Annotated in this window: 222 protein-coding genes, 1 pseudogene and 1 riboswitch (2 of these 224 cut by a window edge); of the genes and pseudogenes, 114 read left to right on the forward strand and 109 right to left on the reverse strand. The window is 63.5% G+C overall.

The window, feature by feature from the left end:
• The 4 genes in view from CLV47_RS00305 to CLV47_RS00320 are tightly spaced (at most 10 nt apart) and all read right to left on the reverse strand, a layout consistent with a single transcriptional unit that may run on beyond the window.
• Positions 1-413, reverse strand: partial view of an urease accessory protein UreF gene (locus CLV47_RS00305; protein WP_106347007.1) — the 5' portion only. It extends 241 nt beyond the left edge of the window; only the first 413 of its 654 coding nucleotides appear in the window; it begins with the start codon at positions 411-413; the stop codon falls past the left edge of the window.
• Positions 414-423: 10 nt separating this feature from the next.
• Positions 424-2,133, reverse strand: a complete 1,710-nt coding sequence (locus tag CLV47_RS00310; RefSeq protein ID WP_106347008.1) for an urease subunit alpha — start codon at positions 2,131-2,133, stop codon at positions 424-426.
• On the reverse strand, positions 2,130-2,606 hold the full coding sequence (gene ureB / locus CLV47_RS00315) for an urease subunit beta (protein ID WP_106347009.1): 477 nt from the start codon (positions 2,604-2,606) through the stop codon (positions 2,130-2,132). The genes CLV47_RS00310 and ureB overlap by 4 nt, the downstream gene beginning before the upstream one ends.
• Positions 2,603-2,905 carry an urease subunit gamma gene (locus CLV47_RS00320; RefSeq protein ID WP_106347010.1) on the reverse strand — a complete coding sequence of 101 codons (303 nt, stop codon included), beginning with the start codon at positions 2,903-2,905 and terminating at the stop codon, positions 2,603-2,605. The genes ureB and CLV47_RS00320 overlap by 4 nt, the downstream gene beginning before the upstream one ends.
• 81 nt (positions 2,906-2,986) lie before the next feature.
• Here CLV47_RS00320 and CLV47_RS00325 point away from each other — a divergent pair, with 81 nt between their 5' ends.
• On the forward strand, positions 2,987-3,211 hold the full coding sequence (locus tag CLV47_RS00325) for a hypothetical protein (protein ID WP_106347011.1): 225 nt from the start codon (positions 2,987-2,989) through the stop codon (positions 3,209-3,211).
• On the opposite strand, the gene CLV47_RS00330 is transcribed toward CLV47_RS00325, so the two are convergent.
• The 3 genes from CLV47_RS00330 to CLV47_RS00340 all read right to left on the reverse strand — a co-directional run bounded on the left by CLV47_RS00330 (position 3,206) and on the right by CLV47_RS00340 (position 7,914).
• Complete coding sequence (locus tag CLV47_RS00330) at positions 3,206-4,438, reverse strand: acyl-CoA dehydrogenase family protein (protein ID WP_106347012.1); 1,233 nt, start codon at positions 4,436-4,438, stop codon at positions 3,206-3,208. The two genes, CLV47_RS00325 and CLV47_RS00330, sit on opposite strands and share 6 nt — an antisense overlap.
• A 93-nt stretch (positions 4,439-4,531) precedes the next feature.
• Entirely contained in the window at positions 4,532-5,719 is a 1,188-nt protein-coding gene (locus CLV47_RS00335) for an acyl-CoA dehydrogenase family protein (RefSeq protein WP_106347013.1), read from the reverse strand.
• On the reverse strand, positions 5,716-7,914 hold the full coding sequence (locus CLV47_RS00340) for an acetate--CoA ligase family protein (RefSeq protein ID WP_106347014.1): 2,199 nt from the start codon (positions 7,912-7,914) through the stop codon (positions 5,716-5,718). The genes CLV47_RS00335 and CLV47_RS00340 overlap by 4 nt, the downstream gene beginning before the upstream one ends.
• Positions 7,915-8,046: 132 nt before the next feature.
• On the opposite strand from CLV47_RS00340, the gene CLV47_RS00345 reads away from it, so the two are divergent.
• From CLV47_RS00345 to CLV47_RS00355, 3 genes are all read left to right on the forward strand, one after another.
• Positions 8,047-8,973 carry a LysR family transcriptional regulator gene (locus tag CLV47_RS00345; protein WP_106347015.1) on the forward strand — a complete coding sequence of 309 codons (927 nt, stop codon included), beginning with the start codon at positions 8,047-8,049 and terminating at the stop codon, positions 8,971-8,973.
• Positions 8,974-9,043: 70 nt separating this feature from the next.
• Positions 9,044-9,925 (forward strand): LysR substrate-binding domain-containing protein, encoded by an 882-nt coding sequence (locus CLV47_RS00350; RefSeq protein ID WP_170110874.1) that lies wholly within the window; start codon positions 9,044-9,046, stop codon positions 9,923-9,925.
• Positions 9,926-10,106: 181 nt separating this feature from the next.
• Positions 10,107-11,363 carry an ABC transporter substrate-binding protein gene (locus CLV47_RS00355; RefSeq protein ID WP_106347017.1) on the forward strand — a complete coding sequence of 419 codons (1,257 nt, stop codon included), beginning with the start codon at positions 10,107-10,109 and terminating at the stop codon, positions 11,361-11,363.
• Between the two features lie 269 nt (positions 11,364-11,632).
• Here the strand turns inward: CLV47_RS00355 and CLV47_RS00360 are convergent, their stop codons facing one another.
• Positions 11,633-12,217, reverse strand: a complete 585-nt coding sequence (locus CLV47_RS00360; protein WP_106347018.1) for a TetR/AcrR family transcriptional regulator — start codon at positions 12,215-12,217, stop codon at positions 11,633-11,635.
• 321 nt (positions 12,218-12,538) lie between these two features.
• On the opposite strand from CLV47_RS00360, the gene CLV47_RS00365 reads away from it, so the two are divergent.
• The 8 genes from CLV47_RS00365 (at position 12,539) to CLV47_RS00395 (ending at position 20,738) form a co-directional block, all read left to right on the forward strand.
• Positions 12,539-14,062, forward strand: a complete 1,524-nt coding sequence (locus tag CLV47_RS00365; protein WP_106347019.1) for a class I adenylate-forming enzyme family protein — start codon at positions 12,539-12,541, stop codon at positions 14,060-14,062.
• Positions 14,062-15,681: an AMP-binding protein gene (locus CLV47_RS00370; protein ID WP_202862297.1), complete on the forward strand. Its 1,620-nt coding sequence runs from the start codon at positions 14,062-14,064 to the stop codon at positions 15,679-15,681. Before CLV47_RS00365 ends, CLV47_RS00370 begins: the two co-directional genes overlap by 1 nt.
• Positions 15,678-16,490, forward strand: a complete 813-nt coding sequence (locus tag CLV47_RS00375; protein ID WP_202862298.1) for an enoyl-CoA hydratase/isomerase family protein — start codon at positions 15,678-15,680, stop codon at positions 16,488-16,490. Before CLV47_RS00370 ends, CLV47_RS00375 begins: the two co-directional genes overlap by 4 nt.
• On the forward strand, positions 16,483-17,619 hold the full coding sequence (locus CLV47_RS00380) for an acyl-CoA dehydrogenase family protein (protein ID WP_106347020.1): 1,137 nt from the start codon (positions 16,483-16,485) through the stop codon (positions 17,617-17,619). The genes CLV47_RS00375 and CLV47_RS00380 overlap by 8 nt, the downstream gene beginning before the upstream one ends.
• Before the next feature lie 28 nt (positions 17,620-17,647).
• On the forward strand, positions 17,648-18,412 hold the full coding sequence (locus CLV47_RS00385) for an SDR family NAD(P)-dependent oxidoreductase (RefSeq protein WP_106347021.1): 765 nt from the start codon (positions 17,648-17,650) through the stop codon (positions 18,410-18,412).
• 46 nt (positions 18,413-18,458) lie between these two features.
• Positions 18,459-18,875 (forward strand): Zn-ribbon domain-containing OB-fold protein, encoded by a 417-nt coding sequence (locus CLV47_RS21770; RefSeq protein ID WP_146135232.1) that lies wholly within the window; start codon positions 18,459-18,461, stop codon positions 18,873-18,875.
• Positions 18,868-20,013: a thiolase family protein gene (locus CLV47_RS00390; RefSeq protein ID WP_170110875.1), complete on the forward strand. Its 1,146-nt coding sequence runs from the start codon at positions 18,868-18,870 to the stop codon at positions 20,011-20,013. The genes CLV47_RS21770 and CLV47_RS00390 overlap by 8 nt, the downstream gene beginning before the upstream one ends.
• A 113-nt stretch (positions 20,014-20,126) precedes the next feature.
• Positions 20,127-20,738 carry a hypothetical protein gene (locus CLV47_RS00395; protein WP_106347023.1) on the forward strand — a complete coding sequence of 204 codons (612 nt, stop codon included), beginning with the start codon at positions 20,127-20,129 and terminating at the stop codon, positions 20,736-20,738.
• Positions 20,739-21,214: 476 nt separating this feature from the next.
• Here the strand turns inward: CLV47_RS00395 and CLV47_RS21775 are convergent, their stop codons facing one another.
• The 6 genes and pseudogenes from CLV47_RS21775 to CLV47_RS22695 all read right to left on the reverse strand — a co-directional run.
• Positions 21,215-21,733, reverse strand: coding sequence for a hypothetical protein (locus tag CLV47_RS21775; protein ID WP_146135233.1), 519 nt, complete (start codon positions 21,731-21,733; stop codon positions 21,215-21,217).
• Positions 21,730-21,915: a hypothetical protein gene (locus CLV47_RS00400; protein WP_106347024.1), complete on the reverse strand. Its 186-nt coding sequence runs from the start codon at positions 21,913-21,915 to the stop codon at positions 21,730-21,732. The genes CLV47_RS21775 and CLV47_RS00400 overlap by 4 nt, the downstream gene beginning before the upstream one ends.
• A 19-nt stretch (positions 21,916-21,934) precedes the next feature.
• Positions 21,935-22,159: a hypothetical protein gene (locus tag CLV47_RS21780; protein WP_146135234.1), complete on the reverse strand. Its 225-nt coding sequence runs from the start codon at positions 22,157-22,159 to the stop codon at positions 21,935-21,937.
• A gap of 496 nt (positions 22,160-22,655) precedes the next feature.
• Complete coding sequence (locus tag CLV47_RS00410) at positions 22,656-23,366, reverse strand: transglycosylase SLT domain-containing protein (RefSeq protein WP_106347026.1); 711 nt, start codon at positions 23,364-23,366, stop codon at positions 22,656-22,658.
• 364 nt (positions 23,367-23,730) lie between these two features.
• Entirely contained in the window at positions 23,731-23,898 is a 168-nt protein-coding gene (locus tag CLV47_RS21920; protein ID WP_170110876.1) for a hypothetical protein, read from the reverse strand.
• A gap of 165 nt (positions 23,899-24,063) precedes the next feature.
• A pseudogene (locus CLV47_RS22695) lies at positions 24,064-24,195 on the reverse strand (PIN domain-containing protein); the annotation flags it as partial.
• Between the two features lie 588 nt (positions 24,196-24,783).
• On the opposite strand from CLV47_RS22695, the gene CLV47_RS00420 reads away from it, so the two are divergent.
• Positions 24,784-26,217, forward strand: a complete 1,434-nt coding sequence (locus CLV47_RS00420; protein WP_106347027.1) for an OB-fold domain-containing protein — start codon at positions 24,784-24,786, stop codon at positions 26,215-26,217.
• Entirely contained in the window at positions 26,214-27,407 is a 1,194-nt protein-coding gene (locus CLV47_RS00425; RefSeq protein ID WP_106347028.1) for an acetyl-CoA acetyltransferase, read from the forward strand. The genes CLV47_RS00420 and CLV47_RS00425 overlap by 4 nt, the downstream gene beginning before the upstream one ends.
• Positions 27,408-27,549: 142 nt before the next feature.
• Here the strand turns inward: CLV47_RS00425 and CLV47_RS00430 are convergent, their stop codons facing one another.
• On the reverse strand, positions 27,550-28,905 hold the full coding sequence (locus CLV47_RS00430) for an MFS transporter (protein ID WP_337589539.1): 1,356 nt from the start codon (positions 28,903-28,905) through the stop codon (positions 27,550-27,552).
• 234 nt (positions 28,906-29,139) lie between these two features.
• Here CLV47_RS00430 and CLV47_RS00435 point away from each other — a divergent pair, with 234 nt between their 5' ends.
• From CLV47_RS00435 to CLV47_RS00460, 6 genes are all read left to right on the forward strand, one after another.
• Positions 29,140-29,589, forward strand: a complete 450-nt coding sequence (locus CLV47_RS00435; protein ID WP_106347030.1) for a MarR family winged helix-turn-helix transcriptional regulator — start codon at positions 29,140-29,142, stop codon at positions 29,587-29,589.
• A gap of 26 nt (positions 29,590-29,615) precedes the next feature.
• Positions 29,616-30,218, forward strand: coding sequence for a TetR/AcrR family transcriptional regulator (locus tag CLV47_RS00440; protein ID WP_106347031.1), 603 nt, complete (start codon positions 29,616-29,618; stop codon positions 30,216-30,218).
• 639 nt (positions 30,219-30,857) lie between these two features.
• Positions 30,858-31,721 (forward strand): acyl-CoA dehydrogenase family protein, encoded by an 864-nt coding sequence (locus CLV47_RS00445; RefSeq protein WP_238145154.1) that lies wholly within the window; start codon positions 30,858-30,860, stop codon positions 31,719-31,721.
• Between the two features lie 54 nt (positions 31,722-31,775).
• Complete coding sequence (locus CLV47_RS00450; RefSeq protein ID WP_106347032.1) at positions 31,776-32,903, forward strand: acyl-CoA dehydrogenase family protein; 1,128 nt, start codon at positions 31,776-31,778, stop codon at positions 32,901-32,903.
• The gene (locus CLV47_RS00455) at positions 32,900-34,072 is read left to right on the forward strand and encodes an acyl-CoA dehydrogenase family protein (protein WP_106347033.1); all 1,173 of its coding nucleotides are present in this window, start codon (positions 32,900-32,902) and stop codon (positions 34,070-34,072) included. The genes CLV47_RS00450 and CLV47_RS00455 overlap by 4 nt, the downstream gene beginning before the upstream one ends.
• Positions 34,069-34,761, forward strand: a complete 693-nt coding sequence (locus CLV47_RS00460; RefSeq protein ID WP_106347034.1) for an enoyl-CoA hydratase/isomerase family protein — start codon at positions 34,069-34,071, stop codon at positions 34,759-34,761. The genes CLV47_RS00455 and CLV47_RS00460 overlap by 4 nt, the downstream gene beginning before the upstream one ends.
• Positions 34,762-34,790: 29 nt before the next feature.
• Here the strand turns inward: CLV47_RS00460 and CLV47_RS00465 are convergent, their stop codons facing one another.
• Together CLV47_RS00465 and CLV47_RS00470 are read right to left on the reverse strand one after the other, a co-directional pair.
• Positions 34,791-36,104 (reverse strand): alkyl sulfatase dimerization domain-containing protein, encoded by a 1,314-nt coding sequence (locus tag CLV47_RS00465; protein ID WP_106347035.1) that lies wholly within the window; start codon positions 36,102-36,104, stop codon positions 34,791-34,793.
• Between the two features lie 30 nt (positions 36,105-36,134).
• Positions 36,135-38,195: an acetate--CoA ligase family protein gene (locus CLV47_RS00470; protein WP_170110877.1), complete on the reverse strand. Its 2,061-nt coding sequence runs from the start codon at positions 38,193-38,195 to the stop codon at positions 36,135-36,137.
• Positions 38,196-38,381: 186 nt separating this feature from the next.
• Here CLV47_RS00470 and CLV47_RS00475 point away from each other — a divergent pair, with 186 nt between their 5' ends.
• The 7 genes from CLV47_RS00475 to CLV47_RS00505 all read left to right on the forward strand — a co-directional run bounded on the left by CLV47_RS00475 (position 38,382) and on the right by CLV47_RS00505 (position 45,063).
• Entirely contained in the window at positions 38,382-39,455 is a 1,074-nt protein-coding gene (locus CLV47_RS00475; protein ID WP_170110878.1) for an NAD(P)H-dependent flavin oxidoreductase, read from the forward strand.
• Positions 39,456-39,724: 269 nt separating this feature from the next.
• Positions 39,725-40,804 (forward strand): ABC transporter substrate-binding protein, encoded by a 1,080-nt coding sequence (locus CLV47_RS00480; RefSeq protein ID WP_170110879.1) that lies wholly within the window; start codon positions 39,725-39,727, stop codon positions 40,802-40,804.
• Positions 40,805-40,812: 8 nt separating this feature from the next.
• Positions 40,813-41,613, forward strand: a complete 801-nt coding sequence (locus CLV47_RS00485; RefSeq protein ID WP_170110880.1) for an ABC transporter ATP-binding protein — start codon at positions 40,813-40,815, stop codon at positions 41,611-41,613.
• A complete protein-coding gene (locus CLV47_RS00490; protein ID WP_106347039.1) occupies positions 41,610-42,488 on the forward strand; it encodes an ABC transporter permease in 879 nt (292 codons plus the stop codon). Before CLV47_RS00485 ends, CLV47_RS00490 begins: the two co-directional genes overlap by 4 nt.
• Before the next feature lie 43 nt (positions 42,489-42,531).
• Positions 42,532-43,515: an NADPH:quinone oxidoreductase family protein gene (locus tag CLV47_RS00495; protein ID WP_106347040.1), complete on the forward strand. Its 984-nt coding sequence runs from the start codon at positions 42,532-42,534 to the stop codon at positions 43,513-43,515.
• A gap of 126 nt (positions 43,516-43,641) precedes the next feature.
• Positions 43,642-44,613, forward strand: coding sequence for an NAD(P)H-dependent flavin oxidoreductase (locus tag CLV47_RS00500; RefSeq protein WP_106347041.1), 972 nt, complete (start codon positions 43,642-43,644; stop codon positions 44,611-44,613).
• An 81-nt stretch (positions 44,614-44,694) separates the two neighbouring features.
• A complete protein-coding gene (locus CLV47_RS00505) occupies positions 44,695-45,063 on the forward strand; it encodes a TraR/DksA C4-type zinc finger protein (RefSeq protein ID WP_106347042.1) in 369 nt (122 codons plus the stop codon).
• Between the two features lie 12 nt (positions 45,064-45,075).
• Here CLV47_RS00505 and CLV47_RS00510 read toward each other — a convergent pair whose 3' ends face one another.
• A complete protein-coding gene (locus CLV47_RS00510; protein ID WP_106347043.1) occupies positions 45,076-45,939 on the reverse strand; it encodes a MaoC/PaaZ C-terminal domain-containing protein in 864 nt (287 codons plus the stop codon).
• Between the two features lie 107 nt (positions 45,940-46,046).
• Complete coding sequence (locus tag CLV47_RS00515; RefSeq protein WP_106347044.1) at positions 46,047-46,775, reverse strand: pyrimidine reductase family protein; 729 nt, start codon at positions 46,773-46,775, stop codon at positions 46,047-46,049.
• Positions 46,776-46,923: 148 nt separating this feature from the next.
• On the opposite strand from CLV47_RS00515, the gene CLV47_RS21925 reads away from it, so the two are divergent.
• Entirely contained in the window at positions 46,924-47,097 is a 174-nt protein-coding gene (locus tag CLV47_RS21925; protein WP_170110881.1) for a hypothetical protein, read from the forward strand.
• Here the strand turns inward: CLV47_RS21925 and CLV47_RS00520 are convergent.
• Positions 47,094-48,704 (reverse strand): metallophosphoesterase family protein, encoded by a 1,611-nt coding sequence (locus CLV47_RS00520; RefSeq protein WP_146135235.1) that lies wholly within the window; start codon positions 48,702-48,704, stop codon positions 47,094-47,096. The two genes, CLV47_RS21925 and CLV47_RS00520, sit on opposite strands and share 4 nt — an antisense overlap.
• Before the next feature lie 399 nt (positions 48,705-49,103).
• Between CLV47_RS00520 and CLV47_RS00525 the strand changes: the two genes are divergently transcribed.
• Positions 49,104-51,272, forward strand: a complete 2,169-nt coding sequence (locus CLV47_RS00525) for a transglycosylase domain-containing protein (protein WP_146135236.1) — start codon at positions 49,104-49,106, stop codon at positions 51,270-51,272.
• Positions 51,273-51,315: 43 nt separating this feature from the next.
• Here CLV47_RS00525 and CLV47_RS00530 read toward each other — a convergent pair whose 3' ends face one another.
• Complete coding sequence (locus CLV47_RS00530; protein WP_106347047.1) at positions 51,316-51,786, reverse strand: hypothetical protein; 471 nt, start codon at positions 51,784-51,786, stop codon at positions 51,316-51,318.
• 233 nt (positions 51,787-52,019) lie between these two features.
• On the opposite strand from CLV47_RS00530, the gene CLV47_RS00535 reads away from it, so the two are divergent.
• The 7 genes from CLV47_RS00535 (at position 52,020) to CLV47_RS00565 (ending at position 59,644) form a co-directional block, all read left to right on the forward strand.
• Positions 52,020-52,556: a COG4315 family predicted lipoprotein gene (locus CLV47_RS00535; RefSeq protein WP_170110882.1), complete on the forward strand. Its 537-nt coding sequence runs from the start codon at positions 52,020-52,022 to the stop codon at positions 52,554-52,556.
• Between the two features lie 248 nt (positions 52,557-52,804).
• The gene (locus CLV47_RS00540) at positions 52,805-53,431 is read left to right on the forward strand and encodes a hypothetical protein (protein ID WP_146135237.1); all 627 of its coding nucleotides are present in this window, start codon (positions 52,805-52,807) and stop codon (positions 53,429-53,431) included.
• The gene (locus CLV47_RS00545; protein WP_106347050.1) at positions 53,428-54,090 is read left to right on the forward strand and encodes an ABC transporter ATP-binding protein; all 663 of its coding nucleotides are present in this window, start codon (positions 53,428-53,430) and stop codon (positions 54,088-54,090) included. Before CLV47_RS00540 ends, CLV47_RS00545 begins: the two co-directional genes overlap by 4 nt.
• Positions 54,087-54,776 (forward strand): ABC transporter ATP-binding protein, encoded by a 690-nt coding sequence (locus CLV47_RS00550; RefSeq protein ID WP_106347051.1) that lies wholly within the window; start codon positions 54,087-54,089, stop codon positions 54,774-54,776. The genes CLV47_RS00545 and CLV47_RS00550 overlap by 4 nt, the downstream gene beginning before the upstream one ends.
• The gene (locus CLV47_RS00555) at positions 54,773-57,469 is read left to right on the forward strand and encodes an ABC transporter permease (protein ID WP_106347052.1); all 2,697 of its coding nucleotides are present in this window, start codon (positions 54,773-54,775) and stop codon (positions 57,467-57,469) included. Before CLV47_RS00550 ends, CLV47_RS00555 begins: the two co-directional genes overlap by 4 nt.
• 34 nt (positions 57,470-57,503) lie before the next feature.
• Positions 57,504-58,184: a response regulator transcription factor gene (locus CLV47_RS00560; RefSeq protein WP_106347053.1), complete on the forward strand. Its 681-nt coding sequence runs from the start codon at positions 57,504-57,506 to the stop codon at positions 58,182-58,184.
• Positions 58,181-59,644, forward strand: coding sequence for a sensor histidine kinase (locus CLV47_RS00565; protein WP_106347054.1), 1,464 nt, complete (start codon positions 58,181-58,183; stop codon positions 59,642-59,644). Before CLV47_RS00560 ends, CLV47_RS00565 begins: the two co-directional genes overlap by 4 nt.
• Before the next feature lie 46 nt (positions 59,645-59,690).
• Here the strand turns inward: CLV47_RS00565 and CLV47_RS00570 are convergent, their stop codons facing one another.
• The 5 genes from CLV47_RS00570 to CLV47_RS00590 all read right to left on the reverse strand — a co-directional run bounded on the left by CLV47_RS00570 (position 59,691) and on the right by CLV47_RS00590 (position 64,581).
• Complete coding sequence (locus tag CLV47_RS00570; RefSeq protein ID WP_146135238.1) at positions 59,691-60,509, reverse strand: SGNH/GDSL hydrolase family protein; 819 nt, start codon at positions 60,507-60,509, stop codon at positions 59,691-59,693.
• Positions 60,510-60,624: 115 nt separating this feature from the next.
• On the reverse strand, positions 60,625-61,728 hold the full coding sequence (locus CLV47_RS00575) for a lysylphosphatidylglycerol synthase transmembrane domain-containing protein (protein WP_106347056.1): 1,104 nt from the start codon (positions 61,726-61,728) through the stop codon (positions 60,625-60,627).
• 2 nt (positions 61,729-61,730) lie between these two features.
• Complete coding sequence (locus CLV47_RS22570) at positions 61,731-63,137, reverse strand: HAMP domain-containing sensor histidine kinase (RefSeq protein ID WP_106347057.1); 1,407 nt, start codon at positions 63,135-63,137, stop codon at positions 61,731-61,733.
• Complete coding sequence (locus CLV47_RS00585) at positions 63,134-63,829, reverse strand: response regulator transcription factor (protein ID WP_106347058.1); 696 nt, start codon at positions 63,827-63,829, stop codon at positions 63,134-63,136. The genes CLV47_RS22570 and CLV47_RS00585 overlap by 4 nt, the downstream gene beginning before the upstream one ends.
• Before the next feature lie 179 nt (positions 63,830-64,008).
• Positions 64,009-64,581: a TetR/AcrR family transcriptional regulator gene (locus CLV47_RS00590; RefSeq protein WP_202862299.1), complete on the reverse strand. Its 573-nt coding sequence runs from the start codon at positions 64,579-64,581 to the stop codon at positions 64,009-64,011.
• A gap of 238 nt (positions 64,582-64,819) precedes the next feature.
• Between CLV47_RS00590 and CLV47_RS00595 the strand changes: the two genes are divergently transcribed.
• From CLV47_RS00595 to CLV47_RS00615, 5 genes are all read left to right on the forward strand, one after another.
• Positions 64,820-65,848: a fumarylacetoacetate hydrolase family protein gene (locus CLV47_RS00595; protein ID WP_106347060.1), complete on the forward strand. Its 1,029-nt coding sequence runs from the start codon at positions 64,820-64,822 to the stop codon at positions 65,846-65,848.
• Between the two features lie 85 nt (positions 65,849-65,933).
• Complete coding sequence (locus CLV47_RS00600; protein WP_106347061.1) at positions 65,934-66,881, forward strand: MBL fold metallo-hydrolase; 948 nt, start codon at positions 65,934-65,936, stop codon at positions 66,879-66,881.
• A 207-nt stretch (positions 66,882-67,088) separates the two neighbouring features.
• Entirely contained in the window at positions 67,089-68,132 is a 1,044-nt protein-coding gene (locus CLV47_RS00605; protein WP_170110883.1) for a sugar ABC transporter substrate-binding protein, read from the forward strand.
• Positions 68,133-68,140: 8 nt separating this feature from the next.
• A complete protein-coding gene (locus CLV47_RS00610; RefSeq protein ID WP_202862300.1) occupies positions 68,141-69,694 on the forward strand; it encodes a sugar ABC transporter ATP-binding protein in 1,554 nt (517 codons plus the stop codon).
• Positions 69,691-70,728, forward strand: coding sequence for an ABC transporter permease (locus CLV47_RS00615; protein WP_106347063.1), 1,038 nt, complete (start codon positions 69,691-69,693; stop codon positions 70,726-70,728). Before CLV47_RS00610 ends, CLV47_RS00615 begins: the two co-directional genes overlap by 4 nt.
• A 57-nt stretch (positions 70,729-70,785) precedes the next feature.
• On the opposite strand, the gene CLV47_RS00620 is transcribed toward CLV47_RS00615, so the two are convergent.
• Entirely contained in the window at positions 70,786-71,889 is a 1,104-nt protein-coding gene (locus CLV47_RS00620) for an LCP family protein (RefSeq protein ID WP_170110884.1), read from the reverse strand.
• Positions 71,890-72,183: 294 nt separating this feature from the next.
• Between CLV47_RS00620 and CLV47_RS00625 the strand changes: the two genes are divergently transcribed.
• Both CLV47_RS00625 and CLV47_RS00630 read left to right on the forward strand, forming a co-directional pair.
• Complete coding sequence (locus CLV47_RS00625) at positions 72,184-73,089, forward strand: WD40/YVTN/BNR-like repeat-containing protein (RefSeq protein WP_106347065.1); 906 nt, start codon at positions 72,184-72,186, stop codon at positions 73,087-73,089.
• Positions 73,071-73,667, forward strand: coding sequence for an arsenate reductase/protein-tyrosine-phosphatase family protein (locus tag CLV47_RS00630; RefSeq protein WP_106347066.1), 597 nt, complete (start codon positions 73,071-73,073; stop codon positions 73,665-73,667). The genes CLV47_RS00625 and CLV47_RS00630 overlap by 19 nt, the downstream gene beginning before the upstream one ends.
• 74 nt (positions 73,668-73,741) lie before the next feature.
• Here the strand turns inward: CLV47_RS00630 and CLV47_RS00635 are convergent, their stop codons facing one another.
• A complete protein-coding gene (locus tag CLV47_RS00635) occupies positions 73,742-75,232 on the reverse strand; it encodes a tyrosine-protein kinase domain-containing protein (protein ID WP_106347067.1) in 1,491 nt (496 codons plus the stop codon).
• A gap of 592 nt (positions 75,233-75,824) precedes the next feature.
• Between CLV47_RS00635 and CLV47_RS00640 the strand changes: the two genes are divergently transcribed.
• From CLV47_RS00640 to CLV47_RS22710, 10 genes are all read left to right on the forward strand, one after another.
• The gene (locus CLV47_RS00640; protein WP_420313789.1) at positions 75,825-77,312 is read left to right on the forward strand and encodes a polysaccharide biosynthesis protein; all 1,488 of its coding nucleotides are present in this window, start codon (positions 75,825-75,827) and stop codon (positions 77,310-77,312) included.
• Between the two features lie 32 nt (positions 77,313-77,344).
• Positions 77,345-78,463 (forward strand): DegT/DnrJ/EryC1/StrS family aminotransferase, encoded by a 1,119-nt coding sequence (locus CLV47_RS00645; protein WP_238145182.1) that lies wholly within the window; start codon positions 77,345-77,347, stop codon positions 78,461-78,463.
• The gene (locus CLV47_RS00650; RefSeq protein ID WP_106347070.1) at positions 78,460-79,098 is read left to right on the forward strand and encodes a sugar transferase; all 639 of its coding nucleotides are present in this window, start codon (positions 78,460-78,462) and stop codon (positions 79,096-79,098) included. Before CLV47_RS00645 ends, CLV47_RS00650 begins: the two co-directional genes overlap by 4 nt.
• The gene (locus CLV47_RS22700) at positions 79,095-79,715 is read left to right on the forward strand and encodes an acetyltransferase (RefSeq protein ID WP_202862301.1); all 621 of its coding nucleotides are present in this window, start codon (positions 79,095-79,097) and stop codon (positions 79,713-79,715) included. Before CLV47_RS00650 ends, CLV47_RS22700 begins: the two co-directional genes overlap by 4 nt.
• A 253-nt stretch (positions 79,716-79,968) precedes the next feature.
• The gene (locus CLV47_RS22575) at positions 79,969-80,346 is read left to right on the forward strand and encodes an acyltransferase (RefSeq protein ID WP_272946772.1); all 378 of its coding nucleotides are present in this window, start codon (positions 79,969-79,971) and stop codon (positions 80,344-80,346) included.
• A gap of 36 nt (positions 80,347-80,382) precedes the next feature.
• Positions 80,383-81,318, forward strand: a complete 936-nt coding sequence (locus CLV47_RS22705) for a glycosyltransferase family 2 protein (RefSeq protein WP_170110885.1) — start codon at positions 80,383-80,385, stop codon at positions 81,316-81,318.
• A gap of 142 nt (positions 81,319-81,460) precedes the next feature.
• On the forward strand, positions 81,461-82,828 hold the full coding sequence (wzy, locus tag CLV47_RS00670; RefSeq protein WP_170110886.1) for an O-antigen polysaccharide polymerase Wzy: 1,368 nt from the start codon (positions 81,461-81,463) through the stop codon (positions 82,826-82,828).
• Positions 82,825-84,060 (forward strand): glycosyltransferase, encoded by a 1,236-nt coding sequence (locus CLV47_RS00675; protein ID WP_106347074.1) that lies wholly within the window; start codon positions 82,825-82,827, stop codon positions 84,058-84,060. Before wzy ends, CLV47_RS00675 begins: the two co-directional genes overlap by 4 nt.
• The gene (locus tag CLV47_RS00680) at positions 84,053-85,282 is read left to right on the forward strand and encodes an MATE family efflux transporter (RefSeq protein ID WP_170110887.1); all 1,230 of its coding nucleotides are present in this window, start codon (positions 84,053-84,055) and stop codon (positions 85,280-85,282) included. Before CLV47_RS00675 ends, CLV47_RS00680 begins: the two co-directional genes overlap by 8 nt.
• A 4-nt stretch (positions 85,283-85,286) precedes the next feature.
• Positions 85,287-85,709 carry a serine O-acetyltransferase gene (locus CLV47_RS22710; protein ID WP_106347076.1) on the forward strand — a complete coding sequence of 141 codons (423 nt, stop codon included), beginning with the start codon at positions 85,287-85,289 and terminating at the stop codon, positions 85,707-85,709.
• 34 nt (positions 85,710-85,743) lie between these two features.
• Here CLV47_RS22710 and CLV47_RS00690 read toward each other — a convergent pair whose 3' ends face one another.
• The 11 genes from CLV47_RS00690 to CLV47_RS00740 all read right to left on the reverse strand — a co-directional run bounded on the left by CLV47_RS00690 (position 85,744) and on the right by CLV47_RS00740 (position 97,655).
• The gene (locus CLV47_RS00690) at positions 85,744-86,907 is read right to left on the reverse strand and encodes a glycosyltransferase family 4 protein (protein ID WP_106347077.1); all 1,164 of its coding nucleotides are present in this window, start codon (positions 86,905-86,907) and stop codon (positions 85,744-85,746) included.
• Between the two features lie 34 nt (positions 86,908-86,941).
• A complete protein-coding gene (locus CLV47_RS00695; RefSeq protein ID WP_106347078.1) occupies positions 86,942-87,883 on the reverse strand; it encodes an NAD-dependent epimerase/dehydratase family protein in 942 nt (313 codons plus the stop codon).
• A gap of 17 nt (positions 87,884-87,900) precedes the next feature.
• Positions 87,901-89,184 carry a nucleotide sugar dehydrogenase gene (locus CLV47_RS00700; RefSeq protein WP_177557448.1) on the reverse strand — a complete coding sequence of 428 codons (1,284 nt, stop codon included), beginning with the start codon at positions 89,182-89,184 and terminating at the stop codon, positions 87,901-87,903.
• 703 nt (positions 89,185-89,887) lie between these two features.
• Complete coding sequence (locus tag CLV47_RS21785) at positions 89,888-90,223, reverse strand: hypothetical protein (RefSeq protein ID WP_146135240.1); 336 nt, start codon at positions 90,221-90,223, stop codon at positions 89,888-89,890.
• A 107-nt stretch (positions 90,224-90,330) separates the two neighbouring features.
• Complete coding sequence (locus CLV47_RS00710; protein WP_106347081.1) at positions 90,331-91,257, reverse strand: fumarylacetoacetate hydrolase family protein; 927 nt, start codon at positions 91,255-91,257, stop codon at positions 90,331-90,333.
• 1 nt (position 91,258) lies between these two features.
• Positions 91,259-92,221, reverse strand: a complete 963-nt coding sequence (locus CLV47_RS00715) for an MBL fold metallo-hydrolase (RefSeq protein ID WP_106347082.1) — start codon at positions 92,219-92,221, stop codon at positions 91,259-91,261.
• Positions 92,218-93,237, reverse strand: coding sequence for an ABC transporter ATP-binding protein (locus tag CLV47_RS00720; protein ID WP_170110889.1), 1,020 nt, complete (start codon positions 93,235-93,237; stop codon positions 92,218-92,220). The genes CLV47_RS00715 and CLV47_RS00720 overlap by 4 nt, the downstream gene beginning before the upstream one ends.
• Positions 93,234-94,220: an ABC transporter ATP-binding protein gene (locus CLV47_RS00725; protein ID WP_106347084.1), complete on the reverse strand. Its 987-nt coding sequence runs from the start codon at positions 94,218-94,220 to the stop codon at positions 93,234-93,236. Before CLV47_RS00725 ends, CLV47_RS00720 begins: the two co-directional genes overlap by 4 nt.
• Complete coding sequence (locus CLV47_RS00730; RefSeq protein WP_106347085.1) at positions 94,217-95,116, reverse strand: ABC transporter permease; 900 nt, start codon at positions 95,114-95,116, stop codon at positions 94,217-94,219. Before CLV47_RS00730 ends, CLV47_RS00725 begins: the two co-directional genes overlap by 4 nt.
• Positions 95,113-96,054 carry an ABC transporter permease gene (locus tag CLV47_RS00735; protein WP_146135241.1) on the reverse strand — a complete coding sequence of 314 codons (942 nt, stop codon included), beginning with the start codon at positions 96,052-96,054 and terminating at the stop codon, positions 95,113-95,115. Before CLV47_RS00735 ends, CLV47_RS00730 begins: the two co-directional genes overlap by 4 nt.
• 32 nt (positions 96,055-96,086) lie before the next feature.
• Positions 96,087-97,655 (reverse strand): ABC transporter substrate-binding protein, encoded by a 1,569-nt coding sequence (locus CLV47_RS00740; RefSeq protein WP_170110890.1) that lies wholly within the window; start codon positions 97,653-97,655, stop codon positions 96,087-96,089.
• A 146-nt stretch (positions 97,656-97,801) separates the two neighbouring features.
• Here CLV47_RS00740 and CLV47_RS00745 point away from each other — a divergent pair, with 146 nt between their 5' ends.
• On the forward strand, positions 97,802-98,836 hold the full coding sequence (locus CLV47_RS00745) for an AsnC family transcriptional regulator (protein ID WP_170110891.1): 1,035 nt from the start codon (positions 97,802-97,804) through the stop codon (positions 98,834-98,836).
• Between the two features lie 823 nt (positions 98,837-99,659).
• On the opposite strand, the gene CLV47_RS00750 is transcribed toward CLV47_RS00745, so the two are convergent.
• From CLV47_RS00750 to CLV47_RS00790, 9 genes are all read right to left on the reverse strand, one after another.
• Positions 99,660-100,421 carry a hypothetical protein gene (locus tag CLV47_RS00750; RefSeq protein WP_146135242.1) on the reverse strand — a complete coding sequence of 254 codons (762 nt, stop codon included), beginning with the start codon at positions 100,419-100,421 and terminating at the stop codon, positions 99,660-99,662.
• Positions 100,411-101,526: a hypothetical protein gene (locus tag CLV47_RS00755; RefSeq protein WP_146135243.1), complete on the reverse strand. Its 1,116-nt coding sequence runs from the start codon at positions 101,524-101,526 to the stop codon at positions 100,411-100,413. Before CLV47_RS00755 ends, CLV47_RS00750 begins: the two co-directional genes overlap by 11 nt.
• Complete coding sequence (locus CLV47_RS21930; protein WP_170110892.1) at positions 101,526-101,663, reverse strand: hypothetical protein; 138 nt, start codon at positions 101,661-101,663, stop codon at positions 101,526-101,528. Before CLV47_RS21930 ends, CLV47_RS00755 begins: the two co-directional genes overlap by 1 nt.
• Positions 101,660-103,174 (reverse strand): glycosyltransferase family 2 protein, encoded by a 1,515-nt coding sequence (locus tag CLV47_RS00760; RefSeq protein WP_202862302.1) that lies wholly within the window; start codon positions 103,172-103,174, stop codon positions 101,660-101,662. Before CLV47_RS00760 ends, CLV47_RS21930 begins: the two co-directional genes overlap by 4 nt.
• Positions 103,171-103,869: a PHP domain-containing protein gene (locus tag CLV47_RS00765; protein ID WP_106347091.1), complete on the reverse strand. Its 699-nt coding sequence runs from the start codon at positions 103,867-103,869 to the stop codon at positions 103,171-103,173. Before CLV47_RS00765 ends, CLV47_RS00760 begins: the two co-directional genes overlap by 4 nt.
• Positions 103,866-104,867, reverse strand: a complete 1,002-nt coding sequence (locus CLV47_RS00770; protein WP_106347092.1) for an ATP-grasp domain-containing protein — start codon at positions 104,865-104,867, stop codon at positions 103,866-103,868. Before CLV47_RS00770 ends, CLV47_RS00765 begins: the two co-directional genes overlap by 4 nt.
• Positions 104,864-105,994, reverse strand: coding sequence for a PIG-L deacetylase family protein (locus CLV47_RS00775; protein WP_106347093.1), 1,131 nt, complete (start codon positions 105,992-105,994; stop codon positions 104,864-104,866). Before CLV47_RS00775 ends, CLV47_RS00770 begins: the two co-directional genes overlap by 4 nt.
• A gap of 399 nt (positions 105,995-106,393) precedes the next feature.
• Positions 106,394-107,185: a hypothetical protein gene (locus CLV47_RS00785; RefSeq protein ID WP_106347094.1), complete on the reverse strand. Its 792-nt coding sequence runs from the start codon at positions 107,183-107,185 to the stop codon at positions 106,394-106,396.
• A gap of 221 nt (positions 107,186-107,406) precedes the next feature.
• The gene (locus tag CLV47_RS00790) at positions 107,407-107,949 is read right to left on the reverse strand and encodes a YdcF family protein (protein WP_106347095.1); all 543 of its coding nucleotides are present in this window, start codon (positions 107,947-107,949) and stop codon (positions 107,407-107,409) included.
• Between the two features lie 125 nt (positions 107,950-108,074).
• Between CLV47_RS00790 and CLV47_RS00795 the strand changes: the two genes are divergently transcribed.
• Entirely contained in the window at positions 108,075-109,559 is a 1,485-nt protein-coding gene (locus tag CLV47_RS00795) for an MFS transporter (RefSeq protein ID WP_202862303.1), read from the forward strand.
• 201 nt (positions 109,560-109,760) lie between these two features.
• On the opposite strand, the gene CLV47_RS00800 is transcribed toward CLV47_RS00795, so the two are convergent.
• From CLV47_RS00800 to CLV47_RS00820, 5 genes are read right to left on the reverse strand one after another with little or no spacing between them, the layout of a single operon-like run.
• Complete coding sequence (locus CLV47_RS00800) at positions 109,761-110,990, reverse strand: CaiB/BaiF CoA transferase family protein (RefSeq protein WP_106347096.1); 1,230 nt, start codon at positions 110,988-110,990, stop codon at positions 109,761-109,763.
• Entirely contained in the window at positions 110,968-111,792 is an 825-nt protein-coding gene (locus CLV47_RS00805) for an ATP-binding cassette domain-containing protein (RefSeq protein ID WP_106347097.1), read from the reverse strand. The genes CLV47_RS00800 and CLV47_RS00805 overlap by 23 nt, the downstream gene beginning before the upstream one ends.
• Positions 111,789-113,552, reverse strand: a complete 1,764-nt coding sequence (locus CLV47_RS00810) for a dipeptide/oligopeptide/nickel ABC transporter permease/ATP-binding protein (RefSeq protein ID WP_170110893.1) — start codon at positions 113,550-113,552, stop codon at positions 111,789-111,791. The genes CLV47_RS00805 and CLV47_RS00810 overlap by 4 nt, the downstream gene beginning before the upstream one ends.
• Before the next feature lie 11 nt (positions 113,553-113,563).
• Complete coding sequence (locus CLV47_RS00815; protein ID WP_106347099.1) at positions 113,564-114,508, reverse strand: ABC transporter permease; 945 nt, start codon at positions 114,506-114,508, stop codon at positions 113,564-113,566.
• 8 nt (positions 114,509-114,516) lie between these two features.
• Positions 114,517-116,073: an ABC transporter substrate-binding protein gene (locus tag CLV47_RS00820; protein WP_106347100.1), complete on the reverse strand. Its 1,557-nt coding sequence runs from the start codon at positions 116,071-116,073 to the stop codon at positions 114,517-114,519.
• Between the two features lie 377 nt (positions 116,074-116,450).
• Between CLV47_RS00820 and CLV47_RS00825 the strand changes: the two genes are divergently transcribed.
• Positions 116,451-117,482 (forward strand): ROK family protein, encoded by a 1,032-nt coding sequence (locus CLV47_RS00825; protein WP_170110894.1) that lies wholly within the window; start codon positions 116,451-116,453, stop codon positions 117,480-117,482.
• Between the two features lie 277 nt (positions 117,483-117,759).
• Here the strand turns inward: CLV47_RS00825 and CLV47_RS00830 are convergent, their stop codons facing one another.
• Entirely contained in the window at positions 117,760-118,677 is a 918-nt protein-coding gene (locus tag CLV47_RS00830) for a type IV toxin-antitoxin system AbiEi family antitoxin domain-containing protein (protein ID WP_106347102.1), read from the reverse strand.
• 190 nt (positions 118,678-118,867) lie between these two features.
• On the opposite strand from CLV47_RS00830, the gene CLV47_RS00835 reads away from it, so the two are divergent.
• The 4 genes from CLV47_RS00835 (at position 118,868) to CLV47_RS00850 (ending at position 123,150) form a co-directional block, all read left to right on the forward strand.
• On the forward strand, positions 118,868-119,659 hold the full coding sequence (locus tag CLV47_RS00835) for an enoyl-CoA hydratase/isomerase family protein (RefSeq protein WP_106347103.1): 792 nt from the start codon (positions 118,868-118,870) through the stop codon (positions 119,657-119,659).
• A complete protein-coding gene (locus tag CLV47_RS00840; RefSeq protein ID WP_106347104.1) occupies positions 119,656-120,468 on the forward strand; it encodes an enoyl-CoA hydratase/isomerase family protein in 813 nt (270 codons plus the stop codon). Before CLV47_RS00835 ends, CLV47_RS00840 begins: the two co-directional genes overlap by 4 nt.
• 109 nt (positions 120,469-120,577) lie before the next feature.
• A complete protein-coding gene (locus tag CLV47_RS00845) occupies positions 120,578-122,122 on the forward strand; it encodes an acyl-CoA synthetase (RefSeq protein WP_106347105.1) in 1,545 nt (514 codons plus the stop codon).
• Positions 122,119-123,150, forward strand: a complete 1,032-nt coding sequence (locus CLV47_RS00850; protein ID WP_106347106.1) for an LLM class F420-dependent oxidoreductase — start codon at positions 122,119-122,121, stop codon at positions 123,148-123,150. Before CLV47_RS00845 ends, CLV47_RS00850 begins: the two co-directional genes overlap by 4 nt.
• A gap of 78 nt (positions 123,151-123,228) precedes the next feature.
• On the opposite strand, the gene CLV47_RS00855 is transcribed toward CLV47_RS00850, so the two are convergent.
• Genes CLV47_RS00855 through CLV47_RS00865 form a run of 3 tightly spaced genes read right to left on the reverse strand, consistent with a single transcriptional unit; the run spans position 123,229 to position 125,559 of the window.
• On the reverse strand, positions 123,229-124,017 hold the full coding sequence (locus CLV47_RS00855) for an ABC transporter permease (RefSeq protein WP_106347107.1): 789 nt from the start codon (positions 124,015-124,017) through the stop codon (positions 123,229-123,231).
• Positions 124,007-124,924: an ABC transporter ATP-binding protein gene (locus CLV47_RS00860; RefSeq protein ID WP_106347108.1), complete on the reverse strand. Its 918-nt coding sequence runs from the start codon at positions 124,922-124,924 to the stop codon at positions 124,007-124,009. Before CLV47_RS00860 ends, CLV47_RS00855 begins: the two co-directional genes overlap by 11 nt.
• Positions 124,921-125,559, reverse strand: coding sequence for a TetR/AcrR family transcriptional regulator (locus tag CLV47_RS00865; protein ID WP_170110895.1), 639 nt, complete (start codon positions 125,557-125,559; stop codon positions 124,921-124,923). Before CLV47_RS00865 ends, CLV47_RS00860 begins: the two co-directional genes overlap by 4 nt.
• Before the next feature lie 134 nt (positions 125,560-125,693).
• Here CLV47_RS00865 and CLV47_RS00870 point away from each other — a divergent pair, with 134 nt between their 5' ends.
• The 3 genes from CLV47_RS00870 to CLV47_RS00880 are packed head-to-tail and all read left to right on the forward strand — an operon-like array spanning position 125,694 to position 128,849.
• Positions 125,694-126,299, forward strand: coding sequence for a TetR/AcrR family transcriptional regulator (locus CLV47_RS00870; RefSeq protein ID WP_106347110.1), 606 nt, complete (start codon positions 125,694-125,696; stop codon positions 126,297-126,299).
• Between the two features lie 21 nt (positions 126,300-126,320).
• Positions 126,321-127,205 (forward strand): crotonase/enoyl-CoA hydratase family protein, encoded by an 885-nt coding sequence (locus CLV47_RS00875; protein WP_106347111.1) that lies wholly within the window; start codon positions 126,321-126,323, stop codon positions 127,203-127,205.
• Positions 127,206-127,208: 3 nt separating this feature from the next.
• A complete protein-coding gene (locus tag CLV47_RS00880; RefSeq protein WP_106347112.1) occupies positions 127,209-128,849 on the forward strand; it encodes an AMP-binding protein in 1,641 nt (546 codons plus the stop codon).
• Positions 128,850-129,033: 184 nt separating this feature from the next.
• Here CLV47_RS00880 and CLV47_RS00885 read toward each other — a convergent pair whose 3' ends face one another.
• On the reverse strand, positions 129,034-130,287 hold the full coding sequence (locus tag CLV47_RS00885) for an acyl-CoA dehydrogenase family protein (RefSeq protein WP_106347113.1): 1,254 nt from the start codon (positions 130,285-130,287) through the stop codon (positions 129,034-129,036).
• A 157-nt stretch (positions 130,288-130,444) separates the two neighbouring features.
• Here CLV47_RS00885 and CLV47_RS00890 point away from each other — a divergent pair, with 157 nt between their 5' ends.
• Positions 130,445-131,551: an acyl-CoA dehydrogenase family protein gene (locus CLV47_RS00890; protein ID WP_106347114.1), complete on the forward strand. Its 1,107-nt coding sequence runs from the start codon at positions 130,445-130,447 to the stop codon at positions 131,549-131,551.
• A 3-nt stretch (positions 131,552-131,554) separates the two neighbouring features.
• Here the strand turns inward: CLV47_RS00890 and CLV47_RS00895 are convergent, their stop codons facing one another.
• Both CLV47_RS00895 and CLV47_RS00900 read right to left on the reverse strand, forming a co-directional pair.
• A complete protein-coding gene (locus CLV47_RS00895) occupies positions 131,555-133,807 on the reverse strand; it encodes an MSCRAMM family protein (RefSeq protein ID WP_106347115.1) in 2,253 nt (750 codons plus the stop codon).
• Positions 133,808-134,266: 459 nt separating this feature from the next.
• Positions 134,267-135,139, reverse strand: a complete 873-nt coding sequence (locus CLV47_RS00900) for a helix-turn-helix transcriptional regulator (RefSeq protein WP_106347116.1) — start codon at positions 135,137-135,139, stop codon at positions 134,267-134,269.
• A gap of 312 nt (positions 135,140-135,451) precedes the next feature.
• Here CLV47_RS00900 and CLV47_RS00905 point away from each other — a divergent pair, with 312 nt between their 5' ends.
• From CLV47_RS00905 to CLV47_RS00925, 5 genes are all read left to right on the forward strand, one after another.
• Positions 135,452-136,714, forward strand: coding sequence for an NAD(P)/FAD-dependent oxidoreductase (locus CLV47_RS00905; protein ID WP_106347117.1), 1,263 nt, complete (start codon positions 135,452-135,454; stop codon positions 136,712-136,714).
• On the forward strand, positions 136,711-137,484 hold the full coding sequence (locus CLV47_RS00910; RefSeq protein WP_202862304.1) for a DUF1365 domain-containing protein: 774 nt from the start codon (positions 136,711-136,713) through the stop codon (positions 137,482-137,484). Before CLV47_RS00905 ends, CLV47_RS00910 begins: the two co-directional genes overlap by 4 nt.
• A complete protein-coding gene (locus tag CLV47_RS00915) occupies positions 137,465-138,721 on the forward strand; it encodes an SAM-dependent methyltransferase (protein WP_106347119.1) in 1,257 nt (418 codons plus the stop codon). Before CLV47_RS00910 ends, CLV47_RS00915 begins: the two co-directional genes overlap by 20 nt.
• Positions 138,722-138,794: 73 nt before the next feature.
• On the forward strand, positions 138,795-139,373 hold the full coding sequence (gene sigK, locus CLV47_RS00920) for an ECF RNA polymerase sigma factor SigK (protein WP_202862305.1): 579 nt from the start codon (positions 138,795-138,797) through the stop codon (positions 139,371-139,373).
• 2 nt (positions 139,374-139,375) lie between these two features.
• The gene (locus CLV47_RS00925) at positions 139,376-140,119 is read left to right on the forward strand and encodes an anti-sigma factor (protein WP_170110896.1); all 744 of its coding nucleotides are present in this window, start codon (positions 139,376-139,378) and stop codon (positions 140,117-140,119) included.
• A gap of 377 nt (positions 140,120-140,496) precedes the next feature.
• Here the strand turns inward: CLV47_RS00925 and CLV47_RS00930 are convergent, their stop codons facing one another.
• On the reverse strand, positions 140,497-142,017 hold the full coding sequence (locus CLV47_RS00930; RefSeq protein WP_177557450.1) for an SDR family oxidoreductase: 1,521 nt from the start codon (positions 142,015-142,017) through the stop codon (positions 140,497-140,499).
• A 42-nt stretch (positions 142,018-142,059) separates the two neighbouring features.
• Between CLV47_RS00930 and CLV47_RS21935 the strand changes: the two genes are divergently transcribed.
• Positions 142,060-142,203 (forward strand): hypothetical protein, encoded by a 144-nt coding sequence (locus CLV47_RS21935; protein ID WP_170110897.1) that lies wholly within the window; start codon positions 142,060-142,062, stop codon positions 142,201-142,203.
• 23 nt (positions 142,204-142,226) lie between these two features.
• Positions 142,227-143,579 carry a cryptochrome/photolyase family protein gene (locus CLV47_RS00935; protein WP_106347122.1) on the forward strand — a complete coding sequence of 451 codons (1,353 nt, stop codon included), beginning with the start codon at positions 142,227-142,229 and terminating at the stop codon, positions 143,577-143,579.
• An 85-nt stretch (positions 143,580-143,664) separates the two neighbouring features.
• Here the strand turns inward: CLV47_RS00935 and CLV47_RS00940 are convergent, their stop codons facing one another.
• The 14 genes from CLV47_RS00940 to CLV47_RS21940 form a co-directional block, all read right to left on the reverse strand.
• Entirely contained in the window at positions 143,665-144,060 is a 396-nt protein-coding gene (locus tag CLV47_RS00940) for a VOC family protein (protein WP_170110898.1), read from the reverse strand.
• A gap of 224 nt (positions 144,061-144,284) precedes the next feature.
• Positions 144,285-144,647 (reverse strand): CBS domain-containing protein, encoded by a 363-nt coding sequence (locus tag CLV47_RS00945; protein WP_106347124.1) that lies wholly within the window; start codon positions 144,645-144,647, stop codon positions 144,285-144,287.
• Complete coding sequence (locus CLV47_RS00950) at positions 144,619-145,128, reverse strand: chloride channel protein (protein WP_202862306.1); 510 nt, start codon at positions 145,126-145,128, stop codon at positions 144,619-144,621. The genes CLV47_RS00945 and CLV47_RS00950 overlap by 29 nt, the downstream gene beginning before the upstream one ends.
• Before the next feature lie 142 nt (positions 145,129-145,270).
• Positions 145,271-146,026, reverse strand: a complete 756-nt coding sequence (locus CLV47_RS00955) for a hemerythrin domain-containing protein (protein ID WP_106347125.1) — start codon at positions 146,024-146,026, stop codon at positions 145,271-145,273.
• A complete protein-coding gene (locus tag CLV47_RS00960; protein ID WP_106347126.1) occupies positions 146,023-146,541 on the reverse strand; it encodes a COG4315 family predicted lipoprotein in 519 nt (172 codons plus the stop codon). The genes CLV47_RS00955 and CLV47_RS00960 overlap by 4 nt, the downstream gene beginning before the upstream one ends.
• Positions 146,538-147,230 carry an SCO family protein gene (locus CLV47_RS00965; RefSeq protein WP_106347127.1) on the reverse strand — a complete coding sequence of 231 codons (693 nt, stop codon included), beginning with the start codon at positions 147,228-147,230 and terminating at the stop codon, positions 146,538-146,540. Before CLV47_RS00965 ends, CLV47_RS00960 begins: the two co-directional genes overlap by 4 nt.
• 109 nt (positions 147,231-147,339) lie before the next feature.
• On the reverse strand, positions 147,340-147,546 hold the full coding sequence (locus CLV47_RS00970; protein WP_106347128.1) for a cytochrome c oxidase assembly protein: 207 nt from the start codon (positions 147,544-147,546) through the stop codon (positions 147,340-147,342).
• A 15-nt stretch (positions 147,547-147,561) separates the two neighbouring features.
• Entirely contained in the window at positions 147,562-148,032 is a 471-nt protein-coding gene (locus CLV47_RS00975; protein ID WP_106347129.1) for a MarR family winged helix-turn-helix transcriptional regulator, read from the reverse strand.
• Positions 148,033-148,208: 176 nt separating this feature from the next.
• Positions 148,209-149,507 (reverse strand): Na+/H+ antiporter NhaA, encoded by a 1,299-nt coding sequence (nhaA, locus tag CLV47_RS00980; protein WP_106347130.1) that lies wholly within the window; start codon positions 149,505-149,507, stop codon positions 148,209-148,211.
• Positions 149,508-149,666: 159 nt separating this feature from the next.
• Positions 149,667-150,125: an SRPBCC family protein gene (locus CLV47_RS00985; RefSeq protein WP_106347131.1), complete on the reverse strand. Its 459-nt coding sequence runs from the start codon at positions 150,123-150,125 to the stop codon at positions 149,667-149,669.
• Complete coding sequence (locus CLV47_RS00990) at positions 150,118-150,684, reverse strand: sigma-70 family RNA polymerase sigma factor (RefSeq protein WP_238145156.1); 567 nt, start codon at positions 150,682-150,684, stop codon at positions 150,118-150,120. The genes CLV47_RS00985 and CLV47_RS00990 overlap by 8 nt, the downstream gene beginning before the upstream one ends.
• Before the next feature lie 71 nt (positions 150,685-150,755).
• Positions 150,756-151,490: a class F sortase gene (locus tag CLV47_RS00995; protein ID WP_202862307.1), complete on the reverse strand. Its 735-nt coding sequence runs from the start codon at positions 151,488-151,490 to the stop codon at positions 150,756-150,758.
• 9 nt (positions 151,491-151,499) lie between these two features.
• Complete coding sequence (locus tag CLV47_RS01000; protein WP_202862308.1) at positions 151,500-152,294, reverse strand: CHRD domain-containing protein; 795 nt, start codon at positions 152,292-152,294, stop codon at positions 151,500-151,502.
• Between the two features lie 185 nt (positions 152,295-152,479).
• Entirely contained in the window at positions 152,480-152,794 is a 315-nt protein-coding gene (locus tag CLV47_RS21940; protein WP_170110899.1) for a hypothetical protein, read from the reverse strand.
• On the opposite strand from CLV47_RS21940, the gene CLV47_RS21945 reads away from it, so the two are divergent.
• The 3 genes from CLV47_RS21945 (at position 152,793) to CLV47_RS01015 (ending at position 154,059) form a co-directional block, all read left to right on the forward strand.
• A complete protein-coding gene (locus CLV47_RS21945) occupies positions 152,793-153,026 on the forward strand; it encodes a cupredoxin domain-containing protein (RefSeq protein WP_170110900.1) in 234 nt (77 codons plus the stop codon). The genes CLV47_RS21940 and CLV47_RS21945 overlap by 2 nt on opposite strands.
• Positions 153,023-153,442 carry a hypothetical protein gene (locus CLV47_RS01010; RefSeq protein ID WP_106347135.1) on the forward strand — a complete coding sequence of 140 codons (420 nt, stop codon included), beginning with the start codon at positions 153,023-153,025 and terminating at the stop codon, positions 153,440-153,442. The genes CLV47_RS21945 and CLV47_RS01010 overlap by 4 nt, the downstream gene beginning before the upstream one ends.
• A 248-nt stretch (positions 153,443-153,690) precedes the next feature.
• Positions 153,691-154,059, forward strand: a complete 369-nt coding sequence (locus tag CLV47_RS01015; protein ID WP_146135246.1) for an STAS domain-containing protein — start codon at positions 153,691-153,693, stop codon at positions 154,057-154,059.
• Positions 154,060-154,209: 150 nt separating this feature from the next.
• Here the strand turns inward: CLV47_RS01015 and CLV47_RS01020 are convergent, their stop codons facing one another.
• The gene (locus tag CLV47_RS01020; RefSeq protein WP_106347137.1) at positions 154,210-155,043 is read right to left on the reverse strand and encodes an SDR family NAD(P)-dependent oxidoreductase; all 834 of its coding nucleotides are present in this window, start codon (positions 155,041-155,043) and stop codon (positions 154,210-154,212) included.
• A 420-nt stretch (positions 155,044-155,463) separates the two neighbouring features.
• On the opposite strand from CLV47_RS01020, the gene CLV47_RS01025 reads away from it, so the two are divergent.
• The 4 genes from CLV47_RS01025 (at position 155,464) to CLV47_RS01040 (ending at position 158,752) form a co-directional block, all read left to right on the forward strand.
• On the forward strand, positions 155,464-156,027 hold the full coding sequence (locus CLV47_RS01025) for a hypothetical protein (protein ID WP_106347138.1): 564 nt from the start codon (positions 155,464-155,466) through the stop codon (positions 156,025-156,027).
• A 152-nt stretch (positions 156,028-156,179) separates the two neighbouring features.
• Positions 156,180-156,581, forward strand: coding sequence for a LapA family protein (locus tag CLV47_RS01030; protein ID WP_170110901.1), 402 nt, complete (start codon positions 156,180-156,182; stop codon positions 156,579-156,581).
• 116 nt (positions 156,582-156,697) lie between these two features.
• Positions 156,698-157,966, forward strand: a complete 1,269-nt coding sequence (locus tag CLV47_RS01035) for an SAM-dependent methyltransferase (RefSeq protein WP_106347140.1) — start codon at positions 156,698-156,700, stop codon at positions 157,964-157,966.
• Positions 157,967-158,752, forward strand: coding sequence for a DUF1295 domain-containing protein (locus CLV47_RS01040; protein WP_106347141.1), 786 nt, complete (start codon positions 157,967-157,969; stop codon positions 158,750-158,752). It begins immediately after the preceding gene.
• On the opposite strand, the gene CLV47_RS01045 is transcribed toward CLV47_RS01040, so the two are convergent.
• The 4 genes from CLV47_RS01045 to CLV47_RS01060 are packed head-to-tail and all read right to left on the reverse strand — an operon-like array spanning position 158,749 to position 161,672.
• Positions 158,749-159,771 (reverse strand): lysophospholipid acyltransferase family protein, encoded by a 1,023-nt coding sequence (locus CLV47_RS01045; protein WP_106347142.1) that lies wholly within the window; start codon positions 159,769-159,771, stop codon positions 158,749-158,751. The two genes, CLV47_RS01040 and CLV47_RS01045, sit on opposite strands and share 4 nt — an antisense overlap.
• Positions 159,768-160,631, reverse strand: a complete 864-nt coding sequence (locus tag CLV47_RS01050) for a patatin-like phospholipase family protein (protein ID WP_106347143.1) — start codon at positions 160,629-160,631, stop codon at positions 159,768-159,770. Before CLV47_RS01050 ends, CLV47_RS01045 begins: the two co-directional genes overlap by 4 nt.
• A complete protein-coding gene (locus tag CLV47_RS01055) occupies positions 160,628-161,287 on the reverse strand; it encodes a TM7S3/TM198-like domain-containing protein (protein ID WP_106347144.1) in 660 nt (219 codons plus the stop codon). The genes CLV47_RS01050 and CLV47_RS01055 overlap by 4 nt, the downstream gene beginning before the upstream one ends.
• Before the next feature lies 1 nt (position 161,288).
• The gene (locus tag CLV47_RS01060) at positions 161,289-161,672 is read right to left on the reverse strand and encodes a phage holin family protein (protein WP_238145157.1); all 384 of its coding nucleotides are present in this window, start codon (positions 161,670-161,672) and stop codon (positions 161,289-161,291) included.
• Between the two features lie 290 nt (positions 161,673-161,962).
• Here CLV47_RS01060 and CLV47_RS01065 point away from each other — a divergent pair, with 290 nt between their 5' ends.
• Complete coding sequence (locus CLV47_RS01065; protein WP_170110902.1) at positions 161,963-162,409, forward strand: META domain-containing protein; 447 nt, start codon at positions 161,963-161,965, stop codon at positions 162,407-162,409.
• 258 nt (positions 162,410-162,667) lie between these two features.
• On the opposite strand, the gene CLV47_RS22715 is transcribed toward CLV47_RS01065, so the two are convergent.
• The 5 genes from CLV47_RS22715 to CLV47_RS01085 form a co-directional block, all read right to left on the reverse strand.
• Positions 162,668-162,775 (reverse strand): DUF7144 family membrane protein, encoded by a 108-nt coding sequence (locus CLV47_RS22715; RefSeq protein ID WP_420313790.1) that lies wholly within the window; start codon positions 162,773-162,775, stop codon positions 162,668-162,670.
• 251 nt (positions 162,776-163,026) lie between these two features.
• Positions 163,027-163,320, reverse strand: a complete 294-nt coding sequence (locus tag CLV47_RS22720; RefSeq protein WP_106347147.1) for an SHOCT domain-containing protein — start codon at positions 163,318-163,320, stop codon at positions 163,027-163,029.
• A 47-nt stretch (positions 163,321-163,367) separates the two neighbouring features.
• On the reverse strand, positions 163,368-164,435 hold the full coding sequence (locus tag CLV47_RS01075) for a S1C family serine protease (protein ID WP_106347148.1): 1,068 nt from the start codon (positions 164,433-164,435) through the stop codon (positions 163,368-163,370).
• 17 nt (positions 164,436-164,452) lie between these two features.
• Positions 164,453-164,854, reverse strand: a complete 402-nt coding sequence (locus CLV47_RS01080) for an SHOCT domain-containing protein (protein ID WP_106347149.1) — start codon at positions 164,852-164,854, stop codon at positions 164,453-164,455.
• A 375-nt stretch (positions 164,855-165,229) separates the two neighbouring features.
• Positions 165,230-166,312, reverse strand: coding sequence for a lysylphosphatidylglycerol synthase transmembrane domain-containing protein (locus tag CLV47_RS01085; protein ID WP_170110903.1), 1,083 nt, complete (start codon positions 166,310-166,312; stop codon positions 165,230-165,232).
• A 222-nt stretch (positions 166,313-166,534) separates the two neighbouring features.
• Here CLV47_RS01085 and CLV47_RS01090 point away from each other — a divergent pair, with 222 nt between their 5' ends.
• The 3 genes from CLV47_RS01090 to CLV47_RS01100 all read left to right on the forward strand — a co-directional run bounded on the left by CLV47_RS01090 (position 166,535) and on the right by CLV47_RS01100 (position 169,524).
• A complete protein-coding gene (locus tag CLV47_RS01090) occupies positions 166,535-166,759 on the forward strand; it encodes a hypothetical protein (RefSeq protein ID WP_106347151.1) in 225 nt (74 codons plus the stop codon).
• 141 nt (positions 166,760-166,900) lie between these two features.
• Positions 166,901-167,827, forward strand: coding sequence for a proline dehydrogenase family protein (locus CLV47_RS01095; RefSeq protein WP_106347152.1), 927 nt, complete (start codon positions 166,901-166,903; stop codon positions 167,825-167,827).
• Positions 167,828-167,895: 68 nt separating this feature from the next.
• Positions 167,896-169,524 carry an MDR family MFS transporter gene (locus CLV47_RS01100; RefSeq protein ID WP_106347153.1) on the forward strand — a complete coding sequence of 543 codons (1,629 nt, stop codon included), beginning with the start codon at positions 167,896-167,898 and terminating at the stop codon, positions 169,522-169,524.
• 502 nt (positions 169,525-170,026) lie between these two features.
• On the opposite strand, the gene CLV47_RS01105 is transcribed toward CLV47_RS01100, so the two are convergent.
• The 4 genes from CLV47_RS01105 to CLV47_RS01120 form a co-directional block, all read right to left on the reverse strand.
• Positions 170,027-170,683: a TMEM165/GDT1 family protein gene (locus CLV47_RS01105; protein ID WP_202862310.1), complete on the reverse strand. Its 657-nt coding sequence runs from the start codon at positions 170,681-170,683 to the stop codon at positions 170,027-170,029.
• Between the two features lie 270 nt (positions 170,684-170,953).
• Positions 170,954-173,116 carry a copper-transporting P-type ATPase gene (locus tag CLV47_RS01110; RefSeq protein ID WP_106347154.1) on the reverse strand — a complete coding sequence of 721 codons (2,163 nt, stop codon included), beginning with the start codon at positions 173,114-173,116 and terminating at the stop codon, positions 170,954-170,956.
• Between the two features lie 126 nt (positions 173,117-173,242).
• Positions 173,243-174,814, reverse strand: a complete 1,572-nt coding sequence (locus CLV47_RS01115; RefSeq protein ID WP_106347155.1) for a carboxylesterase/lipase family protein — start codon at positions 174,812-174,814, stop codon at positions 173,243-173,245.
• A gap of 39 nt (positions 174,815-174,853) precedes the next feature.
• Entirely contained in the window at positions 174,854-175,393 is a 540-nt protein-coding gene (locus CLV47_RS01120; protein WP_238145158.1) for an OsmC family protein, read from the reverse strand.
• A 69-nt stretch (positions 175,394-175,462) separates the two neighbouring features.
• Here CLV47_RS01120 and CLV47_RS01125 point away from each other — a divergent pair, with 69 nt between their 5' ends.
• Positions 175,463-175,885, forward strand: a complete 423-nt coding sequence (locus CLV47_RS01125; protein WP_177557452.1) for a helix-turn-helix domain-containing protein — start codon at positions 175,463-175,465, stop codon at positions 175,883-175,885.
• A 56-nt stretch (positions 175,886-175,941) separates the two neighbouring features.
• Positions 175,942-176,358: a VOC family protein gene (locus CLV47_RS01130; RefSeq protein ID WP_106347157.1), complete on the forward strand. Its 417-nt coding sequence runs from the start codon at positions 175,942-175,944 to the stop codon at positions 176,356-176,358.
• A 78-nt stretch (positions 176,359-176,436) separates the two neighbouring features.
• Here the strand turns inward: CLV47_RS01130 and CLV47_RS01135 are convergent, their stop codons facing one another.
• The 4 genes from CLV47_RS01135 to CLV47_RS01150 form a co-directional block, all read right to left on the reverse strand.
• Positions 176,437-176,913, reverse strand: a complete 477-nt coding sequence (locus CLV47_RS01135) for a YflT domain-containing protein (RefSeq protein WP_238145159.1) — start codon at positions 176,911-176,913, stop codon at positions 176,437-176,439.
• A gap of 107 nt (positions 176,914-177,020) precedes the next feature.
• Positions 177,021-177,536: an NADPH-dependent FMN reductase gene (locus CLV47_RS01140; RefSeq protein ID WP_106347158.1), complete on the reverse strand. Its 516-nt coding sequence runs from the start codon at positions 177,534-177,536 to the stop codon at positions 177,021-177,023.
• Positions 177,533-179,806, reverse strand: a complete 2,274-nt coding sequence (locus CLV47_RS01145; RefSeq protein ID WP_177557454.1) for a molybdopterin-dependent oxidoreductase — start codon at positions 179,804-179,806, stop codon at positions 177,533-177,535. Before CLV47_RS01145 ends, CLV47_RS01140 begins: the two co-directional genes overlap by 4 nt.
• Positions 179,807-179,859: 53 nt before the next feature.
• The gene (locus CLV47_RS01150; protein ID WP_106347159.1) at positions 179,860-180,237 is read right to left on the reverse strand and encodes a hypothetical protein; all 378 of its coding nucleotides are present in this window, start codon (positions 180,235-180,237) and stop codon (positions 179,860-179,862) included.
• Between the two features lie 81 nt (positions 180,238-180,318).
• Here CLV47_RS01150 and CLV47_RS01155 point away from each other — a divergent pair, with 81 nt between their 5' ends.
• From CLV47_RS01155 to CLV47_RS01170, 4 genes are all read left to right on the forward strand, one after another.
• Complete coding sequence (locus tag CLV47_RS01155; protein ID WP_106347160.1) at positions 180,319-181,263, forward strand: serine/threonine dehydratase; 945 nt, start codon at positions 180,319-180,321, stop codon at positions 181,261-181,263.
• 198 nt (positions 181,264-181,461) lie between these two features.
• Positions 181,462-182,136, forward strand: coding sequence for an SIMPL domain-containing protein (locus tag CLV47_RS01160; protein WP_106347161.1), 675 nt, complete (start codon positions 181,462-181,464; stop codon positions 182,134-182,136).
• Positions 182,137-182,148: 12 nt separating this feature from the next.
• The gene (locus CLV47_RS01165) at positions 182,149-182,661 is read left to right on the forward strand and encodes a CGNR zinc finger domain-containing protein (protein ID WP_106347162.1); all 513 of its coding nucleotides are present in this window, start codon (positions 182,149-182,151) and stop codon (positions 182,659-182,661) included.
• A 37-nt stretch (positions 182,662-182,698) separates the two neighbouring features.
• Positions 182,699-183,385 carry a GOLPH3/VPS74 family protein gene (locus tag CLV47_RS01170; RefSeq protein WP_170110904.1) on the forward strand — a complete coding sequence of 229 codons (687 nt, stop codon included), beginning with the start codon at positions 182,699-182,701 and terminating at the stop codon, positions 183,383-183,385.
• A gap of 94 nt (positions 183,386-183,479) precedes the next feature.
• Here CLV47_RS01170 and CLV47_RS01175 read toward each other — a convergent pair whose 3' ends face one another.
• On the reverse strand, positions 183,480-184,163 hold the full coding sequence (locus CLV47_RS01175; protein ID WP_106347164.1) for a nitroreductase: 684 nt from the start codon (positions 184,161-184,163) through the stop codon (positions 183,480-183,482).
• A gap of 153 nt (positions 184,164-184,316) precedes the next feature.
• Between CLV47_RS01175 and CLV47_RS01180 the strand changes: the two genes are divergently transcribed.
• On the forward strand, positions 184,317-184,718 hold the full coding sequence (locus tag CLV47_RS01180; protein WP_106347165.1) for a universal stress protein: 402 nt from the start codon (positions 184,317-184,319) through the stop codon (positions 184,716-184,718).
• A 27-nt stretch (positions 184,719-184,745) separates the two neighbouring features.
• Here CLV47_RS01180 and CLV47_RS01185 read toward each other — a convergent pair whose 3' ends face one another.
• Positions 184,746-185,699, reverse strand: coding sequence for a zinc-binding dehydrogenase (locus CLV47_RS01185; protein ID WP_106347166.1), 954 nt, complete (start codon positions 185,697-185,699; stop codon positions 184,746-184,748).
• 74 nt (positions 185,700-185,773) lie between these two features.
• Between CLV47_RS01185 and CLV47_RS01190 the strand changes: the two genes are divergently transcribed.
• Both CLV47_RS01190 and CLV47_RS01195 read left to right on the forward strand, forming a co-directional pair.
• A complete protein-coding gene (locus CLV47_RS01190; RefSeq protein ID WP_106347167.1) occupies positions 185,774-186,133 on the forward strand; it encodes a hypothetical protein in 360 nt (119 codons plus the stop codon).
• Positions 186,130-186,993, forward strand: coding sequence for an alpha/beta fold hydrolase (locus tag CLV47_RS01195; RefSeq protein WP_106347168.1), 864 nt, complete (start codon positions 186,130-186,132; stop codon positions 186,991-186,993). The genes CLV47_RS01190 and CLV47_RS01195 overlap by 4 nt, the downstream gene beginning before the upstream one ends.
• A 162-nt stretch (positions 186,994-187,155) precedes the next feature.
• Here CLV47_RS01195 and CLV47_RS01200 read toward each other — a convergent pair whose 3' ends face one another.
• From CLV47_RS01200 to CLV47_RS01215, 4 genes are all read right to left on the reverse strand, one after another.
• Positions 187,156-188,475 (reverse strand): HNH endonuclease signature motif containing protein, encoded by a 1,320-nt coding sequence (locus CLV47_RS01200; protein WP_106347169.1) that lies wholly within the window; start codon positions 188,473-188,475, stop codon positions 187,156-187,158.
• A gap of 155 nt (positions 188,476-188,630) precedes the next feature.
• Complete coding sequence (locus tag CLV47_RS01205; RefSeq protein WP_106347170.1) at positions 188,631-189,803, reverse strand: acyl-CoA dehydrogenase family protein; 1,173 nt, start codon at positions 189,801-189,803, stop codon at positions 188,631-188,633.
• 192 nt (positions 189,804-189,995) lie between these two features.
• Positions 189,996-190,844 (reverse strand): poly(3-hydroxyalkanoate) depolymerase, encoded by an 849-nt coding sequence (phaZ, locus tag CLV47_RS01210; protein ID WP_106347171.1) that lies wholly within the window; start codon positions 190,842-190,844, stop codon positions 189,996-189,998.
• The gene (locus CLV47_RS01215; RefSeq protein ID WP_106347172.1) at positions 190,844-192,556 is read right to left on the reverse strand and encodes a PHA/PHB synthase family protein; all 1,713 of its coding nucleotides are present in this window, start codon (positions 192,554-192,556) and stop codon (positions 190,844-190,846) included. Before CLV47_RS01215 ends, phaZ begins: the two co-directional genes overlap by 1 nt.
• A gap of 287 nt (positions 192,557-192,843) precedes the next feature.
• Between CLV47_RS01215 and CLV47_RS01220 the strand changes: the two genes are divergently transcribed.
• The 13 genes from CLV47_RS01220 (at position 192,844) to CLV47_RS01280 (ending at position 207,342) form a co-directional block, all read left to right on the forward strand.
• Positions 192,844-194,427 (forward strand): ABC transporter substrate-binding protein, encoded by a 1,584-nt coding sequence (locus CLV47_RS01220; protein WP_170110905.1) that lies wholly within the window; start codon positions 192,844-192,846, stop codon positions 194,425-194,427.
• 45 nt (positions 194,428-194,472) lie between these two features.
• Positions 194,473-195,669, forward strand: coding sequence for a CaiB/BaiF CoA transferase family protein (locus CLV47_RS01225; protein ID WP_106347174.1), 1,197 nt, complete (start codon positions 194,473-194,475; stop codon positions 195,667-195,669).
• A gap of 8 nt (positions 195,670-195,677) precedes the next feature.
• The gene (locus tag CLV47_RS01230; protein WP_106347175.1) at positions 195,678-196,217 is read left to right on the forward strand and encodes an FAS1-like dehydratase domain-containing protein; all 540 of its coding nucleotides are present in this window, start codon (positions 195,678-195,680) and stop codon (positions 196,215-196,217) included.
• Positions 196,214-196,651 (forward strand): hotdog family protein, encoded by a 438-nt coding sequence (locus CLV47_RS01235; protein ID WP_202862311.1) that lies wholly within the window; start codon positions 196,214-196,216, stop codon positions 196,649-196,651. The genes CLV47_RS01230 and CLV47_RS01235 overlap by 4 nt, the downstream gene beginning before the upstream one ends.
• 4 nt (positions 196,652-196,655) lie before the next feature.
• Positions 196,656-197,834 (forward strand): acyl-CoA dehydrogenase family protein, encoded by a 1,179-nt coding sequence (locus tag CLV47_RS01240; RefSeq protein WP_106347177.1) that lies wholly within the window; start codon positions 196,656-196,658, stop codon positions 197,832-197,834.
• A complete protein-coding gene (locus CLV47_RS01245; RefSeq protein ID WP_106347178.1) occupies positions 197,831-199,603 on the forward strand; it encodes an acyclic terpene utilization AtuA family protein in 1,773 nt (590 codons plus the stop codon). The genes CLV47_RS01240 and CLV47_RS01245 overlap by 4 nt, the downstream gene beginning before the upstream one ends.
• A gap of 53 nt (positions 199,604-199,656) precedes the next feature.
• Positions 199,657-200,382: an IclR family transcriptional regulator gene (locus CLV47_RS01250; RefSeq protein ID WP_106347179.1), complete on the forward strand. Its 726-nt coding sequence runs from the start codon at positions 199,657-199,659 to the stop codon at positions 200,380-200,382.
• A 477-nt stretch (positions 200,383-200,859) separates the two neighbouring features.
• Positions 200,860-201,813, forward strand: a complete 954-nt coding sequence (locus tag CLV47_RS01255) for an ABC transporter permease (protein WP_106347180.1) — start codon at positions 200,860-200,862, stop codon at positions 201,811-201,813.
• Positions 201,810-202,769 (forward strand): ABC transporter permease, encoded by a 960-nt coding sequence (locus CLV47_RS01260; protein ID WP_202862313.1) that lies wholly within the window; start codon positions 201,810-201,812, stop codon positions 202,767-202,769. Before CLV47_RS01255 ends, CLV47_RS01260 begins: the two co-directional genes overlap by 4 nt.
• Positions 202,759-203,805: an ABC transporter ATP-binding protein gene (locus CLV47_RS01265; RefSeq protein WP_106347181.1), complete on the forward strand. Its 1,047-nt coding sequence runs from the start codon at positions 202,759-202,761 to the stop codon at positions 203,803-203,805. The genes CLV47_RS01260 and CLV47_RS01265 overlap by 11 nt, the downstream gene beginning before the upstream one ends.
• Complete coding sequence (locus CLV47_RS01270; protein WP_106347182.1) at positions 203,802-204,704, forward strand: ATP-binding cassette domain-containing protein; 903 nt, start codon at positions 203,802-203,804, stop codon at positions 204,702-204,704. The genes CLV47_RS01265 and CLV47_RS01270 overlap by 4 nt, the downstream gene beginning before the upstream one ends.
• Positions 204,705-204,757: 53 nt before the next feature.
• Positions 204,758-206,431, forward strand: coding sequence for a dihydroxy-acid dehydratase (ilvD, locus tag CLV47_RS01275; protein WP_106347183.1), 1,674 nt, complete (start codon positions 204,758-204,760; stop codon positions 206,429-206,431).
• A gap of 167 nt (positions 206,432-206,598) precedes the next feature.
• Positions 206,599-207,342 carry an alpha/beta fold hydrolase gene (locus tag CLV47_RS01280; RefSeq protein ID WP_170110907.1) on the forward strand — a complete coding sequence of 248 codons (744 nt, stop codon included), beginning with the start codon at positions 206,599-206,601 and terminating at the stop codon, positions 207,340-207,342.
• A gap of 56 nt (positions 207,343-207,398) precedes the next feature.
• Here CLV47_RS01280 and CLV47_RS01285 read toward each other — a convergent pair whose 3' ends face one another.
• The 6 genes from CLV47_RS01285 to CLV47_RS01310 are packed head-to-tail and all read right to left on the reverse strand — an operon-like array spanning position 207,399 to position 213,111.
• Positions 207,399-208,739 carry an MmgE/PrpD family protein gene (locus tag CLV47_RS01285; protein WP_106347185.1) on the reverse strand — a complete coding sequence of 447 codons (1,341 nt, stop codon included), beginning with the start codon at positions 208,737-208,739 and terminating at the stop codon, positions 207,399-207,401.
• A 48-nt stretch (positions 208,740-208,787) separates the two neighbouring features.
• On the reverse strand, positions 208,788-209,984 hold the full coding sequence (locus tag CLV47_RS01290; protein ID WP_106347474.1) for a CaiB/BaiF CoA transferase family protein: 1,197 nt from the start codon (positions 209,982-209,984) through the stop codon (positions 208,788-208,790).
• Positions 209,984-210,916: an HpcH/HpaI aldolase/citrate lyase family protein gene (locus CLV47_RS01295; RefSeq protein ID WP_106347186.1), complete on the reverse strand. Its 933-nt coding sequence runs from the start codon at positions 210,914-210,916 to the stop codon at positions 209,984-209,986. Before CLV47_RS01295 ends, CLV47_RS01290 begins: the two co-directional genes overlap by 1 nt.
• A gap of 13 nt (positions 210,917-210,929) precedes the next feature.
• Positions 210,930-211,421, reverse strand: a complete 492-nt coding sequence (locus tag CLV47_RS01300; RefSeq protein WP_106347187.1) for a MaoC family dehydratase — start codon at positions 211,419-211,421, stop codon at positions 210,930-210,932.
• Complete coding sequence (locus tag CLV47_RS01305; RefSeq protein WP_106347188.1) at positions 211,418-212,626, reverse strand: acyl-CoA dehydrogenase family protein; 1,209 nt, start codon at positions 212,624-212,626, stop codon at positions 211,418-211,420. The genes CLV47_RS01300 and CLV47_RS01305 overlap by 4 nt, the downstream gene beginning before the upstream one ends.
• Entirely contained in the window at positions 212,623-213,111 is a 489-nt protein-coding gene (locus tag CLV47_RS01310; RefSeq protein ID WP_106347189.1) for a MaoC family dehydratase, read from the reverse strand. The genes CLV47_RS01305 and CLV47_RS01310 overlap by 4 nt, the downstream gene beginning before the upstream one ends.
• A gap of 510 nt (positions 213,112-213,621) precedes the next feature.
• Here CLV47_RS01310 and CLV47_RS01315 point away from each other — a divergent pair.
• The 3 genes from CLV47_RS01315 (at position 213,622) to CLV47_RS01335 (ending at position 217,652) form a co-directional block, all read left to right on the forward strand.
• Positions 213,622-215,178 (forward strand): ABC transporter substrate-binding protein, encoded by a 1,557-nt coding sequence (locus tag CLV47_RS01315; RefSeq protein WP_170110908.1) that lies wholly within the window; start codon positions 213,622-213,624, stop codon positions 215,176-215,178.
• A gap of 345 nt (positions 215,179-215,523) precedes the next feature.
• On the forward strand, positions 215,524-217,086 hold the full coding sequence (locus CLV47_RS21790) for an HNH endonuclease signature motif containing protein (RefSeq protein WP_146135248.1): 1,563 nt from the start codon (positions 215,524-215,526) through the stop codon (positions 217,084-217,086).
• A 128-nt stretch (positions 217,087-217,214) separates the two neighbouring features.
• Positions 217,215-217,652, forward strand: coding sequence for a VOC family protein (locus tag CLV47_RS01335; RefSeq protein WP_106347193.1), 438 nt, complete (start codon positions 217,215-217,217; stop codon positions 217,650-217,652).
• A 31-nt stretch (positions 217,653-217,683) separates the two neighbouring features.
• Here the strand turns inward: CLV47_RS01335 and CLV47_RS01340 are convergent, their stop codons facing one another.
• Positions 217,684-218,352, reverse strand: coding sequence for a TetR/AcrR family transcriptional regulator (locus CLV47_RS01340; RefSeq protein WP_170110909.1), 669 nt, complete (start codon positions 218,350-218,352; stop codon positions 217,684-217,686).
• A 128-nt stretch (positions 218,353-218,480) separates the two neighbouring features.
• A riboswitch (cobalamin riboswitch) is annotated at positions 218,481-218,605 on the forward strand.
• Positions 218,606-218,703: 98 nt separating this feature from the next.
• Between CLV47_RS01340 and CLV47_RS01345 the strand changes: the two genes are divergently transcribed.
• The 7 genes from CLV47_RS01345 to CLV47_RS01375 all read left to right on the forward strand — a co-directional run bounded on the left by CLV47_RS01345 (position 218,704) and on the right by CLV47_RS01375 (position 227,245).
• Positions 218,704-219,729, forward strand: a complete 1,026-nt coding sequence (locus CLV47_RS01345) for an ABC transporter substrate-binding protein (protein ID WP_177557456.1) — start codon at positions 218,704-218,706, stop codon at positions 219,727-219,729.
• A gap of 9 nt (positions 219,730-219,738) precedes the next feature.
• Positions 219,739-220,884 carry a FecCD family ABC transporter permease gene (locus CLV47_RS01350; protein WP_202862315.1) on the forward strand — a complete coding sequence of 382 codons (1,146 nt, stop codon included), beginning with the start codon at positions 219,739-219,741 and terminating at the stop codon, positions 220,882-220,884.
• On the forward strand, positions 220,881-221,669 hold the full coding sequence (locus tag CLV47_RS01355) for an ABC transporter ATP-binding protein (protein ID WP_238145160.1): 789 nt from the start codon (positions 220,881-220,883) through the stop codon (positions 221,667-221,669). Before CLV47_RS01350 ends, CLV47_RS01355 begins: the two co-directional genes overlap by 4 nt.
• 10 nt (positions 221,670-221,679) lie before the next feature.
• Entirely contained in the window at positions 221,680-222,618 is a 939-nt protein-coding gene (locus CLV47_RS01360) for an LLM class flavin-dependent oxidoreductase (RefSeq protein ID WP_106347197.1), read from the forward strand.
• Between the two features lie 135 nt (positions 222,619-222,753).
• Positions 222,754-224,478, forward strand: coding sequence for an N-acyl-D-amino-acid deacylase family protein (locus CLV47_RS01365; protein WP_106347198.1), 1,725 nt, complete (start codon positions 222,754-222,756; stop codon positions 224,476-224,478).
• Between the two features lie 413 nt (positions 224,479-224,891).
• The gene (locus CLV47_RS01370; RefSeq protein ID WP_106347199.1) at positions 224,892-226,439 is read left to right on the forward strand and encodes an acyl-CoA dehydrogenase family protein; all 1,548 of its coding nucleotides are present in this window, start codon (positions 224,892-224,894) and stop codon (positions 226,437-226,439) included.
• A gap of 62 nt (positions 226,440-226,501) precedes the next feature.
• Positions 226,502-227,245 (forward strand): MerR family transcriptional regulator, encoded by a 744-nt coding sequence (locus tag CLV47_RS01375; RefSeq protein ID WP_106347200.1) that lies wholly within the window; start codon positions 226,502-226,504, stop codon positions 227,243-227,245.
• 83 nt (positions 227,246-227,328) lie between these two features.
• On the opposite strand, the gene CLV47_RS01380 is transcribed toward CLV47_RS01375, so the two are convergent.
• From CLV47_RS01380 to CLV47_RS01390, 3 genes are all read right to left on the reverse strand, one after another.
• Entirely contained in the window at positions 227,329-227,853 is a 525-nt protein-coding gene (locus tag CLV47_RS01380; protein ID WP_106347201.1) for a DUF1707 SHOCT-like domain-containing protein, read from the reverse strand.
• A 150-nt stretch (positions 227,854-228,003) separates the two neighbouring features.
• The gene (gene fdhD, locus CLV47_RS01385; protein ID WP_106347202.1) at positions 228,004-228,831 is read right to left on the reverse strand and encodes a formate dehydrogenase accessory sulfurtransferase FdhD; all 828 of its coding nucleotides are present in this window, start codon (positions 228,829-228,831) and stop codon (positions 228,004-228,006) included.
• Between the two features lie 13 nt (positions 228,832-228,844).
• Positions 228,845-229,758: the 3' portion of a class I adenylate-forming enzyme family protein gene (locus CLV47_RS01390; protein ID WP_106347203.1), read on the reverse strand. The gene runs 634 nt beyond the window's last position; the window shows 914 of its 1,548 coding nt (coding positions 635-1,548); its start codon lies beyond the right edge, outside the window; it ends in the stop codon at positions 228,845-228,847.

The raw sequence follows: 229,758 nt of genomic DNA on the forward strand, positions 1-229,758 counted from the left end.
ATCTGCCGCTCCTCAAGCTCGAGAATGGCACCGATCGCGCCGAGCGCAATCGGCCTCAGCGGCGCGGATGGAAGCGCCTCGAGCATGTGAGTGGCGTGGTGTTCTGGCCACAACCGTCGCGCCAGCCGAGTCAGCCCGCGACCGAGCGAGGTCGAGGCGGCCCGCAGCGGCTCGCTGGGGATGCGGGCGAGCAGTGCCGCCTGGAGGTCCGCCAGACCGTCCGAGCGTCGCGCGAGTACGGCGGCGGAAGCGTCGACCAGCCCAACGGTCTGCAGGCGTGCCCGCATGTACGCCGGCACGTCACCGAGGTCGAGTCCCGCGGCTAATGCCGGCTCAAGGCCGCCGGAGTGTGCGTAACCGCCGGTGGGCAGGCGACCGTCGGCAAGCAGCAGCGCCCCGATCCCGGCGTACATCAGGCCCCGATCAAAACAGCGTGTAGCGCTGAGCCAGCGGCACGGTGTCGACCGGATCGGGATTCACCGTCTCGCCGTCGATGCTGATCGCGAACGTCTCGGGGTCGACCTCGATCTGCGGCAGCGCGGTGTTGTTGGGCATGTCGGCCTTGGTCAGGTCGCGGGTGGGCCGTACGGCGGTGAGCCGCCTAGTCAGCCCGAGCCGGCCGGCCAGGCCGTCCTCGATGGCCATCGGAGAGACGAAACTCGTTGACAGGTGCGGCGCCGACCCCACCGAACCGGGCAATGCCGGTCGCAGCAGCACCGGCTGCGGCATGGGCACCGCCCCGTTGGGATCACCGAGTGGCGCGAAAACGATAGCGCCGCCCTTGATCACCGCGGACGGGCGAATGCCGAAGAACGCCGGATCCCACAGCACCAGGTCGGCCAGCTTGCCCGGTTCGACCGAGCCGACCTCGTGGTCGATGCCGTGTGCTACCGCGGGACAGATCGTGTATTTCGCGACGTACCTGCGGGCCCGCTCGTTATCGGCCGGCAGGCTGGAATCGAGCGATCCGCGGCGCGCCTTCATCACGTGCGCGACCTGCCAGGTCCGGCAGACCAGCTCACCGATCCGACCCATGGCCTGGGCGTCCGAGGACGTGATCGACAGCGCGCCGATGTCCTGCAGGATGTCCTCGGCGGCGATCGTCGTCGACCGGATCCGGGACTCGGCAAAGGCGAGATCTTCCGGGACGCGGGGATTGAGATGATGTACGACGAGCAGCATGTCCAAGTGCTCGGCCACGGTGTTGACCGTGTGCGGCAACGTAGGGTTCGTCGAGGCGGGTAGCACATTCGGCTCGCTGGCGACGACGATGATGTCCGGCGCGTGCCCGCCGCCCGCGCCCTCCGAATGGAAGACGTGGATCCCGCGGCCGGCGATCGCATCGAGCGTGTGCTGCACGTAGCCAGTCTCGTTGAGGCTGTCGGCGTGCAGCGCCACTTGCAGTCCGAATTCATCGGCCGCCCGCAGCGCCGTGTCAATAGCCGCAGGAGTTGCGCCCCAGTCCTCGTGCACCTTGTAGCCGCCAGCCCCGGCCAGTGCCTCTTGCCGGAGCGCCTCGTCGCTGACCGTGCTTCCCTTGCCGAACAAAATGACGTTCAACGGGAGGTGATCCAGCGCCCGGTGCATCATCGTCAGGGACCACTCTCCGGGCGTCACTGTGGTCGCCTTCGAGCCCTCCGTCGGCCCGGTGCCGCCGCCGGCCACCGTCGTCGTACCGGTCGCCAATGCCTCATGCATCTCGATCTCGCTGAGGAAGTGGACGTGCGTGTCGATCGCGCCAGCGGTGAGAATCCGACCCTCTCCGGCGATGACGTCGGTGCTGGGCCCGATGTGCATATCGGGGTGTACGCCGTCCATCACGTCGGGGTTGCCGGACTTGCCGACGGCAACGATCCGGCCGTCCCGAACACCCACGTCCCCGCGCACGATGCCCCAGTGATCCAGTACCACCACGTTGGTGATGACCAGGTCAAGCGCGCCTTGGTCGCGGGTCGTCAGGCCCTGCCCCATCGACTCGCGGATGCTCTTTCCGCCACCGAAGACGGACTCGTTGCCGCCGATAGTCAGGTCCTGCTCGACCTGGATCCACAGGTCGGTATCCCCGAGCCTGACCTGGTCGCCGACCGTCGGACCGTACAGTTGGACATATTCGCGATGCGAAATCGGGCTCATGACGATCTCCCGTGGTCGGGGTCGTGGTCGGCGGGCGCCGTGGCGTCCGGGTCATTATGTGGGCGTTCATCGCTGAGCCGGGCGCGCACGGTCGATGCTCGCGACGGGTCGCTGACCGTCGTACCGGGCGTGCCGAACGGCACCACCGGCTTGGGTTCACGTTGATACGTCGCCAGGTTACGGCCGCGCACCTGCAAGCCCGGCACCAGACCGCGCCCGCCTAGGGCGACTAGGTCGACGGTCCGGCTGACACCTGGCTCGAAGCGCACCGACGTACCGGCCGGAACAGCAAGCCGGAAACCCTGACATTGTTCACGGTCGAAGCTCAACGCCGGGTTCGCGTCCGGCAGGTGCAGGTGTGAGCCGATTTGGATCGGGCGGTCACCGGCATTGACGATGACCAGTGAGCGGTGCTCATGTTCGGTGTTCAACTCGAGTGGCTCGTCGCTGGAGCGCACCTCTCCCGGGATCATTGGATCGGCGCCGTGATCGTGACGAGCTTGCGCCCATCCGGGAAGGTGGCCTCTACCTGGACGTCGGAAATCATCTCCGGCACTCCTTCCATGACTTCGGCACGGCTGAGTACGCGCCGGCCATCGTTCATCAGGTCGGCGACCCGTGCACCTTCGCGGGCGCGTTCGAGCACCCAGCACGACAGCAAGGCGACTGCCTCGGGATAGTTCAGTACAACGCCGCGCTCTCGCCGATCCCGTGCGACCATACCGGCGACACTCAGCAGCAATTTTTCAGTGTCGGAAGGGGTCAGGTACATGGCGGAACCTCCCGTTCGATCAAACGTTGTTTCAGGACTCTATCGCCTTGCGTGTACCGAACGCGCCCGTCCCCGGGTCAGATGGGTGGAACGGGCCGCTCATTAGCCGGTCTGCTGGATCTGCCCGAGCATGTCCTGGAGTCGCTGCTCGTCCTCGGTGCCGGTGAGCGGCGCGGAGCCGATGGTGACCCGGCGACATCGCCCCAGTCATGGGTGTTTCACCGAACTCCTACCCATGAACCGGATCTCAAAGAACCTGCCGGTAAGGGCATCAAGTCGCCGGCGCATGGTGTGGTGTGCCTATAGCGCCGCGTCTCCTCGGAGCAGTTGCAGTGCAATTGCTCGTCGTTGAATCTCGGCAGTTCCGTCCGGTATGCGCACGATGCGGGCAAGCCGCCAGGCCTCTTCGATCCGCAGTTCGTTGGTAAGCCCCATCGCCCCATGTATCTGAATGGCTGAATCGGTGACCCGGCCAAGCATTTCCGTCGTGAGTGCCTTGACGATGGAGGTCTCCTTACGGGTCGGCTGTCCCGATTCGACCATCCATGCTGTCCGGGCGACGGCGGATTTGGCGGCGTAGATGTCGATTGCCATTTCTGCAAGCTTGGCTTGAATCATCTGATGCTGGGCGATCGGTACGTCGAACGTTTCGCGCTGCTGCGCATAATCGAGCGAGAGGTCGAGTGCCCACTGTGCGAGCCCGACGCACATCCCAGACATCGACAGCCGTCCCTTGCTTATTCCTAGCAATGCAAGGGTTAGTCCGCGATTGGGCGTACCGATTATGTGGTCGTCAGGGACCCGGAGTTCGTCGATGCTGACTATTCCCACGTTCGAACCCGCTTGCCCTAGCAGCGGGATGATGCCGGTGCATTCGAAGCCTTCCGATCGGGTGTCGACGAAGAATGCTGTGATTCCGCCGCGTCGCGCCCGTGCGGCCTCGGGATCCGTTATCGCGAACAGGATACAGAAGTCGGCGTAGGCAGCGTTCGTGATCCATTGCTTCGAGCCATTGATGACCCACTCGTCGCCGTCCTTGACGGCGGTCGTTCTCATGCGCTGCGGGTCCGAACCCGCGCCGGCCTCGGACAGCCCAAAACACAAGGTGGACTCTCCGGAAACGATCGCTGCGATGTGCCGATCGCGCAGATGGGGCTGCAGTTCGAGGAGCAGGGGGGTCGCGCCGTTGGTGAACACCGACGGGATGACGACCTCGTGGATCAGTGTTCGGGGCGGACCGTAGGTGTGATTCAGGCGCTCCTGGATATGCGCGAGCGCACCTTCGCCGAGTCCGCCACCACCGAGAGAGGGGTCGCCGAACAGAGTATAGAACCCAGCATCGGCGGAGGCTTTGCGCACCGTCCTTTGGAGATCTCGCACCGCGGGAACGAGAATTCCGCGCTCGTCGGTGCGGGTGCGTTCGGTAGCTAGTAGGTCGGAGTGTGCGTTTTCCAGTGGCACGACAAATCGATCGATAAAGCTGATCAGACCGTCGGCGATATCTCGTGTATCAGCGGGTATTTCGAAGTTCACGTACGTCTCTTCTCTGGTTTCGTTGGAACATACGGGCGCCCTTGTCCTCGTACGTGTAGCGCGCTTCGGTGCGCTCTACTTTCTCCGGTCCGGTTATGACGCCCGCCGCTGGCTAATCCGCATACCGGTGACCTCGGCACCGATCATGTTGCGAAGAATGTCGACGGACCCGCCCGCGATCGCCATTCCCCGCACGTCGCGGAAGTTCCGCTCGAGGGGATGCTCGGTGAGGTATCCCTTGTGACCGAGCATGCCGATTGCTTCGTTGCAGACCTTGATGGCCGTTTCGTTACAGAGCAGTTTTGCCATAGCGGTTTCTCGAATCGGCGGAAACCCGTCGACGTCCGATCCCGCTGCGCGCCACAGCATCAATCTTGCGGCATCGAGCGAGACCGCCATATCGGCAATCCGCCATTGCATTCCCTGGAACTCGGCAATGGGTCGACCGAATTGCTCGCGGTTCTTTGCATACTCGACGGCGTACTCGAAGGCCGATTGGGCGACGCCGAGCGTCATTGCGGCATTGCCGCACCTCTCCGGATTGAACTGCTTGACCAGGAAGGCGGCGCCGTTGTTGGATTCTGGGTCTGGCGCCAGAACGACGTCATCGTTGTCGATGAAGATGTCGCTGAATCGCAGCACGGTCTCGTTGATGCCTCGGCTTCCCATCTTCTTCTCGATGGAAACTACCTCGAAACCTGGGTCGTCTTTCTCAACGAGAACCGCGCCGATTCCGCGTGGCCCCACGGTGCCGGGAGCGCGACAGAAGACCAGGATCGTGTCAGAGTGGTCGCCGCTGGTGATATGCGACTTCTCGCCGGAGAGTTGAAAACCTCCGTCGACCGGCGTCAGCGTCGTCTGTAGCGCGAGACCGTCAGAACCGGCTTGCGGCTCGGTCATGGCGATAGCGAATGAGTGAGATCCGTCGGCTACTCCGGGTAGGTACTTCGCGCGTTGCTGCGGCGTGCCGATCTCGGCGATCACTCGGGACGGTCCGTTGAGATTCCCTTGCAGCATCATCGCCGTGGCCATGCACCCGTGCGCGACTCCCTCGATCGCCAGACTTGCTTCAAGCACGCCCTTACCTTGGCCGCCGTACTCTTCCGATACGCACATTCCGATAAACCCGTGTTCTTTGAGCACGGCCAGGGAACGTTCGGGGTAGGTCGCAGTCTCATCCCATTGCGCGGCGTACGGCGCGAACTCGGTACGCCCGAGCTCAATAGCCCGCTCGCGCAACTCGAGTTGTTCTACGGTGAGCGTCGTTGCGTTGGTGGTCATACTTCCCTTTCACTAGATCTGCGGGCGGGTGCGTCATCGGACGGCGCGAGAATCGCCAGCGCGTCAACCGCGCAGGTTCGGCCGCTGGAGGTATCGACGAGGACAGGATTGATGTCGACATCGGCCAGTCGATCGCCAAAATCGTTTGCCAGCCACGAGAGACGACTCACCAGGTCTCCCAAGGCCGGAAGATCAGCGCCAGGTCGTCCGCGTCCCGGGGTGAGTGCCGCGGCGACCTTCAGTGAGCGAATCATTGATTCGGCGTACTCGCCGCTGATGGGGGCGAGCGCCGCACAGCTGTCTTGCACTGATTCGACCAGCACTCCACCACTACCGACGACCACGGATGGTCCGAAACTCGGGTCGTTGGTGAACCCGACGATCAGCTCGACATCTCCGTGCACCATCGGCTGCAGTAGCACCGCGACGTCTGACAGTCCGTGTTCCTCGCCGAGCGCCAGCACCCGTCGCGCCGAGTCCTGAACCTCATCGGCGGCCACGTTGAGTTCGACCGCCCCGATGTCGGACTTGTGCACGAGCTGATGCGAAACCAGCTTGATCGCGAACGGTCCATCAAACGCGGCCGCTGCCGATGCCGCATCCTCCGCGTTCTTAGCCTTTCTAGCTGCCGCAGTCGGGATGCCGTACATCGAGATGATCTGGCTGGATTCCCATTCGCTGAGCTGGGTGCGCCCCCGTGCCACTGCCTTGTCGATAATTGCCGCGACACCAACCTGATCGATCCCGTCCGGCCGAGTTGGTGGTGGCGCGCTACGCCACTGTGAATAGTCACATAGACGGGCAAGCGCGGCAGCTGCTCGATGCGGATCGCTAAAGCACGGAATTCCGCGTTCGTCGAGAATTTGTTGTGATCGTCCAGATCCTCCAGTCCAGACCACGATGATGAGTTTGTCCGCATCGGCGTGCACGCGGGTGATTGACTCGATCAGCGCGTCCGCGACCGATTCGCCGCATCCGAGTAGGACAGCAATGTGGTCAGTCCCGGGATGCTCCAGCGCAATTCTCATGCCGGCTTCGAGCATCGGAGGATTCAGGTACATCTGAGCGCCCAGATCGACGGGATTGTGCACCGACGCCGGTCTGGGTTCGATTGCCGCCAGACGCTCCGACCACTCGTCCTCCCACTCGGCCATTGTGAGGCCGAGTTCGGCTACTGCATCGGCCATCACTACTCCGCAACCGCCAGAGATCGAGAAACTGGTGACGCGCCGCCCGGCAGGTCGCGCGCCGGTGCCGAATATCTTCGCGGCATCGAGCATTTCCTCGACACCGTTCACCCGCACGACGCCGAGTTCACGAACGACCCCGTCGAAGATCTGATCCGAGCCAGACAACGATGCCGTATGCGTGGCCGCCGCACGTGCTCCCACGAGCGATCGGCCCGACTTGACCGCGATGATCGGCTTGTCGAGTTCGCGCGCTGTCGTGAACGCGCTGATGAGCTCGGAGCCATTCGAAACGCCTTCGAGGTAGGTCAGCAGGATCTGCACGTCGTCGCTGTGAGCGAGTGCTGTCAGGATCTCGCCGGTACTAAGCTCGAGCTCATTTCCAGTAGCGATGTAATGACTCCAGCCGATGCCATGGCGCGTTCCGGCGTTAAAAATGAAGCTTCCAAACGCTCCACTTTGGCTGACGAACGCCGTGGGACCGTACCGGAGTTCGTCGAGGTCATCTAGGGCAGAGGTGAATGTGGCTGTCACGCGGTCTCGGGTGCTGATCATGCCAAGGCAGTTGGGGCCGAGGACGGTCATCTCGCTCTCCCGAATCGCTGCCCGAAGCCGCTGCTCGGTGAGTCGTCCTAGGTCGGTGCCGGTTTCAGAAAAGCCGCTCGCCGCGACGATCGCCGTGTCGATGCCGATTGCCGCACATTCTCGAATCGCATCAGGAACGGCTTCGGCCGGGAGCACAATCATCGCCAGATCAACGGGGCCGGGGATGCCCGCGATACGCGCGATAGCGGGGATGCCCTGAACTTCGGTGCGCGTTGGGTTGATCGGATACACCGGACCGCGAAATCCGAAGCGTTTCAGGTAGTCCAGCGGGCGACCAGACATCTTTAGCGGATCATTTGACGCTCCGACCACCGCCACCGAGCCTGGGTACAGCAGATGGCGAAGACTTGCTCGCACCGCGTCGGACGCGCCCTGTCGATTGCCATTCGTCCCCAGCGTCACCGGCCAGCTCCCTCAAGTGATGGTCTTCGTTATTGGATCCATCCCAGAGTAGAGGCGTGGATTATCACGCGTCCAATACTGAAGCGCAGCGCGACTATGTATGATCAGCGACATAATGGAAGGGAGTGGTAGGTGGAACTTCGCCACCTCGTGGCCTTCGTGGCAGTTGCCGAGGAACTAAGCTTTCGCAAAGCCGCTGAGCGGCTCCAGGTCTCACAACCACCGCTTTCCCAACAGATCAAACGACTGGAGAGGGATGTCGGCGCGCGCCTGTTGGATCGCGACACTCGTCGGGTCGAACTTACCGCCGCCGGCAGCGCATTCCTGATCGAGGCCAACCGCGCTCTCGACGCGGCGCGGGCGGCGAAGATGCGCGCGCGCCAAGCCGCTCAAGGCGATATCGGATCCATCGATCTCGGGTTCAACGGCCCCGGCAACTCGCACGCGCTCATCCACCTCACGCAGCGGGTACGTACGCGCCTACCCGGTGTTGCCATCGAACTGGTTGGGCCGTACTACAGCGGCGAGATCGTCGACCTTCTGCGCCGTCGCCGCATCGATTGCGGCTTTGTTCGACTGCCGATCGACCTTCACGACTTGCAAGTCCTCGAAGTGGCCCGAGACCAGCTGTATCTCGCCGTCCCGGCGGATCATCGACTTGCCAATCGCGACGAGGTGTCGATCGAAGATATCGCCGACGAAGCTGTTGTGAGCGTGCCGCACGATCGGGGGTCGGCCGCGGCAGTCGCGATCGACAACGCCTACCTCGCGCACGGAGTGACGGCGCGCCTCAAACGGATCGCTCCAGACATGCACACTCTCATGTTGCTCGTCGCATCGGGCGTCGGGTCCGGTTTCATCCTCGGCACTGCCGCACACCTCATGCTTCCTGGTGTCAAACTGATACGGGTACCCGACATCCCGCCTATTCCGCTGCTTATCGCCTGGCACGCTGAAAACACCAACCCAACGCTCGCACGTGTGATCGACCTGATCGACGGGTCAATCGGAACCCCGCTCCAGACCGATCCCGCTTCGCTGAGCTATCAATCGGAATGAAGAATTACCGCACGACGGTTGAAATTCCGGGTCTTGATCTGTGCATGTCTACTGGATGGAGGGCCCAGCGATGGAGCTGCGTCATCTTCGCTACTTCCTGGCTGTAGCCGAGGAACTACATTTCAACCGTGCCGCGCAACGCCTGCAAATCCAGCAGCCGCCGTTGAGTCAGCAGATCCGCCAGCTTGAGACCGAGCTCGGTGTGGATCTTTTTGTGCGTACGACGCGAAGCGTCCGGCTTACTGAGGCGGGCAGGACATTCATGGAACATGCGTATGAGGCGATTGAGGTAGTCGAGCGGGCTCGTAAGGCGGCGGTGATGGCGGCGCAGGGTCTGACCGGGAAGCTTCGAGTCGGGTTTACGGGATCGGCGACGTACGCGCTGCTCCCGTTGGTCGCCAAGAGGTTCAAGGAGGCCTACCCGAACGCCGCGTTGGAGGCGCGGGGTGAACTGATCACCTCCGCGCAGGTGGCCGCGCTACTGTCCCGGCAGCTCGACGTCGCGTTTGGCCGACTCCTCGCCCCGGTCCCGGAGTTGGAGTTGCGTGTGGTCCGCCGCGAGCGGCTCGAAGTCGCGCTTCCGGCAGATCATCCACTCACGGCTTGCGAGTCCGTCCGGGTCGCGGACCTGGCCGATCAGAATTTCGTCACGTTGCCGGGCAGGTGGGGGTCGACGACGTATGAGCTGACCATCCGAGCATGTGCCGACGCCGGCTTCTCGCCGCACGTCCTTCAGGAGGTATCGCAGACGTCCACGGTGATTGGACTGGTGGCGGCCGGCTTCGGGGTGGCGCTCGTACCGGAGTCGTGTCGGCATATCAATGTGACCGGTGCCGTGTACCGGCCGATCGCCGGTGAGGCGCCACGCAGTGACGTGGTGATGGCGTGGCGCCGGAACAATGAGATGCCGCTGCTCCGGCAGTTTCTCGCGCTTTTCGACCACGAAATCTAGAGCAGTGAAGCACCTATTATGACGTAAAACATTCTAATAACCATTAGATTACACATTTGTCGTACTAGTTTCGGTCGCTCTACGCTCGGCTCGCTCAATAAACTCGCCGAGGCAATCAATCTTCAACGGACGGTCTTCTATGCCCGATTCGCCTTGCCCTCGGCCGAAAGGGAGGTAAATCGTGCATAAGGTCAACCGTGCCATTGTTATCGGGGCGCTCACATTGACACTTGCCGCGGCCGCATGCAGTACCAAGGGCGGCGACAGCGGGACGGCGAAGACCGGTGCCGGCGGGGTCAAGACCGACTACGGCGTCACGGACTCGAATATCACGCTCGGCGTGATGACCGACCAGTCCGGCGTCGACAAGACCGACGGTATCGCGGTCACTCAGGGGAACCAGCTGTGGGCGGATCAACTTAACGCGAACGGCGGCGTGTGTGGGCGGAAGATCAAGCTCAATGTGCGTGATACCGGTTACGACGCGCAGAAGGCGGTCACGTTATACGGGCCGATGAAAGACGACGTCGCCGGAATGGTGCAGTTGCTGGGCTCGCCGATTGTCGCGGCGCTGAAAAGTTCCCTCACGTCGGACAGCATGCTGTCGTTGCCGGTGTCTTGGGCCGCCGGGAACCTCGCAGTGCCGGTGACTATGAACGTCGGTGCCACGTATTCGATCGAGATCCTCAACGGACTGGCCTACTTGCAGGGGCAGGGTTTGATCAAGGACGGCGACGCGATCGGTCATATCTATATCGCGAGCGAGTACGGTGATGACGCCCTGGCCGGTTCGAAGGCTTACGCGAAGGATCACGACATGACTATCGTGGGCGCCAAGATTTCCGCTCAGGATACCGATATGACCGCAGCGGTGACGAGTCTGAAGAGTCAAAACGTGAAGGCCGTGGTAATCACGACCGCGTCGGGCCAGACCGGTGGCGTGGCAACCCAGATGGCGGCCCAAGGCCTGGGTAGTCTTCCACTGCTTGGGAATAACCCGACGTTCGCGCCCACGATTCTGCAGACGCCTGCTAAGGATGCGATGGCCAACTATTACCGGTCCGCGCCGATCGCGCCGTTCAACTCCGATATCCCGATAGCGCAGAAGATCGCGGCGGCGTACGACGCGAAATTTCAGGAGCCACCGATGGACAAGGTAGACATCGGCTACGTATTCGGGATGGCGTTCGAGACCGTCCTTCAGAAGGCGTGCAAGAACAAGGACATGACTCGGGCGGGTCTGGTTAAAGCATCACACGAGGTCAAAGTGGATACCAAGGGATTGACCGCACCGCTGGACTACTCCACCGAGGGCGAGCCCCCGACGCGCGCGACGTATATCGAGAAGGTGGATCCTTCGGCAAAGGGCGGATTAATGGTAGTTGACGGGCCGACCGCATCGACCGAAGCGAAGAAATACGAGGTCCAGTCAAAGTAGCCCGGCTGGTCGTGTCACCGATCGCGTACTTGTATCGCCGAGGACCGGGACACGGGTGGACAGATGATGGCAGACCTGAGAGGTGATCCGGTAGCCGCTACACGGCTACCGGATCCCGTACGACGCGCAGCGCGAGGGTCGTCAACTCGTGCGGCAGTTTGCGGCGACGTACCAGCCCGTCGTGCATGATCACCTCGTTGACGACGGCAAACGATGCACCGGCCCGGGTTCGGCTCTCTGGGGCCAATCGCTTCCCGACCGTGACGAGCTCATTCGATCCGCACCACCAGGGCCGGCTTGTCCGCGGAGTCAGGGTCCTCGCCGAGTTGATCCCACATCGAGTCGATCATCGGCTGGAGCAGCAGCTGACCCAGTTGCCGGGTCATCGTTCGGATCACCGTGTGTGCGTCGGACCTGAACGGTGGGACCAAGCCGGCCGCGCGGGCCCGAGCAGTCTCATCGATGGCCAGTTGGGTCAGCCGTCTCATGAGGTCGCTGTCGGGACCATTGAGCCCTAGTGCCGCACGGCGCACGTAGGTGACCACGAGGGGCTGGTCCGCGAGCATCTCGGCGACTGCTCGATCACGGCGCTGGCCGACGTCGCGTGGGGCGCTGTCCGTCGGCACCGACGCGATCGCCTCGGCGAACTGTTCGACAACGTGCAGCTCGACCTCCTCGCGCAGACGGTTCTTCGTGCCGAAGTGGTGCACGATGAGACCGACCGTTACCCCGGCATCCGCGGCGATACGCCGCATCGAGGTGCCCTCCTCACCGAGCAGCGCGAACAGCTCGAGCGCCGAGTTGCGGATGCGAGCCTTCGCCGTCAGGTCCTGCTGCCGCGCTGCCACCGTCATGGCTCATTCCCTTCGTTCAGCCTCAAGTCTCGCACCCGTCACAAGACCCTGTACATCCAAGCCAGAATGCTATACAAACATATAGTCATTGCAACTCGAGGACGAGAGGCATCATCGATGCACCAAGCAGCGCTCTGTCGGCCTACCTGCATGTGCGGCCGTGACCACCAAGGAGAACCGATGCCTGAGCTGGTCCGCGGCGGCGACTCGACGCCTGCTCTGCCTCCCCGAGAGCGACTACATCAGCGGCCAGGTGCTCCTCTGCGTCGGCGGCTTCGACGCCTGATACCTCCACCCCTCGCAGACAAAGGATGACCCGACATGGCAACTCTCGCAGGACAGCTCGCCCGATGCAGCAGCGCCTACCCCACGAAGAGCGCACTGGTCTTCGGGGAGACCGAGCGCACCTACCGACAGCTTGACGAGGAGGTGAACCAGTACGCCCACGCCCTGGCCGCTCTCGGCGTGACAAAGGGGGACCGCGTCGCCCTGATGTCCGGCAACTCGGATGTCTTTGTCATCGCGATGTATGCCACCTTCCGCCTCGGGGCGATCTTCGTCCCGCTCAACCCACGGGCCACGTCGCACGAGCTGCGGCACCTGCTCACCGACTCGGGCGCGTCCGTGCTGCTTCTTGGCGCCGGGATGATGTCGGCCGTCGAGGGCTTGGCCGACCGCGACCCGATCGACCCCGGCCCGCAGATGCTCGGACTGGACGCGCCCATGGGTCTGGTGAGCCTGCCCGAGCTAGCGACCGGCCAGCCGACCACGGCCCCCGATGTCGAGGTCGCCGAGGACGACGACTGCATGATCCTCTACACCTCTGGCACGACCGGGCTGGCCAAGGGCGCACTCTTCGATCACCACCGCCTGCTCTGGGTGGGTCACTCGGTGGCGAGCCTCGGCACGACCGGCGCCGACCGGCACCTGCACGTCGCCCCGCTCTATCACTGCGCGCAGCTGGTGCTACTTCTCCTCAACGGCATGTCGGTCGGCGCGAGCCACGTGATCTTGCCAGGCTTCGAGCCCACTGCTGTGGCCGACGCCATCGAGCGGCACCGGATCACCGTCTTCCTCGGCGTGCCGACGATGTACCAGCTTATGCTGCGCCTGCCCGCCCTCGCCGACCGCGACTTCTCGGCCTGGCGAATCGGCTTCTTCGGCGCCGCCCCGATGCCCCCGAGCGCTGTCGAACAACTGGTCACGACCCTGCCGCACGTCGACTTCTACCAGCTCTGCGGCCAGACCGAAGGTGGGCCCACCGGCATCTACCTCACACCGGACGAGGTTCGCGCGCGTCCGGACGCCACCGGCCGCTGGCCCCTTCCCAACTGCGAGGTCGGCGTTGTCGACCTCGACGGCAACGACGTCGAGGTCGGTGTCGCCGGTGAGCTCGTCTATCGGGGCGAGACGCTGATGAAGGAGTACTGGAAGCAGCCCGAGGCGACCGCCGCGACCATCCGCGACGGGTGGCTGCATAGCGGTGACCTCGCGGTCGTCGACGAGCAGGGCTACATGACGATCGTCGACCGCCTCAAGGACATGATCATCACCGGCGGCCGCAATGTGTACTCCGTGGAGGTGGAGAACGCTCTGGCGGCGCACCCCGACGTCGCCGACGTGGCCGTCGTCGGTCGCCCCGACGACACGTACGGCGAGCGGATCGTCGCCGTGGTCACCCCGCACGAAGGCCGTGAGGTCACCCTCGAGGGCATCCGCGAGTTCGCGGCGACGTACGTCGCCGACTACAAGCTGCCACGCGAGATCGTTGTGCGGGAGATCCCGCGCAACCCCTCAGGCAAGATCCTCAAGCACGTCATCCGCAAGGACCTCACCTCCGCCTGATGACCAACGATGCACTTCTGGAGACGTACGAGATGACTTCCACGAACCACGAGTTTCCGGTGGCCACCGAGGCCGCCCGAGGCACCACCTACGACCGTCTGATCATCGAGGCCTTGGCGAGGTATCCCGAGCGTGAGGCCTTCGTCCTCGGTGACGTGAGGATGACCTACGCCGAGGCGGCCGTGTCGATGAGCCGCATCCAGCAGGTCCTCGAGGACCGCGGCATCGTGTACGGCTCCGGAGTGGGGGCGCTCAGCGTCAACATCCCCGAGGTGTGGTTGACCCAGGCCGCGTCCTACGCGCTGGGTGCTCACTACAGCGGCCTGCATCCCCTCGGCGCCGTCGATGACCATGTGTGGATCTGCGACGACGCCGAGATCGAGGTGCTCGTCGTCCACCCGATGTTTGCCAAGGTCGGTCTCGAGGTCGCCGAACGATCGAGCTCCGTGCGCCACCTCCTCGTCTTTGGCGAGGCCGAGGGCACCGAGGACCTCTTCGAGGCCATGCAGTGTTTCGAGGCAAAGCCCCTCGTCCCCGGCCCCGCGGGCGAGGAAGACCTCGCCTGGCTGCAGTACACGGGCGGCACCACCGGCCGGCCGAAGGGCGTCATGCTCCCGCACCGCTCCATGGTCGAGCTGGCCCGGGCGGCCCTGACGAGCTGGCAGATGCCGGAGACGCCGCGCTATCTCGTGGCGCCGCCCATCACCCACGCCGGCGTACTCCCGCTCTTCTCGACCCTTGCTCGTGGCGGCACCGTGATTCTCCTGCAGGGCTTCGAGCCGAAGTCCTTCGTCGCGGCCATCGAGCGGGAGCGGGCCAACTGCACCTTCGGCGTGCCGACGATGATCAACGCGTTGCTCGACCACACGACGCCCGAGGACGGCGACCTGAGCACTCTCGAGTCCTTCTTCTACGGAGCGGCTCCGATCACCCCGGACCGGCTGGCCCAGGCGCTCGAGCGATTCGGCCCCAGGCTCGTGCAGATCTACGGACAGACCGAGTGCGTGGGCGTGACCGCGAGCCTGCACCGCGAGGAGCACGACCCCATCGGTCGTCCAGAACTGCTCAGCTCGTGCGGTCGTCCCGTTATAGGCACCGCGGTCCGGGTGATCGACGAGCAGGGGCACGAGGTGCCGGACGGGACCCCGGGAGAACTGTGCGTGCGCTCACGAGCGGTGATGACCGGCTACTGGAAGTTGCCCGACCTCACCCGGGAGACGCTCCGCGATGGCTGGCTGCATACCGGCGACGTCGCCATGCGTGATGCGCAGGGCTATCTGCACATCGTCGACCGGACCAAGGACATGATCATCACCGGCGGTTTCAACGTCTATCCCAAGGAGGTCGAGGACGCGATCGCGACCCATCCCGACGTGACCGCCGTTGCCGTGGTCGGGCTGCCCGACGACACCTGGGGCGAGGCCGTCACCGCCTTCGTCGTCGTCCGCGAGGGTGCACAGGTCGATGCGGCCGAGATCCAGCAGGTCGTGCGTGACGCCAAGGGAGCCCACCAGTCGCCCAAGGTGGTGCATGTCATCGATGAACTGCCCACGACACTCGTGGGCAAGATCGACAAGAAGAAGCTGCGTGAGCTCGGACGTGGGGAGCGCGACCGGTGAGCGGCGCGGAGCCGATGGTGACCCGGCAGGATCGAGGACCTGTCACCTGGCTGACCCTCAACCGACCGGACGCGATGAATGCGCTCGACACGAACCTGCTCGGCGAGCTGGATGTCCACGCCCGGTCGGTGGCGGACGACCCGGCCGTGCGCGTCGTGGTCATCACCGCGACCGGTCGCGCCTTCTGCGCCGGCGCCGACCTGAAGGCGGTCCTCGGCGCCGGAGACACCCTGGATCCGGCCCGGATGCTCGGCTTCGAGCGGCAGGCCCAGGCGACTTTCGCCCGGGTAGCCGCCCTGCCCAAGCCGACCATCGCCGCACTCAACGGCATCACGATGGCCGGTGGCCTGGAACTCGCACTGCACTGCGACCTCGTCATCGCCTCGTCGCAGGCGAGGATCGGCGACGGCCACACGAACTACGGTCTGCTGCCCGGTGCCGGTGGGGCGGCGCGTCTGCCACGGGTGATCGGTCCGACGCGTGCCAAGTACCTCGCCTTCACCGGTGAGCTACTCGCTGCCGAGCAGGCGATGTCGATGGGTCTGGTCGTCGAGGTCGTCCCACCGGACGAGCTCGAGCCACGGGTCGAAAAGTTGTCCCAGGCGATCGCCCGGCGCAGCCCGAGCGCACTACGACTCTTCAAGCAGGTCATCGACGACGGCCTGGACCAGCCACTGCCTAGCGCCATGCGGCTCGAGCTCCTGGCGACGGCGGAGCACCTGCACAGCGGCGACGTGGACGAGGGCCTGCGGGCCTTCGCCGAGAAGCGTGAACCGCGATTCACGACCACCGAGGCGAACCATGAATGACACCGCCGAGCTGTCCGACTTCCGGGCCACGGTGCGCGCCCTGGCCCGCAAGGCCTTCCTCGACGGATACCTCGAGCGGGCGAAGGGGGGGTCCTACCCCCGCGACACCCTCAAGGTCCTTGGCGACAACGGCCTGCTCGGGGTGTGCCTACCCGAGCAGCACGGTGGCCAGGGGGCCGGGTTGCGGGCACTAGGGATCGCCTGCGAGGAGGTGGCCTACGCCGACTCGGCGTGCGCCTACCAGGTCTTCGCCAGCAATGTCGCGGCCGAACTGTTCCTCACGACGGGTTCGCCGGAGGTCATCGACGACTGGCTGGCCTCGACGGTCGAGGGGCGGGCGGTGTGCGCGATCGCGCTCACCGAGCCCGGGTCGGGGTCGGATGCCCAGCGGCTCACGGCCAAGGCCGTGCCCGTCGACGGCGGTTGGGAGCTGTCGGGGGAGAAGACCTCGATCACCCAGGCGCCTGACGCCGACGTCGCGATCGTCGTCGCGCGGGAGAGCGACTCCGGCCGGATCAGTGCCTTCGTCATGCCGATGGACGCCCCGGGCATCTCGCGGCAGCGTTTCGATGACCCCGGCTTCCGGGCTGTCGGCCGCGGCTCGATCATGATGGACCGCGTCCTCGTGCCCGGCTCACATCGTTTGGGGGAGGGCGGTCGGGGCTTCGCGCTGATTATGCAGGAGTTCGACCTGACTCGGACGCTTATCGCCTACATGACACTGGGCATCGCCCAGCGCGCCATCGACCTGACGATCGAGCACGTGCGCAACCGCACGAGCTTCGGCAAGCCGCTCAGCCACTACCAGGGCGTTACCTTCCCGATCGCCGAACACCTCACCCACCTCGCGGCGGTGCGTGCACTGGCGGACTCCACGCTCGATGCGCGCTCCGCCGGCCGGCCGCACACGGTCGAGGCCGCAATGCTCAAGTGGTGGGCGCCACAGGTCGGCTTCAAGGCCGTCCAGGAGTGCGTCGTCCTCCACGGACACATCGGGTGGTCGGAGGAGATGCCGCTCCAGGCGCTGCTGCGTGACGTCTCCGGCTTCCAGATCGGCGACGGCACGCCCCAGATCCAAAAGCTCATCATCGCCCGCGCGGCCATCGGCCCAGAGGTTATGGACCGCTGACCGACCCCGTCACCACGAAGGAGACAGCATGCACTTCGACACCACCGCCGTCGTCACCGGCGGCGCCTCCGGTCTCGGGGAGGCCGCCGCCCGGCGGCTCATCGACCTCGGCGCCACCGTGGCCGCCTTCGACCTCGACGACGCGAAGGGAGGACAGTTGGAGTCCGAGCTCGGCGAGCGGTACCGGCACCACAAGGTCGACGTCAGCCAGCTTGACCAGGTCGAGACCGCTGTCGCCGCCGTCGAGGCCGAGCACGGACCCGTCCGGGTCGTCGTCAACGCCGCGGCCGTGCCCGCTCCTGCCAAGCTCTTCAGCAGTCGGGGCCCTCTGCCGATGGACGTCTTCGACAGGGGGATCAGGGTCAACCTCTACGGTCCGATCCACGTCATGCGCAGCGTGGTCCCGGGGATGGCCGGCAGCGACCCCGGTGAGGACGGCGAGCGGGGCGTCATCATCAACATCGCATCGGGCGCCGCCTACGAGGGCCAGGTCGGACAGGTGGCCTACAGCGCGTCGAAGGGTGCGCTCGTGGGCCTGACGATGCCGCTCTTCCGGGAGCTCGCCGCCCACGGCATCCGCGTCATGACCGTGGCCCCCGGCGCCTTCGACACCCCGATCTACGACCACGTGCCACCGGCGCTGAAGGAGGAGTTGGCCGCCCAGTCGCTCTTCCCGAAGCGGATGGGCCGACCCGAGGAGTTCGGCCTGCTCATCGAGGAGATCGTCCGCAACCCCATGCACAACGGCCGCACGATCCGACTCGACGCCGGCATGATTCTCGGCCCGAGCTGACCATAAGCATGCAGCACAGCCGCGCACGGGAACAGGAGAAACGACGATGACCGACACCATCTCCGTACGGGAGGGTCTCTTCCGGGAGACCAACGATGGACCGACCCTGCTCGCGGGGCGGTGTGCCCAGTGCGCGCGCACCGTCTTCCCGGCGACCGAGCGCTGTCTCGAGTGCGGGGACGACAGCATCGAGAGCGTCGAGCTCGGCGCGGAGGGGGAATTGCTCTGCGCCACCGTCGTGCACATGGGCAACGGGCGCTTCGACGCCGGGCACAGCGTCGGCTACGTGAGGATGCCGCATGACATCCGGGTCTTCAGCCAGATCACCACGAGCGGTGAGCAGCCGCTTCCCTCGGGCACGCCGATGCGGCTCGAGATCGCGCCCCTGTGGCGTGAGGGGGAGCAGGACGTGCTCGCCTACCGATTCGTCCCGACCACGACCAAGGAGGCCGACGATGCGTGAGGTCTTCGTCATCGGTACCGGGCAGAGCGATTTCGGCAAGACCCCGGAGCGCAGCGCCGCGCAGTTGGGCCGCGAGGCGGCGCTCGAGGCGATCGAGGACGCAGGGATACGGCCCGCCGACCTGCAGGGCGTCTTCTCGTCGCGGGTCTTCGACGCCATGGTCACGAGCCAGAGCATCATGAAGGACATCGGTGTCGCCCGAATCGAGATGGTCAACGTGGAGAATGCCTGCTCCGGAGGCGCCACCGCCGTCCGCAGCCTGTACAAGGACGTCGCTGCCGGGTTCATCGATATCGGCATCGCTATCGGTGTCGAATCGATGACCACCAGCCCGGTCGCCGGCAAGCTCATCCCGCCGGACAAGGACGACCTCGACGGCCAGATGGGCTTGACGATGCCGGTGCTCTTCGCCTTGCAGGCCCGGCGCCTGATGGAGACCCACGGGGCCACTCCTGAGGACTTCGCTCAGGTCTCGGTCAAGGCGCACGACTTCGGCGCGCTCAACCCGCGGGCGCAGTACCGCAAGCGATTCACCGTCGAGGAGGTTCTCGGCTCACGGATGATCGCCGACCCGATCACGCTCCTGCAGTGCTGTCCCAACACCGACGGCGCGGCCGCTGTCGTGCTGGCCTCCGCCGAGGTGGCTCAGAGGTACTCCGACCTGCCGATCCGCATCGCGGGCTCGGCACTGGTCTCCGGGGAACAGGACTTCCGGCGTCCGGACGTCACCTCGATGCCGGCTGGACAGCGGGCCGCGCAGCTGGCGTATGAGCAGGCGGGTGTCTCGCCCTCCGACGTCGACGTCGTCGAGTTGCACGATGCCTTCGCCAGTGAGGAGATCGTTCACTACGAGGATCTCGGGCTGTGCGAGCGCGGCGAAGGCGTGGACCTGCTGCGCTCCGGGGCGACCTCCCTCGGTGGTCGGATCCCCGTCAACCCCAGCGGCGGTCTACTCTCCCTGGGCCACCCCCTGGCCGCATCGGGCGTGCGCACCATCGCCGACATCACCAACCAGTTGCGCGGTCGCGCCGGCGACGTACAGGTGCCGGACGCCCGGGTGGGTCTCGCCCAGATGCTCGGGGGTGTCGTCAACGGCATGGACGTGGCCGCCGCGAGCGTGCACGTCCTCACACGCTGATCGTGACTCGTGCCCCATGACCACCAAAGGAACCAGACCATGAAATCGCCTGTCATCGCAGGGGTCGGCATGAACCCTTCACCAAGCCCGGCGCGTCCGCCACGTATGACCTCATGGCCGCCGACGCGGTCCGACGTGCCCTGACCGCTGCGGGTCTCGAACTGACTGACGTCGACCAGGCGTATGCCGCCTACGTCTATGGGGACTCGACTTCCGGGCAGCGTGGCCTGTACCACGTCGACAAGACCGGGATGCCGATCGTCAATGTCAACAACACCTGCTCGTCCGCGGTGGATGCGCTGTCGGAGAAGTTCGACCTGAAGGCGCAAGCACGCAGCAGAGTGCAGGATGCAAAGACGACAGCCGCGCACACCGGGCACGACGCGAAAGGTCTTGCGGCGACTCAAATCCAGGCCGCGCCCACTCGCGTGGAACGGGCTGTCGCCCAGGCGAAGGACGCGGTCACCGACGAGCAGGGCCGCGTGAATTTCGTCAACGCGCGAATCGCCGCGGTGGGCGTTTCCGCCGGCGGCGATGATCGTGATGTGGAGCAGGCGGCGGCGATAAACCGGCCCGCCGCCGAACCCGCGCACCTTCACCGGGCGCCCGACACCGACGATACGGAGAAACCGACGCGCCATCGGAGATCACTATGCCGTCGTGGCGCTACGTCGCCGGCCGCACGCGCTCTTGGACCTTGCCAACGATATTGCTCAAGCAGGTGAGGGAGCCTGGATCAGACTGGCCGAGTTATCGCTTGACGGCGAATCGGACACAGTGAGGCGACTGTTCGAAGAGCTCTCCACGATTCAGCCGAGGCAAGAGTTTATACTGCAACTCGAGGCGATGCGCCCCGCGCCATGCCAAGCGTTGCCAGCATCAGTCGAGCGGGATCGCGCGAGGCCGAGGAGCGATGGTCGTAGCCGATGATGGTCCCCGAAGCAACGAGCGGTGAGGCGCCTAAGAGTGATGCCGCATTTTTCCTGGCGGAATGACCTACGTCTCGGGCCGCGCTACCGGGAGAGCTGTCCGGAAGAAGCCTGAGCGGGCATCAGCACCACGAGCTATCAGAACCACGCGGGCTGCGGAAATTCGTGTCCCGATTCCGGAAGTCCCGTTCGGAACTGGCCCCGCTAGTCGGGCATCAACGGGCGGCCTGACCGTAGTCATCGACAACGTCGCGCCGCCGACAGTATCCGACTCAACGGCGTTCTTTGCCAGCCACTGGTGTCGAGTAGAGCGTTGACAGGTGTGAGGCGTAGTCCTCTCGCAGGCTCCGTAGTGTCGCCGCAGTGCGGCCTCCGTGCGACTCGATCTTCCCCGTCAAGTCGTTCCAGCCCGATGAATGTTGCCCAGCGCGGCAGGCGTCCGGGTCGCGACCGGGCCACATCGTGATCCGGTCCTGGAACCCCGGCAGGGTGCGGTCGTAAAAGTAGGCCGCGTCCGCTGGTGTTGCCTCGAACCCGTGAAAGGCACTGGCCCACGAGGAATACACGGACGCGATCTCCCGCGCGAGGCCGGGGTGTGCGGCCAGCAGTACGGCACTAGCTGCGCTTGTTTCACTACGAACGTGGCGTTGTAGTCGCGGACGAAGTCGACCAGCGTCATCGACAGACTCTCTACATAGCTGCTCGTCGTTGGAGTCCCACGACCACGGCAGGTCCGTTCCGCCTTTGACGCGTAGCCGGCCCCAGATGTGTTCTGGACTTGGTGTGCTCAAAACGTGCCTCCGTCAGTGTGCGTAGCGTTTTGCGCAACCTGGTCGCGGTACTGCGCCGCGTGCTGCGCCCGGTTTCTGGTGCGCTGATCGTGACTGAGGATCGTCATCGCGGTCACCGCGACTCGTTCTTTGCGCGTGCGGGTAGTGGTCTGTTGCTGCGGGCTCGTGCGCCTGGTCGCCATCGTTCGCTCCGTGGGTTTTCTAGAGGTCTGTGTAGTCGAAGGTGGAGACCAGCCAGCGGCCATCGCTTTGCTGCGTCACGGTCAGATACATGGTGCGGGTCCGCGGATCGGTGCTCACCGTGCCGCTGGCGCTGACCCAGTCCCACGTCGCGTTATACGCCCGGTACACGGCGGCGGCGGTGTCCGGCGGCGCGCCGTGGGTGTCTTCGGCGGTGTAGACGTGCGGCGAGTTGTAGGACTTCATCGACGCGGCGTCGGCCCACTCGGGGCCGGGGGCCGGATGTTCGACCCGCGGCCAGGGCGGGCGTCAATAACGCGCTCACGCGGCGGATCCTGTCGAAGTCGCTGACATCGACGGTGGTGTCCCAGGTGACCGGCGCGGTCGCGACGGCCTCGGCGACCGCTTCCGGATTCGTCGCGTTCACCGCGGCCGGGTCGATCGGCGCGGGTTTCGGTGGCGGCGCGACCGTGTCCGGCGATCGCGGTGCCATGCTAGTGCCGGTCGTGCGGTCGCGAGTCGGCGAGTCGGTATTGCCGTTGGTGGTCGTGCACGCGGCGGTCAGCATCACCAGCAGGCCCGCAGCCGCTGCCGTGAAACGGGAACGATGCCGGCTCATCCGACCTTCACCCCTTTACTGGTCAGGATCGGCAGCGGATCGATCGGCGTGCCGTTACTGGCGTACGCGTTGGTCGGTGAGCCGGGTGAGTAGATCTCGAAATGCAGATGCACCCCGGTCACATCACCGGTCGGTCCCGGCTTTGACGGTGTCGCCTGCTGTGACTTTCAGGCTGCCGGTGGCCATGTGCCCGAACCGCATCTGAAACCCGGTGCCGTCCTTGAACGCACCGACGACCGAGCAGCCGTACCCGTCAGTGCCGCACGTGGCGTACGTGATGAATAGGTCGACCGGGGCGGTGACCGTGCCGGCCGGCTGACCGCGCGGCGTGGCGAGGTCGATACCGGCATGTAGTACGCCCCACCGCATCCCGAACGGCGAGGTGAGCACGGCTCCGGGCAGCGGCATCACCCATTCGCCGGGGCCGACCGGCGGCAGCGCCGGATCCAGTGCGCCGGGCGTGGTGCAGTTCCCGGAATTGGTCTGCTGCGCCGGTTCCGGGATTTTCTGCACGTACTTCTGTGTCTCGGCGAACGGCGGCACGCCTTGGTACTGCTCGATCCTCGCCGGGCCGGCGTTATAGGCCGCCAGAGCCAGCACCACCGGGTCCGAGCTGGTCGAGGTCGCGATCGGCGTGACACTTGTCAGCAGCGCGCCTATGTACGCCCCTAGCGCGGCGATCGCGGCCTTCGGGTCGAACGGATCGCCGGTGCCGTAGGCATTCCAGGTCGCGGGCATGAACTGTGCCAGGCCTTGCGCGCTGGCGGGGCTGGTCGCTTTCGGGTTCCACCCGGACTCGGCTTCCAGCAGCCCCGCCAGGATCGACGCGGGCACCCCCGGACGCGGCCGCTGCGGCCGTCACGAGGGTGTTCCACCCGTTCGGGACGGCACCCGCGCGCAGGCCACGGCCCGGCGTGCAGGTGATCGCCGACGACGCGGACGACCCGGAGTCGTCTTGCCGACCGAACAAGTGCGAGCGTGGCCGTGATCGTCACGACCAGGACGACTGCGAGGCCCGCGGCGTGGATCTTTAGACCCGTGTTACGGCGGCGGATCGCGGTGGTGTGCATTTACCCGCTTACCACCTGAGTGCCGTCGCTGCCCACGCTCAGCACCGGCGTGATGCGCCACCGGTACGCGACCAGATCCGCCTCACCGCCGGCGTCGTACCTGGACCGCGGTAACCACCACTCACGCCCTAGTCGGTGGCCTTCGCGGTGGCGGTCTCGTCGCTGCTGGTGGCGTTCACGACGATCAGGACCACCAACACCACGACTGCGGCTAACGCAAACGGGAGATCGAACGAGCCGGTCAGTGCATCGAATGCGCGGCGCTGTGTTACCGCTCGATGGCGACGGCACGACACCGGGCGCGGCGTCCAGAGGTGCGCAGCGGCTTCGAGCCGTTGGTATCGACCGCTGTGTCCGCCGTTTCGCGGGCGACGGTGATAGCCAATCGCGCGAGGCCGGGCGCCGACGGACGATGGTGGCAGTTAACGAACGTTCACGCGTTGTCTGTAGATTCGCGTGTGTTACTGACGGGAGTCAGCGCCCCATCGATTTAGTCGCTGGTCACTGGTGGCGATCGTCAACCCACGGCGGGCGGCTTGGGCAACGATCATGCGATCGAACGGATCCTTGTGATCCCAACTGAGGCGTCCAGCCTGGCTGCGTCTACGGAATCGATTGCAAGTTCGGTGGCGTTCATCGAGTCGAGAGTGTCATTCCATACCGACGAGAGCGCTTCGCCGTCCAGACGGCCGATCTGGGTCTTGATCGCGATCTCCCGTGCTGAGGCTGCACACACGACAAGTTCGTCGAACGATTCTGGAACGCCAAGGTTAGGTAGTTGCCCGAAGAACCGAGGCCGGGCGTGTACAGGGGAAAGAATGGCGACCGGCCGGCCGTGCTTAGTGATGGTGACCGACGCCCGACCGCTCAACTTCAGCGAGCACTGCGTTGAGGCGTCTGTTGGCCTCCTGTGCTGGAAATCGTCTTCATAGCCCTTGAACTAGATCAACGGGACGAGTCCTACTAGTTCGAAACGAACTAGTTGCGTGGAACCGTTCCCAGCCGGCGTCGGTCCCGAAGGGCATCTGGTTGAGCCGTCCCGAAGTTAACGATGCTTTCGTTATGTGCGCGATAAGACAAGCATGACGAGCAAGACAATCGCCCAAATATTGCGGCGATGCATTGTCAGGACGTTAACGATCATGTACTAATGAGGGTAACAACTGTAATTCGGAGGACCTATGACATCTCGTGTCGGAATCGCCGCCTACGGCAGCTATATCCCTTACTGGCGGCTCGGCCGCCAGACCGTCAACACCGCGCTGGGTAAACCCGGTGGCAAGGGCACGCGGGCGGTCGCGTCGTACGACGAGGACACCACGACCATGGCGGTCGAGGCGGCCCGCCGAGCGGTCGCCGGACTCGATTCCGTCGCGATGTTGGGCGGCGTCATCAGCTCGACCGCCACCCCGATCTATGCCGACAAGACCAACGCGACGACCGTGCACGCGGCACTGGAGTTGGACCTCGACGTACGCGTCTCGGACCAAGGCGGTGCGGCGAGGTCCGGGATTGCCGCGCTGATAGGCGGCTTCTACCAGCCTGGCGGCACGCTAGTGACACTCGCGGACACCCGCACCGGCGCCAGCGGCGGCGCGGACGAGGTCGGCACCGGCGACGCGGCGGCGGCGTTCGTCGTCGGCGACGGCCAGAGCCTCGACCTCATCGCCGACCTCGCAGGCACCGGATCGGGGTCCGCGGAGTTCCTCGACCGGTGGCGCGCACCAGGCGAGCCGTGGGCGGCTACCTGGGAGGAACGTTTTGGTGAAAGCGTGTACGTCGAACTCGCCGGCCGTTCCTTCGAAAACGCGCTGAAGTCCTCCGGTCTCACGGCGGGTGAGATCAACAAGTTCGCTGTCACGGGCATGTCACCGCGTGCGGCGAAGGCGTTCGCGAAGGGAAGCGGCGTACCGGCCGAAGCCATCGTGCCGGACCTCGAAGCGCAGATCGGCAACACCGGTACGGCGCACCCCGGCGTACTGCTCGCGGCGATGCTGGACGAGGCCAAGGCAGGGGAGCTCATCGCGGTGACGATGCTCGCGGATGGCGCTGACACTGTATTACTGCGGGTGACCGAGGCGATCGATAGCTACCGACGGCCACCGTCAGTCCAGCAGCAAATCGCTCAGGGCAACGAAACGCTGTCCTACCTGGACTTCCTGAGTTGGAAGGGCGCGATCCGCAACCAGACACCGCGTCGCCCGGATCCGGATCGGGCAGTCGCGCCGGCGACGTACCGGGACTCGTCGTGGAAATACGGATTCTCCGGCAGCAAGTGCACCGAGTGCGGCACCCGGCACATGCCACCGCAGCGGGTCTGCCTCAAGTGCGGTGCCAATGACCACATGGTGCACGACAAGCTGTCGGATGTCGGCGCCAAGATCGCGACGTACACGATCGACCACCTTGCCTTCTCGCTGGCGCCGCCAGTGGTCGGCGTCGTGCTCGACTTCGACGGCGGTGGCCGGTTCTCCTGCGAGATGACCGACTGCGACCCGGAGAAGGTCGCCATAGGACAACGCGCCGAGATGACCTTCAGGAAGATCTCGACGGCAAGCGGAATTCACAACTATTTCTGGAAAGCTCGCCCAGCGGGCGAAGGGACGACATCATGAGCTCACATGGAATCAAGGACCGCGTCGCCATCATCGGGATGGGCTGCACCAAGTTCGGCGAACGGTGGGACGCCTCTACCTCAGACATGGTCGTCGACGCGACTAACGACGCGTTCGCGTCCGCAGGCATCAGCAAGGACGCGATCGACGCCTATTGGCTCGGCACTCTGGCCTCCGGTTTCTCGGGGATGACACTGTCCTCCGCGCTCAAGCTCGACTACAAACCGGTCACGCGGGTGGAGAACTTCTGCGCCAGCGGCTCGGAGTCGTTCCGCAACGCCTGCTACGCGGTGGCATCCGGCGCGTACGACGTGGTGATGGCCGTCGGCGTGGAGAAGCTTAAGGACTCCGGCTACTCGGGCCTGGCATACGGCGGCCCGCCGACCAACGGTACGGCGACCACCCTCACCGCACCCGCGCGCTTCTCGATGCTCGGCCCGGCGTACGCCAACAAGTACGACGTCAAGCGTGAGGACTTCAAGCAGGCGATGACCCACGTGGCCTGGAAGAACCACTTCAACGGCGCCCGCAACGAACGCGCGCAGTTCCAGGCCGAAGTGCCCGAATCGAAGATCGCAGCTGCGCCTCCGATCGCCGGCGACCTGGGCGTATTCGACTGCTCCGGTGTCAGCGATGGCGCCGCCGCGGCGATTATCGTGCGTGCCGAAGATGCGCACAACTACACCGACAATCCGTTGTATGTGAAGGCGCTGTCGTTCGCGGCTGGGCCGGGCACTGGCACCTACGATCAGTCCTACGACTACACGACGTTCGAAGAAGTCGTCCGGTCGGCGAAGGACGCCTATCAGCAGGCGGGCGTAACCTCGCCGAGCGATGACCTGATGATGGCCGAGGTGCACGACTGCTTCACGCCGACCGAGTTGGTGCTGATGGAAGATCTCGGGTTCTCCACCCGTGGCGCGACGGTCAAGGACACGATGAACGACCGGTTCACGCTCACCGGCGACCTCCCGGTCAACCCGGACGGCGGGTTGAAGAGCTTCGGGCATCCGATCGGTGCTTCCGGCCTGCGGATGCTGTTCGAGTGCTGGCTGCAACTGCGCGGCGAGGCTCCCGAGAACCGTCAGATCAAGGAAAAGGGACTGCGCTACGGGCTTACCCACAACCTCGGCGGCGGCCCGGGCGAGTGCGTCTCGTTCGTGTCGGTCGTCGGCGCCGAGAAGGGCTGATCTTCGCCGCCTTTGATTTGCGCCGTACTTCGCGCTCCTCGTCACACCGATATCCCCCTTGTCATGCCTAAAGCGGCGTGACAAGGGGGATAATGCTGTGACAGGGGACCGTACCTGAGCGCCGCCTTTTTGCCCCAAACGCTTACGTACGCCGCGCGCCGCCGCCGAATACGCACGCCAATGCGGCGACCAGCGCTGCCACGCAGAATCCGTACATCGCGATCGACATTCCCCGCGCGAGGTCGGCGGCGCCCGCCGCGTAGCCGACGGCGAGGGTCGCGGCGGTGACGCCGAACGCCGTACCTAGGCCGCGGGTCATGTTGAGGATCCCGGACGCGGCACCGGACTGCCGACGCGGCGCGGACGCCATGATCGAGGCGTTGTTGGCAGGGGTGAAGACGCCGGACCCGATGCCGAGCACGACGAGCCCAACGATGAGCCCCCACAGCGAGGATCCGAGCGCGCCGATCAACGCTAGTCCGATAGCGGCGATCAGCATGCCGATCGAGGTGACGAGCCGCGGTCCATTGCGGTCGCCGAGGTAGCCGGCGATCGGCGCGACGAGGGCGAGCGTGACCGGCAGGATGGTGAGGACGAGCCCGGTGGTCGCGGCCGATTGCAGGTGCGCCGAGGCCATCGGTACGGCGAAAAGGACACCGAACAGTACGGCGTAGGACAGCAGCCCGCTGACGATCCCGGTGCTGAACGTGCGTGAGGCGAATAGTCGCAGGTCGATCAGGGGATGCGGCGTACGCCGCGAACGGACGAGGAAGACGGCGCCGATTGTGAGGGCCAGAGCGCCACCGGCGATGGGCCATAGAGCCGCGATCCCCGGATGACCGACAAACGACAACGCGAGTACGAGTAGGACGATTGACGGGACGAAAAGTGCCAACCCGAGTCGGTCGAACCGGGTACGTTCGGCCAGAGACTGGCTCTGCGGCAGAAGGAACCAACCAGCCGTGATGCCGATTATCCCGAATGGGATGTTGACGGCGAAGATCAGGCGCCAGTCGCCGAGAGAGACCAGCAGTCCGCCGACTGTCGGACCGAGCGCGAGTCCGATGGCCTGGGCCGCTCCTTGTACGCCGATCGCCTTGCTTAGCGAGTCACGCGGCACCGCGGTCGCAATAAGGGCGACGCTGTTGGCTTGGAGCATTGCCGCGCCGACCGCCTGCAACACGCGAAAAATAATCAGTGTGGTGAGGTTCGGCGCGAGTGCGCAAAGAAGTGACGCGACGGTGAAGACGCCGAATCCGTAGACATAGACGCTCTTACGTCCTAGCCAGTCAGAGACCCGCCCGACGGGGGCGACGAGAGCGACGAGCGTGAGCAGGTAGCTGAGGGCGACCCACTGAACACTGCCGGCACTGGCACCGAACTCCTTCTGCATCGGAGGCAGTGCGAGTGACACGATGCTCGCGTCAAGCTGTCCCATAAAGGCGCCCGCGCACACGGTGGCAACCGCGATCCAGTGCGCCCTCGGGGATGCGCGCACCCATGACGCGGCGGGACGTTCCCGAAACGCGCGTAAGACCGCAGTTCCGAGGATAATGAGGGATACCGCCCAATCTCAGTGGAATGTACGTGTGCGGGGTGAACTACCTGCAAAAATCAAGGCCCTACGAGCGTATCAATAAATGTCTGTCACCGACAGACTGTGTGATGAATGCCGAGCGAACTTTTGGTCCGTCGCGCTAGCGGACCCACGCTCTGACGGTAAGGTACGCACATGCCGCGCCCTACTTCTAGCACCGCAGGTCTGACCGAGGTCATCACCAAACTTCGCCGAGCGCTGCGTACCAGCATTCGCACGGAGTATTCGTGGGAGTCGCTTCCGATGGCCCAGGTGGAGTTGATGCAGACCCTTGCCGAGGCGGGGGAGCTCAGAGTCGGCGATCTTGCCGACGTCATGCTTCTCGCGCCTAACACAGTCAGCAGCCTGGTGCGACAGGCGGTGACTTCAGGTCGCGCCGAGCGAATCAAGGATCCCGAAGACGGCAGGGTCGCGATAGTGCGTCTCACTAAAGATGGCAGCGCCCAGTTGCGGGCGTGGATGAAGGCGCACGAGTCGCGCCTCGGCGTCGCCCTTGCCGAACTCAGCGCAAAGGATCGTTCCGACGTACTCAAAGCGATCGGCGCGCTGGATCGACTGACTGCCAAGCTAAACGAACTCAAGTAGCACACACTCAATTCTGGAGATGGCACATGGGGCGAGAGCCGGCTGATCGATCACCGCGAAGCAGAAACGCCACCTCGCGGGAGCTCGAAAAGGCGGCGCTGACTCTGCTCAAAAAGGACGGCGTGCTTGCCGGGCTCAATCTGCGTGAGGTCGCCGATCTTGCGGGGGTCAATCGCGGCCTTGTCTATCACTACTTTGGTTCTCGTGGAGAACTTCTGAGGGCGGCCCTACGCCGTGACAGCGAACGCCGTTCCGACTCGTACCGTGTGGATCCGCCCGGGAGGACCGTGGTCAAACGGATCGAACTATGGACTCGGATGTCCATGAAGTACGCCGAGCAACTACGCCTCGTGGCGATACTGCTGCTCGATGGTGGTACGCGTGTGCGGTTGATGCCTCGGCGCGACGTAACTCAACATGAGTTACAGGACGATCAGGAGGCGGGGGCAATCGGGCCCAACGTCGATCTCATAGCGCTGCACGCGCTCCTACAGGCACATGGAATCGGGTATGCCATTACCCGTACTCAGCTCGCCAAGGAGTTCGGTATCGGCGTCCGCGACCTAGACGCGCGCATGGTGGAACTGATGGAGCGCATCGCGGTCGGGCTCGAATCGGACCGCGACTAGGTCCCGTCACTGCAATTAGTATCGGGGAATACGGGTTGGCGCGCTTCCGGCTTACCGGGAGGTGATGCCGGCAATCAATGATTTCGGCTAGAAGAAACTGTTGACGATATGCTAACGTGTCTGTCACAGACATTATCGCACGAAAGCGGACCGCTGCTAGATAGCCAATCGCGCTGACTAAAGGGACCAACCGTCCCCGCGTATACCTCCACTGAAGAACAAGGCAACAAACTAAACGGCAGTCTGCCATGCAAGTCCGATATACGCGATTGGGAGTCAACGTGTTAGCCCGGCCAGTTGAGAGTGGGCCAAGTGCGGTTGCCACGCTGGGCACCGACGATCTCTGCAATTGAAAGGCCTCATTAAATTGCTGTTTCCGATGTCGCCAAAGGCAGCCGACTTGCACAAACGATTGCTGGCCTTTATGAATGACCATGTGTATCCGGCGGAATCCGTGTCGGAGCACCGGAAACGTGTTGAGAAATCCGCAGCATGGGATGAACCTCCCGTACAGGCGGAGCTAAAGGACCAGGCTCGCGGTCAAGGGCTGTGGAACTTGTACATGGATGCGGGCGCAGGCCTAAGTCACCTCGACTACGCGCAACGCCCGACTCGGTCAACATGGTGATGCTGGAGGCGGTGGCCAACGACGATCAACGCAAGCGGTGGCTTGAGCCGATGCAGAACGACGAATTCAAGTCAGCCTTCGCGATGACTGAACCAGATGTCGCCAGCAGCGACGCGACGAACATTTCATGTTCGATCGCCCGCGATGGCGCCAACTACATCCTTAACGGGCGCAAGTGGTACATCAGCGGCACGATGAACCCGCGATGTGAGGTCCTGTTCGTCATGGGAGTGACCAACCCGGACGCGCCGCGCTATCAGCGGCAGTCGATAATCGGCGTGCCGATGAAGGCGCCGGGTGTTGAGGTTGTCCGCCCCATGACGGTGTTTGGCTACCCGGGCGACCAGGCCGAGATCGCTTTCACCGACGTCAAAGTTCCGGCTGCCAACCTGCTTGGGTCCGAGGGCCAGGGTTTCAAGATCGCGCAGACTCGGCTCGCGGCCGCTCGCCTGCATCATTCGATGCGTCTGGTCGGCCTTGCCGAGCGAGCGCTCGAGCTAGCCTGTGCCCGAGGCGCGCATCGGGTTGTCTTCGGTGCCCCGTTGAGTCAGGTGGGGACCTTCAGAAATCAGATTGCGGAGTGTCGGCTCCTAATAGACCAAGCCCGTTTGGTCACCCTGCAGGCGGCAAGCACGGCCGATGAACTTGGTACTGCGGCCGCCCAAAGCCACCTGGCGATATCGAAGGTCGCCGCTACCCGCATGGCGGTCGCGGTGATAGACCGAGCGGTCGGCATGCACGGCGCGAAGGGCGTTTCGCAGGACACGCCGCTGGCGCGGTGGTGGGCCCGCGCGCGCGGCCTGCATATTGCGGACGGGCCGGAAGAGGTCCACCTAGAACTGCTCGCCCGAGCCGAACTCGGTCGCCTGGCATGAACTCCGCGCCCTCGTACCATCCGATAACGAGCGAAAGACGATGAAGGAGACCGCGTGAGCCTGTCGTTCACCGAGGACCAGACTGCCTTCCGCACATCGGTGCGCGGCGTACTGGCCCGCCTAGCATCCGCCTCCGGCACGCGTGACTTCATCGAGGGCAGGGCGCCCAGCACCGTCCAGTCGTGGCAGCGTATCGACGAGGCACTCGGCCTGAGCGCGCTGCCGATCCCCGAGGAGTACGGCGGCCAAGGCGCGTCGTGGTCCGAGGTGGGGATCGTGTTCGAAGAGCTCGGGCGCACCCTCTTCCCGACCCCGTATCTGTCCGCGATGACCGCCACGCGGCTGTTGACGATGTGTCGAACCCCTGCGGCCGAGGCGAGGCTAGCGGCAATCGCCGAAAGTACGGCGCGACCCTTGGTTACCTTCTCCGGCAACCAGCGAACGCGTTTCGATGCCACAGATACCGACCCGCAAGTCGAGGTGCGAGTATCCGGGAAGAGCGGGCTGACTCCGCACCATGGCGACGCGGATGCGGTGATCATCGAAGCCACCCTCAACGAAAGAGCGGTCCTCGTCTGGATCCCGGTGAGTGAGGTACAGGTCGAGGTCGTCCCTACGGTCGACCTGACTCGGCCAATGTGCACGGTGACGGCAAATTCGGCCGCCGGGACGATCCTGACTGAGACGGATGTCGACGCAATAGTCACGGACGCCCGGGCGTTCATCGCCATGGCCGTGGCTCTGGAGTCGGTCGGCGGCGCGGATGTATGCCTGACGATGACCGCCGACTACGCGCGCGACCGGGTGCAGTTCGGGTCAGCGATCGGCTCGTTCCAAGGCGTCAAGCACCGGCTGGCCGACCTGCTGCGCGCGTACGAACCGGCCAAGTCAGCGGCGTACGCGGCACTCGATGCGGCTGGCGTCCCGGCGAGCCGGGAGTTCGAGCAAGTCAGCAGCATCGCCAAGCTCGTCGCCGACCAGATGTACGCCGGGGTCAGCATCGACTCGATCCAGCTGCACGGTGCCATCGGCTTCACGTGGGAGTTTGACGTGCATCTTCATTACAAACGAGCGGTCGCCAACCGAGCCCTCGGAGCAAGTGCGCGCGATCATCGCCGCGCCGTCAAGTCAATGATCGAAGCCCTCCTGCCGGCGCGCTCCGACTGCGAGGTGTCAGCATGAGTACGCCGAGCCCGTCTCGAGAACAGCACGATGAGCTGCGCGAGGAAGTGCGGCAGTGGCTATCGGCCAACACGGATTACGCGCCGCCGATCGGTGGCGCCCATGAAGCTATGGGATACAAGGTCGGCGATGGCCGCGACGCTTGGGTCGCGCGGCTCAGGGAAGGGCGATGGCTGTGCCTGTCCTGGCCGCAGCGGTTCGGTTGCCGCGAGCTCGACGTTTTCGGCTGCATGATCGTCAACGAAGAGTTTGCGCGGGCCGGCGTACCGCGGACCACGCTCGGGATGGGTGAGTCCCTGCTCGCGCCCGCGCTACTTCAACACGGCACCGTTAAGCAGCAGGACAAGCTGCTGCCGCGAATCCTGTCCGACGAAGATCGCTACTGTCAGGGCTTTTCCGAGCCCGAGCACGGATCGGACCTCGCGCACATCCAGACGCGGGCGTCGCTAGACGGTAATCGGCTGGTCGTCAACGGCGAGAAGATCTGGCAGTCAGGTGCGCACAACGCGAACCGGATCTTCATGCTCGTGCGCTCGGACCCCGACGCCAGCGCGCATCGCGGCATCTCCTACGTGCTCGCGGACATCGTCGACAACGGCGTACGAGTCGAACCGATCCGGATGATGCCCGGCGACTACGGGTTCAACCACCTGACATTAAACGACACCATCGTCTCGCTCGATGAGGTCGTCGGCGGGCTGCACAACGGATGGAAAGTCGCGATGACCACGCTCGGCGCCGAGCGCGCCGGGCAGGTGACTACTCAATATCTTGGCTATCAGCGCGAGTTCGTAGACCTGGTAGGTCGTCTCGACGAGCACGGTCTACTGGATGAGGAGAACCTGGCCCGGCTGGTCGACCCGTTCATCGAGATTCAGCTCATGAAGTACAACGGGCAGCGCGTCGCCGACGAGCTCCGCGACGGCGTCTCGTCGGCTGGCCTGTTGGCCGTGGACAAGATCAACTGGTCTGAGTTTCACGTCGGGTTCGGCCGGCTAGCAGCTGAACTTCTGCAGGACTCCGGAATTCGCCGACCCGACGGTGACGGCTACGAGCTCACGGGCTTGCAGCGGGCGATGCTGGAGAGCCCTGGCCGCCGCATCGCCCGCGGCACCAACCAGATCCAGAAAAACATCATCGGCGAACGCGTGTTAGGACTCCCCAAATGAGCAACGACAACTCGATTGTCATCACCAAGCTAAGCGGCCGTGCGGATATCGCGATCAACCGCCCGGAGCGGAAGAACGCACTTGTGCCGGCGACCGCAGAGGCGCTGCACGACGCATTTGCCGACGCCGAAAGCGATCCTGAAGTGCGCTGCGTCGTACTGCATGGGGCTGGCGGCGCGTTCTGTTCCGGTATCGACCTCAAAGACAGTGGGGTCGGGGCCGAGATGGGTGCGGCGATCGGCAAGGTGCACGACCTGCTAGCGAGCATGCGTACGCCGACGATCGCGGCCGTCGAACGCTACGCCATCAACGCCGGATCCGGGCTGGCGTTGGGCTGCGACCTTCTGGTGATTGGCGAGACCTCGTTCCTCCAGATCAGCGAAGCCTCGATGGGCGTCCTCGCTCCTGCCAACGTTGCCTGGCTGACGCAGAAGTTTAGTACCGCGACAGCGCTCCGTTTGACGTTGAGCGGCGAGCGTTACCCGGGCGCAGCCTTGCCGTCGCTCGGTGTGCCGGCCAAAGTCGTCGCCGACGCGGACGTCCTGACCACCGCGCAGGAGATGGCGGACCGGGTCGCCGGTTATCCCAATGACGGTGCCGCAAACATGAAGGCCAGCGTGGTGTCAACCGCTGCCGCAGCCGGCGACTTTGAATCCCGGATCGCGGCGGCCCGCGGCCCCCAGAAGTAATCACTGGGCCAGACAGACTTGAGAACTGGCTACATGAGACGGAACTTGCCCTCGGAGTTCTCGCGGATCAGATCCAGGGTGTCGCGGCCCTGGATCTTTGCCGTAGATTCGGCGACCGCCCAGGCGTAAACGCCCTTCGACATCGTCGAGGTGGCGCGCTTTCGGAGTTCGCCGAAGATCTCTGCGCGGATTGCGTGCACGTCGAGATTGTCCGGTTCGGCATCGGTAGCGAGCTGGATGAGCTTCGCCGCCACACGTTCGTCGCCGTCGTTGAGCTCGCGTCGCGCCGTCGCGGCAAGTGCGTCGGCGCCGCCAGCTAGCGTGGCTATCGATTCACCCAAAACCGACCGCCGAGCGGGCTTGAGATTAGATGGATCGCCGTCGTACCAGCCGCCGTAGAGCCGCCACGCGTTGCGTACAACGAATTCGGGTTCGTCATACGACGGCCGCAGGTATGGCTTGTCCAGGAACTTCTCCGGTACGTCGACCGAATGCAACGCCGTATCGAGGGTCGCGCCGCTGTTGAGAAGTTCCATCGTGCTGGCGTGCAGATGCTCGAGGTACTCCGCGGAAGTCGTCATCGCCTCGACGATCCGGTCCTTGCCGACTATGGGAAGTCCGTGTCCGGGCAGCAGGAACCCTGCACCGAGGCCGGCGATCTCGCGCAGCTTTTCAGCCCACTTCAAGGCATAGCGCTGCACCTTCTGTGGATTACCGGCGTTGGGGCTGGACCAGATGAAGAAATCACCTACGCAGACGACCTTCTTCTGCGGGAACCACGCAACCGTCGCGTCGTCAGTCTCGCCGTACCCGTGCGACAGCTCAGCTACCAGTCCACCTTGAGACAGCGTCATTCGCGTGTCGTAGGTGGTGTCTGGGTAGCGGTAAGTCTTCGGCCAGCGAAGGTCGGGGGCCTGGAACTGGCGCTGGTTGATGACCGTGTTGTAGCCGTTTGTCGATATATAGCGATCAAATCGGTCTTTGACCGCGGAGTGTGCCACTACTGTGGGTCGGTTCCAGCCGTTGGCGTCGGCCTCCTGGTCGAAGCCTTTCGTGCCCCAGATGTGATCGACGTGCCCGTGCGAATAGACCGCGTGCCGCAGCGGTTCGGCCGATAGTTTGCGTGTGGCGTCGAACAGAGCCCGGGCGGTGTCGGCCGAACCGGCGTCGAACATCAGCAGCCCGTCGTCGGTCTCGAAGACATACACGTTGCCGAACGCTGGCCACATGTGCACGCCGTCGGTGATCGCGTGTAGGCCATGCTCTCGTAGATCGCCATTGTGATAGGCCATCGCGTCGGACTCTTGGCGCCAGACTTTGTCGGCGTACTCAAGGATATCCATCGTCCTACTCCCTAATTGTCGTACGTCGGGTCAGTCGTTGATGATGATCAGCGCATCGACCGCCACGAGATGGCCCTCGTGCACGATGATCGGGTTGATGTCGATCTCGGCGTACTCCGGATGCGATTCGATGAGGTCACCGAGCCCTACGATCGCCGACTCTATCTCGTCACGGGGTACGTCGAGGGCGACTGAAGCCCAGGACGCGAGACTCCTCGCCTCGTCGCGGCTGGTCGGCAGGAGCAGGGCGCGGCGTGCAGCATGCGGGTTCTCCGCGTCGGCACCGCCCATTCCTACGATGAGCGATGCCCCGAAGATTTCGTCTCGGACGAAGCCGAGCGCGATCTCATGCGAATGGGCGAGCATGGGTTGTGCAACAAGCACGCAGTCTGGGTCGGTCGAGAGAGTGCCGGCGACTTCGCTAAGTGATTCCAGCCCCTCCTGGAGGATTTCGCGGGTGACGCCCAGGCGCAATGCGCCGGCTTTGGCGCGGTGTGGAATGTCCGAGGCATCGATCTTCAGGACGAACGGTCCTTCCCATCCTCGCTTCTCGACCTGCCGCACGACGTCAAGAGGATCGGCGGAACTTGCGGTGTCCACATGCCGGATTCCCGCTGCGGTCGTCAGCGCGGACGCCTTGACTTCGGTGAGCACGCTGGTGCCTTCACGTAGTCCGACCTTGCGAGACGCTGGTGCCTCGATGACGGCGGAGGGTGGGTGCGCGGCTGTCGCGACCTCGATGTGCCGAAGGAACCCAGCTGTGGTGGTGAAGACGACGCCCGGCATCCCAAGTTCCTCGACGGCGCCTTGCGGTGGGCAGGCCCAGATGAACCAGGACGGTTTGGTGGCGCCGCCAATTATCGTGGCGAGCTTCTGGTAGTGCTCCATCGCGCGGTCGCCGAAAGTGAGGTATAGAACGAGACCGTCGATGTCTTGCTGGGCGCAGATGAGCGCGATGAGGTCTGGCAGTTTGTCGATCAGGGTGATGAAGTTGCCGCCGAGATCAACCGGGTTGGAGACGCCGGCGTCTCGAATGCCCATGTCCCGAATTGCCTGGATCAGTTCGGGCCTGAGGGGGTCGACCCGGACGTTGAGGTTGGCGAAGCCATCTGCGAGTAAACCACCGGCGCCGCCGGACATGGTAAGGATGCAGATGTTCGGGTTGGGCGGAAGTGGCCGGTTGCGCAGCGCATCGAGGACACCGGTGACAACGTCTTCATCGCTGCCGACCAACGTGATGCCGTGCTGGCGGCACAGCGCCTCCAGAAGCAGGTGATCGCCGGCCGCGGCTGAGGTGTGCGATAAGGCAGCCCGCTGGCCCGCGGCCGAGCGGCCTACGCTGAGCGCCACTACGAATTTGCCCATTTCCCGTGCGCGATCCCCGAGCTCGGCGAGGCCGACCGCGTTGATACTGCCTTCGAGATAGACGACGACGACGCGGGTGCTCTCGTGAGTGAGTATTTCCGCGGCCGCCGCCGTAGCGTCGACCATGCTGCTGTTGCCCACGCTGGCGTAGCTGGAGTACCCGATGCCCGCGCCATCAAGAAGGTCGGCGAGAACGAATCCGAGCGCCCCACTCTGCGTCGCGATTGCGACCGGACCGGCAGGTTGGGCCGGCCGCACGACGTACACCGTCGTGGTGATGGAAAGGTCGATCTGTTTGTTGACGATCCCCAGACAGTTGGGGCCAAGGAACGGCATGTCGCCGGCGGCCTCGATCAGCGCCCGTTCGAGTGCGGCGCCTTCCTCCGTCCCCATTTCGGAGAAGCCCGAGCTGTAGACGATCGCGCCTCCCACCCCAAGGTCATGCGCTTCTTTGACGACGCCAACGGCTGCGCTCGCCGGGACCGCGACCACGATCAGATCAGGCACCTCCGGCATGTCGCTCAGGGAGAGAGCCCATTTTGCGCGGCTGTCCGGGGCGGCGCGCTTGCCGATGGCGGTGAGTTCGCCGGTGTACCGAGAGTTCAGGATCTGGTCGACGGTCCTACGACCCCAGCTAAGTTCGCGGTCGGGCGACACTCCGACGACCGCGATCGACCGCGGGTTGAAGATCTTGCTGAGTGCGCCGGAGCGCTGAGCTGTATCCAATGGACCATCGATTCGTGAGACGTAAACTGCGGGCAACGTCATATATATCTGGCACAGATAGAACGACCTGTGTCATGCTAGCGGTATCCGAACGCCTTGGCTATACCTAGTTTGCATGATTTGACGGTTCGCTAATAGCCGTCTACCAGTAGACAATTCGTTCCGTTCATCAAAGGAAGTGCATCCGTGGACAAATTCGAGTCGAACCCGCTGTGCCAGGAGCTCGGGTGCGAATACCCGATATTCGGTTTCAGTCACTCCGAGGCAGTGGTGGCCGCAGTCTCCAACGCGGGTGGCGTGGGTATTTGGGGCGCGACCCGTAGTACGCCGGAGGAAATCCGGGATGGACTCAGGCGGATCCGAAAGCAGGTAGGTGAGCGTCCCTTCGGTGTGGATCTGGTGCTGCCCAAGGGGATGCCGGCCACTGACGACCGCGCCGCGATGGAAGCGCAGATACCCGATGAGCATCGCGCCTTCATCAACGGTCTGCGGGAGAAGTACGACGTGCCCGATGACGGTCAGACCGGCATGCGTAGCCGGTTCGTGCGCTCCGAGGACATGGCCGAGCTTCAGCTGCGCGAGATCCTCAACTCGGACGTCGATGTGTTCGCGATGGGCGTCGGGAGCCCGGAAGCGGCGATCACCAGGGCAAAACAGCGGGGCAAGCGTGTCGTTGCGCTCGTCGGCACACCCGTGCACGCCCAGCGCGCGATCGATGCGGGAGCTGAACTCATCGTCGCCCAGGGGTACGACGCCGGCGCGCATACCGGCGATATCGGCACGTTCTCTCTTGTCCCGCAGGTCGTCGACGCGGCCGGGACGGTGCCGGTGATTGCCGCTGGCGGGGTAGCGACCGGGAGGCACATTGCCGCGTCCCTCGCTCTCGGCGCGGTGGGCGTCTGGATGGGTACGGCATGGCTGTTCTCCGAGGAGGAGGCCGTGCACCCTGTTATCTTCGAGAAACTGCAGGCCGCCGGTTCAGGGGACACCATGCGTTCGCGGGCGGACAGCGGTAAGACGTTACGTCAGATCCGTACCTCGTGGACCGCCGAGTGGGAGGCGGATGGCGCGCCAACGCCGCTGCGGATGCCGCTGCAGGACATCGTCGTCGGCGACTTCCTCGGTGCCGTTGACCGGGCCGAGGTCCAAGAGCTCATGCACACGCCGGCCGGCCAAAGTGTTGCCTACTTCAACGAGCGCACCACGGTCGCGGACATCATGCGCGACCTAGTGGCCCAGACCCGCGAGGCTCTGGGCTGATCCAAACCATTCGACGCCCTCTCTGACATTGCCGGCGCACGCTGTCAAATTCCTCGAGCCGACATAGCCAGTTCGCCTTGCCACAGTCGTTTCTTGCTAGTACTGCATGTTGCTCACTCAACCAACATCTCAAAATGGTTACAAGATCAATAGATCTGTATACGACAGATCAATATTAGCGTTTCATCAATGCGCAACCGGCGGGCGCTCGAGTATCGATGGGTAGCACGCCTGCGAAATGGAATGATCTGCCTAGCAGAAGGAGTCCAATGTTCACGCGCACAGGAGAACAACGTCATTCGTACAGGGCGACCATCGCCCTCGCGATTATGTCCGTGAGCGTCGCGGGGCTTGCCGCGTGCAGCTCGGACGACTCATCGGGCGGCGACAATCATGTTGTACTTCAGGAGTACACCGGCGGTTCCGAGTACCTCAACTACTTGACGAAGGAACTGGGGAATTTCAAGAAAGCCGGCATCGATGCGGAAATCAAAGACGTCTCGAATGGTCCGCAGGCTGTAAACGCCATACTCGCCGGCTCGGTCGATGTTGCGGCCCTGAATCCCACGCTGACCGGACCGGTGCTCGTCAAGGGCAAGAAGCTTGAGGTGATCAGCGGATACAAGGCCGCCTACCCCGCGCTGACGGGAACCGCCGACATGGCCGGCAAAGAATGGCCGGACTCGCTGCTTCAACTCAAAGGCAAGACCGTCGGGGTCATCGCGTTGGGTGGCGCCGATCAGGCGATGTGCCAGATTGCGCTTCGGGCCGCCGGGGTGAAGGACAAGGACATCAACTGGGTCGCCACCGGATCCGGGCAAGGAACCGCAGCGGCCATGTCGAGCGGCAAGGTCGCTGGTAGCTGTGCAAGTGATTCACCCACCGCGTCACTCGTGGCGAGTGGTCTGCCCGAGCTGTTCAGCTTCGTCAACCCCGTACAACCCCAGGACATTTACCCATCCGAACTACAGGACTACATGGGGACCTTCTCGTATTTGCAAGCGTGGGTCGACAGCAGCTGGGCCGAGAAGAATCCCAAGGCCGTCACCGGAGTCCAGAAGGCCTTCGCGCTGACGATCGACTGGATGAATGAGCCGGGGAATTTCGACAAGCTCGTCAGTATCCTCAAGAAATCCCCGTACTACATCAAAACGCTTTCTGACGAACAGTTCACTGGCTATGTCAAGCGATCCATACCGATGTACAACATCCAGTTCACGGACAAGGACGCCAAAACTTGGACGGCAATGGAAAAGGAGTTCCGTGATACGACGATGCCGAAGTCATCTGCATGGGTGAGCTCCGCGGTCGTGAAATCGACGGACGATGTCCAGAAGCTACTGAAGTAGGAGATCCCGTGCCAGCAATCAAAGTCACTAAAGCATCACATTGGTTCCCCACTCCCAAATCCGGTGTCGTGCACGCACTTCAGGACATCGATCTGACGGTCGAAAAGGGCGAGTTTCTCGCGATCGTAGGGCCGTCCGGCTGTGGGAAGACGACGCTGCTCAACGCCATGGCGGGCCTGGACAAGCCGCTCGAGGGCGACGTAAGCGTGCTTGGTCATCAGCCGCGGGCCGGCGACCCTGAAGTCGGCTACGTTCTGGCCAAAGACTCGCTACTACCGTGGCGCACTGCGCTAGGAAACGCAGCGCTCGGACTGGAGATCCAAGGCGTCTCGGTGCATGAACGCGAAACGCGCGCTACTGAGGCCCTCGGCGTTATGGGACTCGGCGATTTCACTGGTGCGTACGGCGCGCAACTCTCGCACGGCATGCGTCAGCGGGTGGCGCTGGCCCGCTCGTTCGCGACGAAGCCCGAGATTCTGCTCATGGACGAGCCGTTCTCGGCGCTCGACGCGCAAACACGGATTCAGGTGCACGACGCGTTTCTCGAGGCTTGGGAACGACGGCGGATGACCGTCGTACTGATCACCCACGATCTGACTGAAGCTGTAGGTCTGGCCGATCGGGTGGTGATCATGACGCGCCGACCGGGGCGGATCAAGTCGATTCACGAGATCGACCTCCCACGGCCGCGCTCCATGCTCGATCTGCAGGGTAACGACCGGTTCCATCAGATCTTCGAGACGATCTGGAGCGACCTTCGTGAAGAGGTTATTGAGGACAGCGCATTCGTGAAGGTGGCGGCATCATGATGATGCAAACAGAGGCGAAACCTACCTCGAGCGCCGCCACTCCCGATGACCGTCCGACACCCACGCGCTCGTTCACCAAGCCAAGGCGCCGACTTCACGAACAGCGACGGATCGTATTTCCGTTGCAGATAGCGGTGTTTGTGCTGATCGTGGCGGTCTGGGAGATCGCCGCGCGCACCGGAATCGTCGAGGAGCTCTACGTCTCCAAACCGTCGTCGATCGCAGCGGCCTTCTGGCACTCGATGATTTCCGGAGAACTCGTTGGCGAGCTGGGAACCACTCTGTACGAAACGCTTGTCGGGTTTGCGATCGCCGCCATTCTCGGGATCGGTGCTGGGCTCCTGATGTATCAGATCCCGTTGTTGAACGCCGTAGTCCAGCCGTATCTCACGGCGTTCAACAACCTTCCCAGGCTGGCGCTTGCACCATTGTTTGTTTTGTGGTTCGGTCTGGCATCGATGTCCAAGATCGTGCTCGTCGTGTCACTATGCTTCTTCATCGTCACCTTCAACACTTACGCCGGTCTCCAAAACGCCAACCGCGATCACTTGCTGCTGGCGAAGACTCTCGGGGCAAAGCGCTTCACGCTGTTCCGCAAGTTCGTCCTTCCGTCCGCCGTACCGACTACCTTCGCCGGTCTCCAGCTCGCGCTGACTTATGCGTTTCTTTCGGCCGTCGTGGGCGAGATGCTGTCCGGTTCGTCCGGGCTTGGTGCGGTGCTCCAGCTGGCACTCACGTCGTACCGGACCGAGGACTTCTTCGCGACTCTGCTGCTCCTGGTGGTCGTGGCAACGATCTTCTCGGGTGTGATGCGGTTGGTTGAACGCCGGATCCTACGGTGGAAGCAATACGAACTGCAGGGTGTCGAGAACTAACGCAATCAGAGTCTCTGCTTCTGGTCGAACTTTAAGGAGTCACATGAAGGCATGGCAGGTATCAGGACTTGGCGTCCCGTCGGAAGTTCTCACGCTGGCGGAGGTCGAGCAACCCACGATCTTGGACTCGCAGACTTTGGTGCGCATGGAGGCGGCGTGCGTCGGGTTTCCGGATTACCTGATGGCGCAGGGCCTCTACCACGAGAAGCCGCCGCTTCCGTTTGTGATCGGCGGCGAAGGAGCCGGCCGGGTCGAGGCCGTCGGCCAAGATGCAGGTCCATGGAAGGTGGGCGATCGGGTCATCGTCGTGTCCGGGCACGCGCACAAGGGGCATCTCGCGGAGTATGTAGCGGCCGACTCCGATCAGATACTTCCGGTTCCGCCAGATATGGACGCCAACCACGCAGCCGCGCTCTTTGTTGCCTACCAGACGTCGTACGTCGGCATGTTCCGCCGCGCGGGGCTCGAGGCAGGCGAGACACTCCTCGTGCACGGCGCGAGTGGTGGCATCGGTTCCGCCGCGGTACAACTGGGCAAATCCGCTGGCGCGACGGTCATCGCGGTGGCGGGCGGTGCGCGCAAGGTCGCGATCTGTGCAGAACTCGGCGCGGACCACGTTATCGACCACACCGCGGAAGACTTCGTGGCGCGGGTCAAAGAACTCACCGGCGGCCGCGGTGCGGACGTTATTTACGACTCGATCGGCGGCGACGTCTTCGACCGGTCCCGCCGCTGCATCGCGGTGGAAGGCCGCTTGCTCGTCGTCGGATTCGCAAGTGGTGACATCCCGCAGGCGCCGGTGAACCACGCGCTGCTCAAGAACTATTCGATCATCGGATTCCGGATGCGGCCGTTTCGCGACGACCTCGACTACCGCCTCAAAGTGCACAACACCCTGCTTGACCTGTATGCGAAGGGCGAGATCAAACCGTTGACGACGAGATACGACTTCGCCGATGCGCCGAAAGCTCTCGCGTCGATCGGGGACCGCACGGTGATCGGCCGACCCGTCATCAGAATCGGTTAATCCCCGTCGAATTGTCGGGACTCTCGGCTTGCGTGGAAGAAATCGGTACGCCAGCGTACATTTTCACTCCACACAGTCGATTTTAAGCACGGTTCATCGTTCGATCGTGGGCGTAGCATCCGAAATATGACCCTGTCTAACTCGCCGAACCCGTGGCCGCTCGCCTCCGCGTTACCGATTATCCAAGCGCCGATGGGCCCGGTCAGTCAGCCCAGCCTCATTGCCGCCGTGATCGGCGCCGGAGGTCTCGGCATGCTGGCCGCCTCCGAACTCAATCCCGATCGGCTGCCGCGCACGATCGAGCAGGTCCGCAGACTCTCGTCGGGGCCGGCCGAAGCGCTGGGCTGCAACTTCATCCTCGACTTCGACGTCGCCGCCGGGGTTGAGGTCGCTCAGGACCAGGGTGTTCGCATCATCTCGACGTTCTACGGCGATCCGGCACGGATCCGGCCGCACATCCGTCACGACGTGATCCACCTGCACACAGTCGGTGATGTTGCCGACGCGCTCGCCGCGCGGGACGCGGGCGTCGACGTACTCGTCGCGCAAGGCATCGAGGCCGGCGGCCACATTCGCGGCACCACCCCATTAAACGAGTTGGTGCCTGCGGTCCGCGAAGCGACTGGTCTGCCGGTCGTCGCTGCCGGCGGGATCGCCACCGCCGACGACGTACGTCACGCGTTCGAGCTCGGCGCCTGTGGCGTGTGGGTCGGCACGCGGTTCGCGGCATCGGAGGAGTCCCGCGCGCATCAGGACTACAAGGACGCGATCGTCGCCGCGAAGGTCGGCGACACGGTCTACACGACGGACTGTTTCGATGCCGGCTGGGTCGGGGCGCCGCACCGGACATTGAGCAACAGCACGACCGCGATGTATGAGTCGCTCGGCGCGACGTCCGAACGCAATCGAGACATCATCGCGCACACGGCGTCGGGCGTGCCGATTCGCCGTTTCGACTACACGCCGCCGTTGATCGGCATGACCGGGGATCTGCTGGCGCTGGCGACGTACGCCGGAGTGAGCGCGGAGCGGGTGCGTCAGGTCGAACCGGCGGCGGCCATCGTGGCCGACCTCGCCACCGGCGTACCGACAGCCTGAGCCACCGCAGCCCGGGCGATTGGACGACACGTCGTCGAGCGTCTTGGCATGCGACCCTTCAACGGCGACTAATCTGGTGTGATGAGCAACGGCGACCCGACGTACGACGAGTCCCGGATCGCTGACCGTCTCGATGAGCAGCGGGCCGCCACCGAGCAACGGATCGCGGAGATGCGCGCGGGATTTGACGGGATGGTCGCGGCGTCCGAAGGATCGAATGCCGATGACGAACACGATCCCGAGGGCGCGACGATCGCGTTCGAACGTTCGCAACTGGGTGCCTTAATCGACCAGGCCGAGCTTCAGCTGAGGGAGATCGCGCACGCCGCACAGAAGATCAGTGACGGCAAGTACGGCGTGTGCGAATCCTGCGGCGCGCAGATCGCGCCGGCGCGACTCGACGCGCGCCCGATTGCCCGCACGTGTATCAACTGCGCGACTAAACGGTGACCGCAAGCGCAGTCACCCGCCGTATTCGATGAGCCCGTCAGAGATAGCCCGGTCGCCTGCGGTGTTGAGAACCTCAAACGTGACCGTGTCGGCACCGTCGGCTCCGACAAAACGCGAGTAGGTCAGCGTCAGTGAGGTGGGCACGACGACCATGCCCTTGAAGTCGCCCGCGATCCGGGTGATCGTCGACGGATCGCCGCCGTAAAGTACGCCGGTAATCGCGGCCACGGAGCGCGCGAGGGTGGCGGTGCCGTGCAGGATCAGCCCATCGAGACCGACCTCATGAGCGACCCGCAGGTCGGTGTGAAACGGGTTGTAGATCCGGGCGCACTCGCTGTAGACGTGGCAGGCGTTCGCCGGAATGGACAGTTCGAGAGCGGGTCCAGTCGCAGCGTCCGGCGGCGTCGATGGGCGTTCCTCGAGCGCGGGAATCACGTCGTCGCCGACGGTATCGGTGCCGCGGTGAATGCTGCCATAAAACGTCGTCGCCACTGGTTCGCCTGCGAGAGTGTGAGTCTGGTGTTGCAGCGCGAGGTAGGCCCCGGCCCGGTGCCGGTACGCGCCGACGATCTCGGGGGTCGTCGTCAGTTCCAGTCCCGCCCGCAGCGGTTGATGGAGCCGGATGTCGTGCCGGACGTGTACGCCGCGGCGGTGTTCTTCGGGCGTCAGCGAGGCGAGCTCGCGTCCGCGCTTTGTCGCCTCCCACTCCGGGTAGCCCAGCACCATCGGGTGGATCGGCAGCGCGTCGGAGGTCGTGTCGTAGAGGATCGGCGTGACGTCATCGATGCCGGCGGCGAAGTTCATCGCCCATCGCGCGTCGATGGTGCTGGAGAACGGGGCGCCGGTAGTGCCGACGAGATCTGAGGAGAGCGGCATACGTTCATCCTTACACCCGGCCTGGGCGCTCCGCGGGCGCGCCCAGGCCGCATCGCAAGGGTTTAGGTAAGGGCCGGCACAAATGAAGAACAAGTACGCCGGAGCCGCTAACGCGAGTTGTACTGCATGAATAGGTAGTCGTCCTCTTCGAGCACATGCGCAAGATGCAGGGTCGCGGGCACCTGAAGCGCAGGTCCGGCGGTGACGCGTAAACGTTGTTCGCCAGCGGCAAGCGGGGCGATGGCGAGGCAGAGTTCGTCGAGCAGCCCCGCCGCAAGCAACTGCGCGAGCAGGTGCGGGCCACCTTCGGACAGCACCCGCGTCAGGCCGCGGTCCTTCAGGGCATCGATCGCTGCCATCAGGTCAACCGTCTCTTCGCCGGCGATGACGACGTCCGCGACCTCGGCCGCAGCGTCACGTTGTTCCTGCGGAGCGCTCTTGGCGGTCAGGATGATGGGGCGAGTCGTGGCCTCGGTGAACAGCGGCGCAGCGAGATCAAGTCTCAGGGTGCCTGTGACGATTGCTAGTGGCGGGCAGGCGGCCTGTCCGGCGGCGATACGGGCCTGCTGCGTTTCCTCCGACAGCTCGATCGGGCCGTATCCCTCGGCGCGTACCGTGCCGGCGCCGACGAGTACGACGTCGGCGATCTCGCGAAGCCGGTGCAGCAGTGCCTGATCCGCGGCACTGGTGAGTGCGCCGACCCGGCCATCGACGGTGGCTGCACCGTCGACACTGGAGACCATGTTGACGCGCACATAGCGACCCTCGCTGGAGGGAACCGGGTAAATGTCCGCCAGATCGATCTCGTCGGCGGGGGCGGGGTAAAGACGACGCATTGGCGCTCCTCATTGCTCGGGTGCCACGCTATCGAAGCGTGAAAGTGCGTAGCGACGCGGACGCGGCCGTTGCTACCCGGAGCGCGATGCACTGCGGCGCTTCCAAGCTCCGCTGAGGTCTGCGTGACAGACTGTCCGGACGGTCGTCATGTCACTACTGCACGAACTAGCGTGGCGGGTGCCGATCGGCGAGCGGGGCGTGGTGCGCGATCAACTTCAGCGGCTGCGCTCCACGGTGCGCGCGCAAGACTTCGATTCCACCGAACCAGCCCAACTGCAGCAGGCTGCGCGGCGGGTGGAGCACGCGTTGGCTCGCGGCTAGTTATTGGTACCGATCGCCGTCGGTACGCCGATCCCTTGCGAGACAGCGCATTCGCGACCGCTCTGGATCTTCTGGCTGCCGAGAGTGATCGTGACCGCCGAGACGTTTTGGCTGGTGGCATTCGCGGTCGGTTCCGCGGTGTCGCTTCCAGATCGATTGATCTGAAAGCGGACGAGCTTGGTGAATTGACAGTTCACCGCGACGGACTCGATGCTGAACTCGACCGGCGGGGGCGCGGTGCCGGTATTGATCGCGTCGAGACCGCCGGCGCCGGTCGATCCTTCGACCAGCGTGATCGGGTGGCCCTTTTGCTGGACCTCGCTGTCCTTGTTTTGCGCGTGAAGATGCCCGGCGTTCGTCTGCCGGATCTGACCGGGTAGGTCCGCGTCCAGCTGGGCGGCGGCGACCGGCTCGTGGGTCGCGAAGATGTCGAAGACGGACGAGTGCGCGACGTCTTTGACGGCGCCGTTGACGGCGTGCTGCTCGAGCGGCGTCACCACGCTCGGTTTGTCCGACCCGTATGCGCCCGATCCGCCGTAGACCCGCGGATCCGGAAGCGCAGCGATAGTGAGGCCGAATGCGTTGAGTTTCTGCGCGCCTACCCCAAACCCGCTGCCGTCTGCGCTCTTCGTCCCCACCACGGTTACGCCGGGAATCGAGCGCATTATCTGGACGGTGGCCGGTGAGTCGTGGTTGCCGGCGAGCCAGATCATCGGGACCTTGGCGGTGAGGGTTTTGAGCTGATCGAGGTACGTCGGCGTCATCTCGGCAGCCGTGCCGAACTCGGATTCGTCCCCGGTATTGATGATGAGTTTGACCGCGAAGTTGGCGGCGTACTGCTGCACGAGTGGGTACGTCGCGGCGAGGTGCATGTCCGAGATGAACATGATGTTGTACGACGTCTCGGCGCTCGCGGCCGCGTCGATATTCTGCTGCAGGCTTTGCTCGATGCCGGCGATGGCGTGGACGACGTCGGTGGCCTTGCTCTGCTGGTTGTAGTAGTCCTGCAGCTTTCCGGGAAACAGTTGGAGAGCGGCGAGTGTCCCGGTGACCTGCGAGGTGTCGAGCCAGCGGCGGTTGTAGGTGATCGCGCCGTATCCGGCGACGAGCGCGATCACCAGCGTGGCGACCGCGAACTGCAAGGAGCGGATCCGTAGTTCGTTGGTGCGGTGTGCCTGCCGGCGTAGATAACGCACGGACAAGCTCACCGACACGGCCACAGCTAGTCCGACAAGGACGCCGATCAGCATTTCTCCTAACAGCCACACCGCGATTGTCGGAATCTGCCGCTGAATGTCCGCCTGCAAACCTTGGACGTACGACGGTCCGTTCCGCGTGGCGGCCCCGGCGAGGCGTACGACGTCGACCGCTTCGGGACTGATGTGCACGCCGATGGGCAGCCCGTCGACGTGCGGGAATGACCAGTTGCCGATTGTGGTGTCGGCGCTGAGCCCGGGCCGGGTGAGCAGCGTTCCTTGGACGCTGAAGTGCACGCCGCCGGCGACCGCGCGATACGGGAAGAGGTGCAGCATCGCGGCGGCGCCGGCGAGGGGCAGTGCGAGGCGCAGGGCCCACCGCATCACGAAACCGACGACTACTTCGAGCACGTGCCATGGTCGGTGTCGCACGCTCGTGAGTACGCCGGTCAGCCGCCTCCGCACGCTCGCCCGGATCTGGGTGCTGAGCGATGACGGCGGGGTGCTCGCCTCTGTCCTGTGGACATTGGACGAGTCCTCGCCGGAACTGGGTTCTTGCGCGTCGTTTTCGATACTTCGAGTATGCGACCCGTGGGTAGTCTGCTGATCCGGGCGCTCAGCAAAACAAAACACCGAATATATACATGCGATACAGGCGTTACGGTTGACGATGAGCGTCGACCCACGCGAGGGCACGGCGAGTGGCTTCCTGAGAGTTGGTTCAGTTTCGGACCTCACTGTGAGCCATCACCGCTGGTGGTAAGCGTTATCCCATGCGGTCCTCACATGGCGCGGCGTATTTTCGCTTAAGTGACACAGTCCCCGAAGCCGTTAGCTCTCGTTAAGCTCGTCGTTGCAATCGCCTGTGGCGGGGTCGTTGTTGCGTTAATGCTTTTTCCTGCGGTCGGTGGCGCCGGCCTCGCCACGAAGAGCGGCGCGACCGTGGTGGCCGATGTGTCCGCCAATTTCGACGCGCAGACGCCATCAACGGTGAGCACCGTGCTCGCCGCCGATGGCAGTGTGCTGACGAGCTACTACAACCAGTACCGCACGCCGATCCCGCTGGCCCAGATGGGCAAGTGGGTGCCCAAGGCCATCGTCGCGATCGAGGACCGACGGTTCTACCAGCACGGCGGTATCGACACCGCGGGAACACTCCGGGCGGGGCTCCAGGACATCATGACCGGGGGCGTGTCGCAGGGCGGCTCTACGATCACGCAGCAGTTGGTCAAAAACACACTTCTGTACCAGGCGAAGACGCCGGCCGAGCAGAAGGCAGCGACCGCGGACACCATCGCCCGGAAGCTCAAGGAGGCCAAGATCGCGATTGAGCTCGAGAAGAAGCTGTCGAAGGATCAGATCCTCGAGAAGTACCTCAACTTGATGAACATGGGCGCCGGTGCGTACGGCGTACGGGCGGCCGCGATCACCTACTTCGGCGTCGAGCCGGCGCAGTTGACCCTCGACCAGGCGGCGCTGCTGGCCGGGATCGTGCAGAACCCGACGAAATTCGATCCCTTCAACAATCCCAAGGCCGCGAAGGTACGCCGCGACACCGTCCTGGCCGCGATGGCGAAGAACGGCGATGTGAGCGAGCAAGACGCCGACGACGCGATGAAGAAGCCGATCGTCCTCAACCCCGGATCCAAGCCGGCGCGTTCGTGCTCCGAGGCGCCAAGCAATGGCGGGTTTTTCTGCGACTACCTGTGGACCTACTTGACCAAGACGCTCGGCATCCCCGATACCGTGCTCAAGGAACAAGGGCTGACGATCAAGACGTCGTTCCAGCCGTCGTTCCAGGAGTCCGCGACCAACGGCATCCTCGGCGCGAGTTCGGCGCTGGGCCGCAACTCCAGTATTTTCGGGCTCGACGATCAGCGGCTGGCGATGATGGACGTCCTGGACGCCACGAATGGCCAGGTCCTCGCGCTGGCGGTGAATCGGCGGTTCGGCAACAACGCCAACGATCCGAGCCAGACATCGGTTAACTATCCGACGGTGCCGGGCGAGGGCGCGGGTTCGACGTACAAGCTGTTCACCGCTGTCACCGGGCTCGAAGAGGGTGTTGGGACCAACTTCGTCACCGGGGCGAATGCGCCGTACACCTCGAAGAAGTTCAAGAACAACGGCAAACCGTACGTCGTCAATAACGCCGGCAAGTACGGCGACAACCTGCCGCTGTGGAAGGCGCTCTATCAGTCGGAGAACACCTACTTCGTCGGGCTCGAAGACCAGATCGGCAATATGGACCCGATCGTGAACACGGCGACCGCGATGGGCTTGTGGGCGCCCGGCGATACGACGATCGCCAATCAGGTGAAGTCGCAGCAGCAGGCGTCGTTCACTCTCGGCCCGGGCTCGGCCAACCCGCTGCGGCTCGCGGTCGCCTACGCGACCAGCGCCAACCGCGGCACCAGGTGTGAACCGGTGCCGGTCACCGACATCCTCGGCCCGGACGGTCAGCCGCTGGTCAACCCGAAGACTAAGAAGCCCTACTTCACGCCGGGTACCAACTGCACCGCCGACGTCATTCCCTCGGGCGTGGCGGACACGATCAACAACATCCTGCAAAAGGACGTCATGCCTGGCAACCCGGGGCAGACCGCGGCTCGGGCGTACACCGGTGACGGCCGGCAGATTGCCGGCAAATCCGGTACGGCGCAGGGCAATGCGTCGTATACGTTCGTCGGCTTCACCCCGCAGGTCGTCGCGTCGGTGATGGCGTACAACCCCGCCAACAACGATCCGCTGCCCTCGCCGGGCGCCGGCGAGGAAGGCTTCGGCGGCGGCTATCCCGCGGAGATGTGGCACCTGGCCATGCAAAACATCCTGAACAGCTATCCGAAGGTCGACTTCCCCCCGCCGGATCCGCAGGTGGAGGCCGGGACGAGTGCGACGAACTCGTCCGGTGGCAACAACAGCAACGGCAGCGGCAACAGCAGTGGCAGCAGCGCCAGCAGTGGCAACAACGGCAACTGACGCATCGCCGTTTTCCTACTGCCATTAGGAAAACAAGAGGATATTAGGACAAGCCTTTTCGGATACGTGCACCGCGCAGCACGAGCGCGGCACGCCCGAGCGCCAGTACGACGAACGCGACCTCCGACGCTGCGCTAGCGATCTTCTCGGTGAACCACACAGGTTCGTAGATACTGGGAAACGGGCCAATTGCCGGGAGCTTGGTCACGACGCTGAGCAGGACCGCGGCAGCACTAGCGACCATGACTACCGTGGCCACTGCCCACGCCGCGGTGCTATCTCGCAGGAGTAGCCACACGGCGACCAACGACGTGACAATCGCCTGAGCAATGAACAATTGCCCCAAAGTGATGGCCGGTCCGACGTCGTACTGCGAGGCCAGGTGCGCGTGGGTGTACGCCGACACCACCAGCAGCCCGGTCCCTATTCCGCGCGCCGCGAGACGTGCGATACGTCGTGGTCGGCGATGCGGCCGCCGGCCGGCCCGGTGAAGTTGGCTTGCGGTGTCGGCCATGAGCTCCGTCCCATTTTTCTTTTCTCTGGGTTTGCCCGTAACACGGTCTGGGGAGCGGAATCGTTCAGGAGCAGGTTTCTGCCGTCATGGGCCAGATTTGAACCGTGGCCCGTTGAGGCACGTATTACCCGTTGAGCACCGTACGTGGCGCTTGACAGGTCCGCACCGCGAACCGCCTCTCGGTAGGCAAATTCGCCAGGATGCGGGCATCACCGCTGAAAATCGGAGTAGAGATGCACACACAAACCAAGAGACTCGTCGTTGCCGTCCTCGGCGCCAGCTCATTCGCATTGGCCGCTTGCGGCGCGCCGTCCCAACCGGCGTCGAGATCGCAGACGGGGCAGCATGTTTCAGTAAGTGCGACCGCGGTGGTCTCGTCCAGATCAATACCCGGAGTCGGCTCCGTCCTGGTCGACGGCAAGGGCTTCACGATGTATACCTACGACCCGGATACGACAAGCACGATCGCGTGTACCGGGCAGTGCGCCGTGAACTGGCCACCGTTGATGGGCCAGCCAACCAGCACCGACGCGGCTATACCGTCGACGAAGCTGAGCACCGAGAAGCGGCCCGACGGTACGGCGCAGGCTACCTACGGCGGCCACGCGCTCTACCTGTTCAGTGGCGACAAGGCGCCCGGTCAGGACAATGGAGATGGCTTAATGGGGGTTTGGCACGTCGTAAAAGTGCCCGCGGGGTCGGCCGCGCCCTCCACAGCGCCATCGACCATGGCACCGTCAACCAACTCGGGCGGCGGCTACAACTACTGACAGGTATGGATTGCCGAGTGAGTGCGACCGCATCGGTTTCGCGTCGAACTGCGGCGGTAGGTAGAAAGCGGTGCCCTGAGGTCTGCTAGTAGCACCGGTGTGAGCAGCGGGCGCGTCGGCGGATCGGGTCGTAGGACGGCTGAGACCGTGCTGAGGACAGCGGCCCGATCACATCGAATCCACATGATCGGTCAGCGATCCTCATCGTGCGAGCGCAACGCTGCGCTGCATGATCGAAGGGTGAGTCGGTGAACAGACCATCAGGCCGGAAGTCGCGCCTATTAGTCCTAAGCGGTGTAGTCGCCGTGTCCGTTGGCGTCCTGGGCGCGTGCAGCGGCAGCACGAAGACCGCGGGGGCGGAATCGCCGTCGGCGGCCCACACCAGCACCGGCGCCCACGCCACAGAGAGCAATCCCCCGGGCGATATTCCCGACACAATCGCGTACGTCGACTACAAGTCCGCGGACGGGGCGGTGCAGTTCGTCCATCCCGAAGGCTGGTCATCGACGAAATTGCCGAATGGTGTGATGTTCACCGACAAGCTCAACAGTGTCAGCGTCAGCACGACGTCAGGATCCGCCCCCACCGTGGACTCGGTAAAGAGCACCGTAGTTCCGAAGCTCGGTACGCCGTCCTCGAATGTGAAGGTCAACAAGGTGACCGCGGCGACGCTTCCGGCCGGTCCCGCGATCAAGGTTCTGTGGCAGACCGATAGTGCACCTGACCCAGTTACCGGAAAGGTCTACCGCAATGACGTCGTGACCTACGTGGTCGGTGCCAAGGGGTCCGTTACGCGGATGGATTTGTCCGGCCCGGTGGGCGCCGACAACGTCGATCCGTACAAGAAGATGAGCGACAGCTTGAAAATCAAATGAGCGCTGTCCTCGATGCTACAAACCTGTACCGCTTCTATCACGCCGGTGGTGAAGAAACGCTTGCCCTGCAAGGGGTCTCGCTAAATGTTGACGCCGGGGAGATGGTTGCCGTGGTCGGCCCGTCCGGGTCAGGCAAGAGCACGTTGCTCGCCTGTCTCGCGGGATTGGACGATCCCGACGGAGGTATGGTCCGCGTGGTCGGGCAGCGGATAACGCGGACCGGCGAACCGGTCCGTGCTGTGCTCAGATCGCGGCACATCGGCGTACTCCTACAGGGCCATAACCTCATCGATCACTTGACCGTCCGTGACAACATCGTGCTCGCGCAGACGATCCGGGGCCGGGCGAAGCAGCCGCCTGCGGGCGAGATCCTCGCCCAACTCGGAATCGCAGAGCTCGCGTCGGCCATGCCAGGAACCCTGTCCGGCGGCGAAGTTGCCCGTGCCGGCCTCGCGGTCGCCCTCGCAAACGGGCCGGAGTTGCTTCTTGCCGATGAGCCGACCGGCGAGTTGGACGAGACGAGCGAACGGACCGTGATCGACTTGCTGACCGACTTAACCGGCGCGGGGACCGCCGTCCTCGTCGTCACGCATTCGGATGCGGTCGCTGCTGCGGCCGGACGCGTCGTAGTGCTCCGCGATGGACGGATCGAACCATGACCGTGACTGAAGTACGCACCGATCCGCTTGTGCAGTGTCAAAATTTGACTCTCACCTACGACGGCCAGACCGCCGCGCGAACGGTGCTCAAAGACATCTCTTGCGCGGTCATGCCAGGCGCGCAGATCGCGCTGGTGGGTCCGAGTGGATCGGGTAAAAGCAGCTTGATCCACGTGATGGCGGGCCTTATCGCGCCGGACACCGGAGTAATCACGTGGCCCGCGCTCCGCGCGCACCCGACCGAACGGCCAGGCAAGGTCGTCGTGGCGTTCCAAGCGCCGAGCCTGATCAGCGCACTAGACGTGACCGAGAACATCGAGTTACCACTAGTGCTTGCGGGCGTGAGCGCATCAGATGCGCGCGTCCAGGCCACGGCGATGCTTGAGTCGCTCGGCCTGGGCCAACTGAGCACCCAACTTCCCGAAGAACTTTCCGGAGGCCAAGCCCAGCGAGTCGCCCTCGCGCGCGCCCTCGCGACAAAACCTTCGGTGCTTCTCGCGGACGAGCCGACAGGGCAGGTGGATCACCGCACTGCCGCGCAACTGCTCGACGTCGTTTTCGAACACGCGGCGCGGTCCGGCATGGCAGTCGTCATAGCAACCCACGATCAAAGTGTCGCGGCACGATGCACTACGCGATGGGAAATTCACGACGGATCCCTGCAGAACCGAGGTATAGGTAGATGATCGGCAGTTGGTGCATCGGACTCGTCCGCCGCGAACGCGGAAGGCTGCTCGGTACGGCGGTCGGTATCGCCGTGGCGGTCGCGCTTTTGGCGAGCCTAGGCAGCTTTATGTCCTCGGCTAAGGCCACCATGACGAAGCAGGCCACCACCGGGATCGGCGTCGATTGGCAGGTCGAGGTTGCGCCTGGCGCGAACGCCACCGACGTACTGACGAAGGTGCGCGCGGAGCCGGGAACGGTGAGGGCCGCCGAGGTCGGCTATGCCACCAGCCCGGGACTCAGCGCCACGACGATCGCGCCCGGCGCTGCCTCGGCGACCGCCCAGTCGACGAGTGTCGCCCGTGTCCTCGGCGTACCGCATGGTTACGCGACGTTGTTTCCCGGTCAGGTACGGCTCCTGAGCGGAAGCCTTAATCTGCCGAGCAATGGCGCACCCGTGGGCTTGCTCGCGCAACAGACGGCGAGCAATCTCGCCGCGCGCGTGGGTGACACAGTGCGAGTCGCCCGGCCAGGAAGCGCCCCGCTGGACGTGACGGTCGGCGGTATCGTGGACCTACCGCATCTGGACAGCATGTTTCAGAAGGTCGGCGCGCCACCGTCGGCGCAGGCCTCCGCGCCGCCGGACAACGTCGTCATCCTGTCGCACGATCAGTGGGCAGCCAGCTACCAAGGGGCGCATGCGTCGGCAGCGGAGAATGTGACGACCCAAATCCATGTCGCTCGCGATCGCAATCTTTCCCATGACCCGGCGGCTGCCTACGCAATCGTGCTTAGCCAGGCCCACCATCTCGAGTCAAAACTTGCCGGAGCGGGGCAGGTGGGCAACAATCTGGCGGCGAGCCTCGACTCCGCGCGTTCGGACGCTCTCTACGCGCAAGTGCTGTTCGTCTTCCTCGCGCTACCCGGCGCGGCGCTCGCTATCGCGCTTACCTTCGTCGTGACGGCATCCGGCGAGCCGCGCCGTCGCCGTGCCCGGTCTCTGCTGCGGTTGCGCGGAGCGCAGACAGGGCACATCATGCGTCTCGCAGCCGTTGAAGGCACGCTTATCGGAGTCGTCGGCAGCCTGATCGGGTGTCTCGCGGCACTGGTGATCGGCAAGTTCGTCTTCGGCGCCGCCACGTTTGGTTCGACTGTCGGATCGTGGTGGACTGCGATCGCTGGCATTGTTATCGCGCTAATCGTCATCTTGGTCCCTGCCTACCGAGATCTGCGACGCTCTAACGTTCTTTCGGCCGGTCAGCAAGTGTCGGAGGTAGCCCGCTCGACCAAGGTTGCGCTTCCACTACGGCTCGGTCTCGACATCGTGCTCACTGTCGGTGGGATCGTGGTGTACCTGATTACTAGCCGCGCCGGATATAACCTCGTGCTCGCGCCGGAGGGCGTGCCCTCGATCTCGGTCGACTACTGGGCCTTTGTCGGGCCGGCAATGCTGTGGGTCGGGCTGGGTCTGCTTGCCTGGCGGATCATCGACTTACTACTGCGACGCGGTCGGCGCGCGATCACGACTATGGTCCGTCCGATGTCCGGAACACTTGCTGGCTTCGCGACGACGAGTGCCGTGCGCCGTCGTGGCACCCTCGCGCGGGCTGGTGTACTTGCCGGCCTCGCGCTCGCGTTCGCGACCAGTACGGCGGCCTTCAACGCGACGTACCACGCTCAGGCCGAGGTCGACGCCAGGTTAACCAATGGGTCTGATGTCGCAGTGACCGTGCCCCCCGGTACGACGTTGCCCGCCGACACAGGACAGAAGCTGGCGAAGGTATCGGGGGTCGCCACAGTTGAGCCGCTGATGCATCGCTATGCGTTTATCGGCAGCGACTTGCAGGACCTGTACGGCGTACAGCCCGGGTCGATTGCGAGCGCTACTAAACTCCAGGACGCGTATTTCACTGGCGGAACGGCGAGTCAGTTGATGGCTAAACTGGCGCGGCATCCGGACAGCATCTTGGTCAGCCAGGAGACTGTCAAGGACTACCAGCTCCACCTCGGCGACCAGATCACGTTGCGCCTACAGGACGCGCACAGTCAGCAGACAGTGCCGGTAAAATTCCACTACATCGGGGTGGCCAAGGAATTTCCTACGGCGCCAAAAGACAGCTTCTTCGTCACTAATTCGTCCTATGTCGCTCAACAGACGAACGACGCCGCGGTGGCGACCTACCTGATCAACACCTCCGGGAATCCGCACACGGTTGCGGGGAAGGTGCGTGCCGCGCTTGGCTCCTCCGGCCCGGCGGTCACCGATATCACGACCACTCGTACGGCGGTCGGATCAAGCCTGACGGCGGTCGACCTCAACGGGTTGACGAGAGTCGAGCTCGGCTTCGGGCTGCTGCTAGCGGTCGCGTGTGGTGGTCTGGTCCTAGGGCTAGGACTGACCGAACGTCGACGTGACTTCTCGATCCTCAGCGTGTTGGGTGCCACTTCAAAACAGGTCAGGGCCTTCATCCACGTCGACACGGTGATTGTCACAGTCAGCGCGCTTGTCATCGGAGGAGCCGTCGGCGCGGCCCTGACGCAGACACTGGTCAAAATGCTCAATGGCGTTTTCGATCCGCCTCCCGAGGGGCTGACCGCGCCCTGGCTGTATCTGTCTGCCATCGCCGGGCTGTTGGTCGTAGGCGTGGTTGTGGCGAGTGGCATGCTAGCCAAACGGGCCGCGCGCAGACCAGTCGACGCGCTCAGAGAGATGTGACGGTGCCGATGCGACTTGACGGGTTCGACGCGCGATGCGATTGCTGATCGTCGAGGATGAGCCGCGCCTCGCCGTACTGCTGCGCCGCGGTTTCCAAGGCGAGGGGTACGCCGTCGATCTCGCGGACGCCGGCGACGAAGGACTGTGGCGGGCGAGCGAGACCGACTACGACGGGGTCATTCTTGACGTGATGTTGCCTGCCATGAATGGCATCGAGGTGTGCCGTCGCTTGCGGTCAGCGGGCCGCTGGGTGCCAATCATCATGCTGACCGCTCGGGACCAAGTCGCCGATCGGATCGCCGGTCTCGATGCAGGCGCGGACGACTATCTCGCTAAGCCGTTCTCGTTCGCTGAGCTTGCGGCCCGAATGCGAGCATTGATCCGGCGGGGTGAGGTCGACCGGCCCGTAGTGATGGAGATCGGGACACTCACTCTCGATCCGGCGGCTCACACGGCGTACCGCGGACAGGATCTGCTTGAGTTGACGGCTACGGAGTTCGCCGTCCTCGAACTCCTGATGCGGTATCCGGGCGAGGCGCTCACGCGGACTCGGATTCTTCATCATGTATGGGATGTCGCGTACGACGCGACGAGCAATGTGGTGGATCAGCACATAGGACTACTACGTAAGAAGATCGACCGGCCATATGGGCGCGAGGACATCCAGACGGTCCGCGGTGTCGGGTATCGCCTTGCGGTGGACACTCAGCAGTGACCACCGCCGAGCACCAGGCGGCCGCACCACTGGCCGGTGAGCGACGTGCGGGATCGCGCATCGTCTGGCCACGCAGCCTTCGAGGTCGACTGTCGTCGGCGTACACCGTCGTCGCGGCGATCGTGCTCTTATTGATGGTGCTCATCTTTCTGCACCAGTTCCGCAGTGCTCTACTGACCACGCTCGATCGCAGTCTTGCTGTGCGGGCAGCTTCGTCGGTCGCGGCGCTGCGCGAGGCGGCAACACCTGACTTCCCGGATACGCAATCGTCTGGGTCGGCGACGAAAGGGACTGACGCTTTCACCGTCGTTTATGACACAACTGGCGCGGTTGCCTCAGCCGAGCCGGTGGGTCTGACGACCGATCTGATCCCAAAGGCGCAACGGGCCGCCGCGCTCAAAAGTCCGGTGCATGGCGATACGACCGTCATGGGCGCGCGGTTCCGTTTCTACGCCGTGCCGGTGAGCCGGGCAGACGGGACGTGGCTGGTCGTCGCGGGCGCGAGCTACCGTTCGACGGACCAGGCGGTAGACGCAGTTACTCGGGTGTTGATGTTCGGCGTACCGATCCTGCTGGTATTGGCCGGTTTTGGGGCGTGGGTTCTCAGCGGACTGTCGTTACGCGGCGTCGGCCGGATGCGGGCAGAGGCCGCCGATCTCGGCGCGAATGACGCGTCGGGGCGGGTTAGCGAACCGTCCGCGGAAGAACTTAAGGAGCTGGCTCGCACGTTCAACCGACTGCTGGATCGGCTGTACCAGAGCCTTGTTCATCAGCGGGCGCTGGTTGCTGACGCCGGTCACGAACTGCGCACACCGCTCACGGTCCTGCGCACGGAGCTTGAACTTGCCGACAAGCCGGGACGCAGCCGCGAAGCGCTCGCCGATTCGGTGAACCACGCGAGAGGGGAAGTAGATCGGCTGATCGAGCTCGCTGACGGCCTGTTGTTCCTGGCCCAGGCCGATCGGGGTGACACGGCGGGGGTGGCCGACCCCGTCAAACCCTTTGACATTGTCGGTGCGGCGGTTCGCGCCTATGAGTCGCGGTTCGCTATTGCGAAGATCAACCTGGAACAGCGATGTGCGGTGGACCTGATCGTTACCGCCGATGGCAATGCGCTGCGGCGCGCGATCGACAACCTGCTAAGCAACGCGCTCAACAACACGCCGGACTACGGCACCATCCGGATTGACGTCGACCTGGTTAATGAGGGCTCTGATATCGAGGTCGCCGTGTCGGACACGGGACCGGGGTTTCCCGCAGAGTTTTTGCCGTACGCGTTTGAGCGGTTTCGCAAGGCGGACGATGCACGCACTCGCGCGCCGGGCGGTGGAAGTGGTTTGGGTTTGGCGATCGTCCAGCAGATTGCGGCATGGCATGGCGGATCGGTTACGGCAATGAACCTGCCCGCGGGTGGCGCCCGGGTAGTGATCCGGATCCCGATAAAGTCGCCGCTCCGATAACTGACCGGTGATGAACGGTCCCGGCGCGTCGATTTCTGATGAGCAGCTAGTTGCCAGCGGCGGCCAGCAACGCGGCGGTAATCATCTTGCTGCCGGCGGCGTTCGGGTGATCGCCATCAGAGGCGAGCAGCCGCGTCGGATCCTTTTCACCGGTCCCTTTGAAGGCGGAATATAGGTCCACGCACACCGCGCCAGCGAGGTCGGCGGCGCTGCACAGAGCGGTATTGGCCTGCCGGGTCACCGCGTCGCTCCAGGCGAGCTGTTGCTGCCCACTATCCGCTATCGCGACATCGCCATCAGCAAACACGTTCCAGTAGTTGGTGACGAATACTTTGGTCGGCTGCCCGCCCCGCAGTGCCCGGATTTGCTGCAGGATATGGCCGACGCGTGTTCTTACCTCGGCGATATCGGGGCCATAGCAGGACTCATCGCAGGCACCGGCTTGCTCGTCTTGCAGGTCCGTGTTCAGATCATTGGCGCCGATGGTGATGATGACCGTGCCGGCTTCGCGGACGTCGTTACGTACCTTGTCGGAGTTGTCCAGGTCGGATTCAAGATCCGCGCTCGTCGAACCGGGGACGCCGAGATTGATCCCCACCGAGCGGTGGCCGCTGGAAGTGGAGATCGCATCGGCAAAGCGGGTGATGAAGTCCTCACAGTTGCAGGCCGTCCCGGCAGTGACAGAGTCACCGAGACCGAGTACTACCGGATAGTGCTGAACGGTAGTGCTGCCCGCTGTCTGACCGGGTACTGCTGCTGTGGGGCTGGTTACCGTTACCGCTCCGAGCAGAGCGAACGTGAGCAGCATTAGGAGCGGGCGCATGAGTCGGCGGCCCGCGCGCCGCCGTATCGCCGCTCTGGTCACCAGGACACCGTAGTCCCATCGCGCCGCACTTGGCCGAGTCCGGGCTGCCGCTCCACCGTCGCCGCGACCGTCTCACAGTCGCACGACGTACCTCCGCGGACGTCACAGAACAAGATCAATAAACCGGCGCATGACGGCCGGCCGTACGCGACGTACGGGACCGCTGCGTCGCAATGACGATCCACCCGAGGACGACCACGCTCCCCGTGGACAGCACCCGGTACAGCAACACCCCCGCCAAGGCCGGCGCGGCCACCGCGCCGGCCACGGTCAAGGCGAGCGTCATCGTTGTCTCTACCGCACCGAGGCCGCCGGGGAGGGGCAGCAGACTCCCGGCGGCCATGCCGGCGGTATAGGTCAGCAACAGGACCGCGAAGCTCACGTGGATCCCGACCGCGGCGAGGCACGCGGCCAAGCAGGCAAGGTCGAGGAACCAGTTGGTGAGCGCCAGGGTCAGCGCAACCAGCCAGTCCCGTCCCGATGACCGTACGGCGTTGAGGTCGGTCAGAATCTCGGCCAGCCGTACATGTCCGGTTTGGACAGGACGTTGCCTGAGGGTGTTAAACCGCGTCAACACCGAATGCGCCAGCCGGGCCAACGCCTCCGGCTTGCGAGCCACCCGCACCAGTCCGGCGATCACCAATGCCGTCACCAACAGCTGGGTGATCGCGGTCGGCGCCGAGCTGCTTATCCCGCCGCTGAGGGCCACCCCAAGCAGCCCGATGGCACCCAACGTGAGAGTCGACAGCAGGCCGGTGATCGTCAACGACCAGGTGATCCCCGACATTGAGGCGCCCGCGGCGCGGAGCCGCCGAAATGCGTAGGTGGTCGAGAAGACCGCACCCGCCGGCAGGGTGGTGTGAACAGCGCCGGCGGCGTAGCTAATCGGTACCGTCTGCCGGAGTGAGATTCGGCAGCCGCCGACCGCCAACGTCCAGCCGCGTAGCGCGGAGAAGGCAACCATTGAAGCAACGGTGCAGGCGAGCCCGGTCAGCAGCCACCACGGAGACGCCGTGGTGGTACTCCGGATCGTGGACACCACCGTCGGCGCGGCGCTCGCCATGAAATCGACCACCATGGCTAGTACGAAGACGCCGAACGCGACCCGCCGAGCGGTGGCGAACCGATCGCTTCTGCGGCCCTGTTGTGCCCTGGGCGCCAGCGGATCTGCACTCGGCGCCTCGGCCGGGTAAGTGCTGATAGCCAGCAGATCTGTCATGGTCAAATAATGGGCGGGTCGTCCTCATCTTTCGTTGGCGGACGGTTGGAATTGGGTAAGAGCGTCTCGGGACCAAAAGTGAACCCAATCCGGGCGCCGCCACCGGATCGGGACGCGGCCGTGGGCACACCTCCGTGCGCGGCGGCGACCTCGGCGACGATCGCCAGCCCAAGGCCCGATCCGGGCATACTCCGCGCGCCGTCAGTTCGATAGAAGCGATCGAAAATCCTGGCCGAGTCGCCGTCGCCGAGCCCCGGCCCTCGGTCGCAGACCTCGACACCGGTGTCGGCGATGGTCACCTCGATCGGGGTCTGCCCGGTGTCGAATTTCATCGCGTTGTCCAACAGATTCGAGATAGCTCGGGTTAGCGCTTGGGGACGACCGTTCAGCAGCACCGTGTCGGGCCCGTGCACTATGACTTCGCGTTGGCTGCGGTGTTCAAACCTCGCTGCCAGCGGCCGGGTGAGCGCAGCGAGGTCGACCGGTTCGGCGGCTTCGCTTTCACGACGGTCCATCGCAAGTTCGATGAGTTCGTTGACTAAGTTGGTCAGTTCCTTGCTCTCGCCGTCGACATCGTCGAGCAATCGTTGCTGGGACTGCGGCGACAGTTCGCTGAATCGTCGCAGCACGCTCACGTTGGTGCGGAGGCTGGTCAGCGGTGTGCGCAACTCGTGGCCGGCATTCTGCACCAATCGCTGCTGCGCCAGTTTTGAGGCCGACAGCTGATTGACCATCGACTGCAGCGATGAACCTAATCGACCCACCTCGTCGCGGCCCTGCATGGCGAAATCGGTGCCCTCGGCGCCATCCCAGCTCACTGTCTCGGCCTTGGCGGCGAGCAGCGTCAGCCGCCGAGTGATACGCCGCGCCAGCAGCCACCCCGCCGCCGCGGCTAGGAACAGGACCCCGAGTCCTACGAGCAGGGTGACGATGGCGAGGTGGTCGAGCACGCGTGCCGATTCGTTGAGGTCTCGCCCGACTTGCACGGCGCCCTTGTCGCCGCCGAGCGACTGGGTCAAGACCAAATAGTCCACGTCTCCAACGGTTACCCGGTCTTCGACTCTCAGCCCCGCGGGCGATCCCTGCGCGATCGCCAGCGCCTTTTTGCTGACCGGCAGGCTGACGGTTACCCCGGCCAGGTGAGTGATGGACCCGTCAGTTGCGATCGACTGTGCCGTCTCGACCACCGCGTCGTCGTGGTGTTCTCCGGGCCCCCGGCCAGTTTCGCTGGTCGCGGTGTTGTCCAGCGTGCCACCGGTGGCTACCGTGTTGACCGCCGCGGAGAGCGAAACGTTGATCTCGTTGTACATGGCATGTTGGGTTGTCCGGTACGCCGACCAGCCGACGATGATCGCCACGACGGCCGCGATGATCGCGAACGCGGAGACAAACTTCTGGCGCAGACTCATCGGTCGCCCGTCTCGCCGAGGCGATAGCCGACACCGCGCACTGTCCGGATGAGTTGCGGTGCCCCTGCCAGGTCCAGCTTGCGGCGGAGGTAACTGATGTACACCGCCAAGTTCTTGGAGTCCGGGCCGAAGTCGTATCCCCAGATTCGGTCGTAAATCGTGGCATGCGTCAACACAATCCCGACGTTGCGGCCCAACAACTCGAGCAGATCGAACTCGGTCTTCGACAGCTCGAGCTCGGAGCGATCCCACCAGGCTCTCCGGCTGGCCGGGTCGATCCTTAGGTCGCCGATCACCAACTGCTCGGAGGCCGCCGAGGATTCGACTGGCGCGCGCCGCAACAGCGCGCGTAGTCGAGCGAAAAGCTCCTCCAGCTCGAACGGCTTGGCCAGATAGTCGTCGGCTCCGGCGTCCAGACCGGCTACTCGAGCGCCGAGTTCAACCTGGGCGGTCAGCATCAGGATCGGCAGTCGCAGCCCGTCGGCCCGGGCCACTCGGCATACCCCGAGACCGTCCACCCCGGGCATCATCACGTCCAAAATCACCAGATCATGCGACTGCCGGCGTAGCGCGCTGATCGCCTCGACGCCGTCGGCCACCGAGGTGACGTGATACCCCTCAAGTTCCATGGCCCGTTCCAAGGATTGCCGGATTGCCCGGTCATCATCGGCTAGCAATAAACGGAGCGCCATTGTCACATTGTGACCGATGAATCGGGTCGCGCGCCGACACAGTCGCGTTCACTACCGAACTCGCGACGGACTCTTACCCGTTACTTAACGTGTACGACGTCGACGGTGGGAACCGCCGCCGGCAGATCGCCTCGCTACGGTCCGCCAGTTCGCCCGCAGGACGAAGATCGTTGCGGCGTTCAGGCATCGTCATGGTGCCTGGCTGTCTGCGGTCTTGGCTCTTCAATGCCGTGGAGCACGACCTTGAGCATTTCTTCCAGAGCCGGACCGAGAGGGAACTCGTGCGGGTCGACCTTGATCCAATGATTCAAGGTGGCGAAGTAGCCTGTGGCCAGCAGTACGCCGACTTGCTCCGCGTCGATCCCCTTCCGTGTCTCTCCGGCGTTTTGGCCCCGGCGGACGTAACCGGCGATCTCTTGCACCAGATACGGACTGTCGAGGATGTTGGTCGCGTGGATGGTCGCAGTCATCAACGCCACGGTCTCTCGACGAGTCTCCTCATTCAGAATCGCCAGTTCGTGCATATATCTGGCAAGTATGTCGCGTGTTGAGTGAGATTGGAGATTCTCGCGCCTAATGGCATCCTGGGCGCGCTGCCGCCGTCGTGCGCTCCATTCGTGAAGAAATTCCACCTTGCGCTGGAAGTGGTTGAAAACGGTGGCCCGGGCGACATCCGCCCTCTCGGCGATCTCGTCCATGGTGATGTTGTCGTAACCACGCGCGATGAATAATTCTACCGCGGCCTCGTACACGCGGTTCGAGCGTTGTTGTCGGTGACGGGTACGCCGATCAGTCACGATGGGGCGCTGGATGATTGTGGCGATGTTTGATTCATGACTGGACTCCTTGCTGAGAATGCGCTATCGGTTTGCGCCAGAGTATTGACCAAGGGCAAATCGGAGTTCTAACTTTAAATCAGTTCGACGCAAGTCCAAGATTAGATTGCAGTCCGACCCGGCACTTCACGTGTTCCGAAAGGCGGATAGTCATATGCGACTAGTGACGTTTGTGGCGGGCGTGCAGACGCCCAGGTTCGGCATCTTGCACGACGACGTGATCATCGACCCCCACGCGGTGCTGTATGCCGATGCGGGACTGCGCGGCGTGGACACCCAGTCGGCGGGCCTTCACGATGTCCCGCGCGAAATGGTCGCGTTCTTCGAAAGTGGGGACCTCGGGCGAGCGGCGGCGCAGCGTGCCATCGATGTGGTTGTCGCTCGGGACGGCTCCGGCGATGCGCTTATTGGACCAAACGGTGAGCCGGCGGTGGTTTCTAGCGCCGATGCACGGCTGCTGGCGCCCGTGCCCCGTCCCCGGCGGATTCGGGACTATTTGACCTACACCGAACATGCGGCCGGATCGGGATTGGCCGTCCCCGAGGCATTCGCGGCAATGCCTATCTGTTACAAGTGCAACGTTGAGACGATTATCGGTCCCGACGAACCGCTGCTGTGGCCGGGATACACCGAGCAATTGGATTTCGAGCTGGAGCTAGGTTTCTTCACGAATGGTCATGGGCGCAATCTGAGCCCAGACGAGGCGTCGGGATTGATTGCCGGCGTCACGATCTTCAACGACGTCAGTGCTCGCGATATTCAGATGTTCGAGATGAGCCTGACCATCGGTCCATCAAAAGGCAAGGACTTCTGTACGGCGATGGGTCCGTGCGTACTGACAATGGACGAGGTCGACGAGTGGGACATCACGATGACCGCGCGCATCAACGACGAGGTATGGGCCTCAGGCACGACTGAGCACCGTCAGTTCTCGTTCGCTGAGGTCTTGGCGTGGGCGTCGCTTTCTGAAGACGTCTACCCGGGTGAGTTTCTGGCGCTAGGCACGGTCGGTGGCGGCTGCGGACTCGAGCTCGACCGCTGGATCCAGCCGGGAGATGTCGTGGAGCTGGAGGCATCCGGGATTGGCACCCTTCGTAACACCGTGGGGCCCAAGGAGACCTATCCACCCGGCGCCGGAATAGCCAGTTACAAAGGATCACCGCCGGTGCACGTACACCACTGATCGTGCGGGAGCGTCTTTCATAGCCACTCCTGCGCCGAGCACGCTTGAGAGCTTCAACTCGGAGCCCAGGGAGAGAGGAACCGAGATGGCAATCGACGCCATTCCGTACACAAAAGGTAGTCATCGACTTACTGAGCGCTGCCACGCCTGGCTCGTTCCGGACGGGACCTGGGGGTGGAGCAACGCGGGTTTGGTCACCGGCCACGGGCAGTCGCTGCTGGTTGACACCTTGTTCGACTTACCGATGACCAGGGAGATGTTGGCCGGCCTCCGGCCGATCACCGATGAGGCGCCGATCCGGACCGTCGTCAACACACACGCCAACGGCGATCACTGGTTCGGTAACGAACTCGTGGCCGACGCGGAGATAATCGCCTCGAAGAGCACCGCCGAAGAGATGGCGGCCAACGGCCCCGACTTGATTCTCGGTCTCTTCGAGCAGCCGGGGGCGACCGGACGATTCGCGCGTCACGCTATGGGGCAGTTCGAGTTCAAGGGCATCACGCCGACTCCTGCAACACGCACCTTCGAGAAGGAGTTGCAACTGGATGTCGGCGGAACCGAGGTGCGCGTCTACGAGCTCGGTCCCGCGCACACAGCCGGCGATAGCGTCGTCGTCGTGCCAGCCGAGAAGACTTTGTACGCCGGGGATCTGCTGTTCATCGGAGGCACGCCGATCAGCTGGGCCGGCCCCGTCAGTAACTGGGTCGCGGCCTGCAAGTTCATGCTCGATCTCGATGTGGACTTCATCGTGCCCGGGCACGGGCCGGTCACTGATAAAGGCGGGGTCCAAGACGTGATGGACTACCTGGTCTTCGTAGAAAAGGAAGCAACCGCGCGCCACGATGCTGGGATGAGCCCTGAGGACGCGATGCGCGATATCAACCTGGGTAGGTTCGACCAACTCGACGAGCGTGGTCGGCTGGCGCAGAACGTCCTGGCGGTCTACTACGAACTCGATCCCTCGCTCGAGCGCCAGGACACCCTTGAAGTTTTCCGCAGGATCGCGGAGCTGGAGGGGTTCACTGACTGATGTTTCCCGTCCGTTTGCCGATCATATTTTCGCTATCTCAAGGGGGAGGCGGCTATCAAAATGGGTGTTCGCATAAGGGGTTATCGAGCGGGGTACACGGGGGCTCTATTGGCCATCGCGTGCGCAGTTCTTATGGCGGCGTCCGGCTGTAGCAGCAGTCCGACTACATCTCAAAAATCCGGATCGACGGCAGGGGGCGGGGCCGGCGTGGCAGCGGCGAAGGCAGATGTCGCTAAGTATTCGAAGAAGGTGACCGACTATCCGGCGATCACAACAGTTTCTGGTGGCGTCGCGAGTCTGAAGGGCAAGTCCATCTGGTATGTACCGCTCGGAGGGTCATTGCCGATCTTCCAGGGATTCGGCGTCGGGGTGAAGCAAGCAGCGGAAGCCGCGGGAATGACGGTCCACGTCTGTGACGGACAATTGGTCCCAACTACCGAGGCCTCTTGTCTGAATCAGGCCGCTACACAGGGTGCGTCTGCCGTTATAGGTGGGTACATCGACTATGTCGACGTGCCGACCGCGTATGACAGTTTGATAACCCATCAGATTCCTGCGCTTATCGCCGGCGAGCCACCTTCTGGCGGCAAAACCAGTTCGGCGCAGATTGCATTTTATGATGCGACTAAAGCCAGTACTCAGGCGAGCGAGTTGGCGATAAATTCCGTGATCGCAGATAGTGCTGGAAATGCCCACATTCTGTATATGGGGATCACGGACACGAAGTCGACGGCAGCCACCGCAAATGCTGCGAAATCCTTCACCGCCAAGAGCTGTCCTGGTTGCACCTTCGACCTGGTGATGTATAATACCGCAAACCTCAATAAGGTGGCGTCACTGGCCAGCGCTGCCCTAATTTCGCATCCAAACACTAATTACGTGGTTGTAGAGGTGGACTCCGGTGAGCCGGCCGTCATCCAGGGGATCCAGTCGGCGGGATTCGCCAACAAGGTGAAGCTGACCGCTATCAGCGGGACTCTTCCGACCCTGCAAAAGATCGCGTCGGGGCAGCCGCCGGTGCAGCTATCAGACGTCGGTTCTAGCCCTGTCTACACAGGGTGGCAATGGGTTGATGCCGTCATCCGCATGATGAAAGGGCAGACGCCAGATTTCACGCCGCCAGTAACGCGTCTGTTTACCAAAGACAACGTCGCTGGGCTGACTCTCACCCCGGATGCGTATGCGTCTAACGCCTGGTACGGGCCAGATACATTCCAGAGCACCTTCAAGAAGGCTTGGGGAGTCGGGTAGGCGCCCGAATGGACAACGCGGCGATGGCCGGCGACGCAGCGCGTCTCGATGTCCAGTCATTGTCCAAGACCTTCGGTACCGCGAAGGTCTTGGACAATGTGGCGTTGAGCGTCTCGGCCGGCGAGATTCACGGAGTGGCCGGCCAGAACGGGTCGGGAAAATCGACGCTGGTAAAGATCCTCACGGGCTTTCACCAGCCCGATCCAGGTGGTGTCTACGTCGTGGACGGGGTAGCGATGCGGCATCCGGTGCGGTGGCGCGAGGTGCACGCGGCAGGCGTGTCGGTGGTACACCAGGATCTTGGGCTACTCGATCAACTGACGGTCGCAGAGAACGTCTGCGTCGGTGGATTTCCGACGTCCCGCTTTGGATACATCGACCGGACCGCGCGTGATCGAGTCACGCGCGAGACGCTCGCGCGGCTCGGCGTCGATCTGGCCCCGCACAAGTCAGTCGGCTCCTTGACGGCCGCTGAGCGGGCCGAAGTGGCGATCGCTCGCGCGATGCGTGACCACGACGGTGGGTCGGGGCTCATCATCTTAGATGAATCAACCCGAGCGCTGACCGGTGAAGACCTAGCCCGAATACACGCGTTGCTCGGGAGGATCGCGACGGCCGGCAGTGCGGTGCTGATCATCAGCCACAACCTGCCCGAGTTGTTGGCCATCACGGACCGGATGACCATTCTGCGGGATGGCCGAGTAGCTGGTGCAGGGTTGGTCACGCGCGATCTGTCCGAAGCCGAGATAGCGCGACGCATGTTGGGCGCGGAAGTGGCCGCTATCGCGCCACGTTCGACCAGGGTTGTGCGCCCAACCGCCGCAGCGGTCGAGGTGAGCGCCTTGAGGAGTCCCCGTATCGGTCCACTCGAGTTCAGCATCGCCGCCGGCGAGGTGTTGGGACTGACCGGGGTGCCAGGCAACGGCTACGAAGAGATCCCATACCTTATGACCGGCGCGACACGGGCCGAGTCCGGACAGCTACGAGTTGGCGGCAAGACAGTGAACCTGTCCAATTCCTCAGTGTCCCGGTGTATCCGCGCAGGGGTAGTACTCGTGCCCGAACGACGAGACCGCGACGGGCTGGCCTACGAACTCAGCGTGCGCGACAACATCAGCCTTCCGGCCTTGCGTAGTCGCGGGCGTCCTTGGTACGTCGCGCAGCGGTGGCAGCGCGAGGAGGCTAAAGAAGCCGGCGACCTCTTCGACATCCGTCCGCGAAACCCACTGTTGTTGGTGAAGCAGCTCAGCGGCGGCAACCAACAGAAGGTCCTGCTGGCCAAATGGATGGCGCTGGCCCCAGCCCTCGTCGTGCTCCACGAGCCCACGCAGGCCGTGGACGTCGGAGCCCGTCAAGACATCCTCGCGAGCGTTGAACGCGCCGCCGACAACGGCGCGAGTGTTCTGCTGGTCAGCAGCGAGCCGGAGGACCTGGCGCTCGCCTGCGACCGCGTCCTGATCCTCGACGAGCAGGGACTATCCCCGGCCAAGGCGCTGACCACCGACACCATCCTGGAACAGATCTACGCCCAAAAGCCCGAGTCGGCAGGGAGCCATCCATGACTATGACGAAGCGGACGGACAAGAACGAGGACGCCCGCCCTCCCGCACCGGGTGAGCGTCGTGGCAGGGTTGGCGGCTTTGTCAGGGAGCGGCTCAACGGGCTGGGCGCTCGGTACGCCTTGCTGCTGGTGTGGCTGGCCATGGCGGTGGTCTACGGCATCCTCATGCCGGACAAGTTCCTGAATGTGTCGACTGTCCAGGCGATTTTCGGTTCTCAGTCGGCCTTACTGCTCCTCGCGGTCGCATCGCTGTGCACCATGGTCGTCGGCGAGTTTGACTTGTCGTTCGCCGGCGTAATGGGCGTCTCGGCAACACTCGTCCCTGTCCTGGTCGGGCTGCACCACATGAACATCGTGCTGGCCTGTCTCATTGCCCTCGCCGCCGCGGTCGTATGCGGTGCCATCAACGCATTCTTCATCGTCAAGCTTGGTATTTCGTCGCTGATTGTCACGCTCGGAACGGCCAGCCTGTATGTGGGTATCGCAGAGAACATTGCGCACTCCAACACCGTCTCAGTTTTCAACCAGACGTTCTCCAATCTGGCGCTGACCCAGTTTCTCGGGCTGCCGCTGTCGTTCTACTACGGTCTCGTCGCGTGCTTGGTCTTTGCCTACGTGTTGACGTGGACACCGATGGGGCGGCACATCGTCTTTGTTGGGGCGAACCGAGAAGTGGCGCGGCTGGCCGGGATCAGGGTCGATCGCGTGCGGGCGACGAGCTACATCGTCGCCGGATTTGTCGCGGGTCTCGCCGGCATCCTTCTCGTCGCCTCTGTCGGCGGCTTCGACCCGACTGCGTCGGCGAACTATCTACTTCCGGCGCTCGCGGCGGTCTTCCTCGGAACTGCGATTGTCAAACCGGGACAGTTCAACCCGATGGGCACCTTCCTGGGAATTTACTTCCTTGAGACGGGCATCATTGGGCTCCAATTGCTTGGGTACGCGGGCTGGGTCGAGGACGTCTTTTACGGCGCCGGACTCGTGCTCGCGGTCACCGCCGCGGTGCTGATTCGCAGTCGTACCAAGACGGCCTGACCTAATTCGTGGTGGAGAGATTAGAGACCTCGTCGTACCCGACAGATGCACGACCGCCTAGTTAATCTTGTCCGGGCTGTCGAGCTGAGCGGGCTTGTACTGCTGGATGTACTTCTGCATCTCGTCTTTCTTCATCGCCGCGAACAGCAGCGCGTCCTGCTCGGCGTTGAGGTGTACGACGCTCTGGTCGCCGACCATGCCGGTGCCGGTGTACGGCGCGGTCATGAAGTGGATGTTGGAGGACTTGACGCCACGCATCTCCCAGGCCAGATCGCGCATCAACGACGGCGTGAAGGCGGAGTCAACGGTCGTATTGCTGGTGAAGATGCCCAGGATGTTGGTCAGCATGCCGATATTGGTGATCGACACCGAGTCGAAGGTTTGCTTCATGACCTGGCGCAGGAAGTTCTGCTGCCGCTTGACCCGGTCGAAGTCGCCGTTCGGCAGCGTCTTGCGGGTGCGTACGTAGTCGAGCGCGGCCTGGCCCTGCAGCTTCTGCACGCCTTCGCCGGGGATGTTGACCTCGACGCCGCCGAGCGCGTTGGTCAGGTCCTTGAAGCCGTTCCAATCGATCATCACGACGTGGTCGATGTGCATGTTGGTGAGCTGTTCGACGGTCTGGACGGCGAGGTCGGGCCCGCCGTACGAGAAGGCAGCGTTGATCTTGTTGGTGCCGTAGCCGGGCACCGGGACCCACGAGTCGCGGGGCAGCGATACGACGTACGCGGCGGAACGGTCGGACGGGATGTGCACGATCATGATGGTGTCCGAACGCATGGAACCCTTGTCCCACTTGCCGCTGGCGAGCTGCTGCGCGATGGATCCCGCGTCGCTGTGGTCGGCGCCCATCATCAGGATGTTCAGAGCGGGCGGGCCGGATTTGCCGGTGTCCTCGCGCGGCACGCGGTTGGACGGGTCGATTTGGCTGGTATAGGTGTCGATGTTGCTGAGCTTGCCGTTGAGGTAGAGCCCGAAGCCGACGACCGAACCGACGAGCAGTACGACGAGAGTCAGAAACCCGGTGAGCACCTTGTGCCGCCGGACGAAGCCCTTCTTCTTCGGTGCGCCGGCGGCCGCTGCATCCTCGGGCGCCTCTTCACCGATGTCGTCCAGGGTCAGATCGTCGTCGTACGACGGATCCTCTCGCGAATCGTCAGCCACGCGGTTCCCCAGATCATTTGGTGTCGTATCGGCAACGCGCAATGTTACCGGAGTTCGGGCGCCGTCCGGCCCCACTTGCGACATGTCGCATAGACCCACGCTCACCTCACGGCGTACGGATAGCTCCGGCACAGTGACTTTGGCCAATCATCGCGACATCGGGCCTGCTCAGGCGTGATGTTGCCGTCACGAATTGGCGACAGACTGCCATCGCGCCGTCGTACGCATTAAGGTCTGTACGGCGGCACTAATCCCACCCGTCACACTGGACACCCGACCTGAGAGGCAGCGACCATGCGCAAAAACCTCGCGATCGGCGCGGTAGCCGCCTTGCTCGTCGCCGACGTCGTGCTGATCGGCCTGGCCATCCGGCACACCAACACGGTTCCGGCCTCCTCAACGTCCAAGTCGTCCAGCTCGACATCGCAGTCGCAACAGAGCAGCAGTACTGCTGCGGCGACGAGCACGTCGGCGGCGACCACCCCGGCGAAGAAAGACGCGCATCGAGCGTTGCTTGCGGTCGGCGGCGACGGCACGATCTTGCGCAGCAACGGCGGGGACTGCACGTCCGGCGGCACCGCGACGGTCGAATACTCGACCGACAAGGGCGCGACGTTCAAGCCGGCCAGCCAGCAGGTCAGCCAGGTGCTGCGGCTATCTGCTCAGGCCTCTAACAACTTCTGGTTCATCGGCACCGACGCCAGTTGCCAGCCGACGCTCTATCGCTCGCGGGACGGCGGCGCCACCTGGGTCAGCGAGTCCGCCGGGGGAGCCTGGTATTTCAGCACCGACCCCACTTCGACGCAAATCTTCTCCCCGGACGGCGCCGTCGAGGCTGGCTGCACGCCGGTCGCATTCAGCACGCTGTCCGCGCAGCAGGCGTACGTCGCCTGCAGCAGCGGCGACGTACGCGTCACCAAAAACCGTGGCGCGAAGTGGGATACGGCCGGGCAGCTTCCCAATATTGCGGCGATCGCCTTCGTCAATCTCTCTCGCGGGTTCGCGCTCGCGGCGACCGCGGACTGCCCGGCAGCGGCCTTCACGACCGAGGACGCCGGCACGACCTGGAAGCAGACGGCATGCCTGCCCGGTACGACACCGAAGGCCATCGATGGTGTCGGTGACACGGTTTACGCGCAGGTCGACGACGCCCTGCAGGTCAGTAAGGACGGGGCGGTGACATGGAATTCGACCCCTTGACGCCGACCGTCACGCCGGTACCCGACACGTTTCGCATCCTCGTTGTCTGTACGGCAAACATCTGCCGCTCGCCGATGGCCGAACACCTTCTGCGGGCGGATCTGGCCCAAGATGCCTCCGGCGGCAAGGTTGAATTCGTCGTCACTAGTGCGGGGATTCGCGGCTGGGACGCGGCGGAGATGGACGCGGACGCTGCGGCCGAGTTGCGCGACCTCGGCGGCGACCCGACGGACTTCCGGTCGAAGCAAATCACTGCGCACGACATCGAGACCGCGGGCCTGATCTTGACCGCCGCTCGTGAGCACCGGACATATGTGTTGGAGCAGGTGCCGCGGGCGCTTCGGCGTACCTACACGATCCTCGAGTTTGCGCACCTGATCGAACACCTCGACTCAAAACCGCACCCCGCAGGCGATCCGCGCGAGATCGTGACCGCCGCGTTCGCGCATCGCGGCGACGTCACGCTCGACCACTACGACATCGAGGATCCCTACCGCGCCTCAGAACAGAAGCATCATCAGATCGCCGGTGTGATCGCCAAGGCCACCGCCGCCATCGCAAAAGGCCTCACCCGCTAACGACCAGCACCGTGCCCTGAACTAACCAGTTCCCTGAGCCTGTCGAAGGGCCGAATCCGCACACGCAGGAATTGTCAGCGAATCCGCTGGATCTCGTCCGTCGGCGCTTCCTCCGCATGCGCAGGCGGAGCAGGCTTCTCGACCCGCTTGCGCTGACGCTTCCCACCTACCGCGGTCTCCGCGTCGGAGAGTTGCACGTCCTTTTGCGGGGCGTAGCCGTATCCATAGCCATACCCGTATCCATAACCAGTCCCACCCTTTTCGGGCGTCATGTTGAAAACGGATCCGAGCAAACGCGCATCCACGGACTCGAGGCGCTGCACCGCGAGTGAAGCCTGCTCCTTTGTCGTCTTTCCGTGGCGTACGACGAGGATCGCGCCATCGGCCTGTTGGGAAAGCAGAGCAGCGTCGGTTACCGGAAGTAACGGAGGCGCGTCGATCAAGATGACGTCATAGTGCTCGCGCAGCGTTGCAAGAGTCGCTGTCATTGCTTTCGACTGGAGTAGCTCTGCGGGGTTCGGCGGGATCGCGCCACTGGAAATGACGTGCAGGCCGCTGTCCCCCCAGGGCTGGACCGCGTCTTCGGCGTCTATCCGGCCGATGAGCACCGTCGTGAGACCGACAGTCGGCTCCAGATGCAAGTACTCGGAGATCTTCGGACGACGCAGGTCCGCCTCGATAAGCACGGTGCGTTGACCGGCCTGCGCAAGTGTGATCGCCAGGTTAACGGCGGTCGTTGACTTACCATCAGCCGGCAGCGGACTGGTCACCACGAAGACCTTCGACGAGCTGTCTACGTCGACGAATTGCAGGTTGGTCCTCAGCATTCGGAATGCCTCGACTCGCGGAGCGTGACTGTCGAGCTGGGTAACGAGTGGTCGCTTGGCCGCGTGCGAGTCGAAGAAGATGTTCCCAAGCTGGGCCGCGCCCGTGGCCTCTTTGAGCCCATCCGAGTTCTTAAGCGAATTGTCGAGGATTTCGCGCAACACCGCGGCGCCGATCCCGACGAGAAGACCGAGCACGGCCGCAAGCCCGATGTTACGCAGCGGTTGCGGGCTAACGGCGCTCGTCGGCACGGTCGCCGGATCGACGATGGTCGCCTTGATCGGAGCGTTCTCCTGGCCCGGTGACGTCTCGAGCTCTCCAACGAAGGTCGTGAACTCCTGGGCGACGGATTCGGTCAGCTTTTGTGATTGCTCGGGGCTCGGGTCTTGCACCGTGACTTCAAGAATCACCGTCTCCGGTACGACGGTCGCGGTGGTGCGGCTCGCCAGTGAGGCTGGTGATTCGTGCAGATCGAGCCTCTTGACTACCCGCTCAGCGATCTGCTTCCCGGTAATCAGATCAGCGTAAGAAGAGACGCGTTGCTGGGAAAAGAGTCCGCCCTGGTATGCCGCACCGGTGTTGTCCGACTGCGGGGTGGAGATGAAGAGTCGTGCCGTCGACTGGTATTGCGGCGTCGCCTGCAACGTGAACAGCGCGGCCGCGGCGATCGCGACCAGGAAGCAAGACACGATCAGCAACCAGCGTCGCCGAATGATCTGCAGGTAGTCGCGAAGGTCCACGGGGAAGACGCCCAATTCTCTGAGGGGTGGCGTAAAGACCAGCCGATTATTGCAGTTCTGGCTGATTCATGTGTCGTCGTAACCAAAACGCGACGTCACACCGGTCACTTCTTCATCACGAATCGGTGGTGATTTGGCGCATTGGTAGGGTGAAAGTTTGCTGTGTGAAGGTAACATTCGCCAGGTTGAACCCCACAACCGCTTAACCGCACTAGTTCGCTCGATATTGACCTGGAGGCCCCCACCCATGTCTGGTACACGCATGTCTTCCGCTCTGCGTGATCATCGTCGCGGGGTGCTCTTCCTATTTGATTCCGCCGCGTGGGGTGTCGCAGTAGTCCTCGCATCGCTGGGACGGATGGACTTCGAACCGCACCAGGTTGACTGGTCCGGCGCGGTGTGGGTCTGGCTGATCGCGATCGCCCTTCACACGGTGATCGCCTGGTCTGTCCGCCTGCATCACGGCCGCGCGACGGTGGCCACCCTCGAGGAGATGGTGTGGCTTGGCGCCGTGGTCGTCGGCGCTGGGACGACGCTGTTTCTAGTTAACCTCGTTGTCCAGGTCGCGCCGCGGTCGGTACCGCTGACGGCGATGCTTGCCGCGCTCGCGATTATGGCGTGGGGGCGCGCGACCTGGCGTCGCCTGAACGAGCGTGATCGCCGCCGGGTCGGCGGCACCGACGGCGAACCGATCATTGTCATTGGAGCCGGCGACGGTGGCCGGCAACTGATCAAGTCCATGCACGAAGATCCCACGTCACAATGGAAACCGGTGGCACTGCTGGATGACAGCCCGGCGAAACGCCACCTGAGAATCAATGGTGTCCCCGTGGTCGGCACGGTCGACGACGTGGAAAAAATCGCCGACGACACGGGCGCCAAAACCGTTGTCCTCGCTGTTCCGTCGGCAGGTGCCGAGTTCGTACGGCGAGCGTCGACATTGGCAACGGATGCCGGATTACGGGTGAAGGTGCTGCCCGGCATCAATGATCTTCTGCACGGCAGGATCGGGATAGGTGACGTTCGCGACATCGACGTCGCCGATGTCCTTGGCCGACATCAGATTGATACCGATATTCAGTCCATTGCGGGTTACCTCACCGGGCAGCGGGTCTTGGTTACTGGCGCTGGCGGGTCAATTGGATCTGAACTGTGTCGTCAGATCTATAAATACGGACCCGCCGAATTGATGATGCTGGATCGCGACGAGTCGGCTTTACATGCCGTGCAGCTATCGATTTTCGGCAGGGCAATGTTGGACTCCGACGATGTCGTGCTTGCGGACATACGTGATCGGCAAGCAATCGACGAGATATTTGCAACCCGACGCCCGACGGTGGTGTTTCACGCCGCGGCTCTCAAACACCTTCCGATGCTTGAGCAGTATCCGGCCGAAGCCGTCAAGACGAACGTGTGGGGATCGCTCAACATCCTAGAATCCGCCCGAGAGTTCGGCGTCGAGCGATTCGTCAACATCTCAACGGATAAGGCAGCCAATCCGTGCAGCGTGCTCGGATATACGAAGCGAATCGCGGAGGGGCTGACAGCGACCATCGCCGCCGAATCCGACGGCACCTACCTAAGCGTCCGTTTCGGCAATGTTCTCGGCAGCCGCGGATCGGTCCTTACCGCGTTCGCCGCGCAGATTGCGGCCGGCGGTCCCGTGACCGTGACACACCCGGACATCACCCGCTATTTCATGACTGTCCAGGAAGCAGTGCAGTTGGTCATCCAGGCTGCAGCAATTGGTCGTGACGGCGAAGCGCTTGTGCTAGACATGGGCGAGCCCGTGAAGATTGAGGATGTGGCTAACCAGCTGATCGCGATGTCGGGCAAGCAGGTCGAGATTCAGTACACGGGCTTGCGCGATGGCGAGAAAATGCACGAGGAGCTGTTCGGTGCAGGCGAGCCCGACGAACGCCCCGTTCATCCGTTGGTCTCGCACGTGGCTGTACCGTCGGTGAACGCCACGACAGCTCATGCACTAAACACAGGTGCCTTCCGCGAGGCGATTGTCCATGACATAAACCATGTGTGTGACGCGATGGCGCAGATGCAGGAAGTTGGATCGACTGAATGACGTCCGACGGTCAGGCCAGTCCGCGCATCCACATGTCCTCTCCTGACGTTGGGGAGCTTGAGGAGTCCTTCCTTGTCGATGCCGTCCGATCAGGATGGATCGCACCGTTAGGCCCCCACGTTGACGGGTTTGAGTCGGAGCTTGCGAATCGTTGCGGGCGTGGGCATGCAGTGGCGCTGAGCTCTGGCACCGCCGCATTGCATCTAGCACTGCTCCAACTCGGCGCGCGTCCGGGCACCAGCGTCATCGTGCCGACGATGACGTTTGCGGCGACTGCCAATGCGGTTGTCTATACCGGCGCATCACCGGTCTTCGTCGACTGCGACCCATTCAGCGGAAATCTCGATCCGGAACTGCTCGGCTTCGCGATGAGCACACTAAGTGCCGAGGGCCAAACGATCGCCGCCGTGATGACCGTTGACCTGCTCGGCAAGTGTGCTGATCACGACGCGATTGAAGCTCTTTGCGATCGCCACGGCGTCCCGGTGCTGGAGGATGCGGCGGAGTCGCTTGGTTCGGTCGATCGAGGCCGGCCGGCCGGCTCATTTGGTGCGGCGGCGGCGCTCTCATTTAACGGCAATAAAATCATGACCACCAGTGGTGGCGGGGCCCTACTAACGGATGATGCTGACTTTGCGGCGCGAGCAAGGTATCTGAGCACCCAGGCACGTCAACCCGTCGAGTTTTATGAGCACACCGAGGTTGGCTACAACTACCGCATGAGCAACCTGCTCGCGGCGCTGGGTAGGGCGCAATTGCAGCGCCTTGACGAGATGCTCGCGCGGCGGCGTGAGCACCGCGAGCGTTATGCTCGGACCTTTGAGAGGGTCGAGGGAGTCGAGGTGTTCCAGCGGGACGGAGATGAGTCGGACAATTGCTGGCTCACTTCGCTATTGGTCGATCCCAAACGTGCTGGTTGGGAGCGACAAGATCTCAGCAAGGAACTCGCGGCAGGCAACATTGAGTCTCGTCGGCTTTGGAAGCCGATGCACTTGCAGCCGGTATTTAGGGAGGCGAGAGCCTTTATATCCGGCGCGGCGGAGCGCCTGTTTGCCACCGGTCTCACCCTTCCGAGCGGATCTGCTCTCGACGAGTCCGACGTTGAGCGGATCGACTGTATCATCGGCAATTTCCTGGATCGGGTCTCGTGAGCGCGCGAAACCGTAAACCGTATGACCGATTCAAGCGACTGATCGATGTTTCTGTAGCCGCGGTCGCGCTGGTAGCCACGGCCCCAGTACAGGCTGCTCTCGCGATCGTCGTGCGGAGAAATCTCGGGTCGCCAGTTCTTTTTCGGCAACGCCGTCCGGGCCGCGACGGTCGGCCATTTGATCTGGTCAAATTCCGAACAATGCGCGATGTCGATCTCGTTCGTGGTCTCGTGACCGACGAGGAGAGGCTGACACCATTCGGCCAGAGACTTCGCCGAACGAGCCTCGACGAACTGCCTACGTTGTGGAACGTTCTGCGAGGGGACATGAGTCTGATCGGCCCGAGGCCCCTGTTGATGGCATACCTCGACCGATATACGTCGCAGCAGGCTCGCCGCCACGAGGTCCGACCAGGTGTCACGGGCCTGGCGCAAGCTTCCGGACGGAACGAAGTGCCGTGGGAAGATCGATTTGCGCTCGACGTCGAGTACGTCGACAATCGAAGTTTGCGCCTGGATGCATGGATTGCAGTGAAGACTATTCTCCAAGTCCTGACGCGAACTGGGGTCAGTGAGCCCGGTCATGTAACGATGACAGAGTTCGGTGCGTTCACAGTCGACGACGGTTCGGTATGACGGACCTAATCATCTTTGGATGCGGCGGGCAGGGTCGAGAAATCGCATCAATGACATCCGCGGAGGGAATTCGGGTGCTGGGCGTCGTCGATGATTCTCCGAGTGATCTAAATCTAAGTCGACTGCACGCGCAAGGACACACGTACTTAGGGACGAGTGCTTCGATGCCCAAGATCCCTTTGCAGACCAAGTACTTGATCGGTATCGCGAATGGAGCAGCTCGAGAACGAATCACAGCGATAGCGGAGGGGCATGGACTTCAGGCTTTCACCTTCCGCCATGCCAGCGCTAGCATTGGATCGGATTGCATGCTAGCGCCCGGAACAGTGGTTTGGCCCGGAGCTCGGCTTACAACGAACATACGAGTCGGTCAACACGTGCACATTAATCAGAACGTGACCGTCGGACACGACACCGATCTCGGTGACTACGCAACGGTGAACCCGTCCGCGTCTATCTCTGGTGACTGCCAGGTCGGGCGGCGCGCGCTCGTCGGCGCTTCTTCAGTGGTGCTTCAAGGCCGCCGCGTCGGAGATGACGCAGTTGTTGGCGCCGCCGCGTGTGTTACGCGCGATGTCCGGGCCGGGTCGGTAGTCAAAGGTGTACCGGCGCGGTGACGGGCCGCGTATCGCTTGCCGTACTTGAGGGGATAGCCCTGTGAAATCCAGAAGATCGCGCTCGCGAGGACGGGAGCAGTTTAAGGCCGTCGAGCCGCTCCTGGCGACGCTCGAACGCATAACGGTTAGGTTGCCGCGGGCAGCAAAGGAGTGGGCATACGGAGCACTTCGGTTTCGACAGAGTCGAGCCAGTCGCGCGTTTCGATACGTTCTCCTGCGCACGCTCACAATGTCATGTGGACGGCTGGTAGACGTGCGCGAATCGGTGTTCTTATTTTCTCTAAAGAACCTTGAAATCGGGAATCGCGTGAGCATTCATCCGATGTGCTATATCGATGCTTCAGGCGGAGTACGGATTGGTGATGATGTTTCTGTCGCGCATGGCGTGACTATCATGTCGACGGAGCATCAGTTTGTTGATATCTCGGTTCCAATACGAGATCAGCCGATCGAATTTGTGCCAGTTGTGATCAATAATGATGTCTGGATAGGAGCGGGGGCCAAGATCCTTGCTGGTGTCAGCGTTGGGCACGGATCAGTGGTGGCCGCTGGAGCAGTAGTTACTCGCGATGTTCCCCCACTGATGGTCGTGGCGGGGGTTCCAGCGCGAGTCTTGGGCGCGAGATCGTGATGACCCCCTGCGTCGTCAAGCCGTCTGGGGCACATTGTGACTAGGCCTTCGCGCGGAGAGATCATCAATGACTCGCCGAGCCTGGCGGTCGTCACCACAACCCTGAATCGCGCCGATCTGCTCGAAGAACTGTATGAGAGTCTGCGGGTGCAGTCAGACACCGATTTCACCTGGTACGTGGTCGACGACGGTAGCGCAGACCGAACCAAATTGTTTATCCAACATCTCTCGAGGACGGCGACTTTCCCGATTCGACTGTTAGCGAATAAATCAACAATTGGAAAGTGTGCTTCGTTAAATCGCGTGTTCAGTGAAGCCAATACCGATATATGTGTTGTCGTCGACAGCGATGACACCATCACGCCTGAAGCTGTTCGGCTAATGAAAGCTGCTGTGTCGGCGAGTGAACAAGACGAATCTATAGGCGCCATCTTTTTCAGATATGTCGATCCGGAACTCAAGCTCATCGGTCCAACACTCCCACACGAAGATATCCGATTAAGTCGCGCTCGCCACGATGAGACATTTGGAAAGTACGATGGATGCGTCGGCTATCTACGCAGGGTCTACTCGGCAATTGGCTATCCTGAGTACCCAGGAGAACGGTATCTCGGTCCTACTGTACTGCAGTTGCTCATGGAGCCAAAATGGAAGATGTGGTTCACCAACACCGTAGTGGGTGTCGCGGTGTATCGGGCCGGCGGTCTTACGGCGCAAGGGCGTGCGCTACGCGTTAAGAACCCACGGTCAATGATGAAGTACACACAATTGCAATTTCAGCAAGCTAGCAGCCTCCAATCCCGACTTAAATATGGTGCGATGTACTTCGCATACCGGAGGTTCTGTGGCCAACGCCTTCGTAGCGAACTGCGCGGATATCCGCTCGAGCGGCTCCTAGGTCGAGGGATGGGCCTTGCGCTCTCGACGTACTGGCGTTACCGAATCCGATCAAAGTATGGGGGTGTCGGGTAGTATGCCCCAGTTGTCAGTGGCCAAGCGAATCGATCTACGCACGTTCGATCGACGAACCGAACGCCGAAGGCAATCGCACCAAGCGAGTCTTATTTTCCAAGGTGTCGTTGTCCTAGTTCTCTGGCTATACGTATCCAGCAGTGTGGACGGCCAACGCCCGTGGGATCAGTTGTATCGGCTTGCGTGGGCCGGCAACCTCCTCCTCATCGCCGAGTTGGTGCTTCTTCGCCGCATCACAGGCCGCCTGTTTTCGCCGGTCGTTCTCTACTTCCTGTTCCTTTGGTTATTCACGTGGGGGCAACTCGCTCTCTTTGCATTCGGCGTCTCGCCAGATGGAGCAGACGTACTCAATCGTGAGCAGGCCACGTCTGTGGTGACAGCTGGAAAGTACTTTCTATACGCATACTGGGCGTGCTGTCTCGGAGCGGTCGTCGCCAATTGGGTGTTTCCACAGCGCCGCGGGTTGCGACGGTCTTCTCCGTCTGCAGTTGATTGGGAGAGCGCAATAAGAACGGTAGGATATCTCTCTATTGCAATCGGGATTGTCCCCTTCGCGATCATCAATTTTAACAACTTTCGCGTAATATTCGCCGGCGGATACTCTGCGTACTATGTTGAGGGGGCGCGTCTTGATTCGCCGTTGCTTAGCGTCGCATATCTGCTAATTGTTGGTCTCGTTCTAATAGGTATCGCGGGGTCGCTGACATCCAGGCGCGCTGCAATCATCGGGATTCTGGCTATCGCGGCAGTTCGGTTTGCGGCAGGTGATCGTGGCGAAGGGATGATCTATCTTGTCACTGCGCTGCTAATCTGGACTGAGCACGGTCGAGGGGTTCGGCGTCGTTCTAGCGTCGCGATCGTCGGCATTGGGGCGCTGGCATTGCTCCTAATTCCTGCGATCGGCCTGCTTCGGCAAAGCTACGGGACAGGGGCGCAGGACTTCGACGTCTTCCGGGACAATCCCGTAAGCGTCACATTGTCGACAGTGGGGGGAACTCTTTTCCCTCTCGTTAAGGTAGTCGAATTGGTTCCTGGTGCACACGAGTATGCACTTGGATCGAGTTATGTCGGTGGGCTTCTGGCTGCGGTCCCCGAGCCGGTCCGGAGCGCCGCGACCTCGGCTCTTGGCGTTGATACGGACATGCGCAGTCCGGGTGTTTGGCTACAAACTACCTTGAATATGTCCTATGGCCCTGGCTTTACCCCATTTGCCGAGAGCTATCTAAATTTTGGGTCAGTTGGCGGTTGTATCGCGATGGCACTCTACGGTGGCATATTTCTTCTCCTGCTGAGAATGCCTACGTCCACTGATTCAAGTAGAACTATCCGAGTTGTCCTAGTGCTCGCGACGTTCGCACTCGTGGGCTTCTCAGTTCGTGGATCGATCAACTCAGTCTTCCCCTACTACGGCAAATATGTAGTCGTTCCCGCCTTTGTCATACTGCTAGTTGCGCAGCGATCGCGATTACGTCGCGCGCGGGCGGCAGCCGGGGAATCGGAAGACGAATGAGCCCATATCGCGTCCTGATTATTGTCAGCTCTCTCAGAATTGGCGGTCCGCAAAAGAGTCTCGTTGGTCTGCTGGAACGGCTTGATCCTCGACAATTCGACGTAAATCTGCTCGTGCTCGACCCAGGTAGCGACGCGCTCGCGCCTTGGATCCCGGGCCACGTAACCGTGCTTGCAACTCCTCCAGCGTTGACCAGCGCGACTATTCCCGCGACCGATGCCGCGAGGCACATTGCTCGGCTGTTCCGCATAGGCGGGGTGCGTAGTTCCTGGAAGCTACTTAACCAGATTGTTCGCGGCGCGGCAGCTACGGGCGGACGACAACAAGCGCGACAGCACGTGTGGCGCATACTCCGGAAGCGGCTTCCGAAAATTCCCGGGAAGTTCGATATGGCCATCGGTGTTTTAGGTCAGTCTACGTATTGCGCTGTCGACCTAGTAGATGCTCATTTCAGGTACCACTGGGTGCGAAGCGATACACGTGTTCTTAATCGGGATGTCGTTCTGGACGGTCGGTATTTCGGATTGATACACGGCGTCGTGGCGGTATCCACGCTTTGTGCAAAGATCTTCGAGGATATGTATCCCGTACTGCGTGGATGCACCCAGGTCTATAAGAACGATATACCGAATGGGCCATCGATGGAGCGCGCCGAGGTCATGGTGCCGCTGGCTGCCGAGGGCACGGTGAACTTGCTTACGGTCTCACGACTGGATCCGCTTAAGGGTCTCGAACTCGCGGTCGCCGCGTGTGATGAGCTGGTCCGTGCTGGGCGTCGGATCCGTTGGGTTGTACTAGGCGACGGGCCGAGTCGTGCGGAGTTGGAGGCCGAGGTTCGGGCGCGCGGACTGCAACGCTACTTCCTTCTACCCGGGTCGGTGAGCGATACATTGCCCTATGTAAGCGCGGCCGATATCTATGTCCATCCCTCGCGCACAGAAGGGCGCTCGAACTCAGTAGAGGAAGCTAGAGCAGCGGGCAAGCCTATAGTCGTCACGAACTATCCGACTGTTGCAGATCAGGTCGAGAACGGCGTGACCGGGGTAGTTTGCGAGATTGATATCGCGGCTATTGGATCGGCTATCGGTCTATTGATCGATAACCCAGTCTTTGCTGAGAAACTTGGACACAATGCCAGCGTGAGGTACGCCGAAGAAGTCGATGATCCGAACGCTCTGTTCGCGGCGCTTTGCACCGGGCGGATCGCAGCGTCATCGGGCACCGATGAGTGATTACAGTCTGAACCTGGTAAGCAAGGCCGTCTCGTTAGTGTCTGGCTTCGCAGTCTCGATAATCGTGGCGCGATATTTGGGCGTAGTGCTGCGTGGTGACTACGCGTATGTGACTCAGGTCGCGGGGCTGGTCGCAATATTTCTCGGGTTCGGCCTCAACTACGGATTCCCCTACTTTTTCAAACACCGACTCGGCAAGTCGACGTTTGAAGTGTTCATGCGCATATTCTTGATCCAGTTCGCGGCCTACGTAGTACTCAGTTTCGGGGTTTTCGCCTTGGTCAACTCTGAGCTTGTGCGAGCGACTGTGGTGCTTGTGGCGCCTGCGGTCCTCTATCAGCAGCTCGAGGGTTCGATGGCCGTCTACAATATCCGCTTGAAGATCTGGGCGAACATTGGAATGTCCATCTTTCGAGTTGTTGCTTTCGTAGGTGCCCTCTCCCTTTTTCCTCGAGGACTCATTTGGCCGGTGGTCCTTACTGCGCTCGCATGGCTGGTGCCCTTCTTTGTGTACCTGGTTGCGGCCCGCCGGATGGTCTTCATTCCTGTCAATCTCGTACACGCACCGGCAATCTTTCGGTACAGTTGGTTGCCGATGCTGAGCGCGCTTCTCGTAGTGCTCAACTACAACGTAGATACGGTACTTTTGAAGTGGCTTGGCACGCCCGACGATCTGGGACACTACGCCGTTGCCGCAGGCCTAATCGTATATCTGTGGGTGATTGCTGACGCAATCAAGGAGGTCTTGGTGTCGCGCGTTGCTCGTAGTTCCGACCCCCGGCTCGTCGTCGGGCCGCTTAAGATCGCCGTCGCAGCAACGCTGGTGTGTGCGCTTTTCCTGGCGGCTGTGGGCCGCCCATTGATATCGCTTGCATTCGGCCCTGCATATTCGCCTTCATATCCGCTGCTGTTGATCCTGAGTTTGGGCGCCATAGGAATGATATATTTCAAGATCCTTGGGGTAGTGATGCTGGCAGACGGGCGATCGAGGCTATACTTCGTTTCGCTTGCGGCAGCCGTGATGATTAACGTTGTCGTAAATCTGTTTGCTATTCCGCGGTTCGGCGCTGCGGGCGCTGCCTGGACTACCGTGTTGTCCTATTCGGTAACTGCAGTTGTCTTCTCCGTTCACTTCTGCAGGATTTCTGGAGTGCGCGCGCGCAATTTGTTCGTAGTCCGCCGTGCTGACTTGGCGCAATTTAGATCACGAATTGGGAGATAGTCGTATGACAAATATTCGAACGCTGGATTGGGCGCGCAAAGCTTATCTTGCCAAAATTCCATTGGTGCCAAGAATTCTCGGGCGAGTTACCAGGCTTTTCTACTCGTGCGAAATTCCGTACACGGCTGCGATCGACCCAACGGTAGTCTTCGCGCACAGAGGGCTCGGTGTAGTGATTGGACATGACACCCAAATCGGAGCCCGCACACGCGTACTGCAGAACGTGACGATCGGGGGGCGAAGCGGTGTGCGCGCCAACCCGCGTATTGGTAACGCCGTGCTCATCGGTGCTGGTGCTGCAATACTTGGAGACGTCAAAGTCGGTGATGGGGCGCAGATCGCCGCCCACGCGGTCGTTCTGACAGATGTCCCACCGGGCGCTACTGCGGCCGGGGTCCCTGCAAGAATCGTCGCCCCTAGAGTGTGAGGATCGTACGTTTTTAGTTGTGAGACCAAGTGGGCTACGTGCCGTGGTAGCGATGCTCCAACTCGGTCCAGATCTGTTCAGGTACGAAATCTGTTAATGTACGCAAACGTCCCGCCTGTCCCAGGTTTGACCGAAGATGTGGGTCCGCTGCGATCTGATTGAGCCGCGCTGCCATTGCGAGACTGTCGCCAACGTCGACCAGGAATCCGGTCTGCCCGTCGATCACTGAGTCGCGCGCTCCTGTCGCACGTGTCGTAACTACGGGTAGGGCCGCGGCGCCGGCCTCGAGCACAACATTCGGGAAGCCTTCCCGCCGAGTTGGCAGGCACAGCGAGTCGGCCGCGGCAAGTATCGGGACTACATCTGTCACGGGGTTCTCGAGGTGAAGCCGCGGGCCGAGTCGTCGGAGATAGTCTACGACAGCGCCGTTCTCGACCTCTCCGACCGCCAGAAGGTGAAAGGTCTCGGTTTCCGGTCGCAATAGAGCGTCAACCAGGTCGTGAATTCCCTTGTCAGATGCCAGCCGGCCGAGGTAACACACCACAAACGCATCAGGAGGAATTCCGTGGCCTGCTCGAAGACCCGTCGTGTCCAGTAGTTCTACGCGCCGTGCGATCTCGCGCCCCTGCACCCCGTTGCTGCTACCCGATTCGATCACCGTCAAGTGTTTTGGCCGGGCGAGTCTGGCGGCGACCAACTCGTCGCGAAGGCTGGCTGAGACCACGAGGACGTCGGTACTCATCGCGATCGTTAGCCGTTCCATGGCCCACAGAACCGCACGCCGAACTCCCCGCTCGCCCTCAAGCCGGAGACCCCGGACGAGATAGACGCGACGTGGCACACGTCGTAGCAAAGACGCGATAGATCCGATTAACGCCGCTTTGGGAGTGCTGAGGTTCGTCACCGACGGTCTTATTCGTCCTAGAAGTCGCCACCACTCCCGAAGGCTCCGTAGATCAGAGAGCAATGCGATCTCGCGGCGCATTGGAAGTTCATGAACCGCGACACCTTCTCGTTTGCGAACAGTGTCAACTTGGCTGCCCGGGGAACATACAACGTGGACCTCCCACCCCGCCTTCCGCATGAATGCGAGTTGGCCGCGTAGCAGAATCGCCGCTGTTTGGGGAGCGGTGACGCCATAAAGCAGCACGTTGGGCCGGTGCTGGAAAGTGAGCGTAGAACTCATTTTTCGCTTCATGTGTATCGCCCTTTGACCGTGTCGGCGATTCTGGTCACTGGGGTAACTGCGACGCTCCTTCAGTGAACCACGTGTAGGTGCTATCCAGCCCACTATGCAATTCAGTTGGACTCACAGAAGGAAAGAGTTTTCTGAGCGTCGAGTTCTCCGCTTGAGAATGCGGGACATCACCCTGCCTGGGATCCCGGTGGCGGACCTCAAAGGTGCTCCCGTGGATGTCCCTCAATTCATCGGTCAAGTGGCGGAGGGTCGTGTTAGTGCCGAAGGCGAGGTTGACGGGTTCCGGATGGGTAACCCGGCGCTGGACCGCGTCAAGTAGGACGGCGCAAACGGTGCCGACGTAAGTGAAATCGCGAGAATTCGTTCCATCGCCGTTGATCCAGACCGGCTGGTCTTTGAGGATGGCGTTGATCCAGGTCGGGATGACCGCTGCGTAGACATGCCCTGCGCGTTGGCCCGGCCCGTAGACGTTGAAGAATCGGAATGCGAGGGTATCGAACTCGAAAGACTGCTGGTAGGCAAGAACGTACTGCTCAGTCGCAAGTTTGCTCACGGCGTACGGGCTCATCGGGCGGACCCACTCGCGCTCACCCTTCGGCAATGCCGGATTCATGCCATATACCGAGCTAGATGAGGCGCACATGACGTGGTTCGTGGCAGCGCGTCGCGCCTGATCTAGCAGCATAAGGGTGCCTGTTGCGTTGGCGTGATGAGTCCGCAACGGATCTTTGATACTGCGCGGCACGCTCCCGAGCGCGCCAAGATGGACAATCGAGTCAATGCCCGAGACTGCGCTGGCAACCGCGCCCTCATCGAGCAGCGACGCTTCCCGAAAATCAACATCAAGACCATCGAGGTTGTCTCGGTAGCCGTTTGACAAGTCATCGAGTACTCGCACTTCATGGTCTGCGTCGAGGGCCAGTTTGACCAGATTGTGGCCGATGAAGCCGGCGCCGCCTGTGATCAAAATTCGCATATTTGCGGAACTTTCCGTTAGAGACGGAGGTCGGCGGTCCCGGTAGGGAGCGCGCCCTTGAGATCGTATAGAACTTGGCCGGCTGGTTTTCCGAAGTCACGAATTTTTCCTGCGCCGAGTTCACGGAATTCATCGTGCGCGACAGCGAGGACGATGCCGTCATACGCGCCTGGCTCGGGGGAGTCGATGATGTCAATCCCGTGTTCGTGTTTCGCCTCGGTGGTGTCTACCCACGGGTCGTGAACATCGACTACGAGGCCATATCCCTCGAGTTCCCGGACGACATCGACGACTCGGGTGTTGCGAAGATCGGGAGTATTCTCCTTGAAGGTCAGACCCAGAACCAATACCCGCGCGGAGCGAATGTCGAGTCCGGCGCGAATCATAGCTTGAATAAGCGTTGTTGCAACGTATGCGCCCATGCTGTCGTTGAGCCGCCGACCCGCGAGGATTACTTCCGGGTGGTACCCGATGGATTGCGCCTTGTGGGTGAGGTAATAAGGATCCACGCCGATGCAGTGGCCGCCCACCAGACCCGGCTGGAAGTTCAGGAAATTCCACTTGGTCGCTGCGGCGGCGAGGACGTCCTGGGTCTCGATGCCGAGCCGGTTAAAGATCAGCGCTAGTTCGTTTATCAATGCAATATTGATGTCTCGCTGGGTATTCTCAATTACCTTCGCGGCTTCGGCGACCTTGATCGACGCGGCCCGATGCGTTCCGGCGGTGACCACCGTCTGATAGAGCGAGTCGACAAACTCGGCAGCTTCGTCGGTCGACCCCGAGGTCACCTTCATGATTGTTTCGAACCGGTGTTGCTTGTCTCCCGGGTTGATGCGCTCGGGGCTATAGCCGACGAAGAAGTCGCGATTGAACGAGAGCCCGCTCATTTCTTCGAGGACGGGTACGCAGTCATCCTCGGTCGCTCCTGGATACACCGTTGATTCGTAGATGACGACATTGCCCGGGCAAAGTGCAGACCCGACTGTCTTGGATGCTGCGAGGACCGCCCGCATATCTGGTTGCTTGTGCTCGTCGATTGGAGTCGGCGTCGTCACGATGTAGACATCGACTTCATCCAGGTCGGATGGAGTCGTGCTGAACCGCAATTTGTTCGCACTTTCGAGTTCTGCAGCGGATATCTCTCTGGTCCGATCGTTGCCGGCAGAAAGCTCATCGATTCTCGTGGAGTTAATATCGAACCCGACCACGTCGAACCGCCGGGCGAACGACGCCGCCAGCGGAAGTCCCACATAGCCGAGACCAATCACGCCAATGCGGAGATTCGAGTCGATCGAAAGCACCAGGGATCCCCAAAAGTTGATCGGACAGGACGACGCACGAAAGGATACTGGCATCCCATCAGACGTCAAACTCCGCCTACCGAACGGGTGCGCACATCCACTGCCTGGCCACTGCTCGGCGAGCGCTCTGGACACGTTGTCGTCGCCCAGGACTAGCGCATTAGCTCGCCGCCACGCACTGCTGCTGGCGCCCGCCGAAGGCCATTAAACTGGCTGAACTGCCACTTCGGCGTGTGCAATCTCACCTGCCCTAGCAGCCCGTTCGCGGCGATGAGCCGCCGGGACGGGAGACGGAGCCGATGCGAGCCTCTTGATTTGTCTCCGCGAATGCTCGAGGAACTGCCTTCGTATCCAACCTTAAGTCTCGCGTGGGGGCGCGGCCGCGCTGATGCTGGACATCGAAGACTGGTGAGCACAGAATCTCAGCTCGCACTCGAGTCTCGGGGCGGACGATGGCGTCCACTAGCCCTCGGGTCTCGTGGATGAGGTGCCAGGCCCAGGCGAGGACAGAGGATTTCGATTTGCTCGCGATCATGTAGACCGTGATTGGTGTCGCCTGTCGCCTGTCGCACGAGCACTCGGGCCCGAGTGGTGTGGCACGTCGAGGTCACCACCGCAATGGACGTCCAATTGTGCTGCGCCGCGAGCTTCGCGATCGCTTTTGCCTCGCCCCGCCTGTCATCGGTGTGTGGCACGAAGCAGATCACCTGTGGACCGCTCGCGGCCTTGCATTTCTAGTTCGCGCGCGCATTTTCCGGGCCGGGGAGTCCGACACGACCAAGGTCAGCGACACGCCTTGCGCGACGAAATTCTGGCCAACGGGAAGGCGCTCCGGCGACCCGCCGAGCACGACGACCGCGCCGGCGTGCTCTGGTTGATCGACGGCAGGATCGATAAAGAAGAAGTAGCACGCGATCAGCCACGCGACGATGAGAGCGCTGATGCCGCTGAGGAATGGATGTCGGCGCATGGCTTCAGATCGATAGGGTCCGGGGCAGTAGAACGTCGAAGTGACCCGGCGCACGAGGCGCTGGGTCACTTCGGCGTCCTCTAGTCGAGGACATTTCGGCTTACGTGGTTTCGACTCGCAAGCTCGCTTAACCAGCGAGAATGGTGACGCTCAACCAGCGATGGTCGGTGCCCCGGCTAGTGGCCGGAGCTGAGGCGGTGTACCGGCAGGCTGGGGGTGACCTTCTGTCGCAGCTGTCCGATCTTCTCGACCTCGAGCAGCACCTCGTCGCCTGGCTTGAGCCAGCCGCGGAAGGTGTCCGGCGCGGTGAGAGAGTGCTCGTAGAGGCAGCCGCGACCGACCGTGCCCGACCCGAGCACGTCGCCCGTGCGCAGCGTCGTACCTCGGGATGTGTAGGCCACGACGTCGTCGAAGGACCAGTCGATGGTCGACCAGTTGCCCTTGCTGATCTGCTCGCCGTTGATCGACGCGGTCATCGTCAGGTCGAAGCCCTTGCCGGAGCGCACTGGCTCCAGCTCGTCGGCCGTGATGAGCACCGGACCGAGAGTGGTGGCGCTGTCCTTGCCTTTTGCCGGTCCAAGGCCGAGTTGCATCTCGTCCATCTGCAGGTCCCGTGCGCTCCAGTCGCAGTACATCGTGTAGCCGATGATGTGCTCGTTTGCGTCCGCTGGTGCGATGTTGGTGCCCGGTTTGCCGATGACAGCGGCGACTTCGAGCTCATAGTCGAATTTCTCGCAGCCGGGGGAGATCGGTACGTCGTCGTGCGGGCCGACGACCGCGGCCGGGTTGGAGATGTAGAACGCCGGGTAGAGGCTGTGCCGAGGGTCGATCTCGCCGCCGCCGCGACAGTTGCGGATGTGCTCGTGGAAGCACATCGAGTCGCGCAGCGACGGTGGCTGCAAGGGGGAGTGGATGGTGACGGAGTTCCACTCAACCTGCTCACGCGGGTTCTGCCGCGCGTGTGCGCCGGCCTCGGCGAGCGAGCCCGCGTCTGCGAGGAGCTCGACCAGAGGCCTCGTGGAGTCGAGACCATAGATGAGCTCGCGCTCGACGACTCCGGTCCTCGTCGTACCGTCCGGTGATGAGTAAGTTGCCCAACGCATGTCAGTTGCCCTTCGTTGCTGGCTCGCCGAAGCCTTCGAGTCGTGCGATCTCCTCGAAGATGTCGAGGATTTCGGGTGCGGGATGTGCAGGATCGAGCTGGTGGTAGACGTTGAGGACGTTCTGGACCACGCGGCCGCGCTCATTGAGCTCGGCGAATTTGCCCAGGTCCATGTTGCGCGCAGCGTCCTGCGCGGTGACGCCTTTATGGAAGGCCTCGGTCGCTTTCTCCTGGACGAAGCTGAGGTAGTCGCGGTTCGCGATGATGCCGGACTTGTCGGTGACCGGACCATGGCCGGGTACGACGGTCTCGACGTCGAGTCCGAGCATCAGGTCGCAGGCGTCGATCCACCGCTGGAGCGGACCGGCCCACGCGATCGGCGTACCCCCGATGAAGAGGATGTCCCCGGCGTACAGGGTCTTCGCGGACGGCACGTAGGCGATGATGTCGCCCGCGGTGTGTGCGGGGCCGACCTGGATCAGCTGCACCTCGACGCCGCCGACGTCGACCGTGGTCTCGCCCTCGAAGGTGCGCGTCGCCGGGGTGGCGGTGATACCGGAGAAGTCGAACGGCCCGAAGATGGAGCGTGCGAAGTCGCCCGCCGCACCCTCGAGTGACTTCATGCCCTGGATCCGGGTTACATCGGCCTGGGTCATGTCCGCGTTGGTCGCTTTAGACGCGATGATCTCGGTGCCGTCAGGCAGCAGCTCGTTGCCGAAGTAGTGGTCGCCGTTGGAGTGCGTGATTGCGGCGTACTTCAGCGGCGCGTCCTTGGTGAGATGGGCGATGCCGTCGAGCATCTCCTGGGTGAGCGCGAGATCGAAGTGCGTGTCCACCAATAGCGACTCGCCCTTGCCGGTGATCAGGCCGGAGTTGCTCCAGCCCCAGCTGCCGTCGGGAAGCATCCACGAGTAGCAGCCGTTCCCGAGATCGTGCAGCCCTCGGGGGTAGTTGAGGTCGATCATGAGTTACCTTCCGTTCGTTGTAAGACGCCAGACGATTGGCTTGTGCCGTGGTACGGGGTGGCGTAATGACATGTGGCGAACTGTTCTTCGCCGACTTGGATCCGCGGTGGTTCTTGCTGGGTGCAAAGATCGGTGGCAAACGGGCATCGGGTCCTGAAGGTGCAGCCCGACGGGATGTTCAGAGCGCTCGGGATCTCGCCGGTCACCCGGATCCGCTCCTTCTGCCGCTGCACGACGGGGTCCGGCACGGGTACGGCGTCGATCAGCGCCCGGGTATAGGGGTGGCCGGGCGTGGAGTAGACGTCGGCAGTCGGACCGAATTCGACGATCTGGCCGAGGTACATCACCGCGACGTAGTCGCTGATCGTCTGGACGAGGGCGAGGTCGTGCGAGATGAAGAGGTAGCCGACGCCGGTCTCCTGCTGCAGATCCTGCAAGAGGCCGATGATGCTGGCACGGGTCGAGACGTCGAGCGCGGCGACCGCCTCGTCGGCGACCACGAGCTCGGGTTTGCAACCGAGCGCCCGCGCGATCGCGATGCGCTGCCGCTGGCCACCGGACAGCTCGTATGGGTAGCGGTCGACGAAGCTCGACGGGAGTCCGACGAGGTCGATCAGCTCCTTGGCGCGGGTACGCCGATTGCCGCGGGTGAGGGTGTCGGCCAGCATCTCGGGTTCGGTGACGATGTCGCCGATCAGCCACGTCGGATCGAGCGAGGAGTAGGGGTCCTGGAAGACCATCGGCATGCTGCGCTGAATCGTGCGCATCTGCTTGGTGCCCGCGGCCATCACATCGGTGCCGCGCAGCATCACCGAGCCACTGTCGGCGGGGATCAGGCGCAGCATCAGCCGCGCGGCCGTGGACTTGCCAGAGCCAGACTCGCCAACCAGCCCTAGCGTCGTACTCTCATCGAGCGTGAAGGACACCCCGCGCACGGCGGCGACCTGCTGCTTCTTGCCGCGGCGGCGTACCTTAAACGTCTTCGACAGGTCGGTGACCTCGAGCAGGCTACTCATATGACTTCCACTCGCTCGCGTGCGGGAAACAGGCATCGGGCCAGGTGTGCGCCCTCGATCGGTCGCAGGTCGATCGGACCGACGCGGCACTCGTCGCGCGCCAGGGTGCAGCGCGGCGCGAACCGGCAGCCGGCGGGCATCTGGTCAAACGTCGGCACCATCCCGGGAATCGGTACGAGCCGCCGGTTCTGCCCGCTCGGGATCGAGCGCAGCAGCGCTTCGGTGTAGGGGTGCTGAGTCTGCGCGAAAAGGTCCATCACATCGGTGGACTCGACGACCTGCCCGGCGTACATCACCGCGACCCGGTCACAGATGTCCGCGATGACGCCCAGGTCGTGCGAAATGAACAGGACCGCCAGATTTTCTTGCTCCTGAAGGTCCTTGAGCAGGCCGAGGATCTGGTCCTGGACGGTCACGTCGAGCGCGGTGGTCGGCTCGTCGGCCAGCAACAGCGCCGGCTCGCAGGCCAGCGCGATCGCGATGACCACGCGCTGGCGCATCCCGCCGCTGAAGTGGTGCGGGTAGTCGCTGGCACGTTTCGCCGCCGATGGGATGCCGACCCGGTCGAGCATCTCCACCGCACGCGCCCACGCCTTCTTCTTCGACCAGCCCAGATGCTGCCGCACACCTTCGGCGATCTGCTCGCCCACGGAGTACGCCGGGTCCAACGCGGTCATCGGCTCCTGGAAGACCATGCCGACCTTGTGCCCACGGATTGCGCGCATCTGTTCCGCGCCGAGGGTGGTGAGGTCGGTGCCGTTGATCTTGACCTGGCCGGAGGTGATGTGTACGCCGGATCCGAGCAGGCGCAAGATCGCCAGCGCGGTCATCGACTTTCCCGATCCGGACTCGCCGACCAGCCCGAGGGTCTCGCCGGGAGCGATGGACAGGGACACCCCGTCCACGATCGTGATCGCGCCGTTGCGGGTTTGCGCCTCGACGACGAGGTCGGTGACCTCGAGGACATTTACGTCGGTGCTCAACGTCGTACCTCCCTGCCCAGTGAGTCCCGGATCGCGTCCCCGACGGTGTTGAAAGCCAGCACCGTCAGCAAGATCAGCAGCCCGGGTAAGAGGACGAGTAGCGGATTGGTCGAGGCGTAGGTGACGGCCTTCTGCAGCAGCGATCCCCACGATGCGTCGGGCGCCTGTACGCCGAGGCCGAGGAAGCTCAGACCGGCTTCAAACAGGATCGAGAAGCCGACGGTCAGCGAGATCTGCACGATGAGCGGGGAGAGCACGTTGGGCAGCACGTGGGTGCGGATGATCTTGGTCATCGGGCAGCCAATCGAGCGTGCTGCCTCGATGAACGTCTCTTCCCGTACGACGATGGCCATGCCGCGCGCGATCCGGAAGAACCGTGGGGCGGTGGCGATGCCGATGGCCAACATCGCCTTGGTTACGCCAAAGCCCAGCACCGCGACGATCGCCATCGCGAGAAGCAGGGTCGGGATGGCCATCAGCGCATCGTTGATCCGGCTGAGGGTCGCGTCGACCGCGCCGCGTTTGTAGCCGGCGATGAGCCCGAGAGGAAGTCCGATTGCCACACTGATCACGGTCGCCAGCGCGCCGGCGTACATCGTCACCCGAGTCGCGGCGATCAACCGGGACAAGAAGTCCCGGCCGAGGTCGTCGGTGCCGAGCAGGTGGGCGCCGGACGGTTTTGCAAGGGTGTTGGACAAGGTTTGCGCCGTGGGGCTGTCTGGCATTATCCACGGAGCCGCGATCGCGACGACGATCAGCAGGACGATGACCGCGAGCATCACCATCGCGAATTTCTGCGCGCGGAAGCGTCGCCAGAAGCGCCCGCCGCTGGACTCGCCGTCGTATGCGACAACCGGCGCCTGGCCTGTCTCGGAAACCTCTGAGGTGGTGTTCATTCTGCTGCCTTTGGGTTGAGCCAGCCGTACGCGAGATCGACCAGCAGGTTGACCAGCACGACGACGACGGTGGCCAGCAGCACGGTGCCCTGGACCATCGGGATGTCACGGTCGAAGACCGCTTTGATCATGAGCGTGCCGATGCCAGGGATCGCGAACACCGACTCGATCAGCACCGAGAGGCCGAACAGCCTGCTCACCTGCAGTCCGGCGACGGTGACGACCGGGATCAGGGCGCTGCGCAGCGCGTGCTTGATCAGGATGGTGCGCGGCTTGATCCCTTTGGCGTGCAGTGTGCGGATGAAGTCCAGCTGCAGGGTGTCGATCACGCTGGCGCGGGCCTGCCGCGCGACCTCCGCTGCGCCGCCGGCGGCCAAGGTGACGACGGGGAGCGCGAGGTGCGACACCCATTGGATCGGGTCTTCGGTGAACGGCACATAGCCGCCGGTCGGGAACAGGCCGAGGCTCACACCAAAGAATGTCACCAGCAGGATCCCGAGCCAGAAGTTCGGCAGCGCGATCCCGACAGACGATAGAAACAGCATTGCTCGGTCGAGCAGGCTGCCGGGACGAGAGCCGGCGATGACGCCGACGATCGTCCCGACAACCATCGACACGATGAGCGCGCCGACCACCAACGAGATCGTGACCCAGATCCGACTGGCGATCGCGGATCCGACGTTGTAGCTGGAGAACAGCGATGTGCCGAGATCGCCATGCAGCAGGCCCGCGAACCAGTTCCAGTAGCGGACGATGAACGGCTCGTCCAACCCGAGCGCTGCCCGGAGGGAGGCGATCTGGTCGGTTGTGGCGTTATCGCCGAGGAGCGTGAGCGTCGGGTCGCCTGGGATGAGGAGCGTCAACGCGAACACCGCAAGTGACACGATCCAGATGAGCACCACCATCATGCCCAGGCGACTGAGAATCTGACGCAACACGCTTGCCTCCTACTCCTTATATATAGGTGTGGCTACTTGGTGATTTCGACGTTGCGCAGATCGACCACGCTGGCGACGGTGCTCGGGATACCGCGCACCTTGTCCGTCATCGCGGTCGGCAGGCTCGCGCTGCAGATCGGCAGATGCATGTGCTGCTCGATCGTCACCTTCGACAGCGCCTGGTAGGACTTCGCGCGAGCGGCCTGGTCCTTGCCCGCCAGGCCCTCGGCGGCTAGCTTCGTCACCTCGGGGATGTCGAGAGCGCCGGGGTTAAACAGCCCGGTCGGTAGGTAGAGGCTGGACACGGTCCGTGACGGATCGCCGGCGCCGGGCCAGACCGACGTGTAGGCGTCGGTGACCTTCTGCGCGTTGAAGTTTCCGAGCAACTGCACCGGTTCGGTGATCTGAAGGTCGACCTTGATTCCGATCTTCTCGAACTGCTCAGCCAGGGCCTCCGCGACGTTGGAATACTGCTGGACGTTGATCGCCGCGAGCGACATCTCGAAGCCGTCCGGGTAGCCCGCCTCGGTCAGCAGCGTCTTCGCCTTCTTTGTATCTTGTGCAATCGCGTCCTTCGGGACGTCCGTGGACGCGGCCCAGTACCCCTTCGGGAACATCTGCGCAGTCGGATCACACGCGCCACCGAGCAGGCCCTTGTTGATGCCGCTTCGATCTATGGCCAGCGAGAGCGCCTCGCGCACCTTTGGATTGGCCAGGGCGGGGTTCCGCGACATGTTGAGGTAGACGAGGTACGTCGCCGTACTCACCTTCGCAGGGTCGGCAAGCCGAATCCCCTGGTTCTTGGCCGAGTCGAGCTGGTTCATGTTGATGCTCGTGGCATCGAGCTCGTTGGTCGTAACGCTGCGCAGCCGCGTCTCTGGATCGAGCTGGATCATCATCTCGATCTTCTTGACGGCGTTCTTGTTGAGGTTGTAGTAACCCTCGAAGCGTTCGTAGCTGACCTTGACGCCGGGGTCGTCGGCGGTGACTTTGTATGGGCCTGCGCCGACCGGCATCAGGTCAAGGTCCGGGTTGCTCATCGCCGTCGGGCTGACCATCATCCCGGCGCGATCGGCCAGGATGGCGGTGAGCGCGCCGTTTGGCGCGTTGAGGTTGAGCTTGACCGTCTGCGGGTCGACGACATCGACCGTCTCAACGGTGGCCAGGTCGGGCTTGATGGTCGACTTCGCGTTGGTCTTGCCGCGTTCTATGTTCGCCTTGACGGCATCGGCGTTGAACGCGGTCCCGTCGTGGAACTTCACGTCTTTGCGCAGCTTCAGGGTGAGGGAAAGTCCATCCGCGCTGTACTCGCTGGACTCGGCGAGCATTGGGACGACCTTGCCGTCCTCGTCCAGGTCGAAGAGGCGGTCGTAGACCGGAAGCAGGAAACCGGGGACGAACTGGTTGGCCGCGGTGACTGGATCGTAGTTCTTGCCACCGTCCGTGCCATATCCGAACCTGAGCGTGGCATTTGGGTCGGCGGCCCCCTTTGGTTCACCAGAGGAGCCGGAGCCGGTGCCGGCACAGCCGGCGAGCATCATTGTGCTGGCGACGGCGCCTATGAGGGCGCCGCGTAGAAAGCGGTTTTGTGTACGTGGCATGTGCAGCCCTCTCCCCAGGGGCCTCGGCATACTTATGTGCCCGAGACCGTGCATTCGAAAGTTTGACGCCGAATTTCGACCTTGCAATGTATGGTTCGGGTCGAATATCGGATGACCATAATTGCCGAAATGAGAGGAAGTCAACTGTGCGTGACCAAAACGTTGCCGAACTAGATGACCTGGACAAGTCAATAGTTGGCGCGCTGCAGCAGAACGGTCGCGCTTCAAACGTGGAGATCGGGCGTGCGCTCGGGGTAAGCGAGAAGACCGTCCGATCGCGAATTGCGCGCCTGACCAGCGACCGAGGACTCCGAATATCGGCGGTGCTGGACGAGCCGATCGCAGCCGTGCAGATGCTGTATCTGATTGATGCCGAGCCAGGACGGCGGTTTCATCTTGCCGAAGAATTAGCGATGCACCCGTCGGTCAACAACGTGCTGCTCGCCAACGGAGCCGCGGACCTTATCGTCGGCGCGTCGTTCTCCGATGCCGATAACGCGCTCAAGTTCTTGGTGAACACGATCGAGGGTTCGGCCGACGTGCGCTCATCCACAGACTGCACGATCATCTCGCGGATCGGCGCCGATGAAACCGCGATGCACTCGGATGCGCGCGTTCCGGAAATCGACTCCGATGTGCTGCTGGAGGCGACCCTGCATCCGCCGGCGTTTTCCCACCTCAACGAGATTCTCGAGTGGATGTGCCACACTGCGGCGCGTGCGTTCGGCGCCGATCACGCGCTGTCCCTCATCTACGCGCCTGAGCGCACGCCCGAGATTCCAGCGTCGCCGCGTGTGCTAGGTGCTGGAACCTTCGGTTTCTCGCCGACCTATCTCGATCGGATCAGCGAACGGCTAAAGAGCGGCACAAACGTCGGCGTCATTCGGCGTTGCCTCGAGACCCGTCAGCACGTCTATGTCGACGATGCGAGGACGAGTCCGCTAATGAAGGGCGCTGAGGATGTCATTCGCAGCGAGGGGTACATTTCGATGCTCGCGGTCCCCGTGCTGTTCGGATCGATTCCGTTCGGAGTGTCGACGATCTACTTCGATCGACCGACGACGATTGACGAGCACTACGTCGCGACGATCCAGCGCTTCATCGACCAATGCGCCTTCGCGATTGCGCGGGTCGAGGAAGGCGTAACCGAGTATCTCCTGGGTGGCCGACTCGAAAACTAGTCCGGATGCGGGCCTTGTCCTACGCAAAATAGATTGTCCTCGCGATGATCGACCAGTGCGACGACTGCCGCTGGGGCCGTCGGATGCCAGTTACGGAACCTGCCGATGGAGAACTCAAACCCGGCACCCAACTACGCGCTGCTTGGCGGTCGAGCGGACCACCCGAGTGAGATAAGGGTGGCCCCGCGCCAGTACTCGCCTGAATTGGCGCGGGGACCGCGTGACGTAGTCAATGAGTCACGGCAATATAGGTACCCACAGCGACTAGTCTCAAACAACGAGAAACACGACCTCGTAGGGTGAAGCGGCGGGCTGCATACGGTAAGTGAGGCCCCCGGGCAATTCGGGGGGATTGGGGGCCTCTGCGACTCGCTCTCGGGAGAGTTCGCCGCGTGGCCTCGGTAGCGACTCCGTGGCCATTTGGTCCCAGGAGCGACCCGGGACTTGTTAAGTCTACGTTGTCGTTTGCGCAGTGCGCAGCCACCCATAAACCTGTGGCCAAAGCTACTGTCGGTCAATTGACCGAATAAAGTTGCTGATTCTACTACCGCTGACCAGCAATCTAGTATTAGATAATTAAGCACGCATCAAAGGGACTCCGGGGGGAGCTGCATTGACACCGTGCGTCGACTCGAGTTATTAGATGGGGATCTATTCTTCGAGTGTCCGGTATAGATGCCGCGGACCCCCGCAGCCATTCGTGGTTGCGGGGGTCCAGTGCTTTCAGCGGGGCGAGGCTGCTGAAACATCCGGGCTGGTGGTATTCGCCTTTATTCGCGACCGGCGACTCGCAAAGGCTCGTCGCCGTGCCCGTCCGCCCGCTCTAGGCCGATATTCGCGCGGTCAGCTGATGAGCCAGATCGGCAGGGGAGCGGTCGCCGAGTTGGCGGCGTATCTCCTCGATCGCCGCGGTGACAGTCACTTTCCCGGCGGCGGCATACTCAGCGTCCCTGTCGACGTACTTGAGCGACTCAGCGATATCGAAGGTGATCTGCGGCTCGGGGGCCGAGATCGACAGTGGGGAGGAACGACTGTACGGCGCGAGCACGCGCTGCCAGACCGCGCACCGCTCCGCCCATCCTGGGTCCGGCTCGGTATCCGCCTGTGGGTCGTCGGCCGCGGCCACCGGATAGGACTCCATCCCGCGCAACTGGAGGAAGACCTGTTCCAGCCGGTCGTGCTCGGTGCCGAAAAGCACGTAGTTCCAGGTGCGCGACGGATCTTCCGGATCATCCATAAACTGTGCCCGGCACCGCATGTCGAGCTTGGTCGGCAGCGGGATGACCGACGGTCGGTGCATGATGCCGTGTGCCACATCGAGGAACTCGGCCGCCTGGTGCAGCAGTCCGCGTTCGGTCGTGGTGCTGATGACTAGATCCGCTTCGGAGATCTGGCCGTGCGAGAGCCGCTTGTAGACGGCCTCGCGGTCGTCCGGCGCGTCCAGCAGGTCGATCGCGATCGACGCCAGCGCCCGTACCGTCTCCGCACGCCACACCGGCCAGCCGAACCGCTCCAGCGCGCGGCTGATCGACGGCAGACTCACCGAGGCGGGCATGCGGTATCCCGTGGGTTGGCTATAGCTCATCGCGCAGAGGCTCCTTCATAGGTCGTTCGTCCCATATCGCCGGTACACCGGCAAGTGCTTGTGCGGCAAGCAACATCCACGCGGTGGCTGCCACCGCGGGCGCCGCGGTCATTCCCCACGCCGAGTCCGCGCGGGTAGCCGCGGGCCATGCCCCGCTGCGCAGTCTCGCCGCGTCGAGCGCACTGAGCGTACGGCGCGCCGCGGCGGTCTGGTGCAGGCGACATTGCGCCAACGCGACCCCGGCCGATCCTTCGAACCACACCAGGGGTTCGGTGCTCGGGGCTTGTGGTCCGTAGCCGATAACCGGGGGTGCGACCGACGAAAACCGGGCGACGTGCTTCAGCGCTGCCTGCGCCTTACCCGACTCGCCGACGGCATGCAGGAAGATCGCGCCCCACGAGTTCACGTCCAACGCCTCGTCGTGGTCGGGGCCGTCGAGAGTCCAGCCCTGCAAGAAATGTCGGTCCTTGGCGTCCCACAGCCGTGTGACGACCGAGGTGCCGAGCAGGCTGGCGGCGGTCGCGACGGCCGCATCGTCCACGACGGATCGCGCGAGCGACAACGTATGCCAGGCGTCGAGGTTGTGCTCCGTGGACGCCCACGTGATCGCGACGGTGGGATCGAAACTGCCGTCCGGCAGGTAGGCGCCGTACCCACCGCTGACCAGTCCGGTCATCGTTCCGCTTCGCACCTGCTGCGCCAACAGCCAGCGCACCGCCCGTTCGGCGGCGTCCACGACCGGCGGGCGCGCGGCGTCGTTCTGCGGCACAGTGGCAATGTAGCGCAGCACGGCGTACGCCGCGATGCTGTGGATCCCGGTGCGATATTCCGGCAGCCCGGCCGCCGGGTTGAGTGCGGCGGCCGACGCGATAAACGCGCCGTCGTGCGGCCCGCCCGCCGTCTGCAGCCGCAGCAGCCCGGTCACGAGAATCTGCGCGGTCGCTGCGTCACCCAGCGACAGCGCAGTCAGCAGCGCGAGCGCCTGGTCGTAGGCGTATGTACGCCCCGACAGCGGATCCCCGGCAGGTACGTCGAACGAGCGCACGAGACCGGTAGTGCTGAGTTGGGAGCGGATCCACTCCCATGAGCGCTCCGTCGTGCTCATCAGACCCACCACCGCTGCCGGACGTAGGCGAGCGCGACGACGAACACCAGCGAGCCAAGCCCCTTCCAGAGCAGCCGCAGCTCGAACCGTTTGTCCTGGACCAGCTGCTGCTCGCGGGAGGTCGGCTGATCGTTCACGACGCGGCCACCTTCCCGGTCTTCTCGGTCTTGTCCCAGGTCGTTGCGGCACCACGGAACTGTGCGACGTACGCCGCGAACGTCACCGCGCACAGGAGCGGTCCGAATCCGACGATGGCCACTAGCAGCGGGATCACCGGCCGGGCACGGCGTACCCGGTCCAGTCGGTAGATCGCCCAGGCGGCGAGCATGCTGGCCGAGGTCCAGATGTACGCCGCGAGGGCGAGCGCGTGGCGAGTGTGTTGCGTCCAGTCAAGCCCGACCCCCTCGCAGACCATTCGGATCAGCTCGTGCATCGGCGCCGGCACCAGCACCCACGCGATGATGACGAGGCTGACCAGCCCGGGAAAGAGCACCGCCTGCCGCCAACTGCGGCGGGCGACCGCGCGGTCGATCAGCAGCGTGTACGTCGTGGTGAACACAAACGCCAGCGCCGTGATACTCCAGTAGGTCTCGAACAGGATCCGGGCACCGTTCGCGTCGATGAACCACATCACCACCAGCGACACCGAGACCAGCAGCATGAACGCGGGCAACAGCAGCGTGGAGTACCACTGCAGCCCGAACCAGACGTTGCCGAGGTGATGCACTCGGCTGGGCCGGAAAAAGACGTTACGGAAGCGGCTAGTGACCTGCAGGTTGCCACGCGACCAGCGCAGCCGCTGCTTCCACAGCCCGATCACGCTGGCTGGCTCCTCGGCCAGGCACTGCGCGTTGCCGTCGAAGATGACCTTCCGCCCGCGGATCTGGGTCAGCAGCGTGGTCACGGTGTCCTCGGCGAGGGTTGCCGTGTCGATCTGACCGCCGAGCGCGACGAGGTTCTCCCGGCTGAGCAACTGCGCGCCGCCGGCCAGGCACGCCTGCGCGCGGGCGACGTTCTGCGCGCGGCGGGCGGCGGCCTGCGCCGTGGTGTATTCGTAGCCGATGTAGCGGCTCATCCAGTTAGGCGGCTCGCTGGCCTCCCGGATGAACGCCGTCACCGCGCCCACCTCGGGGTCGGCCAGGTGCCGCGCCATCTTCGCGATCGCGTCCGGCTTGAAGACCACGTCCGCGTCGGTGATCAAGACGGCGTCGGCCCAGTCGTCCTCCAAGATCATCCGAAGCCCGTGGTTGAGGGTGTGTGCCTTGCCCTCGCCGCCCTTCGCCCGCCGGAGCGCCACGACCCGCCCGGGGTAGAGATCGGTCTTGGCTTGCAGCAGCTCCGGGGTGCCGTCGGTGCTGGCGTCGTCGACGACCACGATCCGCAGCCGATCGGGCGGGTAGTCCATCGTCATCATCCGGTCGACCGAGAACTTAAGGACGGGCGCCTCGTTCCACGCCGGCACCAGGACCGCGATGCGCGGCAGGTACGACGGGTCGGCCCGGTCGTAGTGCGAGAACTTCCAGTGCACGGCAATCAGTAGGTAGCCGATGATCGAGCCCAGCATTGGCAGCGCACCGATGATGATCAGCACGCTCAGGACCCATCCGGCGGCGGTGGTCGGCGTGTCCAGTGCCAGCGAGGCGCTCAACGCGCCGGGGTCACTTCATGCACATAGGCCCACTGCCCGACGTCGGCGGCGCGGTGCGCATCGCTGCCGGCGGTCAGCCGTACGCCGCGGGCGGCGAGCCCGGTGAGCACCCGCGCGGACGGGCAGCGCCACTTCTCGTTGGCCTCCACCGCGGTGTCCGTGGCGAGGCACGCGCCGGCCAGCTCGTCGAGCAGCTGATCAGACACGGCCGACTCGTCGAGCCCGCACTTCGGCAGGATGCTGAACAGGTGCGCCAGGATCGCTGGGCGCGGGGCGGCGCGGACCGCGGCGGCGGTGGCGCCCACCAGCTGCTCGACCGCCAGCGCAGGTGTCAGTTCGCCGGAGCCGAGTGACGCACGCACCGCGTCCGGGTGCAGCGGACCGGTCGGCCCGGGAAACTGGTGGTCGGCGATCAGCAGGTAGTCCAGCTCTTCGATACCGGACGGCAGGTCGAGTCGACCGGCGGTGTCCATGATCTTGACTTCGACGCCGCACTTGATATTCAGGCCGTCTATCCGCAGCGCGCGGACCTGGCCGATGTAGTCGGGCAGCCACGTCGTACCCGCGCGGACGTGATCGCTCAGGCCCCACGTGTGCAGGCCCGCGTCGCGCGCCGCCGCCGCCATCACCTCGATGCTGTCGGCGCCGTCGCTTATCGAGGAGTGCGTGTGCCAGTCGACACCGCGATCGATCATCCGGCGGCCACCGGAGCCTGGATCGTGGTGTATTCCTCGATCGGGACAACGACGTCGGCCCAGTGCCGCACGACCGCGACCTCGGTGAAGTCGATGCTGTCGGGGATCCTCTCGCCGTACGCCGCGGCGACCGCGAGAGTGGGCATGTCGACGCCGGCGGCCATCGTCAGCGCCATGGTGCCGGGGAAGCGCGGGTTGACCTCGAGTAGTGCCGGCGTACCGTCCACGGCTCGACGGGCCTGGACGTTGACGACACCGACGACACCGATGGCCTCGGCGACACTGCGGCCGAAGGCGATGAGCGACGGGTCGTGGACGGTCCGCCCGGCGACCGCGATACCGGAGTCGACCTTGTCCCGGCGGCGCGGCACGGCCGACACGATGTGACCGTCCGGTCGGCCCAGCACGTCGATCGAGAACTCCTCGCCGGGCAGGTACTCCTGCATGATGTAACTGCCGTCGCGCGGGGTCTCCCCGAGTGCTTCGGGGCCGTCGATGACGGCGAAGCCGCGCCCGCCCGCACCCGCGCGGGGCTTGACGATAAAGGGCCGACCCAGCGTGCTCATCGCGTGGTCGGTCGTATCGCACTCGAGCAGCATCGTGGTGGGAACGCGCACGACCGACGCGCAGCGCTGCATGAGCTGCCACTTGTCGAGACAGCATTCGAGGGTGGCGACGGTTTCGACCAGCAGCCGGATGCCGTGCGCGGCGAATGTGTCCGCGGCCGCCGACACGTCCGCGAGCTCGACGTCCACGGTCGGGATGACCAGATCGGCGCCGTGCGTGCGCGCCTCCTGCAACAGGGCAGGGACAAAGTCCGGATCGTCACCTCGACGCAGCAGCACCCTGTCCTCGGGCGGCACCAGATACAGCCCCACGGCGTAGGGGTCGATGTCACCGGCGATCACCCTATACATAGGAGTGAGCGCGCGGATCAGCGTCACGGCAGCCGCGCCACCTGCGCCGGTGACGAGAACGGTGGACTGGTGCTGGCTCATGTGGGGACCTTCTGTCCGTCGTTGATTGGCATGACCGGCGCCAGTGGCGCGGCGGCGGTGACCGGCTTGGCGGAGCGTGTCGGGGGAGCGCTCATGCTGCGGATGACCTCGAACGGCTCGGCATACCGCGCCCGAGGGGCGAGGTTGCGAGCCCAGTAGCGGGCACCCGCGATCACCATTTCAGGCTCGAGGTAGGACCGCTCGCGCTGCGAGTCAAACAAGCTGAGCACCTCGACCTTGCGCACTACAACCTCGTCGATAGCCACGAACTTCGTCGGTGCGAAATCGTTGGTCGCCGACGGGGACTGGTAGGCGAAGATCTGCGGCACCCGGCGGCTCGCGCTGATCGTTGCGATGTGGACGGCGCGGTGGTCCTGATGATTGTCGTTCTTGGAGTGCACATAGATGATTGTCGGATCGAACGCCTGGACCACGCATTCGATCATCTGGATGGTGTCCACGCCGGAGTCGATTCTGGTGTCCGGAAGGTTGGCCAGCATCAGCCGCGCACCGATGGTCTGTGCCGTCGCGGTCGACTCCTGGACGCGCTGACTAACGTCGCCACCCACTTGCCCGTGGCTCATCGTCAGCACCGAGACGCTATCGCCGCGGCGCCGGTGATCGAGCAGCGCACCTGCGCAACCGATCTCCACATCGTCCGGGTGCGCGCCGATCGCGAGGACACGCTCGGCACGCGCATCCGCCGCGACGAGGGAATTGTCGACCGTGGTGCTCAGGGCTATCGCGTCCGTGGGGTCGACGACATCGCTGACGCCGGCCCGCATAGCTTCGACAAGCACCTTCGAGTCGAGGGAGCTTGCGGCGCCGGTAAGCACGATCTTGGCGTTCGGGCTTAATGCGTGGAGGTCACGGATAAGGTAGACGCCATCTTCGTCGCCGATGGTGTCCGGCTCGATGAAGACGAAACTGAAGTTGCCCAGACCTGACGCGACGTCCATTGCGTTGGCTGTCGTCGTCGTGATGCGGCGACATCCCAGCCGGTCGAGGGTCGGGGCCGTCGCCTCTTCGTAAGTCGACCCGAGTACGAGAACGATAGGCCTAGGCGCGCCGAGGCGCTGCTCGATGGTGTCAGGCAACGCAAGGTCGAGCGCTGTGGAGTCGTTCAACGGTCGGCTCGATCGTGGTGCGGGGACGTGCAGCTACGGCTCGCTGGGTGAGCAATCACGGGATCCTCCAGGCCTTTCCGGTCCAATTACGCGTGATCACCTCGGCTTTTCGGGTCCGAGTCGGTGCCCCCCAGCACGAGGTAATCCTGACAGACCGCACACGTCCACGCAAACGAACCACGACCTGGGTTGCGTCACATCTAGGCGTCGACAATCCGACCGGTAACTGCCGTCAGCGCGAGTCGTATCTATGAGGCACTGATCCCACAGCCATTCGTGACGCGGCTGTCCGCGTCGACGATGTTGGGCACGCGCTTCGACCCGAGCTGGGAGACGGAGTATTCACGTGGCACTTGGCGCGGAGTCGCGCCAATGTCCCTGGGAGGAACGTCCGTCGCCTCACGCAGCGGTAAATCGCACCTCGCCGAGGTCGTGGCTGAACCGCGCCGAGTATTCGCCGGGAGTCGCGGGCCGGGCGGGCAGCAAGGTGCCGGTCGCGATGATCGATCCCTTGGGAAGTGAGTAATTCAAGCTGCGGATGAGCCATTGGGTCGTGTCGTACGCCGTACCCACCTTGGGATTGGCGCGGCCGGTCTCGGTCTGCCCGCCGGGAAACCGAACTTCGGCGGTGACCTGCGTGAGCTCTTCAGGGTCAAGTCCCGGTCGCCAGGAGTCGCCGAGCACCAACAAACCAGCGAGCCCGTTGTCGGCGGCCATCGCAGGCAGTGCAACGACTGCCCCAGGCGCGGTCGGGTGCCAGTTGCGGAATCTGCCGATCGGGAGCTCGAAACCCGCACCCATCTCCACGCTGCCGGCGATGTCGGAAGTGGACACGTCGCCGGACAGGTCGGCGGTGGTGCGCAGCAGAATCTCCGGTTCGACCAGCGGCACGTTGTTAGCCGCGACGTTGACGTGTGCGCCGGACGGCAAGAGTTTCGTGTCCAGCAGTGTCCCGCGCATAAGCGAGGCGCCGCCGCCGACCTTGTAGCCGCGTGGCGTGCCGCCGTACGCCGAGCGCAGTCGCTCAAGTGTCAGTTCTTGCACGCGGTAAGCGTCGTCAATCGCCAGGTCGTTTAGCGCCGGTGGGAAGTCGTTTAGGTCGCCGGTGGCTGCATCCGTCCGTGCCTCGAGTACGTCGTACGCCGAGGTCAGTCGGTCGACCCAAGCGTTGAGATCAGCATCGTTGGTCATGCTCAGACCCTAGTACGCGCGAATCTGAGGAGCGCTCGAGCGGACTCCCCGAAATGGTGAGGGTGGCCCCGCGCCAGTACTCGCCTGAATCGGCACGGGGCCCGTGACCCGGTTAATGAGTCACGGCGATAGAGGTACCCACGGCGATTCGTCTCAAACGACGAGAAGCGACATCAAAGGTGAGGTGAGTGTCCAAAAGGACACACGCGATGATTGGACGGTCAGCCCTGGATTCGGGTCCCTGGGCGGAGGAGCGCGTCGATCATGCCACCGGTCTCGTGGATGAAATGCCACGCCCACGCGAGGACCGAGGCTTTGGGCTTGCTCGCGACCATGTAGACCTTGATCGGTGTCGCCTGCTCGACGAGGACCCGCGCGCGGGTGATGTGGTACGTCGAGGTCACCACGACAATGGACTTCCAGCCGTGCTGCGCCGCGAGCTTTGCGATCGCGTGCGCTTCGCCGCGCGTGTCGTCCGGCGACGGCACGAAACAGATCACGTCCGGACTCGTGTCGGTCTTGCACTCCTTGTTGGCGCGGGCGTTTTCCGTGCCGGGGGAGTTGGACACGACAAGCGTCGGCGCGATGCCCTGCGCGACGAGTTTCTGGCCGACGGGCAGACGGTCCGGCGCGCCGCCGAGTACGACGACTGCGTCGGCGTGCTTCGGATGATCCACGGCCGGGGCGACGAAATAGAAGTAACAGGCGATCAGCCACACGATGAGGAGCGCGCAGATTCCGGCGAGGAAAGGGTGTCGGCGCATGGCGGCCAGCCTAATGCGATTTGCTGAGAGGCGCCTTCGCGGATTGACCGCGTTGCCGGCGTCCCGTGTGTGGGCGGCGTGAAAGTATTTCGATTAGGACCGAGGTGCGTGGAGGTGCAAGGCCAGTGCGGCAAGAGAGCAGCGCGAGCGAGGTGAGCGCAGTCGACACGGCCGTCGAGCCGGACCCGACACGGTGGCGCATCCTGTCCGTCCTGCTGGTTGCGATCTTCATGTCCCTGATCGGCGTCAGCATCGTCAACGTCGCGTTGCCGTCGATCCAGCACGGGCTCGGTGCCTCCGAATCGGACCTGCAGTGGGTGTTGTCCGGCTACGCGCTCACCTTCGGCATCGTCCTGGTCACCGCCGGCCGCGGCGGCGACCTGATGGGGCGCGGTGGTTTCTTCATCATCGGTGTCACGATCTTCACCGCCTCGTCGGTAGCCGCCGGGTTCGCTCCCACCCCGGAGGTGCTCAACGTCGCGCGGTTCGCGCAAGGTGTCGGCTCCGGCCTGCTGAACCCGCAGGGCGTCGGGATGATCCAGCAGTACTTCCGAGGCGCCGAGCGGGGCCGCGCGTTTGGCTACTTCGGCAGCACCGTCGGCGTATCGGTCGCGATCGGTCCGGTGCTGGGCGGGCTGCTGATCAAGGCGGGCGGCCCGGATCTGGGGTGGCGCATCACGTTTCTGGTCAACCTTCCGGTCGGCCTCATCGCAATCATCTTGGCGTTTCTGTGGTTTCCGCGACCACTGCTGCGGCGTACCTCCCGTACGCCGACGTCCCCAGGGCAACGTGTGTCCCGATCGATGGACCCGGTCGGGTCGATCCTGCTCGGCCTTGCCGTCCTGGCGGTCCTGTTCCCGTTCGTCGAGGCGCAAACCTCGGCCCTGACGTGGCTGTTGATCCCGCTCGGCCTCGTCCTGGTCGCCATTTGGGTGTGGTGGGAACGGCGATACGCCCGCCGCGGCCACAGTCCCATGGTCGAGCTGAATATCTTCCGCACGCGCAGCTTCACCAACGGCACCGTCATCGTGGGCCTCTACTTCCTGGGTATGACGAGCGTCTGGGTGCTCGTTGCCATGTATATGCAGGAAGGGCTGGGGAAGTCCGCGCTCGAAGCGGGACTGATCGGCGTACCCTCGGCACTCCTTTCGGCGTTGGCCGCCAACTGGGCCGGCAAGCGCGTAATGACGTACGGCCGGAAAGTCGTCATCGGTGGCCTGTTGTGCGGGATGGCCGGTCTCCTGCTGAGCATCGCGGTCGTCCTGTTGCACGAAGCGGGCACCCTCAACGAATGGTGGCTGCTACTTCCGCTCTGTCTGGTGGGTGTGGCTCAGGGTTCGGTAATCAGCCCCAACCAGACGCTGACGCTGGCCGACGTACCGCTGGACTATGCGGGAAGTTCCGGCGCCATCATGCAGACCGGTCAGCGGATCGGTACGTCGATCGGCATCGCCGTGATCACTGCGGTCGTGTTCGCGACGCTGGGAAGCAACTCGTGGTCGGTCGCGGTGTCGACCGGGTTCGCGCTGATCTGCGTCGTCGTACTGCTCGCGCTCGGCGTCGCGCTGAAGGATCTGCGCGACCGCGCCAAGGCAGCCACCTCGAGGTAGGGATTACGTGGAAGTTCGGCGTACGCCGGCGTACGCGGAACTTCCACATAAGTCACCTAGGGGCACGACGGGCAGCTGATGAACGGGCCCGGCCACGTGCGTTGCAGCAACAATCCGCCGACCTCGCGCGCGACGCCGCACGCATCGCCAAACACCTTGGTCCGAACCCCTTTATCGTGGCTGGAGCGACCGGTGATGTGGTCATGAAATCACGCCGGCTAAGCGAAGCGAGTCGATGCCGTTGTCATCGATGCAAAGCAGCTCCCGTAGTACCTCGGTCGTGTGCTCACCGGCGTCGGGCCCGACGTGACGGATCCGCCCAGGAGTCACCGAGAGGTGCGGAATGACACCCGGCATACCGATACTCCGACGGTATTGCGTATCGGGTACTCGAACCAGCATGCCTTCGGTCCAGGCGTCATCGTCGGCGAATAAGTCCGCCATCGAATTGACCCGCCCGACCGCGACCTCATTGGAGCGCAGGGCGTCGTAGAGCTGATCGAGAGTGCGACTCGCGAATTCCGGTTCGAGGAGCGCATCGAGCGCCTCCCTGTTGCGTACACGATCTGCGTTGGTCCTGAAGCGCTCATCGTCGACCAATTCCGGCCGACCAATCGCGGTGCCGAAGCGTAGCCACATGCTGGGGGTGCTGATTGGCACAACGATCCATTGGTCGTCACCGGTGCGGTAGATGCCGTTAGGTGCGATGCCGTTGCGATTACCGGTGCGCTCTGGGGATCGGCCACTCGTCTCGTACGCGGCGACGAGGCCTTCGAGCATACGCAGTGTCGCTCCAGCGAGGGACAGCTCGACGAGTTGCCCTCGTCCGGAGCGTTGCGCCTCGTAGAGGGCAAGCAGGATGGAGAAGGCGCCATGCAGGCCGCCGACTCCGTCGGCGATCGCGTAGCCAGAAAACATTGGAGGCCCGTCGGGTTCGCCGGAAGCGTAGGTCAGGCCGGCGTATGCCTCGGCGACCCGGGCGAAACCGGGATCGTCGCGACGAGAACCAGATCGTCCGAGCGCGGACAGGTGATACATGATTAGGCCTGGGTTGGCCGCCGACAGTGCCGAATAGCCGAGGCCCCATTTTTCCAGCGTCGACATGCGGAAGTTCGTCGAAACGACATCGACCTGGGCGGCTAGATCGAGAAATAGCGCCTGCCCGCGCTCGTGGCGCAGGTCGATTGCGATGCTCCGTTTGTTGCGGTTGGAGATCTTCGATTGCACTGACCGACCCTGCTCGTCAGCGGAAATGAGACGCATAGGGTCGCCGCCGCGGATGTCCTCCACCTTGATCACGTCGGCACCAAAATCGGCGAGTAGTCCACCGGTAAGCGGCCCCGCAAGCATCGTGCTTGCGTCGAGCACCTTCACGCCGCGGAGCGGACCAGGGGTGTCGTTCGTGCCGTCATGTGGCCGGTCGTAGCTCATGGGTCTCCTTGGGTAGTAAACGTGGGATTGATGCGACAAGCAATTGCGTGTACGCGTGGCGTGGGGTGCCGCAGACTTCGTCTGCGGTACCGGACTCCACGATTTGTCCTTCACGCATCACGTGTACTCGGTCGCACAGCTGGCGGACCATGGCTAGGTCGTGGCCGATAAACAACATGGCTGAGTCTGGACGTAGCAGGCCGTATAGCAGGCGGGCGACGGAAGCCGCCGTAGTGACGTCGAGCGCGCTTAGCGCCTCGTCGAGGATCAGCAGCGACGGCTCGACGATGATCGCTCGTGCGATAGCGACCCGTTGACGCTGTCCCCCAGACAATTCTCGAGTGGTGCGGTGCAAGAAACTGGCATCGAGGCCGACCGACTCGAGTGTCGCGACGACCCGGTCCTGTCGATTACGCGTACCGAAGTTGGCGTGGATCGCCAAGGGCTCACCGACCAGCTCCGCTACCTTGTGACGTGGGTTGAGCGCCTGAAGCGGATCTTGGAACACGGTCTGTACCGTCCGGCGATACGTCAGGGGAGCTGGCGTCGGCAGCGCCCCGACATCCGTGCCAGAGATCATCACTCGCCCGGTGAAAGGAACGAGACGTAGGAGCGCGCGGGCGAGGGTTGATTTCCCGGATCCCGACTCGCCTACGAGCCCGGTAATCTCACCTGGGCGAATGTCGAGAGAGGCGTGATCGACCGCGATGAACGGCTTGGGCCGTATATCGCCAATGCTGCGTCGACGAGGAAATTGCACGGTGAGGTCCTCGATCAGGCCCAGCGGTTCTGACGCGTTCATGCCACTACCTCTTGTCCTTGGGGCGACTCGAGGATCGCGCGGCCCGGTTCATTCCGGGGGACAGCGCTGACGAGCGCGGTTGTGTAGGCGTGGCTGGGATGAGCGATGACGGTCCCAATCGGACCGGACTCGACGACGTTGCCGCGCAGCATCACGACGACTCGATCAGCGAGTTCGCTGGCCACTCCGAGATCGTGAGTGACGAGTAAGACCCCGAACTCCCGCTCATGGCACAGGCGGCGCAGCAGCTTGATGATTTCGCTTTGCACAGTCACGTCGAGCGCTGTGGTCGGCTCGTCAGCGATCAGCAGGATCGGAGACTTGGCGAGTGCCATAGCGATCATGACCCGTTGCGCCATACCGCCGGAGATCTGACCAGGTCTTAATCTCGCCACTTCATCGGGGCGACGAAGCCCGACCGAGGTAAGCAGCGAAGAGATCTCCTCGGTAACGGGGCGTCGCGCTGAGGGGGTATCCGACTCGGTATCCCTTGAGGTGGCGAGTCGACGCTGGGCGACGATAACGTCTCGCAGCTGGCGTCCGACCGTTTGCAGTGGGTTCAGCGCCGCGGAGGGCTCCTGGAACACCACTCCGACGCGGCTGCGCCACGCCGCCCTCGTCTTGCGGTCGGCGCCGACGAGCTCGAGCGGCTCCCCGCCTCCGAGCCGTACTTGGTCGGCGTTAGCTGATGCAGGTGGAGTGAGAAGGTCCGCAAACGCCATAGCGACCGAGGTCTTCCCGCTACCGGACTCGCCGACCAGCGCGACGACCTCACCGTGACCAACCGTCACGTCGGCCCGATCGACCGCAACTGTGTCGCCGTAGCGGACCGTGACTCCGCGAGCGTCGAGCAATGGCGCTGAAGCGGGGTCCGGCTCGGATCCAGCGGCAGCCACGCTGTCGGTGTCGGCGTGATGGGATGGGGCGGCCTGCATGCCAACCGGCTCGAGATATCCGGTTGGGTTGTCCAGAGCGGTACCCCTACGCCGGCGAACGAGCGCGTCTCCGACGATGTTCAGCGCCAGGACCGTCAGAACGAGCGCAAGACCCGGCGGGATCGCCTGGAACGGTGCCTCACGAATCGCGCGTTGCGCGCTGGACAGCATGACTCCCCAGCTGGCCGCAGGGGGCTGGGTGCCAAGGCCAAGAAAGCTAAGGGCCGCTTCAATGGTCACCGCGTGCGCAAAGACCAGGGTCGCCTCAACGCCCATGGGGGCTGCGATGTTAGGGGATATATGACGGCGGAGCAAGCGGAAGCGACCCGCACCGATCACCCGGGCGCCATCCACGTAGAGCCGCTCTCGCTCCGCTAGGGTCAGGCCCCGCGCCAACCGGGCGATGCCCATCGCGAACGCGATCCCGACTGCCAGCATCGATCGGCTGAGTCCGCTGCCGAGTGCCGCAATGAGCGCGATCGCCAGCACGATGGCCGGGATCGCCGAGATGCCCTCGACGATGCGCATCACGATGCGGTCGACCCACCCACCCAAGAGCCCGATGGCCATGCCGATCCCGCCGCCGAGGACCACGGCGATCGCCGTTGCCTGCAATCCGGCGATAGTCGACACTCGGGCTCCGTCGATGAGCCGACTTAAGGTGTCTCTGCCTAAGTAGTCGGTGCCGAGCCAATGCGCGCGGCCCGGCCCGGTGAGAGCGGCACCGAGGTCGCCGACCGTCGGATCGTAGGGAACGATCCATGGGCCGATAACCGCGAGAGTCGCGACCACGAACAGGATGACCCAGGACATTTTCACTAGCACGGATCCGCCCCTCATGCTGCACGAATCCGGGGATCGATGAGGGCGTAGGCCAAATCCAGCAGGAATTGGATCACAGCCACCAGGAGAGCCATGAGCGCGACGAAGCCAAGCACGACCGGAATGTCGCCGTTGTGGATCGCGTTGAGGACGAGCTGGCCGAGCCCCGGCAAAGCGAACACCTGCTCAATGACGACGGCGCCGCCGACGAGCACGGCAGCTTGGCCGGCGATGATCGTCACTACGGGTATTGACGCGTTTCGCAGCGCGGTGCGCCATAGTATTCGACGGCGGGTAAGTCCGCCTGCGACTGTCGCGCGGACATAGGGCTCGTGTAGTACCTGCACGAACCCAGCCCGCGTCTGGCGAGCGAACGCGCCGGCGGCCGCGGCCCCGAGTGCGATCGACGGCAGGGTGATACTGCGTAGCCAGCCACCCGGGTCTTGGGCGAAAGGCACATAGCCCGTAGCCGGGAACCAGGGTGTTTTCATTGCGACGTACGCGACGAGCAGCAGCGCCAACCAGAAGCTCGGAATGGCCTGGCCCAGGGAGGCCCCACCGGTGAGGAGCGAGTCGCTACTGCGGCCGGCACGAATTCCCGCAGCGATCCCGGTCGGGATGCCGATCACGAGCCCCACGACGAGGGCCGCGACCGAGATCGACAGGGTGACGGGCAGGCGAGTCATAAGTGAGTCGATCACCGGCGTCGAGTTGGACCAAGAGGTCCCGAGATCACCGTGGACCGCACCTAAGAGCCAGCTTCCGTACTGAACGAGAACTGGACGGTCAACGCCGATCTCGTGGCGGAACGCCGCATACGCCTCGCTTGTCGCGTTATCTCCGAGGCGGACCACGGCGGGATCGGTCGAGGTGAGTTGCAGCAGTAGGAATGCTACAAAACTGGCGATGACTAGTAGTGGAATGAGCGCTAAGAGGCGGCTCAGAGCGATACGTAGCATGGGCTCGCTCAGACGACAGTGATGTCGTACGGTTTCGGCACGTTGTCCGATGGCGCGAGCTGCACACCAGAGACGTTTTTGCCGACAACGACGGTTGGAATCTGATGGCCGATGACGATCATGTAACCCTGGTCGATCAGGTATGTGTAGACATCTCGCCAGCCTTTGCTTTGCTGTTCTTCCGTCTCGCCGTTAAATGCCTTCTCCGCGAGTGCTGCGAGATCGCCCCGGTCGGTCTTCAGCGGATCGTATGCGCCGCCGGGCGCGTTCCGTTCTGAATATTGAGATTCAGCGGTGAATCCGCGGGCAATGGTTGGGGTCATGACAGTCGAGCCGTTGCGCATCACACTGGCGAGTGTGCCGGGTTCGACCTGGTTGAGCTCTACGGTGATGCCGATATTTCCCCACATCTGCTGGACGGACTCGGCCACCTCGGTGAGAGCACCGAAGGTCGGGAGGGTAACTGAAAACCCATCCGAATAGCCAGCCTCGGCCAGTAGCTTCTTGGCCTTAACGGGGTCGTAAGCGAGGTCCTCGAGAGACTTGTCGTAGTAGGGGGTGTCGGGGAGCCAGAAACTGGGGCTCGGGTTGCCGTTGCCGAACTGGAGTCCCTTATTGAAGGCTTTACGGTCAATGCCCAGGTTCAGGGCCTTGCGCACGCGCGGGTCTGCCATCGGCTTAAGCAGTGTGCCGTCGGTGTCCATGATTTGCATGTAATAGACGTTTGCGTTAGCACGTTCGATGAGTTGGAGCGATCCACTGTCGAGGGTCGCTCGGTCGGACTCGGCGCGCATCTCGATGACGTCGACCTGGCCGTCGAGTATGGCGTTGGTGGCTGCCGAGGCGTCTGCAAGTAGCCGGAGTTCGACGGTATCGACCTTGACGCGTTTGGGATCCCAGTAGTCCGGGTTGGCCTGATATACCTGTACTTCGCCGGCGTTGGAGGCGGCCGCGTCATAGACCCAGCCACCGGCGCCGATGGGCTTGGTGTCGGGATCAGCATCAAACGACGCCGGGCTCATCATCATCCCTGGCAGCCGGGTGAGTTGGGAAAGCATATCGGTTGTCGGGTGGACGAGGTTCAGGCGCACAGTCGAGTCATTGACTGCTTCGGCGGATGTGATGTTTGAGTAGAACGCTGCGGACGGACTCGCCGTCATCGCTATTCCCCGTTCGAAGTTGGCGACTACGGCCTGGACGTCCACCGGCGTACCGTCGCTGAACTTCACGTCGGGGCGAAGCTGCAACTCAAAGGTCGTCGGAGTGATGATTTCCCACTTCTCGGCGAGAGCCGCCTCATAGGTGCCGTCAGGCAAGGCATGGATCAGGGTGTCGAACACCGGATTCAGGTAGTACTCCTGAGCGACAGCAGCCATCTGCGGGTCAAACGTCTGAACGTCGGTGGCGACCGCAACCTTCAGCGTGCCACCGGGTTTGTCCGTAGCGCCTGTCCCCCCGCCACAAGCGGCGAGCAGAAGGCTGAACAGTGTTATGACGACGGCCAGGGTGCGTAGGCGACTACGACGCATCCCGTGCGTGGATCTAATGACTGCAGTCTCGTGCATCGCGATCTCCTGTAATTCCTGGTGGATTAATCAAGAAGAAAATAATTAATCAACACCGTAGAGGAAAGATTTATGTGACGCAAGAGATCGCTTGAAAGAAGGTACAGTTGATGCGGACAGCTAACAGAGAATTCTGAGCCGGCCGCAACCTCGCGTAACACGCTGTGTCAGACAAATTGAAGGAGATGCCTAATACTGTGGATATAGCTGCCGGATCGGGCCGCAGAAACCGTGATCTCCGCCTGAGCAACACTCGCGTTATTCTCGATGCTCTCCGAGGAGGCGGTCGTTTTTCGCGGGCCGAACTGGCGCGCCGCACGACCCTCTCCGCGCAGGGTATTGCGATAATTCTCAACGCTCTTGTTGAATCTGGTCACGTGCTTGAGGTCGACGTGCACGGCGCCCAGAGGGCACAAGGACGACCCGCCCTGCAATATGAGTTCAATCCGCTGCGGTTCTGCGTCGTGTCGCTCTACGTCGGACTGCGATACGCAGAGTTGACGCTCTGCGATGCGCGAGGCCGCCCAATTTCCGAGAATGTACAGTTCCATCCCGGCTGGGATGTCCAGCGGATTATCGATGAATCGGTCGGTCGCATCATTGACCTACGCGTCGCCCACGCAGTCGCTCACCTACCGCTGTATATGGGCGTCGTTGTCCATGGAACGGTCGATTCCAACACCGGGACCGTCGATAGTCCAGGGATGGGTTGGCGCCTTGTTCCACTCGTCGAATTGTTAGCTGAACGCATCGAGGCCGTCATTACCGTGCATGATGCCTCCCGTGCGGCGGCGCTCGCGGAGAGCCGCGAAGGTATGGCGATCGGGGTCCGAAGAGCAGTCGTACTGAACTTCGGCCCGGAGATTACTGCCACCCATATTGTGGACGGGGTACCCGATGTTGGTTCCGCGGGCCTTGCCGGACGGATCGGTCGTGCTCGGATTTGGAGCCAGGACCAACTGCGTTACATTGACGATATCGCTGGCAGCGTCGCATACAAGAACCGTTACGTTGAGTTATCGGGTCAATCTATCGAATGGGCAACCGAGGTCACGGAGAGAGCAGCCGCTGGTGATCGCGACGCCGAGGAGGCTCTTGAGCTCAGCTTTGAGAGCTTCGCGCGTGCGTCCATGTGGCTCATCACAATCACCAATCCCGAACGACTCATTCTGACCGGCTCGGCTGGGGGATTCCTGGAACGTTGGCGGACAAGAATACGGACTCGGATCATGGAGCTGGTCGACCCTGCGTTGTTCGACGGCATCAGGATCGACTTCACCGATCTCGGCCGCCAGGCTTGGCTTCGCGGTGGAGTGCACGCCGTGCTCGATCACCAGCGAACTCGCGAGTTACTCGACCAGGAGCGTGCAGCTAACCCGCGCATCCTGGCGACTCAGCCCGAGAACTAAGTATCGGGCGTTTGAGATGGGATCCGCTCAACGATTTTGCGAGGGACGTACTTGTGGGTCGGACGACTGTACAGAAAACTGAATCGCACGGGTGGGTCTGGAATGCTCACCCGCGATAGCCGGTCAGCCTTGGATTCGGGGCTCGGGCCGGACGAGCGCGGGGAACGGGGTATCGGCGTACACCGGCCGGCCTAGTTGGCCAGCTGAGACGTGCCATCGCCGGATTACGTGGAAGTTCGGCGTACGCCGGCGTACACGGAACTTCCACATAAGTCACCTAGGGGCACGACGGGCAGCTGATGAACGGGCCCGGCCACGTGCGTTGCAGCAACAATCCGCCGACCTCGCGCGCGACGCCGCATGCATCGCCGAACAGTTCGCGTGATCCGTAACGCAACGACGACTGACCGGAGCGGGTGTTCGCGTTGTCCCTGGCGCGGTCCCGAAACGACTCGGTGTGCCACTTCAGGCCATCGAGTTCGACGACCAACCCGTACTCTTCGTACCACTTATCAACAGCGCCGGATTCGGTCGCCGGATGCGCTTGCGGTGTGCCAGAAGGAAGCCCGTGAGGGCGTTCGACGCGGTCGGCGTACTGGTACTCCAAGACGCTGTGTACGCCGCCGGCCGCCTCCCGAATGACGGCTTCGATCAGGGCGCGGTGACGTATCCGTGGCCGGCGATGTAATGCCAGTAGCAGTTTCTCGGGTGTGGTGAGTCGACGTTGCCCGACGGCGGTTATCCACGCGACGACGTCGTGCGGTGTGCCTTCGTTGCATAGATCGAGCACGGTGTCCTCGAGGCCGACGCACCGTAGTCCGCTCAGGCTGCGAAACTGGCGCGCAGTGAGGTCGATGCGTCGGTAAATTGCGTTGACTCGCTTTGTGGCGCGGCGCGAGCGGTCGATGGCGATCTGGACCGGCAGCGACTGATCGTCATCGAGTCCGAGCAGGTACGCCGCCGTACGTCCATATACGGCGCAATCGTCGTCGAGGTAGGCGTTCCATAAGTACGCGTCCCAACTCGGGCGCGACGGCGTGGTCAGCACGGTGCTCCGGTCGAGGCGCTGCCAGACCCCGTCACTTACGAACCTTTCGATCGTTCGGCGACCGACGCGCACATCGCCGAGCTGCGCGCGAGTCACGACCCCGCCCTGGCGCTGCGCGAGCGCTAGCGCTTTGTGGACTGGGCTCATGGAATCCATGGCTATGTCTAACCAAAATTCGGGCGGGCGGGGTATCCGCGCTCGTTTGCTGTGGATAAGGCGATCCGCGGGCGCGAGTTGTGTGGAAATCTCGTGTACGCCGGCGTACGTGGAACTTCCACACAAATCGCCGAGGTGCTAGAGATGACTTACAAGGACCGCAAGTCAGGAGAGATATCAGGTGGCATCCAGCGGCACGACTGAATACAGCGACGGATCAGTTCGACTCACGGGTGACGCACCGCTCGTTCAACTGAGCATCGAGAACCCGCCGGTAAACGCGATGACCCCATTCGTTCTGCGCGGGCTGTGGGAGGCCGCCCACAAGGCTTCCGAGTATCGGCAGATGCGGGTGCTGGTCATCCGCGGCGGCCGGGAGGGCCGCTTTTTCTGCCCGGGCGCGGATCTCGATCGTCTGCAGGGTCGCGTGCCGGACAACTCCGGCGTTAATCTCGCGGCCGACCCGCGACCATTCGAACTGCCCGCCCTACTCGCCGAACTCAACGCCGTCACGGTCGCCGGAGTCAACGGAAGCGCAGCCGGGGCCGGTTTCGGGCTAGCCATGGCGTGCGACCTTCGGTTCGCCACTTCGAGCGCGCGGTTCAATTCGGCGTTCCTGGACGTCGGGGTCGCCGGCGACCTCGGGTTGGCCTGGAGTCTCACCAACAAGGTGGGACCGGCCATAGCCGCGGACGTGATGTATCGCCCGCGGAAGATCACCGCACAGGAGGCGCTCGAGACGGGCCTGGTGAATGAGGTGTACGACGATGCGTCGTTTGACGAGTCGCTCGGTGCGGCGGTTGAACGGCTGATCGCGGTGAAGCCGGCCGCCGTACGCGGGCTTCGGGACAACCTCACGAAGGCTGGGCAACTGTCGTTGCGCGCGTACCTGCGACACGAGACCGGGCGCCATCTGGTGATGACGCGGCCAGATGTCCTAGCCGATCCGGACTTCGAGGGAGACGTGCGATGAGCGGGCAGATCACGCTGGAGATCAACGACCCGGTCGCGGTCATCACGCTCGACAACCCGGGCAAACTTAACGCGATCGACAACCAGATGGTGCGCGATCTCCGTGAGGCGGTAGCGGAGGCCAACTCCTCGAAGGAGGTCGTCGGCATCGTCCTTACCGGCGCGGGTCGCGGTTTCTGTGCGGGCCTCGACGTCGCCGAGCTGGCGGCGGCCACGACCGCTGCGGAGTCCGGGCCTGGTCAAGTGTCTGGCGCCAGGCAGACCGATCCGCACGGGTTGTTCACCTACCTGCTGGAGACGGACAAGCCCGTGATTGCGGCGGTCAATGGTCCGGCGGCGGGTGGGGGCGTCGTACTCGCCGCGGCAGCCGACGTACGGATCTTCGGCGCGAGCGGCTGGTGTCGCAGCGTGTTCCTCGAGCGCGGTCTGATCGGCGAGCACACCATCACCTGGATGCTCGCCCGTCAGATCGGCACCGGCAACGCGCTCGACTGGCTCTGGCGTCCGGACAAGATCACCGCCGAAGAGGCACTGCAGGCGGGCTTCGCGCAACGGGTCGTGCCCGACGAGCAGTTACTTGAGGTGGCCGTCGGTTACGTCGAGGCGATGGCCGCGCGGATGTCACCCTCCGCGATGCGGCTCACCAAGCAACTCGTCTACCGGCATACCTCCATGTCTTTGCGAAACGCTGCCGCGGATAGTGACACCGTCGGCTGGCAGGCGATCGGTGACTCGGATGCGCGCGAGGCGATGGCAGCGATGGGCGAGAACCGTCCACCGCGGTTTGGGCGCTTGGGCGACGGCACCTGACAGCCGCCTGGCCCTAGGCACCGCGCGGCGTGAACTATCCATACAAAGCCCAAAAGCGATACGTTCATTGACACGAGCGAGATCAGACTGCAACGAGGGGTAGGAATCGGTGTATCCAGGATCATTTGCCGCGCAGACACCGGACAAGCTGGCCGCCATCATGTCCGACAACAGCGAGTCGCTCACCTATGCGCAGTTAGAGGAGCAGTCGATCCGTCTCGCGCGAGTCTTGCACGAGCACGGCCTACGGCCCGGCGACTCGCTTGCTTTTATCGCGCCGAACTCGTTGATCTACTACGTCGCCTATTGGGCGGCGGTGCGCAGCGGGCTCTACGTCACCGCGATCAACAACAACTTGAGCGTCGACGAAGTGGCCTACATCGTCAACGACTGCGGTGCCCGGGCGTTCATCGTGCACGGTGCGTACGCCGGCAAGGGCGAGAAGCTCATCCCCGAGACGCCGAAGGTCGAGCTGCGCTTTGCGGCGTACGGCCCGATCGAGGGGCACCGCAACCTGGAGGACGCGCTCGCGGGAGCGTCGAGTGAGCCGATGGAAGATCAGCCGACCGGCCGGGAGATGCTCTACTCCTCCGGTACGACGGGCCGGCCGAAGGGAATCAAGGGCCCCCTGCCGGGATATCAGATCGGTGAGGAGCCCGACCCGCTGTTCCCAGTGTTTGGCGTGGCATACGGGTTCGGCACCGACACGGTGTATCTGAGCCCGGCCCCGCTGTACCACTCCGCGCCGTTCCGGTTCAGCACGATGGCCCAGTCCGCCGGCGGCACCGTCGTGGTGATGCCGAAGTTCGACCCGGAGGGCGCGTTGGCGGCGATCGAGCGTTACAAGGTGACGCACAGTCAGTGGGTGCCGACGATGTTTATCCGGATGCTGAAGCTCCCTGAGCAGATACGCACCAAGTACGACCTGTCGACCCATAAGGTCGCCGTCCACGCCGCCGCGCCGTGCCCGGTTGAGGTCAAGCAGCAGATGATCGAGTGGTGGGGCCCGATTCTCGAGGAGTACTACGCCGCAACCGAAAGCATCGGCGCGACGCTGGTGGGCTCCGAGACTTGGTTGAGCCGGCCCGGCACGGTTGGTCAAGCGTTGATGGGTGTCCTGCACATCTGTGACGACGACGGTAACGACGTACCGACCGGACAGCGCGGCGTCATCTACTTCGAGCGTGAGGAGTTCCCGTTCGAATACCACAACGCCCCGGAAAAGACCGCCCAGGCGAAGAACCCGCAACACCCGACCTGGGGGACGACCGGCGACATCGGCTATATGGACGACGAAGGCTTCCTCTACCTCACCGACCGCAAGGCCTTCATGATCATCTCCGGCGGCGTAAATATCTACCCGCAGGAGATCGAAAACGCGCTCGCGCTGCACCCCAAAGTGACCGACTTGGCGGTGATCGGCATACCGGACCCGGAGATGGGCGAACAGGTCAAGGCCGTCGTACAGCCTGCCGACGGCATCGAGCCGACCCCAGAACTCGCGACGGAACTTCTCGAGTTCCTGCGGGAGCGGATCGCACACTTCAAGGTGCCCAAGAGCATCGACTTCGTGGCCGAACTGCCGCGCACACCGGTCGGCAAACTAGTCAAGCACCAGATCCGCGCTCAGTACCTCAAGGGAGAGACGACATGAAGGTTGACGGCAACATCGGCGGCACTATCGACGGAACGGCCGGAGCCCGGCTCGCGGACATCCGCGCGCAAGTCGCGACGGCCGAAGACGTCGGGTACGACGGTGTCTGGACGGCAGAGACCAGCCACGACCCGTTCCTGCCGCTGATGCTGGCCGCCGAACAGTCCGCCGAACTGACCTTGGGTACGTCGATCGCGGTCGCGTTTGCCCGCAACCCCATGACCATGGCGGTCACCGCGAATGACCTGCAGTCCTTCAGCGGTGGCAGGTTCATCATCGGGCTCGGCACCCAGATCAAGCCGCACATCGAGCGCCGCTTCAGCATGCCGTGGTCCGAACCGGCCAAGCGGATGCGCGAGTTTATCGAGGCGATGCACGCGATCTGGGACTCGTGGGAATCGGGCGACCGACTCAGCTTCCGGGGCGACTTCTACACCCACACCCTCATGACGCCGATGTTCTCGCCCGGGCCTAATCCATGGGGTCCGCCGTCGGTCATGCTGGCCGCGGTCGGCCCGAAGATGACCTCCGTGGCAGCCGAGGTCGCCGATGGGCTGCTGGTGCACGGCTTCACCACCGAACGCTATTTCCGCGAAGTCACCATGACGCAGGTGGAGGCCGGGCTGTCGATCTCCGGACGTGATCGTGACCAGTTCAGCTTGATCTATCCCGGCTTTGTCGCGACCGGCCGGGACGAAGCTGAGTTCGAGGCAGCCTGCGCCGGCGTACGCAAGCAAATCGCCTTCTATGGCTCGACTCCGGCGTACCGCGGCGTGCTCGAGCTGCACGGCTGGGGTGAACTGCAGACCGAATTGCACGCACTGTCGCTACGCGGCGAATGGGACACGATGGCCGGACTGATCGACGACGACGTACTCAACGCGTTTGCCGTGGTGGGGGAGCCGGCGTCGGTAGGTGCGGAGATTCGGCGCCGTTTCGACGGGATCGCCGACAGGTTCAGCATCTACGCGCCGTACGACTTGGATGACGCCGTACGCCGTGACGTGGTGAGCGCGCTGCACTCCTAGTCCTGACGGTTGAAGTGCAACGTTATGTCCGGACGTCGTACGCAAACGTTGCACTCTAAAACGCTCGCTCCGGTCCTGTCAGGGGACGTCGAGTCGGTCGAAGGCGGTTACCGCAGCCGCGGCGGCGATCAATGCGACCGCGATGAGTACCAGCACTGACGTCGCGGAGAGGCCGTCCGTGAGTTGGTTGTTGCCGACGCTCCAATAAAACAGCGACACAAAACGTAGCGGATGCATCCACTGCACGGTGGTTGCGAGCGAGCCGATCAGGTACGACGCGGCGGCGAGGGCTGACACGACGCCCAGTGCGGTTCCGCGGCTGCCGGTCCATGCGCCGACCAGCAGTGCGAGGATCCCGAAGTCAACGCCGAGCAGCAAGGCGCCGATCGTGGCTCCCAGCAGCGGTCCGAGTGCGACCTCTAACTGGAACCACCGCCCGATGAGCGCCATGGCCAGGGTCAGGACGCCTACCGGAATCGTCAGCAGCAAAACTACGGCGAGTTTCTGCGCAGCGATCCGACGCCGTGACAGTGGCAGCGTGGTGACTAAGGACAGAGTCCCTTCTTCGGCCTGCCCGGCGATCGCCGAAGCGCCGTAACCGATCGTCATCAGCAACAGGATGAGGGGGAGGAAGTTTGCATAGACGTTGGCGTTGAGCCAACCGGACGGAGAGGTTAGCGAGCCCGTGACTCCGAACAGCGCGGCGACCGTCGAGTCACTGCTGACTAGATTGTCCAGGCTGCTGGAGTCCTTGAAGGCTGGGTAGATCACGACGACCACCAGGACGTACGCCGCCATGCCCAGCGAGTAGCCGATTATCGATCGGCGTCGCAGCCTGGCATCCAGGCGCAGGATGTCAACAGCCATGACGGGCGCTCCCGGCGGGCTGGTCGCGGTAGTAGGTCAGGAACAGCTCGTCCAGGTCGGCCCGGCGAGCGCTGATATCAAGCGCATCGAGCTGCGCAGCGAGCGCCAACACAGGCGCCACGGCCCCGGTTACGGACAGAGTCAGTTGGTCCGAGTCGTTGTTCGTGACCCGCACTCCTTCTAGAGCCGCGAACTGCGCCGGATCGACGCTACGGTCGAAGCGCAGTTCGATGGTGCGTGGCGCGGCTCGCCGGAGTGCCTGGACCGTGTCGGTGACCGCGATGTTGCCCTCACGGATGATTGCTACCCGGTCCGCCAGACGCTGCACCTCGTCGAGTTCGTGGGAGGACAAGAACACCGTGCGGCCATCGTCGGCGGTCTCCCGCACGAGGCGGGCGAATTCGCCCTGTAGGAGAGGATCTAGACCCGAGGTGGGTTCGTCGAGGATCAGTAGGTCCGGCCGGTGCATAAACGCCAGCACAATCCCGATCTTCTGCCGGTTGCCTTTGGAAAGGGTGCGGACCGGACGGTCCAACTCGACGCCGAACCGTTCGACAAGTTCATCGCGGTACGCCGTGTCGGTCTGACCACGGGCGCCGGCGACCCGTTGTAGATGCTGCCGGCCGGATAGTCGGGAGTAGAGGGCGAGTTCGCCTGGTAGATACCCGGTCAGGCGATGCACCTCCGGCGCATGTCGCGCCGGGTCGAGCCCGAACACCTCGACTCGGCCGGCGTCGCGACGGTACAGACCCAGCAGGATCCGAATCGTGGTCGACTTACCCGCGCCGTTCGGGCCGAGAAATCCGAATACCTCTCCCTGAGCGATCTCGAGACTGACCTGGTCGATACCAAGGTGACCGCCGAAACTGCGGGAGATCTTTTCCGCGACCACGACGGGCGGAGTCATCGCTTCCCCCTGTGTGTCCGGTCCTGCGCTGGGGGCTGGATGAAGATGCCCTCTCGGTATAGGTCAAGTAGTGCCGCCGACCAGCGCTGCAGGCCCTCGCCCTGGACGGGGTTGAAACCGAGCGCGGTTTGAATCTGCTCGCCGAGCAGAATTGTTGCCAGGTCGGCCACCAAGACGAATGCCGACAGCACGTCGTCATCGGCGCTAGGGCGCACGATCCCCGCCTGCTGCCACTGATGCAGTGCACCGCGCGTCGACTCAAGCAATCTGTCGAACAGCGCCTGCGCGGCCGGCCCGCCATCGACGAGGAGTCGCCGCAGGTAGGGCATCAACAGCGGCTCTTGTTGCAGTTGGTCGACAAGGCTGGCCTGCATCGATTCCATGGCGCCATCGACGGTGGATTCATCGCCCGAGACCGCGAGCACCTCCTCGAGTGCACCCATTGCGCGCTCGTCGGCGGCTTCCTTCAGGCCGCGCTTCGAACCGAAGTGGTGAATCACCAGCGACGAGGAAACTCCTGCTGCAGCTGAGACGTCCCGGATGGACACGGCAGTGGCGCCGCGTTCTGCGAATAGCCGCATCGCCTCTCGCAGGATGGCGGCGGTCGCCGTCAGATCTCCGGGTACTGGACGCATGTGCAGATTATTGCACAGTTGTGCAGCCCTCATCAACGACTTGGCCGCGCATCACCTCCGTCTCGGCATTGGCGATCGATCCGTCTTCAATCCACTCATTGACAGTCAGCAGTGACTGTGAAAGCGTCTCACGCATGACGACGCGAGACGACCAACGCGAACAGACCCGGGCGCGCATCCTCGACGCCGCAGTCACGACACTCCTTGAGTCGGGGTATTCCGGGGTGTCGACCCTCGCCGTACAGAAGGCGGCGAAGGTAAGCCGGGGCGCGCTGCTACACCATTTCGCGACCCGCGCCGACTTGTCAGCCGCCCTCGTCGAGCACCTCGTTGAACGCAACGAAACCGCCGTCCGCTCCGCGCTCAGCGATCTGCCAACCGATCTGGACCCTGTCGCCCGTGCGACCCGTGCGCTGTACGACGCGCTCTCCCGGCCGGCTTTCCAAGCAGAGCTCGAGTTGTGGGCGGCGGCGCGCACCGATCCGGAGCTGCAGGCCGCGCTACGCACCGCCGAACGCCGGGCTGGCCTGGACCTGCGGCGTGTCGTGGACGTCGCGTTCGGTGCGGCGTACACCTCGAATCCGGCGTACCCGCTCGTCGCCGATCTGACCATCGCGCTGCTGCGTGGGCTCGCGATCTCGCGCGTCTTGCGGCAGACCGACGCGCACGCGCGGCAGCTGATCGACGACTGGGCAAGCCTGGCACGTCAGATCTTCCAGCACGAAATCGTCGCTTCCTGACCCCTACAGATTGGACCCGCCATGACCGACTACTCGGCCCTGATCTACGAGACGCGTGACCACAAGGCCTACATCACGCTCAACCGTCCCGACCGGCTCAACGCCATCAACGACGAGATGCCTGGTGAAATCAACGCCGCCATCGAGCGTGCGAATGATGACGACGACGTACGCGTCATCATCTTGCAAGGCGCGGGCCGAGCGTTCTGCGCCGGCTACGACCTCAAGCAGTACGCCGAAGGTGATCCGACAAATCGCTGGGCGCAGGACGCCGTGTGGGACCCGATCAAGGACTACAAGGCGATGAAGCGCAACACCGACGACTTCTTCAAACTGTGGCGCTCGCTCAAACCCACCATCGCCAAGGTGCGGGGGTTCGCGATCGCAGGTGGAAGTGACATCGCGCTGTCCTGCGACATGCTAATCATGGCCGATGACGCGAAGATCGGGTATCCGCCCGCTCGAGTCTGGGGCTGCCCGACGACCGCGATGTGGGTCTACCGCCTCGGCGCGCAGCGGGCGAAACGGATGCTGCTTACCGGCGACACGATCCCCGGCACCCAAGCGGCCGAATGGGGACTCGCCCTCGAGTCGGTGCCGGAAGTCGAGCTCGACGAAGCGGTCGACGCGCTCGCGGACCGGATCGTCGGCGTACCGATCAACCAGCTCGTCATGCAGAAGCTGATGATCAACCAGGCGTACGACAACATGGGTCTGGGCGGCACCCAGATCCTCGCGACCCTGTTCGACGGGATCACCCGGCACTCCGCGGAAGGCCGGTGGTTCAAGGACTTCGCCGAACGCGACGGTTTCCACAAGGCCGTCGCGTGGCGCGACTCGGGCCGGCACATCCCCGACGGCGGCGGAGCATTGCCCACCGAAGCCGACCTCGCCGACCTTGGATGAACGATGACGCTGACGACGTCGTACTTCCCCGCAGACACTAGCGAACCAGTCCTCGAGCTGACCGTCGGTGACCTCCTGCGGATGCGGGCAGCGGACAGCCCGGACGAACTTGCGATTATCGAGATCGCGCCGCACAACAGCCCATCTCTCACGGGCGCCGACCGCACCGATCGCAGTTGGACGTACGCGCAACTACGTGATGAAGCCGAACACTGCGCGCAGTGGCTAACCCAGCACTTCGAACCCGGTGACCGGATTACCGTCTGGGCGCCGAATATCCCCGAATGGGTGGTATTGCAGTACGGCGCCGCGATGGCCGGACTCATCCTGGTCACGGCCAACCCCGCGCTGCGCGCCGAAGAGCTGCGGTTCGTCCTGTCGCAGTCGGGTTCGACGGGGCTCTTCCATGCCGATAGCTTCCGCGGCACCGACATGACCGCGATGGCGCGGGAGGCAGCAATGGGTCTCCCGTCTTCTCCGAGGTTGGTGAACTTCGCGTCGTGGTCGCGGGAAGTGCGCGGCTGGCGTGGCACCTCGCGGGAGCTGCCCGTCGTACGGCCCGAGGATCCGGCTCAGATCCAATACACCTCAGGCACTACCGGTACGCCGAAGGGCGCGCTGCTTCACCACCGCGGGCTCGTCACCAACGCGCGCTATATTGCCGTACGCGGCGGGCTAACCGAACAGGGCCGGTTCGCTTCGGCGATGCCGCTGTTCCACACCGCCGGTTGCGGGATGAGTGTGCTCGGCGCCGCGCACATGCGCTCTGCTTTGCTTCTGATACAAGCATTCGATCCCGAGCTGGTGCTGCGGGCGATGGCCGATCATCGTGGCGACGCGTTCCTCGGCGTACCCACCATGCTGATCGCGATGCTTAACCACCCCGACTTCGCTGGCTTCGATTTGAGCGCCTGCGCGGTCGCGATGTCGGGTGGTTCGTCGGTGCCGCCCGAGCTGGTACGCCGGGTCGAGGCGGCGTTCGGGTGCCGCTTCTCGACCGTCTACGGGCAGACCGAGCTCAGCCCAATCGTGACCCAAGTGAGTCCGACCGATTCTGAGACGGACAAGGCCGGCACAGCGGGAAAACCACTCTGGAACGTCGAGGTCAAGATCGCGGATCCGGTCACCGGCGAGCCGGTGCCGATCGGCGAGCAGGGCGAGATTCGGGCTCGTGGATATCAGCAGATGATCGAGTACTACGACAATCCTCAGGCCACCGACGACACCGTCGATGCCGATCGGTGGCTGCACACGGGTGATCTCGGCACGATGGACTCGCGCGGCTACCTGCGGGTGACGGGCCGGCTGAAGGACATGATCATCCGCGGCGGCGAGAACATCTATCCCAGTGAGATCGAGCAGCTCCTGTTCACCCATCCGGCCGTCGAGGATGTGGCCGTCGTCGGCGTACCGGACGACACGTGGGGCGAGCGGGTCGCCGCGATCCTGCGGCTACGCGACGATATGGCACGACCAACCCCGGACGAGCTTCGCGCGTTGTGCCGGGCACATCTTGCGCCGTACAAGACGCCCGCCCAGTGGTACGTCGCGGAGTCCTTTCCGCTGACCGGATCGGGCAAGGTGCAGAAGTTCCGGATCGCGGAGCTGCTAGGCGAGCAAGTTTACGAACCGCTCAAACCCTAGATCCCGCGATTGTGCTTTGAGTACCTCCGGACAATCAGTGAGCGGGTCTTGTGTGGAAGTTTCGTGCACGCCGACGTACACGAAACTTCCACACTAACTGCGGAGGCGGGCTACTTCCCATCCGCTGAGGTCCTCTCCCACAGTCGCGCCGAGGCCGATCAAGCACACGCGCGTAGGTCGGGCGTTACCGATTGTGCGGTACGTCGCGGAACGGTTTGTCCTTATCGAAGGACGGTTCGCGCGGCAGGCCGAGTGCCTTCTCGGACAGGATGTTGCGCTGGATTTGATCGGTGCCGCCGGCGATCGACTGCGCCGGCACCGAGATAAGGACCTCGGCGACGACTCCGTCCAGCGGACTGTCCGCGCCGGTCAACATCCCATCTGCGCCGGAAATCATCCCGTGTACGACGGAGGCCTGGCGTGCGATGTCGCTGTTGGCCAGTTTGCCGATCGAACCCTCGGGTCCCGGTGTGCGATCCAGGCTGCGCGCGGCCCGCGCGCGGTCGGCGGTCCATTGCGCCGCCTTCTGCATCGACAGCAGACGCGCGATTTCCTGGCGTACGACGGGATCCTTGTCCTTGCCGGTCGCCTGCGCCCGTGACACGACGAGGTCGACCCGGCCGGCGCGCTGCGGGTACCACTTGTACGTCTCAAAATGCGCGGCGGCTTCGGCCCGCGCCTCGTCAAGCGCGCGGCCGGGGGCGTCGCCGTACTGCGGTCGCGCCAGCGAGCCAAACTTCCGCTCGAACGCTAACGTTGTGAGCGCGACCCGCCATCCATCGCCTTGCTGGCCGACCATGTATTCATGCGGGATGCGGGCGTCGGTCATAAAGACCTCGTTGAATGACGCGTGGTTGTTCATCTGCCGCAGCGGTCGCGCTTCCACGCCTTCCTGGTGCATCGGGATGACGAAGTAGGTTAGGCCGCGATGTTTCGGTGCGTCCCAGTCGGTCCGCGCGACGAGTAGCCCGAAGTCGGCGTGATGCGCGCTGGTGTTCCAGACCTTCTGGCCGTTGATCACCCACGCGTCGCCGTCGCGCTCTGCGCGGGTCGTGAGCCCGGCGAGGTCCGAGCCGGCGCCGGGTTCGCTGAAGAGCTGGCACCAGGTCTCCTCGCCAGTGAGGATGGGGGCGAGGAAGCGATCGCGCAGCTCGTCCGATCCTTGCGCGAGGATGGTCGGCGCGGCCAAGTTGGTGCCGGTGCCAAGCGGGAGTCCAACGGCGCCACCGGCGCGGATCTCCTCGCTGACGACGTCGTCGGCCCACTTCGGAAGATCGCGTCCGTGCCACCGCTCCGGCCAGGACGGCGTCGCCCATCCGGCATCGACCAACCGTCGCCGCCATTCGACCAAGGACAGGTCGGGGTCCCAGTTTGACTGGATCCAGGCGCGGGCCTCCGCGCGCACGCTATCGGCATCGGGCTGTGCAGGCGTCGACATCACGGGCCGATCGTAACTCAATCTGAAAACGATGTCGATTTCATGTCGGCCTAGATTGCCGTCCAGGCAACCGCTGAGTTACGGTCGTTGGACTGCCCTTGTCGCGTGGGATCCCTTGGCCCCATTGCGAAGCGGCCCGTAGATTCCGAGGAGCACCGTGAAGTTCGTTTTCAGCGAGGAACAAGAAGAGCTTCGCCAGGAGGTACGGCGGTTCTTGCAGAAGACGTCACCGCTGACCGAGGTACGTCGCTTGATGGAGACCGACGAGGGCTACGACCCCGCCATCTATCGGCAGATGGCGCAGCAGCTTGGCTTGCAGAGTCTGGCGATTCCCGAGGAGTACGGCGGTGCAGGATACGGCTGGCTCGAACTTGTCGTCGTCTTCGAGGAGATGGGTCGCGGGCTCCTTTGCGCGCCGTACTTCTCCAGCATTGTTCTTGCCGCGTCGGCGCTCCTGGAGTCAGGCGATGACGCCGCCAAGCGGGACCTGCTGCCGGGCATCGCCGCCGGTACGACGCGCGCGACCCTCGCCCATGCCGAGGACAACGGGCAGTGGGATGGCAGTCAGATCGTCTTGACCGCGGTGCAAAGTGACGGCGACTGGCAGCTGACGGGGCACAAGAGCTTCGTCGTGGACGGCGCGACCGCCGACGTCGTACTCGTCATCGGGCGCACCGCCGCCGGACTGGCACTGTTTGCCGTCTCCGAAGGATTTAGCCGTACGCCGCTTGCCACCATGGACCAGACGCGCAGGCTCGCGCGCCTCGAATTCGCCGCGACACCCGCTCGGCTCATCGGCACCGACGGTGACGGCGAGCGGATCCTCAACGGTGTGCGGGATCTGGCCGCCGTCGCGCTCGCCTGCGAGCAGGTCGGCGGGGCGCAGGCATGCCTCGACATGAGTGTGGACTACGCCAAGATGCGCCATCAGTTTGGCCGGCCGATCGGCTCGTTCCAGGCGATCAAGCACTTGTGCGCGGACATGCTGCTCGAGATCGAGTCGGCGCGGTCTGCGGCGTACGCCGCCGGGTGGGCGATCGCCGACCAGGACGACGATCTCCCGGCGATTGCCAGCCTGGCGAAGGCGTACTGCTCGGACGCCTACTTCAACGCCGCCCGCAATACGATCCAGATCCATGGCGGCCTCGGCTTCACCTGGGAGCACGACGCGCACCTCTACTTCAAGCGGGCGAAGTCAAGCGAGTTCTTCTTCGGCGACTCGTCGTACCACCGTGAGCAGTACCTTCAGCGCTCCGGAATCTGAGGATTACGCGGTACGCCGCCGGCGCCCGAGGGCGACGAAGGCGATGCCACCCACGATCAGCCCAAGCGCGAGCAGCGACTGTTGCGGCGCCGCTATTCCGGTTTGTGCCAGGGTATGCGCCGGAGGGGTACCTCCGGAAATCGGGAGCGGCGCGGCAGAGGTCGGGGGCGGTGCGGGACTCTCGCCTCCGACAGGCGTCTTGGTCAGCTTGAAGTCGATTCCGCTCACGGATCCGTCGACCACGTTGAACGTGACCGTCGGCGGTCCGGCGACGGTATAACCATCTGGGGCGGTAACGGTGGCGACGTAATCGTCCGCGACGGTAAGTCCGGGGACGGTGTAAGTGCCTTCTGGCGCGGATGTCGTCGTACCAACAACTGTCCCGGCAGAATTAGTGATTGTGACGGTCACATTGCCCAGCGGTACGCCGTCCGCCGTGATCGTGCCCCCAGCGTCGAACGTCGCGAGCGGCTGCGGTGTTACGGCGAAGTCTTGGCCGCCGCGGATCTCACCGAGTTCGGTGATCGCGACTGAGCGCTGCGTGACGCCGTCGGCGGTGTAGCCGTCGGGGACGGTGAACACGATGTTGTATGTGCCAGGAGCGAGTCCGTCGAGGAAGTAGTTTCCGTCCGGGTCGGTGATGAGCGTCCGATTCCCGCCGGGTCCGGTCACCGTGACCGTTGCCCCGCTCAGCGCGCTGCCGGAGGAGGCATCGGTGACCTGTCCGCCGAGCGCACCGGGTCGGGTGAGGGCGAAGTCTTGTCCTGTGACGTCGGCCGCCCCAACCGCGACTCCTTGCAGCGGAGCGGCTGGATTGAAACCTTCTGGCGGCGATACGGCGATGTCGTAGTCGCCGGATGGCACATGCTCGAATACGTAGCTTCCATCTCCGCGCGTGACTGTCGTGACCGCCGTGCCGCCGCCGGCAGGGGTGAGTGTCACCGTCACTCCGCCGAGTGGATCCCCGCCGCCGATGACGGTCCCGCTCACCGCAGGTAGCTCGGCGAGGATGAAGTCCAGCCCGGTGACAGGCGATCCTGGCGAGATGTCGAACGCCAGCGAGGCGGGACCGGACGGAGCAAAACCGTCAGGTACGCCGGTGAGCGCCACGGTATAACCGGCGACCTCGGCGTTGTCGTCGAACAGGTAGTTGCCGGCCGGGTCGGTCGTCGTCACTTTCGCCGTGCCGCCGCCTGGCGGGGTAAGCGTCACCTCGACGCCGGCCACAGGATGACCGTCGGTCGTGGTGATGGTCCCGGATGCGGTCTGCGGAATTATCGCCCGCAGCGAGAAGTCGGCTGTCGCGTCGGCGCTCGCAGTGCTCACGGTCTGACTCTCAGGACCGCTCAAGGCGCAGCCGGGCGGAGCTTCGATGCGGACCGTGTAGCCGTCCTGTGTCGCGTATTGACCGAAGGAGTAGGCGCCGCCGACCGGGTTGGTCTGGGCCAGGTCCTCCCCGTTGGGCCCCTGCAAGAAGACCGTCGCTGCGTCAATGGAACAACTGCTGCCGGCCGGTGACGTATCGGTGACCGTGCCTGAGATCGTGCGCGCGAGGCTGGCGAACCAGGTCTGGTAGATAGGGAATCCGGCCCGGCGGGTGAAGGTGAAGGTGAGGCTCGAGATGGAGATGTTGGGTTCGAACCACGCGGACGCGCCGCTAGTGTCGGCGGCCGCGACGTTACCTGTCAGAGTCGATGTCGCCGGATCCCACGTGGGCAGATCGCTTTCGCCGGCGTAGTTGAAGGTGTCGTGTCCGGCCTTCCATTCATCGATCTGTGCTGCCGTCAGGTCGACGCCGTCGGCGCCGGTTGCGCTTATCTTGACCTGATCGCTATCGATGTCGCCCAGGACGAACGTCCAACCGGTATTGGGCGTCGGCGAGTCGAAGGTGTACGTCGTCGTCGACGGTGCGGTTGCCGTGTCGGCCTTCGGGCGGAGGTTGAGGTAGGGGTTGTTCCTGCTCGACCCATACTTCAGGCCGACCGGAGTCGGCACCGGACTCGACGCCCCGCCGAGGTACGTCGAGGCGCCACTCGGCAATTGGACATTTGCTCGTGAGTCGCTCGCGACCGTCGCCTTCGGGAATCCCTGAGCGGGCAGCTGCATAGTCGTCGCGTAGTTGTTCGAGGTGCCGGTGATCGGAGTCCACGTCGCCCATCCGCTGGTGACTTCGGCGTGAGCGGGTGCGATGCCGATCAGCAGCGCGCCGACACCAAGTAGTAGTGCCGAGAGAGTGCTGACTGTTCGCCGGATCATTGATCGCTCAATTCGTCAGGTGTTACGCGTAGGCGGAGTGAGCACCACATAGCAGTGCAGGCGATGCCTATTCGATATTTCTGTCGTTCGAATCAATTTGCAATAGTTGAGAGCGGCTGTCGTTGAGTGATTCATGACACGAAACCGCAGGTGAGGACCCCGACCGGGGCGCTCGGTCGGCCCAGTATGAGAGTCCGTCGACCCTGTCCGTCGGGCGACTTGGTCACATGACCAAAAAGTTTTTTCGATTTACTACCTTTTTCAATAATTATGGGCTTAAATAGGGGCAGCACAACTCGACAATGACTCTGGGGGGAGCGGCGTCGGTCGTGTGACAGCACGAGAACCAGATGGGGGTCTGTTACTTATAGCTGTCAGGTTGTAGGGTCGGCCCTCGCCATCTCAATGAGAGGCGAGGGCCGACTTGTGCCCAGGTGAGGGATCGACGGGCGATCGCGGTTAAAGCCAGCCGCGCTCGACCGCGCGAATTCCAGCCTGAAAGCGGCTCGACGCGCCCAGCCGCACCAGTATCTGAGACACATGCCGGCGAAATGTCCGCTCACTCACCGCTAATCTCTTGGCGGCGGCCTCGTCTGTCAGGCCGAGGCTCATCGCCCGGATTACCGCGAGCTCGAGGTCGGACGGCCGTCCGCTGGGAGCGACCGGGTCGATCTCACTTAGGGCTCGACCGCTTCGGAAGATTCCGTTAGCCAGGTGCCGAAGCCCGTTTACCAGCGCCGGTTCGCCGGTAATCAGGGCGCCTTCGCTTCGGGAGTCACGCACGATCGGCACCACTGCACGTACGCCGTCCGAGACGATGAGGCGATACGGGACGGCGTCCGCGAAATGGAATTGAGCGCCGTGGCCCTGCATGGTGTCGGTGTATTCGCGGACGCGTTGTATGTGCGAGAACTCGACCGGGTAGACGATCCGTAGCCGCACACCACGGTCGAGGAGCTCGCGATCGTTGCGCATCGCGGCGGTGAAGGCCTCCTCGGATGGGGCCTCGCCGGCGTGCAGGCTGAGTAGCTCGCGGCGGGTCCCGCGAGCGATCTCGACGAGCCGAGTTTGTAGGGTCGCGAGGTTGACGACCTTCTGAACCAGCAGTTTCCGATCGGGCTGGTCGTCGACGAGCATTCGATCGAGCGCCACCCGACCGGCGAGGACCCGTTCCTCTTGCGGCGTGGCATCGGCGTGGTTACGACTGAGCTCGCGTACGGCGGCATGACCATCAGAGTCTGCTGCACGGTATTGGGCACTCTCAAGTGCCCAGCGATGTAGGTCAGTGACCGGCTTTTTGCCCGCCGGACCGTCCGGTGGGTGAGCTGGCATCGGACACCACCATTCGGCACTCGCGGAAATTGCCTCAGCCTTCCTCCACCATATCGTGGCATCGCGCAGGTTTGCGCGCCGCGCATTGTGTTTTTGGCCAGGTAGATCGCGGTGTGGGCCGCCGGCGCCTACTGGAAGCGTCGGCAGTCCCCGTTTTATTGTTCGGTGCCACTGTGCCGTGGCAATCGACAAGTCGTCGTGGTGTTCCAATCCGCACCGATGTTGGCTCCGAACCTCCATTGAACGCGTGAGATCCAAACAAGTTGGGTCGCGTCGGCCCTTACACCGACGGACGCGAAGAGGAGGAATTCGATGACTCGGCGGCGTATTGCGGTCATAGGTAGCGGTGTTGCGGGTCTGACCGCGGCGTACGTGCTGCAACGCGAGGCCGATGTCACGCTGTATGAGGCCGACTCTCGGCTTGGTGGACACGCGCATACCCACGAAGTGCTGGATGACTCCGGCACGTCGATCCGCGTCGATACCGGCTTTATCGTGCACAACGAACGTACCTACCCGCAGTTGATCCGGCTATTCTCCGAGTTGGACATTGCCACCGCCGACTCGGACATGAGCATGTCCGTGCAGTGCGGCGGATGTGGATTGCAGTACGCCGGGGCGCGCGGTCTGTCGGGACTCTTCCCCTCCAGTAGAAACGTCGTAAACCCGCGTTACCTTTACCTACTCACCGAGGTCGTTCGTTTCCAGAGGGCGGCGCGTGCGTTGCTTGCAAGCGACGACGGCGCGAATCGGACGGTCGGTGAGTTCGTCCAGGCGGGCCACTTCACTGACTACTTCCGGTCGCATTTCCTCACTCCGCTGATCGCGGCGGTGTGGTCGACCCCGCCGCAGCTGACCGAGCTGTATCCGGTCCGCTACTTGTTTGAATTCCTGCAGAACCACGGCATGTTGTCGATCAGCGGTTCGCCGCAATGGCGCACGGTCGTCGGTGGATCCGCACGGTACGTCGAAAAGGCCGTCAAATCGCTCAGCGCCGTACTCACCTCGACCCCCGTGCGCAGCGTCGCGCGGGCGGGTGCGGGAGTGACCGTCCGTGACGACTCCGATCAGCTCGCTCAGTACGACGCGGCGGTAATTGCCAGCCACCCCGCACAAGCGTTGAGCATGCTGGCCGCGCCGACAGATGCGCAGTCGCACGCGCTCGGCGCAATCGGCTACTCGAAAAACCCGACGATCCTGCACACGGATACGGCGGTGCTACCGGCCGCGCGCAAGGCGCAGGCGTCCTGGAACTACTTCCTGCCCTCGTGTACCGCGACGGCCGATTCGGTGCACGTCAGCTATGACATGAACCGCCTTCAGAATCTGCCGACCGATACCCGTTACCTCGTCACCCTCAACGATGACGGTGCCGTACGCCCGGATGCGATTGTCGAGCGGATGCAGTACGAGCACCCGATCATCACGCCGGAGGCGGTCGCCGCGCAGGGCGAGCTCGCCGGCCTCAATGATGGGGTGCTCGCGTTCGCTGGCGCCTATCACGGATGGGGTTTCCACGAAGACGGTTGCCGCTCAGGAGTGGATGCCGCCAGAAGTCTGGGGGTGCACTGGTGAGTATTGCCCCCGACGAGACTCGGACCGAGCAGGCCATTAAGACGCCCGCTATCGCGACGCCGGCCCGCTACGACGTACAGATCACGCACCGACGCCGTGAACCGCTGGACTACCGGTTTACCAATCGCTCGCAGACGTGGCTGGTCGATCTCGACGCGCTCCCGCAGCTTCCGCGGTTCGCGCGAGGACTGTGCCGGTTCGACGGCCGTGACCACCTCAGTGGCGCGCGCCGTACGATCCGCGCCAACCTCGACGACTGGCTCGCCGACGCCGGACAATTGCGGCCCGCTCGGGTTTTGATGCTCGCCCAGCCACGAGTGCTCGGCTACGTCTTTAACCCCTTGACGGTGTTCTACTGTTATGACCGTCAAGGGCGAGCGATGTACGTCGTCGCCGAGGTTGCCAACACGTACGGAGGGCGTCAGTGCTACCTCCTCCACCCCGACGAAGCCGGCCGCGCGCAGGTCGACAAGGACTTCTATGTCTCGCCGTTCAACCCGATCGACGGCGGTTACGAAATGCTGGTCCCGCAGCCGGGTCCACGGCTCACGGTGACGGTCACGCTGCGACGGCCAGGCGCTCTCCCTTTCACCGCGGCCATGACCGGCGCTCGTGCGCCATCGGCGCCCCTCTGGTCCGCGCTCACCAGACCGCTGCTATCCAGAGCGACGATGTTCCAAATCAAGCGCCACGGAATAACCCTCTATATACGTGGTTTGCGTCCTACAACACGCACGAAGGAGACAGGCAATGTCACTCACACTCGATAGTAAAGAGGTTATCGACCGTCGGCTGTGGCCAGATGTTGCGGTGACGCCTGATCGACCGATCCGGGCGCTGGTAGCGCGCCGGCTGGTCCGCCGCGCACTTAAGACTCTGCCGCTGCGCGTGACGACCGCTGACGGCCGACAGTTCGGAGCCGGTGGGCCGAATGACCCTTCGCTGCACCTGGTGCGCCCCGACGCGTTCTACCAACGGCTTGGCGCTGGCGGGCTGATCGGCTTTGGCGAGTCATTCATGGCAGGTGACTGGGTCGCCGATGACGTGGTCGGCGTACTGACCGTCCTCGCTCGGCGATTGGAGAAGCTGGTGCCGCCTCTGCTGCAACGCTTCCGCGGTCTAGCCGTGCACGCGCGGCCAGGCGCTGATCGAAATACCGTCGACGGCGCGCGGGAGAATATTCATCGACACTATGACTTGTCCAATGAGTTGTTTTCGCTTTTCCTCGATCCCACGATGACGTACTCCTCGGCGCTCTTTGATGCCAATCGCCCGTACGACGAGCAGGACCTGGCCGAGGCGCAACAGCGCAAGGCCGATCGACTCCTCGACATTGCCGGCGTGCGCGCGGGTAGCCGGGTGGTCGAGATCGGAACGGGCTGGGGCGAGCTCGCGATCCGGGCGGCGGCCCGTGGCGCCCAGGTAACGACGACGACGATCTCGCACGAGCAGGCACAGTTGGCTCGTCAGCGAATCGCCGATGCGGGGTATGCCGACCGCGTCGACGTACGCGAGCAGGACTATCGCGACGTCACCGGCGAGTATGACGCGCTGATCAGCGTCGAGATGATCGAGGCGGTCGGTAGCGATTATTGGCCGGAGTACTTCCAGACCATCGAGCGGCTGTTGGCTCCGGGCGGCCGGGCGGCGCTGCAGGCGATCACGATGCCGCACGACCGGATGCTGGCCAGTGCCCACACCTATACCTGGATTCTGAAGTACATCTTCCCGGGCGGCCAGATCCCGTCTGTGACGGCAGTGACCGAACACTCCCAGCGCGCGGGCTTGCGGGTCTCGACCCGATTCGCGTTCGGCGCCGACTACGCCGAGACGCTGCGGCGGTGGCGCGCGCGGTTCGAGGAATGTGCCGACGAGGTCGATCGACTTGGGTTCGATTCGATATTTCGTAAAATGTGGTCGCTCTACTTGGCGTACTCCGAGGCCGGGTTCCGGTCCGGTTATCTGGATGTGGTCGGGTTCGAGTTGACGAAACCAGGCTCGCGGTGAGCGCTGATATCCAAAATCGACCGTGCGTCCGCGACCGCCGCGCCGATCTGGCACAGTTAACGAGGTGCGATTCTTGCGATCGGTCCCTGCCGATGAGGCGCCCCTCGATGAGGAGACTCTCGAGCGGTTGCTTGCCGCCTCGGCGACGGGGGACGAGCAGGCATTCGCGCGCCTTTACGATCGGACGTCCGCTCGGCTTTATGGGCTGGTGCTGCGCGTCATACGTGACAGCGCCCAAGCCGCTGAAGTTACCCAAGACATATATGTACAGGTCTGGCGTGACTCCGCACGATTCGATCCTGCCGCAGGCAACGCGATGGCGTGGCTACTGATGATCGCGCACCGGCGGGCGGTCGATCGTGTGCGTGCCTCCGAAGCCTCGCGGCAGCGCGACGATCGGTACGCCACGCGACAGACTGAACGGTCCTACGATCAGGTGAGTGAACAGGCGCATGCCAACATGGAGGCGCAGCATGTGCGCAAGGCGCTCGACGGCCTCACCGATAACCAGCGCGACGCCTTGCAGTTGGCGTACTTCGACGGTTATACGCATCGCGAAGTAGCTGCGATGCTGGAAATACCGCTTGGTACGGCGAAGACCAGGATCCGCGACGGACTCATTCGATTACGAGATGCGATGGGGGAGCGATGACGATGCCTGATCTCCACGATTTCACCGGCGCGTACGTCGTCGATGCTCTCGACGAGGACGAGCGCGCCTCCTTCGAGGCGCACCTGGAGAACTGTCCAGACTGCGTAGCGGAAGTACGCAGCCTGCGCGACGCGCTTGGCGAGTTGAGCGACAGCACGGCCGTGGCGCCGCCGCCGGAGCTTCGCGCGAGCGTGTTGGGCGCGATTACTCACGAGGCACAACCGCAGAGCGTCACGCAAGAGCCGTCATTACCGGACAATGTCACGCCCCTTCGCGCTCGCCCTTCGAGGCGCTGGCTGTGGCCGGCGACGGCCGCCGCGTGCGCGGTGATCGCGATCGGTGGGACCGGCTGGGGGTTCGCGCAGCATCGTGATGCGACCAAGAATGCCGACCGTATCTCGGCCATCACCACGGTTCTAGGAGGGTCCGACACCGTCACCGTGAGTGGCCCGATCGGTTCCAGCGGCAACGCCAGCATCGTCTACTCCAAGGCGGAGCAGAAACTGTTGCTAATCGGAAACGACATCCCGGCACCCCCGGACCACAAGACCTACCAACTCTGGATGATCAGTCCTCAAGGAGCCGCTACCTCCGCGGGGACCTTTGCGCCCGACTCCGGCGGTCACGTGCTGCTCCAGGCTAGCGGCGACGTCGCGGGGACTGCGCAGATGGGCATTTCGGTTGAACCGGCCGGCGGTTCAGCACAGCCGACCAAGGGTGCGATCCTCGCTGTCATGCCTCTCTAGGCCTCACGAGCTGGACGGATTATGTGTACCCGTGGTGAGGCTGGCGTGTGATCCGCGTGCAATTCTTCAAGCGGCCAAGGAAAGTTGCGTTTCTACTACCGCTGACCAGGAACTTAGTATTAGATGAGCGAACACAGATCAATTGAGGACTCCGGGGGGAGCCGCATTGACGCCGTGCGAGGCTCGGTCAAAGGATAGATGGGGATCTACTCTTTCGAGCATCCGGTGGAGATGCCGCGGGGCCCCGCAACCGTTAGTGGTTGCGGGGCCCCAGTGCTTCTAGCGAGAGACGCCAACGGTCCATTGACGCGCGCCAATGCTGAGGCGTAGGCGTCGCGCGTGGTCTTTGAAGAGACGATGAGGTCGTCACCAGCGAGTTAGCTTGGCGGATTCGGACGTTGAGAGGTTGGGGGAGTCTGCGGCGATGCCGAACTCGCCTCGGCGGCGAGGGCGATGTTGCGCAGCATCGCGCCGAATACGATGCCGTGGAATGGGTATACCGACCACCAATACAGATGCCCAAGAAGTCCACGTGGATGGAATAGCGCACGCTGGCGCAGCGAAACCGGGCCGTTGCCGCTCTGCTCGATCACGAACTCGAGCCACGCAAGCCCCGGCAGACGCATCTCCGCGCGCAGCCGAAGGACCCGCTCATTATCGGCTTCCTCAACCCGCCAGAAATCCAGCGCGTCACCGATCACCAGCGTGCTCGCGTCCCGCCGACCCCGTCGCAGCCCCGGTCCGCCGATGACCCGGTCCGCGAATCCACGCAGACGCCAGGCCAGTGGCCAGGAGTACCAGCCGGTGTCGCCGCCGATCGCGTTGATCACTTGCCACAGTTTCGTCCGGTCCGCGTCGACCTCACGCGCCCGCTCATCGGCATACAGTGATCCGCCCGCCCAGTCGGGGTCGCTCGGTAACGGGTCACTCGGGGCGCCGGCCGTCGATGCCGAGGACCACCTGCTCACCACGGCGCGGTCCTGAATCTTGGTCAGTGCCAGGCTGATCGCTCGGTCGAACGGCGTCAATCCGGCGTCCGGATCCGGGACGTAGTCGGCGATGTCGTGTTCCTTGCACACGACCTCATTGATGAGACTCGCGACGAGCGGCCTCGCGATTGACTTCGGCACCGGTGTCACGAGCCCGACCCAGTGGCTCGAGAGCGCTGGGCTGAGCACGGGGACCTTGATCACCCGGCGTGGTGGGAGACCCGCCACGGACGCGTACCTGGCCATCATCTGGCGGTAGGTCATCACGTCGGGGCCGCCGATGTCGAAACCACGACTGACGCCGGCTGGTATTTCGGCGGCGCCGACGAGATAGTGCAGCACATCGCGAATGGCAATAGGCTGAATCCGGGTGTCCACCCACCGCGGGGTCACCATCACCGGCAGCCGCTCGGTCAGGTAGCGCAGCATCTCGAATGACGCCGACCCCGACCCGATGATCACCGCTGCGCGCAGGACGGTTGTCGGTACGCCGCACGTCAGAAAGATCTCCTCGACTTCCTGACGTGACTGAAGATGCATGCTCAGCTCTTGGTGCTCTGGGTACAGCCCGCTGAGATAAACCAGATGACCAACGCCGACGTCACGCGCGGCCGCAGCAAATGACCGTGCGGTCTGGCGGTCTTTCATCGCGAACTTCGTGCCCGTGCCGATCGAATGGATCAAGTAGTAGGCGACGTCTACGCCCGTGAGCGCTTCGGTGACCGCGGCCTGGTCGGTGGCATCGGCCTCGACGATCTCGACGAGGTCGATCCATGGGCGACTCTCCAGCCGCCGTATGTCGCGCGCGAGAATCCGGACCCGATAGCCAGCTTCGAGCAGTTCGGGCACTAGCCGTCCTCCGACGTACCCCGTCGCGCCCGTGACGACGACGAGCTTGCCGGCGCTCACCGGCCGCCTTGATTCTTCTGGGTGACCGCGGCGAATGTGTTGATGAAACGGCGCGAGAACCAGCTCATGATGAAGCTCTTTTCGTTGGACGGCGCCGGTGACGTCGTCGCCGCAGACGGCTGGCAGGAACTCTATGCGTCAACCGCCGTGCGCGCAGCCCTCCTGCTCCCACGGACGCAGGTTTAGAGCACCTTTGGCAGACTGAATCCATGAGTACCTCGGTGCTGTGGTTTCGGCGCGATCTCCGGCTGGGCGATCATCCGGCGCTGATGAGAGCTGCCAACGAGGGACCGGTCGTCGCCTTGTTCGTGCTCGACCCGGCACTGCGCGCTACATCGGGAAACGCGCGGCTCGCGTTCCTGCTCGCCTCTCTTCGATCGCTCGATGCGGACCTGCGCGCACACGGCGGGTCGCTGACCGTTCGTGTCGGCAAACCCGATTCCGTCGTACCGGAGATGGTCCGCGAGTCGGGCGCGCGCTCGGTGCACATCAGCGCTGATTTCGCGCCCTACGGCGCCGAGCGGGATGCGCGAGTAGCGGAAACCCTGGGCACTGTCCCGCTCGTGCGCACCGGTTCGCCGTACGCTGTCGCTCCCGGCAGGGTCACTAAGGAGGACGGGAATCCATACAAGGTCTTCTCAGCGTTTTACCGGGCGTGGCGCGCGCACGGGTGGCGCGGCCCCGCCGCATCCGATCCCTCAGCCGTCGACTGGGTAGCCGCGGACGGGGACGGCGTACCCGAGACGCCGCTGGCGCAGATCCCACTTCCGGAGGCGGGTGAGCAGGCCGCTCACCGAGTTTGGCAGAAGTTCCTCGGAAGTCACCTGGCCCATTACCCCGACGTACGCGACCGCCCGGATCTCGACCACACCTCGAGGCTTTCGCCTTACCTGAAGTTCGGTGCGATTCATCCGCGGACGCTGCTCGCGGATCTCACGCCAGATGACGAGACGTTCGTCAAAGAGTTAGCGTGGCGTGAGTTCTACGCCGCCGTCCTGCATTTCTGGCCGTCCAGTGCCCACGACTATTTCCAGCCACGGATGGCCACCATGGCCTACGAGACGGGCCCGGACGCCGATGAGATGTTCGAGGCATGGGCGAGCGGAAACACCGGCTACCCGATCGTCGATGCCGGAATGCGCCAGCTGCTCGGGGAGGGCTGGATGCACAACCGAGTACGGATGATCACCGCGTCGTTTCTCGTGAAGGACTTGCACCTTGAATGGACACGCGGTGCCCGGCATTTCATGCACCAGCTCATCGATGGCGACCTCGCGAGCAACCAGCACGGTTGGCAATGGGTCGCCGGGACCGGCACCGACGCCGCGCCGTACTTCCGCATCTTCAACCCCGTCACTCAAGGGAAGAAGTTCGATCCCGCGGGCGATTACATCCGTCGTTGGGTCCCGGAGCTGTCGGCGCTGGAGGGTCGCGATATCCACGAGCCGTGGCGCCGCGCGGCGGGTGCGCCGAGCGGTTACCCGCCGCCGATCGTCGAGCATGCGCATGAACGTCTCGAAGCCCTCGCCCGCTACAAATCGGTTACTTCCAGTCCGAGGTAGAAGCGCATCTACGTGCGTGAGCCGCGCATCCTGAAGTGACGCGAGCTCGTGACGGCCAGTGCGTCTAGCTGTATTCGAGTGGTTTCTAGGTGCTGCGCGGCGCGAAGAACTCGATCACAATTCCGTCGGGATCCTTACAGGTGGCAACGTTCGCCGGCTCAGGACTGACCGAGCTGTGCGGTACGCCCTTACCGTCGAGGTCGGCCAGCCAGGCTTCGATCTCCGCACGGTCTTTGCAGGCGATCGAGATGTGATCGAGGCCAACTCTGGTCTCATCGAATCGATCGTTGTCCGGCGTGCGATCATGCGCCTGCAAGCCGATGACTACCCCAGACTCGGCGAGCATCAGGGTGCGCCGCCAGCCGGTCCCGCTCATGTCCGGGCCGCGCCTCATGCCCAGTGCCTGCACGTACCAGGCGATGCTGGCTTCCAGGTCGGTCACGGTCAGGGTCACGTGGCTGAAGGCTCTCATCGTCGGCATACCGTGATTCTGACACCTACTCGATTCATGCACCACCACGCCAGGTGAGCGGGGCACGTTAGGGCCTGCCGCTCCCGCTCGAGCTTGCCCGTACGTGGCTGCGGGGCTCGTTCGCGTCGGGCGCAACAGGCCGATCATCAGCCAGCGGTAGGTGATGCGGATTCGATCCGTAACTGCTCACAGCGGATATCGGGTCCCACAAACCGGCCCTGGCGAATCTGAGGCTATGGCGTGGCCTTCGGATGTAGCGCGCTGAGAGCAGCTTGCGCAGTAAACCAACCCACCAGTTGGTGGTCCTCATCCAGGACAGGCACGGCGGCGGCTTCGTTGAGGTCTATGGCGTTGAGCGCGTCGGAGAGTAGGTCCGTGCTCCGGACGGTGTCGGGTAGTTCGGTGATGCTAGCGACAGTGGCCTGATCGTGCTCGCCGTCGGCGAGCGCCTCAGCTAGGGCGGCGACAGTCAAAACGCCGCAGTAATCACCTGCGCTGTCGGTGACCGGCACGATCAGGTGTCGCGAAGGCGCGAGGGCGGTCGCGGCGTCCCGCAGCGAACTCCCGTCAGGTAGCGGGGTCGGGACGGCGACCATTACGGTGCTGACCGTGACGGCAGCCGCTCGCGCTGGCCGTGACCGATGAGAGCACCACCATCCCGAATGACTTCGCCGCAAAGTCGCGCAGGATCAGTTCCATCGCGAAGAACACGTCGGCAAGTGGCGCGTTAAAGGTGGCGGCGACACCGCCGGCCGCCCCGCAGGCGACAAGCACTCGAGTGCTGGGCATGGGTGCTCGCACTATGCGCGCGAGCGTGGAACCTAGGGCAGAGCCGATTTGTACGATCGGCCCTTCCCGACCGACCGAGCCGCCGCCGCCGATGCACAACGCGGACGCAAGAGCCTTGACGGCGGCGACCTGCGGTTTGATCCGACCCCCTTGTCGCGCGACGGCGTACATCACTTCGGGCACGCCGTGCCCGCGGGCTTCGCGAGCGAAGAAATGAACCAGAGGTCCGTATATAAGGCCCGCGACAACGGGCGCGCCGAGGACGAACCGGCGTCCGAGACCAGGCACATGCGGTTAGAAGCGGGGCCCACTGCGGAATAGTCAGACTGGAGTCGGCGCAACGTCATGTATGCAGTATGCAACTATTGCTATCTGCAGTTAGTGGTGGGTGCGCGTAAGATCGCCCTCTCCCGATTAGCTCGACCACTGATCAGGGCGTGAACGCCGACAGGTCGGCGATCCCGAGCTGTTCCTCGATTCCACTGACGCGGTCGATCATCTGTGCAAGCGCGTGGTCGCCGTACTGCTTGTTCTCAAGTTCGGCGAATCGCTCGGCCAGTTGATCTAACGTGCGTTGCGTGGTGAGTGTGCGCAAAGCGGGGTAGATGACAGTGTCTTCCCATGCTTCGTGCGGCTCATACATCCGCACAAACTTCGCCATGTCGGCCCGTAGTGAGTCGCGGATCGGCGCGGAGCTGAGGTCGTCCCCGGCCGCCAGCAGGATCGAGGCTGTGAGGTGGCGGCCGCGATCATGCTGCGCGAGCAAGGTTTTCACCAGGTCGTTGTGGTGCTGACGCACGCGCGGGAATACGTACGCCTCCTCGAGTCCTTCGTGGAAGCTCTCGACATACGTCGAGATCAGTTGGGCGGCCTCAATGATCGCCTTCGCCGGCGGGGTCTGACCCGCCGCAAGCTGGTCGCCGGCCGCGCGGTAGGCCAGCAGCACGCGCTTGAGCAGGCCGTGCTCCACCATCAGTTCCTCGCCCGGTGACGGAATGTTCGGTTCGGTCGGCGGCGGCGTACGTGCAACCGCGTTGGTCTCTTCAGCGACGCCGGCCCCGATGACGAGTCCCGCACCGCCGAGGATCAGACTGCGTCGGTCGACGTGCCGCGGACGGGTTGGGACGTCCGATTTCCGGTTGGCAGGCGGCTGCGTGGCGTCAGCGCCGTGTTGGCTTTCGCTCATTTGCCCGGTGGCGTCGTGACCGGCTGCATGTCGGGGTTGAGTGCGTACCACGGCCCGCCGTTCAGATAGAGACCTTGACCGTTGGCGGTGCCAGCGGCCAAATCGCCTGCATAACGGTAAAGCGGATACCCGCCGTAGGTGACGACACTGGCACCTGTGTTCGGGTCGGCGAGTGTGCCGAGATCTAGTGGATTGACGCCCGCAGCGGAGGTCGGCTTGTTACCGCTGGCAATGACCAACGGCGGCCAGGTGCCAGCGCATGGACCCGTGCATGTGACGCGCCCGCCAGCGTCAGGCGGAAACATGTAGAGCGTCCTACCGTGCGAGTCGGCGAGTATCTTTCCGAGCCCCGCCACCTTGCTCGTCGTGACCGTCACGGTCTTTGGCACCGGAATTTCCAAGAGGGCATCGTGCGTGCGGGAGTCGCTGGAGTGTGCGCACGCGCACAGCATCAGCGCCGCAAGTACGACGACACCTGCAAGTTTTAGTGCTCGGCCAGCCGCCGATGGCGTCATTTGGTGAGCTTCGTCGACAGCTTGGTGATGTCGTGGGCGTAGTCGGACACGCTCGTGTCGGCCAGCCACATGAGATCTGCCTTGTCATTGACGAATGCGAGTGTCTGCGCGCCGTGTTCCACGCTGATGCTGCCGTCTGGTTCGGTGACCGGTGGCTGCAGAGGTATGCCGAGTGAGCTCGCGACCGTATCGATTTGGGTCAGAGTTGCGGTCAGCCCGACAAATGGCCGGGCCACACCGTCATCGAAATGTTCCAGCCACGCCTGCATGACCGGTGCGGTGTCGCGGGCCGGGTCGGAGGTCACGAAGACGACCTGAGTCTCGTGTTGGATCTTGGCGGGGAGTTTGCGCAGTGCTTGACCGAGGTCGGCCATCGTCGTCGGACAAATGTCGGGACAACTGGTGTAGCCGAAGTAAACAAGCATAAGTCCGGCACTTTGCAACTGACTGAGACTCGTGGTGCCGCCCGAGCTTTCCTGGAACACGGCCGACTGGGTGGCGGCGTTGATCGTCACGGGAGTGCTCAACTGTTCGCCTCGGAAGGCTCCGGATTGGCGCGGACTGACGGCCGTGACGCTGGATGGCGGGCCGGACGTCTTGGCCGCGCATGCGGTGGCCGCGAACGCGAGTGCAGCGATGACGATCACTGTTAGCGGAAGCCGTCGAAATCGTGACTGCGTGGTGAACATTTAACTCTTTCCAATATGTGCGGGCCGGTAGCCGTTCAGGGCCGGCTAGGAACGCTTTTCCGCGGAGCGAATCGACTCGCGAGATCGCGGCCAGCCGTTCGTTGTAACGCTAGAGTTCGGCATCACCGTCGCGGTCGGCCTGGCCGTCGCGCCGTCTGGCATCGCGTTGGTCCGAACGTATCCATTGCACGGCCGTCGTGCCCGGCACGTCCAGCGTTGGTATCTCGCCACCGGCGTACTGGTAGTCAAGTGGATCTATCGACCATCCTGCTGGCTCATGCGTGAAGTAACTGTTGAGCATCTGGTCGCTCGTCATGATGGAGATGGCATGTCACCACCCCATGGTCTCGGCTACCTCGTGACGGGGGTCAGGTTCGCCGGCTGCCTCGGTAAATGCCCGCAGCGCGGCAATGAGCTCAGTCCGGCGGGCCGTAGGCATCGCCGCAACGATCTTTGCGATCTCCGTTCTTCGACGGCTGGTGACGCGGCGTACGACGCGCGCGCCCGTCGGCGTAAGGCGCACGAGTACCTCACGGCGATTGTGAGGGCTATCGCGGCGATCGACTAATCCGGTAGTGATCAGCCGGTCGACCATTCGCATGGCTGTCGAGGAGTTGACTGCGAGGGCGTCGGCGAGGGTGCTCATGTTGATCTCGCCGTTGTTGCTGAGTACGACGAGTGTGCGGAACTGCGTGGGCGTGATCGTGCCGTCAATCTCGGCCAATGAGCGGCCAGATACACCGACCAGGACACGTGAGGCGGTCAGCACCGCGGTCGTGAATTCCTCAACGCTGACCTGCATGCGTTGATTAGATCGCGTCGGATTCGGTGGGTTCGTCAACTTTAATCTCCATGCTCGACGACGCGATGCCTTATGTATGCGCGAGGCAAAGTTTGCATAGTGCCATAATGCACCCGCCGCGATGCGCTGCTAGGTCTGCCCCATCCGGGCTGCGATTCTCACAGCGCCGTCCGGTGTTACTGGTACATGTACGGTATGCCGTCGGCGTTGTCATCGACGCGCTCGGTCTCGTGGATTCGGCGATACGCCCGGTTGCGGGTTCGCAGGATCATGGCGGCGAGCAGCGCGGCCAGTATCGTACCGATGAGGACACCGATTTTGACGTGGGCATCATGGATTGTGCCGGCGCCGAAAGCGAGGTCGCCAATCAACAGCGAGACGGTAAACCCGATCCCTGCCAGCACGCTGACACCGAACACGTCGAGCCATCTCAGGTTCGTGTCGAGGGTGGCGCCGGTGAATCGGGACAGCAGATACGTGGTGCCGGAAATGCCGACCGCTTTTCCTACTATGAGCCCGGCGATGATCCCGAGCGTGACGGTGTCGGTCAGCGCGTCGGCCAGGCCACTAAATCCGCCGATCGTGACGCCAGCGGCGAAAAACGCGAAGACCGGCACCGCGATGCCGGCGGACAGCGGGCGGAAGCGGTGTTCGAAGTGCTCGGCCAGGCCGGGGCCGGCCTCGGGACCGCCGTGGCTGCGACTGCGGATCACTGGGACGACGAATCCGAGCAGTACGCCGGCGACGGTAGCGTGCACGCCGGAGGCGTGCACCAGGCCCCAAGTGATCAGGGCCAAGGGGAGTAGCAGCCACCAGGAGCGGATCCGGCGTTGTACAGCGAAGGCAAATAGTGCCAGCGGGACGATTGCCAACAGCAGCGGGATAAATTGAACATTCTTCGTGTAGAAGATGGCGATGATGGTGACGGCAAGTAGATCGTCCACGACGGCCAGGGTGAGCAAAAACGTTCGCAGGGCGGTCGGGAGATGCGTGTTGATTACTGCGAGGACGGCCAGCGCGAACGCGATGTCTGTTGCCGTAGGAATGGCCCAACCCGCAAGCGTGCCGGAGGTGCCCGTGAGATTGATGGCCACGTATACCACCGCGGGCACGGCCATCCCGCCGACCGCGGCGAGGATGGGTAACGCCGCGCGGCGTGGGTCTCGCAGGTCGCCGGCAACAAACTTGCGCTTGAGCTCGAGGCCGACCACGAAGAAGAAGACTGCGAGCAGACCGTCAGCCGCCCACGTGCCGAGCGACAGGTCGAGGTGCAGGGCAGCCGGGCCGATCTCGTAGTTGCGCAGGGCGTGATAGGAATCCGCTAGCGGGGAGTTGGCCCAGACCAGCGCGATCACCGTGGCGGCAAGCAGCAGGGCCCCGCCAACCGTCTCCTTGCGCAGTACGGCGGCGATACGGGCAGTTTCTGGCCATGACCCGCGCTGAAGCAGCGCCGGCACGGAAGGCTTATGCGTCACGGAAATGGTTCTCCAGGGTTCGGCAAATCTGACTGCCGACCAGGCTTCCCGGCGCACCGCTCACCATTCTACTGAAGTCGGGACTCAGCGGGAGTGATGGTGATTAGTGACGGGAACCGCGAAGTGATAGGGGCGTCTGCCGTCGGCGCACGCAGACGGCTACGCCACGGATTCGACCTTAGCTTTAATGCGCTCAAGCGTTGTTCTCATGCCATTTCGGTTGGTGCGGCCCCGTGCCCAGCCAAGCAGAGCCCAATAGATGCGTAGTGGCAACGTCTTGGACAGTTCGAACGACTCAGTGACGTTGGTGCCGGCGTCGGTCGACTCGAGGCTGTAGCGCCATGTGTTGATCGGCTTACCGCTCGGCCCGACTCCGAAAGCAAAATCCTTTCCAGGTTCGCACATTGTCACGGTGCAGGTGGTCCAGTAGGTCGGTCCTCTGCCATTACGCCGCACGTGCCCGCGGAACCGGGCGCCGATAGCCGGTCCGGTTGCTCCATCGAGCCATTCGGCCTCGAACGTCTCCGGGCTGTACTCACCGATCCGGGTCACATCGCTGACAAGATCCCAGATCTTGTCAGCGGGCGCTGCCATGTGGACAGTGACTGAGTCATGCACTATTACTGCTCCTTATTCGTCGACGTGTGGGGATATCGAGTCGCGTATCGACATCGACTGCGGCCACGAGATCCTCGCGCGCCCGTGCAATCCTTGAGCGGATCGTGCCTACGGGGCAGCGACACACCTCGGCAGCCTCGGCGTACGACGCTCCGAGCATTTGCGTGAGGACGAACGCGGCTTTGCGATCTGGTTCGAGGTGGTCGACGAGGTCGCGTAACGCGGCGTACGTCGTGAAGTCGCCCGACAGAGTGTCGGCGCGGTCGAGCCCGTTAGCGCTGTCGTGATGGTTCAGCCTCCATGTACGTCGTCGCGAGCGCACATGATCTGCGCACACGCGACGCGCGATGGACAGCAGCCACGTCGTGGCCGACGAGCGCGCCGCGAACGACGACAGGCTGCGGAACGCGCGCAAGTAGGTCTCCTGCGTGAGATCATCGGCTGCCCCGTGACTACCGAGGTAGGAGCATAACCTCCACACGTCGGTCTGGGTAGCGCGGACAAACAGGGCCATCGCGTGGTCGTCGCCGTTGCCTGCCGCGATTGCCCAAGCGGTCACATCTTCGGCAGTTGGCTGGTTATCAAGGGCAGTGACCCTGGGCCTACCGGAAGGCGCCGACGTAGATGACATCAGGCGGGGTGGGTGGAGGCGAGGCTGGCGAAGACGACGATGTTGTCCTCGTAGCTGTGCGCGGTGAAGTCGAATTTGCCGCCGCAGGTGATCAGTCGGAGCGCGGCGTGATCGGTGTTGCCGTAGACCTCGATGGTGGGGAACTGGTTTTTCGGGTATTGGGCGACTTTGTCGATGTTGAATACGGCCACGGTGGCGTCGGTGCGGGTGATCGATACTTGATCGCCCGGCTTGAGCGCGCCGAGCTTGAAGAACACGCCGGGACCGTATTCCTTGGAGTCGATGTGGCCCAGGACGATGGAGGGCCCAAGTTGGCCGGGGGTCGGGGAGCCGGTAAACCACCCGGCTCGGGAGTCTTTTTCCAGTGGAGGTACCTGCACGGTGCCGTCCGGGTTCGTACCTAATTGCAGTAGGTCTGAACTGACGCCGATCGCCGGTACGTCGATGTGGGTCGGCGGCGAGGCGGGCAGCGTTAGTGGTGCCGGGGCTGGGGCGGACGCGGATGGCGTGGTTGAGGTCTGCGGATCGGGTGTTTTCGGAGTACTGCTGGCGGTCGAACTCGTACTGCCAGCAGCAGCCGCCGATGGCATCGGCGCCTGCTGCTGAGAGTTCACGCCGACCACTATGACGATGATGCCGGCGATCAGCAGGACAATGGCCGTCGCGGCGACGATCAGTCGGCCGCGACGGCCGCGCAGCCTGCGCATCGCCCCCTGATCGCGGTGCGTAGGCATGTCGTTACCTCAGTTCTGTGAGAAGCGGCGACGTCCGGCGAACGCGACACCGCCGGCTGCGGCGAGTAGCCCACCGCCGAGGCCGAACAGGGCCTCGTTTTCGATACCTGCGGTGCTGCCGCCGCCCGTGTCTGCGGCCCCACTGGGTGTGGTGCCCATCTGGCTGCTAGCCAACGAGCCGCACAGTGCCGGTGAGGTTGCTGCCAACGGCAACGACGGCACCAGGTCGCTTGGCGCGTCTTGGGCGGCCTTGCTCAGTTTCGTCGGGTCGAGGCCGTGTACGACGATGACGGCGGTACCGGCTTTGATCGATGCGACGCTTTTCGCGTCGAGAGTGATGGTGCGTGAGTATTTGTATCCCGAGCCACTGGGCGCGATTGTCACGTCGGTTCCGGCAGCTGGGCTGGTGTCACCAGAGACGGACAGGGTCGTACCGATGCCACCGTATGCTGGTCCGCCTTCGGTGGTGCTGATGACCCCGTCGCCGTTGGTGTCGGCGGCGGCGGTGGGGCATTGGCCTTTGCCGCCGATGTGGATGTGCTGTACGTGTGGGTATGGCTTGCCCATGAATGTTTCGGCTAGGCCGCTGACGTTCTCAGTGATGGTGGCTTGGTCGCCGTTGAGCTGCAGCATTAGGGTGCCGGAGGCGCCGGAGTTGTTGACCTGCTGCAGGTCGGCTTGGTAGGACGCGCCTGCGTCTGCAGAGGCGACACCACTCATGGACAGGCTCATTGCGCCGATCGCGACCGCGCCTAGTGCGGCCGCCGATCCTCGCACGAATTTACTCTTCGTCTTCTTCTTCATCGCGGTTCCTCCGGTTCAGCCGATCTAGTCGGCGCGTGGATTGTTCGTATGCCGGCTATTCGGAGCTACCCTGCCCATCGGATTGGCCGCGCATCGAAAAACTTCGTGCCCGCGACAGTTCGCGCCGGATGCGGCGTTCATGATGACTCGTCCCGTCGGTCACGGTTCTTGAACACGGGCGATCTTTAATCCGTCGCGGCGCCGAGGTGACTCGACCGGGGACTTCTTCTTGCCGTCGTGAATCCGCGGGCTCGTAGGGCAAGCCGTTGTGCCAGCGGTGTCGAACCACGACTAAGACGCTCATCGTGGGCGACGACAGGAGGAACAGACATGACGACAAGGAAGCCTATGGCGGCTGCGGCCTTGGTGGCCGCGATCATCGGGTTAGCTGGATGCGGGTCCGCAAGCCAGGACACCGGAAGCTCTGTCGCGCCCGCACCAAGTACAAGCTCCGCGACCGCGCCGTCTGCGAAGAGTTCAAACGCAACCGTGATGCTCATGATCAAGAACTACAAGTACAGCGGTGCGGAGTCAGTGAGCCCAGGAGCGAAGATCATGGTGATGAACGAGGACTCGGTCAATCACACCGTGACTGCTGAGAACAAGAGTGATTTCGATGTGACGGTGAAGGCCGGTGAGTCCGTCACATTCACCGCACCGACGAAGCCCGGGACGTATAAATACACCTGCACGTTTCATCCGAACATGATGGGCACGCTGGTGGTGAAATGAGTCGGCACGCAGGCGCGCGCACGTCGCCGGTGGAGTTGGTGCTGCGGGTGCTGGTCGTCGCGACGCTGACAGTCGATGCGGTGGTGCATCTGCGCCTGGCCGGGATGTATCAAGCGGCCGCATCCGGCGGAGTCGGTGAGGGCACGTTGTTCCGGGTCGAAGCCGTCCTCGCCATCCTGTCGGCATTGTTTGTAGCGGCTCGCGGTAGTAAGGCCGCGTATGCGGCGGCTTTCGTAGTCACGCTCGGCGGCCTTGTGGTTGTGCTCCTGTACCGATACGTGAACGTTCCCGCTTTCGGTCCGATTCCGGCGATGTATGAACCCGTCTGGTTCTTCCAGAAATCACTGAGCGCCGTCGCCCAAGGTGTAGGCGCGGTCGCCGCCGCCGCCGGATTTGTGCACACCCGGCGCAGGTGACACGCCGTTGCGACCTCGACGCGCGGTTGACTCTCACGTGCATGCCGTACGAGATTCGATGTGGTGAATCATTGGCGCGTCTGCAGTTTTCACTTCACTTCCGCCGCTCTTGTAGCCATCTCGTGACCTCCGAGAGTGTCACGATCGGCTCTGGGGAAGTACCTTGATGAAGGTTGAGCAGACAGCCGTGACTCTTGGTCGACGATGCGCCCTCGGCGTACCGACCCGGCACAGGTAGGGACTGTCACGTGCCAACGCCAACACTTGCGAACCACTCATCGAACGATGACGCCCAATTCCACGTGCAGCGCGCGGGTACCACCGCGACCCTGACCATCACGGGCCTGCTCACCGGCCCTCATGTTCAATCGCTACGGGAAATGCTCGAGTGGCTGAGCACGCAGGGCCTGAGCGCAGTGACGATCAACCTTGACGTTTCTGCTGGTGTCGGAGCCGCCGTCTTGCGCCTGCTCCGGTTATCGCGCAGCAAACTACGCGGCCAGGGTGGAGACCTCGTTGCCCGCTCGGCCGATCCCAACATCATGGAGATGCTCGCGTTGATCGGGCTCGGCGAGCACAACGCTGCAAACGCGGCCGAAGGGCACCGGACCCGGTGACTAGCTGCCGCGAAGCGCAGCAGGGCGCGAACTCCCCCCATTCATGCCGATTCCGGTCCAGCGTCGCGGCTTACTGGTCGTCGTTCCATCATCCACGCTCAGCGCCGTCATCTTGTTTCGCGACCAGGGCCCGGCTGTCTGTGAATTCTGTCAGCCGCCGACGTTAGGTGCGACCATCTTCGCGCTGAGTTCCCACAACTGCCGGGCTAGCTTGTCGTCATAGGCCTGCGTGTTAGCTCTGGACACCTTGCGCTTGTAGTAATACTCCCCTGGGGTCCAGTCGACTCCCGGGGACGCGGTAGCAAGCCACTCAAGCGTGTCCGCGCCCTTCTCGGGCGAGGTGAGACTTCTCTTCAGCATCGTCCGGTAGATGAATCGTAGATAACTTGAGGAGCCGGCCGAGAAGTTCGTGGCGACGTACCCAGGATGGAACGCCGCGCTAGCAATGCCAGCTCGCCGATACCGGCGATCGAGCTCTTTCGTGAACAGAATATTCGCCAGTTTGGCGTCGCCGTAGGCCTTATTGGCTGAATACTTAGAGCGCGCATCCAAGTCGTTGATATCGAGGTTGCCGAAAAACCTGTTGGCGACACTGGATGTGTTGATAATGCGGGCCTTGGAATCAATAAGCCGATCGACGAGCAAGGTGGTCAGAAGGAACGGGGCGAGGTGATTAACCTGAAACGTCCTTTCGTGCCCGTCGTCCGTTTCCTCCCGTTTGCCCATGATTCCGCCGGCGTTATTGGCGAGCACGTCGATTCGGGGATACCGCTCGCGCAATTGGGCTGCGAGCACGCGCACCTGGTCGAGGTGCGCAAAGTCAGCAATGAAGTGGTCCGCGCCGAGCGCCGTCGCAATCGCGGTCGTCTTCTGTTCTGACCGACCTACGAGCACAACCCTTTCACCGACGGCGCTGAAATGACGAGCGGCGGCCGCTCCGATTCCGTCGCTCGCGCCGGTGATAACTATCGTCCGTGCAGGCATGTTTCCTCTTTCGTCGGAGAGTGCGCCTTTCACCTCGGCTACAGGCAGGGATCGCTACCTCAACTCTCTTTGGCTATCCGCCTCCCGCCGGCGGAGGCCAGGCTGGCGAACGCTACACCGTCGGTTGCGATGAGCGGTCCACCGCGGTCGCCGAACAGGGCCTCGTTTCCGATGCCTCCGTAGGGGGGTCCACTGTCAGCCGGCCTAGCCGGCGCGTGGATTGTTTCGTATGCCGACTATTCGAAGTCGCGACCGCTAACGGATTGGCGCCGATCGAAACGGGCGTTGATCGTGACAATTTTGCGTCCAGCCGCGCTCACAGACACGCATACGGATCCAGGCAGAGCAATCCGGATGGGCCGCGACTTCGAACCATGAACTACACAACCGGATCATGTGGATCGCTAATGGGAGCTTGATATGAAACGACTGAAGTTGCTTGTTGCCCTCATGGCAGCGGCCGGTATTTTGCTCGGCGGTTGCGCTACCTCCGGTGCCGCTACCACAGGCGCCGGATCGACAGCGTCATCCGTCACCGCGGGTAAAGGCGGTCCGACGGACTCTGCGCTGATGGTCTGTGGGGAGGAGCCGGCTAGCAGTATCACCCAAATTCTTGGCCTCGATAAGTCGCCACACAAAGTGCATACCTGGGCCAACAAGCTTTATACCTGCACCTATCATCTGCCGATGGGCGAGTTCGTGCTCTCGGTCAAAGAATCCGCAGACGACGCGGCCGCGATTGCCTATTTCAACGACCTGCAGACCAAACTTGCGCCGACGACACCGATTGAAGGACTGGCGAATCTAGGATTCCCGGCCTATAACACGACCGCCGGCGCGACAGTATTTGTCAAGGACAATATGACGTTGCAGGTGGATGCGAGCAAACTACCAGCGACGCTAGGCCCGCACAACATATCGCGCAATGACCTCTCCTATCAGGTCGCGACCGTCATACTGGCATGCTGGAAAGAGCATCAGTGAGGGTCTAGTCATCGCAATATGCCACGCGGATTCTACGCATCGAGGTCGGCGACTAGCTGGACCACCAGCATCCGACCGCCTAGGTGATAAATCGCTTCACAATGGGTACTAGGAACTCGGTGAGAGTCTCTGCGTCGAAGGAGTCGATTGATATGTCCGATCCGCTTCCCCCGGACGAGTCGCCCCGCGCCGCGGCGCTTCCTGGAGACCTGGGCCAGAGCCCCCCGGGCCCGGATCCGGAAACAGAGTTGGCACGAGGCAATGCGCCTGGGTTGGACCGTCACGGACGGGTACGACGTACTCGGACGAGCGGCATTTGGGTTGGCCTGATCCTGTCGGCGATCTTCCTCATTTTGCTGATCGTGTTCATCGCCCAAAATTCACATCAAGCCTCAGTGCACTTCTTCGGCTGGGATGGGAATTTTCCGCTTGGTCTGACCATCCTCTTCGCCGCCATCGCGGGCATGCTCCTGGTCGCTATCCCTGGCACGGTGCGGATTCTTCAGTTACGCCGAAACCTGCGCAAGAACGCGCCACATCCGACAATTCAGTAGACCTACCGTTACGGAGCTACTCTCTCTTCTCACCACCAATCCGTGCCCGCCGCGACTTCGAACTTCTGATGGGATAGCGCGCCGATGTGGCGCGACTTGCGAGAGACGGAGCAACGATGACCAGTACCGCCGAACGTGTGGTCGCCTTGGTGCGACCGGTAATTGGCAGCGACCTTCCGGTCCGCATCCGCGCCTGGGACGGCAGTGAGGCGGGGCCACTGAACGCTCCCGTCGTTCATTTGACGTCCCGGCGCGCGCTCCGGCGGATCCTGTGGCACCCTGACGAGCTCGGTCTGGCGCAGGCCTATGTCACCGGGGAGCTTGACGCGCCAGGCGGGGCGGACGACGTCGTTGATGCGTTACGCCGAGCGTGGCAGACCACGCCTACCAGAGCGCATCGACCGGACGCCCGTCACCTGCTCACCGCGGTGGCGACCGGTGCGCGGTTGGGCGCACTGGGCCTTCGGCCCAAACCTCCTGTGTCGCAAGCTCGCCTCGACGGTGACGTGCACACCACGACGCGCGACAAGGCGGCGATCTCGCACCACTACGACCTGTCCAACGATTTTTACGCGCTTCTCCTGGACGAGTCGATGGCGTACTCCTGTGCTTACTACTCGCGCCCCGATATGAGCCTGGCGGAAGCTCAACGCGCGAAGCTCGACCTGATCTGCCGCAAACTTGATCTTCGCCCAGGGATGCGATTACTCGATGTCGGTTGTGGCTGGGGTTCGCTGAGCCTGCACGCGGCCGAACATTACGGCGCGGTCGTGCTCGGTGTGACGATATCGCGGCAACAGCAGGAGTTCGTCGCCAAACGGATCGCCGATCGAGGGCTTGACGGCCAAGTCGAGGTGCGCTTGCAGGATTACCGTGAGGTACGAGAGGCGCCGTTCGATGCGGTGAGCTCGATTGAGATGGGCGAGCATGTCGGAGAGGATAACTACGGCACGTACGCCGGGGTGCTGTTCGAGCAACTCAAGCCGTCCGGTCGTATGCTCCTGCAGCAGATGTCGCGGCACCGCGACGCCGCGCCTGGCGGCGGCGCCTTCATCGAGAATTTCATCGCACCGGACATGCACATGCGGCCACTGCCGGACACGTTGCGGTTCTTACAAGACGCTGGTTTCGAGATCCGCGAGGTCCAGGCGATGCGCGAACACTACGCGCGCACGGTCGCTGACTGGCACGACACCTTTGAGAAGCACTACCGCGAGGCCGTGTCCATGGTGGGAGAGGAAATCGCTCGGGTGTGGCGGCTCTATCTGATCGGTGGTGGGCTCACATTCGAGCAAGGGAGGATGGGCGTCGATCAGATACTCGCCGTGCGTCCGGCGTACGGCGCCGCTTCGGTCTGCCAGGTACCCGATTGGAATCAGACGTAAATGAGCGACTTCCCGACAGACGCCTTCCTTCGTGCCGTTCCATGGGCGATAGGAGCCGTGCTCGTCGTACTGCTCGGCACTTATGTGGCGTCCCGGTGGCTTGGCAAGCACTCCGTGGTCGACACCGCGTGGGGTCTGCTGTTCTGTGCGGTCGCGATCGTGTCGTTCATAAGTTCGCAGGGCACGGGCGATGACGGACGTCGGTGGCTGCTGTTCGTCATGACAATGGTCTGGGGGTTAAGGCTCGCGTGGCACATCGGATCACGGAGTCGAGGCAAGGGCGAGGACCCACGCTATAAGGCGATGCTGGAGGGGCATGGCACGGCGTACGTCGTCGTTGTTGTCTACCTACTGCAGGGATTCCTGGCATTGTTGGTGTCCATGCCCGTGCTGGTGGGAAGTTTCGTGCCGGTCCCACTATCGCCGATCGTTATCGTCGGTGTCGCGTTCTGGATTGTCGGCCTTATCTTTGAGGCGGTCGGCGACTGGCAGCTTGAGTGCTATAAGTCCGACCCCGATCGCGATCAGGTCCTCGACACGGGCTTGTGGCGCTATACCCGTCATCCCAACTATTTCGGCGACGCATGTGTCTGGCTCGGGATCTTCCTCGTCGTCGCACCGAGTTGGCCGGGCGCGTTGACTGTGCTCTCGCCCGCGGTCATGATCTACCTGCTCGCCTTCGGTTCGGGAAAGCGTGTCCTGGAAAGATCGATGGCGCGCCGCCCCGGATACGTCGACTACATGCGACGCACCTCTGGTTTCGTGCCGCTTCCACCTCGCCGTTAGGCGCTGTTCGCCTCCACCCACCGGTCGATATCCGACCAATGGGTGTTGAGCCAGTTCACGCGTTGATCGCGGTCGGTCGGCACGTCGGCGGCGGGCACAAAAGTCCACCGCATGTGCAGTCTCTTGTGCACGGGGATTTCGCGCCATATGTCCCGGGCGGTGAGCATATGGTCCAGTCCGGTGTGCGCGACGAAGACGACGTCAGCCGAAGGCGCGGCATCAAGAGCGGCAAGCACGCCCGCGGGCCGAGGCGGGAGCAGGTGCTTGAGCGACTGCGCACTGGTCGCGGCCTCCGTGTGACCGGCGTCGGTGAGTCGCTGGATCGCCCTGGTGCGGCGCTTAGGGGTGAAGTTGCCGCCCTCCGGGAAGATCAGCAGTGCGTCCTTGTCGCTCATGCCGTCGGCGAGGGCCGCGATGCCGCTCGGCATGTCCTCGCCCGGGCCCGGGTTGGGATTGACAAACTTCGCCGGAAGCCGGTTGAGGTAGAGATCGCAGACCGGGTCGAACTGCATGGCATCTTTGAGCACCACGCGGGTTCGGCGCAGATGGTCGCTGTTCATGAGGGTGTTCATCAGGAGCAGGCTGTCGCCGGGCCCGGCGTGCCTGCTGAGCACGAGCATCGCGTTGGTTGATCCGGGTACGCCGTCGTCAAGCGGGCTCCAGGAGCGCACGTCTGTCGTCAGATCCAGTTGGAACAACCGACGAGCCGAACCGACCAGTACCGCGAGAACCCAACGCAGTGCGGCGTAGTGCGCGTCCTGGAAGCGGCGTGAGCGAATAGCCGCACCGAAACCACTGGCGATCCACAGCGCGCCGGCAGTGATGACGGCCGCGGATTCCGCGAGCAGGCCGACGATGGCAAAACCAAGTAGCCGCAACGCGCGCCATTTACCTGGCAGCCAGTGCGAGAGGACCAACGCAACGATCACCAGCAGTGGCGAGGCGGCGACGGTAAACAAGAGCAGCACGTAGAGCGCGACATAGGTGAGAATGCGGCGTACCCATCTCGGCAGTCTCATGGTTTCGTCGACTCCGCGTCCAGATACGCCCGGGTCGCCTCGTAAGCGGATCGGATGCGGTCGGGTACCGCAGAGAAGTCGCGGTAGCGGAGCTGCTGACGACCGCCTACTTTGACAGGGTTGCCTGTGGGGAGAACGTGAACCTTCACGTGGGTCGGCAGGTTCGCCATAGTGGTAGCGAAGCGGTGCCGTCGGGCGATTTCGAACGCTACGGTACCTACCTCCCACGGCCGAGTGGGAGCTTTGAGCGGAGTCTCGATGCGACCGACCTGGAGCACGTAAATAGTGTGCATGCCCATCTCGATGGCGCGTCCGACGGGGATGCTGTCGACCAGGCCGCCGTCCATGAAGTGCTCACCGTCGATCTCGACCGGCGCGAGAAGCCCGGGTACGGCGCTGCTGGCAAGCACCGCGTCCACCACTGGTCCATTGGTGAACCAGTGCTCCGACGCGGTCTCGATGCTCGCCGCTACGCAGCCGAACGGAACCGTGAGGTCATCGATTGATTGGTCGCCGAACTCCGACTGGAGCAGCTCGCGCAACGGATCGGCCTGATGCAAATGGGTTTTCGTCCGGATCAGCGTCTTCGTTTGCGACAGCAGCGAACCGCCGAGGACGTTGCCGCCGATGAGCTCATGCCAGAGTGACGTCAGCCGCTCGATTGCGCCGATGCTCGGATCTGCGGAGATCATCGCGCCATTGATCGCACCGATCGACGTACCGAGCACCAAGTCGGGTCGCGCATCAGCCTCAATCAACGCGCGCAGCATGCCAACCTCGCTGGCGCCGAGCACGCCGCCACCGCCGAGTACAAATGCCACGCGGGCGTCGCCCTTCGTGACGCGCTCGTCGTAGGTCATCCCTGACGGGCCCGACCTTGAGCGTCCCAGCCGTCTCGCACGTTGCCATGGGCGTGCGCCGCACGCAGCTGCGACGCGATACCGACCGCGGCAAGCACGACATACGCGACGTATAGCCACCATCGATCACTCAGCTGGGCGTTTACGTCCGCGCTGTTGATCGGGCCGGTACCAATAGCCCCGGAGACGACGAGTACACCGAAGATGATGGCGCTGGCGCCCGCGACGGCGCTGACGACGACGAGCAGGACCATAGGCAGGTTCGCGATGATGGCGAGCGCTGCAAGCGCGACCCCGACCGCGACGCCTGCGAGGACGATCACCCAGTTCCACGACACGCCGACAGCGGCCACCACACTCGAGCCGACCGCGAACCCTGCCGCCGCCATCGAAATGATCACCGCGACCGCGTAGTACGCGTAGGCGAGCGCGCCGAACAGTAGGCCGATCACTATGCCAACAATCCAACCGGTCGTCGAGGTCAGATAGCGGCCGTCATCGTTGCTCGCAACGAGTCCCGCACCAAGATAGAAGCCTGCGATGGCCGCCCAGACCGGGATGACAACGCGCAACGCGCCGTAGCCGCGGAAGCAGAACACCAGGCCGGCGATGATCGCCAGGATGCCCATCGTCACGCTTTGGGTGGAGCCGGTCATCTCAGCGTTCCGCAGTACGTTGGCGAAGATGCTTCTTCACCACGAGGAGCGGAAGAAACATAGTGGCGATCATCGTGACAAGCCAGACGATGACACACGCGAGCACCCAGGTAGTGACTCCACGGATCGTCAGACCCGAACTCAACAGCGACGTAATTAGTAGAGCGATGAATGTGGAGAGTAAGCCAACTCCGCCCAGCAGCGCGGTCGCATTGCGATGAACCATCTTCGCAACAAAAGGGGAGAGGATCGCCTGCAGGACTCCGAAAATCACCACCACTATTAAGAACGACCCCCACTGGATCGTCATCTCGTCGAGCGTGAACTTTGCTGCGAGCAGACCGATCGCACAAGACGCGAGGAACACAGCGGCGCTGATCGTCATTCTTAGCACGGTGCGCCTATCCGTCGTCTGATGGTAGCCAATGGTTTCTCCCGGCGTGGTTCCGAATTCGGACTCTTCTATCGCGCGCCGAATAGGCGATCGTAACGATGAGCGTAGTCCGCTGACAAGGCTTGCGGGAAGCGAGCCATGCCGATTAACACTCCTCCTTAGAAGGTCGTCCATCGGCTAGGATTTATCCAACTACTCGGCCGTTGGATAGGCGGTCACTAAGAGGGTGGGCATACAGAATGCGAATCAACGTCCTGCGGCACCGATTCCGGCGTACATCATTGACGGCGCTGATCGTCGCGCTACCCATAGTGTTGAGTGCCTGCGCAGCAGGCAGTACGCCGCAATCCTCCTCCTCGGAGTCGAGTCAGCCGGCGGCGAGCGGGAATTCCGCCGCGAAATCCGAGCTTGATTCCCAATCCTTCGCGGCAACAGCCATCGAGAAAGGCCCGGCAATCGTCACTGGCTCAAAGATTGAGATATCCTTCGTAGAAGGAAGAATCGTGGTTAACGCCGGATGCAACACCATGACCGGCGGGGTCTCGCTCGAGGCCGGCACTGTCGTCGTCAAGCACTTAGCTTCGACAATGATGGCGTGCGAACCTGGACTGACGGCTCAGGACGCGTGGCTCAATGAGTTCCTCGAGTCAGGCCCGAAGTGGTCCCTCGTGGGAGAGGCACTCACACTCGATAACGGCACAACGTCGATCATCCTTGAGAGGGGCTGATCGACGCGGTGGCCGCTATTTGATCGGTCATGCGTTTTGACAGAGGGGCTGGTGGCGTCCGGTCGCTACCCACGGCGCAATAGTATCGCGGCGTGACGAGCGACCGAACGACGACGACGGATGTTGTGTGTCGAGTTGAGAGGCCGGATTTAGAACTTCACGGGCTCGAAGGTGGCCAACGCCCAGATCACGAGTGCGTCGATCACCATTATTTTGATCGCCCACACGGAAAGTGCGGAAGCCATAGGAAGTTGGTGATCATGGAAGCGAGGCGAAAACGAGCCCAGTGACACGCGCCCAGGACGCGCCGCGAAGCAAGAAGATGCCCACTACGAAAAGCGCGATCCCAAAAATGAATGTATCCAGCCCGAAGCTGTAGTAGTGAAGTCAAATGTGTAGTCAGGTGGAGCGACAAAGATCTTGTCGCCACCGATTCCGACGAAGCCCTAGATCGCCTGAAGTATGCCGGCGATGAGCGCGAAGCATGCCGCGAATACGGCGATACCCTGGGCCCAGATAGTCGGATTGCGCTGAGCCGACCCGTTAGCCATGGGGGAGTTCTTTCGCCAGTGAGCGTGCTCTGTGGATTGCATTGTCGGGTAGCCGACCGCACGCGACTAGTTCAGCAGTCGTGTCTTCTGCGTGTTGAATTCCTGTTCGGTGAGTACACCGGAATCACGGAGTTCCCCGAGTTGTCTCAACTGCGCAATCAAATGATCGGTGTCGATCTCCGGCGCTGGCGCGGGGCCGTCAGGTTGGACGACCACGTCTTGGCCTTGGCCCTCGCGGGCGGCTCTGCGTTGAGCGACGCTGCCCGCCACTGTCGCCGCCGTGCCGGCAACGACGGCTCCGCGCGCCGCCGACCTTAATAGACTCGGTCGCGCCGATCCGGCTCCTCTTCGTCGAAACATTTGCCTTCTCCTTTGCTAGTTCCTCACATGGTTAATTGTTTGTTGCTCTATCCCGTAGCTGGCTGTTCTGCCAGCGTCACGGTGGTGGTCCGTTTGGTACCGGACCGAACGTAGGTCACCTCGACGGTGTCGCCGGGTTTCTTTGACAGCGTGATCGCCTGTATTCGGTCTGCATCGCGGGCGTTGGTGCCGTCGAGGCGTGTGATGACGTCGCCTTGACGGAGCTGGGCCTGAGCGGCCGGACCGCCTGGTGCGACGGAAACGAGATAGAGCCCGGTCGTCGAGGAGTTCACTTGGATCGGTGCGACGGCGATCCCGAAGTAACTGTGCACAACTGTGCCGTTCTTGATCAGCTCGTCTGCGACGGTTCGGGCAGCGTCGGAGGGGATGGCGAATCCCAGACCGATGCTGCCGGCGACCGGCTCACCCCGCGAGTCGGGCGCGGTAGCTCCAGCGGTGGGCACCCCGACAAGTTGGCCGTCGCAGTTCGCTAAGGTCCCACCACTGTTGCCGGGATTAATAGCCGCGTCCGTCTGGATCGCTGCGACCAACAAAGCGGTGCCGCCATTGTCGGATGGGACCCGGATTGTACGGTTTAGTCCGCTTACGATCCCCGCTGTGACGGTGTTTGATAGGCCCAGTGGCGCGCCGACCGCGAACACTGGTGCGCCGACTTTCACGCGTGGATTAGCCGCGAACGTGACCGGTTTGAACTTCGAGCCCTTCGCCTTCAGTACCGCGATGTCGGTCTGCGGATCGCGGCCGACGATCTGCGACTGGTACTCAGCGCCGCTCTCCAGCTGAATGGATACAGACCCTCCGGCCGCCCCCGGTGACACCACGTGGTTGTTGGTCAACACGTACCCGTCCTTGCTGAGGAACTCTCCAGATCCGGTGCCTGCGGGTGATCCGCTCGAGTCCTGGACATGGATCGTGACCACCGACGGCATGACCTTGTTCGCGACATATACTGCGGCGCACTGCTGCCCTCTTTCGCCGGTGCTGCCGCCTGACCGACTGATGGTGATCGAAGTGATCAATGCGGCTATCGCAACCAGTGCCGCCACGGTCGCGACGATAATCGCGATCCGTGACGGCCTGACGTCCGTAGTCATCGGGGACTCGGCTTGACCTAGGCGACTGGTTGGCCGGACGGTGCGCCAAGAGCCTGGCGCTTGAGTTGCTCAAACTCTTCCTGCGTAATGGTTCCAGACTCAAGCAGTGCCTTAGCGTCCGCGATCTCGGTTGCCGCTGACCGCCCAACCACGTCGCGCAAGTAGCCCTCTGTCCGCTGCTGAGCACTCGCGGCGCGGGCGTGTTCGCGTTCGGCCATGCCACGACCCCGGGCGATGAGGTAAATCAGCGCGGTGATGACTGGAATGAAGACGAGTCCGATGATCCACAGCGCCTTGAATCCGCCCGACAAGGTCCGGTCACGAAAGATGTCGACCAGAACGTGAAAGAGGACCATCAGATAGGCAAAGAATACGAAGATTTCAATGACAAGCCAGAAGAAGTTCCAAAACGAGTTCATCGTGCTCCTTGTGTGTAGGCAGTCCGAGTCCCTCGGACAGCTGACTGGGTGTGTTGGGTAGCTGGGCGATTGCCACAACGGTGGCGGGATTAGGTCAGAAGCTCACCGGCTCGCGGATGATCGGACAAGTCATGCAGTGGCCGCCGCCGCGCACTCCTCTGAGCCCTGCGCGATGGGCTGCCGATCGAGTCTGCGAATGCAACTAGTGGTCTAACTGCGTCGAACGACGACGGGTCCCGCAGAACCTCCGCTGTCCCCCGTTTGGCCACAACGCCACTCTCGTATCCCGGCCAACAGAAACTCCGCTGGCATCAACTGCAGATTAGCGTGTGGCCTGGCTTAAAGCCATACCTACTTGTAGAACCAAATTCTAGATCACAATCGCTCGGGCTTCGTTCCCTTTCTATCGCGACCCATTGCCCGAACCCTAATGACAAGTAGAAGAATGCCGCCGAGGAATACCGGCATCACATACGTCAGCGCGCGAAACAACAACACGCCGCCGACGACGCTGTCGTCGAACTGCTCGGCGACCATTGCCCCGAAGATCGCCGAGTAGCCGAGTTCGAGCACGCCGACACCGCCGGGTGTGAGCGGTACTGACAGCAAGAGTCGAGCGATCGTGAATGTTCCAAGTCCGGTCAAGATCCCCAGTGCGCTCGTGGGCAGGCCGCATGCGTACATGCAGCCGATCATGAGTGCGGCCTGTAGCCAGAAGACCGCCAGTACGACGCCGACGAGGCGCGCCTTGCGCTCGCGGACTATCTGCACGGTGTCGCTGCGCCACGTGGTGATGGCGCTTTCCCAGGTGTCCGCCGCGACTTTGCGACTTAGCCAGGCTGACCGGCCAATCAGCCAAATCGCCGCACGCGCGCACCAGCGGCAAGCCGCCGGGCTGGTAATCAGCGCGATCACCACACCGGCGATCGCGACCGCAACGATACATACGATCACCGCGGTGGTGCGCATTCCCGATGTGTCTTCGGATGATTGCGGCACGGACAACATGATGACGAGACCGACCACGGTCATCAGGAGCACGCACAGGGTCGTGCCCAGTCCGGCGGCGGCGTACGAGCGCGTGTAGTTCGCAGTGGTGATGCCGAACGGGCGCAGGAACAGCGCGCGCGCAGGCACTGTCGCGCCGGGCACGACTGCGCCAACGGCCATCGAGGCGGGCTGGGTCGAGATTGCCGCCCACGGCCTGAGCCCCGGAAGCGCGGCGGACAAGACCAACGACATCAGCACGAGAAGTGCCAGACCTGCGACGATGAGCGCGATGGCTGCCGAGGCGTGCATCGACGTGATTGAGTCCCAGATTTCCGCGTAGTTGGCGATGCGGGGAATGATGACACCGAAGACCAGCCAGAGCACGACGACCGTCAGAGCCACAGACAGGACCTGCACAAGCGGATGTTTCTTTTTCGGTATCTGTGTGGACTCGCCTGCGGATGTCACGATTCTGTAATCCCCTCCGATGGCAGATCGGTCCCGCAGAACTGTGCCTTCAGATAATCGGCGGTGGGCAGATCCACCGCGCCACTCAGGTTATGTTGGCCCGGTCAGTAGGGCAACGCTACGTTTCCCGTGCACGAGTCGGTGTTAAGAGGCAGGTAACGGACTCGCGCTCTAAGCGTGCGGGTATTGCATGTGTGCGGAGAGCGTCCCGAGACACTGTCGATGTCTCTCGGTACGACGCCGGGATCGGATCAGGTCCAGGCGATGATCGACCGGGCGCAGAAGGCAGCGCACGATGCGGGAAAGATCTTCGGGCTTGCCTACGGCGCCGCGCCGGATGCTGTGCGTGCCGGTTTCGAGCGCGGCATCGATTTCGCAGTCAGCGGAAATGACAGCGGGCTGCTCGCCGCCGCCGCCGTAAACCTGGTCACCGAGGTGCGCGGCTAGCCTACGCCCGGTATCGCCGCAGAATTGTTGCGTTGCGTCCGGCAGAGTGGTTGCAATAGCGACCACCTTGCCGGACGTAAACGTCTGGTGACCAGCGTGCCGGGCCTACGCTGGGATGAGAACTCTCGGTGAGGTGGTCTCATGTTTCGTGCCCCGCTGCTCATGGCCGCTCGTTCGACAAGGCTGCGCGAGCTCGTCGAACGGTCGAGGCTGTCGCGCCCGGTGGTCGCACGATTCATTGCCGGCCGTAATCGAGACGAGGTTCTGCGGTCGACCGAACTGATGCTTAAGGGCGGACTGCTGGTCTCGCTCGATCATCTCGGGGAGGACACGACCAACGCGGCACAAGCCGGTCAACTGACCGCGTCGTACGTCGACATCCTGGACGCAATTAGCGAGTGCGGCTTCGGAGCGCAGGCCGAAGTGTCGATCAAGCTGTCCGCGATCGGCCTGGCACTGCCGCACGGTGCGACCATCGCGATGCGCAACACCGGGATCGTATGTGCAGCAGCGCAACGCGCAGGTACGACGGTGACCATCGACGCCGAGGACCATGCGACGACCGATGCTGGGCTCGAACTCGTACGCGAGCTGCGCGTCGAGTTTCCGTGGGTGGGCACGGTGTTGCAGGCGTACTTGCGGCGAACCGAGGAGGACTGCCGCGCACTTGCGGACGCTGGATCCAGGGTGCGGCTGTGCAAAGGTGCGTACCGTGAGCCCGCGTCCGTGGCATTCCAGGACAAGGGCGAGGTGTCTGCGTCGTACCGCCGGTGTCTTGATGTGCTGATGGGCGGCGCGGGCTATCCGATGGTCGCGACCCACGACCCGGCGATGATCACGCACGCGCTCCTGGCGGCGACCCGCAATGGGCGCGGCGTCGATGACTACGAACTGCAAATGCTCTACGGAATCCGCGTCGACGAACAACGGCGGCTGGCCGACGCCGGTCAGCACGTGCGCGTATATCTCGCGTACGGCGATGAGTGGTACGGCTACTTCATGCGCCGGCTTGCCGAGCGTCCTGCCAACCTTCGCTTCTTTCTGCGGGCTCTCGTCACGCCTGGTTAGAAACTTGCACGCATGCAATGATGCAATAGCGCGGTGGGACGGGCCCGCAGCGAAGCTGGGACGATCACATGAGCGCAGACACCGAACGGGCCATCGACCGCCGCCTAGGCACTCGCGACGCAGGCAGCCGTGATCGGGAAATTCGCGCCCCAGAAACCAACACCCTGGTTCCTTTGTTCATCGGCCTGATGCTTGCGATGCTCTTGGCCGCGCTTAATCAAACCGTGCTGAGTACGGCGCTGCCCACGATCGTCGGCGAGCTCAATGGCGTCCACCAGATGACCTGGGTGATCACGGCCTACATCCTCGCCTCGACCATAGTGATGCCGATCTACGGCAAGGTCGGCGATCAGATCGGTCGGCGCGGGTTGATGTTCACCGCGATCCTGTTGTTCGTCAGCGGCTCGATCATCGGTGGCCTCGCGCAGGACATGACATGGCTGATCATCGCGCGCACGGTTCAGGGTCTCGGCGGTGGCGGGTTGATCCTGCTGTCGCAGGCCATCATCGCCGACGTCGTACCGGCGCGCGAGCGCGGCAAGTATATGGGCATCATGGGCAGCGTTTTTGCCGTCTCGTCCGTTGCCGGGCCACTGCTCGGCGGCTGGTTCACCGAAGTTATCGGCTGGCGATGGGCGTTTTGGATTAACCTGCCCCTCGGTGCGCTCGCCTTGGGTGCCGCCCTTATCTTCCTGAAACTGCCTCGGCAGGCCCGCGGCGCGGGACGATTTGATGTCGTCGGTATGGCGCTGATGATGGTCTCGTCCAGCTGTTTGATACTGGTGGCGACCTGGGGAGGTAACGAATACGCGTGGAGCTCTGGAGTAATCCTCGGTCTGATCGGCGCCACCGTCGCGACGGCGTACCTGTTTGTCATGGTCGAGCGGCGCGCCTCGAACCCGATCATTCCCTTGCATCTTTTTAAAGAGCGCAACTTCAATCTCACTACGACCGCCGGTCTTTTTACCGGGATAGCGATGTTCGGCGTCCTGGGCTATATGCCGACATATTTACAGATGGCGACCGGCGCCAACGCCACCAAAGCGGGTCTACTGATGGTCCCGATGATGGCCGGGTTTCTCGTCACCTCGATCGTGACGGGACAGATGGTCAGCAGGAGCGGCCGCTACCGGATGCTGCCCATCGTCGGCTCCTTCGTCTGGTCCCTTGCGCTGTGGCTGTTGTCGATAATGACCGTCCAGACGCCCGTCTGGCTGATCTGCGCATACCTGTCCTTGCTGGGTATCGGCATCGGCATGGGTATGCAGATCCTGGTCCTCATCGTCCAGAACTCCTTCCCCAACAGGGAGGTGGGCACCGCTACGGCGTCCAACAACTTCTTCCGGCAGATCGGCGCTTCACTCGGCTCTGCGGTTGTCGGCAGCCTTTTCGCTACCCGGCTGGTCGACCTTCTCGCGCAGCGCATGCCCGCGGATGCGCTCAGTGCCGGCGGGGGCAGCAACCGGCTGACCCCCGAGCTAGTCTCGAAGCTTCCCCCGGAGTTGCACGAGCCTGTCGTCTCGTCGTACAACGATGCGCTGGCGCCGATCTTCATGTACATGGTGCCGCTCGGTATCGCCGCGGCACTGCTGCTGTGGTTTGTGCACGAGAAGCCGCTCGCCACGACCATCGACCGGGAGGTCGCGATCGAACCGGCAACTGAAGGATTTGTCAGCCTACGAAACCGCGCCCGCTGACCGGCCGGATTCATCAAGCACGGCCGTCGTTCACGAAGGCAAACGTGTGAGGCCAGGTCGCGCCCGGGTGCCCTGCGTGAGATATAGGAAGCCCCCGCGGTTAAACGGGGGGATTGCGGGGGCTTCTACGACGAGCTCCCGGGGGGAGGGCGTCGCATCATCTCGGGAGCGACCCGAGATGCCGCCGACTATAACCTGTAATTGGGGTCGGCCGGTGCACCGGCGTCGTGACACGCGTGGCGTGGGCGGGCTGTTGGCGCTGGGGGTTTGGTGGGTTACACTTTGCGTGCATATTTCTCGGGGGAGGAAGCGCGCACCGGTTTCGCCTAGCGAGCGAACGCCTCGGAGCGGTACTAGTCTTTGGGGGACACCTAACCGGCAGACGCGCGAAGCCCCGCCACCGACAAGGTGATCTTGTCGTCGCTGGCGGGGCTTTTCCGATTTCTAGGACAGCGTGAATGCTCGAGTTGCGGCGGACATCCGTCCGAAGTGTCAGTGGCAGTTACGCACTGAGCGTGCGAATCGCTTCGACGAGCAGCCAGACGCCGAAGATGAAAAAGAGTGCCGCGGCGCCGTACCGAATGGCCTTCTCCGGAAGCGCCTTGCCGAGGGCCATGCCGATGCCGATGGCCAGTACGTCGGCCGCGACCATGCCGAGCGTGGACCCGATCCAGACGCCGAGCCAGCCGTGGTCGGTCGCGAGAGTGATGGTGGCGAGCATGGTCTTGTCGCCGAGCTCGGCGAGGAAGAACGCCGTACCCACGGCAATAATCGCGGACTTCTTGGTCCGATTGACCTTGTCTTTCTCCTCATCGGTGAGATGGTCGCCGTGCAGCGTCCAGAAACCGAAGGCGATAAACGCCACCGCGGCGGCGAGGCTGATCCAGCCGGTCGGCAGGGAGGCACCGAGGCCGTAGCCGATCCCGACGGACACAAGGTGCACGAGGGCGGTCGCCGCCGTGATGCCGATGATGACCGGCCAGATCTTGAAGCGGGTAGCGAAGGTTAGCGCCATCAATTGTGATTTGTCGCCGAGTTCGGCGACGAAGATGACCCCGAAGGAGAGAAGTGTGCTGGCGAGGATCGCGTCCACGTCGGCCTTTCGTTCGGGCCGGGTGAGGTCGGGGGCGACTTCGACCCGGCAGATAGACGTCTGCATAGGTCGAAGGTCTCGCCCGCCCCACCTAAGTGAGGCCGCCCGGCCGGACACAACGGAATCCCGAAGCGTCAGTATGTCGACCAAGACGTTGGGGGCTACTCCCCTTCGCGTACTGGGCAAGCATACCGACCGGTGTGCCGCGCCGCCTGCCGCGGGGTCGGTCTCGGGTCCGCCCCGGTCGGCCAGCCCCGCGCGTCCGGACGCGGACTCCCGCGTGACTGTGCGAGGCCGGATGCGATGGGGACCAGGCCAGACGGATGGCCAATCCGGTTAAAGGCGCTGGTTGCGCAGGCGGAGCGCGTTGCCGATCACGCTGACCGACGACAGGGCCATCGCCGCCGCCGAGATCATGGGAGACAGCAGGAGCCCGAACGCCGGATACAGCACGCCGGCGGCAAGCGGAATCCCGAGCACGTTGTAGACGAAAGCGAAGACGAGATTCTGTCTGATGTTGGACATCGTCGCCTCGGACAACTTGCGGGCGCGCACGATACCGGTCAGATCGCCCTTGAGCAGGGTGATCCCGGCGCTCTCGATCGCGACATCGGTGCCGGTACCCATTGCGATTCCGACGTCCGCCGAGGCCAGCGCGGGAGCGTCGTTGACGCCGTCGCCGGCCATTGCGACGACCCGACCCTCGGCCTGCATCCGCTCGACGACAGCACTCTTGCGATCTGGCAACACTTCGGCTTCAACATCATCGATCCCGAGCCGGCGAGCGACAGCTTCGGCGGTGGTCCGGTTGTCGCCGGTGAGCATGATGACCCGGATGCCCTCCTCGTGCAGCGCGCTCAGCGCTTCCGCGGTGCTGGTTTTGACCGGGTCTGCGATCGCGAACACGGCGACCGCCTTTCCTGCTGCACCGGCGAAGATGACGGTAGCGCCGTCCCGGCGCAACTCGTCGGCCCGCGCGTCCAGCGCGGACGTGTCGATGCCTTCGTCGGCGAGGTACGCCGCATTGCCCAGGATGACGACCGTGCCGTCGACCGATCCTCGGGCGCCTTTGCCGGTTGGTGAGTCGAAGTCGCTCGCCTCCGGGATCTCCACTCCGTCGTCGTTCGCCCGGTTCACGATCGCCGACGCGAGCGGATGCTCGGAATGACGTTCGACCGCGGCGGCGAGCTTCAGCGCCTCGGACTCGTCGTACCCGTCGACGGTGACGATCTGGGTGACGGACGGTTGCCCCTCGGTGAGGGTGCCAGTCTTGTCGACGACGATCGTGTCGACCTTTTCCATACGCTCCAGGGCCTCGGCGTTTTTGATGAGTACGCCGAGGGATGCGCCACGTCCCACCCCGACCATGATCGACATCGGCGTCGCCAGGCCGAGCGCACACGGGCAAGCGATGATTAGCACGGATACCGCGACAACAAGCGCATATGTAAAGGCCGGAGACGGGCCGAAGATCGACCAGACGATAAACGCGACTATGGCGATCCCAATGACGGTCGGCACAAACCAGCTGGCTACCTTGTCGGCCAGGCCCTGAATTGGTGCCCGCGAACGTTGTGCCTCGGCGACCATCGCGACGATCCGCGCGAGCATGGTGTCGTGACCGACGTTCTCGGCCCGGATGATAAGAGCACCCGTCTGGTTGACTGTTCCACCGATGACCGTGTCCCCGGTCGACTTGGTGACGGGCATCGACTCTCCGGTGACGAGGGATTCGTCGAGGGACGAGCGGCCACTTTCGACTGACCCATCCACCGGCACCTTCTCGCCGGGGCGGACACGGAGGCGGTCGCCGGTTTGTACGTCGTCGAGCGGGATTTCGTGATCGCCGTCGTCGTCGATGCGCAGAGCGGTTTTCGGCGCGAGGTCGAGCAGTGCCTTGATCGCGCCGGAAGTCTGGTCGCGGGCGCGCAACTCGAGCACCTGGCCGAGCGAGACAAGCACCGTGATCACGGCGGCTGCCTCGAAGTAGACCGCGACGGTGCCTTCCCTCGATCGGAACGAGTCGGGGAAACCCCCAGGCGCGACCGTAGCGACGATGCTGTAAAGCCACGCAACCCCTGTGCCGAGCGCGATCAGCGTGAACATGTTGAGTTTGAGGGTTCGTAGTGAGATCCAGCCGCGCACGAAGAATGGCCAGCCTGCCCACAGCACGACCGGCGTCGCGAGCACGAGCTGAATCCAGCTGGACACGGTCGGCGAGATGAGCCCGGCGAAGAGGTGTTCTCCCATCGCCAGCACAAACACCGGGACAGTGAGCGCCAGGCCGATCCAGAACCGCCGCGTCATGTCTGCCAGCTCCGGGTTGGGGCCGCTGTCAGCGGTGACAACGACCGGCTCTAGCGCCATTCCGCAAATGGGGCAGGCGCCTGGCCCGGAACGGCGTACCTCGGGGTGCATGGGGCAGGTGTATTCGCCGGCAACGCCTTCCGCCGACAAAGTGACTGTCGTTGTATGGCTGCCGTGCTGGTGCTCAGTCATGTCGCTCCTCGATCGATTCGGCGGGTCGCCGTCCCGATCGAGACTATACCCCCTAGGGGTATATTCGGCTACCGGCTGACTGTGACGAGTCGTGTCAACGGATGGCGGGTTGGGCGGGGCCGGAGCTTAAAGCGGCAGACGCACAAGCAATCCGCCGCCGAGCTGCTGAGTGGGAAGTTGCTCGATCGTGGCGCGTTCGCCGCGGAACGGGTCGTCGACGACGGTCAGCGGCGCGTCGAAGAGCATCTCTGTACGTCGATCAAGCGAGTACGGCGCCCACGCCGGCACGTGCTGGTTGTTGGGATCTCCGGTCCGCGCGAAGGCCAGCCAACTCTCGCTCATGGCTTCAGCCAGTGCGGCGGTATCGGCCGACGGTCGGCCCGCGACATGATCAGGCTTGTCGACATTGTCGAACATGAAGGGGAGGTCGAGCGTGTGTGGCGAGAAAAGTGCACCGCCGCGGAACGGAGTACGCCACATCAGGCGGTAGGCGAATACCGGTGCGCCGCCGAGCTGCGCCTTGCGCTCGGCCTGTAGGAGCGAGTCAAGCCAGTAGGTGCGCGCCGTGCTTATCAACGCGTACAGTTCCGGCGGCGATGCGTGCGAGTTGGATGCACGGAAGACCTCGATGACCTCTGTGGCCACAGCCGCCGGCAGATAGCGCGCCAGGCGGGTCGGTAGGTCCTCATCAGTGATCGACTTGGTGTCTTCGCCTGCCACGAAAGAGAAGTAGGACAACTCCGTGCGGCAGGTGCCGACAAGGAGCGGGATGTTAGCGGAAGTCGCCGGTGCGACCGGATCCCACGGATGAGCGTCAAAGACCGCATCGTCGAGCACGGGTGTGAACCGTTGGCCGGTTTCCCGCTGTACGGCGATATTGGCGTCGATCAGGTCCTGTATCGGTAGAGCCTGGAGGGCGGCGACGTCGCCCACCGGCAGCCCGACTTTCTCGAAGAGGATCGTCGCTAACCGCGTGGCATCATCGCGTGCGGTCAGTCGAAGATGCGATCCGCTCTGGACGATTCCCCGGTGAAAGAGCCCTTGCGCGGCAGGCGATGCCATCGCCAGGCTGACCTTGCGTCCGCCGCCGGACTCCCCAAAGATGGTCACGCAATCCGGGTCCCCACCGAACTGCGCGATGCTGTCGCGGACCCATTCCAAAGCGGCGACGATGTCGAGGAAGCCGACGTTGCCCGACTCGGAAAATTCCTCGCCCGCGAGATCGCCAAGGAAGCAGTGGCCAAAGAGCCCGAGCCGGTGGTTGATGGTGACAACGACGACGTCTCCGCGCCGGCATAGGTTGGCCCCGTCGTACAACTGTCGTGAACCGCTACCAGCCTCGAACCCGCCGCCGTGCAGCCACACCATAACCGGCCGGGTGCCTGGGCCGACGGCAGGTGTCCACACGTTGAGTTGCAGGCAGTCTTCCCCGACGACCGGTCGGTCTTGCGCGGACGTGCCGCCTTCGGCCAGTCGGCCGGGCGACTGAGGCGCGGTCTCGCCGTACCGCAGACATTCGCGCACCCCCGTCCAGGCGGCGGCCGGCTGTGGCGGGCGGAAACGGTTGGCACCGGATGTGGGTGCGCCGTACGGGATCCCTTTGAAGACGCGGATCTCCCCGTCGCGTGCGCCGCGGACGCGGCCGTACGGCGTATCGACCATCTCGGTCGGGCTATGTGTGGCGTGTGACTCAGGCATCTTCGAACGTTATCAGCACCGGCGCCGCCGGCCCGGGGCTCAAGTAGCGCTGACGGTGAGGATCGGCTTCTGGTTGAGCGTCTGGAAAACGACGCAGTAACGCTCGGTCAGTTTCAGCAACGTTTCGAGACGCTCCTTCGGCTCTGTGGTGTCGATGTCGAAGCTGAGCCGGATCTCGCTGAATCCGACGGGAGCATCCTTCGCGACACCTAGGGTGCCGCGGAAATCGAGGTCGCCCTCGGCCTTCACCCGAGCATCTTTGAGGTCGAACTCGAGAGAGGTGGCGACGGCCTTGAGAGTGACTCCCGCGCAGGCGACGAGCGCCTCGAGCAACATGTCACCCGAGCAGAGTTCGCGTCCCGAGCCACCGCTGGCGGGGTGTAGCCCGGCCACCGCCAGCGCACGTCCGGTGTCGACCTTGCACGCGATCGCCTGGTCGTCGACGCTGCCTTCGGCATGCAGCGTGACCACCGCGCTACCAGGCGCCTGGCGATATTGCTCCTTCAGTGGGCCTTGTGTATTTTTCAGCGTGGTCGCGTCCATCGGGATCTCCTCGTGATGTGGCAGTTCTGTGATCATCTTCCGCCCCGGTGCCGCGCCGCGAGATAGAGCCCACCCAAAGTGTCCATTTCATGGTGGGATGGTCACGTGAGCCGCGAAGTCGAACAGACCAACCGTCGCCTCCTCAGGGCGCGCGATGCCATGGATCGCGCGTACGCCGAACCGCTCGATATCCGCAGCCTCGCCAGCATCGCGCACGTATCCGAGGCTCATTTCATCCGTACGTTCAGTGCGACTTTTGGCGAGACCCCACACCGTTATCTGCAACGACGTCGCGTCGAGCGTGCGATGTTTCTACTGCGGCGTACCGAAAAGAGCGTCACCGACGTTTGCATGGAGGTCGGGTTCTCGAGTCTCGGCACGTTTAGCCGCACCTTCAGCGACATCGTCGGGGTATCGCCTACGACCTACCGGCAACGCGGCGAAGTGATTCCCTATGTGCCGAGTTGCTTCGTCATGGCGTGGACGAGACCGAGCAGTTTTGGAGAAGCCCGCGACAAGACTCGCTAACTAACGTCGTACCCATCAACTAGTTGTCGCATCGCGACAGAGACAGGGAGACCACCATGCTCAATTCCATCACGCAGTCCCAGATCTACGTACTCGACCAGGACGAGGCGCTCGACTTCTACGTCGGCAAGCTCGGGCTGGAGATCGGCAATGACGTCGATCTTGGGTTTATGCGCTGGCTGACGGTGCACGTCCCGGGTGAACCGGACCACCAGATCCTGCTCGAGGTGCCGGGCCCGCCGTCGATGGACGCGACGACCGCGGAGCAGGTCCGGGAGCTTGTCACCAAGGGTGCGATGGGTGGTTGGCTCTGCCTGAGCACTGACGATGCGAAGAAGACCTACGACACTTTGAAAGAACGCGGCGTCGAACTTACCGACGGGCCGACGCAGCAGGCGTATGGCACCGACTTCGGCCTGCGTGACCCATTCGGCAACCGGATCCGAATCGCGCAGCTTGCGAAGGACGCCTAGTTCACGTCAAGCACGAAACCGACGCCTCGGGTAGGTATTTGCCTGCCCGAAACGTCGGTTTGATCGCCGAAACTCGAATTAGATCGGGCCAAGCACGCGTGACGCTTCCTCGAAGTGGGGCGCACTGACGTGGACCTCGTAGTTGGCGGCCTCAAACGTCTTGACGCTCGCGAAGTCGCGCTTGCCGCGAGTCGACCAATGCGCCATGTAGCCGAAGACCGCACCCCAAACCGCGCCGAAGATCAGGCCGCCCAGGATGAGCCCCCACCAGTTGACGCCACTCGCGAACAGTCCGAACAGCAAACCGATAAACAGGCCAAACCACGCACCGCTCGCGGCGCCGGCGGCCGCCGCCTTGCCCTTGGTCATGCGGCCCATGACCTGCTCGACTGACCGCAGTCCGGTGCCGACAATACGCACGTTTTCGACCGGGAAACCCTTATCCGACAGCTTATCTACGATGGCCTGGGCCTCGGCGTACGAGGTCGTCTCGCGCAGAATGTGCGTAGCCACCGGTGCCGAGGGTTGCGGGTTATTCATCGACTGGTTAAACATCGGGACTCCTCGTTGGCGTTTGTCTGCAAGCGACACCATGTGGTGCTTGCGTTAAAACGTGATGCTTGCGTTAAAACATACAACGCGTAACCGCCCGAGATCGTTCGCTATTCCCGCACTGCCCGGATGAGTTGGTCAATCAGAGCGGCAGCTCCGGTCTGGAACGCGGGATTGTCGACAAGTCCGTCCGGACCGACATCGTCACGGCCGACCGGGGAGTCGACTCCCTCAAGAATCTGCGCGTCGACGTACCGCAGCACCATGCGTAAATGTTCGGCGGCGCCTGCGCCGCGCCCAGTTGCGGCGACATTGAGTACGCCGCAAGGCTTCTCGTTGAGCTCGCCGCCGCCCACTGTCCAGTCGAGAAGGTTCTTGAGACTGCCCGGCAGGGTCCCGGCGTATTCAGGAGTGCTGAATACGACCGCATCCGCCCAGTCGATTTGCTCTCGCAGACGCTGGACGGCCACGTCGCCGTCGCCGTCCGGGTTGAACGCCGGAAGGTCCGACAGCCCCGCGTAGATGGCGGTTTCCCAACCGTCGGGTACGGCGGTCCGCACGCTGCGTAGAGCGGCCGCATTTGTCGAAGCGGTCCGAGTGCTGCCCGAGATGAGCAGAAGCTTCACGAGCGAATGGCGATCTTCGGCGGTCCCCAAACGGTGATGGGTGGCAGTTCGCCGTCGAACTTCTCGACCTCCACCTGGACGTGCTGCCCGACGTTGCTGCGCGAGAACTTCGACACGGGGATGTCGGTGGCCAGCACGTTGGGGTTGCCGTGGATGCAGTTGCCGTCCTCGTCCGGGTCGTACCACGCGCCGGTCGACAGCTGTACGACGCCGCGCATCAGGTCATCGGAGAAGGCGACCCCGGCTAGCAGGGAGCCTCGTACGCTGCGGACCTTGACGACGTCGCCGTCCGCGATGCCGCGCTCGGCCGCGTCGGCAGGGTGCATCCGCATCGGTTCGCGGCCCTTGATCTTCGACTCAGCCGAGTAGCCGCCGACGTCGAGCTGACTATGCAGCCGGGTCTTCGGCTGATTGGCGATCATCGTCAGCGGGAAGTCATCGCGCACCGCCCACTCGGTCGGGGCGAACCAGGTCGGCGTACCGGGGCAGTCGTCGTACCCGAACGACTCGATCTCGTCGGACTGCAGATGGATTTTGCTGCTCGGCGTACGCAGCGGGTGGGCCTGCGGGTCTGCGCGGAACTCTGTATGCATGATCCGGTCTTTGTCCCGTTTGGGTACGTCGAGCGGTTCGTTCTTATCCCAGAACTCCTGCCAGGAAGGCAATTGATGCCCGCGGGCGGCGTACTTACCCTCCCATTTGGTGTACATCTCCTCGAGCCACTCGATCGACGTGCGACCAGACGAGAACTCGTCATCGCAGCCGAGCCGAGAGGCTAGCCCGCGCAGGATGTCGTAGTCGTCGTGCGCCTGCGCGAACGGCTCGACGATTTTGTGCATCGGGATGAGGGCGTCTTCGGTGATCGCGGCACCGAGGTCGTCGCGTTCGACCGACAGCGTTGCGGGCATGACGAAATCGGCGTGCCGCGCGGTCGAGGTCCACATCGAGTCGTGTACGACGACCGTGTCCGGCCGGCCGAAGGCCTCGCGTAGCTTCTTTAGATCCGGGCTGTGATGGAACGGGTTGCCGCCGGCCCAGTAGACGACCTTGATGTCGGGGTAGGTGAGTGTCTTGCCGTCGTACGTGTAGGTCTCACCCGGCTGCAGCAGCATGTCGGCGATGCGCGAAACCGGTATATAGGTGCGAACGGGATTGTGCCCCTTGGAGAACGTCGGAAGCCCGAAGAGCATCTCGGAGTGCCCGACCCGGTTGGTCGAAGCGTAGCCGTGGCCGAATCCGCCGCCGGGCAGGCCGATATCCCCGATAAGGGCGGCCACACACACCCCGAGCCACATTGTCTGTTCGCCGTACTGCTGGCGTTGCATGGACCAGCTCATGGTCAGAAAGGTGCGCTTCTCCGCCATCAGGCGGGCGAGGTCGCGGATGGCGCCGGCTTCGATGCCACAGATCTCGGCGGCCCATTCCGGCGTCTTGTCATGCACCGATTCCGCGAAAAGGTCATAGCCGACGCAGTAGTTGGCGACAAACTCCTTGTTGTATAAGCCTTCTTCGATCAGGGTGTGCGCGATCGCCTGCAGCAAGGCTCCGTCGGTCGCGGGCCGGATCGACATCCAGGTGGCTCCGAGCTCAGCGGAGACGTCATCACGCAGCGGGGAGACGTTGACCAACTCGATGCCGTTGTCACGGCAGGCATGGAGCCACGGCAGTAGATCGTGGCTGATCGCGCCGCCGTTGGCGATCGCGGAGTTCTTGCGGGGAAGCCCGCCGATGGCGATGACGAGCTCGGCGTTTTCGGAGATCGACTTCCAGGTCGTCGCCTCGGTCTCCCACTGTGACTCGGTCGCGATCACATGCGGCAAGAACGGGCCCGACGCGCCGAACGAGTAGTTGTTGACTGACTGGGTGTAGCCGCCGGCCGCCGCGAGGAACCGTTTGAGCTGCGACTGTGCATGGTGGAACCGACCGGCGCTGGACCATCCGTAGGAACCGCCGTAGACCGCCTCGGCGCCGAAGTTGCGGTAGACGCGGCTCAGCTCGCCGGCGAGGAGGTCCAACGCCTCATTCCACTCCAGGGGGACGAACTCGTCGCGCCCGCGTTTATCGGTGCGCCCGGGACCGTCCTCAAGCCAGCCGCGTCGCACGTATGGTCGGTCGATGCGGGCCGGATGCTGCTGCGCGTCGACCACGTTTTCGATGATCCGGTGCGGATCTGGGTCGCCGGCGTACGGCGTAACCGATGTGATGCGGCCACCCTCGGTGTTGGCCGCGAACGTGCCCCAGTGCGAAATGTGCAGACCACTCTTACCCATTCGCCCAGTTTACGCCGGGGGTCGTGCCCAACCGAGTGAGAATGCTCGCGGAATTAGGACTGGGGGTCGGGGGTGCTGACCGCGGGCGGCTCGGCGTCGTCATTTTCGTTGGTGACCGTTGCGCCGAGGTCGGAGGTCGAGCGCAGATCCTGCTTGAGCTGATCGATGTCGGCGAGGTCGTTGTCGAAGTAGCCCTCGAAGTCCGACCCCTCGTCGCGAATGTTGCAAACGTTATGCACACAGGCCGCGATTCGTTGATGCTGCTCATCGGAGTACGCCGCCCAGTTGTCGAGGAACACGCGCAGATCGGAGTGCATCCCGAGCACGGTGTACTGGTCGAAGCTCGTGTTGCGCTTGGCGAGTTCTTCGACTCGCTCGGCATGATTGGTGAGTTCGGTCAAAAGCGCGTCGGGGGATTCGGCGGAAGTCATAGGCTCAGCATATGGGGACCCGGCCTTGAATCTCGCCCGGTTTAGGTCCCTGAAGTGCAAGTTGACGCGAAATGGAGTCCGATGGACCTGCCCGAACTGAGTGCGGCGGTGGCCGAGGCGCGGCGACGGATCGGCGGTCGGGTGCGTCGTACCCCGGTCGTGGACGCCGTCGTACCCACGCCTGCGGGCCCGCGTGAGGTCACCTTCAAGCTGGAATACCTACAGCACTCGGGTTCGTTCAAGGCGCGCGGCTCGATCAATGCGGTGCTGGCCGCGTCGGAGCAGGGGCTTATCGGCGAGTCGGGCATCGCGATCGCGTCCGGCGGAAATGCCGGGATCGCGGCGGCATGGTCGGCCGCCCAGGTCGGCTGCCCCGCCTCGGTGTTCGTGCCCGAAAACGCGCCGGCCGCCAAGATCGCACGGTTGCGCTCGCTCGGGGCCGACGTCGTACTCAAGGGCAAGGAGTACGCCGAGGCGCTGCACGCGGCGGAGGAGTTCGTACGCCGCAGTGGCGCCCTGCAGCTGCACGCCTACGACCTGCCGGACGTCGTCGCAGGCGCCGGTGTGGTCGGACTCGAACTGCTGGAACAGCGGCCGGATATCGACACGGTGCTGGTTGCGGTCGGCGGCGGCGGTCTGGTGGCTGGAATCGCGTCCGCGGTTACGCCGCGGCACGTCGTCGGCGTGGAGCCGTCGGGGATTCCCACCCTCGCCGACGCGCTCGCTGCCGGGGCGCCGGTCGACGTCCCGGTGGACAGCATCGCCGCCGACGCACTCGGCGCGCGCCGGCTCGGCGAGATCGCGTACGCCGTGACCACTCAGGCCAAGGTGCAATCCGTGCTGATACCCGATGCCGAGATCGTGCGTGCTCGCGCGTGGCTGTGGGGCGAACTGCGGGTCGCGGTCGAGTACGCCGCTGCGACTGCGCTCGCGCCGCTACTGTCCGGGGCTTTCGTGCCGGCCGAGGGTGCTCGCGTCGCGGTCATCCTGTGTGGCGCGAATACCGATCCGTCCGACTTGTCATGAGCATGGAGGTGTCGCGTGGATGGATCGGCTCGCCGCACCGCCGGATCTGCCAGGCGCCGCAATGGCATCGTAAGTACGCCACCTCGCCATCACTGGTGCGGTGCCTCGACTGCTCTCGCCATTGGTGATCAATCATGATCTCATCATTCAGTAAGGTCATTATGTAGTTCAACCATTACAAGTTCGCTAGGAGACTCCATGAGTGTGCTGATTACGGTGCGCGGCTCGTTCAGTGCCTTCCGCCCACCAGAACGGGCGACCGCGCACGTGTCACTCGTGTTGGAGGCGTCGAGTTCGAAGGTGGCGTATGCCGGTGCGACTAAATCCGCGGCCGTTGTTACCGAAAGCCTGACCGAGCTGCATAACCCGGACGGCGGACCGGTGACCTGGTGGTCCAGCGACCAGGTCCGCACGTTTGCGCATCGTCCATGGAACAACCAGGGCAAGCAACTTCCGCTTGTGCATCGCGCAAGCGTCACCTTCGCCGCCAAGTTCAGTGATTTCGACCGCCTCGGCACCTGGATTGCGCGCACCACCGCGGTCGAGGGCGCGACCGTCAAGAGCATCGAGTGGGCGTTGACCGCCGCTCACCGTGAGCAACTCACTCGGGAGGTCCGGGCCGGGGCCGTACGGGACGCCCGCGACAAGGCGCAGCAGTACGCCGACGCGCTCTCCCTCGGGCCAGCGCGTGTGGTTGCGATTGCCGATGCCGGGATGCTTGAACAGGGGCTCAACCCGACTGGAAACGTTGCGCCGCAGCAGTTTTCGCGGATGGCTGCCGCCCAGGAGGATTCTCTGGTCGGGTTTGCGCCGGAAGACGTCGAGATTTCGTCGATCATCGACGCGAAGTTCGACGTTGACGCCCCGCAGTGATGTAATAAGTTAATGCATCTGAACCCTTACGGTGAGTACGCCGTACAACTCGCAGTGGAACTGGCTAACCGTCCGCCGGAGACGACACTCGAGTTGGTTGAGAGGTGCAAGGCGGCCAGTATCGTCATCGACTTCGAGGTGACCGACGACGACCTCGCCCAGACACTGGAGATGCTCAGCGAGTGGAGGCTCATCGCAGACAACACCGACCCTGAGACACGCGCCAAGCATGTGAACGCGATGCTCGAGGAGGCCTCGGCGTACCCGCGGATGACCAACCACGTCGGCTATGGTTGGCACCTGCACTACCGCGACGACCAGCAGTCTCTGGCCGGCGTACTCAAGGCCCTGGTGTCGGTGGGTACGGCGCTGCACCTGGTTGGCCGCGGCATGCACCGACTTGGGCGGTGCGCGTTGGAAGAGTGCGACAACCTGTACGCCGATATCTCGCGCAATGGCCGGCAGCGATACTGCTCCCCGCGGTGCGCCAACCGGGACGCCGTACGCCGGCATCGCGCCCGCTAGCAGGCGCAAATCCGCCGATTGCGCGGTACCGTTAATCATGTTGATCGTTGAGGATTTGTTCCTGCTACTGACCGACGACGAGTCCGGCAAGACCTACGCCGCCGGGGGCACCACCGACTACGCGCTGGCCGGTTCACTACTGCTGGAGTTGCTGCTCGAACGCCGAGTACGCGCGACGATCGAGCCCAAACACCAGGGCGGGTTGCTTGAGGTCGTGGACACGACCCCGACTGGGGATGCGATCTTCGACCACGGACTTAGCATTGTCGCCAAACACGACGGCGAACGACTGCCCAACGTGATCCCGCCGCTGCACATCGGGCTGCGTGACCATCTGCGTGAGTCCCTAGTCGCCAAGGGGATCTTGTGCGTCAAGGAGTCGAAGATCCTCGGCATCATTCCGCATCATGCTTGGCCCGCTCAGGACACCGTGCACGAGCACGACATCGTCGAGAAGGTCACCAACGCGCTCCTGAGCGTGACCGAGCCGACCGAGCGTATCGGCGCCCTGATCGCCGCGCTGTCGGCACTCGGCGCCGAAACGATGGTGCTCGAGCCGGAGGCGCACGGCGTACCGCGCAAAGACGTACGCCGCCGGGCATCGGCGATCGCCGATAACGCGGACTGGGCGCCGGCGGACCTGCGTGAGGGTGTGCAGCTGGTCATCGGCGCGATCAATACGACGATCATGTCCTACACGACCGTGCCCGTCGTGCCGTTCTAGTCTCTTGCCGGGCCTCGCCTCTTCTCCCGGGAGCGAGTGGATCCCAACGGGGCATCCACGCGGACGATCCCGCCGCTCATCCGGCAGGTATCCGCTAGCGGAAGTCGACCGCTTCGTCAACCGAGGCGCGGTCAGTGCGGAACGAGTTGACCGGATGCTCGTGGTCGGCGTACCCGAACGACACCGCGCAGACGACGAGCCGGTCATCGCCGATGTCGAAGAACTCACGCACGAACTTGGACTGGCGCGCGACTGCGGCTTGCGGAATCGCCGCTATGCCAAGGCTTTCGGCCGCGAGCAGGAGGGTCGAAACGTAGGCGCCGCAGTCGACCGCGCCGTACGTGCCGAGCAACTTGTCACTGGTGATGATCGCGGTGTGCGGGGCGCCGAACAGATCAAAGTTGAGCGCCATCTGTGCGTTGCGCGCGTCGTAATCATCGCGGGCGATGCCGAGTGCGCCATAGAGACCAAATCCGGCTCCGCGGCGGCGTTCTTGGTAGACGCCTGTGTATTTCTCCGGTCCGGGGATGTCGTAGGTGTCCGATGGCGTATTCGCGGCGTCCTGGCGAAGACCAGCGCGGAATTTGTCCGTCGTCTCGCCACTGGTCACGACGACCTGCCATGCCTGCGAATTGCACCACGAAGGCGTTCGCTGCGCGACCGCGAACATCTCGCGCATATCTGCCTCAGGCACCGGCTGGTCGGTGAACGCGCGGCAGGAGTAGCGATCGTTGAGGAGTTCGGCGAGTGCCTGAAGCTTGATGGCAGTGTTGGTCATGCGGGGGAATTCTCCTCGCTCGGCGGGATTCGGCAACTGTTACTTAGCGTACGACGACCCGGTCTGCGCTTGCCTAGGGATGCCGCCGCGATGGATGATAAACGGACGTGATCGCGTATGCCGTCCGGCGTACGCCCGAGAAGGAGTCTGCTGATGCCCGTTGTCGTCGGTTTTGTTCCCACCAATGAAGGTCGCACCGCGTTGCGGCGGGCGGTAGAGGAAGCATCGTTGCGAAACGAGAAACTCGTGGTCATCAGCTCCAACCGCGGCGGTGAACGCTTTACCGATGCGCAGGCTAAGGGATTCGACGAGGAACTCGAGAAGATCAAGGCCGAGCTGTCGGCGAAAAGCGTCGATCACGAGGTGCGCGGGCTGGTGCGCGGCAATGACCCGTCCGAGGATCTGGTCGAGGTCGCCGAAGAGATCGGCGCGAAGCTGATCGTGATCGGACTGCGGCGCCGCTCGCCGGTCGGCAAGTTGCTGCTCGGCTCCAACGCACAGCGCATCCTGCTCGACGCCAAGTGCGACGTACTCGCGGTCAAAGCCGACGCCTAATACCCCTTCGCTCAACGACCGAACTTCTTAGGGGACGAGCACCGTGCGGACCAGTCCGCTTGCCGGTGGCGGCTTCTGCAGGGCGTCTTTCAGCTGCTCGAAGTTCAACTCGTTCGCGGACGGCACCGACACGCTGCGTTGCCCGAGCCGGGCGACCACCCCGCTGAGAGACTCCTCGGCGGCGCCGGGTCGCTCGCGCACGTAGTCGCCCCAGTCGACGCCGACGATCTCGCGTTCCTTCAGGAGCGTGTGGTTGGCCGGCAACTGTGGGATCATGCCGCTGGCGAACCCGACGACCAGGTACTTACCGCGGAAACCCAATGACCGCAGGGCAAGTGGCGCCAGGTCGCCGCCGACGGGATCGATGACGTAGTCGACGCCATCCGGGTACGTCGCCTTCATGACGGCGCGCATGTCATCGGTACGCCGATCGATGACGAGCTCGGCGCCCGTGATGGCCTCGGGTTGAGAGGTGACGGCGACGACGTGCAGTCCGAGGTCGGCCGCGATCTCGACACAGGCCGCGCCTACTGCACCGCCCGCGCCGAGCACGAGCATCCGTTTGCCCGCCTCGGCAGTGATCCGGTTCTCCAGTGCATAGATCGCCGTACCGTACGCCTCCAGGCCGGCCGCGGCGCCCACGTCACTGAGTCGGTCGGGAATCGGCACGGTGCTGGCCGCTGCCACAGTGACCTTGGTGGCCCAGGCTCCGGCGCAGCGAGTCACGACCCGGTCGCCGACGGCGCGGTCTCGTACGTCGACGCCGACGGCAGTGATATCGCCGGCGCACATTCCGCCTGGCGTGTAAGGAAGCTTGGGCACGACTTGGTACTTGCCGGTGACGATCAGCCGGTCGACATACGCGACATTGACCGCGCGTACGTTGATGATGACCTCGTTGGGGCCGGGTTCGGGATCTGCGGACTCGACGATCTGCAGCCCGTTCACGAGATCAAAGGAGTGGCATTGTAGAGACTTCATCGATCAGTTCTATACGAGCGGTCAGAGCGGCGTACCGGCTGGGTCGTCGGTCAGCGACCGGCAAAGGGGAGATCATGCTCGAATCTCTAGCGGACACGATTAACGCCGACGCGGCGCTGGTACGCCGAGGCCGATACGTGAATGCGACGATGTTGTGGGACCTCGGCGACGAGAGGTACGCCGTCGCGATAGAGCACGGACGAGTCGTGTCGGTGCAGAAACCACATGTGATGGCGACGTGGACGTTCGCCGTACGCGCTCCTTTGTCCGAGTGGCAGGAGTTCTGGCACGCAGACCCGAAGCCTGGCTCGCATGACATCCTCGCGCTGCTGCGCAGGCAGGTCGCGGTCGTCGAGGGTGACCTGCACCCGTTCATGGCAAACCTCATGTACTTCAAGGGCGTGCTCGCCGCGCCGCGTCAGGGGGCGAAATGAATCCGCGGATCGAGCCGATCAAGGGCTACTACCTACGAACGACCATCGCCGGCGTCGACCAGCGGGTGTACGTCGAAGAGGCAGGAGAGGGGATTCCGCTGCTGTGCCTGCACACAGCGGGATCGGACGGCCGGCAGTTCCGGCACATGATGAACGATCCACGGATCACCGACCATTTTCGGGTAGTCGTGTTCGATCTGCCGTGGCACGGCAAGTCCTCGCCGCCCGCCGGTTGGGAAGGTACGACGTACCAGCTCGATGCCGATACGTATGCCGAGACCATCCTGACCGTGAAGCGCGACCTTGAGCTGGATCGGCCGGTATTGCTGGGATGTTCGATTGGCGGCCGCATCGTGTTGCAGCTCGCACGCACACATCCAGAGGAGTTCGCCGCGGTCATCGGGCTGCAGTCCGGCGTCGCCGTACCGCCGTACTACGACCGGAGTTACCTTGGTCGGCCCGATGTCAACGAGAGTGAACTGTGCGTGGCGTTGATGTCCGGTTTGATCGGTCCGGCGGCGCCATCGGCCGATCGATGGGAGACGCTCTGGCATTACGCCCAAGGCGGGCCCGGGGTGTTCAACGGCGACCTGCACTTCTACTCCGACCAGCGGGACCTTCTAGAGGACGTCGCGAAGATCGACACCAGTCTGTGCCCGCTCTACTTGCTCTCGGGTGAGTACGACTACTCGTGCCTGCCGTCGGACAGCGCCGCCGTTGCAGAACATGTCGACGGCGCCGAATTCGCCGTCATGAAGGGAATCGGCCACTTTCCGATGAGCGAAGACCACGACATGTTCTACTCATACCTCGGCCCCGTCCTCAACTCCGCCAGATCTCGCCGCGGTAAAGGCTGCTAATCCTCGCCGAGATGCAGCAAGATGAGCCAAGCTCGTCGCGGCCCACGACTTCGAATATTGCGGGCTTATGGCCTTCTTTGCCGTTGTGCTACGTAACAATCCAACTATTGCTGAATTATGCCCACTGTTGTATCGATCGCGTTCCGCATGGTCTGGCGTCGCTCATTCGTGTCTGTTGTTGAGTGTGATGCGGTGATGCAGGATCGGGGTACGAGTCGCGTCAATCCAGACCGGCGGGCGCCAGTGTGGAAGCCCGTTGATCATGAGTGACTTCCAACCGCGGTTCTCGAATTCGCGGTGGTGGTATCCGCACGCGAGGGTAAGACCGTCGATGTCGGTTGCTCCGCCGTCCCGCCAGGCGATCACGTGATGTACCTGGCACCATTCGGGTGGTACGTCGCAGCCAGGGAAGGAGCATCCACCGTCGCGCGCGACCAGCGCCGCGAACTGCCGGTCCGATGCCAGCCGTGCCGCGTGGCCCAGATGTAGCACGACACCGTTGCTGTCCAGCACAGCGGGCAGGAACTTCAGGTGCGCCGCTTCGGCGAGCAGATCTCGCACCGGGACCCGGACACCATGCGTGCTGGTGGCGTACCCACAGCCGGCCATCAGGTCCTCGAGGCGGATGGTGGTGATGACGGTGCCACGGATCCCGCCGCGACCGGTCGCCGGGTTGGTGTCCAGCAGCCGGTTGCAGGCATCCAATAACGCGTCGTGCATCCGTTGGCCGCCGGTACGCTTATCGCGCCCATCAACGTCGGCCGCGCGGGGCGCGGCGAGTGGGTCGAGGACGGCGCGTAGTTTCGCGAGAAGTTCGGCCGTCGCGTGGCCGGTGATCGTCCCATTGTCGTGCAGGTGCACGGCGCGTTGCCGGCGACGTTCGGCGTCGCGGGGCTCGTCACCGTCAGGGTCGAGTCGGTCGGAGATCTCCGAGGCGAGGCCGTCGAGGTCCTTCGGCCCAAGCGTGTCGGTGTGACTAGCGAGGATGGTCTCCGCCTCCTCGAGGTCGGCGGGCCTGATCCCGGGCCGCCCATCGAGGCGGTGCAGTGCCTTATAGATGATCCGGGCCTGCGCTGCAGTGACCCGGCCCGCGCGTTGTCGTTCGGCGAGATAGGGCCTTACCGGCGCTAATGGTTGCCCGCCCAGCGTGACCCGCTGACCGAGTGCCGCGGCGGCCTCGACCCGGTGCCGCGCGTCGGTGTGGGTGAGGTGCAGGGTGTCCGCGAGCAGGTTAGTCACATTCCGGGCGGTGAGTACGTCCGCGGCGCGGGTGTCTTCCAGGGCCCCGATGATCGCGTGGTCAAGGACGGCCAGACTGTTGCGGGCCTGTTCTACCTCACGCGCGAACTGGATGAGCGCGACCGGCCCGAGTCCCGATAACGCGCCGCGGGTGGAGGTAGCAACCAGCTCGCGCGAGGCATCGGTAAAGGCGTGCTGGCAACCGGTGAGGGCGTCTAGTCCGGACAGATATGCGACGCTCACGACCGATCACCCACTCAAACTTGCTGATACGTATGTTCGAATTCTATCAAGCGGCGTATCGATTTTCAATAGGGCTGCGAACAGTTGTTCGAATCGTTTGAGTAAGCCTGCTAAAGCGCCTATGCTAACGAACTCCTGCGTTCGACGACCGAGATCTAACGGCCGAGGATCGAGTCCGAGATGACGCGCATCTGGATCTCGCTGGTGCCTTCGAAGATCTTCGTGAGGCGGGCATCGCGCCAGTAGCGCTCGGCCGCGAAGTCCGTGGTGTAGCCGGCGCCGCCGTGGATCTGCAGCCCCTCGCTGGTGACTCGCTCGGCCATCTCGCTGGCGAGGTACTTGACCATCGAGGCCTGTGTGCTGGCGCGTTCGCCGGCGTCGATCTGACGAGTGACGGCGTACATCAGTTGGCGCACCGATTCGACCTGTGCGGCCATATCGGCGATCTTGAAGCGAATCGCCTGGAACTTCGCGATCGGCTGGTCGAACTGGATGCGGGTGTTGGCGTACTCGACGGCATCTTCCAAAGCGCCGCGGGCCAGCCCGATCGACCGGGCAGCGGTGTGTGCGCGCGCCGTGTCGAGGAACTCCATGATGGTGTAGAAACCCTTGCCCTCAACCCCAAGTAGCGCCTCGTCGCCGACCTTGAAGTTGTCGAATGAGAGCTCCCAGGTGCTCCATCCGTGGTATCCGATCTTGCGGACCTTGGTGCCCTTGAGGCCGTCCGGCAATGTGCCGCGTTCTTTGGGGATGAAGAACGTCGAGACGCCTTCGTGGCGACGCTTCGGGTCGGACGGCGGCGAGGTACGCGCGAAGACGATCAGGTAGTCCGAGCCGTCAGCGAAAGTGCACCACATCTTGGTGCCGTTGATGACCCAGCCGTCATCGGTCTTGGTGGCGCGGCAGGACATGTTGGCGACATCCGAACCCGCCTCGGGCTCGGAGATCGCGATCGCGCCGAGGAACTCGCCGCTGGCGACCTTCGGCATGTACTCCTTGCGCTGTTCCTCGGTGAAGCCGGAGTTGAGCGAGTTGCCGCGCGCGATGAGGCTGCCGACGCTCATCCATGCGCGGGAGAGCTCTTCGGCGATGATGCAGTATTCGGTGGCGCCGAGTCCGAGGCCGCCGTACTCCTCGGAGATGGTGATGCCGAAGAAGCCCATCTCGCCCATCTTGTTGCGCAGTGAGTCGGGAATGTCGCCGTGGATAGGGTCGAGCTCGTTGGCGACGGGCAGGACTTCCTTCATGGCGAAGTCGCGGGCGAGCGCCTGCAGCTCACGCTGGTCGGGCGTCAGGCCGGCGGCGGAGAACTTGCTGTCTAAAGGCATTGGAGGACCTCTTCGGTTTTCGGGCAACTCGGGCAGTACTGGTGTCGGTCAGTGGTTCGACGTGGGCATCCCACATCGTCGATCCGGGACGTTATCGACCTTAATGATCATGCGGGAGGCCAATGTCGGCAGGTGCACGGGGTCCCGCCAGCGCGGGATCCGTGTGGTGCGACGTAGCCAATCCAGCTCACGTCAGGCGTTCTTGGCCTTCCGTTTGGTCTGGCTGACGGCCGGCGACTCCAATAGGAAATCTCCAATGATCGGCGCGTAGGTCTCGGCGTTGACGATGACATCGACGTGCCCGCCGGGATACATGACCAGCTTGCTGTGCGGCATCCGCCAGTGGATCATCCGGCCGTTGATCGGCCGGATGATCGGGTCGTCGTCCCCGAAGAGCAACAACGTCTGCTGTTTGACTTGGGAAAGCCACCGAAGGCTCGTCCACCCGACCATCGCCAAAAGCTGGTTGGCGTACCCCACCTTGGACACTCCATGCGCGATGTCCCCGAAGATATCGCGTGCCTCTTCGGGACGCTCACGCATCGAGCCGCCGTACAGCATGGGTGCCACGGCCGCAGCCTTAGCGGCGTCCCGATGCCGACTTCCGGATAGCAGCTGGGCCAGCACTCGTGGTTGGCCAGGGACCATAGTCATCCCGGTTCCGGTGCAGGCCAGCACCAGCCGCCGGCAGAACCGCGGGTACTGGTGCGCAAACTGTTGTGCCAGGCCGCCGCCCCAGGAGATCCCAAAGACGTCCACCTGTTTGTAGTCGAGTTGGATGCACAGCTGGTGAATCGTCTGTGCCAGACCGGACATCCGGTATGGCCGAGCGGGCGTAGCCGAGCCGCCAACACCCGGTACGTCGAATCGTACGACCCCAATACGGTCGTCCAACGCGTCGACGAGCGGTTGCAGTGCTTCCAAGCTCGTGCCGATCCCGTTGCACATCAGCAGCGGCGGTACGGCGGGGTCGCCCGGCCGCACCTGCACGCGGATCTCCTGGCCGTGAATGTTTTCAATCTGAGTCTGAGTGTTGCCCATTAGTCCTCAAAGACGTAGTTGCCGGGGGCCGCGTAAAGCGGCGGGAATGCCTTGGCACCAAGCGATTTCGGCGCGGCCTTCTCGGTGGTGTCGCGTTCGCGCAACCATGCGACGTAGTCCGGCCACCAGGATCCTTGCTCGGTCGTGGCGCCGGCGAGCCAGTCCGCAGCGTCGGGCGGGTTGTCATCGTTGATGCGGAAGCGCGCCTTCTGGTTCGTGGGCGGATTGACCAGTGAGGCGATGTGCCCGGACGTCGACAGGACGAACCTGTTCGATCCGCCTAGCAGTTGGGTCGAGCGATAGCAGGACTGCCACGGGCTGATGTGGTCGGCGATGCCAGCGACGATATAGGAGTCCACATCGAGTGCCGATAGGTCCACCGGCTCACCGAACAGCTTCCCCATGCCGGGCGTGGCGAGGGAGCCGGCGATAGCGGCGTCAAGGAAGTCGGCGTGCAGACCGGCCGACATGCGCGTGGTGTCGGCATTCCAATAAAGGATGTCGAACGCGGGCGGGGTCTTGCCCTGTAGATAGTTGCTGACCCAGTAGTTCCAGATCAGATCGCTCGGCCGCAGCCAGGCGAAGATCTCGGCCAGGGCCTTGCCGTCGAGGTAGCCCTTGCTCCTCGACGTGGCTTTCGCTGTCTTCGCTAATCGATCGTCGATCGCTGCCTCCATCAGCCCAACGCCGGCCGGTGCGAGCACGGTTACCCCGAGACTGAGACTGGCGAGTTGATCGGTCTTCCCGGCGGCGGCAAGCTGACCGCCGAGCGTCGAGGTGAGGATTCCGCCGGAACAGAATGCAATGACGTGGGTCGTCTTCGACCGCGCGATTCGAGTCGCGGCATCCATCGCGTCCAGGATCGCCTGACCGTAGGTGTCGAAGCCCCAGTCGGCGTGCTCGGCACTCGGGTTGCGCCAGGACATCGCGAATACTTGCTGGCCGGACGCGACGAGGTATTCGACGAGGCTTCGGCCCGGCGCGAGGTCCAGGATGTAGTACTTGTTGATCGTCGGCGGTACCACCAACAGCGGCGTACTGCGTACTTTCGCCGTGGTGGGCTTGTATTGAATCAGCTCGAAGACATCCGTCCGCAGCACGATGACACCCGGCGTGATGGCGAGATTCTTCCCTACGTCGAATGCGTCCGGGTCGACCATCGTTGGCACGCGGGGCTTGCTCTTCATGTCGGACACGAGGTTCTTCGTGCCGGTCACAATGCTCGCACCGCGCGTCTCGCGCACCGTTTTCAAGACCGACGGGTTGATCAGCGGATTGTTGCTCGGCGAGGTCGCCTCGATCACATTGTCGAGGATGAACCGCAGCTTCTCGGAGTCCTTCCAGCTCAGGTCAAGTTCGTCGAAGGTCTCGCGCGCAGCAGCCGACAGCGCGAGATATGACTGCAGGAAGCGCTTACGCGCGCGGCTGTCGGTCCAGCCAGGATCGGTGAATCGCTTGTCGCGTCCAGCCTCGAGCGTGGAGCTCCCCAGCATGATCTTTGTGAACTCGCCAGCCAACGACAGCCCGCGCGGCGCCAGTCGGACTGACTGGCTAAGTAGCCGCCCGGTGGCGCGGACGCCCGCCATTCCCGGAATCCAGCGTCGCCACATGCCGAGCGCCGCATCCGAGAGCAGCATGTCCAGGGCCGCGGCATTGTTGGCCGCGGCCTCGGCCGGGTCGTCGTTTGGCGCGTCGTCGGCGGCGGTACTCATGGGCTGTCCCCCTAAGCGGTCGGAGTGCGCGTGACTCCTGAAGATCGCATCAATGTGATCGAGACCACGTTACAGAGCGTCGCGCGATACCTCCCTATCGGGCTGCAGTTCAGCGGTCGCCGGCGCATTGCCTTCGCCTAGAAGCGCGATCAGTCGGCCAAGCGGGCGGCGTTGTGCCCTTTTGGGATTTGTTCGGCGTGAGGTATTGACCGATCACCACAACATTGTCTACCTTGCGTACGTAACCACGCTATATCCACCGTATATACGTACAGATGGGAATCGCCATGCGCGTGAAGTTCCGGGGAGCAGCAATTGCAGTTGCGCTCGCAGTTGTTCTGGCCGGCTGCGGCGGGGTCGCAGACAACAAGACCAAACCCGGCGACAAGTCGGTCTCGGACAGCGCTCCGGTGGTCAAGGACTACGACCCCGATGGCGTGTTCTCGTGGGGCTACACGATCATGGCGACCAGTCTGGATCCCCATCGCGGTACGTCTGGGTTCGACCAGAACTGGCTCTTCCCGGTGTACGACCGCCTTGTCTACTCCACGCCTGATGGCTCGCTTGAGCCGATGCTCGCGACTTCCTGGAAGGTCGGCAAGGACGGCAAGAGCCTTGCATTCGAGCTGCGCACCGGAGTGACCTTCTCCGATGGCACGCCGTTCAACGCCGCGGCGGTGAAGTTCAGTCTGGACCGAGCGAAGGGACCCGACAGCACAATCAAGAACGAGCTCCACAACGTGACCGATGTCGTGGTGGACGGCCCATCGACCGTGACTCTCAAGCTGGACGGCGGCGCCGGTGCGCTGTTGGGCTCGCTTGCCGACCGAGCGGGGATGATTGTCTCGCCGACCGCGGCCCAGGCCGGTACCCTTGCCTCGAATCCGGTCGGCGTCGGCGCCTACAAAGTAGCCGAGTACAAGCCGGGCGACCGGGTCGTCTACGAGCGCACCGACGGATACTGGGACCCGGATGCGCAGAAGGTCAAGAAGATGGTCTTCCGCGTCATGGTCGACGACCAGACTCGACTTAATGCACTCAAAACCGATGAGTTGACGATGGCGTTGCTCCGGCAGAACCAAGTCGATCCCGCGTTGGATGCCGGCCTTAAAGTGCTATCAGGGCAGAGCCCCACCTTCTATTATTTCGGTCTCAATACGAGCAAAGCCCCGTTCGATAACCCCAAGGTTCGGTTGGCGTTGAACCTGGCGATTGATCGCGAGGGGATCGGTGACGGGCTCTTGGAAGGATTCTGCACACCACAGCTGCAGCCTTGGCCGACCACGAGCTTTGCCTACAGCGAAGATATTGGCAGTGGTCTCAAGAAAGTGCCGCACGATCCGAAGAAGGCGAAGGAACTCCTCAAAGAAGCCGGAGTCGGCGAAGGCTTGGAGTTCGATGCATCCGTCACCAACATCACCGGCTATACCGCCGTAGCCGAGGCAGTACAGGCACAGTTGAAGGACGTCGGGGTGACGATGAACCTCAAAGTCGTCCCGTCGGTGCAGGCGGCGGAAGAGTTCAACCTCGACAAGACCGTCGCCGCCACGATCTCCGGCTACTCTCCATCGCCGGATCCGCAGGGCGTCATGGATCGCCTCCTGCTGCCGACCGCCGTGGCGAACCCAGGCGGTTACAGCGATCCGAAGGTTGTTGAGCTCAGCGAGAAGGCGGCATCGTCTATCGACACAAAGGAACGCGCCGGCTATTACGCCGACATCATGGCGGAGCTCATGGACACCATGCCGTCCGCGACCCCGATATGTATGCAGCAACGCACCGAGGCGTATACCTCGAACGTGTCAGGTCTGAGCATCTTCGCCAGCGGTGGTCGCGACTATCGCGGGGTGGCGGTCTCCAAGACCAAGTAGCCATGAATGCGCTCCTAACCCGACTATCGACACGAACGGAACTCCATGACGCTGGCTCTTGAAGGGATCCGGGTCCTTGAACTCGGACAGATATATAACGGTCCCTACTGCGGACTGCTGCTAGCGCAGCTCGGCGCGGACGTGATCAAGGTGGAGCCACGCGATGGTGAGCGTCTCAGATTCCGGTCGACGGAGGCCGCGGAGACGCACGAGTTCCTGATGCTCAACTCCAACAAGCGGAGTGTCGCGGTCAACCTGAAGTCGGCCGGGGGAAAGGCGGCTATCCGGAAGCTGGCCGCAAATGTCGATGTCATTATCGAGAATTTCGGGCCTGGAACGATGGATCGGCTGGACCTTGCTCCGCAAGACCTACTCGAGCTAAATCCGAGACTCGTCTACGCGTCGGGCAAGGGTTACGGATCGACGGGTCCCTACGCGCACATGATGGCGATGGACATCACGGTCCAGGCAATGTCCGGCGCGATCTCGAGCACCGGGATGCCCGATGGGCCGCCGATGAAGGCCGGTCCCGCGTTCATCGACTTCTCCGGAGGGATCCATTTGTATGCCGCGATCATGACGGCGCTCTACCAACGCGAGCGGACGGGGCGCGGGCAGCTGGTGGAGGTGTCGATGCACGACACCGTCTACCCCATGCTCGCGTCCTCGCTCGGTGCGATCCACAACGACCCGGAGCGGGTACTGCCGGAGCGCACCGGCAATCGGCACTCGGGCCTGGCCGTGTCGCCGTACAATGTCTATCCCACTCAAGACGGTTGGCTGGCGATCATCTCTATCTCGGACCGGCATTTCAAAGGTGTGCTTGAGTGCGCCAGTCGTGCCGACTTGCATGACGATCCACGGTTTGCTAACCAGAAGTCGCGGGCCCGCAACATGGATGCCCTGGACGCCGAGCTCGAAAAGTGGACTCGTCTGCGCACTCGAGATGAGCTCGCGGCGCAGCTCCAAGCGCACGGCGTCCCCTGTGCGCCGGTGCGCACCGTGCGGGAGGTTGACCAAGATCCGCACCTCATCGAGCGCGGGATGATCCGGTACGTCGAACACCCGGACAAGGGCCGAGTTCCAGTGCCGGGTTCCCCATTGCATCTGGCCGACTCGCCCGTCGGGCCGCTGACCGTCGCGCCCCGGCTGGGTGAGGCGACCGATGAGGTCATGGCCGACCTGTGTGGCTACACGGCAGAAGAGATATCCGAGCTCCGGGCGACCGGCGCAATCAGCTAGGAGGACAAATGGACTCGGATGTGCTTCCGCAAAATACGCCGCTCGCGACGTACTTCCGCGAATTGCAAACCCAAGTGGGCCAAGTCAAGACCCGACCGTTGGGTTCGCTCGACCGCGTTGCTATCCAGCGATACGCGCTGACTATCGGTGCCACCGACCCGGTGCATTTCGACCTGGATGCCGCGAAGGCTGCGGGCTACCGCGACGTTGTCGCCCCACCCAACATGCTCGCCGGCACCTTTGAATGGGGGTTGGGGACACCGGAGTCCGAACTCAACCGGGACGGTACCCCCGACCGGGGCTCGCCCGCATCCCGAGAGCTGCGGGGCATGGGGGCCGGCGAAGAGATGACGATCGCCAGTCCGGTCGTGGCCGGTGACGAGATCGTCCTGGATGAGATCGTCGACTCGGTCGTGGCAAAGCAGACCCGCGGAGGACCGTGCGTGTTCGTCACAACCGCGCACATCTTCAAGGCGCCGTCCGGTGAAATCTACAACCACAACCGACGCACGATCGTGCTGCGCAATCCTCACGAGGAGTCCGAATGACCCCCGGAGCTCCCATGAACCCCCGCGCCCCAATGAAACAGTGGCAAGTCGGTCACGAGTTGCCGACGCTGATCCACATGCCAAGCACCGTGCAACTCTTTCGCTACAGCGCCGTGACGTGGAACCCGCATCGAATCCACTACGAGGCGTCGTACGCACAATCGGAAGGGCACCGAGGCCCGCTCGTCCACTCGCACCTGCGTGCCGCGCTGGCGCTGCGCTGTGTCACAGAGTCCGTCGGTGCTGACTACACGTTGATCGGCTCCAAATATCGAGTGCGCGTCCCGGCGATTCCAGGTGACGAGCTCCGGTACGGCGCGACGCTTGCCGAGGTTGCCGACGATCGCCTTACGTTCGACATCACCGAGACTCTGCCCGACGGGTCGACCGGTCTCGAGGGCACGGCCACCGTCCAACTTCGCAAGGAGCACTGAACATATGGACTTCGAACCGACTCCAGAACAGCAAGAACTCATACTGATCGTCCGCAAGTTCGTCCGTGAAGAGATCGTTCCGTTAGAAGCCGACCTCCCATCTGATGCTGGCCGGCTACCTGACGAGATCGCGTCGCGGCTGAAGAAGAAGGTCGCTCAAATGGGCCTTACCTCCTGGGATGCGCCCGCCGAAGACGGCGGCCCCGGGCTTGACGTCGTGACCCGAACACTGCTTGCGATGGAGATGTCCCAACACCGCGCGGGCCTCTACGCCTCGTGCTACGGCGTGTTCGGCGGCTCCGGTCTCGCGCACTTATACGAAGCGAACCCAGACCAGAAAGAGCGCTACCTGTATCCGACCCTGCGCGGCGAGCGCAGCGGGTTCTTCGCGCTTAGCGAAGCGGGCGGCGGATCCGACCCGGCCCGAAGCATTCGCACCCGGGCGGAACGCGACGGCGACGACTGGGTGATCAACGGGACCAAAATGTGGATCTCCAACGTCGCGGAGTCCGACTACGGCATCGTGGTCGCGCGCACCGGCGAGGGCCGCAAAGGATTGACCTGTTTCATCGTCGACACGGACGCGCCCGGCTTCAAGATGCTGCGAGTGATCCCGTCGCTGCGCAAGGTTCACGAGCCCACCGAGTTGGTGTTCGACGACGTACGGGTTCCCGACAGCAACCGGCTCGGGCCGGTCGGTGAAGGATTCACCCTTGCAGCGGGTCGACTGGCGAACTTCCGGATCCCGTACTCGGCGTCGTGCGTGGGCGTCGCGATCGCGGCGCACCGCCTGGCCGTCGACTACGCGCAGATCCGGGAGACCTTCGGCAAACCTTTGGCGCAGCATCAAGGGATCCAGTGGATGCTCGTCGAGAATGAGATCGATATCCGAGCCGCGCGGTTATTAGTACTCGATGCTGCCGCAACCGCCGATCGCGGTGGCGACGTGAAGAGCGCTGCTTCGATCGCGAAGATCTACTGCACCGAGGCTGCATCGCGGGTCGTGGACCGCTCGATGCAGATTCACGGCGGACTTGGCGTCGCGGCGGACATGCCCTTTGAGCGGTGGTTCCGCGAGATGCGGATCCGCCGTATTGGTGAGGGACCTAACGAGGTCCAGCGGATGGTCGTCGCCCGCAGCATCCTCGGCAGCGCCGCGACAGTCTCGGGGGCAACCAAATGACCGGGCCCGACCGGCCGATCCGGATAGCGAACTGTTCAGGTTTCTACGGCGACCGGATGAGCGCGCTGCACGAAGTGGTCAGCGGCGGCGACATCGACGTTGTTACCGGCGACTACCTAGCCGAGGTCACGATGCTGATCCTCGCCAAGGCGCGATTGAAAGACCCGAATGCCGGCTATGCGACGACATTCCTTCGTCAGCTCGAGCCGGCGATTAACGAGATCGCCCAGCGCCGGATCAAGGTCGTCGTCAACGCCGGTGGCCTCAATCCCGCCGGCCTCGCCGATGCGACCCGCTCACTGATCAACGAGCATGGCGTCACGCTCTCGGTTGCTTACATCGACGGTGACGACATCACTCCTCGGCTCCCGCAGTTACAAGAAGCTGGTCACGAGATCGGGCATCTGCACACCGCCAAGCCGTTGGCTACCTGGGGTCACGAGCCGCTCACCGCAAACGCCTACCTGGGCGGCTTTGGAATCGCTCGCGCGCTCGAATCGGGCGCGGACATCGTGATCACCGGTCGCACCGCAGACGCCTCACTCGTGGTCGGTGCCGCCGCATGGTGGTGGGGATGGCAACCAACTCAATACAACGAGTTGGCGGGCGCCGTCGCGGCCGGCCACGTTATTGAGTGCGGCACCCAAGCCACCGGAGGCAACTTCTCCGGCTTCCAGGACGTGCCGGGGCTTGAGGAGCCTGGGTTCCCGCTCGCCGAGATCGATCGTGACGGAACGTCGGTCATCACCAAGCATCCGCACACCGGCGGAGCCGTCACCCCCGACACGATTACCGCTCAACTTCTGTATGAGATCGGGAGTACGTCGTACTTGAATTCCGACGTCACGACTCACCTGGACACCCTGCAGTTGCGCTCGGTAGGAGCGGACCGCGTCGCCATCGAAGGAGCGCAGGGGTCGCCTCCTCCCGAGACTACGAAGGTCTCGATCACCGCGCTGGGCGGATGGCAGAACAGTACGGCGTTCATGTTGACCGGGTTAAACATCGACGAAAAGGCGGACCTCATCGAACGGACGGTCCGCCACAAGCTGAACAAGCTGTCCGGTATCGAGGAGCTCGCGTTCACCCGAGTCGGCAACGCGGCCGACGACTCGGTCACGCAGACCGAAGCAACCTGCATTCTCAAGGTCTCGGTGCGCGGCGACGAAAAGTCTGCTGGCCGGGCGTTCTCCGCGATGTTGGTGGAAATGGCGCTCGCGAGCTATCCGGGCCATTATCAATTCGGTCCGCCGGGCCGCGGCTCCAGCTTCGGCCTGTACTGGCCGGGCATCATTCGGCAGGATCAACTCTCGCACCGTGTCGTTCACCCCGACGGAACCGAAACCCTCGACTCGCCGGCCGTCGTACCCGTCGCCGAAACGGAACGCGCGTCTGGCCCGGTCCAGGTCGACCTCGAGGCGCTCAGCGGACCGACGAGCACCGTGCCGTTGGGCGAAATCGTCTACGCTCGGTCTGGTGACAAGGGCGGCGACGCGAACGTCGGCGTGTGGAGCAGCGACGATGCTTCGTGGCAATGGTTGCGATCAGCGTTGAGCGTCGCGAAACTGCGAGAGCTGTTACCGGAGACAGCCGAACTAGAGGTTTCTCGGTACGAGCTGCCGAAGCTGTACGCGCTTAACTTCTATATCAAAGGGCTCCTTGACGACGGTGCCACCTCGACTACCCGATTGGACAAACAGGCGAAGGCGCTGGGCGAATGGCTACGATCGCGAGCGATCGAAGTCCCAACGAAACTGCTCGAGCGCTAATCGCCCGGCACGCTGCGCGCGTTTATCCTTCTACCCTCGATTTGTGAGGTTTCATGCCACCACGTCCGCATCGAACCGTCGAGCGAATCACCCGGATCCTCGAAGAAGTGGCGTCCGCGAGAGGCGGGCGCACACTTGCCGACCTCGCGCGGGCTCTTGATGCCCCAAAGAGCTCCGTCCAGGGTTTCGTCAACGGGCTGATCGACGCCGGCTACATCGAGGAGCAGGACCGCCGGTATTTCATCGGTCCGGCCATCTACATGGTTGCGACGCAGGCGAATCGGCTCCCCGTGCGCGCCATCACGCATGCCGACCTCGTGGCGTTGAGCGACGCGCTTGGCTGCTCAGCGTTGCTCGGCGTACTCGTGGGTCGCAATCTGGTCTACATCGATCGAGCCGGCGGGCATCCCAGCCTTTCGTACCTCATCAGGACCCAGCCTCGGCGCCCTACCTTGCGGACAGCAGGTGGCAGGGTCCTGGTCGCGGGCCTTGATCCAGACACCCTTCACGAGTTCCTCGAGCGCGAAGACGATCAAGAGTTGGTCGAGAGCTTCCTGTCAGATCTCGAACAGATCCGCACATCTGGCCTCAGCGTCGCCGAGCACAGCATTTCGCCCAACGCCAGCGCGGTCGCGACGGCGATCCGGGGGCCAGGAGGAAACCCAGTAGCGGCACTTGTCCTCGCCGGTACGTCGGACACCATACTGCCGCGTCTCGACGAGCTCGGCGCTCGAGCGAAGCAAGAGGCGGCTGGCTGGTCACGCAGAGTCGCCGAATAGTCAGAAAGCCGGGCCCAGTGGGCGCCGCGCGGAGTCAGCGGAGCGGCGACGAAATTGATTGCGGAGGAAACTATCGAAACGGTAACGAAACCGAGCAGCCGTGCTTGTTTTTCGTGCGTTAGTCTGGCACATTCGTAGGGCATCACTTAACGCTGATATAACGATCCAAGGTCAGCGGCAGCTCGAGATCCGACCACTGCCGATCGACCATCTCGACTGGTTCAGACAGACCACATCCGACGACCCAACGGAACGTCCGTGCCGACCGTGAATTTACATAGCAGATATCTGAGCTTCTTCTACTGAATTTGGTCGACGATTTGACGCCGAAGCACTTCAGCTGGGCGAAATCGTCGATTCTTTGTGCCATGGCCCCGGAAATTTGATTGGAAATCGCGCATGCAGGTGTCGTTGTTGATGGAGACCAGGTCTGAGCATCGCGCCTGGCCCGACGTGCGGGCGATGGGGTTCTGAGTTATGTGGGGTTATGCGCTGCGGCGTTTGTTGGTGACGATCCCGTTGGTGGTGATCGTGGCGTGTTTGACGTTCGGTCTGGTGTATTTGATGCCGGGGGATCCGGCCGCGACGATTGCTGGTGATGGGGCGACGGCGGCGGATATCGCGAAGATTTCCCATGAGCTGGGTTTCGACCGGTCGTTCTTTGTGCAGTTCGGTGACTGGATGGCTTCTGCGGTGCAGGGCGACCTGGGTAACTCATTCATGTTTAACGTGCCGGTGCTGGACTTGTTGGGTCAACGGTTCGGGGTGACGGCCTCGATCGTGGTGGTCGGGTTGGTGTTCTCGGTCCTGATCGGGATCCCGGCGGGTCTGGTCGCGGGTCTGCGCCCGGGCAGTGTCACCGACCGGGTGGTCACGTTCATCACCACGCTCGGGATCTCGATCCCGGCGTTCTGGTTGGCGATGCTGCTGATCGGCCTGTTCGCGATCAGTTTGGGCATGTTCAACGCGACCGGTTACACGCCGATCAGTAAGGGCGTGGGGCCGTGGTTCTACTCGATGATCCTGCCGGGGGCCGCGGTCGCGGCGACGTCGGCGGCCGATATCGCGCGGCAGACCCGCTCGTCGGTGGCGACGGTGGTGGGGATGGACCATGTGCGCACGAGTCGCGCGATGGGGCTACGGACCCGGTCGATCAATTTGCGGCACGTGCTGCGTAATAGTGGCGTGCCGGTGGTCACCGTCGCGGGCCTGCAGGTGGAACGGTTGATCGGTGCGGCAGTCGTGGTCGAGTTGTTGTTCGCGATGCCCGGGATCGGGGATCTGACTCTGAATGCGGTCTTGTCTCAAGACATCCCGACGATCCAGGGCGTGGTGATCCTGATCGCGACGGTCGTGATTTTGGTGAATCTGTTGGTGGATATGTCGTACGCGTGGATTAACCCGCGGCTGCGGAAGGCGGTAAACAGGTGACGACCACGAACCAGACTGATCAGGACACGGAACTGGTCATAGACGGCGAGGCGGGCCTCGCCGCCGGAGGCTCGGCGCCGAGTGGTGGCACGGTCGGCACGGGTCAGACCGGGTCCCCGTTTAAGCGGTTCTTCTCCCGGCTGATGCGCGAGAAGCTCGCGATGCTCTCGTTGATCATCCTGGTGTTGCTGTTGTTGGTGGCGATCTTCGCGAACGTGTTGATGCCGTATGACCCGACCGATCAGGATTTGACGGCGCGGAACCTGCCGCCGCATAACGCGCATCTGCTCGGCACCGATGATTTGGGCCGTGATCAGTTGTCTCGGTTGATTATCGGGACCCGGATCACGTTGATGGCGCCGTTTATCGCGGTCGGTGTGGGCGTACTGATTGGGGTCCCGCTGGGCCTGCTCGCGGGCTATTTCGCGGGCTGGTTCGACTGGCTGACCAGCCGGATCGCGGACGCGCTGTTCGCGATTCCGGGCATCATCCTGGCGATGGCGGTGGTCGCGGTGCGTGGCCCGTCGACGGTGAACGCGATGATCGCGGTCGGGGTCCTGTTCGCGCCTAGGTTGTTCCGCGTGATGCGTGGGGAGACGATGGCGGTCCGGACCTCGATGTTCGTTGATGCCGCGCGCACGATCGGAGTGAGCCCGGTGCGGGTGATCCGTACTCATATCGTGCCGAACGTCGCGGGGTCACTGATTGTGCAGTGCACGGTCCTGCTCGGGTTCGGGGTCCTGATCGAGGCGGCGCTGTCGTTCTTCGGGATCGGGGTGCAGCCACCGGACGCGTCGTGGGGCGTGGTGTTACGCCGCACGTTCGAGAACATTCACGAGTTGCCGTTCCAGTCACTGGGCCCGGGGATCGCGATCACGATTCTGATCCTGGCGTTCCAGTTCTTGGGTGATGGGATGCGCGATTCGTTGGGTAAGGAGATGCGCCATGCCAAGTAACACCACTACCGCCACCGATGTGGTCACTGGTGCACCCGTCGATATCGCGAGTGATGCGGCGCCGCTTGCGGTGGCGGGTTTGACGGTGTCGGCGGCGACGATGCAGGGCCGGTTCCCGGTGATCGAGGACGTGAGCCTGACGCTTCGGGCGGGGAAGATCACCGGCCTGGCGGGGGAGTCGGGGTCGGGGAAGACGGTTACGGCGCTTGCGACGATGCGCTTGTTGGAGGCGCGGGTGCTGCGGGTGGAGTCCGGCAGTGTCCATGTGGGTGCGACCGACATCCTGGGGTTGAGCACCGGCGCGTTACGGCGGGCGCGGGGCCGCGATATCGCGATGATTTTCCAGGAGCCGATGACGAGTCTGGATCCGATGTTCACGGTCGGTTCGAGTATCAGTGAGGTGCTGCGCACGCACTTGGGCCTGAGTAAGGCGAAGGCGAAGACGCGGGCGATCGAGTTGTTGGACCGGGTGGGTATTCCGGACCCGGCGCGGCGCTATAACGCGTACCCGTTTGAGATGAGCGGCGGGATGTTGCAGCGGGTGTTGATCGCGATGGCGATCAGCTGCGAGCCTGACGTGTTGATCGCCGATGAGCCGACGACGGCGTTGGACGTGACGGTGCAGGCGCAGATCATGCGTTTGTTGCAGTCGTTGGCCGCGGACGGGATGGCGGTGTTGTTGGTGACGCACGATATGGGCGTGATCAGTGAGTACACCGATTTCCTTAATGTGATGTATGCCGGTCAGGTGATCGAGTCCGGCACGACGGCGCAGGTGCTGGAAGATCCGCGGCATCCGTATACGGCGGGGTTGTTGGCGTCGGTGCCCTCGACGCGGACGCGGTTGGCGCGGTTGTCGTCGATTCCGGGGAAGGTGCCGATGTTGCATGAGATGCCGGCCGGGTGCCGGTTCGCGCCGCGGTGTGGATTCGCGAAGCCGGAATGCGCGTCGCCGCAGGTGCTGGCGCAGGTCGAGAGTGGGCGTTCGGTGCGGTGTGTGCGTAGTAGCGACCTGGAGTTGGAGGGCGTGGAATGAGCACCGAGACTGGTACGACGGGCACGGCTAAAGATGTGGCCGGTGCGTCTACGGCCGGTGGAGACGTGGTGTTGGAGGCGTCGGGCCTGTGTAAGAGGTTTGTGACGGGCCGTAACTGGTTGGGCCGCCCGAGTGTGTGGCTGGACGCGGTGAAGGACGTGTCACTGTCGTTGCGTTCTGGTGAGACGTTGGCGTTGGTAGGTGAGTCGGGGTCGGGGAAGTCGACCACGGCGCGTCTGGTGACGCAGTTGGAGACTCCCGATGCGGGCACCGTCACGGTGTTAGGTGATGACTGGACCGCGCTGAGTGCGAAGGAGTTGCGTTCGAAGCGGCGTGGTTTGCAGATGGTGTTTCAGGATCCGTTCGCGTCGTTGAATCCGATGAAGATGATCGTGTTCAATATTGGTGAGCCGTTGATTGTGCATGAGGGCCTGGGCGGTAAAGCCCTTGATGCGCGGGTGCTGGAGTTGTTGGAGTTGGTGGGTTTGCCGGCGACGGCGTTGCACCGGTATCCGCACGAGTTTTCGGGTGGGCAGCGTCAGCGGATCGCGATTGCGCGGGCGTTAGCGGCCGATCCGCAGGTGATTGTGGCTGATGAGGCGGTGTCGGCGCTGGATGTGTCGACGCAGGCGCAGATCCTGAACCTGTTGAAGGATATTCAGGCCGAGCGGGGTTTGGCGTTCTTGTTCATTACGCATGATCTTGGTGTGGTGCGTCAGGTCGCGGACCGGATCGCGGTGATGAATTTGGGTGAGATCGTGGAGCAGGGCGACGCGGATCAGGTCTTCGACGCGCCCGCTCAGGAGTACACGCAGTCGTTGTTGTCGGCGGTACCGGAAGTGAGCGCAAAAGCCCGCCGCGAACGCGCTGCGGTGGTTTCCGGGTCGCTTGCGGAATAGTTCTAGGCTGATCGGACTAAGACTGCTGCGCCGAACGCCGAAGGAAGTGCCTGATGCCGCGAGATGTCGATTCGAACAAGCCGCACAGCGGGATTCTCACCGCACCGGGCAGGTGGGCACCTCGGGCGATGTTGCGCGGCGCCGGCTTCGACTCCGACGATCTGGCCAAGCCGATTGTCGGGATTGCCAACACGTGGAGTGGCGCGATGCCGTGCAACTTCCACCTGCGTGACTTAGGTGAGGACGTTGCGCGCGGGGTGCGCGACGCGGGCGGTACGCCGATGGAGATCAACACCGTCGCGGTCAGTGACGGCGTACTGGCCCGCGGCGGTGCGTCGTTGATCAGCAGGGACGTCATTGCCGACTCGATCGAACTTGCCGCCACGGCGTACGCCTTCGACGCGATGGTCGCGATCGGTGCCTGCGACAAGACCAACCCGGGCTGCGTGATGGCGCTGGCGCGGGTGAACATCCCGGCCGTCTACCTGTACGGCGGAAGCGTGCTACCCGGGCGGTTCCACGACCGCGACGTATCCATCCAGACGATTGCCGAGGCAGCGGGTGAGTTGGCGGCTGGCAAGGCGACGAGAGAAGACCTCGACGAGCTGGAGCGGACCGCTATCCCGGGCCCTGGTTCTTGTGCGGGTATGTTCACCGCCAACACGATGGGGTCGGCGATCGAGGCGCTCGGAATAACGGCAGCCAACGTAGCCAGTGCGCCGGCCTCAAGCGACCGGCGCCGCGAGATGGCCTATGAGAGCGGCAAACTCGCCGTCGAGGCGCTACGACGCGGCGTCACACCGCGCGACCTCATCACCTCGGAGTCGCTGCACAACGCGATGACGGTGGTGGCTTCAATGGGTGGTTCGACCAACGCGGTGTTGCATCTTTTGGCGATCGCGGCCGAAGCCGGTGTCGAGCTGGACATCGACGAGTTTCAGGCCGTGAGCGACCATACGCCGCACATCGGTGACTTCACGCCATCCGGGCGCTATCTGATGGCCGACCTCGAGCGCATCGGTGGTCTACCCGTGGTCATGCGTGAACTGCTTGATGCCGGCTTGCTGGCCGGCGACGCTCCGACCGTCGACGGCCGCACTCTCGCCGAGCGGCTTGACGGCGTCAGCCGACCCGACGGGCAGGACGTCGTCGTACCGGCTTCGGCACCCCTGGACCCTACTGGTGGCTGGATAATCCTGCGCGGTGACCTCGCGCCAGAAGGCAGTGTGCTCAAGGCAACCGGTACGACGGTACGACGTCACGTCGGTCGGGCGCGAGTGTTCGATTCCGAGTCCGCGGCGTACAAGGCAGTGCAGGGCGGGCAGATCGAAGCCGGCGACACCATCGTGGTTCGCTACGAAGGCCCGGTCGGCGGGCCCGGCATGAGCGAGACGGCCCGTACAACGGCAGCGGTCGTCGGCCGCGGCCTCAAGGACACGGTCGCATTGATCACCGACGGGCGGTTTTCCGGAATCTCGCATGGCATTGTGATCGGCCATGTCGCGCCGGAGGCAGCGGTCGGCGGCCCGATTGCGCTCGTGCAGGACGGTGACATCGTGACGGTCGATCTCGACGCGCGTCGAATCGACCTCGACGTAACCGAAAGCGAGCTGGAAGTACGTCGAAACCTTTGGCGCGCGCCAAAACCGGACTACCCGATGAGCGTGTTCGCGAAGTACGCCCGGACCGTGTCCTCCGCGTCGAGAGGCGCGGTCACGTCCGGCTAGCGAGTGGTTGTGTCACCAACCACGCACTTGTGTCACCGACCTCTGTGACACAAGTGCACAATTCGTGACACAGACAACGACATGCCGCGCGCACTACTTCCACTTGCTCGTGAAAGTCTGGCTGGGTGATGTTTGTAGAGACAGCTGGCAATCAAGCTGGAACGCCCATGCTCATGCTGCACGGGATGCTGTCCAGTAACGCGCAGTGGGACCTCAACCGTGATGCGCTCGGCCGGGAGTTCCGGTTGCTCATGGTCGAGCTCCCTGGCCACGGACGCTCGCCGGCGTACGACGAGCCGGCGGACTATTCGCCGAGTCATGTGATCGCAGAGCTAGAACTGATTAGGGTCGAGGCGGGCATTGACCGTTGGTGGGTCTGTGGCCAGTCGCTGGGCGGCGCGATCGCGATCCGCTACTGCCTCGCGCATCCAGAGCACGTCTTCGGCCTCATCTTCACCAACTCGCGCGCGGCGTTTGGGGTGTCCCGGTCGGCTCAGCTGACGCCGGACCGATCCGGCAACGGCAACGATGCGACACCTCCAGGACCAAAAGTGACCCGGGACCTTCCCATGCATCCAGCGAATGCCACCCGGCTGCCGCAGCCCCTGAAAGATCGCATGATCGATGCCGCCGACGCGGTGCAGATGCAGACGTTTTTCGACTTCGCTTCGCGCATGCATGAGTGGCAGTCGGTCGGGGACTTCGCTCAGCTGCAGGTGCCGGTGCTGTTGGTCAACGGGCGGTGGGAGAAGCGGTTCCAGCCATGCATCCCTGAAGCGCGCTCGGCAATCGCCCGCCTCGATGTCGTCGATATCGAAGGCGGTCACGCGATCAACGCCGAAAAGTCCGACGACTTCAACGCGGCCGTCCTCGACTTCGTAAGCCGGTCGTCAGAAGCGCATCGGACGTAGCCGAGACGGACACGTCCAAGTTGCGAGGATTCGGCTACGCTCGTTCCTCGCTTCGCTCAACCACCGAAATTCGGTCGGGTGAGCGCGGTCAGTTTCGCAACGTTGTCGAGGTCGGCCAATTTCGCCACTGTGTCGACGATCTGTCCGGCCCGCTCGATGCCGCAGATCGGGTCAACCAGCGAGTGGAACTTCGCCGCGAGTTTGTCCCATTGAGCGTCGAGTTGCCCTTCGGGTACGGCGAGCGACATGTCGACCTCCTCGCGCAGCGTCGTACCGTCCGCCAGGTGTACGCGTACGTCGGTCAGGTGGAAGTCCCTATTGTCCTCGGCCGTGGTGGTCACCTTGCCGGCGAGTGTCTGCAACGCGCCATCACTGACGACGGCCGGGGCGAAGTCTTCGCGGGCCGCGCTGCCGCGTGCCCATGCCAGGGCGCTGGTAAACGCGAGGCTGAACTTCGCCTGCAGCGGCGTACTCACGTCGACCTGCGTGCACATGCCGACATGCCGTGGTGAGATTGCGAGGTCGATTCCGCTGACCTCGGCGGCCCCGGCATGCTCCCGTAGTCGCAGTAGCGACTCGATACTGGAATGCGTGCCGTAACACGAGGCGTGATACTTGAACAGCACATCCTTTGTGTGCCAGGGTTTTCCGACCGGCTGCATGGCTGCGGCAAAGTCCTGCTCAGTCGAGTGGGTCCGGGCGAATCCCTGGTCGCACTCGATCCCGTCCGCCGGACCGACCGCGCCCTTGCCGGCAAGTGTCGCAGCCAGTGCGCCTTCGTGCGCCGCGTGTCCCACTTGCAGCGACTTGCCCCAGGTCCCAAATCCGGACTTCAGCCCGGAGGCACTGATCGAGGCCAGCCCGAGGGCGTGTGCCGTCTGGTCGGGATCGAGGGACATCAGCCGTGCTGCGGCGGCCGCCGCACCGAAGACGCCGACCGACGCGGTGGTGTGAAACCCCATCGCGTAGTGCGAGGGCGCAACGATCGCATTGATCCGGGACTCCGTCTCGAGCCCCGCGACAAAGGCAGTGATCAGCTCCCGACCGCTGGAGCCGTCCGACTCTGCGAGTGCGAGGATGGCCGGCAGGATCGGGACCGTCGGGTGACCGCCGAACTCGGCGTGCACGTCGTCGTAGTCAAGGACATGCCCGGCCGTGCCGTTGATCCGGGCTGCGGCTAGAGGTGTGGCCGCCCGATCCGAGCCGACCAAAGTGCAGTCTCCGCCTCCGGACAGCGTGTCGCGGACCGCGACGACCACCGACTCGTCGGCGGCCGCGATCGTGACCCCGAGCCAGTCCAAGATGCAGGACTGCGCCACCCGTATGACGTGCGGCGGCAGACTATCGAACTCGTACTGGGTAGCCGACTGTGCAAGGAACGCGGTTACTGATTCCATGAGGTGCTCCAATCTTGATGCTTCCTGGCGCAGTTGGTACTAGCTACGTCAGACGTTCGAGGTCTGTGCGATCCATTCGTTGAGGATGTCCGTCGGGTTCTGCTCGCCGAGCAATGGTGCCCGACGGCGGACGGCGGCGGGCGTGGCGCTGAGTTTGATGGGGGCGCCTGCGATGGTGACCGGTACGGCGCTTCCGGGTTGCTCGACCTGGACGAGCATCTCGCGCACCTTCGCATGTGGATCGCCAAATATGTCTGCGATTGAGTTGACCGGGCCGATCGGGATACGACCGCCAAACAGGGCGACCAGGTCTGCATTGCTTCGTGCCCGGATCCACGGTTCGACGATGGGCCGCAGCTCGGCGTTACGGACGGCGCGGTCGGCGTTCGTGGCATAGCGGGGATCGGTCGCGAGCTCGGGATGTCCCATCTCGTCGACCAGGATCCTCCAGTGTGGCTCCTTGTTGGCCGCGACCGCGATCCAGCCGTCCGCGGTCTGCATGATGTCGAACGGATACAGCAATGGGTGCGAGTTTCCCTGCTGCTTGGGCACGGCTCCGGTGTAAGAGTGCTGATATACGGCGCGTTCACATAACGCGAGGACAGCGTCGTACATAGCGATATCGACGAACTGTCCGAGTCCGGTGTGTTCGGCGTGGCGGACGGCCGAGACGATCCCGAGTGCGAGCAAGGTGCCGGGGAAGATGTCACCGACCCCGGGTCCGGACTTGATTGGGGTGCCGTCGGGCGTGCCGGTGATTCCTAGGAAGCCGCCCATGGCCTGAGCGACGACGTCGAACGCGGGCCAGTTCGTGTAGGGGCTCTCCCCGGAGCGGGGATCGCCAAATCCGCGCAGTGTGCCGTAGACCAGTCGCGGGTTGATCTCGGCCAGGACCTCGTAGTTCAGTCCAAGGCGGCCCATGACACCGGCGGAGTAGTTCTCGACCACTACATCGGCCGCCTCGACCAGCCGAAGAAACGTCGCCTTGTCCTGCTCGGCACGAAGGTTGAGTACGACGCTCTTCTTGCCTCGGTTGATCGACTGGAAGTAACCGGCCAATCCCTCCGGCGAATCGCCGTCTCGAAAAGGCCCGACCGCGCGCGTGTTATCGCCATCCGGTGGCTCGACCTTGACCACGTCCGCGCCGAGGTCGGCCAGCAGCATCGTGGCGTATGGCCCAGCGAGCATCGCGGTCAGGTCGAGGACTTTGATGCCGTGCAGCGGCCCGTTGGTTTCTGTCGGCATCAGCTGACGAGTCCGCACTGCTGCGCGCGCTCGAGGACGCCTTCGAAGATCCGTGCGGTCGCCGCGTCGATCATCACGCCATCGAGGTTCGCCGCGCCCAGGCCGTTCTCTTCCGCGTCGCGGACGGCCGCCACCACGGCGGTCGCCTTCTCGATCTCCGACGCGGTGGGTGCGTAGACCTCGTTACAGATCTCGATCTGGCTCGGGTGAATGCACCACTTACCGACCGCGCCCAGCGTCGTCGACCACATAGCCTGCTGCCGGTAGCCCTCCGGGTCCTTGAAGTCGCCATATGGGCCGTCGATTGCGTCGATGCCGTTAGCACGGGCCGCGACGATCATCCGGTTACGGGCGTAGTGCCACATGTCGCCGGGGTAGCCGTCACCGCCGCCGATGTGCCCGGCCCGGATGCCTTGGCTGGCCGAGAGGTCACCGACACCGAGGATGATCGCTTCGAGTCGTGGGCTGCACCCGGCGATGTCCTCGACACAGGCGAGTGCCTCTGTCTCCTCGATGAGCAGCTCGAGACCGATCCGGCCAACCTCGAGGCCGAGCTTGGTCTCCAGCTGGGTCAGTAGGTCATCGACGAACCACACGTCGCGAGGCGACTTCACCTTCGGGATGATGATGACGTCGAGGTTCGCGCCGGCGCCGGTGACGACCTCGATGACGTCTCCGTGGCACCACTGCGTGTGTACGCCGTTGATGCGCACCGATCGGGTCTTCTTGCCCCAGTCCTGCTCGTTGAGGCCGGCGACGATCTTCGCGCGGGAAGCCTCTTTTTCGGTGGGTGCGACGGCGTCCTCGAGGTCGAGGAAGACGAAGTCGGCGTCGCTGGTCGCGGCCTTGGCGATCATCTTCTCACTGCTGCCGGGCGTGGACAACTCGCTCCGGCGCAGCCGGTTCGGTCGTGGTGCGTACTTGTTGCTCATATGAATACTTTCCTTAGCTCCAGTGACTTTTACGTTTAATCAGTACGGTCCGCTCGCCTTCGAAGACGATCACCCCGTCGTGCTTAAGGCCCCAGTGTTTGAAGACCACGACACCGGCGTCCTCGCGGTCCGGGGCATCAGCGACGCTGAGCACCTCGGTGTACGCCGAGACGGTGTCGCCGTGGTGGACGGGGGAGCGGAAGCGGAACTTGTCGCACCCGAGCTCGGTGATGGCATGTTCGGTGCAGTCCTGCGACGACAGGCCCATCACCATCGACGCGGTCGCGAGGCCGAACACCACCCGACCCTCGCCCATTCCGTGCTGGACGTGGTCATTGAAATGCGCTTGCGCGGTGTTCATCACCTGCTTGGCGATGAACGAGCCCTCGATCTCGTCGATGGTCGAGGCCCGCGCGTGCCGGATCTGCTGGCCCTCGGTGAAGTCCTCGAACCAGCCGGTCGCGCCGAGCAGTCTCGATGCTTCGACGTTGTTGGTGGCGCTCATACCCGTCCTCCTCGTGGCAGCAGCCGATCGGAGATGATGCGCTGCTGGATCTGGCTCGTACCCTCGAATATCGTCGTCAGTCGCGCATCGCGCCAGTACCGTTCGATGGAGTACTCGGTGGTGTAGCCATTACCGCCGTGCATTTGTAGCGCCTGTCCGGTCACTTCTACGGCCATCTCGGTGGCGAGCAGCTTGATCATCGCGGACTCTTTCTCGGCTGGTTCGCCGCTGTCGATGAGATGTGCGACATGGTGGTAGAACGACCGGGCCTGCTCGACGCGGGCCGCCATCTCGGCCAGCATGAACCGAAGCGCCTGGAAGTTCGCCAGCGGTTCGCCGAACTGCTCGCGCTTCTGGATATAGACGGTGGTGTCCTCGACGGCGGCGCGGGCCAAGCCGACCGCGCGGGCAGCAGTGTGCACGCGTGCCCGGTTGAGCATGGCCTGCACACTCTTGAACGCCGCCGTGCCGCCCTCGTCTTCGACCTTGTGCGTGGCCGGTATGCGCACGTTGTCCAGGGTGAGCTGCCAGGTGGTGAAGCCGTGGTAGCCGATCTTGTCAATCAGGGTGCCGGTGATGCCTTCTGGGAACGAGCCCCGCTTCTTCTCGATGACGAAGTTGGCCATCCCGGCTGCCCGGCGTTCACCTTTCTTCGGGTCCCGAGTTCGCGCGAGGATCCTGATGTAGTCCGAGCCCTTCGCGAAACCGGTCCATCGTTTCTGCCCGTTGAGCACCCATTCGTCGCCATCACGTGTGGCCCGAGTGGAGACCGACGCGAGGTCGCTTCCCGTGCCCGGCTCGGACAGGGCGGTCGAACCGATCCACTGTCCCGCAGCGCTTTTGCGGAGTAGCTCTTCGCGGCGCTTTTCGTCGCCGACCACGCCGCCGCCCTGCGCGCGGGCGATGATGCTCGCGGCGCTCATCCAGCCGCGGGCGAGTTCCTCGGAGATCATGCAGTACTCGAACGCGCCGAGACCCATGCCGCCGTACTTCTTGTCGACCAGGATCCCGAAATAGCCCTGCTTACCCATCTGGTCCAGGAACGAGCGCGGGAACTCACCTTTCTTCTTGTCCAGCTTGTTAGCCAGGGGAGTGACGACGTTGGCCGCGAACTCGCGTGCCTCCTGTTGCAGCCGGAGCCGTTCGGGTGTGGCCCAGGGACTTTTAAGGATGGGGACGGGGGCTTCGCGAATGTCGTCGCTCATGCGGCGGCCGCCTTTCGGATCAGGTTGGTGCGCGAGTAGCGCAGCACGCTCTCGCCGTTCTGGTTAGTCGCCTCGGTGCGCCACGTGACGATCCCGGCGTCTGGGTGGCTCGTCGATTCGCGCTTGTCGAGCACTTCGGAGTGCGCGGTGATCGTGTCGCCGGGATAGACCGACTGAACGAAGTCGATGTCGTTGACCCCGAGGAACGGTCCGCCACCTTCACTGAGGTCCTCGACCGACATCCCGACCGCCGTACACAGCACGAGCATCGGGTTGATGACGATGTCCGGGTGCTCGTGGGCCTTGGCGTATTCGGCGTTGACGTACATCGGGGTCCAGTTACACGTGCCGGTCGAGAAGAGGATCGAATCGGCGGCGGTGAACGTTCGGCCCCAGTGGTGGGTAAACCGCTGACCCACCTCGAAGAATTCGTACTGGTTGCCCTTCTTCGCGAGAATAAACTGGTCAAAATCGGGATCGGTCACGAGCAGACGGCCCTTTCAGTTGGGGGATTGGTCGAGGCCGGGCTGCAAATCATTGGGCTCCCGCTAGGTTGTAACGCTTCGACGACCTCGACCGCAACGGACGGCGACTGGGTCCAGACGCGAGTCCACGCCGCCCACGGTGTCGCACCGCGTACGGGTAAAACGTAGATTGTCAGCAACAAACGTTACTGGGAACCTTACGCGGCTATTCGTTATCTGTTCGTTACCTTGCGAAGACGGGAGTCGCTTCAAGCCGTGCCCGGACACCCGCGTGCGCAGCGGAAGTGCTAACTAGCCGTCCCTCGAGAGGGCGCAGGTGGGGGATAACGTAGATAGTTGACAACCTACGTTAGCCCGTTGTTAACTATCCGACACCGATAGGGCATCGGTCGCCAGGCGAGGTATGCGACAGGGGCCGTTGAACATGAGAGTGCCCCGTCGGAATCTCAAAATCCCGGAACGCTACCGCTCTGATTGGACCCCTCTATGCTTTCGCGATCTCGATTTGCCATGTCTGCGGTCGCAGCCAGCCTGATGCTTCTGTCGGCCTGTGGCGCGCCACCGGACAAGGCAAAGTCAAATGACGCATCGTTGCCCAGCAGCATCGCGTTGGAGAAAGACGTCGATCCCAACGCGGAGTTCAGCTTTGGTTACACCTATCCGAACTCGAGCCTGGATCCGGTTAAGAGCGCATCCGGTCAAGACCAGACTTATATGTATCCGATTTATGACCGGTTGCTATACCTCACCGAGGACGGCAAGTTTGAGCCGATGCTTGCCACCAGCTGGGAAGAATCCGCGGACAAAACCGCCCTGACTTTGAAACTGCGCGACAACCTGAAGTTCTCCGATGGAGTTGCGTTTAACGCCGAGGCCGTCAAGGTCAACCTGGACCGAGCAAAAGGTGCAGGAAGCAAGATCGCTCAAGAGATTGCGACCCTGACCGACGTGCAGGTCGTGGACGACCTCACCGTGAAGTTAACCGTCAGTAGTGGACTCGGTGCGCTCCTGACCTCCCTCGCGGCCAGACCGGGAATGATCGCGTCGCCCAAAGCGATTGCCGAAGGGACAATGGAGTCGGCGCCAGCCGGGATTGGCCCTTACGTTGCAACGGATATCGTCCCGGGCGCCTCGATCAGCTACAAGAAATCGGAAGGCTACTGGGACCCGGACGCTCAGAAGGTCGCGACGATGGCGATCAAGTCGATGCCGGAGGACCAGACCCGGTTGAACGCTCTTAAGTCAGGGGAGTTGTCGGGGATCCAGGTGTCGCCGGATCAGCGCAGCAGTGCCGAAAGTACCGGCGCAACCCTTATATCGCGGCCAAGCTACCTGGTCTATTTCCTTGCGGTGAACACGAGCGTGGCGCCCTTCGACGATCCGTCGGTACGGCTAGCGATGAACTATCTGATCGATAGAAAAGCAATCGGGGACGGACTCCTCGGAGGCTCATGTACACCTCAGATCCAGCCATGGCCCGAGAGCAGCGTTGGATACGACAAGAAAATCGGCGACGGTCTCGATGTGTGGCCGCACGACGTGAAGAAAGCCAAGGATCTGCTGAAGAAGGCCGGGCTTACGAAGGGCAGCAAATTCAAGGTCGTGACGACGAACCTGACTACTACGGTCAAAATCCTCGAAGTCCTTCAGGAGCAGTTCAAAGAGGCCGGACTCGACATCGAGGCTCAGCCAGTGCCCGCAGGAGGGATCACCGAACACTTCGCGATCACGAAGCAGACACCGGTGACGTTATCGGCATATACCGGCTCACCCGACCCGGCGGCTGTCATCGACCGCAACCTACTTCCCGAGTCTCAGTACAACCCGGGAGGCGCCACGTCGCAGAACTTGATCGATACGGCGGTCGAAGGGGCGTCGGCGACCGATCCTGCGACCCGCACAGCCACGTACTCGAAGTTCATGGATCTGTTCATTAAAGAGCCGACGAGTCTCATGCCCATCTGTGCGGCGCATTCGGTGATGGCGCTCGCGGACGGCGTCTCCAACGTGACGATGCCGGCAGATGCGGCGTACCAATTCCGAGGGGTCGCGGTCAAGAAGAAGTAGCGCGCCCCGATTTAATCGGCCGACGCTCCACGGGAGGAGCTGCAGCCGTCCGTCACGACCGGCAATCCGATACAAATGTGGAGTTGCGCAGCAAGAGACACCGGCCGGCGATGCAAAACAGCACACCTGTGACGGCCCCACCCGGCGAGGACCTGCCGCGCGTGGGTATTCGGCGGCAGTGATCGTGGCTTTTGGAGGGTTCCGCCGCGCGGTTAACGAAGCCAGTAAATATGCCCTGACCACTAGACAAGCGCGTGGGCGGCGATTAGAATCGAACATATGTACTTCGATCATTAGTACGATCGGTGCGATAGGGATGTTCTGAGCGGGAGGGGGTGAGCAGTCGTGAGCGTGGCGTACCTACCGGAGCGTGACCAGCTCGCCGAGGGCCAGCACGCTCTCGCTGACGCAGCCGCTGGGTTGATCGGTACTGCTATTCGTTCCTCGCTCAGTGGGCTCGGGCCCACCGACTTGCTCGCGTTCGCAGGCGACCTGGAGAAGATCCGCAATAGTCTCGCGGTCCTCGATCACGCGATCATCGGCGCACTGGAGGACACCCGAGCCGCCGAGGTACTCACCTGCCGTAACACGGTCACGCTGCTTACCGAGACACTGCGGATTACCCGCGCCGACGCGTACCAGCGTGTGGAGGCCGCGAAGAGTCTCGGCGAACGGATCACCCTCGGCGGGCAGCCCATGCCACCCGCACGCGCCTACCTCGCCGAACGGCAGGCCGCCGGGCGGGTCACCCCGGCCCAAGCCCGTGTCATCCACAAGATGTTGCACCGGCTCACCCCACATCCCGGCATAGACCCGGCGGACCTCGACGAGGCAGAGACCATCCTCGTCAACCACACGGACACTCTTGGGGTGCGGGACCTCGAAGGGCTCGCCGCCGAAATCACGGACCGTCTGGATCCGGACGGGAACGAGCCGCGTGATGATGAACGTTTACGGCAGCGGTTCCTGCGCGTCCACGATTCTGGCAAGGTCACCGGCCAGGTGACCGCGGAACTACTGGCGACACTGCGCGCAGTCCTGGACCCGCTGGCCGCTCCCCGGCCCGCAGACGTGTCCGGGCGCGATGCTCGTACCGCTGGTCAGCGGATGCACGATGCGCTCCTGGACGCGCTGCATCACGTCCAGGACACGGGCAATACTTCCGACGCGCTACACCGCCTTCAGGACACCGGCGCTATCTCCGACACCAGCGCCGCGGGCTCCGGATCCGACGCGGGCAGCGCCGCCAGCCTGGGCGCTGCCGCCGATTGGAGCGCCGGTGGCACCACCGATTCCGGCACTGCCACCACCGGTTCCGGCACTGCCACCCCCGGTTCCAGCACTGCCACCCCCGGTTCCAGCACTGCCACCACCGGTTCCAGCCCGGTCACCGCCGGCCCGTCGCGGACTGGTGCTAGGGCGCGGGGGACCGTGATCACCACGATCCGCCTCGAAGACCTGATCAGTGGCTGCGGGTACGCGACCAGCACGCACGGCGTACCCATCCCCATCCGGGACCTGCTCCGCGAGGCCGCGCAGCTACGGTTCCTGCCCGCGGTCCTCGACTCCCGCGGAGTCGTGCTCTACCTCGGCCGGGCGCAACGGCTCGCAACCGCGAGCCAGTACATCGCCCTCGTCGCCCGTGATGGCGGCTGCAGCTTCCCCGGCTGCGACGTACCACCGGAATGGTGCGACATCCACCACGTCACCTCCTGGCGCGACCTCGGACCCACCGATATCGACGACTTGACCCTCGCGTGCGGATACCACCACCGCGAATTCGAGGACCGGGGCTGGGAATCAGTCATGGTCGATGGACTCCCGCACTGGCGCCCGCCGGCGTGGATTGAGCCGACCCGTACACCGGTCCTGCATCATCGCATCACCCTCGCCAATCGACGCGAATAGCCGCCGGCCATCGTGCATCGATCCTCGGCGTACTAATTGCCCACTCGCCGATCGCTGTGGCACGCCGTCAATTCCGCCGGTCGTTCGGTCCTCTGTGGGGGCGAACTCAATGCGATAGCGTGCAACGCATGCCAATCAAATTCGAGAACGTCGGTGTTGCCGTCCGTGATCTCGAGGCGACTATCGCCTTTTTTACCGATCTCGGCCTGACCGTCCTCGGCCGCGATACAGTCAGCGGCGATTGGGCCGACACGGCCGTCGGCCTCGATGGCAACCACGCCAACATTGCCATGCTTCAGACACCCGATGGCAGCGGTCGCCTCGAACTCTTCGAATACATACACCCCAACGCGATCGAAACCGAGCCCACGCAGCCCAACGAGATCGGCATGCACCGCGTCGCCTTCTCAGTCGACGACATCGACGAGGCTCTTGAGATCGCCGCCGCGCACGGGTGTTATCCGCTACGCGGAGTTGCGACTTACGAGGACATCTACAAACTCAGCTATATCCGCGGCCCCAGCGGGATCATCGTGATGCTCGCTCAGGAACTGAAAAAGAGTTGATCGGTACGCCAGGGCTGCGGTAAGTCGTGACTTACTTCTTCGTTGCTGACTTCTTCGGGCTGGCCGACTTGCCGGCGACCGGCACCAGTCGGTCGACGAGTAGGTCTAGATCGTCGAGTGCGTCGTAGATGTCGACTGCCTCGGGATCGAGCATTGCCTGGTACGCCGCGCCGCGCAGCGCTCCAAGGAAGAGCCGTGCGACACGTTCTGAATCGACTGTTGGATCGACGCTGCCGTCGGCGACGCCGAGCTGGATCAACTCAATAACCGACTCCCGGCTGTACCGATGCAGTTCGACCATGCGCTCCTTGAGATGCGGGATCGGTCCGAGCGCTTCAAACATCAATGTGTAGAGGGCGCGCATGCGACGCTCGGACTTGCGCCAGCTGGATCGAAACGCATTCACTCGGATGTGCAGCGCCTCGCGGCCCGTCGTACTGCCGATCGCTGGCTTCAGGTGAGTCTCGGTCCAGCCCATCGCCATCTTCTCGATGAGTGCGATCAGGAGACCTTCTTTGGAACCGAACCGGCGCGTGACAATGCCGTGGCTGTAACCCGCGTGTTTCCCGATCGCCGCAAGGGTCGTGCGCTCATATCCGTTTTCAGCGATGAGTTCGGCGGCCGAGTTGATCAAGCGGGTCGTCGACAATTCGGATCGCGACTGGCGCGGTGCCGTCATCACGTGCGGTCGGTCGGTCATGAAGTCCATCCAATGGTGCGAATTCGGGATACTCAAACGTAGTTGTTTGTCTACCAATGTGGAATCAGGGTAGCCGATTTCGCTACGCGGCGGCCTCCCTAACCGGACGAACGTGAAGGCGATGAACGGTCTGCTAATGTGCGCGAAGCGAGCCAAGGGGAATCCGGCGAAATTCCGGAACTGTCCCGCAACCGTGAGCGGCCGAGTAATTGTCGCTAAGTCGGAATACCGAGGCTTCGCGTTGATGACCGCTCACATTGCCGAGGATTGCAATAGGCGGCGGTGGCCGCGTCCCGGTTGATGCCATCGCTTCCGGTCCTTCGCATACCGACTGCCCGCGAAGGACCATTCATGCGCTACCGCGTCGCCGTACTTACGAAGTGTCTCGCCGTCACTATCGTCGCGCTTGTCGCGGTGGCAGGATGTGGCAGCGCCGTCGCCGACAAGCAGGCAACCTCGTCCCGATCCGCGGTGGCCAAGGGCAAGCAGACGGCGTACCCGTTGGCGGTAGAGAGTTGCGGCGTGACGCAGACCTACGACGCGCCACCTCAACGTGCCGTCACCCTTACTTCGACTGCCACCGAGACGATGCTTGAGCTCGGACTCGGCGATCGGATGGTGGGTACGGCGTACCTGAAGGGTCGCAAGATCGGACCGCAGTACAAGTCGGCGTACGACAAGATCCCGGTCCTCGCAGCCGGACAACCGAGCATGGAGCAGCTACTCGCCGCGAATCCCGACTTCGTGTACGCCGGATATGGCGATGGATTCTCCGCGAGCACCGGCCACACTCGGCAGCAGTTGCAGGACTTGGGCATCAAAACGCACCTGAGCCCGGTCGGCTGCACCGATGAACCCAAGACGCTTCAAGACATGCCGGACGAGCTCAAGACCATTGGCAAGATCTTCAACGTCAACGCCGCGGCCGAGAAGGCGGTGAAGAAGTTCGATGCCACAGTGGACAAGGTCAAAGACGCGGTCAAGGGTTCGGATCGGCCGAAGGTTTTCCTCTACAACTCGGGCACGGACGCGCCGCAGACGGTCGGCGGTTGGGCCTACGCGTCGGTCATGATCGATGCGGCCGGCGGGAGGAACATCCTCGCCGACGAGCCACTGCGGTGGGGCAAGGTGTCGTGGGAGCAGGTGGCCGCCGCCAACCCCGACATTATCCTGATCTACGACTACCTTGACCCGAGCGTCGAATCGAAGATCGCGACGTTGAAGGACATTCCGGCGCTTGCCGATACGACTGCCATCAAGAAGGGAAACTTCGCGACGATCAGCCTCTCGCTCGCACAACCCGGGCCGCGGTCGGCCGAGGGTGTCGAGCAACTTGCTGAGCAGTTTCACCCTGACCTTTATCCGAAGAAGAAGTAGGTCGGCATTGTGACCGAGACCGATACCGAAGTCGACGAGCGGGCGAGCCTCATTGCACGGCTGCGGTCGTCGCCGACCCAGGCATCGGTACGTCGGGTCCACGTCGCCTCACCAGGCGGTCACCGTCTCCGACTGGCCGCGACGGTGACCACGTTGACGGTGGTCCTCATCGCCGTCACCGGCTTCGCTCTGTCCATCGGCTCGGTACACATACCGCTGGCGGACGTATGGGGGGTCATCGGTCACCGAATCTTTCCACCCGGGCTGATCACGCCAACCTGGAACGCCGTCACCGACCGGATCGTTGCGGATGTGCGGCTGCCGCGGGTCCTGCTCGCGGCCATCGCGGGCATGAGCCTGACCGTTGTCGGCACGGTCGTTCAGGCAGTCATGCGCAATCCGCTCGCCGGGCCGACGGTGCTTGGCGTCTCCGCCGGAGCCGCGACCGGCGCCGTATTCGTCATGCGGTTCGGGCTGCTAGTCCTTGGGGCGTACACGCTGAACATCGCCGCGTTCCTCGGCGCGCTGCTTACCCTGCTTCTCGTGCTGAGTATCGCCAAGTACGGCGGGCGTATCTCGGCCACGACGTTGGTCCTGACGGGTATGGCGATCAGCGCGGTGCTCTCGGCGATCACCAGCTTCCTTGTCCTGACCGCCGACGATCGGACCCTTGCCTCCCAGGTCTTGTTCTGGACATTGGGCGGTTTCGGCTCAGCGCAATGGAAGTTGATCCCGATTCCGGCGATCGTCCTCGTGCTCGGCGTCAGCTACGCGTTGGCCCAAGCGCGCAATCTCAACCTGTTACTGACCGGCGAAGAGAGCGCCATCTCCATGGGCCTCGACGTGCACCGCTTCCGGCAGCGAATGTTCGTCCTGTCCGCAGCGATGATCGGCGTGACTGTCGCGGTCTGCGGTGTGATCGGATTCGTCGGACTTGTCATGCCCCACATCACCCGACTGCTGGTGGGCGCGAACCACCGCAGGTGCCTGCCTGTAGGGATGCTGCTCGGCGCGATCTTCACCATCGGCGCCGATCTGCTGGCCCGCACGGTCATTTCCCCGGAAGAGTTGCCGGTCGGCATCATCACCGCGCTCGTCGGCGGTCCGTTCTTCCTCTACCTGTTGCGCCGTACCAGTAAGGGCCCCGGCCGATGAGAGCCCGACAAGCGGGCGACATGCCCGCCCGCGTGCATGTAGATGGCATCGACGTCCGGATCGGTGACGCGCACATCCTCGAGGCCGTCGGTCTGGTCGCCGAACCGGGGACAGTCGTCGGACTGCTCGGGCCCAATGGGAGCGGCAAATCCACGCTGCTGCGCACCATCTTCCGTTCGCTGCCTCCGACCGCGGGGCAGGTGCATCTCGATCGCGACGATGTATGGACGCATTCGGTGAAATGGAACGCGAAGCAGACCGCCGTCGTACTGCAGGATGCGCCGACCGAATTTCCGCTCACCTGCAGCGAGATCGTCCGAATGGGGCGCACCGCACACAAGCGGCTGCTGGAGCCGGACACGGCCTTCGACGAAGATCTGTGCGACGCGGCGATGGAACTGATGGAGATCACTTCGCTGGCGCACAAGGTGTTTTCGCATGTCTCGGGCGGGGAACGCCAGCGAGTGCTTATCGCTCGAGCGCTGGTGCAGCAACCGAGGCTACTGATCATGGACGAGCCGACCAACCACCTCGACCTCCATCACCAGCTCTCGCTGCTCGACCTCGCGACGAAGTTGGGTACGACGGTCGTCGTTGCGCTGCACGACCTCAATCTCGCGGCCCGCTACTGCGACTCCGTCGTACTGCTGGATCGTGGGCGAGTCGTCGCGCAAGGTACGCCGGCCGACGTACTCACGACCGAGCGCATCGCCGAGGTCTATCGGGTGGACGTGCAGATTATTGAGCACCCGACTACCGGCAAGCCGCACATCATGCTGTGTTGAGGTCACCGCGATGAGGTACGGGTTGATCAGCCACGTCGTCGGAGACGGCGACAGCGCGCAGGTCCTGCGCGAGACCGTCGCGCTCGCGAGCATCGCCGAGGAGGCGGGCTTCTCGTCGTTCTGGGTTGCACAACATCACTTCGGCTCGCATCGCGGGCATCTTCCGTCGCCATTCGTCCTGCTTGGCGCGGTCGCGCAGGTGACCGAGTCCATTGACATCGGTACGGCGGTCGTCGCGGCGGCGTTGGAGGACCCGATTCGGCTTGCCGAAGACGCGGCGGTCGTCGATGCGCTTAGCGGCGGGCGGCTTCACCTCGGCCTGGGCGCTGGTGCGGATCCGGCGGCCAGCGAGGCATTTGGGATCACCCACGCGGACCGGCACGAGATCCTCCTTGAGCGGCTGCACGCCTTGTGTGCCGAGCTGGAAGGCGATCGAATTGTGCCGCGGCCCGACGGAATCCGTGAGCGACTCTGGCTGGCTACCGGCACGGACGAGGGATGTCGGATCGCCTCGGAGTATCGGCTCGGGATCATGGCGGGTCGGCGTGGCTCGCCCGTCGCGCGCGAAGATGCTGACACTGCCGTCCGGCTGGCCGACTTCAGCGCGCGTGAACGCGCACTCGGTCGAACGCCGCGCACTGGACTATCTCGATCGGTCTTCTGCGCCAGGCACCAAGGCGAGGCTCGGAGCCTACGGCGAGGTGTGGCGAAATGGCTGAAAGCGCACGCACCGGCCGGGCGCTTTCCAGATGGCTACGCCGCAGAGGACTATCTGGCCGACGGACACATCATCACCGGAGCGCCGGACGTGGTGGCGCGTCAGATCGCCGCCGACCCGGGTACGTCGTACGCAACCGACTTCCTGATGAACGTTCCGCAGCCGTACCCCGACTTCGCCGACAACGCTCGCAGCATCAAGGAATTCGGTGCAGAGGTCATCCATTCGTGAGGTTGAACGGCACGTGGTCGCCCGGGCTCTTGTTTCAAGCATGGATGTTTGGTTTTTTATGTGGAATAGTCCGCGATAGTTAGCTTCAATTACGAATTCTTTCGGCTCGCTGCCTCAATTCAGGGAGAAACTGTCATGACCGAATTCGATCTAGTTATTCGTGGCGGAACCATCATCGATGGTTCCGGCTCCGAAGGCTTTACCGGCGACGTCGCCGTGACCGGCGGCAAGATCGCCGAAGTTGGCACGGTCAACGGCAAGGGCAAACGCGAAATCGACGCCGCGGGCGCGGTCGTGGCGCCCGGCTTCGTCGACATCCATACGCACTACGACGGCCAGGCGACGTGGGACAGCTACTTGCAGCCGACGTCGTGGCATGGCGTCACCACCGTCATCATGGGCAACTGCGGCGTCGGCTTTGCTCCCGCGCAGCCGGCCGACCATCAACGACTAATTCAGCTGATGGAAGGCGTCGAAGACATTCCCGGTGTCGCGCTGACCGAAGGCCTTTCCTGGGACTGGGAGACTTTCCCCGAGTTTCTTGACGCGCTGGAGAAGAACCCGCACGACGTCGACTTCGCCGCGCAAGTGCCGCATGCCGCTCTCCGGGTGCGCGCGATGGGCAACCGGGCCGCGGCGCACGAAATCGCGACCGAAGAGGAAGTCGCGATGATGGCCAAGCTCGCGGCCGAAGCAATTGAGGCTGGGGCGATTGGGTTCTCGACCTCGCGCACGCTCAACCACAAGAGTGTCACCGGGGAACTGACCCCGTCGTACCGGGCCGGAGTCGAAGAGCTCGTCGCGATCGCGCGCGCGATCGGCGAGACCGGGGCCGGCGTACTGCAGTTGGTGTCTGATCTGCCCGTCAAGGAAGAGGCCGAGTTCGAGCTCGTCACCAAGATGCTCGAGGCCTCGGGCCGGCCGATGTCGCTGTCGTTGGCGCAGGGCGGTCCGGATCCGGACAAGTACAGGTCGATTCTTGCCTTCATCACCGAGATGAACGAGCAAGGGCACACGCTAAGAGGACAGGCGGCCGCCCGCGCGATTGGGATCATCCAGGGGCTCGAGTGCACGCTGCACCCGTTCATGCTCAATCCTGTCTGGAAAGAACTGTCTCACCTCCCGGTGCCCGAGCAGGCCGCAAAGATGGCCGATCCGGGGGTCAAGGCGCGCATGCTGGCCGCGCAGACGGATGAGAAGGACCCCAACCTCATTGGCGGCGCGCTCATCGACCTGTATTCACACATGGTCTACCTCGCAGATCCCCCGGACTACGAGCCGGACCTGAAGACACAGTCACTGGAGAACCGCGCGATCGCCGAGGGTCGCACGCCCGAGGACATCGCCTACGACATCCTTGTCTCGGACGAGGGTCGCGGCAAGATTTACGCGCCGCTGCTCAACTACGGCCACGGCAACCTCGACGGCGTACGGGAGATGCTGACCCACCCGCACACGATCCCGGGGCTCTCCGACGGCGGCGCGCACGTCGGCACGATCTGCGACGGAAGCTTCCCGACAACGCTGCTGCAGTACTGGGCACGCGACCGCTCGCACGGCAAGATCGATCTGCCGTTCGTGATCGCGCGCCAGGCGAGAGGTACGGCGGAGGCCGTCGGGCTGCTCGACCGCGGACTGCTGCAGCCGGGCTACAAAGCAGACATCAACATCATCGATATGGATGCACTGCATCTCTACCGGCCGTCTGTGCGCTACGACCTGCCGGCCGGTGGACGGCGTCTTCTCCAGCGGGCCGATGGCTACCGGCACACGTTCGTCAGTGGCGTTGAGACTTACCACGACGGCGAGGCAACGGGCGAACTTCCGGGCAAACTGGTGCGCGGCGCGCAGACCGTCTAGCTTGGGGCCCCGAAGAGGCCGGCGATAGGTCGCTGAAAGTCGGTGCTCACTGGTCGAGGTACGTCGAAACGTTATCTGGGTCACAAGGGTGGAAGGGCGAGGTCTCGGATACGTTTGCCTTCGGTTTAGCGTGTAGCCGGCTCCCTGTCGCGGCAAACTCCTCCTCATGACGGCAAAAGAGCCGTCGCGAGGAGGAGTTTTTGTCGACAAGGGGGCAGTGACCAGTACGGGTTGTGTGAGTTCCCGGTGCGTGTGATAAGAGCAGTCGGCTTAATCACTTGCTCAAGGGGGCGCGCTGAGGGCCAACCTACGGTACCGTAGCCCTAGCCGAACCTACGGTAACGTAGCCGTAAGCAAGGTGTGCGCCACGAGGGCGCTATGCGTTTCCGCGCCGCACACGATGAAGGAGTTTGATGACCGCTCAGACACTGACCAGGTCCACTACCGCCAAGCCCAGCACCACAAACATCAACGACGCGGAGAAGTTTCTGGCTAACTTCTCCTCGACACTCGATCGGGTCTTCCACGACCGGATCGATGCCGACCTCATGGAGTCGTCTCGCGGCATACCGTCGTTTGTCATGCGCGATGTGTTGGCGGCGGAACCGGTCAGGGCGTTCATTCCCAGCAAGTTCGGCGGTTACGGCGACACACCGATCGCCGGCCAGGCCATGCTCGACCTCGCGTCGTACCACTCGATGTCGCTTGGGCTCACGCTCGGTATCAACAGCGCGCTATTCGTCCAGCCGGTCGCGAAGTACGCCGACGAGCAGGTCGCCGCTCGCGTGCTCAACAAGATCGGATCCGGTGCCGCAATGGGCGGGCTGATGATCACCGAGCCCGACTTCGGCACCGATGCGCTCGGCATGCGTACGTCGTGGCACGACGAGAACGGCCGCTACCGCATTCGCGGCACCAAGCACTGGGCCGGCCTGACCGGGTGCGCGGACTACTGGCTCATGATGGCCCGCCCCATGAACGACTCCGGCGATCTCAGCCAGGGCGTCGACATGTTCATCTGCGAGCAGGACGATCCGCAGCAGAAGATCGAGGTCATCGAGTACTACAAGTCGCTTGGCCTCTATGGCATTCCTTACGGCAAGAACAAGGTCGATGTATCGGTTCCTGCGGATCATCGCCTGCAAGGCGGCCGCGGTGGCCTGCGGATGATGCTCGATACGCTGCACCGCAGCCGAGTGCAGTTTCCGGCCATGTCCGTCGGGTTCGTACGCCGGATGGTCGACGAGGCGATCGATCACTGCCACACCCGGGTCGCCGGCGGCAAACGGCTCGTCGAGCACGACCAGGTGCGCTCCCGGCTCGCCCGCATGCAGGGCCAGCTGACGGCGATCTCCGCGCTCGGCCTGTATGCCGCCGAAAACGCGCATCTTGAGCACGACCTGTCACGGATCGGTCGCGAGGCCAACGCGATCAAGTCCGTCTGCACCGATTACATGCATGACTCCGCGCATTCGCTGCTGCAGCTGGTCGGCGCTAAGGGCTACCGGCAGGACCACATCGCCGGCCGCGCGATCGTCGATGCCCGTCCGTTCCAGATCTTCGAGGGCTCCAACGACGTGCTCTACGCACAGGTGGGCACCAAGATCGTCGAGACCATGCGCAAAAAGGGCACCGACAATCTCGGTGAGTACCTGCGCAACGATCCAGCGACGGCACGCGCCGCCGAGGTCATGGGCGCGGCGCTCAACGTAGTCGTCTGCGACCGTCCGCAGCAGCGTCGACTCGTCGAGGTCGGCGCGGTATTCGCCCGCGTCTTTGCACTTGAAGCCGTGCTGGAGCTCGGCTCTCGCGGGTTCGCTCCGGACCATATTGCCGCCGCCATCGGAATGCTCCGCGAGGACGCGGGTCGCTGGCTCAACGACTTGCGCGCACAGCTCGCGCCCGACGTCGCACCGGACTCGATCGGCTACGGCGCCTGGATGCCTTACCTCAAGGCTTGACTCTTACGTAGCGTCAAGTTGCAGACTGGTCTCACCGACGCATTTCGGAGGGAGACACGGTCATGGAGTGGTCGATACACGAGCTGTCCACGGCCGCCGGTACGACGAGCCGCACGCTGCGGCACTACGGCGAGCTGGGGCTGCTTGAGCCGACCCGGTTAGGCGCCAACGGCTACCGCTACTACGACCAGTCGTCTCTGCTCCGCCTGCAACGCATCCTCATCCTGCGCGAACTAGGCGTCGGATTGGGCTCGATCGCGGACATCCTGCACGGTCAGGAAGATACAGCCGAGGCGTTGCGGGGCCATCTCGAGGACCTGAGGCGCGACCAAGAGCGGCTTGGCCGGCAGATCGCGTCGGTGTCATCAACTATCGAGAAACTCGAAAGGGGTGAAGCGCTGATGGCAACGGAATCCCTCAATGGCTTCGACCACACGCAATACAAGGACGAGGTCGTCGAACGCTGGGGCAAGGAAGCTTACGAAAGTGGCGATCGCTGGTGGCGGTCGATGTCCGACGACGACAAAAAGCGGCATCACCAGGTGCATCTGGATCTCGTCCGGGATTACGGCGAGGCCCAGATGGCTGGGCGATCGGTTGACTCGGACGAGGTGCAGGACGTCGTACGTCGGCATTACGACTGGATCGCGGCTAGCGGTACGAGGCCGGGCAAGGACTATTTCACCGGTCTAGGCCAGATGTACGTCGACGATCCACGGTTCGGCGCGAACTACACCACCCAACGCGCCGACGGTGCCGAGTACGTGCGAGACGCGATGAAGGTCTACGCCGAGCGCAACCTGTAGGCCGCTCTGATCTCCCGGTAGTCGACAGCCGATCCAGCCGGTTGGCTGGATCGGCTGCGGCCGGTTAGTCGCGGGACGGATCGCTACTGGTCGCGGTGCGAGCGACGGCGAGCAATCCCCATGGCGATAAACAGCCCGATCAGGATCGGCAGGACGAGGAACTGCGGCCCGCCGCCGTGCTCGTAGTCGCCGCCCCCGCCGTGCATGGCCCCGAAATGCTCGCCGTGCTCGAAGTCCGGGCCTCCGCCGCTAGCGATTCCCGCGACGGTCCACGCGATCATGTTGAGCAGCAGCACGATGCCGACGGCCGTCAGCACTTTGTGCGAGCCCCAGGCGGTACGTGCACCGCTCTCGATCTTCGCGGCGCCCCTGGCCAGCGCGTTCTTGCGTGGTTCGGTCTTCGATCCGTCGGGATCAGGCAAATCGCTGGTGAGGTCGGCGAGGTCGTTACGCGTCTTCGCGTTGACCGCCGCTTCGTTGCGTTCGGCGTACTCGTCAGCGTCGAGTTGGCCGAGTGAATGGGCAAGGCTGAGACGGCCGATCACGATTTCGCGCTCGGCGTCGCCGATGCGCAAGTGTCCGTCCGACGTGTGTGGTGTGTCCGTCATGTGGTGTCCTTCCGTGACTACCGATGACGACCAGTCTTATCCCAAATTGGCGAGCGTGCCGCAAATTCACAGGTACCTATAGCGAAATACGTCAGATTTCGTACGAGGCTGTACGACGACTGTGTAGGTACTTTTTGCGTGCAATGCAAATTATGGACGCACGACCCGGCCAGCATGCGTGTAGATGTTCATTTCCGCTCCGCGCAGGAAACCGACGAGCGTCACGTGACTGTCCTCGGCTAGGTCGGCCGCGAGGGAGGACGGCGCCGAAACCGCAGCCAGGACCGGTATTCCCGCCATCACCGCCTTTTGCACCAGCTCGAACGACGCGCGCCCGCTCACGAGCAGCACGGTGCGCCGCAGCGGGACACGGCCCTGCTCAAGTGCCCAGCCGATCACCTTGTCGACGGCGTTGTGCCGGCCGACGTCCTCGCGGATAGCCAGCAGTTCGCCGTCAGGTGTGAATAGCCCGGCCGCGTGCAGGCCACCTGTGCTTTCGAAGATTCGTTGTGCCGCCCGCAGTTTCGGTGGCATCGCGCAGAGTAAGGCGGCCGAGATGGTGAGGTCCGCGTCCGCCGTCGCATATCGAGAGGTGCTGCGGACGGCGTCGAGCGAGGCCTTTCCGCACACCCCGCACGACGAGGATACGTAGAGGTTGCGCTGCAGGCTCGGTGCGTCCAGATCGACGTCCGCCGCGAAGTCGACGTCGAGCACGTTGTAGGTATTGCGACCCTCGTCGTCCACCCCGTCGCAGTATCGGATCGTCCGGATGTCCTCGCGGCTGCCGATGAGGCCTTCGGTCAGTAAGAAGCCTTGGGTGAGCTCGATGTCGTCGCCCGGAGTGCGCATTGTGACGGCGAACTGCCGTCCGGCCGCCCGGATCTCGAGCGGCTCTTCGACGGCTAAGGTGTCGCGGCGGGTAGTACTGCCGCCCTCAGTGAGGCGGACGACGTCGCGTCGCGCGGTCAGGCGGCCCATCAGTGGCGCCCGCTCATTCGGCGTCGTACTGGGCGCGCAGCTGCGCTTTCGCGATCTTGCCGGATGGGGTCAGCGGCAACTCGTCGACGAATACGATCTCGCGTGGCACCTTGTAGTTGGCGACCTTCTCCTTGCAGTAGGCCAGCAGGTCCCCGGCGTCGGCTGTTGCGCCTTGAGCCGGTACGACGTAGAAGCGCCCCACCTCTCCGAGGACCGTGTCGGGTACGCCGATGCCGGCCACCATCGCGACCGTTGGATGATCGGCTAGCAGGTTTTCGATCTCGACGGGGTAAACGTTGTAGCCGCCCTGCAAGTACATCTCCTTCGCGCGGCCGAGCAGTCGCACGTGGCCGGACTCGTCGATGGTGCCTATGTCGCCGGTGTTGAGCCAACCGTCGGCGAACGTCGCCGCGGTCTCCTCGGGCATCTCCCAGTATCCGGCCGCGACACCGGGCCCGCGTAGCTGAAGCTCACCGGCGCCGTCGGCGTTGGGATCAGGATCGACGATTCGCGCCTCCACTCCCGGAATCGGTACGCCGATGCTGGAAGACACGATCGCGACGCCGTCTTCAGGTGCCGACATGACGCCGGCGCCGGAGGACTCTGACAGGCCGTAGAGGTTGATCAGTCGGACGCCCGGTATCGCGGCGGTGATCTGCTGGCACAGGGCGGGATCGGCGTTCGATCCGCCGATGATCGCCATCCGTAGTGCGCTCGTGTCGCGTTGCGGGAAGGTCTCGTGATCGAGCATGAGCTTCCACATTGTCGGTACGCCGCCAAAGGACGTGCCGCGATACTTCTCTAAGGCCTCAAGAGCCGACGCCGGCGAGAACGCCGGGAGCATCACCACGGTGCCACCGATCGCCAGTGAGCTCGTCGTCGTACAGGTCAGGCCACCGACGTGGTTAAGCGGCATGAGACCGAGCG

This window comes from Antricoccus suffuscus (genome assembly GCF_003003235.1).
In the GTDB taxonomy this organism is placed as follows: Bacteria; Actinomycetota; Actinomycetes; order Mycobacteriales; family Antricoccaceae; genus Antricoccus; species Antricoccus suffuscus.

Bases quoted from the DNA above. Each gene is read 5' to 3' on its own strand.
- CLV47_RS00310 (WP_106347008.1), bottom strand. From the start codon at position 2,133: ATGAGCCCGATTTCGCATCGCGAATATGTCCAACTGTACGGTCCGACG.
- ureB (WP_106347009.1), bottom strand. From the start codon at position 2,606: ATGATCCCGGGAGAGGTGCGCTCCAGCGACGAGCCACTCGAGTTGAAC.
- CLV47_RS00320 (WP_106347010.1), bottom strand. From the start codon at position 2,905: ATGTACCTGACCCCTTCCGACACTGAAAAATTGCTGCTGAGTGTCGCC.
- CLV47_RS00325 (WP_106347011.1), top strand. From the start codon at position 2,987: ATGGGTGGAACGGGCCGCTCATTAGCCGGTCTGCTGGATCTGCCCGAG.
- CLV47_RS00335 (WP_106347013.1), bottom strand. From the start codon at position 5,719: ATGACCACCAACGCAACGACGCTCACCGTAGAACAACTCGAGTTGCGC.
- CLV47_RS00350 (WP_170110874.1), top strand. From the start codon at position 9,044: ATGGAGCTGCGTCATCTTCGCTACTTCCTGGCTGTAGCCGAGGAACTA.
- CLV47_RS00360 (WP_106347018.1), bottom strand. From the start codon at position 12,217: ATGACGGTGGCAGCGCGGCAGCAGGACCTGACGGCGAAGGCTCGCATC.
- CLV47_RS00365 (WP_106347019.1), top strand. From the start codon at position 12,539: ATGGCAACTCTCGCAGGACAGCTCGCCCGATGCAGCAGCGCCTACCCC.
- CLV47_RS00370 (WP_202862297.1), top strand. From the start codon at position 14,062: ATGACCAACGATGCACTTCTGGAGACGTACGAGATGACTTCCACGAAC.
- CLV47_RS00380 (WP_106347020.1), top strand. From the start codon at position 16,483: ATGAATGACACCGCCGAGCTGTCCGACTTCCGGGCCACGGTGCGCGCC.
- CLV47_RS00385 (WP_106347021.1), top strand. From the start codon at position 17,648: ATGCACTTCGACACCACCGCCGTCGTCACCGGCGGCGCCTCCGGTCTC.
- CLV47_RS21770 (WP_146135232.1), top strand. From the start codon at position 18,459: ATGACCGACACCATCTCCGTACGGGAGGGTCTCTTCCGGGAGACCAAC.
- CLV47_RS00390 (WP_170110875.1), top strand. From the start codon at position 18,868: ATGCGTGAGGTCTTCGTCATCGGTACCGGGCAGAGCGATTTCGGCAAG.
- CLV47_RS00395 (WP_106347023.1), top strand. From the start codon at position 20,127: ATGGCCGCCGACGCGGTCCGACGTGCCCTGACCGCTGCGGGTCTCGAA.
- CLV47_RS00400 (WP_106347024.1), bottom strand. From the start codon at position 21,915: ATGGCGACCAGGCGCACGAGCCCGCAGCAACAGACCACTACCCGCACG.
- CLV47_RS21780 (WP_146135234.1), bottom strand. From the start codon at position 22,159: ATGAAGTCCTACAACTCGCCGCACGTCTACACCGCCGAAGACACCCAC.
- CLV47_RS00420 (WP_106347027.1), top strand. From the start codon at position 24,784: ATGACATCTCGTGTCGGAATCGCCGCCTACGGCAGCTATATCCCTTAC.
- CLV47_RS00425 (WP_106347028.1), top strand. From the start codon at position 26,214: ATGAGCTCACATGGAATCAAGGACCGCGTCGCCATCATCGGGATGGGC.
- CLV47_RS00435 (WP_106347030.1), top strand. From the start codon at position 29,140: ATGCCGCGCCCTACTTCTAGCACCGCAGGTCTGACCGAGGTCATCACC.
- CLV47_RS00440 (WP_106347031.1), top strand. From the start codon at position 29,616: ATGGGGCGAGAGCCGGCTGATCGATCACCGCGAAGCAGAAACGCCACC.
- CLV47_RS00455 (WP_106347033.1), top strand. From the start codon at position 32,900: ATGAGTACGCCGAGCCCGTCTCGAGAACAGCACGATGAGCTGCGCGAG.
- CLV47_RS00460 (WP_106347034.1), top strand. From the start codon at position 34,069: ATGAGCAACGACAACTCGATTGTCATCACCAAGCTAAGCGGCCGTGCG.
- CLV47_RS00465 (WP_106347035.1), bottom strand. From the start codon at position 36,104: ATGGATATCCTTGAGTACGCCGACAAAGTCTGGCGCCAAGAGTCCGAC.
- CLV47_RS00480 (WP_170110879.1), top strand. From the start codon at position 39,725: ATGTTCACGCGCACAGGAGAACAACGTCATTCGTACAGGGCGACCATC.
- CLV47_RS00490 (WP_106347039.1), top strand. From the start codon at position 41,610: ATGATGATGCAAACAGAGGCGAAACCTACCTCGAGCGCCGCCACTCCC.
- CLV47_RS00495 (WP_106347040.1), top strand. From the start codon at position 42,532: ATGAAGGCATGGCAGGTATCAGGACTTGGCGTCCCGTCGGAAGTTCTC.
- CLV47_RS00500 (WP_106347041.1), top strand. From the start codon at position 43,642: ATGACCCTGTCTAACTCGCCGAACCCGTGGCCGCTCGCCTCCGCGTTA.
- CLV47_RS00505 (WP_106347042.1), top strand. From the start codon at position 44,695: ATGAGCAACGGCGACCCGACGTACGACGAGTCCCGGATCGCTGACCGT.
- CLV47_RS00510 (WP_106347043.1), bottom strand. From the start codon at position 45,939: ATGCCGCTCTCCTCAGATCTCGTCGGCACTACCGGCGCCCCGTTCTCC.
- CLV47_RS00515 (WP_106347044.1), bottom strand. From the start codon at position 46,775: ATGCGTCGTCTTTACCCCGCCCCCGCCGACGAGATCGATCTGGCGGAC.
- CLV47_RS21925 (WP_170110881.1), top strand. From the start codon at position 46,924: ATGTCACTACTGCACGAACTAGCGTGGCGGGTGCCGATCGGCGAGCGG.
- CLV47_RS00530 (WP_106347047.1), bottom strand. From the start codon at position 51,786: ATGGCCGACACCGCAAGCCAACTTCACCGGGCCGGCCGGCGGCCGCAT.
- CLV47_RS00535 (WP_170110882.1), top strand. From the start codon at position 52,020: ATGCACACACAAACCAAGAGACTCGTCGTTGCCGTCCTCGGCGCCAGC.
- CLV47_RS00545 (WP_106347050.1), top strand. From the start codon at position 53,428: ATGAGCGCTGTCCTCGATGCTACAAACCTGTACCGCTTCTATCACGCC.
- CLV47_RS00550 (WP_106347051.1), top strand. From the start codon at position 54,087: ATGACCGTGACTGAAGTACGCACCGATCCGCTTGTGCAGTGTCAAAAT.
- CLV47_RS00555 (WP_106347052.1), top strand. From the start codon at position 54,773: ATGATCGGCAGTTGGTGCATCGGACTCGTCCGCCGCGAACGCGGAAGG.
- CLV47_RS00560 (WP_106347053.1), top strand. From the start codon at position 57,504: ATGCGATTGCTGATCGTCGAGGATGAGCCGCGCCTCGCCGTACTGCTG.
- CLV47_RS00575 (WP_106347056.1), bottom strand. From the start codon at position 61,728: ATGACAGATCTGCTGGCTATCAGCACTTACCCGGCCGAGGCGCCGAGT.
- CLV47_RS22570 (WP_106347057.1), bottom strand. From the start codon at position 63,137: ATGAGTCTGCGCCAGAAGTTTGTCTCCGCGTTCGCGATCATCGCGGCC.
- CLV47_RS00585 (WP_106347058.1), bottom strand. From the start codon at position 63,829: ATGGCGCTCCGTTTATTGCTAGCCGATGATGACCGGGCAATCCGGCAA.
- CLV47_RS00595 (WP_106347060.1), top strand. From the start codon at position 64,820: ATGCGACTAGTGACGTTTGTGGCGGGCGTGCAGACGCCCAGGTTCGGC.
- CLV47_RS00600 (WP_106347061.1), top strand. From the start codon at position 65,934: ATGGCAATCGACGCCATTCCGTACACAAAAGGTAGTCATCGACTTACT.
- CLV47_RS00610 (WP_202862300.1), top strand. From the start codon at position 68,141: ATGGACAACGCGGCGATGGCCGGCGACGCAGCGCGTCTCGATGTCCAG.
- CLV47_RS00615 (WP_106347063.1), top strand. From the start codon at position 69,691: ATGACTATGACGAAGCGGACGGACAAGAACGAGGACGCCCGCCCTCCC.
- CLV47_RS00625 (WP_106347065.1), top strand. From the start codon at position 72,184: ATGCGCAAAAACCTCGCGATCGGCGCGGTAGCCGCCTTGCTCGTCGCC.
- CLV47_RS00630 (WP_106347066.1), top strand. From the start codon at position 73,071: ATGGAATTCGACCCCTTGACGCCGACCGTCACGCCGGTACCCGACACG.
- CLV47_RS00640 (WP_420313789.1), top strand. From the start codon at position 75,825: ATGCTTGCCGCGCTCGCGATTATGGCGTGGGGGCGCGCGACCTGGCGT.
- CLV47_RS00645 (WP_238145182.1), top strand. From the start codon at position 77,345: ATGTCCTCTCCTGACGTTGGGGAGCTTGAGGAGTCCTTCCTTGTCGAT.
- CLV47_RS22700 (WP_202862301.1), top strand. From the start codon at position 79,095: ATGACGGACCTAATCATCTTTGGATGCGGCGGGCAGGGTCGAGAAATC.
- CLV47_RS00675 (WP_106347074.1), top strand. From the start codon at position 82,825: ATGAGCCCATATCGCGTCCTGATTATTGTCAGCTCTCTCAGAATTGGC.
- CLV47_RS00680 (WP_170110887.1), top strand. From the start codon at position 84,053: ATGAGTGATTACAGTCTGAACCTGGTAAGCAAGGCCGTCTCGTTAGTG.
- CLV47_RS22710 (WP_106347076.1), top strand. From the start codon at position 85,287: ATGACAAATATTCGAACGCTGGATTGGGCGCGCAAAGCTTATCTTGCC.
- CLV47_RS00690 (WP_106347077.1), bottom strand. From the start codon at position 86,907: ATGAAGCGAAAAATGAGTTCTACGCTCACTTTCCAGCACCGGCCCAAC.
- CLV47_RS00695 (WP_106347078.1), bottom strand. From the start codon at position 87,883: ATGCGAATTTTGATCACAGGCGGCGCCGGCTTCATCGGCCACAATCTG.
- CLV47_RS00710 (WP_106347081.1), bottom strand. From the start codon at position 91,257: ATGCGTTGGGCAACTTACTCATCACCGGACGGTACGACGAGGACCGGA.
- CLV47_RS00715 (WP_106347082.1), bottom strand. From the start codon at position 92,221: ATGATCGACCTCAACTACCCCCGAGGGCTGCACGATCTCGGGAACGGC.
- CLV47_RS00720 (WP_170110889.1), bottom strand. From the start codon at position 93,237: ATGAGTAGCCTGCTCGAGGTCACCGACCTGTCGAAGACGTTTAAGGTA.
- CLV47_RS00730 (WP_106347085.1), bottom strand. From the start codon at position 95,116: ATGAACACCACCTCAGAGGTTTCCGAGACAGGCCAGGCGCCGGTTGTC.
- CLV47_RS00740 (WP_170110890.1), bottom strand. From the start codon at position 97,655: ATGCCACGTACACAAAACCGCTTTCTACGCGGCGCCCTCATAGGCGCC.
- CLV47_RS00750 (WP_146135242.1), bottom strand. From the start codon at position 100,421: ATGAGCTATAGCCAACCCACGGGATACCGCATGCCCGCCTCGGTGAGT.
- CLV47_RS00755 (WP_146135243.1), bottom strand. From the start codon at position 101,526: ATGAGCACGACGGAGCGCTCATGGGAGTGGATCCGCTCCCAACTCAGC.
- CLV47_RS00765 (WP_106347091.1), bottom strand. From the start codon at position 103,869: ATGATCGATCGCGGTGTCGACTGGCACACGCACTCCTCGATAAGCGAC.
- CLV47_RS00770 (WP_106347092.1), bottom strand. From the start codon at position 104,867: ATGAGCCAGCACCAGTCCACCGTTCTCGTCACCGGCGCAGGTGGCGCG.
- CLV47_RS00785 (WP_106347094.1), bottom strand. From the start codon at position 107,185: ATGACCAACGATGCTGATCTCAACGCTTGGGTCGACCGACTGACCTCG.
- CLV47_RS00790 (WP_106347095.1), bottom strand. From the start codon at position 107,949: ATGCGCCGACACCCTTTCCTCGCCGGAATCTGCGCGCTCCTCATCGTG.
- CLV47_RS00800 (WP_106347096.1), bottom strand. From the start codon at position 110,990: ATGAGCTACGACCGGCCACATGACGGCACGAACGACACCCCTGGTCCG.
- CLV47_RS00805 (WP_106347097.1), bottom strand. From the start codon at position 111,792: ATGAACGCGTCAGAACCGCTGGGCCTGATCGAGGACCTCACCGTGCAA.
- CLV47_RS00815 (WP_106347099.1), bottom strand. From the start codon at position 114,508: ATGCTACGTATCGCTCTGAGCCGCCTCTTAGCGCTCATTCCACTACTA.
- CLV47_RS00820 (WP_106347100.1), bottom strand. From the start codon at position 116,073: ATGCACGAGACTGCAGTCATTAGATCCACGCACGGGATGCGTCGTAGT.
- CLV47_RS00830 (WP_106347102.1), bottom strand. From the start codon at position 118,677: ATGAGCCCAGTCCACAAAGCGCTAGCGCTCGCGCAGCGCCAGGGCGGG.
- CLV47_RS00840 (WP_106347104.1), top strand. From the start codon at position 119,656: ATGAGCGGGCAGATCACGCTGGAGATCAACGACCCGGTCGCGGTCATC.
- CLV47_RS00850 (WP_106347106.1), top strand. From the start codon at position 122,119: ATGAAGGTTGACGGCAACATCGGCGGCACTATCGACGGAACGGCCGGA.
- CLV47_RS00855 (WP_106347107.1), bottom strand. From the start codon at position 124,017: ATGGCTGTTGACATCCTGCGCCTGGATGCCAGGCTGCGACGCCGATCG.
- CLV47_RS00860 (WP_106347108.1), bottom strand. From the start codon at position 124,924: ATGACTCCGCCCGTCGTGGTCGCGGAAAAGATCTCCCGCAGTTTCGGC.
- CLV47_RS00865 (WP_170110895.1), bottom strand. From the start codon at position 125,559: ATGCGTCCAGTACCCGGAGATCTGACGGCGACCGCCGCCATCCTGCGA.
- CLV47_RS00870 (WP_106347110.1), top strand. From the start codon at position 125,694: ATGACGACGCGAGACGACCAACGCGAACAGACCCGGGCGCGCATCCTC.
- CLV47_RS00875 (WP_106347111.1), top strand. From the start codon at position 126,321: ATGACCGACTACTCGGCCCTGATCTACGAGACGCGTGACCACAAGGCC.
- CLV47_RS00880 (WP_106347112.1), top strand. From the start codon at position 127,209: ATGACGCTGACGACGTCGTACTTCCCCGCAGACACTAGCGAACCAGTC.
- CLV47_RS00885 (WP_106347113.1), bottom strand. From the start codon at position 130,287: ATGTCGACGCCTGCACAGCCCGATGCCGATAGCGTGCGCGCGGAGGCC.
- CLV47_RS00895 (WP_106347115.1), bottom strand. From the start codon at position 133,807: ATGATCCGGCGAACAGTCAGCACTCTCTCGGCACTACTACTTGGTGTC.
- CLV47_RS00900 (WP_106347116.1), bottom strand. From the start codon at position 135,139: ATGCCAGCTCACCCACCGGACGGTCCGGCGGGCAAAAAGCCGGTCACT.
- CLV47_RS00905 (WP_106347117.1), top strand. From the start codon at position 135,452: ATGACTCGGCGGCGTATTGCGGTCATAGGTAGCGGTGTTGCGGGTCTG.
- CLV47_RS00915 (WP_106347119.1), top strand. From the start codon at position 137,465: ATGTCACTCACACTCGATAGTAAAGAGGTTATCGACCGTCGGCTGTGG.
- CLV47_RS00925 (WP_170110896.1), top strand. From the start codon at position 139,376: ATGCCTGATCTCCACGATTTCACCGGCGCGTACGTCGTCGATGCTCTC.
- CLV47_RS21935 (WP_170110897.1), top strand. From the start codon at position 142,060: ATGAAACGGCGCGAGAACCAGCTCATGATGAAGCTCTTTTCGTTGGAC.
- CLV47_RS00935 (WP_106347122.1), top strand. From the start codon at position 142,227: ATGAGTACCTCGGTGCTGTGGTTTCGGCGCGATCTCCGGCTGGGCGAT.
- CLV47_RS00940 (WP_170110898.1), bottom strand. From the start codon at position 144,060: ATGCCGACGATGAGAGCCTTCAGCCACGTGACCCTGACCGTGACCGAC.
- CLV47_RS00945 (WP_106347124.1), bottom strand. From the start codon at position 144,647: ATGGTCGCCGTCCCGACCCCGCTACCTGACGGGAGTTCGCTGCGGGAC.
- CLV47_RS00955 (WP_106347125.1), bottom strand. From the start codon at position 146,026: ATGAGCGAAAGCCAACACGGCGCTGACGCCACGCAGCCGCCTGCCAAC.
- CLV47_RS00960 (WP_106347126.1), bottom strand. From the start codon at position 146,541: ATGACGCCATCGGCGGCTGGCCGAGCACTAAAACTTGCAGGTGTCGTC.
- CLV47_RS00965 (WP_106347127.1), bottom strand. From the start codon at position 147,230: ATGTTCACCACGCAGTCACGATTTCGACGGCTTCCGCTAACAGTGATC.
- CLV47_RS00970 (WP_106347128.1), bottom strand. From the start codon at position 147,546: ATGACGAGCGACCAGATGCTCAACAGTTACTTCACGCATGAGCCAGCA.
- CLV47_RS00975 (WP_106347129.1), bottom strand. From the start codon at position 148,032: ATGCAGGTCAGCGTTGAGGAATTCACGACCGCGGTGCTGACCGCCTCA.
- CLV47_RS00995 (WP_202862307.1), bottom strand. From the start codon at position 151,490: ATGCCTACGCACCGCGATCAGGGGGCGATGCGCAGGCTGCGCGGCCGT.
- CLV47_RS01000 (WP_202862308.1), bottom strand. From the start codon at position 152,294: ATGAAGAAGAAGACGAAGAGTAAATTCGTGCGAGGATCGGCGGCCGCA.
- CLV47_RS21945 (WP_170110900.1), top strand. From the start codon at position 152,793: ATGATCAAGAACTACAAGTACAGCGGTGCGGAGTCAGTGAGCCCAGGA.
- CLV47_RS21940 (WP_170110899.1), bottom strand. From the start codon at position 152,794: ATGAGCATCACGGTTGCGTTTGAACTCTTCGCAGACGGCGCGGTCGCG.
- CLV47_RS01010 (WP_106347135.1), top strand. From the start codon at position 153,023: ATGAGTCGGCACGCAGGCGCGCGCACGTCGCCGGTGGAGTTGGTGCTG.
- CLV47_RS01020 (WP_106347137.1), bottom strand. From the start codon at position 155,043: ATGCCTGCACGGACGATAGTTATCACCGGCGCGAGCGACGGAATCGGA.
- CLV47_RS01025 (WP_106347138.1), top strand. From the start codon at position 155,464: ATGAAACGACTGAAGTTGCTTGTTGCCCTCATGGCAGCGGCCGGTATT.
- CLV47_RS01030 (WP_170110901.1), top strand. From the start codon at position 156,180: ATGTCCGATCCGCTTCCCCCGGACGAGTCGCCCCGCGCCGCGGCGCTT.
- CLV47_RS01035 (WP_106347140.1), top strand. From the start codon at position 156,698: ATGACCAGTACCGCCGAACGTGTGGTCGCCTTGGTGCGACCGGTAATT.
- CLV47_RS01040 (WP_106347141.1), top strand. From the start codon at position 157,967: ATGAGCGACTTCCCGACAGACGCCTTCCTTCGTGCCGTTCCATGGGCG.
- CLV47_RS01045 (WP_106347142.1), bottom strand. From the start codon at position 159,771: ATGAGACTGCCGAGATGGGTACGCCGCATTCTCACCTATGTCGCGCTC.
- CLV47_RS01050 (WP_106347143.1), bottom strand. From the start codon at position 160,631: ATGACCTACGACGAGCGCGTCACGAAGGGCGACGCCCGCGTGGCATTT.
- CLV47_RS01055 (WP_106347144.1), bottom strand. From the start codon at position 161,287: ATGACCGGCTCCACCCAAAGCGTGACGATGGGCATCCTGGCGATCATC.
- CLV47_RS01060 (WP_238145157.1), bottom strand. From the start codon at position 161,672: ATGACGATCAGCGCCGCTGTGTTCCTCGCGTCTTGTGCGATCGGTCTG.
- CLV47_RS22720 (WP_106347147.1), bottom strand. From the start codon at position 163,320: ATGTTTCGACGAAGAGGAGCCGGATCGGCGCGACCGAGTCTATTAAGG.
- CLV47_RS01075 (WP_106347148.1), bottom strand. From the start codon at position 164,435: ATGACTACGGACGTCAGGCCGTCACGGATCGCGATTATCGTCGCGACC.
- CLV47_RS01080 (WP_106347149.1), bottom strand. From the start codon at position 164,854: ATGAACTCGTTTTGGAACTTCTTCTGGCTTGTCATTGAAATCTTCGTA.
- CLV47_RS01090 (WP_106347151.1), top strand. From the start codon at position 166,535: ATGTCTCTCGGTACGACGCCGGGATCGGATCAGGTCCAGGCGATGATC.
- CLV47_RS01095 (WP_106347152.1), top strand. From the start codon at position 166,901: ATGTTTCGTGCCCCGCTGCTCATGGCCGCTCGTTCGACAAGGCTGCGC.
- CLV47_RS01100 (WP_106347153.1), top strand. From the start codon at position 167,896: ATGAGCGCAGACACCGAACGGGCCATCGACCGCCGCCTAGGCACTCGC.
- CLV47_RS01105 (WP_202862310.1), bottom strand. From the start codon at position 170,683: ATGCAGACGTCTATCTGCCGGGTCGAAGTCGCCCCCGACCTCACCCGG.
- CLV47_RS01110 (WP_106347154.1), bottom strand. From the start codon at position 173,116: ATGACTGAGCACCAGCACGGCAGCCATACAACGACAGTCACTTTGTCG.
- CLV47_RS01115 (WP_106347155.1), bottom strand. From the start codon at position 174,814: ATGCCTGAGTCACACGCCACACATAGCCCGACCGAGATGGTCGATACG.
- CLV47_RS01120 (WP_238145158.1), bottom strand. From the start codon at position 175,393: ATGATCACAGAACTGCCACATCACGAGGAGATCCCGATGGACGCGACC.
- CLV47_RS01130 (WP_106347157.1), top strand. From the start codon at position 175,942: ATGCTCAATTCCATCACGCAGTCCCAGATCTACGTACTCGACCAGGAC.
- CLV47_RS01135 (WP_238145159.1), bottom strand. From the start codon at position 176,913: ATGTTTAACCAGTCGATGAATAACCCGCAACCCTCGGCACCGGTGGCT.
- CLV47_RS01145 (WP_177557454.1), bottom strand. From the start codon at position 179,806: ATGGGTAAGAGTGGTCTGCACATTTCGCACTGGGGCACGTTCGCGGCC.
- CLV47_RS01150 (WP_106347159.1), bottom strand. From the start codon at position 180,237: ATGACTTCCGCCGAATCCCCCGACGCGCTTTTGACCGAACTCACCAAT.
- CLV47_RS01155 (WP_106347160.1), top strand. From the start codon at position 180,319: ATGGACCTGCCCGAACTGAGTGCGGCGGTGGCCGAGGCGCGGCGACGG.
- CLV47_RS01160 (WP_106347161.1), top strand. From the start codon at position 181,462: ATGAGTGTGCTGATTACGGTGCGCGGCTCGTTCAGTGCCTTCCGCCCA.
- CLV47_RS01165 (WP_106347162.1), top strand. From the start codon at position 182,149: ATGCATCTGAACCCTTACGGTGAGTACGCCGTACAACTCGCAGTGGAA.
- CLV47_RS01170 (WP_170110904.1), top strand. From the start codon at position 182,699: ATGTTGATCGTTGAGGATTTGTTCCTGCTACTGACCGACGACGAGTCC.
- CLV47_RS01175 (WP_106347164.1), bottom strand. From the start codon at position 184,163: ATGACCAACACTGCCATCAAGCTTCAGGCACTCGCCGAACTCCTCAAC.
- CLV47_RS01180 (WP_106347165.1), top strand. From the start codon at position 184,317: ATGCCCGTTGTCGTCGGTTTTGTTCCCACCAATGAAGGTCGCACCGCG.
- CLV47_RS01185 (WP_106347166.1), bottom strand. From the start codon at position 185,699: ATGAAGTCTCTACAATGCCACTCCTTTGATCTCGTGAACGGGCTGCAG.
- CLV47_RS01190 (WP_106347167.1), top strand. From the start codon at position 185,774: ATGCTCGAATCTCTAGCGGACACGATTAACGCCGACGCGGCGCTGGTA.
- CLV47_RS01195 (WP_106347168.1), top strand. From the start codon at position 186,130: ATGAATCCGCGGATCGAGCCGATCAAGGGCTACTACCTACGAACGACC.
- CLV47_RS01205 (WP_106347170.1), bottom strand. From the start codon at position 189,803: ATGCCTTTAGACAGCAAGTTCTCCGCCGCCGGCCTGACGCCCGACCAG.
- phaZ (WP_106347171.1), bottom strand. From the start codon at position 190,844: ATGGGCAACACTCAGACTCAGATTGAAAACATTCACGGCCAGGAGATC.
- CLV47_RS01215 (WP_106347172.1), bottom strand. From the start codon at position 192,556: ATGAGTACCGCCGCCGACGACGCGCCAAACGACGACCCGGCCGAGGCC.
- CLV47_RS01220 (WP_170110905.1), top strand. From the start codon at position 192,844: ATGCGCGTGAAGTTCCGGGGAGCAGCAATTGCAGTTGCGCTCGCAGTT.
- CLV47_RS01225 (WP_106347174.1), top strand. From the start codon at position 194,473: ATGACGCTGGCTCTTGAAGGGATCCGGGTCCTTGAACTCGGACAGATA.
- CLV47_RS01230 (WP_106347175.1), top strand. From the start codon at position 195,678: ATGGACTCGGATGTGCTTCCGCAAAATACGCCGCTCGCGACGTACTTC.
- CLV47_RS01235 (WP_202862311.1), top strand. From the start codon at position 196,214: ATGACCCCCGGAGCTCCCATGAACCCCCGCGCCCCAATGAAACAGTGG.
- CLV47_RS01240 (WP_106347177.1), top strand. From the start codon at position 196,656: ATGGACTTCGAACCGACTCCAGAACAGCAAGAACTCATACTGATCGTC.
- CLV47_RS01245 (WP_106347178.1), top strand. From the start codon at position 197,831: ATGACCGGGCCCGACCGGCCGATCCGGATAGCGAACTGTTCAGGTTTC.
- CLV47_RS01250 (WP_106347179.1), top strand. From the start codon at position 199,657: ATGCCACCACGTCCGCATCGAACCGTCGAGCGAATCACCCGGATCCTC.
- CLV47_RS01255 (WP_106347180.1), top strand. From the start codon at position 200,860: ATGTGGGGTTATGCGCTGCGGCGTTTGTTGGTGACGATCCCGTTGGTG.
- CLV47_RS01265 (WP_106347181.1), top strand. From the start codon at position 202,759: ATGCCAAGTAACACCACTACCGCCACCGATGTGGTCACTGGTGCACCC.
- CLV47_RS01270 (WP_106347182.1), top strand. From the start codon at position 203,802: ATGAGCACCGAGACTGGTACGACGGGCACGGCTAAAGATGTGGCCGGT.
- ilvD (WP_106347183.1), top strand. From the start codon at position 204,758: ATGCCGCGAGATGTCGATTCGAACAAGCCGCACAGCGGGATTCTCACC.
- CLV47_RS01280 (WP_170110907.1), top strand. From the start codon at position 206,599: ATGCTCATGCTGCACGGGATGCTGTCCAGTAACGCGCAGTGGGACCTC.
- CLV47_RS01285 (WP_106347185.1), bottom strand. From the start codon at position 208,739: ATGGAATCAGTAACCGCGTTCCTTGCACAGTCGGCTACCCAGTACGAG.
- CLV47_RS01290 (WP_106347474.1), bottom strand. From the start codon at position 209,984: ATGCCGACAGAAACCAACGGGCCGCTGCACGGCATCAAAGTCCTCGAC.
- CLV47_RS01295 (WP_106347186.1), bottom strand. From the start codon at position 210,916: ATGAGCAACAAGTACGCACCACGACCGAACCGGCTGCGCCGGAGCGAG.
- CLV47_RS01300 (WP_106347187.1), bottom strand. From the start codon at position 211,421: ATGAGCGCCACCAACAACGTCGAAGCATCGAGACTGCTCGGCGCGACC.
- CLV47_RS01305 (WP_106347188.1), bottom strand. From the start codon at position 212,626: ATGAGCGACGACATTCGCGAAGCCCCCGTCCCCATCCTTAAAAGTCCC.
- CLV47_RS01315 (WP_170110908.1), top strand. From the start codon at position 213,622: ATGTCTGCGGTCGCAGCCAGCCTGATGCTTCTGTCGGCCTGTGGCGCG.
- CLV47_RS01335 (WP_106347193.1), top strand. From the start codon at position 217,215: ATGCCAATCAAATTCGAGAACGTCGGTGTTGCCGTCCGTGATCTCGAG.
- CLV47_RS01340 (WP_170110909.1), bottom strand. From the start codon at position 218,352: ATGACCGACCGACCGCACGTGATGACGGCACCGCGCCAGTCGCGATCC.
- CLV47_RS01345 (WP_177557456.1), top strand. From the start codon at position 218,704: ATGCGCTACCGCGTCGCCGTACTTACGAAGTGTCTCGCCGTCACTATC.
- CLV47_RS01355 (WP_238145160.1), top strand. From the start codon at position 220,881: ATGAGAGCCCGACAAGCGGGCGACATGCCCGCCCGCGTGCATGTAGAT.
- CLV47_RS01360 (WP_106347197.1), top strand. From the start codon at position 221,680: ATGAGGTACGGGTTGATCAGCCACGTCGTCGGAGACGGCGACAGCGCG.
- CLV47_RS01365 (WP_106347198.1), top strand. From the start codon at position 222,754: ATGACCGAATTCGATCTAGTTATTCGTGGCGGAACCATCATCGATGGT.
- CLV47_RS01370 (WP_106347199.1), top strand. From the start codon at position 224,892: ATGACCGCTCAGACACTGACCAGGTCCACTACCGCCAAGCCCAGCACC.
- CLV47_RS01375 (WP_106347200.1), top strand. From the start codon at position 226,502: ATGGAGTGGTCGATACACGAGCTGTCCACGGCCGCCGGTACGACGAGC.
- CLV47_RS01380 (WP_106347201.1), bottom strand. From the start codon at position 227,853: ATGACGGACACACCACACACGTCGGACGGACACTTGCGCATCGGCGAC.
- fdhD (WP_106347202.1), bottom strand. From the start codon at position 228,831: ATGGGCCGCCTGACCGCGCGACGCGACGTCGTCCGCCTCACTGAGGGC.